This is a genomic window from Sphingomonas sp. LR55 (assembly GCF_036856015.1).
Classification (GTDB): Bacteria; Pseudomonadota; Alphaproteobacteria; order Sphingomonadales; family Sphingomonadaceae; genus Sphingomonas.
This window is the reverse complement of the sequence record NZ_JASPFO010000001.1, coordinates 3,413,680-3,644,365: the sequence shown is the minus strand read 5'-3', so window position 1 is coordinate 3,644,365 and position 230,686 is coordinate 3,413,680. Positions and strand designations below refer to the sequence as shown.

The following is a 230,686-nucleotide window of genomic DNA, read 5'->3' as shown; positions in this document are numbered from 1 at the left end:
GCCAAGGTCACGACCGAGAACACCGGCAAGCCGTTCGCGATCATCCTCGACAATTCGGTGATCTCCGCACCCAATATCAACGAGCCGATCCTTGGTGGTCGCGCGTCGATCTCGGGCAATTTCACCGTCGAATCGGCGAACTCGCTGGCGATTTCGCTGCGCTCGGGCAAGCTGCCGGTCGCGCTGAAGACGATCGCAGAGAGCACCGTCAGCCCCGATCTCGGCAAGGATCTCGATCCGCGCCGGCGTGCTCGCCTCGATCATCGCGGCGCTCGCGGTGATCGTGTTCATGTTCGTCACCTATGGCCGCTTCGGCGTCTATGCGAACCTCGCGGTGGTCATCAACATCCTGGTGATCGTCGCGGTCATGGCGATGCTGAACGCGACGCTGACGCTGCCGGGGATCGCCGGCTTCGTGCTGACGATCGGGACCGCGGTGGATGCCAACGTGTTGATCAACGAGCGTATCCGCGAGGAGCGGAGACGCGGGCGCAGCGTGATCCAGTCGGTCGAACTCGGCTACAAGGAAGCATCGCGGACGATCTTCGAGGCCAACGTGACCCACGCCATCACCGGCGTGATCATGCTGCTGCTCGGCTCGGGTCCGGTGAAGGGCTTCGCGGTCGTGCTGCTGATCGGGATCTGCACGTCGGTGTTCACCGCCGTCACGTTCACGCGGATGATGGTCGCGCTGTGGCTGCGGAAGAACCGCCCCACCACGATCAATATTTGAGGCGGGAGATAACCATGCGCCTGCTGAAACTCGTTCCCGACAACACGAACCTGAAGTTCGTCTCGCTCCGCAAATGGGCGTTCGGGCTGACCCTGCTGCTGTCGTTGCTGGCGATCGGACTCGTCGTCACGAAGGGCCTCAACATGGGCGTCGACTTCGTCGGCGGCGTCCTGATCGAAGAGAAGTTTGCGACCACGCCGTCGATCGACGCGGTCCGTACCGAAGTCGACCGGCTCGGCGTCGGCGAAGCCTCGATCCAGTCGTTCAGCGATCCCAAGACGCTGTCGATCCGCCTGCCCGTGCCCGCCGGCGACGAAGGCGCGACCAACCGCCTCGTCAAGAAGGTGTCGGACGACCTCGCGGTGAAGTTCCCCGGCGCGACCTTCTCGAAGTACGACACGATCTCGGGCAAGGTCTCGGACGAACTGATCAGCAAGGGTCTGCTTGCGGTCGGCCTCGCGATTCTCGGTATCGCGCTGTTCGCGGTGGTGCGGTTCGAGTGGCAGTTCGGCGTGTCGACCGTCGTCGCGATCGTCCACGATCTGTTGATGACGCTGGGCTTCTTTGCGCTGACGCAGTTCGAGTTCGACCTCAACATCGTCGCGGCGGTGCTGACGATCATCTCGTACTCGATCAACGACAAGATCGTGATCGATGACCGCATCCGCGAGAACATGCGGCGCTATCGGAAGATGGACATGCGCGAGATCATCGACCTGTCGGTGAACGAGACGCTGCCGCGTACCGTGATGACGTCGGTGACGATCCTGCTCGCGCTGGTCGCGATGCTGGTGCTGGGCGGCCACGTGCTGCGCGGGTTCACTGCGGCGATGATCCTGGGTATCGTCGTCGGGACGTATTCGTCGATCTACGTGTCGTCGTCGCTGCTGATAACGCTGGGTCTGCGCGCCGATCCTGCGCCGCGCAAGGGCGGCGTGCAGGACGGTGCCGAGCGGGTTGGTCCCAAGGTCGAGCGTTGATCGCGTCATGAGGATGGACCGCGAGAAGACCGATGGGCCGATGATCTCGGCGATCGGTCGGGCCGGGTTCAAGGTCGACGACGGCTATTATACCGCGTTGTCGATCAGTCCCGAGCGCGCGGATGGCTGGGAGCCGCCGACGTTCGAGGCGCTTGCAGAGTCGGACGTCGCGGCGCTTCTCGCACTCGATCCGCCGCCTGAGTTCCTGTTGCTCGGCACCGGCTCCGCGCTGCGTCAGCCCCCGCTCGCGTTCAAGCGCGCGGTCGAGGCGCGGGGGTTCGGGATCGAGGCTATGGATAGCCGTGCTGCTGCTCGGGCTTGGGCGGTGTTGCGCGGTGAGGGTCGCTGGATCGTCGCGGCGCTGTACCCGCTCGAGGGGTAATCCAGAATTACAATCCTCCCCCACCAGGGGGAGGTGTCGCCGTAGGTGACGGAGGGGGCGGACACGGAACGGCCGTTTCCCCTTTCCTCCCCTCCGTCTGGCGAGGGCCAGCCACCTCTCCCTTTGCGGGAGAAGATCGTTTAACGGCGTTCTGCGGCTAGCGTCGCAAGGTGATCGTAGAGCGCGGCGGTATTGGCCTCCCAGGTGAACGCCGCCGCGGCCTTGCGCGTTGCTTCGGGCGCCGGCGGGTCTGCGAGGAGCGTGTCGATCGCGGCGGCAAACGCCAGCCCGTCGCGGATCGTGACCCGACCGGCATCGGCGGATTTTACCACCTCATGCGCGCCGCCGGCATCGGTGATGACGATCGGGGTGCCGCAGGCGAGCGACTCGACCCAGGCGTTGGCGAGTCCTTCCGAACTGGAGGCAAGCGCGCTGACGTCGGCGGCGGCAATCAGCTTGGGCAATTCGGCGTGCGGAACGGCGCCAAGCAGTCGAACGCGGTCGGCAATGCCGTAGCGCGCGATCCGGGCATCGAGTGCGGCGCGTTCGGGGCCCTCGCCCGCGATCAGCAACGTGACTCCGGGGAGCGCCGACACCGCATCGATGACGATGTCGTGCCCCTTGCGCGGGATCAACGCGCCGACCGACACGACGAGCGGCCCCGCGATGCCGAGCGCGGTCTTGCCGGCGGTCCGGTCGAGCGGACGGAATCGGTCCTGATCGACACCGGTGTGGTGGACACGGATACGCTCGGCGGGGAGGCCCATCGCGACCATGTCGGCCTTCATCGCTGCGCTGACCGCGAGCATCCCGGCGGCGTCCCTACCGGCGCTGCGAACGCGCGATGCAGTGGCGGGCGCGGTGCCCCAATGGTGGATATCGGCACCGCGCGCCTTGATCGAAACGGGAACGCCGTAGCGCTTGCCAAGCGCCACCGCAGCGGGTCCGTCCGGGAAGAAGAACGACGCGTCGATCACGTCGAACGCAAAATCCTCGCGGATCGCGTCGAGCACCGGAGCAAGTGCGCGGACGAGTTCGGCGGGGTGGCGGCGCCCCTTGAGCAGCGGGCGCACCGCAAAGCGCGGACGATGGACGTCGATGCCTTTCCATCGTTCGCGCGCCGGCAGCGTTGCCAGCCTGGCATAATGACCGATGCGTTTCAGTATGCCGGGGAGGCCGATCGGTGCGACCGCTTTCAGGCTGACGTCGGGATGCGCGGCGAGCCCTAAAGTCTGACGCTCAACGAACACGCCGAAATTCGGGCGCGTGGCGTCGGGAAACAGCGTCGAGAGGGTAAGGATGCGGAGCATGTCGCCGAGAGTTTAGGTCGACGGGGGTTAACGGGGGTGAGGCGATATGCCGACCTTCTCCGTCACCTTCGGTAACACGCTCCACCCCGGCGGAGGCCGGGGACCAATTGGAGGACGGGACTGACTGACCGCAGTCCATCCTTATTTCCACCTTTCCAATTGGGCCCCGGCCTTCGCCGGGGTGGTCGCAGTCTTGGATGTGGTGCGCTTCATCGCCTTGTTTCCCCGCGAAGGCGGGGACCCAGACTGGGCTCCCGCCTTCGCGGGAGAACAAGGCAGCGGAGGATACCGCAGACCAAGAGGCGGCGCTTAAATCCGCTTCGCCAAAGGATAGGCGAATAGCACGTCGGCATCCGCGCTCGTCGAGACTGTCTCGCTCCCCGTCATCGTCGCGCATTCGCCGGCCTTGAATGCCACACCCGCGACATCGCCCGAGCCGGTGATCGGGATCACCCAGCCGGTCGTACCCTCGGGCAAATTGACGACATGGTCGCCGCCCTTCCAGCGCTCGAGCACGAACTTCGGCCCCTCGACCATGATCGTCCGGCCGGTTTCGACCTCGATCGGCGGTGCCACGGGGACGTACGGGGTCGGATCGGCGACATCGATGCCGTCCTTCAAATGCAACTCGCGATCGCTGCCATAATCATAAAGACGATATGTGGTCTCGGAATTCTGCTGGACCTCGATCACGGTCAGCCCGCCGCCGATCGCGTGGATCGTGTCCGACGCGCAATACATGAAGTCGCCCGGCTTGACCGGCTTCCAGTCGAGCTTGTCCTCGATCGTGCCGTCGATCGCCGACTGGCGCAGCGCGTCCTTCGAGATCGGCTGCTTCGTACCAACCGCGATGGTCGAGGTCGGCTCGGCGGCGAGAATCGTCCAGCACTCGTCCTTGCCACGCGGCAGCCCGCGATCATGCGCCTGTTCGTCGTTGGGATGGACCTGAACGGACAGCTTTTCGCTGGTAAACAGATACTTGATCAGCAGATCGGGCGTGGTGTTGCCGGGCTCTTGGAACCAGACTTCGCCGATCGGCGGCGAACCTGCGGCCGGATCCTCGAAACCGGGCCAGAGCGTGTCGCGACCCCAGGGCTTCTCGACGCGGTGGGTGTGCAACAATGTGGCCGGCATGACATGATCCTCGACGTGAATGGCGCTTCGAATGGCGAGCACCAACGCACGACTATTGCCGTGCGATCCGGCTCCAGGAAAGGGGCAAGACTCGCCCGGCGAAAAGGATTGTTCGTGGCTATCCGCTTACGCTAAGGATCACGCCAATGCGTATCACCCAGTCTCGTGCCCTCGCGGTCACGCTCCTCGCCGCGCTTGCGCTCCCCATGGCCGGTTGTGCGGGTGGCCGCGCCGCCAAGGGCGATCTGCCCTATGTCGCGCGCGACGTCGGCACGCTGTATTCGACCGCCAAAGCACGGCTCGATCAGGGGCGTTACAAGGAAGCGGCGCAGCTGTTCGACGAGGTCGAGCGCCAGCATCCTTATTCGATCTGGGCGCGCCGTGCGCAGATCATGTCGGCATTCAGCTATTACCTCGCCAAGGATTACACCGCCTCGATCAGCTCGGCGCAGCGCTTCCTCGCGGTCCATCCGGGCAACCGCGACGCGCCTTACGCCTATTACCTGATCGCGCTCGGCTATTACGAGCAGATCACCGACGTCACGCGCGACCAAAAGATCACGCGCCAGGCGCTCGATCTCGCTCGGCGAACTGATGCGCCGCTACCCGAACACGCGCTATGCGTCGGATGCACGCCTCAAGATCGATCTGGTCAACGACCATCTCGCCGGCAAGGAGATGGAAATCGGGCGGTTCTACGAGACGCGCGGCCAGTGGCTCGCCGCGAACGGCCGGTTCCGCACGGTGGTCGACAAGTTCCAGCAGACCACGCACACGCCCGAGGCGCTGATGCGGCTGACGGAGACGTATCTGCAGCTCGGCGTGCCGATCGAGGCCGAGAAGGCTGCGGCAGTGCTTGGCCGCAACTACCCCGGCACCGACTGGTACGATCACGCCTACAAGCTGATGCAGGAGCATCCGGTCAAGCCGATCGCACCGCTGGCGCCGGGCGAGGCGATCATTCCGACCGGGACCGCGGGGACGCCGGGTACCGGCGTGCTGGAGCTTCCCAAGGCGAACGGCAACACCGGTGGTACCGGTGCAGGCAGCGTTTCGAGCCCCGCACCGGTCGGTCCGGGCAGCGCGACGCGGACCGGCCCCGGCAACTGATCGCCGGACCGCCATGAGCGCACGGACGTGAGAACAATAGGGGATCATTTTCGCGCGCTGATCGTCTAAGACGCGCACGATGCTGACCGACCTTTCCATTCGCGACGTGGTGCTGATCGAGGCGCTGGATCTGGGATTCGGCGAAGGACTTGGCGTGCTGACCGGCGAGACCGGCGCAGGCAAGTCGATCCTGCTCGATGCGCTGGGGCTTGCGCTTGGCGGACGCGGCGATAGCGGGCTCGTGCGGCACGGCGCGACGCAGGCCGTCGTCACCGCGACGTTCGACGCCCCTGCCCCCGAATCGCCGCTCGCACTGCTGTTCGATGAAAACGGGCTGGAGATCGAACGCGGCGAGCCGTTGATCGTGAAGCGGATCGTCAAGGCGGATGGCGGCAGTCGCGGATTCGTCAATGACCAGCCGGCGTCGGCGGGTCTGCTGCGCGAGATGGCGCCGCATCTGGTCGAGATTCACGGCCAGCATGACGAGCGTGGGCTGTTGAATGCCCGCGGACATCGCGCGCTTCTCGACATCTTCGGGCGGACCGAGCCAGGCGCCACTTGCAAGGCCTATGCCGGGTTCCGTGCGGCTGAAGCCGAGCTGGCGGCTTCGCGCGCGGATATCGAGACCGCGGCGCGCGATCGCGAATGGCTGGAGCATACCGTCGCGGAACTGGATACGCTGGCGCCAGTCGCTGGCGAGGAAGAGACGTTGGCGGATACGCGACGGTCGATGCAGCGCGCGGAAAAGATCGCCGACGATCTGGCGGCTATCGACGATTTTCTCGAGGGCAAGGACGGCGGGCTGGCGAAGCTGCGCCAGGCCGCGCGCGTGCTCGAGCGGATTGCGGAGGATCATGTCGCGCTGGGCGAGGCACTGGCAGCGGTCGACCGCGCGGTGATCGAAGCGTCGGTCGCCGAAGAGCAGTTGCGCGATGCGCGCGCCGAACTCGCCTATGATCCGCGCGCGCTGGAGGATGATGAGGCGCGGCTGTTCGAATTGCGGGCGATGGCGCGCAAACACCGTGTGCAGCCGGACGATCTGGCGGCGCTGGCGGACGAGATGCGCGCGCGGTTGGAGCGACTCGACGCGGGCGAAGGCGGCATTGCCGTGCTGGAGGCGCGCGTTGCGTCCGCGCGCAAGGCGTATGACACGGCCTCGGACGCGCTGACAAAGCGGCGGCTGGCGGCGGCCAAGCGGCTCGACGTGGCGGTGGCGGGCGAACTGGCACCGTTGAAGCTCGACGCGGCGCGGTTCCAGACCGTGGTCGCGCCGCTTGGCGAAGAGGGCTGGTCGGCGGCGGGCAAGGATCGGGTCGAGTTCGAGATCTCGACCAATCCGGGCGCACCGTTCGCGGCGCTGACCAAGATCGCATCGGGTGGCGAATTGTCGCGCTTCATCCTCGCGCTGAAGGTGGCGCTGGCGGAAGAGGGCGGCGCGTCGACGATGGTGTTCGACGAGATCGACCGCGGCGTCGGTGGTGCGGTGGCCAGCGCGATCGGCGAACGCTTGGCGCGGCTCGCGCAGAGCACGCAGCTGCTGGTGGTGACGCACAGCCCGCAGGTTGCAGCACGCGGCGCCAAGCACCTGCTGATCGCGAAAAGTAGCGACGGCACGGTCACGCGAACGGGTGTACGCGCCTTATCCGAGGACGAACGGCGCGAGGAAATCGCCCGGATGCTGTCCGGCGCGCAGATCACCGACGAGGCGCGCGCGCAGGCGGAGCGGTTGCTCGAGCGGGCCTGAGGTTTCGGGCCCTAGACTGCCGGCTGCGTATCCACTTCGAGCGACCCATTGGCCGAGATCTTACGGCGAATCTCTCGACCGACGTTTGGAATTAGGGCGTCGCTTGCCGCGGATGCCCCAGATGAATCTTCAACACCGGTACGACGATGTAGTCACCACCCACCTTGCGGATGCCGTGCAGCGCGCGGCTGCCGAAGCCGCCGTCTTCGCGGATCGCGGCGCGGATGGGCGTCTGCTCGGTGTGGATCATGTCGTCGAGTCCCGCCGCGCTGGCGTCCGAGCGCGGCCATAGCGTCTGCTGGACGCGATCGTCGGCCGACGAATCATCGTTCCAGTCATAGCCGATCGCCGGGGTAGGCTTTGGCGAGACATGGGTTTGCTGCGCCATGGCGGGGGTGGCGAGACACAGCGCCGACAAAACAACGGACGCCGTTTTCACCACACGTATCTCTCCTTCCACCCCGGCGGAGGCCGGGCCCAGCTGGGAAACAGTATTTGGCGAATGCTACGAACCGTTACAACGACCTTGCCTACTGGGCCCCGGGCCTCCGCCGGGGTGGCAGCCCCCAAGCAGCCCGCCCCTTACCTCAATCGCGATAGCTCGGATCGATCCGATCGAGTTTCCGCAGCAACGCCGGCCACGCCAGCCCGTCCGCCAGCATCCGCATCCCCGGACCGCTCGACTGGCCCTCGACCCTCTCCGCCACGCCCTGGTTCGGGGTGTTGAGATTCTCACGGCCCGCACTCAGCATCAGCACCTGCGCCTCGCAAGCGCGCTCGAGGAAATACATGCGGAGGAAAGCCTGCGGGATCGACTCGCCGACCGTCAGCGTACCGTGGTTGCGCAGGATCATGCTGTGCTTGGTGCCGAGATCCTCGACCAGCCGCTCGCGCTCCTCGAGCTCGGTCGCGATACCTTCGAAGTCGTGATACGCCACGTCGTGCCCGGCGATCATCGCGGTCTGCGTGTGCGGGAGCAGCCCCTCCGCCATCGCCGACACCGCCTGGCCATGCGGCGTATGCAGATGCAGCACCGCGACAGCATCGTCGCGCGCGGCATGGACCGCCGAATGGATCACGAACCCCGCACGGTTGACCGGCGCGGGCGTATCCATGACCTTGTCGCCGTTCACGTCGATCTTGACGAGCGACGACGCGGTGATCTCCTCGAACATGTGCGTATAGGGGTTGATCAGGAAATGATGCTCGGGGCCCGGCACGCGCGCGGACAGATGCGTGAAGATCAGATCGTCCCAGCCATAATGCGCCACCAGACGGTATGCGGCGGCAAGATCGACGCGCAGCGCCCATTCCTCGGGCGAAACGAGATCGCGTATCGTCGGTTCGGTCCTGAGTGCGGTCGCCATCATCCATCTCCTGTTTTTATGGGCTTAGCATAGCATGGCGCAGGCCCCTGAAATGTCACCAGATTGACAATCCCGGCGATCGGCCGACACTTCTGCGATGTCGTCGATCGATCACGCGCAGCTCGAATCGGACTCCTGGTTCGGTGCGGTGCCGGCCGAGCGGCGCGCGCTGTTGCTGGCGCAGGCGAGCGTACGATCTGTCGCGGCGGGGACGCGGTTGTACGGCGTCGACGATCCGCCCGATGGGCTGTGGGCGGTGCTCGACGGGCAGGTCCGGCTGATCGGCTATCCCGCGGTCGGCGCCGAACTCGTCGTGCTGATGATGGGACCGGGCACGTGGTTCGGTGAGCTATCGACGCTCGACGCGGGGCCGAGGCCGCATGATGCGGTCGCGTTCGGGCCGGCGCGCGTGCTGCATATCGGGATCGACGCGTTCCGGCGGCTGGCGGGCGCCACGCCCGAACTGTGGTGGGACATCGCGCTGCTGGCGTGTGCGCACCAGCGTGCGTCGCTGGCGTTCATGATGAATACGCTGGCGCAGCCGATCCCGGTGCGGCTGGCTAGGACGCTGGGGGCCTCGCGCGCGCCGCGGGCGGGAGCAGCATCGAACTTCGCCAGGAGGATATCGCCACGATGATCGGCGTGTCGCGGCAGACGCTCAACAAAGCGCTGAAGGCGATGGAACGCGAAGAGGTGATTGCTGTCGAATATGCGCGGATCAGGGTCGTGGATGCGGAAGGGTTGCGTCGGTTGGGTGCGGGGTGAGTCGTCGCGCCTCATGAATAGCACCACCCCGGCGGAGGCCGGGGCCCAATTGGGGGACGGTGATAACGATGCGCATCGCTCCGTTACTGCGGCCTTTCCACTTGGGCCCCGGCCTTCGCCGGGGTGGAGTGAGGCTCTGCGGTCTCCGATCCTCCCCCGCCAGGGGAGGTGGCTGGCCCTTGCCAGACGGAAGGGGGAGGCACGAGCAACCAGCGTTTTCGGTCCTCCCCCTCCGGCACCTTCGGTGCCCCCCCTTGCGGGGGAGGATCGTTGGCTCCCGTTACAGAACCCCGCTGCCACCCGTGGCCGCAAACGCGCTGCCACTCGTAAAGCTCGTCCCCGTCTCCGCCAGCGTCACGAACAGCGACGCCAGCTCCGCCGGCTGACCCGCGCGACCCAGCGGCGTGTCCTGCCCGAACTCGCCCATCTTGCCCGGCAGCTGTCCACCCGCGACCTGGAGCGGCGTCCAGACCGGACCCGGCGCGATCATGTTGACGCGGATGCCCTTCTTGCCGAGCTGCTTGGCGAGCCCCTTGGTGAAGATCAGGATCGCGCCCTTGGTGGTTGCATAGTCGAGCAGTTCCTCGCCCGGATCGACCGAATTGACCGACCCCGTATTGATGATCGACGCGCCCGGCTCCATCAGCGGGATCGCCGCCTTGCAGAGGTGAAACATCGCATAGACGTTGGTCTTCATCGTCCGATCGAACTGTTCGAAGCTGATCTCCGCGATCGACGCTTTCGACTGCTGGTAGGCGGCGTTGTTGACCAGGATATCGAGCCCGCCGAGTTCACGCGCGGCGCGTGCGATCAGGTCGGTGCAGAATTTCGCATCGGTCAGGTCGCCGGGGATCAAGACGACCTTCCGCCCCTCGGCACGGAGTAGCTTGGCCACATCCTGCGCATCGGGCTCCTCGGTCGGGTAGTAGTTGATCGCGACATCGGCACCTTCGCGCGAGAACGCGATCACCGCCGCGCGGCCGATCCCGGAGTCGCCGCCGGTGACCAGTGCTTTACGCCCTGCCAGACGCCCCGAGCCACGATAGCTAGCCTCGCCGCAGTCGGGGACCGGGCGCATGTCGCGCTGGAGCGCGGGCCATTTCTGGCGCTGTTCGGGGAAGGGCGTGGAAACGAAGCGGGTCTGCGGATCGGCGAGTGGCGCCTGCCCCGCCCGCTGCCCTTGCGCGAAAGCAGGCGCGGCGGCAGCGGCGAGGCCGGTGACGGCGGCGCCCTTGAACAGGTCTCGGCGGCTGGTGTCTGTCATGATTGCGCTTCCCGGAAAAATTACCTTGCGATGTCAGCGTTTAAGTCACGCGAATGTTCACGCCATGTTGATCCAGGTCTTGTCGAAAGACGCCCCCTCCCCTAACCCGGCACGATGACCGACCTTCCCGCGACCGAGACCGAAGCCGCCGCCGAGTTGGAGACGCTCGCCGCGCAGATCGCGTATCATAACGCCCGCTATCATACCGACGACGCGCCCGAGATCAGCGACGCCGAGTATGACGCGCTGGTGCGGCGCAATGCGGCGATCGAAGCGGCGTTTCCGGGCGCGGTGCGGAGCGACTCGCCGAGCCGGACTGTTGGCGCCGCCCCCGCGGGGCATCTGGCGAAGGTCGCGCATGCCAAGGCGATGATGAGCCTCGACAACGCGTTCGCCGACGAGGAGGTCGAGGAGTTCGTCGCGCGCGTGCGCCGGTTCCTGAAGCTGGCGGACGACGGGCCGGTGGCGCTCACCGCGGAGCCGAAGATCGACGGGCTGTCGTGTTCGCTGCGGTATGAAGACGGGCGACTGGTTCAGGCGCTGACGCGAGGTGACGGGCAGGTCGGCGAGGACGTCACGGCTAACGTGCGGACCATCAACGACATTCCGCAAACCTTACAGGGTGAAGCCCCCGCGATCTTCGAGGTTCGCGGCGAGGTGTATATGGCGAAGGACGATTTCGCCGCGCTCAACGCGCGCCTGCTCGCCGAGGCGGAGGAGAGCGGCAAAGACGCACGGCAGTTCGCCAACCCGCGCAACGCCGCTGCGGGATCGCTGCGCCAGAAGGACGCGAGCGTGACCGCGAGCCGGACGCTCCGGTTCCTCGCGCACGGCTGGGGCGAGGCCAGCGTCGTGCCGGGTGATACCCAGGCCGAGGTCGTCGACACGCTACGCGGCTGGGGCTTCCCGATCGCCCAGGGGTTCGCACAGGTCGAGGGAACGGCGGCGGCGCTCGACGTCTACCGGAAAATCGAAGCCGAGCGCGCCGACCTGCCGTTCGACATCGACGGCGTGGTCTACAAGGTCGACCGGCTCGACTGGCAGGCACGGCTGGGGCAGGTCGCCAAAGCCCCCGCTGGGCGATCGCGCACAAATTTCCCGCCGAACGTGCGCAGACATTGCTCGAGCGGATCGACATCCAGGTCGGCCGCACCGGCGCGATGACCCCCGTTGCGCGCCTCTCTCCCGTGACGGTCGGCGGCGTCGTCGTAACCAACGCGACCCTCCACAATGCCGACGAGATCGAGCGACTGGGCGTTCGGCCGGGCGACCGCGTGCTCGTCCAGCGGGCCGGCGACGTCATCCCGCAGATCGTCGAAAATTTGACGCCCGATGCCGAGCGCGAGGCGTACGTCTTCCCCCACATTTGCCCCGAGTGCGGGTCGGCCGCCGAGCGCGAGGAGGGCGAGGTCGTCTATCGCTGCACCGGCGGGCTGATCTGCCCCGCACAGCGCGTCGAGCGGCTTATCCACTTCGCCTCGCGCCATGCCTTCGACATCGGCGGGCTCGGCCAGACGCTGATCGAGGCGTTCTTCCGCGACGGCCTGATCGAATCGCCCGCCGACATCTTCCGCCTGACCGAGGAACAGCTAGCGGCGAGGAAGAAAGACGGGCGCGTGTGGGCGGCCAAAGTCATCGCCGCGATCGAGACGAAGCGGACGATCCCGCTCGACCGGTTCCTGTTCTCGCTCGGCATCCGTCACGTCGGCGAGATTACCGCGCGTGACCTCGCACGACGCTATGTGTCGGCGAAGGCGCTCGGCGCGGTGCTGCGTCACGCGGTATTCCTGCGCAGCCAGATCGAGCCGGTGATCGGCGAACCCGAGCGGAAGTTCGTGCTCCGCCGCGACAAGCTGCTGGTCGGCGCGATCGAAACCGCCGGCATCGGCCCGGAGGTTGCAAGCGCGCTGGTCGGATTCTGCGCCGAACCGCATAACCGCCACGTGGTGTTCGACCTGTTGCGCGAAGTGAAGCCCGCAGACGTCGTCCACGAAACGCGCGAGTCACCGGTCACCGGCCAGATCCTGGTCTTCACCGGCAGCCTGGAGACGCTCAGCCGCGACGAGGCCAAGGCACAGGCGGAAGCGCTCGGCGCGCGAGTCGCGGCGTCGGTATCGAGCAAGACGGGTCTCGTGATCGCGGGTCCGGGTGCGGGCTCCAAGCTGAAAAAGGCCACCGACCTCGGCATCCGCGTCATCACAGAAGCCGAATGGGCGGAGATCGTCGCCGCCAGCTAAGGCGCGCGACACGGCTGGTCGGCGGTTCCATCCCGGCCGAAACGGTTCCACTGCGTGGCTTTTTGCAACGCGGTATGACCGAGTGTGTCCATGACACTTCCCGACTCGCCAATGTCACATATCCGAAATATTCGAAGTGCAGGGCCGGATTAACACGACATGAAGTCGCGAAATTCGGAGCCGCGGGCTCTCAAAGGGGTAATTACTGATGCGGAACAACCTTTTCCTGGGTGTGGCAGTCGTTGCGCTCGTCGCACCTGCCGCCGCCATGGCGCAGGACACGACGGCGACGATCCGCGGTTCGGTCCAGTCTGCCGGCGTACCCGTCAACGGCGCCACGGTGGTCATCACCAACGTCCCGTCAGGCACGCGCTCGACCGCGACGACCGATGCGAGCGGGACGTTCATCGTCACCGGCCTGCGCGCCGGCGGCCCGTTCACCGTCGACATCGCGTCGGCGCAGGGCAGCACCAGCGTCACCGACATCTTCACCGTCATCGGCCAGCCGTTCGATTTGCCGATCGAACTGGCCGCAGGGGGCACCGCATCCAGTGACGAGATCGTCGTCACCGCATCGTCGATCCGCGGCGCCGGCACGTCGTCGGATGGCCCGCAGACCGTGCTCAGTGCACGCGACATCAGCAAGGTCGCCTCGGTCAACCGCGACATCCGCGACATCCAGCGTCGCGATCCGTTCGCCACGCTCGATCTGTCGAACAATCGCGCCGTGTCGTTCGCCGGTAGCAACCCACGCTTCAACCGCTTCTCGATCAACGGCGTGTCGGTCAGCGACAATTTTGGCCTGAACCCCGATGCCAGCCCTACCGCGCGCGGTCCGATTCCCTTCGACGCCATCGCGCAGGTGTCGGTCTCGATCGCGCCGTATGATTTCCGCCAGGGCAATTTCCAGGGCGGCGCAATCGACGCGACGCTTGCGTCCGGCACCAACGACTTCCACGGCACCGGCTTCTACTCGCAGAACACCGACGGCCTGTACGGCAAAAAGATCGGCTCGTTCACGCGCCCCGACACGAACTTCAAGTCGGAAACCTATGGCGCGACGTTGTCGGGCCCGATCATCAAGGACAAGCTGTTCTTCATGGTCTCGGCCGAGCGCAACACCGAAGCCCGCCCGCTGACGATCGCATCGCCGTCGCAGGTGCCGTTCGGCACGGGTAACTTCCTGACGACCGCCCAGGTCGACAACGTCGCCGCCATCGCTCAGTCGGTCTATGGCTATGACGCGGGCGAGATCCTCTCGATCGCGCAGCAGAAGGACGAGAAGATCGTCGGCAAGCTCGACTGGAACATCACCGATGGCCAGAAGCTCGCATTGTCCTACGTGAACGCGTTCGACTCGTTCGTCGTCAGCGGCAGCAACTCGCAGTCGGCCGCGTCGCCGGGCTTCTCGCTCGACTCCAACGGCTACAAGCTGGGCGAACTGCTCCGCGCCGGCATCGCACAGCTGAACTCCGATTGGTCCGACACGTTCTCGACCGAAGTCCGCGGCACGTATAAGAAGTACACCCGCACCCGCGATCCGCTGCGCGGCAACGATTTCGCCCAGTTCCGCGTCTGCCTCGATCCGACCTCGGTCGGCACCGGCGGCCAGGCTCAGTCGTGCAGCACCGGCACCCCGGTCATCGCATTCGGGCCGGACGCTTCCAGCCAGTCGAACACCTTCGCCACGGAAACGTTCGGCGGATCGGCGTTGGCCAATGTCACGGTCGGCGACCACAGCATTCGCCTGCTCGGCGAATTCTCGCGCGTGACGATCAAGAACCTGTTCCTTCAGAATTCCGCCGGCTCGTATTATTTCGACTCGCTTGCCGATTTCCAGGCGCGGCGCGCTAACCAGGTGACCTACCAGGACGCCGTCTCGCTCAACACGGACGATGCAGCGGCAGACTTCGGGTATCAGCAATATACCTTCGGCGCACAGGACAGCTGGCGCGTCAGCGATACGCTGAACCTGACCTACGGCGCACGCTACGACCTGTACGACATGCAGAGCCGCATCCCGTACAACGCCAACTTCCAGAACCGCGTCGGTTTTGCGAACACCAAGAACTTCAAGGGTCTGGGCGCGTTCCAGCCGCGCATCAGCTTCGACTTCAAGCCGCCGGTCGCGCGCCTGAAGCTGCGCGGCGGTGCCGGCATCTTCGCTGGCGGCGCACCCGACGTGTACCTGTCGAACAGCTTCTCGAACACCGGCGTGGTCACCAACTCGGTGACCGTCAACCGGATTACCAGCGGCGCGTCGGCCTATAACCAGCCGGTCGCCGTCGGCGATGCCGCGCTCAACAACGTCAATGGTGCCGCCATTCCGGCGGCACTCGCAAACTATCTGTCGACCAACACGGGCTCGCTCAGCACCGCGCCGGTCAATGCGATCGATCCGAGCTTCGACATCCCGTCGACGTTGAAGGCGACCTTCTCCGCCGATTATGACCTGTTCGGCATCGAGTTCGGCGCCGACTATATCTATTCCAAGGTCATCCAGCAGGTTCAGTTCAGCGACGCCCGCTCGGTGGTGATCGGGCGCCTGCCCGATGGCCGCCCACGCTATGCCGCACGGACCAACGCCGGCGGCATCAGTGTTACCGATCCGAACACGGATATCGTGCTGGGGAACACCAACCGCGGCCGCGGTCATGTGTGGGATGTCCGTGCCTCCAAGACGTTCGACTGGGGTCTGTCGCTCGGCGGCAGCTACACGTGGCAGGACGTGAAGGATGCAACGCCGGCCACGTCGTCGACCGCACTGTCCAACTATGGCAACGCGGCGATGGTCGATCCGAACTTCGCGGCGTATGGCCGGTCGAACGACGAAACACGGTGGGCATTCAAGTACAACATCGGCTTCGATCATGCGTTCTTCGGCGACTATCGTACCGCGATCCAGCTGTTCGGCGAGACGCGCGCAGGCCGTAACTACAGCTTCACGATGATCGACCAGAGTGGCGGTACCAGCAACCGCAGCCCGGTGTTCGGCACGCTGTCGAACAACGGTCGCTACCTGCTGTACGTGCCGACCGGCGCAAACGATCCGCTCGTCAGCTACGACACGCCGGGAACGCAGACTGCGCTCGATAACCTGATCAACAAAACCGAGCTGAAGGACTATCGCGGCAAGATCGCAGGCCGCAACATCGCCCGCAGCCGTGCCTTCACGCGTATCGATCTCCATCTCGAACAGCAGGTTCCGACCTTCATCGGCGGATCGCGCGTGACGATCTTCGGCGATATCGAGAACCTTCCGAACCTGCTCAACAGCAAGTGGGGCGGTCTGCGTCAGCTCGCCTTCCCGTCGACCGCGTCGGTCGTTCAGGTTCAGTGCCTTGCTGTCGCAACCGCGACCGGCGCTCCGGGCGTCGTCAACACTGCCGCAAACCAGACGTGCACGCAGTATCGCTACTCGTCGTTCATTGAGCCGGCGACGGCTCGCGCGCCGGTATTCAACGGTTCGCTGTACCTGATCCGTATCGGCGCACGCTTTACCTTCTAAGCTACGCTTGACGTAATCGGTCGAACCGGGCCGCCGTTCCTCTAGGGGAGCGGCGGCCCTTTTCGTTACAGCATCACTAAAGATACGCGGCTCACGGGTTTTGCGTGTCCGTTGCGCCGCGTGTAAGACCGCGGGCCAATGGCTATTTCCTCCGCCCCGTCCCCCGGCCAAACCCGGCGGCTGCCCTTCACCGCGCGACCGTTCTTCGAGAACAAGGCGCGCGCGTTCTGGATCCTCCAGGCGGTTGGCTGGAGCGGGTATCTGTTGCTGCGCGGGGTGGTGTCGATCTCGAACGGGCTGTCGCTCGACGGCGTGATCCCGGTGATCGTCGAGGCGATCGTCGGATACTGCATCACGCTGCTGCTCTCGACGATGTACGGCCAGTACCGCCGGATGAACCGGCTGGTTGGCATCTTCCTGACGATCGCGACGCTGGCGGCGGCGACGTTCCTGTATGCGGTGCTCGACGCGTTCACCTTCTCGTTCATCGCGACCGCGACGCCGGGGGTGACCCTCACGCGGCTGCTCGGGTCGGTGTATGTCACCTTCACGGTGCTGTTCGGGTGGTCGGCACTGTATTTCGGGATCAACTTCTACCTGATCGTCGAGCAGCAGATCGACCAGATGGAGCATCTCGAGAACCAGGCGTCGTCGGCGCAGCTGGCGATGCTGCGCTATCAGCTGAACCCACACTTCCTGTTCAACACGCTGAACTCGATCTCGACGCTGGTACTGCTCAAGCAGACCGAGCGGGCGAATGCGATGCTGTCGCGGCTGTCGTCGTTCCTGCGCTATACGCTGGCGAACGAGCCGACCGCGCACGTCACCGTCGCGCAGGAGGTGGACCAGCTGAAGCTGTATCTGGAGATCGAGAAGATGCGCTTCGAGGATCGGATGCGGCCGAAGTTCGACATCGATCCGCGCGCCGAACGCGCCCGGCTGCCGTCGCTACTGCTGCAACCGCTGGTCGAAAACGCGATCAAATACGCCGTCACGCCGCAGGAGGAAGGCGCCGAAATCTGCGTCGAAGTGCGGCTCGCCGGGGAACGCGTGCAGATCGCCGTATCCGATACCGGTCCGGGCTTGATCGAGGGCCGGATCGGTTCAAGCCAATCCACAGGCGTGGGGCTCGCTAATATTAGAGACAGGTTGGCTCAGGCATATGGGCCCGACCACCGTTTCGAAACCCGCTCCACGCCCGCTGGCGGCTTCTCGGTCGAGATCGAGATTCCGTATCAGCTTGAAGACGTGAACAGAGAGGCCGCATGACCATCCGTACCATTCTCGTCGACGACGAGCCGCTGGCGATCCAGGGGCTGGAACTCCGACTCCAGGCCCATGAAGACGTCGAGATCATCGAAAAATGCTCGAACGGCCGTGAGGCGATTCGCGCGATCAAGACGCACAAGCCCGATCTGGTCTTCCTCGACATCCAGATGCCGGGGTTCGACGGGTTCTCCGTCGTGCAGGGCCTGATGGAGGTCGAGCCGCCTTTGTTCGTGTTCGTAACCGCCTATTCGGACCACGCCTTGCGGGCGTTCGAGGCGCAGGCGGTCGATTATCTGATGAAGCCGGTTGAGGAATCGCGGCTGGCCGATACGATCGAGCGGGTTCGGCAGCGTCTGTCCGAGAAGCGCGGCGTCGAGGAAGTCGATCGGTTGCGCGAAGTGCTCGCCGATGTTGCGCCGGATGCGGCGGCGGATATGCCGGACGGCGATGCCGTGTCGGCGAACCGGTTCGAGAAGCTTATCAACATCAAGGATCGTGGGCAGATCTTCCGCGTCGATGTCGATACGATCGAGCGGATCGATGCCGCGGGCGATTATATGTGCATCTATACCGGCGATAATACGCTGATCCTGCGCGAGACTATGAAGGATCTGGAGAAGCGGCTCGATCCGCGCAGGTTCCAGCGGGTGCATCGGTCGACGATCGTGAACCTGGATCTGGTGAAGCAGGTCAAGCCGCATACGAACGGGGAATGCTTCCTGGTGCTGAATTCGGGGGCGAGCGTGAAGGTTTCTCGGTCGTATCGTGATGTGGTGGCGCGCTTCGTTCACTGAGATAGTCCCCGTCATCCCAGCGAAAGCTGGGATCTCCTGGTAACCGGCTCCGTCCTTGCCGATCGAGGTCCCGACTTTCGTCGGGATGACGGGGGTGCGCTCCCTTAGCGAGCGCTTTCCCCGTTTCCCGCTCCCATTAACCAGTCCCTAAACCCCGCGGCCTAGAGCGGGTGAATGAAGAAGTCGGGTTACGGCCTTTACCGCCACGCGCTGATCAGCCTGCCCGCTTTGGTGATGGCGACGTCGTGCGTGCCGGCGGATCGGCCGGCGGCGATCGCCCGGGTCCAGCCGGAGCGGAACTCGCGCGCCTTGCTGAGCCGGATGGCGTTGCATGTGCCCGACGACATTTCGGCGAAGATCGCGATGGCCGCACCAGATGCGCCGTTTGCCGCTGCGGCGCCTTTCGTTGCCCCACCGTTTCTGACTTCGAACTCGGTCGACGATGCGAGCCGCGCCGCGGACTGCCTGACTGCGGCGGTATATTACGAGGCGCGGTCGCAGTCGGAGGATGGGCAGCGGGCGGTGGCGCAGGTGGTGTTGAACCGCGTTCGCGACCGGGCCTTTCCGAACAGTGTTTGCGGGGTCGTGTATCAGGGGGCGGAACGGCGGACGGGGTGCCAGTTCAGCTTTACCTGCGATGGCTCGATGAACCGGGCGCGCGAACCGGAGGCGTGGGATCGGGCACGTGCGGTTGCGAGCGCGGCGCTTGGCGGGAGCGTGTATGCGCCGGTCGGGGCGGCGACGTCGTTTCATACGACGAGCATTCTGCCGTGGTGGGCATCGAGCCTTTCGCGGATCACGACGGTTGGGGCGCATGTGTTCTATCGCTGGCAGGGGGCGCTGGAACGGGCGCTGACGTTTCGGCAGGCTTATGCTGGGGTGGAGCCTGGGGTTCGGGGTGTTGGTTTAGCGAGCGGTGGTGGCGTGGCGGCGGTTGCGGCGCAGGTTGCTGGTGTTTCGGTGCATTATGATAACCGGGACGACGTTGCGGACTCGGGTGCGGATCCGGCCGATGCGCCGCACGGGGTGACGGTGCACCGGGGGTGTTGCGTTCTGGCTCGACGATGACGGGTGCGGCGACTCTGCCTACGCGGTTGGTTTCCGGGGTGCGGATTCATGTTGGTGGGCGGGCGGCTGCGATGATCGGCAGTGGTAATGCCGACGACGCGGTAGTGTCGGACGAAACCTGATAGCTTCAAGGGCACCACCCCGGCGAAGGCCGGGGCCCAGTTGGGGGACGATATTAACTGCGAACCGCACTTCGCTACGACCACCCTTCCTACTGGGCCCCGGCCTTCGCCGGGGTGATAGTAATGCGGGATAGTTGTCGTGGTGGGGCTGCCCTTTTTGTTCCCCCGCGGAGGCGGGGGTCCAGGATCGCGGGCGGTGGCGTTTGTGATCCTGGGCCCCCGCCTTCGCGGAAGAACTAGCCCCGCTCGATCAGAGGCGTCGGCTCCCGGAACGCCCAAACCCCGACCCTCGCAAAACCATGCTGCATCTGCTAACGGCACGCGCATGCTGAACCTGAACAATATCACGGTGCGCCTGGGCGGACGCGTTATCCTCGATGGCGCCACCGCTGCGTTGCCGCCGGGCTCGCGCGTCGGGCTGATCGGGCGCAACGGCGCGGGCAAGTCGACGATGGTGCGCGTGATCGCAGGGCAGTTGGAGCCCGACGATGGCTCGGCCGACATGCCGAAGGGCGCCCGCATAGGCTACCTCGCGCAGGAAGCGCCGCACGGCGTGAAGACCCCGTTCGAGACCGTGCTCGAAGCCGATCTGGAGCGCGCCGCGCTGATGATCGAGAGCGAGACGAGCGAGGATCCCGACCGGCTCGGCGACGTGTACGAGCGGCTGATCGCGATCGACGCCTACACCGCGCCCGCACGCGCCGCACAGATCCTGCTCGGCCTCGGCTTCGACGAGGACATGCAGGCGCGGACGCTCGACAGCTTCTCGGGTGGCTGGAAGATGCGCGTGGCGCTCGCCGCTCTGCTGTTCTCGCAGCCGGACCTGCTGCTGCTCGACGAGCCTTCGAACCATCTCGATCTGGAAGCGGTGATGTGGCTGGAGGACTTCCTCAAGGGCTACAAGGCGACGATCGTGGTGGTCAGCCACGAGCGCGATTTCCTCAACAACGTGGTCGATCACATCCTGCATCTGCAGGGCGGCAAGATCACGCTGTATCCGGGCGGCTACGACGCGTTCGAGCGGCAGCGTGCCGAGCGCCTCGCGCAGATCGAGGCGGCGCGTGCCAACCAAGCGGTGCAGCGCGAGAAGCTGCAGGAATATATCGCCAAGAATTCGGCCCGCGCTTCCACGGCCAAGCAAGCTCAGTCGCGGCAGAAGATGCTGTCGAAGATGCAGCCGATCGCCGAGAGCTATAACGATCCGACGCTGTCATTCGGCTTCCCCAATCCGACCGAACTGCGGCCGCCGTTGATCACGCTCGACATGGCGACGGTGGGCTATGCCGACGTGCCTATCCTGAAGCGGCTCAACATGCGGCTCGATCCCGACGACCGGGTCGCGCTGCTCGGGCGCAACGGCAACGGCAAGACCACGCTCGCGCGCCTGCTGGCGGCGCAGCTGACGCCGATGGACGGCGAGATGTCGTCGTCGGGCAAGATGAAGGTCGGGTATTTCACGCAGTATCAGGTCGAGGAACTCGATCCGACCGACTCGCCGATCGAGCATATGTCGCATCTGATGAAGGGCGCGACTCCGGCGGCCGTACGGGCCCAGTTGGGACGGTTCGGATTTTCGGGCGACAAGGCGACGACGCGGGTCGGCAAGTTGTCGGGCGGCGAACGTGCGCGTCTGGCGCTGGCGCTGATCACGCGCGATGCGCCGCATCTGCTGATCCTCGATGAGCCTACCAACCATCTGGACGTCGATGCGCGCGAGGCCCTCGTGCAGGCGCTCAACGCCTACACCGGCGCCGTAGTGCTGGTCAGCCATGATCGGCACATGCTGGAGCTGACCGCGGACCGGCTGGTGCTGGTCGATGACGGGACGGCGAAGGAATTCGACGGCAGCCTCGACGATTACATCGCGTTCGTCCTGAAGGGCGATGGCGGCAAGGGCGATGCGGCGTCGAAGGCGGACAAGAAGGCCGGCAAGAAGGCTGCGGCCGAGGCGAAGAGTAATGACGCCGCTCTGCGGAAAGCTCTGCGCGAGATCGAGGAGCAGACCGCGAAGTTTACCAAGGAGCGGAATGCTCTGGACCGCGCGATGGTCGATCCGGCGAACGCGGAGCCGCGGTTCTCGCGCATGTCGATGGGGGATCTGAGCAAGCGTCGCGCCGAGGTGCATGCGAAGCTCGAGGCTAGCGAGGCGAAGTGGCTCGAGGCTAGCGAGGCGCTGGAGGGCGTGGAGGCTTAAGGCCCCCCGCCCCGCGTAACGTCCCTCGCCCATCGCCGTCATCCCAGCGAAAGCTGGGATCTCCCCATTCGGGTCGCACCATCCGCCAAGCGGGATACCCCAGCTTTCGCTGGGGTGACGAGATTTGTGATGAGGCAGCCGTATTCCAGCGCGCCAGTAACTCAGCGACGGTCCGCGCTTCTATGTTTCCCCGCGAAGGCGGGAGCCCAGTCTGGGTCCCCGCCTTCGCGGGGAAACATTATTCTCTCAGCTCAGAGAATAGGCTCCGCGCTCTTCAGGCTCAGCCCTCGTCGGTGTCCGCGCCTGCTGCCGGCCGCTCGAACCAGGCCTCCACCGGACCGACCAGCTTCAACGTCAGCGGGTTGCCGTTGCGGTCGACCTTCTTGCCGAGTGCGACTCGGATCCAGCCTTCCGAGATGCAGTATTCCTCGACGTCGTGGCGGACCTTGTCCTTGAAGCGGATGCCGATGCCGCGTTCGAGCAGGTCCTGCTGGAAGAACGGGCTGCGCTGGTTGATCGAAAGGCGATCGGGGGGCGTGTCGCCGGTTGCGGCCGGGGTGGCGGCGGCTTCGGTCTCGGGCGTGTTGGGCGTATCGGTCATGGTCGCGCGTCTAGCGGCAAGCACTGGCTTCACGCCACAAAAAGGCACCTGACGGAAAAGCGGCGCCGGGATTGCTCCCGACGCCGCCTGTCGATCTTGTGAGCGGATCAGTTGCAGACGCGCACCGAAACGCGGTCGCCATAATAGGGATCGACCCGCCATTCGTTCCAGCACCGCGGCGCATAATAGGTCGCCACCGGTGCCTCGTAATAGACCCGCGGGGGCGGCGGGGGCGCGTCGTAATAGCCGCGATCATAATAGCGCGGCCGGTTGCTGCTGGCGATCGCTGCACCGACGCCGAGGCCGAGGATACCGCCCAGCACTGCTGCGCCCGCGACATTGCCGCCGCCACGATGGTGATAGCCGCCCCAGCCGCCGCCGTAGCCACGGCCATACCCACCCCAGCGCTGCGCATCGGCCGGCGCGGCGGCAGTGAGTGCCGTAGCCGCCAAAGCGACGCCCAAACCTGCCTTCTTGAAAAACCCGTTCATCTTCCGAACTCCGTTACTGGTTACGCCCGGTCCGCTTGGGACAAACGCATAAGTGTCCGACCGTGTTTCAGGATTTAGGCGATTCGGTCTGAACTGGTTCGGAACGGCTTGTTAACCCACGGTATAGCTGGAGTCCCGGTCGAGGACACAGGAGTCTCGGCCCGGCTGGGTATTGTTCACGAATATCGGATAGGGTGCGGCGATGCACAGGATGATGACGACGCGAGCGATCGCCTTTGCCGTGCTCGGCGGGAGTGCGGTGCTGATCGGTGGGCTGGCGCTGTCCGGGTCGCCGGTGAAGGTGCGGGCGGTCGAGGCGCCAGTGCGCGTGGCTCAGGTCGCTGCGCCGGTTGCGAAAGCGGCGCCGAAGCCGGTTGCGGTCGCTGCCGAGGAACCGGTCGACGCGTATGTCGTGAAGCGGGTGCTGAACGTTCCCGAGCCTTTGCGGCATGGTGCGTATTACTGGGATACGGAGGGCGTGCCCGAGGGGCCGATCGTCATCACTATCGACCTGGTAGCGCAGACCTTGTCGATCTTTCGCAGCGGGTACGAGATCGGGACGGCGGCGGTGATCTACGGCGCGGACGAGAAGCCGACTCCGCTCGGCGTGTTCAAGATCACGCAGAAGGACGCGCATCACGTGTCGAACCTGTACGGGGCGCCGATGCCGTACATGATGCGGCTGACCAATGATGGGGTTTCGATCCATGGCAGCGCGTTGATGGATGGTAAGTACGCTACGCATGGGTGCGTTGGGGTGCCGACTGCGTTTGCGAAGCTGATCTTCGAGCAGGTTAAGCTTGGGGATCGTGTGATCGTTACGAGTGGGGAGATGTTGGCGCGAGGTGGGCGGATTACTGCTGCTTGAGGGGGCGGTTTTGGGTCGTGGTGCGGGGTGATGCCGCGGATCGTCTCCTCCGTCATCCTGACGAAAGTCAGGATCCAGAGCCACGAAGGTGGCCAGCCGTTACTCTGGATCCTGACTTTCGTCAGGATGACGGTAGCGCGCATGATCGCAATCGCGTCGAATGCTGCTTCGTTGCACTGCCTTTCCCCCAACGTCCGTCATCCCCGCGCAAGCGGGGATCCATATCCTCTGACGCCTGCACTCTACTCGCTAGGCTAGCCAGTATGGGTTCCCGCCTCCGCGGGAATGACGGCGTGTGGCTGGGTGATCGGATCGGGCCAAGCAAACGAAAAAAAAGGCCGGAGGTTTCCCCCGGCCCTTCTTCAATTCCTAGCCAGCGCGCCACGGCAAAGCCGCGTCGTCGGACCTCGTTTGAGCGAGGCCGGCCGAGCGCCTGATGCTCAGCCGGCTCCGCCTTTGCTGGCCTCAGGCGCTCTGCTTAGCCCGGCTCGCCCGCTTGCGCTCGTTCGCATCCAGGAAGCGCTTGCGCAGGCGGATCGACTTCGGCGTGACTTCGACCATCTCGTCGTCGTCGATGTACGCGATCGCCTGCTCCAGCGTCGCGCGCTTCGGCGGGGACAGGCGGACCTGGTCGTCCTTGCCGCCCGACGCGCGGAAGTTGGTCAGTGCCTTGGTCTTCATCGGGTTGACCTCGAGGTCGTCCGGCTTGGCGTTCTCGCCGACGATCATGCCCTCATAGAGCGCCTCGCCGTGGCCCACGAACAGGATGCCGCGCTCTTCGAGCGGACCCAGTGCATAGTTGTTCGCCTCGCCCGAACCGTTCGAGATCAACACGCCGTTCTTGCGGCCCTCGATCGCGCCCTTGTGCGGACCGTACTTCTCGAACAACCGGTTCATGATCCCCGTGCCGCGCGTGTCGGACAGGAATTCGCCATGATAGCCGATCATCCCGCGCGACGGCGCCGAGAAGGTGATGCGGGTCTTGCCGCCGGTCGACGGACGCATGTCGGTCAACTCGGCCTTACGCGTGTTCATCTTCTCGACGACGGTACCCGAATGCTCCTCGTCGACGTCGATGATGACGGTCTCGTACGGCTCGGTCTTCTTGCCGTTCTCGTCCTCACCGAACAGCACGCGCGGACGCGAAATGCCGAGCTCGAAACCTTCACGGCGCATCGTCTCGATCAGCACGCCCAGCTGAAGCTCGCCGCGGCCGGCGACTTCGAAGCTGTCCTTGTCGGCCGCCTCGGTCACCTTCACGGCGACGTTCGACTCGGCTTCGCGGAACAGGCGCTCGCGGATCATGCGGCTCGTCACCTTGCTGCCCTCGCGGCCCGCCATCGGCGAATCGTTCACGGCAAAACGCATCGACAGCGTGGGGGGATCGATCGGCTGCGCGTGCAGCGGCTCGGTCACCGTGATGTCGGCGATCGTGTCGGCAACCGTGGCGACCGAGAGACCTGCCAACGAGATGATGTCGCCGGCCTTCGCTTCGTCGACGGGAACGCGCTCGAGACCACGGAACGACATGATCTTCGACGCACGACCGGTCTCGATGATCTTGCCATCGTTATCGAGCGCGTGGATCGCCTGGTTGGTCTTCACGGTACCCGAATTGACGCGACCCGTGAGGACGCGGCCGAGGAACGGATCGCGGTCGAGCAGCGTGACGAGGAAGGTGAACGGCACGCCGGCGACTTCCACGGCGGGCGGCGGCACGTGCTTCACGATCGTCTCGAACATCGGGATCAGCGTGCCTTCGCGCGCGTCCATGTCGGTCGACGCATAGCCATTGCGACCCGATGCGTAGAGCACGGGGAAGTCGAGCTGGTCGTCGTTCGCGTCGAGCGACACGAACAGGTCGAACACTTCGTCGAGCACTTCCTGGATGCGCGCGTCGTTGCGATCGACCTTGTTGACGACGACGATCGGCTTCAGGCCGAGGGCCAGCGCCTTGCCGGTGACGAACTTGGTCTGCGGCATCGCGCCTTCCGACGAATCGACCAGCAGGACGACGCCGTCGACCATCGACAGGATGCGCTCGACCTCGCCGCCGAAATCGGCGTGGCCGGGCGTGTCGACGATGTTGATGCGGATGCTCTCGGACTCGCCGGGAGGGGTCCAGTCGACCGAGGTCGGCTTGGCGAGAATGGTGATGCCACGCTCTTTTTCGAGGTCGTTCGAATCCATTGCGCGCTCTTCGACGCGCTGGTTGTCGCGGAAGGTGCCGGACTGGCGGAAGAGCTGGTCGACCAGCGTCGTCTTGCCGTGATCGACGTGCGCAATGATCGCCACGTTGCGGAGGCTCATGAATGTATTCTCTTGATCGAGGAACGGGGTTGGCGCGCGCCATAGCGTAATTGTTGCGCCGCGGGAAGAGTGGGCGGCGTTTGGGGGCTTTCCACCCCTTCCGTCATCCTGACGAAAGTCAGGACCCAGGGTAACAAAAGCTGCCTTCCGCGGCTCTGGGTCCTGACTTTCGTCAGGATGACGGAGCGCGCGGGATCAACGGCGCTTGTATGTTCCGGCAGCGAGAATAGCACGGGGATCGCGGACCGCCAGCATTGCCCTCAGCGCGGCGCGTTTGTCGGGCGCGGCGGCATAGTAACGCTGCCAGATCCGCAGCCCCATCCAATAGCCGAGTTCGGGCGGCCAGCCGGCTGGCGGCGTGGAGTAGTTGCCGATCCAGCGCGCGTACGCCTTGGCTTCGGGCGAGCCTTCCTCGGGGTCGTCCTGGTCGGTGAGCTTGCGGGTGAGTGCGATGTCGGCGTGCATCTGGCGCCAGAGTTCGGCCTCGCGCGGGGTGCCCCAGGCGGCGCGGGCGGCGTCGGGCTCCTCGCCGGTGACCAGCTGCGCGATGAAGTCGGCGGCGCCCTCGACCAGGATCGCGGTGAGCAGCGGGTCGCGGGCGAGCGTCATGCCGGCGTCCTGCTGGAAGGAATGCACCGTCTCGTGTGCGAAGAAATGGCGGAGCGTCTGGCGGAGTTTCTCGGGCGTCGGCGACAGGCGGCACAGCACTTCGAGCCCGAGCACCTGCGCGCCTGGCCTGGCGGTGCCGCCGGAGGTGTTCGCGCCGAAGACTATATAGACTTGCGGAAGCTTCACGTCGGAGAGCGCGCCGTGCAGGCCAAGATAGATCGCGCGGAGATCGGCGGTGGCGGCGTTGGCGGCGGGGAGGCAGGTCTTGATCGCCTGCGCGTAGCGGGTGGGGTTGGCGGCGATGGCACGCGCGAGCGTGTCCGCGTCCACGATCCGGCCGGGGGTGAAGACGCCGATCCCGAAGCTGCCCTTGTCGAGATAGTCGCGCTTGAGTTGCGCGGCGGTGGGCTTGCCTTTGGTCTTGGCGAAGAGCGCGGCGAAGCGGTCGGCGTCCTCGGTATGGATCGTGGCGGTGAGCGGGTCGGCTGGCGGGGGGCGATTCGCGGCGGCCGCGGGGAGGAGGGCGAGCGCGAGGATCAGCGGGCGGAGCATGGTGCAGAGTATCGCGTGTTTGTCGGGGCGCCAGAGCGGATATTGCAATCCTCCCCGCCAGGGGGAGGTGTCGCCGAAGGGGACGGAGGGGGAGGACACGGAGCAGAGGTTGGCGCGTGCCTCCCCCTCCGTCAGGCTGACGCCTGCCACCTCCCCCTTGCGGGGGAGGATCGTTAGGTGGCGGCGGCCTGCAACGCTCCACCTTCTATTCTACCCACCCCGGCGGAGGCCGGGGCCCAGTTGGAAAGGCGGCGATAACGACGTGCCGCGATCCGTTAGCAACGTCCCCCAACTGGGCCCCGGCCTTCGCCGGGGTGGCGCTTGAGTTGAAGGATTAATTTTCGGAACATCGAAGGCTTAGAACCCCTCCAGCACGATCTTCCCCTTGGCTGTGTGGCTCTCGATCCGCTCATGCGCCCGCCGCAAATTCGCCGCGTCGATCTTCCCGAAATTCTCCGCGAGCGTCGTCCGGATCGTCCCCCCATCCACCAGCCGCGCGACCTCGTCGAGCAACTTGCCCTGCTCGCCCATGTCCGCGGTCTGGAACAGCGAGCGCGTGTACATCAGTTCCCAGTGCACCGAGATCGACTTCTGCTTGAGCGGCACGATGTCGAGCGTCTTCGGATCGTCGATCAGTGCCAGCCGCCCCTGCGGCGCCAGCAGTTCGCCGATCTCGGCGATGTGTTCGTCGGTATGCGTCGTCGAGAACACGAACCCCGGCGCGCCGAGCCCCAGCGCCTCGACCTGCGCGGCGAGCGGCTTGCGGTGGTCGATCACGTGATGCGCGCCGAGCTCCTCGACCCAGCCACGCGTCTCGTCGCGCGACGCGGTGGCGATCACCGTCAGGTCGGTGAGCTGCCGCGCGAGCTGGATCGTGATCGAGCCGACCCCGCCTGCCCCGCCGATGATCAGGATCGCGTTCGCCGCGCCGGGGACGGGTTTGCGCACGTCGAGCCGGTCGAACAGCGTCTCCCACGCGGTGACCGAGGTCAGCGGCAGCGCCGCCGCCTGCGCCCAGTCGAGCGACGTCGGCTTGTGGCCGACGATACGCTCGTCGACGAGGTGATATTCGGAATTGGTACCCGGCCGGTCGATCGCACCCGCGTAGAAGACCTCGTCGCCGACCGCGAACCCGGTCACGTCCGGGCCGATCGCGACGACGACGCCCGATGCGTCCCAGCCCAGCACCTGCGGCTTGCCGTCCGGATCTTCGCGACGCTGGCGGATCTTGGTGTCGACCGGGTTGACCGACACCGCCTTCACCTCGACCAGCAGGTCGCGGCCAATAGCCTCGGGCTTGGGGAGATCGAGGTCGACGAGCGACTGCGGATCGTCGATCGGGAGCGACTTGGTATAGCCGATGGCGCGCATGCTGGAACTCCTGTGATGTCGCCGACAAGCTGTCCACGCGCCCGCCCGGTTTCAAGGAGAGCTGTTGGCAAGCCCCGGTGTATTATCTATATACGCCACTTGAACGCGGGGCGGGTTGCAGCCACCATGCCCCACCGAACGGAGACACTTGTATGGCGACGACCCCGAACACGCTGACGGAAGAGCCTGGCCTGGTGCTGACCCCGCCCGATCCGGTGCCCACGGTCGCCGCCGCGAAGGCGTCTGGCCTTGTGCCGGTCGACGCCGGCGTGAAGTCGCAGCTTGAAGAGCGCGTGTCGGGCTTCGTCACCGATCTCGTCGCGCAGGACGTCAACTCGCCCGAATTCGGCAAGCGCGTCGACGCGATCACCGCGATGGGCGCGAAGGAAATCCGCGACGCCGCCGGCCAGTCGAACCGCTTCCTCGATCGCCCGGTAAAGGCGATGGATCAGGAGACCGGCGTCGGCAAGGACCTGGCCGAGCTGCGCCGCGTCGTCGAGGATCTCGATCCCGGCAAGAAGGGCAACCTCACCGCGCCGCAGAAGCTGTTCGGGATCATCCCGTTCGGTGGCAAGATGCGCAATTATTTCGACGGCTATAAGTCGTCGCAGACGCACATCGCGCAGATCCTGAAGAGCCTCGGCTCGGGCAAGGACGAGCTGCTGATGGACAATGCCGCGATCGATACCGAGCGCGCGAACCTGTGGGCGGCGATGGGCCGGCTCGAGCAGATGATCCATCTGTCCAAGACGATGGACGCCAAGCTGGAGGACGTCGCCAACGATCTCGACCACACCGATCCCGCCAAGGCGAAGGCGATCCGCGAGACCGCGCTGTTCTATACGCGCCAGCGCACGCAGGACCTGCTGACCCAGATGGCGGTGACCGTGCAGGGTTATCTCGCGCTCGATCTGGTCAAGAAGAACAATGTCGAGCTGGTGAAGGGCGTCGATCGCGCGTCGACCACGACCGTCTCCGCGCTGCGCACCGCGGTGACGGTGGCGCAGGCGCTGACCAACCAGAAGCTGGTGCTGGAACAGATCACCGCGCTCAACACGACGACCGCGAACATCATCGATTCTGACCGGCAAGCTGCTCAAATCGCAGACCGCCCAGATCCACGAACAGGCCGCGTCGGCGACGATCCCGCTGGAGACGCTGCAACGCGCGTTCCAGAATATCTACGACACGATGGACGCGATCGACGTGTTCAAGCTGAAGGCACTCGATTCAATGAAGGTCACGGTCGGCGCGCTGTCGAACGAGGTCGACAAGTCGCGCGGGTATATCGCGCGGGCTGAAGGCGCGACGCAGGGGCAGTTGGGCGGACCTTCCGCCAGCCCGTTCAAGCTGGAGGCGATGTAACCCTCGTGAGCGAAGTCGACGACGCCATCGCCAGCGCCCGCGCCTCCTGGTCGCGCATTTCCGACGACCGCACCGGCACGGTGATCGGGCGCGTGCCGACGCGGGGGCGGGCGAGGCAGACGCAGGCGATCGGCAAGCGGCTGACCCGGATCGCGGTCGCCGACGTCGCGATCCTGATCGCCGCGATGGTGATCGGCTGGATCGTGCCGCTCGGGATCGGCGGCGCGATGCTGGTGATGGCGCTGCTGGTCGCCGCGACGGTGCTGTTCGCGGTCTGGCCGGCGGAACGCGCGCCGACGCCGGAGCGGCTCGCGGCGGTCGATATCCGCGCGCTGCCGGCCCAGACCGAACGCTGGCTGGAGGCGCAGCGCCCCGCCCTCCCCGCACCCGCGATGACGCTGGTCGACCGGATCGGCCTGCGTCTCGAAACGCTGACCCCGCAGCTCGCCACGCTCGACGCGAACACGCAGGAAGCGGTCGACGTGCGCAAGCTGATCGGCGAACAACTCCCCGCCTTCGTCAAGGATTACGAGAAGGTGCCAACGTCGTTGCGCACCACCCCGCGCAACGGTCGCTCGCCCGACGCCGAACTGGTCGACGGGCTGAAGCTGATCGAACAGGAAATCGGCGAGATGACCGCGCGCCTGGCACAGAGCGACCTCGACAACCTCTCCACCCGCGGCCGCTTCCTGGAGATGAAGTACAAGGACTGATCGGGTGAAGCGTACCCGTCTCAGCGTCTGCCGCAGAAAGGCGCGCTTCGTCTCCGAAGCCGACGCGCTCGTCGTGGCGCAGACCGGACGCGTACCGCTGAGGGCCTATCGCTGCGACCGGTGCCTGCACTTCCACCTGACCAGCAGGACGAAGGGCAAGCGCGTATTCGGAACGCCGGCGGGTCGTTGATCGACGGGAGATCGAGTACCGGCATAACGAGCATTAGGTTCAAACTCGATCGTATCTCGACTTTGCAGCCCGGACGATTTGCCTAGACTGGGCGCACGTATTCGGAGACCAGGCCATGATCGCGCTGTTGCTTCTGCTGACGACACAGATCGCTCCCGAAATCGTCGTTGCCGGGAAGCGACTGGACGATGCCTATCGGGAATGCGTCCAGCAAACCTGTCCGCCGCTCCGCGATGCGCAGGTTTCGATAGCGTATGCCGAACGACAGTTTCGCGAAGGGGCGTACGTCAAGGCGCGCAACACCTTGGCCGCGGCGGCATCGCGCAACAAGCGAAACGCCGCGACCGCACCGAAACCGCTCGCGGCGATCTATGAGGCCTATGCGACGGTTTCGCGACACGACGGCGACATGGATGCCTTCAGAACGGCGGTCGGTCGACAGGTACGGGTCTTGCGCGACAACCTCCCGCCCGACGATCCGGCGGTGATCGCCGCGGCGTTCGCGACGGGCGACATGTGGGCCCAGCTGGGGAACGCCAGATCGGCCGAGCTTTCGTACCACGCGGTCGAGCGGCAAGCGCTGCAACACGGTAATACGATATTGGCGTTGCAGGCGGTTCTGCGACGCGTCGGCCTCGCGAACGCACACGGCGATACCGCAGGCGCCGCGCGATTGATGACCGAAGCCGAAGCGCGACCCGACGCGTCGGATCCGACGCTGCGCACGGCGATGCAGGTGGTGAGGTTACGGCTGGCCGCGAAGCGTGCCGATGACGGGCAGGTCGATCGGCTGGTACGCGCGATCGGTCATGATGCCTCGACGCGCCCCGTGCTGATCTGGGCGCCTCCCTACAAGCCGACCGCAGAGATGGCGGCCAAGATCAACACCGCAAAGTTCGATGTCGTCGATCCAATTCCCACCCGGCCGTCCGACTATAGCCCCATCCAATGGGTCGATATCGGGTTCTGGATCAGGCCCGACGGCAGGACCAGTGAGCCGGAGATCCTGCGTGGATCGCGATCGACGGCGTGGGCGAGGGATCTGTTGAGCCAGATATCCGACCGCCGCTACACGGGAAATGCCGCCAACGCAGGCGATCCCGGCACATATCTGATCGAGCGGTTCACCTTGCGCGGTACTTATCTCGTCCCGACCGGCAGCCTGGTCCGCAGGCGAGCGGGCCCCACCGAATTGGAGGTTCTCGATCTGACCGAGCCTGAAAAATCGGTGACCGCTCACCGCTGATCGTAGGGTATTTAGTCGGTACCCGCGCGTGCCCGGTCGGCGAGCCGCGCCACTGCGGCGGCATGAATGCCCGGTACGCTGGTCAACACGCCGAACGCCTGCGGACGCGGCTTGTTGAAGACTAGCGGCGCGCCGAGCGCATCGCTCACCACCGCCCCCGCTTCGCTTGCAACCAGCACCGCCGCGGCGATGTCCCATTCGTTGCCCCAGCGGAGCGTGGCGACGAGGTCGGCTTCGTCGGCGGCGACCATCGCGATGCGGAGCGCGATCGAGTTGGGTTTGTGGACCATGACGAGGTCTCGGTCGGCTTTGGGGAGGGCGTCCACCGGGGTTCGGCTACCGGGGAAGTCGGTTCGGTCGCCAGCCTTCAGCGGGATGCCGTTGCGGGTGGCCCCCTGCCCTGCGACCGCGTGCCAGCGTTCGTCGCGGGACGGCGCTTCGAGGATGCCGATCACCGGCTTGCCGCGATCGACCAGCGCGACCGAGACGCACCAGCCGGGTCTCGCGCGGATATAGTCTCGCGTACCGTCGATCGGGTCGACTACCCAGAGCAGGTCATGGGCTAGGCGATCGGCGTTGTCGGCGGTTTCCTCGGAGAGCCAGCCGGCTTCCGGGAGAAGGGTCGACAGCCGCGCCTTCAGCATCCGGTCGATCGCGATGTCGAGTTCGCAGACCGGGCTGCCGGGGGTCTTCTCCCAGCGCTGGAAGTCGGTGTCGAAGCGGTCGAGCGCCATTGCGCCAGCCTCTGCGGCGATACTCGCTACCGCGTCCGCCATAGCGCGCAGCCATGCCGGCGAGCGCTCGGGCCCGCGAAACCGGTCAGCCACTCGCCACCGTCATGCCCTCCACGCGCAGCGTCGGCACGTTGACGCCGTAGCGGAATTCGAGGTCGTTGGCGGGCGTCATCGCGAGGAACATGTCCTTGACGTTGCCGGCGATCGTGAACTCGGCGACGGGCGTCGTGACTTGGCCGTTCTCGATCCGGAAGCCCGCCGCGCCGCGGCTGTAGTCGCCGGTCACGCCGTTCGCGCCGCCACCCATCAGTTCGGTGACGTAGACGCCCGATTCGATGTCGGCGATCAGCGTTTCGAGCGGCACATGGCCCGGCTCCATGAACACGTTGCTGGTCGATACGCCGGGCCCGCCGCCGACACCGCGCGCGGCGTGCCCGGTCGGCTCGAGGCCGAGCTGGCGCGCCGAGGCGGAATCGAGCAGCCAGCGTTCGAGCATGCCGTCCTCGATGATGTCGCTCGGCGAGACGGGCAGGCCTTCGCCATCGAACGGACGCGAGCGCAGGCCGTGCGGGCGGTGCGGATCGTCACGGATGGTGATGCCGTGCGCGAACACCTGACTGCCGAGCGAATCGAGCAGGAAGCTGGTCTTCCGCGTGATCGCCTGGCCCGAGATCGCGCCGAGCATGTGGCCGACCAGCGATCCACCGACGCGGCGATCATAGATGATCGTGGTAGGCCCGCTGACGAGACGACCGGGATTGAGGCGGGCGACGGCCTGTTCGCCGGCGCGGCGGCCGATCGCGTCTGGCGCTTCGAGATGTGCGCGGAGGCGGGCGCTGCTGTGCGCGTAGTCGCGCTGCATGCCGCCGCCTTCACCGGCAAGCACACTGGCCGACACGCCGTAGCCGGTCGCGGCATAGGCGCCGGCGAAACCGTGGCTGGTGGCCAATGCCCAGACACTGCGCGAGGCGCTGGCGCCGCCGCCTTCGCTGTTCGAAACGCCGGGGACAGCGCGGGCAGCGTCCTCGGCTTCGAGCGCGGCGTCGCGGAGTTGCTCGGGACTGGCTTCGCCGCCGTCGTCGAGGCCGAGCATCGGGGTGATGCCGTGGAGGAGGCGCTCAGCAGGCGCGAGGCCGGCCCAAGGGTCTTCAGGGCCTCACGCGCCATCGCCACCGCGCGTTCGACCAGCGCGTCCATCGCGGCAGTCGACAGGTCGGAGGTGGAGACGCTGGCGGAACGCTGGCCGACGAACACGCGGAGGCCGAGATCCTCGCTTTCGGAGCGGCCGATATCCTCCAGCTTGCCGAGGCGGATCGACACGTCGAGCGCGGCATCGGCGGCAAAGACCGCGTCGGCGGCGTCGGCGCCCGCCGCCCTCGCGCGCTGGACAATGTCATGGGCGCGGTCGCGGGCTTGGTCTGGGGTCAGCATATCAGCGAGTTAGGGATGCAGGCTCGTGCCGACAACCACGCAGGCGAGGAACATCAGCAGTCCGGCGAAACGGTTCGCGCGGAAGCGGGCGAGTGCGGCGGTGCCGGCGCCCTCGTGCGTGTCGGGTTTGAGCGTGACGACCTGCCAGGCGAGGTGGAGTGCGACGGGGATGAGCGCGGCGATCGCGAGCGGGTCGGGGCGGACTTGCCAGAAGGCTGCGGCCCATAAAGCGACGGCGGCGACGTAGAAGATGCCGACGCCGGCCTTCACGTGGCTGCCCATGCGGAGCGCGGAGGAGCGGATCCCGATCATCGCGTCGTCCTCCCGGTCCTGCAGTGCGTAGATCGTGTCGTAGCCGACCACCCACGCGATCGACCCGGCGTAGAGCAGCCACATCGGCGTATCGAGCGCGCCGGCGATGTCGCTCCAGCCGACCAGCAACGCCCAGGAAAAGACGATGCCGAGCCACGCCTGCGGCCACCAGGTGATGCGCTTCATGAACGGGTAGGCGGCGACGGGGGCGAGGCTCGCGAGCGCGACGACCGCGGCGAAGAAGGTGAGTTGCAGGAGGACCGCAAAGCCGATCAGGCAGAGCGCGACCAGCCAGACCCAGGCGAGCTTGATCGAGACGAGTCCGCTCGGAATCGGTCGGGCGCGGGTGCGGGAGACCTGTGCGTCGAGGTCGCGGTCGACGATGTCGTTAAACACGCACCCTGCGCCGCGCATCGCGATGCTGCCGAGGAGGAGCCAGAGGATCAGGTCCCAGCGCTGCACCGCGCCGCCGGCGAGCGCGACGCCCCAGGCGCCTGGCCAGAACAGCAGCCACCAGCCGATCGGGCGGTCGAAGCGGGCGAGCAGCGCGAGGCCGCGGAGGGTTGGCGGGAGGCGACCAACCAACCCCCGGTGTTCGCTGTCGGGGACGATTTCCGCGTGGCTCGGCGTGGTCTGCATGATGGGGGCGTAGGAAGACGGGGTTTGGCGCGCAAGCCTTTGCCGGGTACCGGTGGGGCGTGACGCGTTCGGACCCTCCAGCATGATCGGCCTTTCGGTCGCGGTCGGCCGCTTCGTCGAGGCGCTGTTCTGGGGAATCTTTCGGGTCGCGGGGGCAGTTGCGGGGGTGTTGATCCTCGGGGTGGTGGTCCTGGTCTTGGCGTACGTGGTCGCGCGAAAAATGTGGGCGCGGCGGAAACGCTGAACTGAGTTTTGCGTATGCCGGAAGCGCTAATTTTCTCCCCTCCCTGGAAGGGAGGGGTCGGGGGTGGGTCGGCTGCTTGGCGGACGTGCCGGCAATTCCGAGCCAACCCACCCCCAGCCCCTCCCTTTCAGGGAGGGGAGCGAGAAGTGCCATCCTCCCCGGCACGGGGAGGGGGACCGTTCGCCATCGGCGAAGGGTGGAGGGGGATAACCGCGAGCGTTACGCTAGTGGTGAAAGACCGCCGCGCGGGCATCGGAACGGCAAGATGTGACGCGAGTGTAACGCGTGCGGAAGCCCCCCACCAGCTTCGCTGGTTCCCCTCCCCGTGCCGGGGAGGATTTGCTAGAGCCCTTCCCATGCCTGCAACCCCAGCCTGGCCGCCGCAATCCACGCCGCGCCTGTTCGTCGATACGCCGCTCGCGGCTGGTCCGCTTCACGTCGATGGGCCGGCGGCGCATTATCTCGTGGGGGTGATGCGGATGAAGATCGGTGATCCGGTCAAGCTGTTCGACGACCGGACCGGCGAATGGCTCGGCGTCGCGTCGAGCGTCGGCAAGCGCGACCTGACCCTCGACGTCACCGAACTGCTTCGCCCGCGCGAGGACGTGCCCGATCTGTGGCTGTGCGCCGCGCCGCTCAAGAAGGGCCGGGTCGACTGGATGGCGGAGAAGGCGTGCGAGTTGGGCGTCGCTCGGTTGGTGCCGGTCGTCACGCGGCGCACGATCGTCGACAAGCCCAATACCGAGCGGCTGCGCACGCAGATGATCGAGGCGGCCGAACAATGCGGGCGCACTGCCCTGCCCGAGGTCGCCGAGCCGGTGAAGCTTGCCGCGTTGCTGCGGGATTGGCCCGAGGACCGCGCGCTGTTCTTTGCCGACGAGACCGGCGGCGTGCCGGCATTGGAAGCAATGCGGGCGCGACCGGGACCGGCGGCAATCCTGATCGGCCCTGAAGGCGGCTTCGATGCCGACGAACGCGAGGCGATCCGCGCGCATCCCAACGCCGTCGGGATCGGTCTGGGGCCGCGCATCCTCCGGGCGGAAACCGCGGCCGGCGCGGCCGTTGCCTTGTGGATGGCGGCGGCGGGCGATTGGTAGCCGTCCCGACCTCCGCGAAGACATTGCTACCGATTGGTCCGAATCCCCTCTAGCACCCTCGTTCATCGGCGCGTAAGGCGCGGCGATGACGACGATTCCCGCTCCGAAAAAGACCAGCCCGACGATTGAGTCGCGCGACCAGTTGATCGCCAGCTTCGCGGGCGGCGAAAAGCCGAAGGACGCGTGGCGGATCGGCACCGAGCACGAGAAGTTCGTCTATGCGAACGGCGACCACCATGCGCCGTCGTATGACGAGCCGAGCGGTATCCGCGCGCTGCTCGGCGAACTGGAGCAATATGGCTGGAAGCCGGTCATGGAGGGTGGAAACGCCATCGCCATGTCGGGGCCCGACGGCAGCATCAGCCTGGAGCCCGCGGGACAGTTCGAGCTGTCCGGCGCGCCGCTCGACTCGCTGCACGAGACCTGCGCGGAGACCGGGCGTCATCTGGAGCAGGTGAAGGCCGCGGGCGAGAAGCTCGGGATCGGCTTCCTTGGGCTCGGCATGTGGCCGGACAAGACGCGTGCCGAATTGCCGACGATGCCGAAGGGGCGCTATGCGATCATGCTGCGGCATATGCCGCGCGTCGGCAGCATGGGCCTCGACATGATGCTGCGGACCTGCACGATCCAGGTGAACCTGGATTATGCGTCCGAGGCGGACATGGTGAAGAAATTCCGCGTGGGGCTGGCGCTCCAGCCGCTCGCGACCGCGCTGTTCGCGAACTCGCCGTTCACCGAAGGCAAGCCCAATGGCATGCTGTCGTATCGCAGCCATATCTGGTCCGACACCGATCCGCACCGCACCGGCATGCTGCCGTTCGTGTTCGAGGATGGCTTCGGGTATGAGCGCTACGCCGAGTATGCGCTCGATGTGCCGATGTACTTCGTCTACCGCGAAGGGAAATATATCGACGCCGCCGGGCTGTCGTTCCGCGACTTCCTGAAGGGCGAACTCAGCGTCCTGCCGGGCGAGAAGCCGATGCTCGACGACTGGACCGATCATCTGTCGACCGCGTTCCCCGAGGTGCGGTTGAAGACCTTCCTCGAGATGCGTGGGGCCGATGGGGGCCCCTGGAACCGGATCTGTGCGCTGCCGGCGTTGTGGGTCGGATTGCTGTACGATCAGGGTGCGCTCGATGCGGCGTGGGATCTGGTCAAGGACTGGACGATCGACGAACGCCAGGCGTTGCGCGATGCCGTGCCGAAGCTCGCGTTGAACGCGCCGATCGCGGGTGGCGGCAAGCTGCGCGATATCGCCGGCGAGGTGCTCGACATCGCCGGTGCCGGGTTGTCGGCGCGGGCGCGGTTCAATCGCGCGGGCGACAACGAGACGGGTTTCCTCGATCCGCTGCGGGAGATCGTGCGGAGCGGCAAGGTGCCCGCCGAGGTGCTGTTGGAGCGCTATAACGGTGCCTGGAACGGCGACGTCTCGAAGGTCTACGACGAAGCCAGCTTCTAACGCCTCCCCTACCGCTTGCGGAAGGGGTCGGGGAGGGCTTGGCCGCCAGCGATCCGGTCCACGGCGCAGGTTGGCCCCTCCTAATCCCTCCCGCTTGCGGGAGGGGAATTCAGCCGCGCAGCTTCGCGAACAAGCGCGGCACGAGGCCGTTGCGGGTCATCCAGTCGAAATAGGCGCGGTAGTCCGGGTCGAGCTTCAGATGCCGCTCCTCCGTTTTCGCGCGCCAGTAATAGACGCCGCTGACCGCCGCCAACAGCAGGGTCGCCCGCGTGGCGTCGACGACGCTGCCGAGCGTCAGGATGGGGATGGTGGAAATCCACCAGAATATGTTCTTCGACAGATACGCAGGATGCCGCGACACTGCATACGGCCCATGCGTCAGGATGCCGCGGTTGGTGAGGTTCGAGAAGCGGAAGCCGAACGCCATCGTCGCCCAGGCGTAGATCGCGGTCAGCCCGACCAGCACCGCACCGATCAGCGCGAGCAGGACCGGATGACCCTGGAACCAATACGCCCAGTCCGACGTGCCGGGATGATAATCGAGCGGACCGCCGGGGGTCATCAGGATGAACGGCGGATAACACATCAGCGCAGGCATCCACGCCGCCGCGAACGGATTGGCGCTGCGGATGTGTGAATCGAGCGGGCGGAAGGTCAGCAGATAGCCGACCGTCGCGAATGCCACGTCGATCAGGAACATCAGCGTCACCAGCCAGCTCGCCAATGCGACCGGATCGCGGAGCACCGATGCGACGTCACCGCGGACGAAATCGCCGAACCCCGGCGGCACGATCGCAAGCATGAAGGCGAGGAAGAACGTCTTCACCCCCCAGGCGCGGAGATGGCCATAGATCGCCTCGCGGTCGACACCCGCCTGCCCCGTCATCCACGCACCGAGATGCCAGGCGCCATCGCGCGGCTCGATCAGATAGCGGTCGATCCAAAGGACGTAGGGGATCGAGACGACGAACAGGATCGGTGCTGCATTGGTGAAGCACCACATCGCAAACGCAAAATTACCCTGCCAATAGAAGCGCCCGGCGCCATAGATCACCGCGATCGCGGCCCAGGTCGCCCATAGCCCGGCCAGCTTGGTCAGACTCGTGTCGAGCATCTCGCGCCACGACTTGCCAGCCGCCCAGTCGACTCCCGTGCTTGGGCTCAAATGCACCTTGTCGACCAGTAGCGACCAGGCGATCATCGGTAGACCGCAGGCTGCGACGTTGATCAGCGCCGAATACGGCCCGTCCATGCCGTAATGGCGGGCGACGGCGATCCAGACGAGTACGCCCAACAGTCCCGACAGCCCAGCGCCGTGGCTGACCGCCGATTTCGGCCGGGGATCGATGGTGGCGGGAACGGTAATCGCTGGGTCGTGGTCCATCCCGTCGGCCTAGCGCAATATGGTAATCAAGGCGTGAAGCATGTTCGGCAGCACCTATACGGACGCTTGCGCCGAGCGCATCGCGACGCTAGTCCAACCGCTCGCTCAGGCGTCGGGCGGGTATAGTACAATGGTAGTACAGCAGCCTTCCAAGCTGAATACACGGGTTCGATTCCCGTTACCCGCTCCAAAAATGGCGCGCCCTTCGCCCCGCGACCATTGCCACGACGTGTCAGCCAGCGCCCTGGTCGAGCCTCCAGTCGTTATTTTGCGACCAGCTGCCCCAATAGGTTCGCCATCCGTCGCCGTCCGAGCACGGTCAACTGGACATGCGATCGGCGCCCATCGCGCTCGTCGCGCGTCCGTTCGACCAGATTGGCATCCTGCAACATTGCCAAATAGCGCAGCGCGGTGGCTGAAGGCGCACGCGCACCGATACAGACGGCCGAGACGCTGAGTTGGCGACGCTCGTGATCCGAAATGAACAGATCCAGCAGGATGTCCCATGCGGGTTCCGAAAACAGCGTTTCGCCGAGCAGGTCGTCGCGAACCTTTCTCATGGTATACAGGCGCTTGGCCACGTCCACCAGTGCCGGCGAGGAGACCCCACCGGGCGCCGGATCGGCAATGGACACGCCGACCGGTAGAAAGGCCACGCGCTTGGCGGCCGTGATGGGCACCACAGCAATTGCGTAAGTCATAAACGTCTTCCGAATATGCTTCAGCGGAGGGTCGGGTCCTGGCGACTCCAGTCGAGATCCCAGCCACGTGCCCGGATCCTGCGCGAGTGCCTGACTGTCCCGATCACGAGAAGCAGGACGATGGGATAGCTCCAGGCCGCGGAGAGGACAGCGTAGACGAGCCGGATGACGTCAGGGCTAATCGCTCGAGCCAGATGAGCCCCCGTCCCCAACGCGTGAAGTGCGGTTGCCCAGGCCGGCCAGAACCGATCGGCCTTGAGCGTGATCGCGATCATCACCGCCAGCAGGACGAGGTCGACGATCATCACACCCCCTCCAGTCCTACGAACAGGACCGGAATATCCCGCTGGACGAGGCCGGTCGATACCGCTGCGAGCAGCAGCGCCAACCCCGTCAATCGCTCCGGCGCCCCGCCCCGCAGAAGGGCATAGCCGGACGCGGCCACCTGTATCGCGTAGAACAACCAGACCCGATCCAACTCTTACCTCCAAAGCAGGACCGAAACCGGCCGTTCAGGCCACTGCCGCGAGGCGAACCGGCGTCTCGGCGCGCAACGCACCTTCGTTCGGCGGACATTCCGCGGTGTCGCCATACCCGTAGAACTGCCCGAGGCCGATTTCGGCGCGCACGTCGACCAGCGCACGATGCGCCTCGACGAAGCGCTGGCGGGCGTTGATGATATCGAGCGAAGCTTGCGATACCATCTGCAACGCCGCGACGCCGGTGCCGACAGGCAGGTTGGCGGCGACACGCTGCTGCAACAACGTCGATACGCACGATGCCGCGAGCATCGCCGCGTGATCGACGGCCGCCTCGGCCTTCAGAAAATCGATCGTGACCTTGTCGGTCGCGTCGCGTCGTTGTTTCAGCATCGTCGTTCTCCCCGTTGGCACCGTCGTTGCGGTGCCGTGTACGGGAGCGCCACGGTCTCGGTTCGATCGCAACAGGCTGGTCATCGTCATCGCCATGTTCACAAGCGCCATCGAGGTGACGGCGATCAGGCCCATGAGAGCGAGAAGTCTGATTATCCTGTCGCCAACCGAAAATCGATTGCGGGCCACTCCCGTCGATCCGCTTTCCCCGGAGATTCCGAAGAAGCGGCGAACAAGCCCCCACGGCTCGATCTGAGCTCTGTCTGGAGTGCTGGAGGGGGATTGGGAACGTCGAATGGTTCGGATGGTAGCCGTTCGTATGTGGGCACAGGCTCTTCCGCCTCGGTTGGTTCACGAACCAGCACGGTGTCGCCGGTCACGCCCTGCTCGTGCTCCTGCAGGCGCCGCGCAGCTTCGAACCGCGTGCCGACGCCGAGAATCTGGATGGCGCGCTCGATCCGCTTGTCGATCGCCGACGGCGATACGCCGAAGATCGCGGCGATCTCCTTCGAGTTATGGTGGGTCAACACCAATCGCAGGCAGGCGCGCTGGGCTTCGGTCAACTGCTCGATGCGTCCTGCGGTCATGCCGTGATGGTAGCGCGAACGCGGCGCGGTTGCACCCTTCACTTACATCAGGATGGCGTTCTGGTTGCACGACGGCGCAACGCGTTGGAACTGCCAGAAACTGCCGGCGCTGGATGGGCCAGCCTTTGCCGATCTCTTGCCTGCATTCGGCAGTCGTGGGACGTCGAGCGCCTCAATCGCGGGCGAAGATCTCGTCATGCGGGATGGTCAGGTCGAGCGATGGGATGTGGAGATCGGTACGATCGCGCAGCCAGTCGTCGGTCCATCCGCCGCTCGGCGTGCGCCGGACAAGGCGGATGCGTTCGTCGGTCGGGTCGACGAGGATGATCTCGTGGGTGCCTTCCAGCTCGCGATACTCCTCGAGCTTGACCTTCTGGTCGTAGGAGGAGGTCGATGGCGAGAGTACCTCGAACACGACCTGTGGGTCGCCGAGAAGCTTCTTGCGGTCGTTGCCGGGGGCGGACGGGTTGTTGCAATATATGCTGAGGTCGGGAAATCGCACGGACCGCTCGCCGGTGCGGGTGGCGAAGTCGGAGCCGTAGGGGCGGCAGCCGGTGCCGCGCAACTTGGGGCCGATATACATCAAGAGATTGGCGGCGATGCGGGCATGCGCTTCGTTGCCGCCGGCCATCATGTAGATCAGGCCATCTTCGAGCTCGGCCTTCGCGCCGCCGAAATCCATGGCGAGGAACTCGTCGACTTCGACTCGGCGGTAGGCGGGATCGAGGTGGAGGGCGGTCATCGGCTGACGGTATACCGTTCGCGGGGACAAACAAAGGGCCGGGGATTGCTCCCCGGCCCTTTGCTTTGGTCGGTGTGTTCAGAACGGAGGACCGGCAAAGCCGGCCCTTTTCGTCGGACGGGCCTGGGGGCTTCGCCGCCCAGCCCGCCGGCCGTTCTGATCTTCTGTCCGGGGCAGGTTGCCCTGCCCCGGTCGAAAATCAGAAGTCCATGCCGCCCATGCCGCCCATGCCGCCGCCGCCCATGGGCATGGCGGGCTTGTCTTCGGCCATTTCGCTCACGGCCGCTTCGGTCGTGATCAGCAGGCCTGCGACCGATGCTGCGTTCTGCAGCGCGGTGCGGACGACCTTGGTCGGATCGATCACGCCGGCTTCCACCAGGTTCTCATACGTGTCGGTCGCGGCGTTGAAGCCGATCGACGTGTCGTTGCCGTCTAGCAGCTTGCCCGAAACCACCGCACCGTCATGACCTGCGTTCTGCGCGATCTGGCGAACCAGAGCGGTCAGCGACTTCCGCACGATGTCGATACCGCGCGTCTGGTCGTCGTTCGCACCCTCGAGGCCATCAAGCGCCTTGGTAGCGTACAGCAGAGCCGTACCGCCGCCGGGGACGATGCCTTCTTCGACAGCTGCGCGGGTTGCGTGCAGCGCGTCGTCGACGCGGTCCTTGCGCTCCTTGACTTCGACTTCCGACGAGCCACCGACCTTGATCACGGCAACGCCGCCGGCAAGCTTGGCGAGACGCTCCTGGAGCTTCTCCTTGTCGTAGTCGCTGGTCGTGTTCTCGATCTGCTGGCGGATCGCTTCGGTGCGGCCCTTGATCGTGTCGTGATCGCCGGCACCGTCGACGATGACGGTGTTGTCCTTGTCGATCGTGACGCGCTTGGCGGTGCCGAGCATGCCGAGCGTGACGGTCTCGAGCTTGATGCCGAGGTCTTCCGAGATCATCTCGCCCTTGGTCAGGATCGCGATGTCCTCGAGCATCGCCTTGCGACGATCGCCGAAGCCCGGTGCCTTGACCGCTGCGACCTTCAGGCCGCCGCGCAGCTTGTTGACGACGAGCGTGGCCAGAGCCTCACCCTCGATGTCTTCTGCGATGATCAGGAGCGGACGACCCGACTGGACGACGGCTTCCAGGATCGGGAGCATCGCCTGCAGGTTCGACAGCTTCTTCTCGTGGATCAGGATGTAGGGATCCTGAAGCTCGACGGTCATCTTCTCGGGGTTGGTGATGAAGTACGGCGACAGGTAGCCGCGGTCGAACTGCATGCCCTCGACGACGTCGAGCTCGAATTCGAGACCCTTCGCTTCCTCGACGGTGATCACGCCTTCCTTGCCGACCTTCTCCATGGCTTCGGCGATCTTCTCGCCGACTTCACGGTCGCCGTTTGCCGAGATGATGCCGACCTGCGCCACTTCCTTCGAACCCGAAACCGGCTTCGAACGCGCCTTGACGTCCTCGACGACCTTGATGACGGCGAGATCGATGCCGCGCTTCAGGTCCATCGGGTTCATGCCCGCGGCGACCGACTTCATGCCCTCGCGAACGATGGCCTGCGCCAGAACCGTCGCGGTGGTCGTGCCGTCACCGGCGATGTCGTTGGTCTTCGAGGCCACTTCGCGCAGCATCTGCGCACCCATGTTCTCGAACTTGTCCTTGAGCTCGATCTCCTTGGCGACGGTGACGCCGTCCTTGGTGATGCGCGGTGCGCCGAAGCTCTTGTCGATGACGACGTTGCGGCCCTTGGGGCCCAAGGTCACCTTGACCGCGTCGGCGAGGATGTCGACGCCGCGGAGGATGCGCTCACGCGCGTCACGACCGAATTTTACGTCCTTGGAAGCCATGTCAGCTACCCTTTCAAAAAGTGGAAGTTCACAAAGTGCAGACGCTGGCGCGGTTTTCGCCGCCAGCATTCCCTGGCCCGTTCACGTCAGTAATGCCTGACGATGCCGAGCCCGTTGGCGTCAGCCAACGATACCAAGGATGTCCGATTCCTTCATGATGAGGAGGTCTTCGCCGTCGACCTTGACCTCGGTGCCCGACCATTTGCCGAACAGGATCTTGTCGCCGGTCTTGACGTCGAGCGGGGTGATCGTGCCGTTCTCGGCGCGGGTGCCGGTGCCGATGGCGACGACTTCGCCTTCCTGCGGCTTTTCCTTGGCGGTGTCGGGGATGATGATGCCGCCAGCCGTCTTCTCTTCGGCTTCGAGGCGCTTCACCAGCACGCGATCATGCAACGGACGAAAGTTCATGGGGTCCATGTCCTTTTGGATTGTGACAGATTTCTGGCACTCGAGGTTATCGAGTGCCAACGGACGGCATATGTGCCTCGGGGTGCGGCATGTCAAAGGTTCCGGAGGTGAAATTTTTCGGGCGGGCGTGGGTTTCGGGCACCTGCGCGTGTTTACCCAAAGGACCACCCCGGCGGAGGCCGGGGCCCAGGTGGCAAGGCTGCAGTAACGGCGCGCATCGCTCCATTAGCGACGTTCCCCAACTGGGCCCCGGCCTTCGCCGGGGTGGTGGAATTGGGATGCGCCTGGGCGCTTGCATTCGCGGGAGAACAAGGCTGGACAAACTTTCCCTTCTGCTCCCCTTCCGCTTGCGGGAGGGGGTGGGGGAGGGGTTTCTTGGGCGGGTGCTCGTGGGACTCCCTCCCCTAACCCCTCCCGCAAGCGGAGGGGGATTGCGTGGCGGTCGGGGTCGATGTGAGGGCTAGAACGCTTCCTGTGTTGGACGCGTAATACAGGGCATTTACCTGTGCGCCCCGTTGCTCTAGCTCTCCTCCCATGACCGAGACCGCTGTGCCGTCCTACGCCCCCTCCTATAACGACCCTGCCCGCCCGCCGCGGAAGAAATGGCGGCTCGTGCGGGGCGTGTGGAAGTTCCTCGTCGCGATCAAGGATGCGCTCGTCCTGATCGCGATGCTGTTGTTCTTCGGGCTGATCTTCGCGGCGCTCAATGCACGGCAGAGCACGACGGCGATCAAGGACGGCGCGCTGGTGCTCGACCTCAACGGCTCGATCGTCGAGCAGCCCGAGGAACAGGCCGCGTTCGCAGCACTCTCGGGGCAGAGCCGGACGCGGCAGTTTCGCCTGCGCGACGTGGTCCGCTCGATCGACACCGCGCGCACCGATGCGCGCGTGAAAGTGGTCGTGCTCGATCTCGACAGCTTCGGCGGCGCGTATCCCGCGGCACTCGGCGAAGTCGGCGATGCGCTTGCGCGGGTGCGGGCGAGCGGCAAACCGGTGCTCGCTTACGCGACCGCGTACACCGATGGCGGCTATCGCCTCGCAGCGAACGCGAGCGAGATCTGGGTCAACCCGCTGGGTGGGACGATCTTCATGGGGCCGGGCGGCAACCAGCTCTATTACAAGGGCCTGATCGACAAGCTCGGCGTCAACGCACACGTCTACCGCGTTGGCCGCTACAAGTCGTTCGTCGAGCCTTACACGCGGGCAGACCAGAGCGACGACGCGCGCGCCGCCAGCACTGCGCTGTACGGCACGTTGTTCGCGCAGTGGCGCGAGGCCGTCGCGAAAGCACGCCCCAAGGCGCAGATCGCGCAGTTCATGACCGCGCCCGACAAGGTGATCCTCGCGGCGAACGGCAACATCGCCGAGGCAAACCTGCGCGCAGGCATCGTCGACAAGCTCGGCGATCGCACCAGCTTCGGGCGGCGCGTGGCGGAGATCGCGGGCAGCGACGCCAACAAGCCGGCGGGCAATTACAATGCGATCAAATACGACGCCTGGGTGAAGGCCAACCCCTCCCCACCGCGGGCGATCTGATCGGCGTGCTGACGATTGCCGGCGAGATCGTCGACGGCGAGAGCGGCCCCGGCAAGGCGGCGGGCAAGACGATCGAGAAGGCGGTGCTCGACGGGCTCGCCAAGAAGACGCTGAAGGCACTGGTGGTGCGCGTCGACTCGCCGGGTGGATCCGTAATGGCGTCGGAGCAGATCCGGCTCGCGATCCTCGAAGCCAAGCGCCAGAAGCTGCCCGTGGTCGTATCGATGGGCGGGCTGGCGGCCAGCGGCGGATATTGGGTGTCGACGCCGGCCGACGTGATCTTTGCCGAGCCCGGCACGATCACCGGCTCGATCGGTATCTTCGGCGTGATCCCGACGTTCGAGAACGCGCTCGCCAAGATCGGCGTGACCAGCGACGGCGTGAAGACCACGCCATTGTCGGGCCAGCCCGATATCACCGGCGGCACTACGCCGATGTTCGACGCGATCGCGCAGGCGGGGATCGAGAACGGCTATCGCCAGTTCGTCTCGCGCGTGGCCGCCTCGCGGAAGATGACGCCGGCGCGGGTGGACGAGATCGGCCAGGGGCGAGTCTGGGATGGCGGCACCGCGCAGCAGATCGGGTTGGTCGACCGGTTCGGTACGTTGCAGGACGCGATCGACGAGGCGGCCAAGCGCGCCAAACTCGATCCGGCGAAGGTCCATGCCGAGTATCTGGAGAAGAAGCCGGGCTTTCTCGCGACGATCGCGCAGGATTTCGGCAATGATGGCGATGATGATGCGGGTGGCGGCGATGCATTCGCGCACGTCGCGGCGGACCGGCGCCAGATGCTTGCGCGCGCCGTGGGTGACATGAAGCGGCTGGCGACCTCGGGGTCGATCCAGGCGCGCTGCCTCGAGTGTGGCGGGATGGGGCCGACGGCCGCGGGGATCGGCGATGCCAAGCTGCTCGATATGCTGCTGGCGCGGATCGGATTCTGATGACGATCCCCGCTTCGGGCAATGGGGGCGGGATCGTCATTCGGGCGGCGGTCCCCGAGGACGCGGCGTCGATCGCGGCGATTTACGCGCCGCACGTGCTGGTCGGGACAGTGTCGTTCGAGACCGAGGCGCCCGATGCGCGGCAGATGCGCGCGCGGATGGCCGCGTCGGACGGGCTGTATCCGTGGCTGGTCGCCACGATCGGCTCCGAGGAGGGGTGCTGGCGTACGCCTATGCCTCGGCCTTCCACAAGCGTGAGGCGTACCGGTTCGCGTGTGAGACCACGGTGTATGTCGCGGATGCGGCGCAGCGCCAGGGGGCTGGGCGGCTGTTGTACGAGGCGCTGATCGATACGCTGCGGGCTCAGGGGTTTACGCAGGCGATCGGGGCGATCGCGTTGCCGAATGATTCGTCGATCAAGCTGCACGAGGCGGTCGGGTTTCGACGCGCGGGGGTGTACCGCGAGGTCGGGTACAAGAACGGGCAATGGATCGATGTCGGGCATTGGCAGTGCGAGCTGAACGAGCCTGCGGTGCCGCCGGTGGAGCCGCGTAGGTTTGCGGAGGTCGGGGTTGTACGGGGGTAATCGGACGATTGTACAGCGGATGAACTTCGAGCCCAACGTAGCGTTGAATGATCAGACGACTGGGATGAATGTGATGATTAAGTCGATCGTGATACCCGCACTGATGATATCCTCAAGTGCTTTTGCGCAGACATATCAGACGACTGCCAGAACGCCGAGTGGAACTACACATTCGGTACTTTCTACGCGAAACGTGGGCCTCTCCACGCGGATGACATCGTCTCTTCATGAACCGCGAGAATGTTTGGTGCGCAATTCAACCAAGGTGACGGAATGCCATACACGTGCCGAATGGGCCCGGATTGCACGAAAAGACTATAAGCGACCACGGGGTTAAGGTCAGCGCCGGCCGCCGTATGCCGGAAGCGCTAGATGAAAGCGGATCGCGGCAGCTCTGAGTGTAAAGCCGGCGCTCGCCGCAATGACCGCCGACAACCCGAGCGGCACGCCCAGCAGCACCAGCCCGACATAACTCGCTGCCGCCAGCGCCGCCGCGGTCACGTACAACTCCGGCCGCATCAGGATCGACGGCTCCCCCGCCAACACATCGCGGATGATACCGCCGACGCACGCGGTCATCACCCCCATCAGCGCCGCAGGTACGGGTGGCACGCCATACCCCAAAGCCTTCGCTGCGCCGTACACCGCATACGCAGCAAGCCCGACCGCATCGAACCAGCCGAGCGCCTCGTCCTTCCACCACCGCTCGGGCGTCACCCAGATCAGCAGCGCAACCCCGAGGCACACGCTGGCAGCGCGCGCGTCATGTACCCAGAACACCGGCGCGCCGATCAGCAAGTCGCGCACGGTACCGCCGCCGACGCCGGTGATCAGCCCGAAGAAGACGAGCGTCACGAACGTCTGGCCACGCTTGGCCGCCGCGAGCGCACCCGAGGCGGCGAACACCGCCAGGCCCGCGAGGTCGAACCAGGGTGCTGCGACGGGCAGGATCTCGACGGGCAAGGGCACGGGCAACATCGCGGCGGCGTAACCGGCCTGCCATCCAGCGTAAAGCGGGACCGCGGAATGATGCCCGTCGGCCGTTGATAGCAACGACCCGATGCCGGTCCCGAAGATGAACGCCAGCATGAACGCGGTGTTGTTTTTGGTTCATGCAACTGGCGCTATAGTCACTTCGTTACACCAGCAGATCAATTCACTAGGGAGTTACATCATGCGTAAGTTCGTTCTGGCCATGGGCCTCAGCGCAATGGTCCTGCCGACCGTCCTCGTGCCGGTATCGGCCGCAGATGCGCGCGATCGTCGCGAATGGCGTGGTCGTGACGGCCGCGTCTACTGCAAGAAGAGCAACGGCACGACCGGCACGATCATCGGCGGCGTCGGCGGCGCACTGCTCGGCCGTACGGTCGACACCCGTGGCGACCGCACGGTCGGCACGCTGGGCGGCGCCGTCCTCGGCGGTCTCGCCGGTCGCGCGATCGACAAGGGCACGAGCAACAACAACCGTCGTTGCCGCTAACACTCATCGGCTAAATCAATGCCGCTATTTCGGTAGTTGCGCGTTGTGGAAGGGCGTCGTGGGAAACCGCGACGCCTTTTTTCTTGTCCGATGAAGGATCAAAACGATGACCACACGCAGCGGTTCGGCAAAGTATGAAGGCCTCGGCAAGAGCGGCAAGGGCCATGTCTCGACGCAGTCGGGCGTGCTGTCCGACAGCCCGTACGGCTTCAACACGCGGTTCGAGAACGAGCCCGGCACCAACCCCGAGGAGCTGATCGCGGCCGCGCATGCATCGTGCTTCACGATGGCGCTGAGCTTCGCGCTCGCCGGTAAGGGCTATGAGGCTGGCACGCTCGAGACGTCGGCGAAGGTGACGCTCGACAAGGACGGCGACGGGTTCAAGATTACCAAGTCGGCACTGACGCTAAACGCCAAGGTCGACGGCATCTCGAAGGAAGAGTTCGAGGCGATCGCCGCAGACGCCAAGGCGAACTGCCCGGTATCGAAGGTGCTCAACGCCGAGATCACGCTCGAGCATAACCTCGCCTGATATCAATGACCTAAGTTTGTCGGCCGGCTGAATGCGCCGTAGTTTGCGGTTCACGCAACTCGCGCTTCGGCCGGCCGTTGTTTGCGTATCCAGTCAGGAGACCAAACATGCGTATCGCCATTCTCTCGGCGGCCCTCGCCGCCACCGCGTTCGGCGCGATCCCCGTCGGCGCGCAATCGACGGTTCGCGGCGCCAACCAGGAATATAACGACCAGGTGCGCGACGCACGGCGCGACTATCGCCGCGATCTCCGCAACGCCGACTCACGTGGCGACGTCCGCGATGCGCGCCGCGATTACCGCGACGAGGTGCGCGACGCACGCCAGGACCGCCGTGGCGACATTCGCGACATCCGCCAGGATCGTCGCAATGACGGGCGCAACTGGCAGCAGTATCGCGGCTATGACTACAACCGCTACGAGCCCGGCCAGCGTGGCTATCTCGCCGACCGCTATTACCGCGATGGCCGCTATTATCAGGAGCGCCGCCTGGGTCGTAACGACCGCATCTATCGCGGCGGCAACGGGCGCTATTACTGCCGTCGCAACGACGGGACGACCGGGCTGATCGTCGGCGGGCTTGCCGGTGGTGCGCTCGGCAACGTGATCGCGGGCGGTGGTTCGCGGCTGCTCGGTACGCTGATCGGGGCAGGCGGTGGCGCGGTACTCGGGTCGTCGATCGATCGCGGCAACGTGCGCTGCCGATAAGACGCGGTTGGCGTGAGACGATAGGGCCCGGTGGAAACACCGGGCCCTATCTGCGTCAGATGATACCGCCGCCCAGGCTCAGGCGGAGCGCGAAGATGATGATCAGGACGATGTTGAGGTTACGCCCGCCGGTGCTCGACGACAGCGCGCCGACGGCGGCGCCGACGATCCCGATCGGGATGACCAGCCAGTTCATCCAGCCGAGCAGCGGAATGAACGCGACGAGGCCGAGCACCAGGGTGACGAGGCCGATGAGGATCGAGACGATGTTCAGCATGAGGTGAACATGGCGAGTCGCGGGGGTTCGGGCAAGACTTGGGCGGATCCGTACGATCCTCCCCCGCCAGGGGGAGGTGTCGCCGTAGGTGACGGAGGGGGAGGACACGGAACATACGTTGCCCTTTCCTCCCCCTCCGTCTGGCAAACGCCAGCCACCTCGCCCTGGCGGGGGAGGACCGAGCGTGTGTGGAAAACGCTTTCTTCACCGTCTTTCGCGCATAGGATGCGGGTGATGACTTTTTCCCTGCGCTCCGCACTTCTCCTCCCGCTGACGCTGGCCGCCTGCAACCGGTCGTCGACCGACCAACAGGATCTCAACAGCCTCGATGCCGAGCTGACCAACGGCGCGGTGCGCGATCCCGCCGTTGCCGAGTCGCTTGGGAGCCAGATCATGGTCGATCCGCGGCTGGCGCAGTCGTCGAACACCGACGCGGTGCGCCCGCCGCCCCGCCCGGATAGCGGCGCGGTACCGCCCGAGGGCCCGCTCAACGCCGATCCGGTCGATGCCAAGACCTTACAGCGCGCGCCGGCTCCATCGAACGACTGCCCCGAGTGCAAGACCGCGAACGGCGCGCTCACGCTGGCCGCGCTGGCGGAGCGGCAGAAGACGCCGGATGCAGGGGCGTGTGCGCAGAAGATCGGGTATTCGGCGGGATGGGCGAACCGGTTGCCGGCGGATCTGCCGCTATATCCGGGCGCGCGGTTGACCGAGGCTGCGGGGGCGGATCGGGATGGCTGTCGGCTACGCGTGGTAAGTTTCGCGAGTGCGGCGCCGATGCAGAAGATGCTCGATTATTATTTCACGAAGGCGCGGACGGCAGGGTATTCGGCCGGGCATAGCACCGATGGCAAACAGCATGTGCTGGGCGGGGTTCGTGGGAACGACGCGTATGTGGTGTACGTGACGGCGCGGACTGGTGGCGGGAGCGATGTTGATATGGTGTCCAACGCTGGGCGGTGAGGCTGGCCGGTGAGTTTGCTCCCTCCGCCGTCGCTCTGAAGTGCATTGAACTGCACCACCCCGGCGGAGGCCGGGGCCCATCCCCTTCCCCTCCTTGTTCTCCCGCGAAGGCGGGAGCCCAGTCTGGGTCCCCGCATTCGCGGGGAAACAATCTGAGACAGGGCTCGCGCGGTGATCTAAAACCAACGCAATGGAGCGCCACAGGCCTCCCCTGCGGCGCACCTTTCCGTTTTGCCCGATTCACGCTAGGGCGCGAAAATGCTTCCCCTTCTCTATGTCATGGTCGGTGGTGCGGTCGGATCCGGCGCGCGCTATCTGACTGGCCGCGCGATGCTGTCGTTGCTGGGGCCTGACTATCCCTTTGGTACGCTTGCCGTGAATTTGATCGGTGGGTTGCTGATGGGCGTGCTGGTTGGCGTACTCGCCCGCAATACCGCTTCGGAAACGTGGCGGCTGTTGCTCGGCGTGGGCGTATTGGGGGGATTCACGACGTTTTCGGCGTTCTCGCTGGACGTCGTCACGATGATCGAACGCGGCGCGATCGGCGTCGCGTTCGGGTATGTTTTGGTGTCGGTGATCGGTTCGGTCGCCGCGTTGTTCGCGGGTCTCTCCGCAGTAAGGGCCGTCGCATGACTGCGGGCAAAAGCGATAGCGATACGGGTTTCCGCGAGTTCAACGTCGGATTCGACGATGACGGCATTCGGCTCGACCGGTGGTTCAAGCGGCATCTGCCCGACACGAGCTTCACGACGGTGGCGATGTGGGCGCGCACCGGGCAGCTCCGCGTCGATGGCGCGCGCGACTCCCGGCGACCGGATCGCCGCGGGCCAGATGCTCCGCGTGCCGCCACCCGAAGCCGACAAGGCCGCCGCCGACGTCGACAAGCCCAGGCGAGTCCGCGAACGCGTGATCCTGTCGGACGAAGAAACCGAACTCGCGCAGTCCATGGTGATCCACAAGGATTTCCAGGCATTCGTGCTGAACAAGCCGCCGGGCTTGGCGACGCAGGGCGGCACCAAGACGACGCAGCATGTCGACGGGCTGCTCGACGGATTGCAGTACGATAACGAGGGGCGGCCGAAGCTGGTCCACCGGCTCGACAAGGATACGTCCGGCGCTCTGCTGGTGGCGCGGACGTCACGCGCGGCGGCGTTCTTTGCGAAGGCGTTTTCGGGGCGCACCGCGCGGAAAGTCTATTGGGCGCTGGTGGTCGACGTGCCGTCGATCGAGGACGGCATGATCGAGCTGCCGATCGCGAAGCAGCCGGGCACCGGCGGCGAGAAGATGCACGTCGACGAGGCCGAGGGCGCACCGGCGCGGACGCGCTACCGGGTGATCGAGCGCGCGGGCAACCGTGCGGCGTGGGTCGAGTTGCAGCCGTTTACCGGGCGGACTCACCAGTTGCGCGTACACATGGCGGCGATCGGACATCCGATCGTCGGTGATGGGAAGTATGGCGGGGCTGCTGCGTTCCTGACCGGCGGGATCTCGCGGAAAATGCATCTGCACGCGCGGCGGATCAAGGTGGATCATCCGGATGGCGGGTCGATCGACGTGACCGCGGAACTGCCGACGCATTTCGCGGAGAGCCTCAAGCAATTGGGCTTCGAGGAGAAGCTGGGCGACGACCTGGTGCTCGATGAGAAGACTGCGCCGACGCGCGAGCAGATGAAGTCGCGGGCCAAGGCGCATGCGAAGTCGGTGCGGAAGGACCGTAAGGGTGAGCGGCGTGGGCGTGGGATTGTCGAGGAGAAGGCGACGGGCAAGCCTGCGCCGAAGACGGGTGGGCCTCGGACCGGGGCTGGCTCGAAGTTCGGGGCGCCGCGGAGCGGGCCTCGGGTTGAAGGGGTCAAGCCGGCTGGGCGCGGGCGTCCGGGTGGAGCTGGGAAGCCTGGGCCTCGGAGTGGGCCTGGGACTCGGTAATTGATGGCTTTCGGCTGACGCGTGCCCTCACCCTTCCCACGGCCAAGCGGCCGCGGGCCCCTTTCCTCTCCCCTGAGGGGAGAGGGTGAGACGTCGGAGACGACCCTTACCTTTCACTCCACCCCGGCGGAGGCCGGGGCCCAATTGGAAAGGTTGAGGTAACGGAGCGATGATTTCCGTTACCGACGTCCCCAATTGGGCCCCGGCCTTCGCCGGGGTGGAGTGATTGGTTAGCGGTAGGCTTCTCCGCACATTCCATTCCCCCGCGAAGGCTGGGGTCCAGGGGCCACGATCGTAACGCTGCTTGATTCCTGGGCCCCCGCCTTCGCGGGGGGAACTAGTCGCGCGCTACTTCAGCCACCCCAGCAGCAACCGCCGCACACCCTCCGTCACCGTCCCGAACACGATGTGCGACGCCGCGCTATACAGATGCGTGGTCGGCGCAGTGTTCCACGGCGCATCGCCAAGCCCCGCCGCCGGCACCGCCGCCTCATCGAGCAGCGCCGTCGTCGCCGCAGCGAACGCGGTGCCGTAGCCCGCGGTTACCGAAGGGCGATATTCCGCCGCCACCGCGTAGGCGATACCCAGCCCTGCCCCGAGTGCATAATGCACGACCTGCCCTGCAAGCGGCTTGCGATCGTCGGGGATGTCGTGGCCAACCACCGCCTGCGACACCTTGTCCGCCGCCTTCTCCGTCGCAGGCTCGGCATCGCTCTCCGCCGAGAACAGCGCGGCGACGCCGGCCTGGAAGCGGTCCATTACGAACGAGGCGGCGAGACCTGCGACCAGGCCCGCTGCGGCGGCGGCCCAGATGTTCGGGGTGTCGGTCTGTGCGTGCGCCATCGTTGTGTCTCCAGAGCTATCCGACACGAACCGTTCGCAGACGCGCGCGTTCCGGTTTGGCGTTCCCTCGCGTGCACGCGTGATCTACGAGGCGGCGATGCGTTGGAAAATCTCATGATCCGTCTTGCCGTGTTCGATTGCGATGGGACGCTCGTCGACAGCCAGGCGAATATCTGTGTCGCCTGCGAGCGTGCGTTCGAGGGTGCCGGACTGGTCCCACCGCCCCGCGCGGCGATACGTCGGATCGTCGGGCTCAGTCTCGTTGAGGCTATGCAGGTGTTGCTGCCGCAGGCGGACGATGCGCAGCACCGGTCGCTCGCGACCGACTACAAGAACGCGTTCCATGCGATGCGGGCGAGCGGCGAGCTTGCCGACGAGCCTTTGTTCGACGGGATCGCCGAGGTGATCGAGACACTTGCGAACGACGGCTGGCTGCTGGGTGTGGCGACGGGCAAATCCGACCGCGGCCTCGCGCATATCCTAGCCACGCACGGGATCACCGAGAGGTTCGTGACGTTGCAGACCGCCGACCGGCATCCGTCGAAGCCCGACCCGGCGATGCTGTTCGCGGCGATCGCCGAGGCAGGCGCTAGCGCGGAGACGACCGCGATGATCGGCGATACGAGCTTCGACATGGCAATGGCCCGAGCGGCACACGTACGCGCGGTCGGGGTCGCATGGGGGTATCACCCCGTGCACGAGCTATCCGATGCCGGTGCCGACGTCGTTGCGACGACCGTACCCGACCTGCTGCACATGGTGGCGCCGCGATGACCGACGCGGACAAGGTAGCGCAGCGGCGCTGGTTCGTGTTGGTCGTCGTCCGGATGGCGGGGGTTGCGGGCGCGCTGCTCGGGCTGATCCTGATCGCGCGCGCATGATCTGGGGCCGAAGATCCTCGGGACGGCGATCGTGTTGTCGGCGATGGCGATGATCGCGATCGTGCCGCGTAGCTTGGCGCATCGCTGGCGGAGTACGCCTGAATGAACGGAATGGGCGCATGAAGCGGTTCTGGAAAGACGTCGCGATCGATGCGGATCGGGTAGTGACGCTCGACGGCAAGCCGGTGCGGACGCCCGGGCGGCGACCGCTTGCGTTGCCAAGCGATGCGCTGGCCGAGGCGGTTGCGGCGGAATGGCGCGCGGTCGGTGAGACGATCGACCCGCGGACGATGCCGCTGACCGGGCTCGCCAATGCGGCGACCGATCCGATCGCGAACGATCCGGCGCAGTTCGCCGCGCGGCTGGCGGCGTATGGCGAGAGCGACCTGCTCTGCTACCGCGCGGAGGGGCCGCCGTTGTTGGTCGAGCGGCAGGCGGCGTCCTGGGATCCGCTGCTGGCGTGGGCGCGGGGGCGGTATGACGTGACGTTCGCGGTCACCACCGGCGTGATGCACGTCGCGCAACCGGCGACGACGATCGCGCGGCTGCATGAGGCGGTCGCGGCGTATGACGATTTTCGGCTGGCGGGGTTGTCGCCGGTGGTGACGCTGACCGGGTCGCTGGTGATCGGGCTGGCGCTGATCGAGGGTGAGATCGATGCCGATGCGGCCTGGGCGGCGGCGGGGATCGATGAGGACTGGTCGGTCGAAATGTGGGGCGAGGACTGGCAGGCGACCCAGTTGCGCGAGTTGAAGCGCAAGGAGTTTGGGTTGGGAGTAGAGTTTCTGGGACTGCTTTAGCTTTAGAAGCCTACCTACCCTCCCCCACATCCGTCGCCCCAGCGAAAGCTGGGGTATCCCGGTTGGCGAATGCCGCGACCCGGAACGGGGAGATCCCAGCTTTCGCTGGGATGACGGTTGGGATGGGTTAGCGCGTCAGCCTGCGAATGAAGCCGATCAGCCCGGTCTGGCGCGAGCGCTTGAGTCTCTCCGCCGCGAGGATCGTCTTCACGCCGCGGATGCAGCTGTCGACGTCGTCGTTGACCAGCACATAGTCATAGCCGTCCCAGTGGCTCACCTCGTTTGCCGCGCGACATGCGGGCTTCGATCACCTCTTCCGAGATCGGTGCCGCGGCTGGTGAGGCGGCGGTGGAGTTCTTCCATCGAGGGCGGGAAGATGAAGACGCGGACGACGTCGCCGCCGGCGATCTGGAACAGCTGTTGCGCGCCCTGCCAATCGATGTCGAACAGCACATCCTTGCCGGCCGCGAGCATCTCCTCGACCTGCGCGCGCGGCGTGCCGTAGCGATGGTTGAAGACGTGCGCCCACTCCAGGAACTCGTCCTTCGCGACCATGTCGCGAAAGCCCTCGAGGTCGGTAAAATGGTAATCCTTGCCGTCGACTTCGCCGGGTCGCACCGAACGGGTCGTGACCGAGACCGACATCTCGAGTTCGTGCTCGTCCGCGAGCAATCTGCGCGCGATGGTCGACTTGCCGGCACCGGACGGCGAGGACAGGACGAACAGGACTCCGCGACGACGGAAACCATGCGGGTCGGACGGAAGTGTGTGGGGCATGCGCGCCCTTGCCGCGGACCGCATATGGGCGTCAACCCATGCGCGGCCCGCGCGTGGTATTACGAAGGCGGATTAATAGCCGGCTTTGCGTGCCTTGTTGCGGTCATAGGCCTTCTTGGCTGCGTAACCACCGCCGAGGATCATGCCGAGTGGGCCCATGCGGCGCATCAGGCCCATCGCCACGACACCCTTTACTGCGCCCGAGGCGCCGCCCGAACCGTCGCGACGGCCCATTTCGCGGCCGACCAATGCACTGATAATACGTCCGATCATGCTTCTGACTCCCCGAAAACCTGGTCCTTGAGTTCCGCTGCACCGCGCAGCACTGCCCAGCCGATCGCGTAGGTCACGGCTAGCGGCACGACGACCTTGAGTACGTTGGCGGTGATCGCACCGATGATCGCGCCGTCCGCGTTGCCGTCGTCGCCGCTGAGCGAGTCGATGCCTGCGCCGATCAGCGCGCCTATGGTCGTTGCGCCCACGTAATTTCTCCTGTCCGTGTGGCGGGTTAGCGCTTGGCGGAGGATTGGGTTCCCGCGCGCCACCACCGTCCGTCATCCTGACGAAAGTCAGGACCCAGGATTACTCAGCGGGCCGATCGTGGCTCTGGGTCCTGACTTTCGTCAGGATGACGGTGTGGGGGAAGGTCAGCGGCCGAGCATCGATTCGGGTTTGACGACGCGGTCGAAGGTTTCGGCGTCGACTAGGCCTAGCGCGAGGCCTGCTTCCTTCAGCGTTAGCCCTTCGGCGTGGGCGTATTTGGCGATCTTTGCGGCAGCGTCGTAGCCGATCTCCGGGGCAAGCGCCGTTACCAGCATCAGCGAGCGATCGAGCAGGTCGGCGATGCGGCCGCGGTTGGGTTCGATGCCGTCGACGCAGCGCTCCGCGAATCCTTCCATCGCGGTCGCGAGCAGGTCGATCGAGCGCAGGACGTTGGCGCCGATCAGCGGCTTGAACACGTTCAATTCGAGATGGCCCTGCATCCCGCCGACGGTGACCGCGACGTGGTTGCCCATCACCTGGCCGGCGACCATCGTCAGCATCTCGCACTGGGTGGGATTTACCTTGCCCGGCATGATCGAGCTGCCGGGCTCGTTCGCAGGCAAGTCAATCTCGCCGAAGCCGCAGCGCGGGCCCGAGCCCAAGAGGCGGATGTCGTTGGCGATCTTGGTCAGCGCGACCGCCAGCGTGTTGAGCGTGCCCGACAGATGCACGAGCGGATCGTTCGACGCGAGTGCCTCGAACTTGTTGCGCGCGCTGGCGAACGGGAGGCCGGTGATTGCCGCCAGCTCGTGCGCGATCGCGTCGCCGAAGCCGGCGGGGGCGTTGAGGCCGGTACCGACCGCGGTGCCGCCCTGCGCGAGGATGACCATGCCGTGGCCGATCGCGGGCTCGATGCGGTGCCGGCAGCGATAAAGCTGGTTCGCATAGCCGGAGAACTCCTGGCCGAGTGTAAGCGGCGTCGCGTCCTGGAGATGCGTGCGACCGATCTTGACGATGTCGTCCCAGGCATTGGCCTTCGCGTCGAGCGCGGCGTGGAGCTTGTCGAGCGCGGGAATCAAGCGGTGTGTCGTGGCGATCGCGGCGGCGATGTGAAGCGCGGTCGGGAAGCTGTCGTTGGACGACTGGCTCATGTTGACATGGTCGTTGGGGTGGACCGGCGACTTGCCGCCCCGCGTGCCGGTGAGGACTTCGTTGGCGCGGCCGGCGATGACCTCGTTGGCGTTCATGTTCGACTGCGTGCCGCTGCCGGTCTGCCAGATGACGAGCGGGAATTGGTCGTCGAGCTTGCCGTCGATGACTTCCTGCGCGGCGGAGTCGATGGCGGTGGCGATGGTTTCGTCTAGGCCGTGCGAGCGGTTTACGCGGGCTGCGGCTTGTTTGACGAGGGCGAGGGCGTGGACGATCTCGATCGGCATGCGTTCGCGGGTGGCGAAGGGGAAGTTCTCGATCGAGCGCTCGGTTTGCGCGCCCCAGTATGCGGCGGCGGGTACTTCAATCGGGCCGATCGTGTCGGTTTCTGTGCGGGTTTGGGTCATAGCCTGTCTACTCCGTCATGCCGGGCTTGTTCCGGCATCCACCGTTCCGCGCTCTCACCGATCGTGGAGCGTGCGGACGGGTGGACCCCGGAACTGGTCCGGGGTGACGTAGAAGAAAAGAAGTACGCCCTGGGAGTTAATCCCGTGTCGTCGACCGCGCTGCGCGCGTCGGCCGACAGTTTGCGTCGCTTTGCGACCGGCGATCAGTGCGCTGATCGCCTCGCTTCTTACTTCTTCCGCTTGAAATCCACCGCAACGACGTTCGAACCGTCTTCGATCGGGACCGCGGTCGGGCCGTCGTTTTCCGCTTCGTCGTGATCGCCGAGCGCGTCCTCCGCACCCTCCTGCGCCTGGAAACGGAGCTCGAAGCTTACCGCCGGATCCTGGAACGCGGTGATCGCCGAATACGGGATCACCAGCTTCGACGGGACCTGGTTGAACGAAAGCCCGATCGAGAAGCGCTCGTCGTCGACGATGAGGTCCCAATAGCGGTTCTGCATGACGATCGTCATCTCGTCTGGGAAACGCTCGATCAGCCGCTTGGGGATGTCGACTCCCGGGGCCTGCGTCTTGAAGGTGATGTAGAAATGATGCTCGCCGGGAAGCCCGCCGGCCTCCGCGACCGAGCCGAGCACGCGGCCGACCACGGCACGCAGGGCTTCTTGTACGATCTCGTCGTACGGAATCAGGCTATCGGGCAGTCCATCGGTCATATCCCTTGGGTAGCGCCATTCGGATGCCGGTCAAGATTGCATGCGTCGTGGCGCACGTTATGGGAGGTGGCATGCGCACCGCCACGATTACCCGCTCCACCGCCGAGACGGCGATCGACGTCACCGTGAACCTCGATGGGACCGGCGTATACGACGTCGAGACCGGGGTCGGTTTCTTCGATCACATGCTCGAACAATTATCGCGTCATTCGTTGATCGATCTGCGCGTGCGGACCAAGGGCGATCTGCATATCGACGAGCACCACACCGTCGAGGATACCGGCATCGCGATCGGCCAGGCGTTCGCGCAGGCGCTCGGCGATAAACGCGGGATCGTGCGGTATGGCGATGCGCTGTCGCCGATGGACGAGACGCTGACTCGGGTGGCGCTGGATATCTCCGGGCGTCCGTGGCTGGTGTGGAAGGACCTGTTCTCGCAGAAGCGCCTCGGCGGGATGGATACCGAGATGTTCGAGCATTTCTTCCATAGCTTTGCGCAGGCCGCCGGCATCACGCTGCACGTCGAGACGCTGTACGGGTCGAACAACCACCACATCGCTGAGGCGGCGTTCAAGGGTGTCGCGCGCGCACTGCGGACCGCGATAGAGATCGATCCGCGCAAGGCCGACGCGATTCCGTCGACCAAGGGGATGCTGTGAGCGCGTTGACTCCGTCAGCTCAAAAGCCCGTCACCCCAGCGAAAGCTGGGGTATCCCCGTTACGACGAGACCCCAGGTTCCGCTGGGGTGACGGACTTCTTGTACCGGGTCGCGGGGATACAGCATGACGCTCGCGCTGATCGATTACGGTGCGGGGAATTTGCATTCGGTCGAAAACGCGTTGCGGACGGCTGGGTGTGTCGATCTGGTTGTCACGTCCGACGCTGATGTCGTCGCGAAGGCTGACCGGATCGTGCTGCCGGGTGTCGGTGCGTATGGCGCGTGTGCAGCGGCGTTGCGCGCGGTGCCGGGGATGGTCGAGGCGCTGAACCGGCGGGTGCGCAACGAGGGTACGCCGTTTCTTGGGATCTGCGTCGGTATGCAGTTGATGGCCGATGCGGGCGAGGAGATGGGGACTCATGCCGGGCTCGGCTGGGTTTCGGGGCGCGTGCGACGGCTGGAGCCTGGTACGATGGAGGCGAAGGTGCCGCATATGGGCTGGAACGACGTCGTTCCGTCCGTCGCGCACCCGCTGATCGAGCCAGGCGAGGCGTATTTCCTGCATAGCTTTGCCTTCGAAGGCGCCGACGTGCTCGCGACGACCGACCATGCAGGTCCCGTCACCGCGGCGATCGGTCGCGACACGATGATCGGCGTGCAGTTTCACCCTGAGAAGAGCCAGCGCTACGGTTTGGCCTTGCTCGAACGATTCCTAGAATGGCGGCCGTGACTCTAGCCGCTCCCATTCCCCGGACCGTCACCCCAGCGAACGCTGGGGTATCCCACGATCGCGAGCGCGCCCTTGCCGCACGAGACCCCAGCGTTCGCTGGGGTGACGGTATCGGGCGGAATCTCGAACAGGATTGTCGCGCATGAGCCTCATCATCTTCCCCGCAATCGACCTAAAGGCGGGTCAAGTCGTGCGTCTCGCCGAGGGCGATATGGACCGGGCGACCGTCTATGGCGACGATCCCGCGGCACAGGCGATGCTGTTCGCGAACGCTGGCGCGGAGCATCTCCACGTGGTCGATCTCGACGGCGCGTTTGCGGGGGCCTCGGTCAATGGCGACGCGGTGCGGTCTATCGTCGCGCAGTTTCCGGGGCATGTGCAGCTTGGCGGCGGGATCCGGACGCGGGCGAGCGTCGAGGGCTGGTTCGACCTGGGCGTGTCGCGCGTGGTGATCGGGACGGCGGCGCTGGAGGATCCCGAGTTCGTGCGCGGCGTCGCGAAGGATTTCCCCGGGGGGATCGTCGTTGCGGTCGACGCGAAGGACGGCATGGTCGCGACCAAGGGCTGGGCGGATGTGTCGACCACGAGCGCGGTCGATCTCGCACGGCGGTTCGAGGATGCGGGGGTGGCGTCTTTGCTGTTTACCGACGTCGGGCGCGACGGGATGCTGAAGGGGTGCAACGTCGACGCGACTGTCGATTTGGCGCGGTCGGTGGACATTCCGGTGATCGCCAGCGGCGGGGTGAAGGGGATTGCCGAGATCCACGTGCTGGCGCTGCATGTGCGCGACGGGGTCGAGGAGTCATCACCGGGCGGGCGTTGTACGACGGTCGGCTCGATCTTGCTGCGGCATTGAGTGTGGCGAAGGCTGCATGATGGTTCATGCGGAGACGCGGAGACGCGGAGATAGTAGTTTCGCGCAAAGGCGCGGAGCATCGCTTGGCGCCGCAGGCAAAAATATGTTCACGCAAAGGCGCAAAGGCGCGAAGAGTAAGCAGAAGGGAAGGCCTGTTCTTCTTTTCACTCTTCGCGCCTTTGCGCCTTTGCGTGAATCATTCTTAGCGGCTTTGCCGCGTCTCCGCGTCTCCGCGTCTCCGTGTGAACAAAACCTGCGGCACAGCGCATGACGGTCCGCGCGCGTCATTCCGTGCCTCGACGTTGCCGATGGGCGCGTGGTGAAGGGCGTGAACTTCGTCGAACTGCGCGACGCCGGCGATCCGGTCGAGCAGGCGCGGGCCTATGATGCGGCCGGGGCGGACGAGCTGTGTTTCCTCGATATCGGCGCATCCCATGAAGGCCGGGGTACGATCCTCGACGTGGTGCGACGGACCGCAGCAGTGTGCTTCATGCCGTTGACGGTCGGCGGCGGCGTGCGGACGGCGGACGATGCGCGCGCTTTTGCTGGCAGGTGCCGACAAGGTGGCGGTCAATTCGGCGGCGGTCGAGCGGCCGGAACTGGTCGCCGACATCGCCGAGCGCTTCGGCAGCCAGTGCTGCGTCGCGAGCGTCGATGCGCGCAGGTCCGGCGAAGGTTGGGAAGTATTCACGCATGGCGGCCGCCGCGCGACCGGGATCGATGCGATCGCGCATGCCTTGAAGCTCGCCGAGCTGGGCGCTGGCGAGTTGCTGGTCACGTCGATGGACCGCGACGGCACGCGCAGCGGCTACGATCTCGAGCTAATCCGCGCGATCTCGGACCGCGTCAGCGTACCGGTGGTGGCGAGCGGCGGGGTCGGCGGGCTCGACGACCTGGTGGCGGGCATCCGCGACGGGCATGCGAGCGCGGTGCTGGCGGCGTCGATCTTCCATTTCGGGCAGGCGTCGATCGGCGATGCGCATGCCGCGCTGGCGGCGGCGGGCATCCCGGTGCGGACGCCGGTCAGCTCGGCCTGATCCGATGATCGCGCTACCCCTCCTCGCGGTACAGTCGGGTCATAGCGGCACCGTCCATCCGCGTACCGGGCCCGAACTCTCGGACATCGCGCTGTTCGTGGTAGCAGCGCTCGGCGTATGGCTGGTGCGGCGCGCGCTGCGGAAGCGGTTCGCCAAGACCAAACCGCCCGCGAAGGCCCACCCGAAGAGGGATTGACCCGCCTGCTCGGCTACGTCAGCACGCGAGCCATGGACCCCGTATTCGACCGCCTCGAAGCAACCATCCGCGCCCGTCGCGATGCGCCCGCCGACACCTCCTATACTGCGAGCCTGTTCGCGAAGGGGCGTCCCAAGATCGCGCAGAAGCTCGGCGAGGAAGCCGTCGAGACGGTGATCGCAGCGTGCTCGGGCGACGAAGCGAGCATCGTGCCGGAAGCGGCGGACCTAATGTTCCATCTGGCGGTGCTGCTGGCGGATGCGGGGTTGAGCCTGGACGATGTGCGGGCGGAATTGGAACGGCGCGAGGGGGTCGGTGGCCTAGTCGAAAAGGCCGGCCGGGCGGGGTAATCTGCCCCCCTCCCGCTTGCGGGAGGGGTCGGGGAGGGCATGGTCTACGCGCTCCGCCGGGACCGGGAAGGCACGCCCCTCCCCTAACCCCTCCTGCAAGCGGAAGGGGGATTTATGCCGATCGACGCCACCCAGCCTTATGACGACCAGAACATCTTCGCGAAGATCCTCCGCGGCGAGATCCCGTCGAAGCGCGTCTATGAGGACGACTTCGCGATCGCGTTCCACGACATCAACCCGCAGGCACCGACGCACCTGCTCGTGATCCCCAAGGGCGCGTACGTGTCTTGGGACGATTTCTCCGCGCGGGCGCCCGATGCCGAGATCGCCGGTTTCATCCGCGCGGTCGGTGCCGTGGCGCGCGGCGGGGCTGGTCGAACCGGGCTATCGCCTGCTCGCGAACATCGGCCAGGATGGGCACCAGGAGGTGCCGCATCTGCACGTTCATGTCTTTGGCGGGCGTCCGCTGGGGCCGATGCTGGCGCGATAGGCCAGCTTTGCCGCACTAAAGGATTGCACGTAATAAAATTGCCATTAGGCTCTGGGGATTGAGCAAGGGGGCCTTCTGACCGGGCCCCTGCAATCCCCGGGGGTACCGAATTGATTTTTGGTCGCGTAAAATCACTGGACGCCATCCTGGCGACGGCGGAGAAGAAATCGCTCCACCGATCGCTCGGTGCGTTCCAGCTTACCATGCTCGGCATCGGCTGCGTGATCGGCACGGGCATCTTCGTGCTGACCTCCGCCGCCGCGCAGAAGGCCGGGCCGGGCATGATCCTGAGCTTTATCGTCGCCGGCGCAGTCTGCGTCGTCGCGGCGCTCTGCTATGCCGAGATCGCGGCGATGGCACCGGTCGCCGGGTCCGCCTACACCTATACCTATTCGGTGATGGGCGAGCTGCTCGCCTGGACCGTCGGCTGGGCGCTGATCCTCGAATATGCCGTCGCCGCGAGCGCCGTGTCGGTCGGGTGGTCCGGCTATTTCTCGGGCTCGATCCTGCGAGAAACGTTCGGGATAGACCTGCCCCTCTGGCTGGCCGCCGGGCCGTACGTGCCGGGCGGGTTCATCAACCTGCCGGCGGTCGTCATCTCGCTGCTCGTCACCTGGCTGCTGATGATCGGCACGACTGAGAGCGCGCGCGTCAACGCGGTGCTGGTGACGATCAAGGTGGTCGCGCTGACCGCGTTCGTCGCGCTGACGCTGCCCAAGACGCATGGCGGCAATTTCGAGCCATTCCTCCCGACCGGCATCCTCGGCAGCAACGGCCTTGGCGTGGTCGGCGCGGCGGCGACGATCTTCTTCGCCTATGTCGGCTTCGACGCGGTCTCGACCGCCGCGGAGGAGACCAAGGATCCGCAGCGCAACGTGCCGATCGGCCTGATCGCGTCGCTCGGCATCTGCACCGTGTTCTACATGCTGGTCGCAGCGGGCGCGATCGGGACGATCGGTGGCCAGCCGCTGTTCGGGGCGGACGGCGTGCCGTTCACGACGGGCTCGCCCGAACTGGCGCGTGCCTGCCTGATACCGGCCAATGCGCAGGCACTGGTGTGTTCGAACGAGGCGCTCGCGCACGTGCTGCGCCAGATCGGCTATGCGAACGTCGGCAACTGGATGGGCTATGCGGCGGGGCTCGCGCTGCCGTCGGTGATCCTGATTCTGATGTTCGGCCAGACCCGAGATCTTCTTCGTGATGAGCCGTGACGGCCTGTTGCCGGAAGTGCTGAGCCGCGTGCATCCGAAGTGGAAGACGCCCTATATCGTCACCGCGATCACCGGCGTGTTCGTGGCGTTCGCCGCGGCGTTCCTGCCGGTCGGCCAGCTCGCGGACATCGCCAATGCGGGCACGCTGTACGCGTTCATGATGGTCGCGATCGCGCTGCTGATCCTGCGCAAGCGCGAGCCGAACCGGCATCGTCCGTTCCGTACACCGGCCGCTTGGGTCGTCGCACCGCTGACGATCGTCGGCTGCATCGGACTGTATTTCTCGCTGCCGTACGAGGCGATGGCGGTGCTGCCGATCTGGGGCGCCGTCGGGCTCGTGATCTACTTCCTGTACGGCTACCGGAAGAGCTATCTGGGTCGCGGAATGGCCGATGGTGGCGAGACCGACATCGACCTGACGCCGGGTCACTGAGACCGGACGTAGAAAGGGCCGCGGGAGGAAACTCCCGCGGCCCTTTTTTGTGCTTCGTCGCCAACGCGTCATCCCCGCGGAGGCGGGAATGACGGCGCGGCGGGCCACGTTCAGCCGATGTGCTTGGCGGCGAGCGCCTTCATGTCGACCATCGGGCGGGCGCCGACATGGCTGATGATCTCGGCCGCGCAGACCGCGCCGAGCTTCAGCGAGGCGTGCAGGTCGTAGCCCTGTGCCTGGCCGTGGAGGAAGCCCGCCGCGAACAGGTCGCCGGCGCCGGTGGTGTCGACGACCTTGGCGATCGGCTCGGCCTTCACCTCGGCGCGGTTGCCGTTCTGGAGTGCGCAGGCACCGTGCTCGCCGCGGGTGACGACCAGGGTCGGGACCTGCGCCGAGATCTTGGCGACCGCTGCGTCGAAGTCTTCGGTCTCGGCGAGGGCTGCGAGTTCGCTCTCGTTGGCGAACAGGATGTCGATCAGGCCGTCGCTGAGCAGCTGGCGGAAATCGCCGCCGTGACGCGAGATGCAGAACACGTCGCTGAGCGTGAACGCGACCTTCCGGCCGGCGTCGCGCGCGCAATCGATCGCGGCGCGCATCGCGGCGCGCGGCTCTTCGGGATCCCAGAGATAGCCTTCGAGATACAGGATCGCGCTGTCGGCGATCATCGCGGTGTCGATCGCGGCGGCGGGCAGGAACTGGCCCGCGCCGAGGAAGGTGTTCATCGTGCGCTGGCCGTCCGGCGTCACGAAGATCAGGCAGCGGCCGGTGGTCGGGTCGCCGGCGCGGACGGGGGTGGCGAACTCGATGCCGATGCTGCGGACGTCATGCGCGAAGACCTGGCCGAGCTGGTCGTCGGCGACCTGGCCGATGAACCCGCATTTGCCGCCGAGTGCGGCGATGCCGGCGACGGTGTTGGCGGCCGACCCGCCCGAGACTTCCATGCCCGGGCCCATCTTGGCATAGAGCGCGTCGGCTTCCTCCGACGAGAACATGAGCTGCATCGAGCCCTTGGCGACACCGATCTCGGCGATGAACGCGTCGTCGGCGGTAGCAAGGATGTCGACGATGGCATTGCCGATCGCGACGACGTCGTAGGTTGGGTTGGGCAAGGCGGGACTCCGGGGTGCGGGAAAACGCTTGCCGTAAATGCCGGGCGGGATTGGTGCAACTGGTGTGCGCGGCGCGGCGATCGGCATGGCGCTGTGGTCGAACGTGAATAGGCCACCACCCCGGCGAAGGCCGGGGTCCAATTGAGAAACGTTGCTAACGACGGGTAGCGCGCAATTGCGAAGACCTTTCCATTTGGGCCCCGGCCTCCGCCAGGGTGGTAGTTGATGACGGAGTTGCGTCCGGCAAGCACAGGCCTCCACGGCCAAGGCCGTGGCGGGCGGTGGCGGTGGCGGTGGCGGTGACCGCGCCCCCCACTCACCTGTTCCCCCGCGGGCGCGGGGAACAGAGTCTCGGGCGGTGTGCGTGGTTGCGCTGGCCCCCGCGTCCGCAGGGGAACGTAATGCTTCAGGGGGAACGTCGTAGCTACTATCAGCGCCAAAGCTTCGTTGACCTCGCCACCACCGCGCGTCATCCCGAACCGATGCTCCGCGCCCTCCTCCTCTCGCTCGGCCAACTCACCGATCCGCCGGTCCTCCGCGTGTTCGTGAAGTCGATGCTCGTCACGCTGCTCGTCTTCGCACTGCTCGGCGTCGGGACATGGTGGGGCACGCAGGCCGCACTGGCCGCGTGGCTCGGCTGGCATGCCGACGGGCTCGCCGCGGCGTTCGCGCTGTTCGTCACGATCCTCGCGTTGTGGCTCCTGTTCCGCGCCGTCGCGATCGCGGTCGTCGGGATCTTTGCGGACGAGGTCGTCGAAGCCGTCGAAGCGCGGCATTATCCCGAGGCGCTGAAAACCGCCCGCCCCGTGCCCCTCGCCCGCAGCCTCGGGATGGGCCTCCGCTCAGCTGCCCGCGTCGTGCTCGTCAACCTGCTGATGCTGCCGGTCTATATCGCGCTGCTCGTCACCGGTGTCGGCACCGCCGCGGCGTTCTTCGTCGTCAATGGCTGGCTGCTCGGGCGCGATCTCGGCGACATGGTGGCAGCGCGACATATGGACGCAGCGGCGATGCGGGGCTGGCGTGCGACGACCAAGAGTGGGCGGTTCGTGCTGGGGCTTGCGAACACCGGGCTGTTCGTGGTTCCGATCCTCAACATTGCTGCGCCGGTTCTGGGTGCCGCGATGGCGACGCATTACTTCCACACCCAGTATTACCGTAAGGCCCGATCATGACGCGATTGACGACGATAGGGATCGCGCTGGCGCTCGGCGGCGGACTCGCGGGTTGCGCCGCACCGGTGGCCAAGCCCGCGGTCGGGCGTCCGGCCATCCCCTATACGAGCGTCGGGCTCGAACGCGTCCTCGGCCAGGACGCCGCCGGCCTGACCAAGCTGTTCGGCCAGCCTGACGCCGACGTCCGCGAAGGCAGCGCGCGAAAACTCCAGTTCCAGAGCGGCATCTGCGTGCTCGACGCGTATCTCTACCCCAAGGGATCGGACGCCCCCCGCGTCACCTATCTCGACGCGCGCGAACCCGACGGCAGCACGATCGACCGCGCCAGCTGCGTCGCCGCACTGACCCGGCGCGAGGGGGCAAGTAACGGGCGAGATCGTCTACTTTCCGACAATCACTCTGCACAGTAGCATCTCCAAAAGGAGACGTTCGTTGCCCGCAACCGCTCGCCCTTATGGATTTTGACAGCATTTCTACTTGCTGTATTTCCGATTCTGAATTTTGTGTACTGGCCTCAGGTATTGGGCTCGGGCCAGTTGCAGCCGGACGGCGATAATATTGGCATACCGATGTATGGCAGCGTTCTGATCGCGATTATCGCGTCACCGTTCGTAATTGGTATCGCCGGTCTTTGCCTACGAAGATACAATCAGCCAGTTCGCCTCACCGCCTACAGGCGCGACCGACCTTTCCGAAGCGCTCTTGCGACGATCTTCTTTAGTGGTGCGGGCTTCGTCCTGATGCTCGGTTCGATCGCCCAGCTTATACACTCGCTCCCATGGTACGAATATCTATGGCCAGCGTACACGGCGCTTTGGGTCCCATGGATGTTCGGCTTGCGTGCCGCCTTCATTGAGCAAGACACCGTTGTTGTCGGTTAGGCGGCTGGGCTCAACCACGTTTTTTCCCTGTCTAAAGCGGCCAATTCGCTCTCCTCCTCAAACCGGACATGTCGAAAACTAGGCTTGATAGTCGGCGGCGACGCTGGCGGCCCATTCCGCGGTGACGCCCGGGTCGTGCTCCGAGGTCGAGAACCAGTTGCGTTCGCTGTGACAGCGCACGGCATCCAGCCGCCCGAGTGCCCAGATTGCGGCACCGCGCACCACCGGGGCTTCGTCGGCCAGCAGCTTTACGACAGGCTCGACCAGCTCCAGATCACCGCTGTTGCCCGCTGCGATCAGCGCGTTGCGGACCATCCGGTCGCGGCCGATGCGCTTGATCGGGGAGCCAGCAAAGACCTGACGAAAGCTCGCGTCGTCCAGCGCGAGAATGTCCGCGAGTTCGGGGGCGACCAGTTCTGCGCGGGGGTGAAACGCGAGGTTCGCGTTGGCGGCGGCGGCGAACTTGTTCCAGGGGCATACCGCGAGGCAGTCGTCGCAGCCGTAGATGCGGTTGCCGATCGCGGCGCGGAACTCGTGCGGGATGGGGCCGGCATGCTCGATCGTCAAATAGGAGATGCAGCGGCGGGCATCGAGCTGGAACGGCTTCGGGAACGCGGCGGTCGGGCACGCGGTCTGGCACGCGTCGCAACTGCCGCAGGTGTCGACGCCGCCCTTGTCCGGCTCCAGGTCCAGCGTCGTGTAGATCGCGCCAAGGAACAGCCAGCTGCCATGCTCGCGGCTGACGAGGTTGGTGTGCTTGCCTTGCCAACCCAGCCCGGCAGCTTCGGCGAGCGGCTTCTCCATCACCGGCGCAGTGTCGACGAACACTTTTAGATCGAAGGGCGGCATGTCACGGCCGGCTTCAGCGGCAAGCCACCGCCCGAGCGCCTTCAACTGCCGCTTCACGACATCGTGATAATCCGGCCCCTGCGCATAGACCGAGATGCGCCCTACCCCGCCCTCATCCGCCAATCGCAGCGGATCGTCCTTCGGCGCATAGCTCATGCCGAGCGCGATGACGCTGCGCACTTCGGGCCAGAGGCCGGCGGGGCTTTCGCGATGGTGCTTGCGCTCCTCCATCCAGATCATGTCGCCGTGGCGGCCGTCGGCGAGCCATTGGTGGAGGCGTTCGCCCGCGCGGCGCGGCGTCGGCGTGCGCGATTCCGCAGGCGACGAAGCCCAGTTCCGCCGCTTTGGCCTTCAGCCTGTGTTCCAGCTTGTCTTGCGCCACGTCCGCCCGCTACCACGACGCCACCCTCGGGAGGAAGATTGCGCGTGAACGATGAATGGGCGGTCACCGCGAACGCGATCGTGAAGCGGTTCGGCGATCGGCGCGTGGTCGACGGGGTGGACATGATGGTGCCGCGCGGCTCGGTGTACGGCGTGCTCGGCCCCAACGGCGCGGGCAAGACGACGACGCTGCGCATGCTGCTCGGGATCATCGAACCCGACGAAGGATCGCGCACGCTGCTCGGCTACGACAATCCGCGCGATGCGAGCGACCGGGTCGGCTACCTCCCCGAGGAGCGCGGACTGTATCCGGCGATGAAGGCGCGCGAGGCGATCGCGTTCCTGGGGGCTTTGCGCGGGCTCGACTGGAAGACCGGGCGCGAGCGGGCGGTGGTGCTGATGGAAGCCGCCGGCCTTGGCCATGCGGTCGACGAGAAGATTCGGAAACTGTCGAAAGGCATGGCACAGCTGGTGCAGCTGCTCGGTTCGGTGGTGCATCAGCCCGACCTGCTGGTGCTCGACGAGCCGTTTTCGGGGCTCGATCCGGTCAACCAGGAGCGGCTCGAGAAGCTGATCCTCAACGAGCGCGATCGCGGCGCGACGATCCTGTTCTCGACGCATATCATGAGCCATGCCGAACGCCTGTGCGACCGGCTCGCGATCATCGCCGGCGGCAAGCGGCGGTTCGAAGGCACAGTCGCGGATGCGCGAGGCATATTGCCGCAACGCGTCCACTACACGCCGCATCGGCCCGATCCTGCGATCCGCGCCGTGCTGCCGATGGACGCGGTGCAGGACGGGGATAGCTGGCGGTTCGAGCTGCCGAACGAGGGGATCGAAAGCTTGCTGGTGAGGCTGATCGACGCTGGATACGGGATTTCGGGATTGTCGATCGAGCGCCCCGGTTTGCACGAAGCGTTCGTCCGGATCGTCGGCCAGCATGGCGACGTCGCGAAGGAGCAGGCGGCATGACGCGTTTCCGCCGGACCCTCCGCCAGACCTTCACGATCGCGCGCCGCGACTTCATCGCCACCGTGTTCACGCCGATCTTCCTGCTGTTCCTGTTCGCGCCGGTCATCATGGGATCGTTTGGCGCGATCGGCGGGATGGGCGCGGCGAGCGTCAGCGGCGGCGCGCAGGACAAGACGCGGATCATCGCGATCGTCCCCGCCGCGACGTCGCGGCCAATCGCGGAGGCCGATACACGGCTGCGCGGCATGTTCCGCGACGACGAGGCCCCTCCAGGGCTGACCACCGTCGCGCCCTCGGCCGACCCGGCGGCGCAGGCGCGGGCTGCGTTCGAGACGAAGGATATCGACGCGTCCGCAGTTCTCTACGGCCCGCTCAACGCGCCACAGATCCTGTACGGGCCGCGCGGCGCGAGGTCGGCGGACTATCTGGGGATGCTCGCACAGACAACGCTGGCGGCGCAGAAACTGGGTGGCACGCTGCCCACGATCGCCGCGACCAAGACGCAGATCACCCGCTCCACCACCTCGGTCGGCGGCCAGCACCAGTCGGCGTTCTTCGCGGTGTTCGGGATCTTCTTCCTGACGCTGTTCCTGTCGGGCCAGGTCGTCGGCACGATGGCCGAGGAGCGCAACAACAAGGTGATCGAGGTGCTCGCCGCCGCGGTGCCGCTCGAATCGGTATTCTTCGGCAAGCTGATCGGGATGTTCGGCGTGGCGGTGCTGTTCGTCGCGTTCTGGGGCACCGTCGTCACGCAGATCACATCGCTGATGCCCGCCGCCGCGGCGGTGGCGTTGGGTGACCTGACGCCCGCGGTCGGCGCGCCGATGTTCGCGCTGCTGTTCGCCGCGTATTTCAGCATGGCGTATCTGCTGCTGGGCTCGGTGTTCCTCGGCGTCGGTGCGCAGGCGTCGACAATGCGCGAGATCCAGATGCTGTCGCTGCCGATCACGATCCTGCAGGTCGCGATGTTCGGACTATCCTCGGCGGCGGTCTCGCACCCCGGCAGCTGGATCGCCACCGCCGCCGAGCTGTTCCCGCTGTCGTCGCCATTCGCGATGGCGGGCCGCGCGGCGAATTCGCCCGAACTGTGGCCGCACGTCGCGGCGCTCGCGTGGCAGGCGTTGTGGGTGACGATCTTCATCACCGTCGGCGCACGGCTGTTCCGACGCGGGGTACTGCAATCGGGCAGCGCGCGGCCGTTCTGGCGGCGGAAGGCCAAGGCGACGGCGTAGGGCCTTACAAACTCCCCGGCCCCCGCCCCCGCCCCGTTCGCCCTGAACGAAGTCGGAGGGTACGCCCCGCGCGCAGGTGCTTCGACTTCAGCGCGATGCGCTGAAGTTTATCCTGAGCTTGTCGAAGGGCTCAGCACGAACGGACGCTGGGACGCTATTGACATAAGTGTCAGCAAAGTCTCTCCTGTTGCAAAATACGGGAGAGAGACGATGGCGACTCTGGTAAGAGATGCAGCGCAACAGACAGTCGATCCGCTCGACGTGAGCCGCGCCGAACTCTACCGCGACGATCTCTGGCAGGCGCCGTTCGCCCAGCTCCGCGCCGAGTCCCCCGTCCATTACGTCGAGCATTCCGACTACGGCCCCTACTGGTCCGTCTCGACCTACAAGGGCATCGTCGAGGTCGAATCGCTCCCCGATCTCTATTCTTCCGAAGCCGGCGGGATCACGATCGCCGATTTCGTCGCCGAGCGCGACGTCCGCATGCCGATGTTCATCGCGCGCGACCGCCCCGTGCACACCGGTCAGCGCCGCACCGTCGCGCCCGCCTTTACGCCTAGCGAGATGACGCGGATGTCGAGCGATATCCGCAGGCGTACTGCCGCGATGCTCGACAGCCTGCCGTGGAACACGCCGTTCGACTGGGTCGATACGGTCGCGATCGAGCTGACCACGCAGATGCTCGCGATCCTGTTCGACTTTCCATGGGCGGACCGACGCAAGCTGACCCTGTGGTCGGATTGGGCGGGCGATATCGAGATCGTCAAGAACGAGGAGCTGCGCGGTCAGCGGCTCGCGCACATGTTCGAATGCGGCTCGTATTTCAAAAACCTCTGGGACGCGAAGATCGACAAGGCGCCGACGCCCGACCTGATCTCGATGATGATCCATTCGGACGCGATGAGCCATATGGATCACAACGAATTCATCGGGAACCTCATCCTGTTGATCGTCGGCGGCAACGACACGACGCGCAATTCGATGTCGGCGCTGGCCTATGGGCTGGACAAGTTTCCGGAGTCGCGGGCGAAGCTGGAGGCGGATCCGGGGCTGATCCCCAATGCGGTGAGCGAGATCCTGCGCTGGCAGACCCCGCTTGCGCATATGCGGCGGACCGCGACGGCGGACGCGGAACTGATGGCGCAGCAGATCAAGACGGGCGACAAGCTCGCGCTCTGGTACATCTCGGCGAACCGCGACGAGAGCGTGTTCGGCGACGATGCGGACTCGATCGTCGTCGATCGCCCGAACGCGCGGCGGCATCTGGCGTTCGGCCACGGCATCCACCGGTGCGTCGGCGCGCGGCTGGCCGAAATGCAGATCGCGATCCTGCTGGAGGAAATGGCTGCCCGCCGCATGCGGATCAACGTGCTCGCCGAGCCGACGCGCGTCGCCGCGTGCTTCGTCCACGGCTATCGCACGCTGCCGGTGGAAATCAGTAAATACTGAGGCTTGGCGTAACCTTATCGGGTGGCTCGAACGTACCTATATCCGAACCATGGAGACGAACATGACCCAGGACCGCCGCGCTTTCCTCACGCTTGCTGGAGCAGGCGTCGCCGGCTTCGCGCTGTGGGGATGCACGTCGCAACCCGCGCAGGCCGCCGAGCGGTTCGAGGTGACGCTGACCGATGCGCAGTGGCGCAAGAAGCTGTCGCCGGATGCGTATGATACGCTGCGCAAGGAGGGCACCGAGCGGCCCTATTCGAGCCCGCTGAACGGCGAGCATCGCGCGGGGATTTTCTCGTGCGGCGGGTGTGCGTTGCCGAACTTCTCGTCGAAGACCAAGTTCGAGAGCGGGACGGGGTGGCCGAGCTTCTGGCAGCCAATGCCGAACGCTGTGCGGACGCGGATGGATTCGACGCTGGGGATGGGGCGGACCGAGGTGCATTGCCGTCGGTGTGGCGGGCATCTGGGGCACGTGTTCGATGATGGGCCGAAGCCTACGGGCAAGCGCTATTGCATGAACGGCGATGCACTGACGTTCAAGGCCGCTTGAAGCCGGTCATTTGTCAGGCGGCCACCGCGGATCGCTGCTGAGCAAATAGAGTGTTCCCCCGCGAAGGCGGGGGTCCAGACTGGGCTCCCGCCTTCGCGGGAGAACAAGAAGCTTGCAGAGCAGTGTTCAGCCTTATGGCACCTCCCCGGCGAAGGCCGGGGTCCAATTTGGAAACGCCGCTGATCGAGAACCGCGTTACGTTACTGCGACCTTTCCAATTGAGCCCCGGCCTTCGCCGGGGAGGCAGTTTGGGGAAGCTGAAGCGCGTAAGTGTCAGGGGGCAATCAGTAGCGAAACGCCAGACTGGCGAGTTGGCCGCCGATGCCGGGCCGAGCCCCGCACCCCACCGCACGGAAAAATTTCAGTTCGCCTCGTTCACCAGCGTGAAGATCCCGCGGGGATCGGTCGGGCCGTGCTGGATCGTCGCGAGCTGCGCGGCGTTGGCGCGCTGCGTTGCGGTGATGGTGTGGGTGGCACTGGCCATCTGGTACGAAGGCTGCGCGTCGAGCGTGTCGCCAGCAGGCGCATGGCCCGAGTAGATGAAGCCCTTGGTCGGGTAGGCCGAGGTCCCGAGGTCACCCTGCGGGCCATACCACACCTTCACCATGCTCCAGTCACCGGCAGCCGAAACGTCGACCGCGCGAACGTTGGTCTCGATTGCGCCGGGGCGCGACCAGTTGGCATGCGTAAGGAGGACTTCGCGATCGCTGACGACCTTCGAGACCATCGCGACATGGCCGACGCGCATGCGGGAAGTGGGCGAGAAGGCGAGGACCGAACCGGCCTTGGGAGTGTGGCCGCGCTCGTAGCGACCCTCGGCCTGGCCCCACCAGGTGTTGGCGTTGCCGCGGATTTCGATGCCCGAAACCGAGCGAGCGAACGTCACGCACTGCCAGAACTGAGCCGCAGCAGGGGTGGCCGTCATCAGGCCGCACGATACCACCAGCGCAAAACGCGCTGCTAACGCCTTGAAATTCATCGAGACCCCCGGCCAAAACCCGTTCGTCACAGTCTGGCTACGGGAGGTTCGATTTAATTGAAACCCGGCCGGGAACCATATCCGACGAAGCGTGTTACCGCGCCGACCAACGCCCGAAAGGGCCAGCCAGGCTGGCTCAGTTCATGAGTTTCCAACCAGTTATGCGGTCGACCGTTACCTGCGTGACCGCATGATAGCCCGGCCGCGCCTTGCCGTAGATGTCCATCGCCAGCTTGTGGCCCCAGTCACCCGAGTCCATCAGCTGCTGGAACAACGGCGCGACGAATTTACGCCGACCCTGCGAGGTCAGGAACTGCTCGGCCGACGCGTCGGCGGGCGCATAATGATTGGCGAGCGCGAGTTGCAGCCAGGCGAAGCGGATCTCGGCGTTGCCGGTGGTGTTCCAGCCGAACGCGATGTCGAGCGTCTTCAACCGCTCGGCCGGCAGCTTGCGCGGCAATTGCGTGATGAACCGCGTGATCTCCTGCGTAGTCGCCTTGCCGGGAACGCCCGAGACGGGACCACCGGCGGCGTAGGCCTTCGCTGCCGCATCGACTGCGGGGAACGCGGCAGACGTCACATGCACCGCGTTCGCCGGGATGCCGGGGCTGTAGACCCAGGTGTCGACGCCGATCGTCTTCGCCTCGGCGGGGGTCAGCAGCTTCGACTTGAGGTCGGTCAGGAAGCCCGCGCTGGTCTGCGGCTGGAAGGCGTGGCGGTCGAAATAGCTGCGGAGATAGGCATCCCACCGTGCGCGACCGACCTGTTTCTCGATCGTGCGGAGGAAGGCCGCGCCCTTGTCATAGGCGATCTGCGTCATGCCGTCGTCGGGATCGCGTGCGGCGTCGAGATCGAGGTGGAGTTGCGTGTCCTTCGCGGCGGGGCCACCGGCGTCCTTCACCGCGGCGAGCATGTCGGTCCAGGCGAGGTCGGCCTCCATGTCGGCGCGGCGCTTGCCGTAGAGCGCCTCCATGATCCGGTTCTCGAAATAGCTGGTGAAGCCTTCGTTGAGCCAGAAATCGTCCCACGTCGCGTTGGTGACGAGGTTGCCCGACCAGCTGTGCGCGAGTTCGTGCGCGATCAGCGAGACGAGGCTGCGGTCGCCGGCGATCGCGGTCGGCGTGGCGAAGGTGAGCGTCGGGTTCTCCATGCCGCCGAACGGGAACGACGGCGGCAGGACCAGCACGTCGTAGCGGCCCCAGCGATACGGGCCGTACAACCCCTCCGCGGCGGCGACGAACTTCTCGAGCTCGCCGAACTCGTACGCGGCCTTGGGCAAGGTCGCGGGTTCGGCCCAGATGCCGGTGCGCGGGCCGGTCGACTTGAACGCGATGTCGCCGACCGCGAGCGCGATGAGGTAGGGCGCGACGGGCTTGTCCATCTTGTACTGGAACGTGCAGCGATCGGCAGCGCAGGTCGGCTTGCCGGTCGCGAGCCCGCTCATCACCGCGGTGAGTTGCTTGGGGACGGCGATCTTGGCCTCCCAGGTCTGGCGGATGCCGGGGAGTCCTGCGTCGGAATCCAGCTGCGATTGAGGATCGCCTCGCCTTGGCTGAACAGGAATGGTTGCGTCTTGCCCGCGGTCTGCGCGGGGGTGAGCCATTGCAGCGCCTTGGCGTCGGGGGACGAGGCGTAGGCGATGCGGATTTTCTTCGCGCCGTTGAGCGTGACGGTGAGTGGCGCGCCATGGATCTTGTCGACCGCGCCGACTTCGTAAGGGAGCGGCTTGCCGGCCATGTCTGTGATATTGACGATCTTCAGCCCGTTATCGTCGAGCACGAGCTTGGCGCCCGGCTTTGCAAGGATGTCGAGCGTGGCGATGCCGCGGATGACGTGGGTGTCGAAGTCGGCGGCTAGATCGAGCGCGACGTGCGTGACGCGGGCTTCCGCGGGGCGGGCGTAGCTGTGCGGGTCGTGCGCGTCGGGGGTGGTGAGGACCGGTGCGACCGTCTGCGCGACGGCGGGGGATGCGAGGACGAGACCGAGGGCGGTGGCTAGAGCGGGAATGCGCATGGAAACTCCGAGGTCGCCGTTCCTCGATATCGGGAAGGCCAAGCGTCGGTCCTACCGTGGTGTCCCTGGCACTGGAAGGGCGGGCCGCGCAATGCCTTCCATCATCCTCGTCATCCTGACGAAAGTCAGGATCCAGAGCCGCGAAGGGCAGCCATCCTTCACTCTGGATCCTGACTTTCGTCAGGATGACGGAGGAAATTGCACGGGTGTCGTTGCCAGTCTCGCCAACCGCGCCTCGTGCTCGACCCGGCCAAACGGAAAGCGGGAGAAGAAGAACGCCGAGACGCACGCCAGCACGATATAAAGGCCAGCGTAGATCAACGTCAGCCGGTCGATCGTCCCGACCGGCACCGTCCCCGGCATAGCCTTGGCCGGGAACCCCGCCACCGCGAGGATCATGCCGGCGAAGAATATTCCGATTCCGCTCGTGCATTTCTGAACGAAGAACGAGCCCGCGAAGAACACGCCTTCGGATCGCCTGCCGGTCTTCGCCTCCGAATCCTCGACCACGTCGGCCATCATCGACGCGCCAAGGATGAACCCGGTGACGTTCGACGCGGTGCCGAGGATGAAGAACCCGAACAGCATCGGCAGCAGCGTGGGCTCGCCAACCTCGGGAAACACGCCGAGCATGCGCAGCCAGTACGGCGAGGTATTGAGCGCCGCGCCGAGCAGCACCGCGCCCATCGCCGCCTTGGGCTTGCTCCCCGTCCTGCCGAGCCGGGGCGCGGCGAGGAACGCGAGGAACACGCCCGAGAACAACGCGATCGTCAGGTAGACGAACACCGGCCCCTTGAAGCCCCACACATAGGTGTAGAGGTAGTTCGACATCGCGTAGCTGATGCCCTGGATCGTGTACGCGCAGACGCCCGCCGCCATCAGGATCGCGAACGCGCGGTTCTTCACGGTCTGGCGCAGTTCGGCGAAGGACTCGCGCAGGGTCTGCTTGGCGATCGGCGGGTTCGGCAGATGCCTGATCTCGTGATGCGTGCCGAGCGCGGAGACGAGGATCGCGACGCCGATGAAGACCGCGCCCGCCAGCGCGAAGCCGCCGTATCCGGCGCGGTTGAGCAGGCCGTTCGGGAACGCCGCGGTGGGCGCGAGGAAATACTGGTACGCCGACAGCAGCATCAGCAGCCCGCCGACCCAGCCGAACAGATAGCGATACGCCATGATCCGCGTCCGCTCGTCATAGCCCGACGTCAGCTCGGGGGTCAGCGCGACCGACGGCACCTCGTAGCAACTCACCGCGCTGCGCACGATCACCGCCATGACGAACAGCCAGATCAGCGTCTGCGGCTCCGACATTACCAAGGGCGGGTTCCACAGCAGCAGCCAGCCGACCATGATCGGCAGCGCAGACGCGTACATCCACGGGTGCCGCCGGCCCCATCTGGTCCGCGTACGATCGGAGAAGAAGCCCACCGCCGGATCGACGAACGCATCAATCAGCAGCGCCATCATGATGACGAGGCCGACGGTGGCGGATGGCAAGCCGACGACCTGGTTGTAGAACAGCAGCAGGAACGTGCCGAACCCGGCGTCCTTCACCCCGTAGGCGACGGCGCCGAAGCCGTAGCTCGCCATCGTGCCGGTCGAGAGGCGGCGGGCGGGTGCGGTCATTTCAGTTTGTCGAGCAGCGCGAACAGCGAGGGTTGCGCGGGGTCCCAGCTCGGCCGCGTGCCGATCGTCATGCCGCCGTCGACCAGGATGTGCGTGCCGGTGATGAAGCTGGCATCGTCGCTGGCGAGGAACACGACCGCGGCGGCGATGTCCTCGCTGGTGCCGGGGCGGCGGATGGGCTGCGCGTCGGCGGCGATGTGCGCGATCATCGCGTCCGCCTTGCTGGTCCTGTCCTCGTCCAGTTCGAGCGCCCGCGTGAAAATGTTGGTGACGATGAAGCCTGGGACCACGGCGTTCACCCGGATCCTGTGCTGCGCGAGATCGGCAGCGGCCTGTTTGGTGAGGTGCAGCACGCCGGCCTTGGCGGTCGAATAGGCGGTCGGTGCATAGCCGGTGCCTAGCGCGGATACCGACGAGGTGTTGACGATCGCGCCGCCGCCGCGCTTCGCCATGAGCGGTGCTGCGTAGCGGATGCCGAGCGCGACCGAGCGGAGCAGCAGCGCTTGGGTGCGATCCCAGTCCTCGGGAGAAATCTCGCCGATCGGGTCGCGCGAGCCACCCGCGCCGGCGTTGTTGAACAGGATGTCGAGCCCGCCCGCATCGTCGGCGGTCTGCATCAGCGCCTCGATATCGCCCGCCTGGAGCACGTCGGTACGCTGGAACAGGATCCGCCCGCCGGACGCGTCGGCGATCGCGTGGCCGCCGGCCTCGTCGATGTCGCCGATCAGCACGGTGGCGCCTTCGTCGGCGAGTCGCAGCGCGGTCGCCCGGCCGATGCCGGACGCGCCGCCGGTCACGACGGCTCGCTTGCCTGAAAACCTCACACGCTCTCTCCTAGTTTTTGGCGAGCATAGTACGGGCTTTTCACTCGTCAATGACGGCTGGTTCGAAAAACGGGTTTGCGGCGGGCGACGCTCGGCGATACCAAGCGGGCAAACATTCGGAGGATGCGTGATGGATACGACCAACCTGTTCCGGCTCGACGGCCGCGTCGCGCTGATCACCGGCGGCAGCCGCGGGATCGGCAAGATGATCGCCGCCGGCTTCATCGCGCAGGGGGCCAAGGTGTATATCTCGTCGCGCAAGGCCGATGTGTGCGAGGCGGCTGCGGCGGAACTTGGGCCGAACTGCATCGCGTTGCCGCAGGACGTCTCGACGGTGGCGGGATGCAAGTCGCTGGCCGCGCAGTTCGCCGAGCATGAGTCGCAGCTCGATATCCTCGTGAACAATGCGGGGGCGGCGTGGGGCGTGCCGTTCGAGGAGTTTTCGGAGGTCGGCTGGGACAAGGTCATGGACCTCAACGTGAAGTCGCCGTTCTTCCTGACGCAGGCTTTGCATGCGGCGTTGAAGGCTTCGGGATCGCGCGCAAAGCCGGCGAAGGTGATCAACATCACGTCGATCGACGGCCAGCGGCTGAACCCGTGGGAGACGTACAGCTATCATGCGTCGAAGTCGGCGCTGATCTACCTGACGAAGCGGATGGCGGCGCGGCTGGTGACGGATTCGATCAATGTGACCTCGATCGCACCGGGGGCGTTTGCGAGCGACATGAACAAGGCCGCGCGCGATCATGGGGATGCGGTGGCGCAGGGGATCCCGGCGAAGCGGGTCGGGGTGGATGAGGATATGGCTGGGGCGGCGATCTACCTGGCCAGCCGCGCGGGGGATTATGTGATCGGGGAGACGATCACGGTGGATGGCGGCCTCGTCCACGCATCGCTAGGCACAAGCATCGACGCCTGAGCTTATGTGTCCCTCGCCCCTCCGGGGAGAGGGAGGGAGAGCACTTGCGACGGAAGGGAGAGGGGCTTTGGGACGAACCGTCCCGAGCCTCACTCCCCTCTCCCTTCCCACGGCAAGTGCCGCGGGCCCCTTCCCTCTCCCCGTAGGGGCGAGGGCGTTTATCGCGCGATACCACCGGCTGCGAGGACTGCCAGGGTAACCAGTTCGCTGGCTGTCGATGTCATTGGGGCGACCTGCACCGGCTTCTCCATGCCGATCAGCATCGGCCCGATCACCGAGTCCCCACCCAGTTCCCGCAACAACTTCGCCGAGATATGCGCCGACTGAAGCCCCGGCATGATCAGCACATTCGCCGGCCCCGACAGCCGCGCAAACGGATAGTTCGCCAGTTGCTTCGGGTTCAGCGCCACATCCGGCGCCATCTCGCCCTCATACTCGAACCCGACCTTGCGCCCGTCGAGCACCGTCACCGCATCACGAATGTTGTCGAGCCACTCCCCCTTCGGATTGCCGAAGTTCGAATAGCTCAGGAACGCCACACGCGGCTCATGACCCATCCGGCGCGCGACCGCCGCAGTTTGCTCGGCGAAGTCGGCCAGCTGCTCGGCGGTCGGGCGCTCGTTGACTGTCGTATCGGCGATGAAGACCGTATGGCTCTGCCCGACCAGCAGATGAATCCCGAACGGCGTCTTCCCCGCGGCCGGATCGATCACGCGATAAATCTGCCGCATCGTCTCGCCATAGGTGCGCGTGATGCCGGTGATCATCGCATCGCCCTCGCCGAGCTGGAGCAGCAGCGCGCCGAAGATGTTGCGGTCCTGGTTGACCATCCGCTCGCAATCGCGACGCAGGTAGCCGCGACGCTGGAGCCGCGAATACAGGAAGTCGACCATTCGCGGCACCAGCGGCGAGACGCGGCTGTTGTGGAGTTCGAAGCTCTCGGGATCGGTGACGCCGAGCGCGCGCAACCGGTCGGGGACGTCGTCGCGGCCGACAAGGACCGGGGTGCCGTAGCCGCCTTCCTTGAAGGCGATGGCGGCGCGGAGGACGACTTCCTCCTCGCCTTCCGCGAAGATCACGCGCTTGGGATGTGCGCGCGCCTTCGTAGGCCATCGACAGGACCGAGGTGGTCGGGTTGAGACGGGCGCGGAGCGAGTGGCGATACGCCTCGATATCGAGGATCGGCTTGGTCGCGACGCCCGAGGCCATCGCCGCCTTGGCGACCGCGACTGGGACGACTTCCATCAGGCGTGGGTCGAACGGCGCGGGGATGATGTAGGCCGGGCCGAAGCTGTGGCTGACGCCGTACGCCGCCGCGACTTCCTCGGGCACGCGCTCGCGGGCGAGTTCGGCGATCGCGTTGGCGGCGGCGATCTTCATCGCATCGTTGATGCCGGTCGCGCGGACATCGAGCGCGCCGCGGAAGATGAACGGAAAGCCGAGCACGTTGTTGACCTGGTTCGGATAATCCGAGCGGCCGGTGGCGACGATCGCATCGGGGCGCGCGGCCATCGCCAGTTCGGGGCGGATCTCGGGCTCCGGGTTGGCCATCGCGAAGATGATCGGCGCGGGGGCCATGTCCTTGACCATCTCGGGCGTCAGCGACCCCGCCGCGGAGAGCCCCAGGAACACGTCGGCCCCGACCAGCGCCTCGGTCAGCGTGCGCGTTTCGGTGATCGCGGCGTGGGCGGACTTCCACTGGTCGACGCCCTCGCGGCCTTGGTAGATCACGCCCTTGCGGTCGCACAGGATGACGTTGTCGCCGCGCACGCCCATCGCCTTGACGAGTTCGGTGCAGGCGATCGCCGCAGCGCCGGCGCCGTTGACGACGATCTTCACCTCGGAGAGTTTCCGCCCGGTGAGCAGGCACGCGTTGATCAGGCCAGCGGCGGTGATGATCGCGGTGCCGTGCTGGTCGTCATGGAAGACCGGGATGTTCATCCGCTCGCGCAGGGCCTGCTCGATGATGAAGCATTCGGGCGCCTTGATGTCCTCGAGGTTGATCCCGCCGAAGGTCGGCTCCATCAGCTCGACCGCGTCGATGAAGCGGTTCACGTCTTCGGTCTTCAGCTCGATATCGATCGCGTCGACGTCGGCGAAGCGCTTGAAGAGAACCGCCTTGCCTTCCATCACCGGCTTGCTGGCGAGCGGGCCGAGATTGCCCATGCCGAGGATCGCGGTGCCGTTCGAGATGACCGCGACGAGGTTTCCCTTCGCGGTATAGTCGTAGACGGTGGCGGGATCGTCGTAGATCGCCTGCACCGGCACCGCGACGCCGGGCGAGTATGCGAGCGCGAGGTCGCGCTGCGTCGCCATCGGCTTCGAGGCGATGATCTCGATCTTCCCCGGGCGGCCTTCCGAATGGAAGAGCAAGGCTTCGCGTTCGGAGAATTGCAGCGTTTCGTCGGACATGGGCGGGCCTCGCGCGGTCATTAGGTTTGGAGGACCTTCTAGGCAGGTGGTCGCCGTTCGTCACCCCGGACACTTCGCCCTAGTGGGTGGCCACCGCCCCGGCGGAGGCCGGGGCCCAATTGGCAAGGTCCGAGTAAGGACGGACCGCGCTTCGTTATTTTCGTACCCCAATTGGGCCCCGGCCTCCGCCGGGGTGGTGATCCCAGTGCGGGGTGGTGCCTTCAACGGCCTTCTCCCCCTCGGGGACAAGGTGGCGCGCTTGCGCCGGATGAGGGGTGGTTGGGGTGCGCGCCCGAGCCTCACTCCCCTCACCCTCCCACGCTGCGCGCGGGCCCCTCCCTCTCCCCAAGGGGAGAGGGTTTTATGGGGCGCGGCTTTTCGCTACCCGCCCCTGATGTCGCACCCCGCCCCTACCCCCATGATGACGCAGTATCTCGGCCTGAAGGCGGAGGCGCAGGATTGCCTGTTGTTCTACCGGATGGGCGATTTCTTCGAATTGTTCATGGACGATGCGCGGACCGCCGCGGCGGTTCTCGACATCGCGCTGACCGCACGCGGCGAGCATGAGGGGAAGCCGATTCCGATGTGCGGCGTGCCGGTGCATGCGGCGACGGTGTACCTGCAACGCCTGATCAAGGCCGGGCATCGCGTCGCGATCGCCGAGCAGGTCGAGAGCCCGGCGGAGGCCAAGGCGCGCGGCGGATCGAAAGCGCTGGTTGCGCGGGCGATCGTACGGGTCGTTACGGCGGGAACGCTGACCGAGGAGGCTTTGCTCGACGCGCGCTCGGATAATTGGTGCGTGGCGATCGGCGAGGCTGGCGGATCTGTGGCGATCGCCGCGGCGGACGTTTCGACCGGGCGGTTCGAGATCGTCGAGGTTGCGGGCGACGCGGTCGAGGCGGAACTCGCGCGGCTCGGTGCGGCGGAAGTGGTGGCTTCGGAGGCTAGCGCCTTCGAGGAAGCGGCTACCACGCTGCGACCGAAGATCGACTTCGACAGCGGCGCGGGCGAGGCGCGGCTGAAGCGGGTATACGGCGTGGCGACGCTCGACGGCTTCGGGCAGTTCGGCCGCGCGGGGCTGGCTGCAGCCGGAGGGCTGGTCGCGTATCTGGAGCATAATGCGAAGGGCACGATGCCCTTCCTCCGCCCCCGCGGATAGGTCGCGCAGCGGAGACGATGGCGATCGACGCCGCCACCCGCGAGAGCCTGGAGCTGACCTGCACCACCGGCGGCGTACGCAAAGGCAGCCTGCTCGACGCGGTCGACCGGACCGTGACGGGGGCCGGCGCGCGGTTGCTCGGCGCGGATCTCGGCGCGCCGCTGATGGACAAGGCGGCGATCGACGCGCGGCTCGACTTGGTGCGGCTGTTCCACGACGACCAGGCGGCGCGCGAGCGGTTGCGCTCGACCTTGCGCGCACTGCCGGACATCGGCCGCGCGCTCGGGCGGCTGGCGGCAGGGCGTGGCGGCCCACGCGATCTGGGGCAGTTGCGCGACGGGCTGGACGGGGCGTGGAGCCTTGGCGAGCGGATGGATGCGATCGTCGACCCGCCGGTGCTGCTCCGGGACATCGCGCCCAGATTACGCGGACACGGCGCGCTGATCGATCTGCTCAAGCGCGCACTGGTGCCGTCGCCGCCGATCGAGGCATCGGATGGCGGGTATATCGCGGCGGGCTATGACGCGGCGCTCGACGACCTGCGCGATGCAGGCGCCGGCGGACGGCGCGCGATCGCCGCGCTGGAGGCGGAGTTTCGGGCCTCGACCGGCGTCACCGCGCTGAAGATCCGCCACAACGGCGTGCTCGGCTATCATGTCGAGGTGCCGGCGCGGGCGGCGGATCCTTTGATGAAGCCCGAGAGCGGCTTCACGCATCGGCAGACTCTCGCGGGTGTGGTCCGCTTCAATACCCCTGCCCTGCACGAAGTCGCGGCGAAGGTGTCGCAGGCCGGCGCGCATGCACTGGCGGCGGAGGCGGCGCATCTCGAGGAACTGACCGCGCAGGCTCTGGCCGGGCGCGAGGCGATTGCGGCGACCGCAGATGCGCTCGCGCGGCTCGACGTCGCGGCCGGGCTGGCGGAGCGCGCGGCGGAAGGGGCCTGGGCGCGGCCTTCGCTGGTCGATCACGCGTGCTTCGAGATCGAGGGCGGCCGGCATCCGGTGGTCGAGGCCGCGGTGGCGAAGTCGGGCGACCGGTTCGTCGCCAACGACTGCAATTTGTCGGAAAGCTCGCGCCTGTGGCTCGTCACCGGCCCGAACATGGGCGGTAAATCGACCTTCCTCCGCCAGAACGCGCTGATCGCCGTGCTGGCGCAGGCCGGTTCGTACGTGCCCGCGACCAAGGCCACCCTGGGGCTGGTCGACCGCCTGTTCAGCCGCGTCGGTGCGTCGGACAACCTTGCGCGCGGCCGCTCCACGTTCATGGTCGAGATGGTCGAGACCGCGGCGATCCTCGCGCAGGCGACGCCGCGATCGTTCGTGATCCTTGATGAGGTCGGCCGCGGCACTTCAACCTATGACGGCCTCGCGATCGCTTGGGCGGTGGTCGAGGCGATCCATGAGGACAATCGCTGCCGCTGCCTGTTCGCGACGCATTATCACGAACTGACGCGGTTGGCGGAGCGCTGCGAGGCGCTGTCGCTGCATCATGTCCGCGCGCGAGTGGAAGGGGAGCTGGTGCTGCTCCACGAACTCGCCGACGGCCCGGCGGATCGGAGCTACGGCCTCGCGGTCGCGCGACTGGCGGGGATGTCGCCGGTGACGGTGGCGCGCGCAAGCGGTGCTGGCGAAGCTCGAGGCCGGGCGTGCGAAGACGGGGGCTGGCGGCCGGGCTGGACGACCTGCCATTGTTCGCCGCCGCGGCGCAGGTTGAGGAGGCTGCGTGCGACGTGCTGCGCGAGGATCTCGCCAAGCTGGATATCGACGCGATGAGCCCCCGCGATGCGCTGGATGCACTGTACCGGTTGAAGGCCTTGGCGAACGAAGGGTGATCCTCCCCGTCCACGCCGTCATCCTGGGCTCGACCCAGGATCCAGAGCCAAGAATGTTGCGGTTCGCGGCTCTGGATCCCAGCGTTCGCTGGGATGACGACACTGGAATAGCCAGCGCGTAGGTTCTTGATCTCACGTCCTAGTATCTCACGATACGTCGATGCTAGGCGGCGGCCGGATTTAGCGGAGCGCGGGCCTTGGGCGGACATCATCACGGGCATTCACACGATCACGGCCACGCGCACGCGGGCCACGGCGGAGGCCATTCCCACGGCGGCCATAGCCACGCCCCAGCCTCGTTCGACCGCGCGTTCGCGATCGGGATCGGGCTCAACATCGTGTTCGTCGCGGTCGAGGCGATCGTCGGCCTGCGGATCGACTCGGTCGCGCTGCTCGCCGACGCCGGGCACAACCTGTCCGACGTGCTCGGTCTCGTCGTCGCCTGGGGCGGGACTATGCTGGCGCGCACCGCGCCGACCAAGCGCTTTACCTACGGGCTGAAGGGCTCGACGATCCTCGCCGCGCTGACCAACGCGCTGCTGTTGCTGGTCGCACTCGGCGCGATCGTGCTGGAGGCGTCGCAGCGTTTCTCCGATCCCGCCCCCACCGCCGGCCTGACCGTGTCGATGGTCGCGGGCGTCGGCATCGCGGTCAACGCGATCACCGCCTGGATGTTCGCGCGCGGGCGCAAGGGCGACGTCAACATCCGCGGCGCGTATCTCCACATGGCCGCCGACGCGCTGGTCTCGGCGGGCGTGGTGATCGCGGGTATCGTGATCTGGCGTACCGGCTTCACCTGGATCGATCCGGCGGTCAGCATCGTCATCGCCATTCTCATTTTCTGGCAGACCTGGGGCCTACTCCGCGAAACCGTCGAGATGTCGCTGTCCGCCGTCCCCCGCGGGATCGAGTTCGATCATGTCGACGAGGCTCTGTGCGGCCTGCCCGGCGTCACCGAAATCCACGATCTCCATATCTGGCCGATGAGCACCACCGAGCCCGTCCTCACCGCGCATCTGGTGATGCCGGGCGGGCATCCCGGCGATCAATTCCTCAGCGATGCGCGGACGATGCTCCACGACACATTCGGCATCGGCCATGCGACGTTGCAGGTCGAGACGGGCAGCGGCCATGATTGCTCGATGGCGGACGCGGCGACCGTCTGAATCTGGCGGTTTGAACTTTTCCGGTGCGGCGCGGGTTACCCTGACACAGATCAGGAGAGTATCTCATGAAGAAGCATCTTATAGCAGCGTTGATGTCGGTCGCCGTCGCAGCGCCGGCGATGCTGCCGACCGCCGCGACCGCCCAGCGGTACGATGACCGCCGCGACAACAACGACCGTCGCGACCGTGACGACCGACGTGGTGACGACCGCCGCGGCAACGATCGCAACTGGCGTGGCGACGACCGCAACTGGGATCCGTCGAACAGCTACCGCGACGGCAAGTACCGCGAGCGCCGCCTCGGCCGTAACGACCGGATCTATCGTGGTCGCGATGGCCGCGCCTATTGCAAGCGCAACGACGGCACGACCGGTCTGGTGATTGGTGCACTCGGCGGCGGCGCGCTGGCGAACCTGATCGGTGGCGGCACGCTCGGCACGCTGGCAGGTGCCGGTGGCGGCGCACTGCTCGGCCGCTCGGTCGACCGCGGCAACGTGAAGTGCCGCTGAGCCCTAACCGGTTCTAGAAACAACGGCGGCCGAGCGATCGGCCGCCGTTTTTGTATCTACGAAATATGCCGTTCGTGCTGAGCGAAGTCGAAGCACCTTCGCTCAGGGCGAACGAAAGGGTCTAGTAGGCGCGGACGACCGCGAACTCGACGGCTTCGATCATCGCATCCTTGGCGTCGCCGTTCGCAAAACCGGCGATCGAGTCGATCGCGCGCTGGCCGTAATGGCGGGCTCTCGCAAAGGTGTCGTCGACCGCGCGGGTCGAGCGGATCAGGCGGATCGCGTGCTGGAGGTCGGCGTCACTGTCGCGGCGCCCCTCGACCGCGTCCTTCCAGAACGCGCGATCCTCGGCCGAACCCCGCGCATAAGCAAGAATCACCGGCAGCGTCATCTTCCCCTCGCGGAAGTCGTCGCCCGCGTCCTTGCCCATCGTGTCCGCATCCGAGACGTAATCGATCGCGTCGTCAACCAGCTGGAAGGCAATGCCGAGGTTGCGGCCATAGGCATCGAGCGCGGCCTCTTCAGCTTCGGGGCGTTCGGCGACGACCGCGGAAATCCGGCAGGCGGCGGCGAACAGCGCGGCGGTCTTCGCGCCGATGATGTCGAGATACCGCTCTTCGCCGAGTTCGACGCGGCGGGCGGCGGTCAGCTGGTTGACCTCACCCTCGGCGATCACCGCGCTGGTCGAGGACAGGATCTTCAACGCCTTGAGGCTGCCCGCCTCGACCATCAGTTCGAAGCTGCGGCTGAACAGGAAATCGCCGACCAGCACGCTGGCGGGGTTGCCCCAGATGATGTTGGCGGTGCGCTTGCCCCGGCGCAGGTCCGAGCCGTCGACGACATCGTCGTGGAGCAAGGTCGCGGTGTGGATGAACTCGACCGCGGCGGCGAGCAGGTGATGCTGCGTCCCCGCATAATCGATCAGCTGCGCGCTCGCGAGCGTCAGCATCGGCCGCATCCGCTTACCGCCGCCCGCGATCAGGTGACCGGCGAGTTCGGGGATCAGCGGAATCTCGGACTCCATCCGGCCGCGGATCACCGCGTTCACCTGGTCCATATCGCCCGAGACGAGCTTGACCATCGGGTCCAGCGACGGCTGGGACTCGGGATTGGGACGTACGGTTTCGAGGCGGTGGACGGTGGCGCTCATCTTCCCGAGCCTCTGCCGCCTATGCCCCGGCAAAGCAACCCTTGGTGCCCCTTGCCGTTCATCGTCCGCGCCCGCAAAAGGCGCGGCGAACCAATGAAAGGGTGCTTCGCATGGCTGACGAACTGCTGAACGGATACCGCCAGAGCATCGACAATATCGACGCGGCGCTGATCCACATGCTCGCCGAGCGCTTCAAGGTGACGCAGGCGGTCGGCCGCCACAAGGCGACGCACGGCCTGCCGCCCGCCGATCCGGGGCGCGAGGAGCGCCAGATCGCCCGGCTGCGGCAGTTGGCGACCGACGCGCAACTCGATCCCGAATTCTCGGAAAAATTCCTGCGCTTCATCATCGACGAGGTGATCCGCCACCACGAGCGCCTCGCGCACGATCCAGGGTGAGGCGGGACCTGACGATCCTCCCCCGCCAGGGGGAGGTGTCGCCGAAGGTGACGGAGGGGAGGACACGCAGCGGATGTCGTCGCCCCCTCCCCCTCCGTCTGGCAAGCGCCAGCCACCTCCCCCTGGCGGGGGAGGATCACGAAATCGACCGCGAAATGCGTGACGAAAACGTCATGTCTGCTCCACGTGCCGATCATCCGGTCGGGCGCAATCGGTTGCAAATGATGTGGTTTCGCCGATCCTTGCTCGCTTTTGCCGTATTCGGTGTCGCCGCAGTCGGCTTCATGGGCTGGCTCGGCTATTTCGGTGGACCTGTGTTTACCGACATCGCGCCGACCAAAGCCCAGCGCGGCTATGCGGTCGTGTTGCTGAGTGGCGACCTCGGGCTGAAGATCGGCATGGCGCCGGAGATCGCGCGGCGGCTGGCCGCAGACGGTGTCCCGGTGGTCGCGGTCAACACGCTCACCTATCTGCGCAAAAATCGGACGCCCGCGGACATCACCACGCTGATCGCGCGTGCCGAACAGCGCGCGTTGCGGCTCGGCCATACCGACCAGGTCATCCTGATCGGCCAGTCGTTCGGCGCGGACATGCTCCATGTCGGGCTGGTCGGGCTGCCCCGGCCATTGCGCGCGAAAATCGCCCGCGTCGCGCTGATCGTGCCCGAGGACAATGTCCAGTTCCGCGCCTCGCCCAGCGAAGTGTTCGATCTCTGGACGCCGACCACGCCCGCGCTGCCCACCGCGCGCCACCTCACCTGGGCCCCTCTGCTGTGCGTCCAGGGTATCGTCGAGACGAATAGTCTTTGCCCGCTGTTAACGCAGGCCAATGCAAGACGCGTCGCGCTGCCCGGTGGGCATCCGCTTCACCGCGACGCCGATGCGCTCTACGACGTGATATGGCGGTTCGTCTCCGCAGCTTGAGGATCGATTGATGGTTGCTGCACTGTTGGCGCTCGCGATGATCGCGGGAAGCCCCGCTCCCCCGTCTGCCGCTCCCGCGTCTGCAGTCGAGGGAATCTGGCACAATCCGAAGAACAGCGTGGCCGTGAAGACGGGCGCGTGTGGCGACAAACTCTGCGGCTGGGTCGTCCGCGCCAATGACGAGGCGCAGGCCGATGCCCGCGATGGTGGCACGCCGAAACTGATCGGGACTGCCTTGCTCCGTGAGTATCGCCCCAGTGGACGCGACACATGGTCGGGGCAGATTTTCGTCCCCGACATGGGACGCACGTTCGGATCGACGCTGAAGCTGGTCGACACGAACACGATCACGGTGAAGGGCTGTCTGATCGGCGGCTTCTTCTGCAAGACACAGACGTGGCACCGCGGTTGACGCACATGGCCGGTATCCGCGACTGGATCGCGCATCGTCGCGGCACGCTGATCGCGCTTGCGGTGCTGGTCGTCGCCGTGCTGGGCTTCGCCGCGATCCACAAGCTGACCGCGGAGATCCGTCTATCGGAGGTGCGCGCGGCCTTCGCGGCGCTCGGCTGGCCCGAATTGTCCGCGTCGATCGCGCTGACCGTCGTCAGCTATATCGCGCTCACCTTCTACGACACCATCGCACTGAAGGTGATCGGCCACCCCTTGCGATGGCAGACCGCGGCGGTCGCCTCGTTCACCAGCTACACGATCAGCCACAATCTCGGTCTGGCGATGCTGACCGGGGGCTCCGCGCGCTACCGCGTCTATAGCCGCGCCGGTCTTGACGAGGCGGCGGTGGCGCGGGTCGTGCTGATTGCAGGCGTAACCTTCTGGGCAGGGGTCATCGCCGTTGCGAGCCTGTCGATGGCGATCCATCCCGGGATGCTGCCGATCGTCCACTGGACGATGCCACCGCTGCTTGAGCGGACGATCGGGATCGCGATCCCGCTGGCGATGCTGGGGATCGTCCTGCGGTATCGTCATGGCGGCGCACTCGGACTGTTCGGCTGGCGGCTGCCCTTGCCGAATTGGCGACAGGCGATCGCGCTCCTGCTGGTGTCCACCGTCGACCTCGCGGCGGCGAGCGCGGCGTTGTTCGTGCTGCTGCCGAACGCATCGCCAGACCTCTATCCAGTGCTGTTCCTCGGCTATGCCGTCGCGATCGTCGTCGCGTTGATCAGCCATGTCCCCGGCGGGCTCGGCGTGTTCGAGGCGGTGATCATTGCGACGATGCCGCAGGACAACGCCACGGTTCTCGCCGCGCTGCTTGCCTACCGGATCATCTATTATGTCGCGCCGCTGATCCTGGCGGCGATGCTGATGGCGTTTCACGAGGGGCGGCAATGGCGCAATCGGGATCGGGGCAAGGGTCGCGGCACCGATCCGCTGACGATCGCACTACCGCTCGCGCCGCTGCTGCTCGGCGTGCTGGTGTTCCTGAGCGGCGCAATGCTGCTCGTGTCGGGTGCGCTGCCCGCCGCGCCCGGCCGGATGGACACGCTGGCGACGATCCTGCCGCTGCCGATCAGCGAGATGGCGCACGTTGCTGCCAGCCTTGTCGGGGTGATGCTGCTGTTCGTTGCGCTTGGGCTGTACCGGCGGCTCGACGGCGCGTTCTGGGCGGCGCGCACCCTGCTCGTCGCGGGCACGCTGCTATCGATCGCCAAGGGCCTCGATTATGAGGAGGCGACGATCCTGCTGCTCACCGCCGTCGCGCTGCAATGGACGCGCGCGGCCTTTTATCGGCGAACGCGACTGACCGCCGAGCCGCTGTCGCCCGAATGGCTGGTCGGCGTCGGCGCGGCGATCGGGCTGTCGGTGCTGATCGGGTTCTTCGCGTACCGCCGGGTCGGCTATTCGAGCGACCTGTGGTGGCAGTTCGAGACCAATGCCAACGCGTCGCGGTTCCTGCGCACCAGTCTCGCGGTCGGGCTCCTGTTGATCGGTGCGGCGATCTGGCGGATGTTCGCGGCGGCGCCGGTGCCGGTCGTCCACGACACGCTGCCCGACGACGTGGCTCAGGCAGCACTCGCACACGCCGACCGCACCGACGCGATGCTCGCCTTCACCGGCGACAAGCGCTTCCTGGTATCGGACAGCGGCGATGCGTTCCTGATGTACCAGGTCAAGGGCGCGAGCTGGATCGTGCTTGGTGACCCGGTCGGCCCAAGCGAGGCGTGGTCCGAACTGCTATGGGCGATCCGCGCGCGCCGATGCCGCACAGGGCCGGCTGCTGCTCTACCAGATCGGCCTCAGGATCGTGCCGATCGCGATCGAGATGGGGTTGAAGCTCGTCAAATACGGCGAAGAGGCAACCGTCGAACTCGAGGGCTTCACGCTGGAGACTCCCGAGATGCGCAGCGTCCGCAAGGCCGCGCGGGTCGCGGAACGCGCGGGCGCGCAGTTCGCGGTCGTCCCCGCCGCCGAGATGCCCGCGATCATCCCCGAGTTGCAGCAGATCTCCGACTGGTGGCTGGCCGACAAGGATCATGCCGAGAAAAGCTTCAGCGTCGGCCGGTTCGAGCCGGGGTATATGGCCAAGTTCGACTGTGCGGTGGTGCGGATCGAGGGCAAGGTCGTCGCCTTCGCCAACGTCTGGGGCACGCCCAACAGGCAGGAACTGTCGGTCGACCTGATGCGCCATTCGAAGGACATGCCACAGGGCGGCATGGACTTCCTGTTCACGCGGCTGATGCTGTGGGGGCATGAGAACGGCTATCGGAATTTCTCGCTCGGAATGGCGCCGCTGTCGGGGATCGAGGCGCGGCGGCTGTCGCCGACCTGGTCGAAGGTTGCGGCGTTCCTGTTCCGCCACGGCGAGCGCTTCTACGGGTTTGCAGGCCTGCGCGCGTACAAGGAGAAGTTCCGCCCAAACTGGACGCCGCGCTACATCGCGTCGCCGGGCGGCACGTCGCTGCTCAGGGGCCTGATCGATTTGCAGGCTTTGGTGAGCCGGTAAGGCTTGCTAGGGCTCCCCTATGAGCTTCCTAATGGCAATCGAAGGCGCCGACGGCGCGGGCAAGGCCACGGCCTCGGCGTTGGTGGTCGAGCAGCTGCGCGCCGCCGGCCGCACCGCCGAAATCATGTCGTTCCCACGCTATACCGAAACGGTCGGCGGCTGGGCGCTCGGCGCGATGCTGGCGGGCACGCTCCCGCGCGGCACGACGCCGAAAGCGGCTGCGGTGTTGTATGCGCTCGACCGCATGGAATCGCGCGAGCACCTGCTGGCGACGATGGCGGCGAACGAGGTGGTGGTGTTCGATCGCTACATCGCCTCGAACATGGCGTATCAGGCGGCACAGGTGCCTGCTGACGAGGCATATGCGATGATGACCTGGATCGCCGACCTCGAGATGGGCTCGTTCGCGTTGCCGAAGCCTGATCTCTCGGTGTATCTCGACACCCCCGCCGACATCGCGCGCGGGCTGATCCTCAAGAAGCGCAAGCGGTCCTACACCGACGATGCGTTCGATGCGTATGAGGCGGATACCGGACTGCAGGACCGCGTGCGGACCAACTATGCGGCGATGGCCGAGGCGGGTTTGCTGGGGCGCTGGGCGACGGTGTCGACCGTGACGGACGGCACGTCGCGGTTACCCGCGGAGATCGCGGCGGAGATCGTAGCGCTCCTCGCCTGACCTGCCGTCATCCTTGCCACGCCGAGCGACCCGCGCACGATCGGGCTTACCTTCCACATTCGCCACTGAGTATGACGCAGGTATGACGGACCCCGCCCTCCATGCCACGATCCTGCTCGCCAAGGACCAGACCGGTCGCGTCGGCGCCGACCGGATCGCACTGCTCCGCGCGATCCGCGACGGCGGCTCGATCACCAGCGCAGCCAAGGTCGTCGGGCTCAGCTACAAAGCGGCGTGGGACGCGGTGCAGGTCATGAACAACCTGTTCGACCGCCCGCTCGTGCTCCCCGCAGCGGGCGGCAAGGACGGCGGCGCGAGCCCGATCACCGAAGCGGGCGTGGCGGTGCTCGATGGCTATGCGGTCGCCGAAGCAGAGCTCGCCAGCGCGATGGCACGGATCGAGGCGAGCGTGTCGAACGGGTTGTCGCTGAAACCTTTGCTATGGGGAATCGGGATGAAGACGAGCGCGCGTAACGTCTTGCGGGGGACCGTATCGCAGGTGACGCCGGGAACGATCGATGCCGAGGTAACGCTGGCCGTCGCCGAGGGTGTCGAGATCGTCGCGACGATCACGCGCGGCAGTGCGGAGGATCTCGGGCTGGTGCCGGGCGCGACCGCGCTGGCACTGATCAAGTCGAGCTTCGTCATCCTGGCGCGAGGCGACGAGAACCTACGGACGTCGGCCCGCAACACGTTGGCGGGGACGGTCATCGCACGCGAGGACGGCGCGATCTCCAGCGAAGTGACGCTCGAACTCACGCTCGGCAAGACGCTGACCGCGACGTTGACCAAGGAGAGTGCGGACGCGCTCGACCTGCAGATCGGCACGCGCGCGCTCGCGCTGGTCAAGGCGAGCCATGTGATCTTGGCGGTCGAGTAACACCGCTCGCTCTACCCGATACCACCCCGGCGAAGGCCGGGGCCCAATTGGGTAACGTTGCTAACTGAGTTCAGCCTTCCGTTACTGCAACCTTTCCACTGGGGCCCCGGCCTCCACCGAGGTGGTTCCTATCAGTCCGCGGACGTTTCTAACTTTTCCGTCACAAACCGATTCCGCATTGCAGCATAAGTAAACAGCATTACTTAGCACGCTAATGACTTCTCCCCGTGCCGCCCTCGAATCCGCCTATGCGCGCACGCTGCTCCCGCTCGCGAAGATGTGGCGGCAAGCAGCGGATCGTGCGCTGCGCGACATGAACGTCTCCGCGTCGACCGGCTGGGCGCTCGTCCAGGTCGGGCGGCTCGGCGACGACGTTCGCCAGACCGATCTCGCAAACCAGCTCGACGTGACGCAGGCCTCGCTGGTCCGCTCGATCGACCAGATGACCGCGGCGGGCCTGGTCGAGCGTCGGCGCGACCCCGCCGACGCCCGCGTCAGCCGTATCCGCCTGACCACACGCGGCCGCGCACTCGTGACCACGATCGAAGCCAAATTCGCGACGTTGCGTGCGGCAATGCTCGACGACGTGTCCGACGCCGATCTCGCCACCGCGCTCCGCGTCGCGGAACGGCTCGGCGCACGCTTCATGACGGATCGCGCGCGATGACCCCCACCCGATGAGCCTCGCCCGGTTCGGGGGAAGGAAGCGCTCTTCTCCGTCAAATGCTTCGTCGCCGCGATCCTCGCTTATTATATCGCGTTGAGGATCGGGCTGACGCGCCCCTATTGGGCGGTGACCACCTCGTACATCGTCGCGCAGCCGCTCGCGGGCGCGGTGCTGTCGAAGGCGGTGTTCCGCGTTGCCGGCACCGTACTCGGCGCGGTCGCTGCGGTCGTGCTGGTGCCCAATCTGGTCAACGCGCCCGAGTTGCTGTCGCTCGGCCTCGCTCTGTGGCTCGGGCTGTGCCTCTATATCTCGCTGCTCGACCGGACGCCCCGCGCGTACCTGTTCCTGCTCGCAGGCTATACGGCCAGCATCATCGGTTTTCCCGCGGTGACGACGCCGGGCGCGGTGTTCACGATCGCCGCGTTGCGCGTGCAGGAGATCACGATCGGCATCCTCTGTGGCAGCCTGATCCACGGCTTCGTCTTTCCGCAGACCGTGACCGCGACCCTACTCGCGCGGATCGACGCGATCCTTGCCGATGCGGAACGCTGGTCGCGCGATTCGCTGGCCGGGGCGTCCGACGCCACGCTCGACCGCGATCGGCGACGGCTCGCGCTCGACATCAACGAGCTTCACCAGCTCTCGATCCACCTCCCGTTCGACACCGCGCGGCTGCTGCCTCGCACGCGGACGCTCCGCGCGTTGCAGGCGGAATTGTCGATGCTGCTGCCCTTGGCCAGCGCGGTCGACGACCGCATCGTCGAGCTGAAGCGCGGTGCCGACGCACCACGTCCCGAGGCCCTCGCGCTGATCGAGGACGTCCGCGAATGGCTGCGCGAGCCACCCGACGTCTCGCATCGCGAAGCGACCGCGGACGCGCTGATCGAACGCGCCCGCGCGCTCGAGCCGCCGGTCGGTGAGACGCTGATCTGGCGCGACGCGTTGCGGCTCAGCCTGCTGGCCCGGCTCGGCGAACTGGTCGATGCGCACCGCAACGCACGCGATCTGCGCGACCAGATGCGCTCGCCGTCGCGCGCGCCGGTCACCCCCGCGGTCGCCCGCCTGCTCGCCCGGATCGCCAGGCGACCGCTCCACCGCGACCGCGGCATCGCACTGCGCGCCGCCGCCGGCACCGTCGCGACGATCCTGCTCGGCTGCGTCTTCTGGATCGGTACCGGCTGGGCCGACGGCGCCGGCGCGGTGCTGATCGCGGGCGTGTGCTGCGCGCTGTTCGGCAACAGCGACGATCCCGCGCCGGCGATCAAGGCGTTCTTCTACGGCACCATCCTCGGCCTCGTCATATCCGCGATCTACGCCTTCGCGATCCTGCCACGCGTGACCGATTTCGTGACTCTGGTCGCGGTCCTCGCGCCGCCGATGCTGATCGGCGGGATGTACCTCGCGCGCCCGACGACCCTGCTCGTAACGCTAGGCGCACTGCTCGGCGGCCTCAACACGGTCGGGCTGAACGACCGCTTCGGCACCGATTTCAACAGCTTCATCAACGGCGGCATCGCCCAGCTGGTCGGCACGTTGTTCGCGGTGGTCACGGTCGGCCTGTTCCAGACGATCGGCGCGGACACCAGCGCACGGCGGCTGATCCGCGCAGGCTGGCGCGAACTGGCGGCGCGCAGCGATTCGACGAGCCGCCCCGACGCGGCAGGCTGGATCGCACGGATGCTCGACCGGATCGGCCTGCTCGCGCCGCGGCTGGCATTGCAGGGCGCGGATCCGGGCAAGCCGTTGCTCGACGCGCTGACCGATCTGCGCGTCGGCGTCGCGGTCGGCGAACTCAAGCAGTTGCGGCTCGACGGTACGCCCGACGAGGCCGCGATGATCACGCCGGTGCTGCGCGGTATCGGCGCACATTACCGCGCCCTGCGCCCCAACCAGCCTGCCCCCCGAGCCCGATCTGCTCGCCGGGATCGACACCGCGATGGCGGCGATGGCCACATCCACGCCCGATCGCCACCGCACGAGCACACTCGCGCTGACCTCGCTGCGTCGCAACCTGTTCCCGTCGGCGCCCCTTATCTGGCACCAGCGTACGGAGTGGCCGCATGACCGGCGAAATCTCGATCGGCGGCGTCTATCTGCCGAGCATCCTGTTGCTCGCGGTCGCCGCCGTCATCCTCACCGGCATCGCCACGCGGTTGCTCGCCTTTGCCGGCGCCTATCGCGCGGTCACCTATCGACCGCTCGTCGACCTCGCCTTGTTCATCCTCATCCTCGGGCTGCTCGCCCTGCTGACCGGACCTTCCGCATGAATACCCGCCTGAAATCGCTGCTCGCCCCCTCGGTCGCTCCGCCGTCACGCTGATCATCGTCGCGCTCGCGGTGCTGGTCGCGCTGTGGCTGTGGCAGCGCTACGAGACCGATCCGTGGACGCGCGACGGGCATATCCGCGCCGATATCGTCCGCGTGACGCCAGACGTCGCAGGGCTGGTCACGCAGGTCGCCGTGCACGACAATCAGGCGGTGAAGCCGGGCGACGTGCTGTTTGTGGTCGATCGCCCACGCTTTCAGCTGACGCTTGCGCAGTCCGACGCCTCGATCGCGAGCGCCCGCGCGACGCTGTTGCAGGCGCGCCGTGAAGCGCAGCGCGATCTGGCGCTCGGCGATCTCGTGGCGAAGGAAACGCACGAGCAGAACGTCGCGCGCGTCGCCACCGCGTCCGCCGCACTCGCGCAGGCCCAGAGCGCCCGATCGACAGCAGCGCTCAATCTCGCCCGCACGACGGTGCGCGCGACGGTGCATGGGATCGTCACCAACCTCGATCTTCACCCCGGCGACTATATCGCGACGGGCGCGCAAGCGATGGCGCTGGTCGACACCGATTCACTCCGCGTCGAAGGCTATTTTGAGGAGACCAAGCTCGGCAGCATCCACCTCGGCGACCCGGTCGTGGTGCACTTGATGGGCGAGCCACAGGCGCTGCACGGCCGCGTAGACAGCATCGCCGCGGGGATCAACGACAGCGAGCGGACGAACACGACGAACCTGCTGCCGAACGTCAACCCGACCTTCAACTGGGTGCGGCTGGCGCAGCGCATTCCGGTCCGCGTGAAGCTGACCCAAGTGCCGAAGGGAACGCAGCTGATCGTCGGCCGCACCGCAACGGTGACGGTCGAGCCGCGCGTCGCGCCGGGGACGACGGCATGATGCGCGCCTCCATCCGCCCCACCCCCGTCATCCTGACGAAAGTCAGGACCCAGGGTTACAAGCGATGTCCTGCGTGGCTCTGGGTCCTGACTTTCGTCAGGATGACGGAAGAGGGAGCATTGCGCGTATCGGTCACCGTGGCCTCGCGACGGTCATCGCCGCACTCGCCCTCACCGCGTGCACCACCGCCGGCCCCAACTACGCCCTCCCCGACCGCGCCGCCGTCAACAACCCCTCCGCCCAGGGCCAGTTCGACAGCGGCCACGAAAAGGCGTTCGTCGACACCCCGCTCCCCGACCATTGGTGGCAGCTCTATGGCGACCCCCGCCTCGACGGCTTCGTCACCGAAGCGCTCGCCGCCAACACCGACCTGCGCGCCGCCGACGCCAACCTGCGCCGCGCCGATGCGGTCGTCGCCGAAGTCGCCGCGGGCCGTACGCTGTCGACCGTGCTCGGCGGCGGCACCTCGCTCGACCGACCCTACACGACCGGCGGCAACCTTCCCGGCACGCTCGACTATAACCTCGGCATCACGCTAGCCTATCCGCTCGACCTCTCCGGCCGCATCCGCCGCGGGATCGAGGCCGCGCAAGGCGATGCCGAAGCGGTCGCCGCCGCGCGCGACAATGTCCGCGTGACAGTCGCCGCCGAGACCGCGCGCAGCTACGCCACCGCCTGCACAGCCAATATGGTGCTCGCCGCCAACAACCGGATCCTCGCGCTACAACGCCAGACGCTGAACGTGACGCAACGCCTGCAACGCGGCGGCCGCGGCACCGCGTTCGACGTGACGCGCGCCAGAACCGCGGTAGACCAGAGCGAGGCGCTGATCCCCGCCCAGGTCGCGACCCGCACCGCCGCGCTGTACCGGCTAGCCACGCTGATGGGTCGCGCGCCCGCCGACTATCCCAAGGACGTCGCCACCTGCGCAAAGCCGCCCGCGCTCAACCGTCCGCTCCCGATCGGCGACGGCGCAGCGCTGATCCGTCGCCGCCCCGACATCCGCGGCGCGGAACGCACGCTCGCCGCCGCCACCGCGCGGATCGGCGTCGCGACCGCGAACCTCTACCCCCAAGTCAGCCTCGGCGGGTCGGCCGGGTTCACCGGGCCGGTGTCGTCGCTAGGCTCGACCAACGCGTTCCACCTCGGGCTCGGGCCACTGATAAGCTGGAGCTTCCCCAACCGCCCGGTCGTTCGCGCCCAGATCGCGCAGGCAGGCGCAACTGCGGACCAGGCACTCGCCCAGTTCGACTCCACCACGCTTGAGGCACTCCGCCAGACCGAGACCGCGCTCTCTGCCTATGCCCGCGAAGGCGACCGCAACGCCGCGCTCCGCCGCGCGCAGTCCAGCGCCGCGCGCGCCGCGGACCAAGCAGGCACGCTCTACCGCTTCGGCCGCACCGACTTCCTCTCGCTGCTGACCGCGCAGGCCGCGCTCACCACCGCGCAGGCGAACCTAGCCGCATCTGACGCGCTGCTCGTCGATCGCCAGGTCGACGTCTTCAAGGCGCTCGGCGGGGGTGGCAGACGTGAGGCTCCGCAGACGCGGTCTCGCCTCGATCAATAGCGAGATCCGCGACGGCATCATGCCCGCCGCCGACACCATTGCGCGGGTAGCGAAGGACCCGGACGCGCTGCCGCACACGCCGAGCAACTACCGCATCACCGCGCTGATCATCGCCTGCGCACTGTTCATGGAACAGATGGACTCGACCGTGCTGGCCACCGCGCTGCCGACGATGGCGCGCGATTTCGGCGTGCCCGCGACCAGCATGAGTTCGGCGCTGACCTCATACCTGCTCGCGCTGGCGATCTTCATTCCCGCCAGCGGGCGTCTCGCGGACCGGTTCGGCTCGCGCACGATCTTCCGCGCGGCGATCCTGATTTTCGTCGGCGGATCGATGCTGTGCGGCCAGGCCACCAGCCTGCCCTTCATGATGGTCGCCCGCTTTCTGCAAGGGCTCGGCGGCGCGATGATGATCCCGATCGGCCGCCTCGTCCTGCTCCGCAGCGTCGCCAAGGAGGACATGGTCCAGGCGATGTCGTGGCTGATCATGCCCGCGCTGATCGGCCCGATACTCGGCCCTCCGGTTGGCGGCGCGATCGTCACCTATCTCGACTGGCGCTGGATCTTCTACCTGAACGTGCCGATCGGCCTGCTCGGCGTGGTGCTGGTGACGCGCTTCATCGGCGAGGTGCGCGAAGACAAACCGGCGCGGTTCGACGTCCCCGGCTTCATCCTGTCGGGCGTATCGCTCGGCTGCCTGTTGTTCGGGTTCGAGATGACGAGCAGGACAGGCGAATTGCCGCGCGCGATGGTGCTCATCGCGGTCGGACTGATTGCCGGCGTCGCCTACATCCGCCACGCGAAACACCGCAGCGACCCGATCCTCGACTTGTCGCTGATGCGGATCCCCACCTTCCGCCTGTCGGTGATCGGCGGATCGCTGACTCGCATCACGCAAGGCGCACAGCCGTTCCTGCTGCCGATGATGCTCCAACTGGGCTTCGGCATGACCGCAGCCGCGAGCGGTGCGATCACGATCGCCGGCGCGATCGGCTCGCTGGGAATGAAGGGGCTCGCCCCGCGCGTGCTCCGTCGCTTCGGGTTCCGCAACAGCCTGATCGTCGGTGGCCTCTGCGCAAGCTTGGGCTACGCGGTCGCCGGCTTCTTCCGCCCCGACTGGCCGATCCCGGCGATCTTTGCGGTATTGTTGGTGTCAGGCTTCGTCATGTCCTTCCAGTTCTCGGCGTACAACACGATCGCGTATGACGAGATTCCCTCGTCGCGGATGAGCAGCGCGACCAGCTTCTACGCAACGTTCCAGCAGCTGATGCTGTCGCTCGGGATCTGCGTCGGCGCGGCATCGCTGCACGTCGGGATGCTTAGCACGGGCGCGACACGGCCGGCGCTGACGGACTTCACGCTGGCGTTCCTGGTGGTGACCGCGGTGTCGGCGTCGGCGACGATCTGGAACCGCCGGTTCGAGGTGGATGCCGGGGCGGAGCTGAGCGGACACCGCGCCTAGTCGGCCGTCCTGACACCCCTATCGTCAGCCTGACGAAAGTCAGGACCCAGAGCCACGAATAGCACCGCTTGTGACCCTGGGTCCTGACTTTCGTCAGAATGACGGAGGGCGCGCGGGGCTACCCGCTGTGCGCCGGCAGCGACGGCCGCGAGAGAACCGACACATGCTCGCCGGGCTCGACGAACATACCGTGACCGGTCGCCCACTTCCCCGCCTTCTCGCTCGCCGTCAGCATCGTCAGGAATGGACTGAGCAACAGCCCCAACGTCACCGGCGCGAGCCACGCTGCGGTCACCGGCGCGAACGGCGTCACCGCTAGCAGCGCGACGCCCACCCCGACATGCCAGCGATAGCGCGGCATCACGTCCGCCAGCGACAACTCTTGCGCATCGCGGTTCTGCGGCGCCCAGCCGGACTTGCGCCCCATCAATATCCCGGCGAGGTCCATCGTCTGCGTCAACGCGATCACCGGCGCGGACAACATCGAGAACGGCACGTCGACCAGCACCGACCGCACGATCCCGCGCCGCCCGCCAAACCCCGCGCGACGCTCGGCATTCGAGAACGCCCAGATCACGCTCAACAGTTTCGGCCCAAACAGCAGCAGCAGCGTCACGAACAGCACCTGCAACGAGGTCTGCGCCTCGACGATATTACGCTCGCCGAGCAGCGCCTGGACGACGCTGGTGGCAATCATGAGCAGCCACACCGGCGAAGTGATGAACGCCGACGCGCCCATCAGCAGTTGCAGCCGGCTGACCCAGTGGAACCCAGACGAGGTCAGCAAGCTCAGATGCTGAATATTCCCCTGCGCCCAGCGTCGGTCGCGCACCGCCGCGTCGATCAAGGTCGGCGGATATTCCTCGAACGTTTCCTCGGTCATCAGCATGTGCACCCGCCAGCCGCGCCGCCGCAGCAACGCCGCCTCGACCATGTCGTGGCTCATGATGACGCCGCCGAACGGCGCTCGGCCGGGCAGGTCGGGCAAGCCGCAACTCGCCGCGAACGCCTCGATCCGGATCATCGCGTTGTGGCCCCAGAAGGTCGCCTCCGAGCCCGACCACCAGACGAGCCCTGCGGTCGAGATCGGGCCATATAACCGGCTGGCGAACTGCATCCAGCGCTGGAAGAACGTGACGCCGTTGATCACCGCAGGCACGGTCTGGAGCAGTGCCACCGCGGGCCGCCGTTCGAGCACCTGCGCCATGCCGATGATCGTGTTGCCGCCCATCAGGCTGTCCGCGTCGAGCATCAGCATATAGCGGTAACCGCCGCCGAACCGCCGGATCCACTCCGCCACGTTGCCCGGCTTGCGGCCCACGTTCACGGTCCGGCGGCGGTAATAGAGCGCGCAGTCGAGCGTCGGCGCGAGCCTCTGCCACGCCGCGACCTCGGCCGCCTCCGCCGCTTCGCCCGAGTCGCTCAGGATGAAGATGTCGAACCGGTCGGCGACACCGCCAGCCGCGATCGCGCGCGCCATCCAGGCGATCCGCTCGAACACGGCGTCGATGTCTTCGTTATGAACCGGCATCAGGATCGCGGTGCGCCCCTCGAGCGGTTCGGACTGGCGCGGTGTCGGCACGAAGCCCGGATGGCCGCCGGTCATCAACAGCACAAAGCCGATCGCCGCGTTCATGAAGCCGAACGCGATCCACGCGAACAGCGGAAAGAACAACGCCAGCAATACCGCGTCCCACAGGCTCAGCCCGTCGGCGAGCAGCGATTCCTGCACCGCGGACGATGCCGCGGTCGCCAACAGACCGGTCATCAAAATCAGGATGATCCGGCGCGCGAGCATATCGTCGTTCGAAACGACCATGCCCGGCCCCGGCTCGGGCGCGGACCAGGGCGGCGGCGGCCCGTCGAAACGCTGCGGGAGCATCTCGATCGGTGACTCGCCCGGCATCATGGCGGGAAGGTCGGACATCAGAAGATCGGCGTCAGCACGGTTTCGCTGAGCGCGCGACCACCGCGCGTGAGAAACAGCCTGACGTCGGCCGGGCCCTGTGCATCGGGCGCGATGTCGGCGGTCACGCGCCAGCGGTTCTTCTGGCCGACCACCGGATACGCCGCGTTGGCGAGCACCTTGCCGCGGACAACGTCGATCTTGGCGGTCACGCCGCTCTGCCGGTCGAGCCCGGCGAGACCGTCGCCGATGAAATCGACCACGAGCTTTCGCGCGCCCTTGACCGGTTCCGCGCCGGGTCGGCCGGCGACGCCCTGCCAGCAATCGACGACATGCGCGGTCGCGGCGACCGCAGTCGGGTCGCTCGATCTCCACGACAGCGAGTAATCGAACTGCAGCCGCTGCCCGGCCTTGGCAGGCGCGGCCGGCGTCCAAAACGAGACGACATTATCCACCGTCTCGCTGTTGGTCGGGAACGCATAGAGCATCACCGCACCCTTGCCCCAATCGCCCTGCGGCTGAACCCATAGGTTCGGCCGGCGATCGTAGAACGCCCCGTCGTCCTGATAATGATCGAAATTGCGGTCGCGCTGGATCAGACCGAAGCCCTTGGGCGCCTGATCCGCAAAGCTGTCGAGCGTATCGTGCGGCGGATTGTTGAGCGGTCGCCAGATGCGCTCGCCCGCGCCGGTGAGCAACGCGAGGCCGTCGGAGTCGTGGATCTCGGGCCGCCAATCGACCGCGGCGGCGCGGTTGCCTTCGCCGTACCAGAACATGCTGGTCGCGGGCGCGACGCCGAGCCGCTCGATGTCGCGGCGGATGTTCAGTACGGATGAAACCTGCTGTTCGACGCCCGCGCCCGCGACATGCCGCGACTGGAACCGGTACGCCCCCGTGACGCTGGCTCCATCCATCAGCGCGTAGATCGTGTACGCGTCGGCGCCGGTCCGCTCGATCCAGAATTCGGTGAAGTCGGGAAATTCCTCGCGACCCGGCAGCCCCGTGTTGATCGCGAGCCCACGCGCGGACAGGCCATATTGATCCTGCGCGCCGGCGGTGCGGAAATAGGATGCGCCCTGGAACGCCATCCAGTCGCTGGTCCCGCCCGGCGCCATCGCGCGGAAACCCGCGATGCCGAGCGCGGCGGCATGCCCCTCTTCGGCCTCGAACAGGTCACGCGAAAACTCGATACGGCGCGCCTGCCCGCCCTCGACGACGTTGATCGCGACCGGCATCGGCGCATAGCGACCGAGCGGGAACAGCCGGATGCCGCCGGCGAGCGTCTTGTCGGCGCGAAAGCGGATGCTGCCGACCTTGTCGTAATCGATCGCCGCGGCGGCAGCGACCTTGGCGGGGGCCCGGTACGGCTTCGTTGCAAACATTGCGGCGCGTTGCTGAAGCGTTTCCCACGAAAACGGCTCCGCCTTGCCGGGCGCTGCGCGAATCGCTGCGGCGGCCTGTGGCAGGACACCCAACAGACCCAGCGCGGTCATTACTTCGCGTCGACCGATCATGCAGAGCGCTCCCTCGTCATCATGCTGCAATGCGGTAGCATAAGGACATCGGGCGCGCGCGTCGACAGGTCCCGCCCCCGGCGCGGCCTATCGCGCCACGCGTCGCCAGCGAGCGCTGACCTTAACCCGGTCGTGGATGTGGTGGCCGACGATCACCAGCATCGCGCCACCACTCGCGCAGAGGAAGCCGATCGTGGCGAGCAGGAATGCGAGTACGCTGGTCGATGGCTTGAGACCGGCCAGCGTGTGGATTGCGATGGCGGCGAGCGCGAGCGACAGGAAGCCGCTCGCGCGGAGGCTGAGGTCGGTGCGAAGGCGGCGGGCGTCGGTCATGCGACGCTTCAGCTATCGCTAGCCGCATAAGCGTTCGAGATCGATTTTGCGGGGGAGCCATAGTGTTCGCGTAGTGCGCAACTTCGTCATCCCGGCGAAAGCCGGGACCTCTCGCGGCAGGGGCGACCTATGGCAGGGAGACCCCAGCTTGCGCTGGGGTGACGGTTTGGGGCTGGGGTGACTGCAGGGGGTTGGGCTTCATCACAGGCGAACCGCCCGCTTCCTTGTCCTCCCGCGACGGCGGGAGCCCAGACTGGGTCCCCGCCTTCGCGGGGAAACATGCTTTCTTCACTCAGGCCTCGACGAGGAGCCGGTACCCGATCCCGAGCTCGTTCGCGATGACGGTCCCTACGCCCCCCGTCCCCTCCAGCTTCTGCCGCAAATTCCGCACCACGATGCGGAGATATTCGATCCGGCGGTCATGATCGGTCGGCCACGCCGCTTCCAATATCCGCTGATGCGTCACGACCCGCCCCGGATGCGCGGCCAGCGCCGACAGCACGTCGAACTCCTTCCGCGTCAGATGCGCCTCCTCGTTCCCGCGGCGGACGAGCCGGTGCTCGAAATCGATCTCCACCCCTTGCGCACGCAGCACCGTCGGCCGCGACGTCGCCTCGCCGCGCCCCCGCAACGCGACCCGCAACCGTGCGAGCAGTTCCTCTGTATCGAACGGCTTGGTCACATAATCCTCGGCCCCCAGATCGAGCGCAGCTACCTTCTGGTCGGTCGCCTCGCGCGCGGAGACGACCAGAATAATCGGATCGCCGAGCTTCTTCAGCAGCGGTACCAGTTCGAGTCCGTCACGATCCGGCAACCCCAGGTCGAGCAGCACCGCGGTCAACGGCCGGCTCGCCGCAACCCGCAAAGCCTCGCGCGCGTCGACCGCCTCCTCGACGCCGTATCCCGCGCGTTCCAGCGTGTTCTTCAACAGCCGCCGGATATGCAGTTCGTCGTCGACGATCAGCACCGTCTGCGCGCTCATAGATTAGCTCCATCGGTGTCGCGGACGAGCAGGGCCACGGGGAAGCACAGGCTGAACTGCGCCCCCGTCAGGTCTTCGCGATTGCTGGCTTCGACGCTCATCCCCATCGCTTCGGCGAACGCCTTCACGATCGCAAGCCCAAGTCCCGTGCCGCCGATCGCACGGTCGGAGCCTTCCAGGCGGCGGAACGTCTCGAACACCTCCTTTTCGCGGCCGGGCGGCAGACCGGGCCCCTGGTCGATCACCGACAGCCGGAGCATCCCGAAGCGGTGCTCCGCCCGCACGACGATCGGCGTGCCGGGGTCAGCATAGCGGCCGGCATTGTCGAGCAGGTTGAGCAGGCAGTGGTGGAGCAGTTGCGGGTCGACGCGGACCAGAGGCAGGTTCGGCGCCACGTCGAGCTCGATCGCATGGCCTTCGAGCACGCGCTTCGTGTCGTGCACCGCGCCCGCCACCGCGTCGGTCAGGTCGGTCGGCTCGAGCCGCAACCGCAGCGCGCCTGCCTCGACCCGCGCCATGTCGAGCAGGTTGCCGACGAACCGGTTGAGCCGCGCCGCCTCGCTCTCGATCGTCGCGATCAGCTCGGGCGTGACGCCGCGGTGCAGTTCCGCCGCCGCCGCCATCACCGACGTCAGCGGCGTGCGCAGATCGTGGCTGACCGACGACAACAGCGCGGCCCGCAACCGATCGCGCTCGCGCACCGCATCGACATCGCGCATCTCGACCTCGAGCCGCGCGCGTTCGAACACCAGCGACGCCTGATCGACCAAGCTCATCAGCAACGGCAACTGGTCCGATCGCACCGGATCGCCACCCGCCTCACGCGCAAGGCCGAGCACCGCCAGCGTCCGCTCGCCCGAGCGCAACGGCTGGAAGAACCACTCCGATGCCGCCAGCGTGCTCGACCCGCGACCCGCCGACGCGCCGCTGTCATAGGCCCATTGCGCCGCCGCCATCTCCATCGTCTCGAGCCGGTAGTCCGCGCCGTTCGCCGCCTGCACCGCGAGGCCGGTATCCTCCGCGACGAGGATCACCGCGCGGACGCCGAACAACCGCCCGATTTCCTCGCAGATCGCACGCGCCAACGCGACCGGCTCGTTGAGCGAAGTCAGTTGGCGAAGGAACCCGGCAAGCGCGGCGTTGGTGCGCGCGCTGGCCGCGGCGATGTCAGCCTGCGCGCGGACCCGCGACGTGAGTTGGCTCGTCACGAACGCGATGCCGAGCAGGACGAGGATCGAGATCACGTTCTCGGGATTGTTGATCGTCAGCGTGCCGGTCGGCGGCAGGAAGAAGAAGTTGTACGCGATCGACGAGGCGATCCCGGCGAACAGCCCGGTGCGCAGCCCGAACAGGCTCGCCGCGGCCATCACCGGGAGCAGATACAGCAGCGCGACGTTGCCGAGGTTGAGGATGTGGAACAGCGCGCTCGCCACGCCGGTGACACCCGCGACCATGGCCGTCGTCCAAGCGTAACCGGACTTGCTGCCCCAATCGCCGGTATGCTTGCGCTTGCCGCGGGTGGCGGTGCCCGCCTCCATCGGCAGGACGTGGACCGCGATCCCCGGCGTCTCGCGGACCATCTGGTCGACGACCGAACCGTGGCGGAGTTCGAACCAGCGCGAGCGGCTCGACTTGCCGACCACCAACTGCGTCGCGCGCGCCTCAGTGGTGAAGGTCTTCAAACCGTCGACGACCGAAGTCGCAGGGACGGTCGCGACATCGCCGCCGAGCTGGGTCGCGAGGTTGAAGACGGCGGCGAGCTGGCGGTGCTCGGGCTCGCCGAAGGTCTGCGCGCGCGCCGTCTCGATATATACCGCGGTCCAGGGCGCGTGCATCGCGTCGGCGATCCGCTTGGTGGCGCGGACGAGGCCGAGTGCGCCCGGCAGTTCGCTGATCGCGACGACGATCCGCTCGCCGCCCGCCCAGGTACCGCCGACGCCGAGCGCGCGGACGTGTTCGAGCATCTGCGCGTCGACAGCCTGCGCTGCGCGGCGGAGCGCTAGTTCGCGTAACGCCGAGAGGTTCGACTTGGAGAAGAAATGCGAGAGGGCTCGGGTCGCCTCTTGGGGCAGGTAGACCTTGCCCGCCTTCAACCGCTCGATCAGTTCGTCGGGCGGGATGTCGACGACTTCGATCTCGGCGGCCTCGACGATGCTGTCGGGGACGGTCTCGCGCACCCTGACGCGCGTGAACGAGGCGACGACGTCGTTGAGGCTCTCGATGTGCTGGATGTTGATCGTCGAATAGACGTCGATGCCGGCGGCGAGCAGTTCCTCGACGTCCTGGTAACGCTTGGGGTGGCGGCTGCCGGGCGCGTTGGTGTGGGCGAGTTCGTCGACGAGGACGAGCGTGGGGGCGCGTTCGAGGATCGCGTCGAGGTCCATTTCGTCGAGCGTGCGGCCTTCGTAAGGGATCGCTTTGCGCGGGACGATCTCATGGCCACGGGTGAGCGCTTCGGTCTCGACGCGGCCGTGCGTCTCGACCACGCCGATGACGATATCGACGCCAGCGCGGCGGCGTTCGGCGCCTTCGGAGAGCATCTCGTAGGTTTTGCCGACGCCGGGGGCGGCGCCGAGGAATATCTTCAAACGGCCGCGACCCTCCTGCGACGCCTGTCGCAGAAGGGCCTCGGGGGATGGTCGTCCGTCGTCGTTCAACGTGCGCCGGTCGAGTCTCAGCGCGCGGTTGAGGGCGAGGACGTTGACGCGCGGCTCGCCGAGGATGCCGAGCAGCGGACCGTCGACGTTAGCCGTGACGAGTGTGCGAACCTTGTCGGCAGGCAGACCGCGGGTCCGTGCGACGCGATCGACTTGCGCATAGGCCGAGGCTGGCGACAAATCGGGGTCGAGACCCGAGCCCGAGGCGGTGGCGAGGTCGGCCGGGAGCGGCCCGGTCACGCCTTCTGCGCGGCGCTTGGCGACATCGGCCTTGGTGCGATCGACCAGCGCCTGGCTGGTCGGCCCGAGGTTCGAGCCGGACGAGGCAAGCCCGTCATAGCCCTTGCCGGCGGCCGAGGGTCGCGTCTGGAAATAGCGATCGGTGGTGAACGCCTGCCCGACCACGGTCGAGCCAATCGCCTTGCCATTGGCGACGACGAGACTGCCGTTCGCTTGCGCGGGGAAGATGGCCTGTCCGATCCCGGTCATCGCGAGGGGATAGACGATCCCGAGCAGCAGCGCGAACAGGATCGTCATGACGAATGCCGGGCGGAGCGCGGAGGTGAAATCGGAGGTCATGCTGTCGTCTCCATGCATCCCCGCGAAGGCGGGGACCCAGTCTGGGCACCCGCCTTCGCGGGTGAACATTGCTTTGGGGTGGGGGTGGCGGAGGTTGCCCTTTGCGCCCTTCCCCTGGCACCACCCCGGCGAAGGCCGGGGTCCAATTGGGCAACGTCGCCAACTCGAGTTGCGCGTCGTTACCCCGACCTCTCCACTTGGGCCCCGGCCTTCGCCGGGGTGGTGTTGGCTCGCGGTGCAACGGCGTGCGGGCGCACGGCAGGCTAATGTTGGTCATCATGCCAGCCCCAAGGCGCCGACGAGTATGTCGATGAGCTTGATCCCCACGAACGGCGCGATCAGGCCCCCCAGGCCATACACGGCCAGGTTCCGCGCCAGCAGCGGCCCCGCGGCCATCGGCTTGTACGCCACGCCTTTCAACGCAAGCGGTACCAGCATCGGGATGATGATCGCGTTGAAGATGATCGCCGACAGGATCGCGCTTTCGGGCGAACCCAGCCGCATCACGTTGAGCACGCCGAGCCCCGGATAGAGCGCGACGAACATCGCCGGGATGATCGCGAAATACTTCGCGACGTCGTTCGCTACCGAGAAGGTCGTCAGCGCACCGCGCGTCATCAGCAGCTGCTTCCCGAGACCGACGATCTCGATCAGCTTGGTCGGATCGCTGTCGAGGTCGACCATGTTGCCCGCCTCGCGCGCGGCCTGCGTGCCGGTGTTCATCGCCACGCCTACGTCCGCCTGCGCCAGAGCCGGTGCGTCGTTGGTGCCGTCGCCGCACATCGCGACCAGCCGCCCACCCTGCTGTTCCTTGCGGATCAGGTCGAGCTTGTCCTCCGGCGTTGCCTGCGCGAGGAAGTCGTCGACGCCGGCCTCTGCGGCGATCGCGGCGGCGGTGAGCGGGTTGTCGCCGGTGATCATCACCGTGCGAATGCCCATCGCGCGCAGCTCGCCGAACCGCTCGCGAATGCCAGCCTTCACGACGTCCTTGAGGAAGATCGCGCCGAGCAACCGACCATCGCGGGCGACCGCCAGCGGCGTGCCACCGGCGCGCGCGATCTCGTCGGTGATGCGGCGCAGCTCGGTGGCCGCTGCAGTCGCCCCAGCCCCCGGATTAGCCTTCAGGATCGAGTCGACCGCGCCCTTCTGGATCAGCGAACCCCCGACGATCACGCCCGAGATACGCGTCTGCGCGGTGAACGGGATGACCTCCGCGTCGCCCGGCAGTTCGCTTGTCGTCACGCCGAACTTTTCGCGTGCAAGCACGACGATCGAGCGGCCCTCGGGCGTTTCGTCGGCGAGGCTGGCGAGCAACGCCGCCTCGGCCAGATCCTCGTCGCGCGTGCCGCCGACCGAGCGGAACTCGCTCGCCTGGCGGTCGCCGATCGTGATCGTGCCGGTCTTGTCGAGCAGCAGGACGTCGATATCGCCCGCCGCCTCGACCGCACGTCCGGACTTCGCCAGCACATTGAAGCGCACCAGTCGGTCCATGCCGGCAATACCGATCGCCGACAGCAGCGCCGCAATGGTCGTCGGGATCAGCGTGATCAGCAGCGCCGCGAGGATCGCGACCGGCACACGGCCGCCCGCATAGCTGGCGAAACCGGGGATCGTGCCGACCGCGATCAGGAAGATGATCGTCAGGCCGACGAGCAGCAGCGTGAGCGCGATCTCGTTCGGCGTCTTCTGCCGCTCGGCGCCCTCGACGAGTGCGATCATGCGGTCGAGAAAGCCTTCGCCGGGATTGGCCGTGACCTTGACCCGGATCTCGTCGGAGATGACGCGCGTGCCCGCGGTCACCGCCGAGCGATCGCCGCCTGCCTCGCGGATCACCGGTGCGCTCTCGCCGGTGATCGCCGCTTCATTGACCGAGGCGACGCCCCAGACGACTTCGCCGTCCGCCGGGATCAGGTCGCCCATCGTGACGAGCACGATGTCGCCCGCGCGGAGCATGCCGGCGGGGACGGACTCGACCTGGTCGCCCTTCATGCGGCGGGCGGTCAGTTCGGCCTTGGTCGCGCGCAACGACGCGGCCTGCGCCTTGCCGCGGCCTTCGGCGAGCGCTTCGGCGAAGGTGCCGAACAACACGGTCAGCCACAGCCAGATCACCAGCTGTATCTTGAAGCCGACCGAGAGCCCGTCGCCGCCGACGTTGACGAGGATCGTCAACAGCGTGGCGACGACGGCGGTGACGAACATCACCGGGTTGCGGATCAACTGCCGCGGATCGAGTTTCCGGAAAGCGTCGCCGATCGCCGGGATGATCAAGTCGGCCGTAAACAGCGACTTGGTAGGGGTGCGTGCCATTTTGGCTTGTCCCGTCAGAAGGTTTTGCCGCTGATCATCGCGAGATGATCGGCGATGGGACCGAGCGCGAGGCTCGGCAGGAAGGTCAGGCCACCGACGATCAGGATGATCCCTACCAGCAAGCCGACCCACAGCGCACCCGTCGTCGGGAACGAGCCTGCGCTTTCGGGCGTGTACTTCTTGGCCGCGAGACCACCGGCGATGGCGAGCATCGGCACGATGATGAAGAAGCGCCCAAGCCACATCGCGACCCCCAGCAAGCCGTTGTAATACGGCGTGTTGGCGGTGAGCCCGGCGAACGCGGACCCGTTGTTCCCGACCGCGCTGGTGAACGCGTAAAGGATCTCGCTGAACCCGTGCGGCCCCTTGTTGAGCGGCCCCGCAAGCCCGTCGGGCAGCACGGCGCTGAGCGCGGTGAAGCCGAGGATGACGAGCGGCAGGATGGCGATCGCCAGCACCGCCAGTTTCACTTCGCGCGCCTCGATCTTCTTGCCGACATATTCGGGCGTGCGGCCGACCATCAGCCCTGCGACGAACACGGCGAGGATGGCGAACAGCAGGAACCCGTAGATGCCTGCACCGACGCCGCCGATGACGACTTCGCCGAGCTGCATGTTGAGCAGCGGGATCATGCCGCCCAAGGCCGTGAAGCTGTCGTGCATGGCGTTGACCGCGCCGCACGATGCCGCCGTCGTGACGACCGAGAACAGCGCGGACGCGGCGATCCCGAAGCGGACCTCCTTGCCTTCCATGTTGCCGCCCGCGACGCCGATCTGGTGGAGGATCGGGTTGCCCGCGGCCTCCTGAGCATAGGTGATGGTGACGCCGGCGAGGAACAGCACGAGCATCGCCGAAAGGATCGCCCAGCCTTGTTTCGTGTTGCCGACGGCCTTGCCGAAGGTCCAGGTCAGGCCGAAGCCGATGACGAAGATCGACAGCATCTGTACGAGGTTGACGAGCGCGGTCGGGTTCTCGAACGGATGCGCCGAGTTCGCGTTGAAGAAGCCGCCACCATTGGTGCCGAGCATCTTGATCGCTTCCTGGCTCGCGACCGGGCCTAGCGTCAGCGTCTGCTTGAGGCCTTCGAGCGTGGTGATGTCGACCGTGCCGGCGAGCGTCTGCGGTACGCCGCTGGCGATATAGAAGAGCGTCACGACGACGCAGATCGGCAGCAGCACGTAGAGCGTGACGCGCGTCATATCGGCCCAGAAATTGCCGATCGTCGCACTCGACCTACGCGCGAACCCGCGGAACAGTGCGAACGCCAGCGCGATGCCGGTGGCCGCCGACAGGAAGTTGTGGATCGTCAGGCCGAACATCTGGCTGAAGTTCGACATGGTGGATTCACCGGCATAGCTCTGCCAGTTGGTGTTCGCGGTGAAGCTGATCGCGGTGTTGAACGCGAGATGGGGGCTCAGCCCTGCGAGGCCCTGCGGGTTACCTGGTAGGACACCCTGCAAGCGCAGCACCGCGTAGGTCAGCGCCATCAGCACGGCGTTGAACACGATCATGTGCAGCGCGTATCGGCGCCAGCCCTGCTCCTGCTTGGGGTCGATGCCGCTGAGCTTGTAGAAGCCGGTCTCGACCGGACCGAGGATCGCATGGATCGGCGTGCGGCGGCCTTCGTACAAGGCGAACAGCCACAGGCCGACGGGTTTGGTCAACGCCAGCAATATGCCGACGAAGCCCAGGATGAGAATCCATCCTTCGAATGTCATGAGGACGCGCTCCTAAAAGCGTTCGGGACGGATAAGCACCGCCACGAGGTAAAACAGCAGCCCGAGCGCGACGATCGCGGCGAGCCAGAGGTCGAGGGTCATGATGGTGTCCTCATGGGCTCAGGCGTTGTCGCACAGGCGGACATAGGCGAGCGTCGCCGCCACCAGTCCGATCATGATCGCGATCCAGAGTAGGTCCTGCATAGCTCGGGTCCTTTCAGAACGCGGCGGTGAGCGAGGCAACCACGGTGCCGTCGGCGATCGATCTGGTGCCGTCCTGGCCACGGCTGAAGCTAGGCTGGAGATACGCAGCACTGCGACGCGTGATGTCGGTGTCGACATAGCTCACGTTGAAGGTGAGGTTTCGATACGTAGTGTCCGCACTGAGCGACCAATCCCAATAGTCGCCCGTCGGCGCCGCGCTGGTCGCGTTGGGGCCGAGGCCGTCATTGCCCCAGCTATGCCCGATATGCGCCTTGGCGGTGACCGGCGTACCGGGAAGCGCGAACGCACCGTCGCCGGTCAGGTAAAGGTTGTCCTTCTTGTCGCCGGGATTGGTGTAGACACCCGCCGCCGCGTCGGCGCCGGTGCGATACCATTTGCCGAGTGCCTGCTGCTTCGGCGCGTAGAAAGCGCTCGCGGTCAGCGTCGCCGGACCAGTCGTGCCGCTGAGTTTCACATAGGGCTCGGCATAGTCGGTCTTCGAGGCGCCGCCCGGATACATGTACCAGGTCAGGCCGACGTCGATCGTCGCGTTGTCCGCGAGCTTGTGCTTGTAGCCGCCGATCAGGTCGAGCTCCATGTTCGAGCCGCCGAACGTGCCCCAGCCCGACAGGTTCGAGCCCCATGCGCCGACGTAGAACCCGCTCTCATGCGCGATCGTCAGCCCGCCTTGGATCGCGCCGTCCTTGTCCGACTGCGACACGCCGCGCAGGCGGTAATCGGTCGCGAGCGTCACCGAACCGCTGACGGTGACGGGAGACGGCGGCGCGGTATCCTGCGCGAACGCGGGCGTGGCGAGACCGGCGAGAAGTCCGGCGGCGGCGGTGAAACGAAGAATATGCATTGCGGTCCCCATGCGCGCGCCGCCGGAAGGATGGCCGCTCGCGAGGACTGGCAATTAGGCTCCGGCGACGTAGCAATTCGAGATCGATTGCCGGGCTTACGCGTATGTTTCGCGTAGTATTGTCGGAATTATGGTGCGGTGCGGCGAAGAATCACCCAGCCTGCGACGCCTGAGAGGATCGAGCCCGCGAACACGCCGATCTTGACCGAATCCAGCGCGTGCGGCGCGTCCGCGAACGCAAGCCCGCCGATGAACAGGCTCATCGTAAACCCGATCCCGCACAGCACCGCCATGCCGTACACCTGCGCCCAGGTCGCGTTCCGGGGCGCCTCGGCCAGCCGGACCATCACGAGCCCGCGGATCGTCGCGAAGATGCCGATCTGTTTGCCGAGGAACAGCCCGAGCATGATCCCGACCGGCAACGGCGAAATCACGTCCGCCGCCACCATCCCGCCGAACGCGATGCCCGCATTGGCGAACCCGAACGCCGGCACGATCAGGAAACTCGACCAGGGCTGGAGCGCGTGTTCGAGGCGTTTGAGCGGCGGCTGCCCCTCCCCCGTCCGCAGCGGAATTGTCAGCGCGACCGCCACGCCGGCGAGCGTCGCATGCACGCCCGACAGCAGGACCCCGTACCAGATGCCGACGCCGATCAGCAGATACGGCACCAGCGACCGCACCCCCAACAGGTTCAGGACGACCAGCACGCCGAGCCCCACGCCCGCGCTAAGCAACGGCAACAGCGCGATATGGCCGGTGTAGAACAGCGCGATGACGAGGATCGCGAGCAGGTCGTCAATCACCGCGATCGCCGTCAGCAGCACTTTCAGCGAAGTCGGCACGCGCGAACCCAGCAAGGCCAGGATGCCGAGCGCGAACGCGATATCGGTCGCCGCCGGGATCCCCCAGCCGCGCAGATTGGCGGGCGTCCCCATGTTGACGAGCAGATAGAGGCACGCCGGCACCACCATGCCCGCGAGCGCTGCCGCGCCGGGCAGGATGCGCTCCCCCAGGTCGAGAGATGCCCCGAGATGAACTCGCTTTTCACCTCCAGCCCGATCAGCAGGAAGAACAGCGCCATCGCACCATCGTCGATCCAGTGATGAACGCTCAGACCGGCGACTTCATGGTGGAGCGTCGCGAAATAGGCCGGCGCGAGCGGTGGATTGGCGACGAGCAATGCCGCGATCGTCGCGGCGAGCAGCACGATGGCCCCTGCCGCCTCGCCGGCGAAAAACCGCCTCACCGCGGTCAAAGCCCTTCGCCGCCAACCCATTGCGCGTTGGACAGGCGGCGCGCGAGATCCCAGCTCTGGACGCGGATATCGGGCACCGCGACGACCTCCCACAGCCCGCCGCGGGTCATCGGCCCGATACAGTGGATGCGGTCGTCGGGCGTGCCGTCAGCGCGGATCGCCCGCGACTGAGCATCGACGTCGACGCCGAGCCGCAACGGATCGGGCCGGATCGCACCGGCCGCGAGCAGATGCTTCACGAGCGGCTCCTCGGAGCGCAACAGATCGCCCTGCGGCCCCGTGCAATTGACGATCCGCGCGGCCCGCGTGACGACCGGATCGGTCTCGCCGCGCGGTCGCCACGTCAGATTTGCCTGCGCCCCGTCGGCTTCGGCGGACACGATCTTGCCCGCCGCGAAGCTCAGCCGCCCGGTCGCGACGAGTGCCTCGACCCGGTCCGCCACCGCCGGTGCGAGCCGGTGGCGGTGGACGTCCCAATACGGGCGTAAATGGCGAAGGAAGCGTCCGCGCACCTCCTGCGACGCCGCCGCCCATAACATCTGCGTGACCGGACGAAGCTCGTCGACTGCGCAACGCCAGCATTCCTGCGCAGCGCGTGCACGAACATGGCGGACGAGATCAGTCAGCCCGCCCTGCGGTTTGTCCGAGACACCGCGGTGCGCCGGCGCGCCATCGACATGCCGTCGCGGCGACAGCCCGCGTCGCGACATCGCCAGGATATTTCCGGCGAACCCCTGCGCATCGAGCAGCAACGCCGCGTCGATCGCGGTCAGCCCGGTTCCGACCAGCACGACGGTGTCGTCCGCGTCCAGCCCCTCGGCGAGGTTGGCCGCCCACGGGTCTGCGTAATAGACACCGGTCGGCAGCGCGTCGGGCTTCAACCCTGGCGGCGTGTGCGGGGGCAGATTGCCGAGCGCGAGCACCGCAGTGTCGGCCGGGATTTTACGCCCGTCCGCCATCGTCAGCGTCACGCCGTCGCCTTCGACCGGATCGATCGCGCAGACCTCGCCTTCGACATGCACCAGCCGGCCGCTCGATTCCGCGATCGCCGCGTCGAGCAGTTCACGCAGATACGCGCCATAGGTCGTGCGCGGGACGAAAGTCTTGCGGTCGCCCTTGCCGTGCGCCTCCAGCCAGCGGACGAAGTGATCGGGATCGTCGGGCAGCGCGCTCATGTTGCCGGCACGGACATTGAGCAGGTGATCCGGATGCGCCGCGCTATACGCGACACCGCGCGCGAGTTGCCGGTCGCGGCGCTCGATCAACGTCACGCGCGGCCCCGCGTGCCGCATCAGATTGACCGCGAACAGTGCGCCGGAGAAGCCGCCCCCGACGACCACCACATGATCCTCGGGCCCCGCGATCCGCGGCATAGTTGCTGATTGGTCCATCTGTACGCTCACCCGCAGTGTCGCGGAAGGCCATGCCCGATCGAAGCCGGCTAGCCCAGCCCCGGTGCCAAAAAGGCGTGCCCAGCAATCTCCGTCATCCTGACGAAAGTCATGATCCAGAGCCGCAAGCGTGCCGTCCGTTACCCTGGATCCTGACTTTCGTCAGGATGACGGGACTGAGAGAAACCTCTCACCCCCCGTCATGCTCGGCTTGTTCCGGCATCCACCGTTCCGCCGGATCAGCCCTTACAAGTGTGCGGAACGGTGGACCCCGGAACAGGTCCGGGGTGACGGCGATCATGACGGAGTCGTGTCCGCCTGCCTCTACCCTAAGGCCGGAACGCGCCGATGCCCGCGATCGCCATCTTCGGCTGCGTGGTCGCGACAGTGGTGAACCCCAGCATCAGATACCGAGCCTGCCGCGCCTTCGCGAAGGTGATGCGCTGCGTTGCCCGGGCGTAGGCGATGTTGCCGAACTCGCCCTCGCCCGCCGGTGTCCAGGTCTTGCCATCCTCGCTCGTCTCGACGCGGTAGCGCCCGGGCGGGCCCGCGTCGGGTAGCGCCTGGCGGGTCGGCGTCAGGCTGAACCCGGCGACCTGCTCCGCCTTCCCCATGTCGATCATCAGCATCACGATGCTCGTCGGCGTCGGCGCCGGCGTCGTCCAGACGGTGGCAAGGTCGTCGTCGAGCACCGCCTCCGCACCAGCCAATCCGGGCTTGACCACACCCGCCAGCGATGTCTCGCCCGCGAAATCCGGCTTGCCCGCCTTCATCGCCAGAGTGTGCTGGATCGCGCTGACGATCGTCCACCCGGTCTTCGCAATGATCTTGTTGCCCGTCGCCTGCGATGCCGCGATCGCGACCGGCGCGACGCTCAGGAACAGCGACAGCTCGGTGATCGCCGGGCACGCCGGCGCCTCGACGATCCGCAACCGCACACGCCGCGCGGTCACGGGCTCGGGCAGGCGGATGATCCGCTGCGCCCCGATGCACTCGTGCACCGCGACCTCGCGCCACGCGCCCTTCGCATCCGCCACGTCGATCGCGAACTTCGTCACGCGCACGCCGAGGTCGAGCGCCTCGCGGATCCGGATCAGGTCGAAGCGGCGCCCCGGCGGCAGGTCGAGCACCAGCGATGGCGTCGTCACCGCATCGGGCGTGCTCCAATAGGTGTCGCGATTGCCGTCGAGCACGTTTGCCGCCGCAAACTGCCGTCCGCGCACCGACGAGGCCGTCGCCACCGCGCCCTTCGCCAGATCAGTCCTGAAGCTCGCGCGCAACGCATCGCCGAACGATTTCAGCGACGCGAGATCGGGCTCCGCGATCAGGCCGCGGCGATCGGGCGGCAGGTTGAGCATCATGTTGGTGCCGCGCCCGACCGACTCGTCGTGGAACTGCATCAGCCGCTGCGGCGACTTCACCTGGAGGTCCTCGTCGGCATGATAGAACCAGCCGGGACGGATCGACGTGTTGGTCTCCGCCGGCCACCATAGCGGCGCCCCGCGCACGCCCGAATTGCCCTCCGACTGGACATAGGGATGGTTCGGCATCGTCGGCCAGCAGGGATCGCCCGCGTGACCGTCCTCGTTGCCGACCCAGCGGATATCCGCGCCGAGCGGATCGAAGGTGCACGCCATCGGCTGCAATTTGTGGACCAGCGCGATGATCGACGGCCAATTGTAATATTTCGGCGCATCGATCTTCCGCGCCTCGCGCGCGCCGCCATAATAGCCGTCGCCGCCGTTCGCGCCGTCGAACCAGACTTCGAACAGCTCGCCGTAATTGGTGCAGAGATCGGTCAGCTGCGCGCGGAAATACTCGACGTACGCGGGGGTGCCATAGTCGGCGCGGTTGCGATCCCAGGGCGACAGATACAGGCCGTAGGAGATTCCGCCGCGCCGGCACGCGTCGCCCAGTTCGCGGACGATGTCGCCCTTGCCGCCCTTGTACGGGCTGTTGCGGATGCAATGCTCGGTGAGCTTGGTCGGCCAAAGGCAGAAGCCGTCATGATGCTTGGCGGTCAGGACGAGCCCGGTTAGCCCCGCGCTCTTCGCCGCCGCGACGATCTGGTCGGGATCGAACGCGGTCGGGTCGAACAGCTTGGGGTCCTCGTCGCCATAGCCCCATTCCTTGTCGGTCCAGGTGTTCAGCGTGAAGTGGACGAAGCCGTAACGCTCGCGCTTGTGCCACGCGAGTTGGCGGACGCTCGGTGTCGCGCCCCAGGGAGCAGGCGCGCCGACCGGGGCGGCGGCGTTCGCTCGGCCTGCCGCGGCGGTAGCAAGCGTACCGGCGATCAACGCACGGCGATTGAGGTCTAACGTCATCGCGAAACTCCGGTGGTTGCTGGCGGCCGGTCGGCGAGCGCGCGGCCAAAATCACGGTTGGGCGTGTCGCCCATTTCGAACACGAGCCGCCCGCCGCGAACGATGTCGGCGTGCGCGATCCAGCTCTTCGTCCAAGGCTTGCCGTTCCACGTCACCGACTGGACATAGGGCCGATCCGCCGCATTGCCGCGCGCCTCGACGACCAGCGTCCTGCCGCCCCCGACGCGCATCTCGGCCCGGTCGAACAGCGGCGAGCCGAGCACATAGTTCGCGCTCACCGGATCGACCGGGTACAGCCCGAGCGCGCTCAGCACGAACCACGCGCTCATCTGCCCGCAATCGTCGTTGCCGATGATGCCGTCGGGATCGTCCTTGTACATCTCGGTCAGCAGCCGGCGGACCATCGCCTGGGTCTTCCAGGCGGCTCCGCAATACGCATACATATACGCGACGTGATGGCTCGGCTCGTTGCCATGCGCATATTGGCCGACCAACCCGCTGATGTCGGGCGGCGCATCCTTCGGCAGGATCGACGGCGCGTTGAACAGCCCGTCGAGCTTGGCCTCGAACTGCGCATCGCCGCCCATCGCCGCGATCAGGCCGTACACGTCGTGCTGGTTGAGGAACGTCGCCTGCCAGCCATTGCTCTCGGTATAATCGCGCCACTTCGACGAATGGCCGAGCGCGATCGGATCGTACGGCGTGGCCCATGTTCCGTTCGCGAGCTTCGGCCGTGCGAACCCGATCGACGCATCGAACACGTTGCGCCAATTCCCGCTCCGCTTGCGCAACCGCGCCGCATCGGCGGTCGCGCCCGCCGCATCGGCCAGATGCGCCGACGCGTAATCGTCATACGCATATTCGAGCGTGCGAGAAACCGACTCGAACACCGTGTCCGCAGGAATATAGCCCATCGTGTCGTACGGCTTGATCCCGAGGCTGTTGTCGAGGTTCGGCATCGCAAAATCGAACGACCGATGCCGCACATTCGGCCACGCCGCGGCATAGTTCGCGGGCACGCTCTTCGCGCGCGCCTCGGCCATCACCGACACCGAATGCCAGCCGATCATGCACCCCGTCTCGACGCCCTGCAAAGGCCAGACCGGCGGACCGTAAGGGCTCTGCTGCGTCTGCCGGATCAGGTCGCCGACCAGCTCCGCGGTCCGCTCCGGCTCGATCAGCGTGAGCAGCGGATGCAGCGCGCGATACGTGTCCCACATCGAATAGGTACTGTACGCACGGTCCTTGCCGGTCACCGTGTGCACCTGCCGGTCGAGCCCGACATAGCGCCCGTCGACATCGGAGAAGAGCGTCGGCGCAAGCTGTGCGTGGTACAGCGCACTCGCCATGATCGTGCGCTGCGCCGGCGTGCCCCCTCGACGCTGACCGCGGCAAGCGCAGGCGCCCAGCGCTTGGATGCATCAGCACGATAGCGGTCGAAATCCCAATGTCGCGCTTCCGCGGCGAGGTTCGCGCGCGCACCCACGACGTCGACCGCGGAGATACCCGTGCGGATCACGATCGGCGCTGTGCCGGCATCGTCATAGTGCAGCACCGCCTTGACGCGCTTCCCCGCTACGCCCTTCGCGCCCGCTGGCTGCGCGACGTCGCCATCGCCGTAGAACACGATCCGGTCGGGTTTCCGCGAAAGCTGCATCGCGAAATGGATCCGCCGCCCCTTCGCCCAGCGGAACACGCGCCGGCTGCCGGTCAGCATGCCGGTCTCGTCGATGTTCAGCGACGCATCGTCGATCAGCACGCCCTGGTCGGACTTGTCGAGGATCAGGTGCGACAGGTTGACGAGGATATGCCCTGCGCCCGCTGGGAAGACGTGGCGCTGGATGCCGGTCCGCTCGGTCACGGTCAGCTCCGCCCGCACGCCCGATTCCAGCGTTACGCGGTAATAGCCGGGCTCGGCATGCTCGGCGGAGAAGCGCTGGCGATACCCCGCATCGGGATCGGCCAAGGTGCCGGGTGTCAGCTGCACCGGCCCCCGCGTCGGCACCACCAGAACGTCGAGCATGTCGCCGATCCCGGTGCCCGACAGATGCGTGTGGCTGAACCCCATGATCGACGTGTCGGTGCGGTGATAACCCGAACACGCATCCCAGCGCTCGACATCGGTATCGGGACTGAGCTGCACCATCCCGAACGGCAACGTCGCGCCCGGATAGGTGTGGCCGTGCCCCCCGGTGCCGACGAAAAGATCAGGCGCGGTCGTGGTGCGTGGCGCGACGGCAAACGTCGCACGCGCGGTCAGCGCAAGCGCGCCGCTCCCCGCGAGCAGCATACGGCGGGTGATGGTCATGCGCGGACTCCGAGAAGGGCGGGGCGTTTGGCGGCGATGTCGACGATCAGTTCGCCGAACAGCCCGTTGGCCCAGGCGAACCACGACCGCGTAAACTTCGCGCCGTCGTCCTGGTTGAAGGATTCATGCATGAACCCGGTGCCGCCGTGCGTCGCCTTCAGCGCCGCCAGCGACCGCACGACCGTCGCGTCGTCGCTGGTTTCGAGTGCGTTCAGCGCGTGCATGACGATCGACATCGGCCAGATCTCGCGCAAGCCGGTATGCGGACTGCCAATCCCCTCAGCCGCCTTGCCGGTGAAGAAATACGCGTTGTCCTTGCTCCACGCGCGCCGCCGTGCGCCGCCAGAGCGGATCGTCAGCCTTCACCGCGCCGAGATAGGCAAGCCCCGAGAGGCTCGGCACGTTGGCGTCGTCCATGAAGATCGCGTTGCCGTATCCATCGACCTCATACGCCCAGACCGGCTGTCCGTCCGCGCCCTTGGTCATGCCATGCAGCCGCAACGCCGCCTCGACCTCGTCCGCCAACGCCGACGCATCCGCCGCCAGCGCCGCGTCGGGCCGGGCGCGCGTCGCGAGTTCCGCCAGCTGGCGCAGCGCGCGGACCGCGAAGATGTTCGACGGGATCAGGAACGGGAGCACGCACGCATCGTCCGACGGCCGGAACCCGCAATGGATCAGCCCAACCGGTCGCGACGGCGGACCATAGCCGTCGAGCGGCATGCTCTCGCCGACGATCGGCGACGACCGGCGGAAGCGATACGGCCCCGACCCGTCCTTGCGCTGCTGCTCGCGGAACGTCCGGATCGACGCGCGCACCGTCCGCCCACAGCGCATCGAATGGGACGACGTCACCGGTCGCCTGCCAATAGGCGTGCGCGATCCACATCGGGTAGCAGAGCGAATCCACCTCCCACTTCCGCTCGCCGACGCCCGGCTTCATCACCGTGTCGTCGGTCAGCGACCAGCTGAGGTTCGTCTTCGCCGATGGGTCGTGCATGAACGCGTTGGCGTATGGATCGATCAGGATGCACCGCGCCTGCCGCGCGATGAGCCCGCGGAACAGCGTCCGCAACGCCGGATCGCGTTTGGCCAGCGGCAGATACGGATGGACCTGCGCCGAGCTGTCGCGCAGCCACATGCAGTCGATATCGCCGGTGATCACGAACGCATCCGGCTTGTCGTCGACCGCGCCCATGAACACCGTCGTGTCGAGCGTGTTCGGATAGCAATTGCCGAACATCCAGGCGAGTTCGGGATCGGCGATCTTCGCCGACACGCGCGCGATCTCCGCCTCGACCGCGCGACTGGTGTAACGACGATCGCCAAGCTTCGGGCGCTTGCTGACGAACGACGGCGGGGCGGCCCGCAGCGGTCCCGAGAGCCCGAGTGCCGCAGCACCCGCGATAAGCATCCGGCGATCGATCATTTCGGCAAATCCTGCGTTCCCGTCACGGTGAAGACGGTATCGACACCCGGTCCGTCACCGGGCTGGCCGCCACCGATGTGCAGCCGATATTCGCCCGGTACGACACGGCGCGTTCCCGCCGCATCGACGCTACTCATGCCGCGAGGATCGATCGTAAAGGCCACGCGTGCCGTCTGGCCCGGCTTCACTGTCTGGCGCCTGAACCCGACGAGCTGACGCTGAAGGACGGGATCGTTGAAGCGCGGCTTCACCACCGGCTCGGGCGGCACGAGATACGCCTGCACCACTTCGTCGCCCGCGACCTTGCCGGTATTGCGCACCGGCACCTCGACGGTGAAGCTCTCCCCCGCCGCAATGGTGCTGCGCGCGAGTTTCGGCGCGGCATAAGCGAACTGCGTATAGCTCAACCCATGCCCAAAGCCCCACAGCGGCGTGCCCGTGAAGTACCGATACGTCCGCTCGCGCATGTTGTAGTCGATGAACGCAGGCAGATCGCGCGTCTTCGCGTAGAACGTCACCGGCAGTCGCCCGCCCGGATTGCTCTTGCCAACCAGCGTATCGGCGATCGCCTGCCCGCCAGCCTGCCCCGGATACCAGCCGACCAGGATCGCGTCGGCATGCGCCTTCGCCCAGGTCATCGCGACCGCGCTGCCGGTCATCAGCACGACCACCAGCGGCTTGCCGGTCGCCTTGGCCGCTTCGAGCAACCGCACCTGCGCGGCGGGAAGCCCGATATCGGTCCGATCGCCGCCTGAGAATCCGGCCACCTCGATCTGCAACGCCTCGCCCTCGACCGCAGGCGACAGCCCTACGAACGCGACGATCGCATCGGCATCCTTGGCCGCGGCCACCGCCTCGGCGACCTGCGCATCGGCGGGCGCGGTCCAGGTCAGCCGCAGTCCCTGATCCTCGCCGCTATGCGCAAGCTCGACACGGATCGCGTGAGGGCCCGCGGTCAACGTCACCGCCGCCTCGACATTCTTGCCGCTACCATCGTCGTCGGCGACCGGCTTGCCGTCGATCCACAACCGCGCGGGATCATGCCCCTTGCAGTCGAAACAGCGCGGCACGTCTAACCGAAACACATACTCGCCGGCAGCCGGCGCGGTGATCGTGCCGGTCCAGCGCACCGAGAACGCGGCCGGATCGATCCCCGGCGCGGGCGCGGTGCGATCCCAGTCGAAGTCGATCCGCCGGTCGGCGCGCACCGCCGACGTACCCGTGAAATCGCTCCGCCGGAAATATTCGCCGCGCAGCGACAGCGCGGTGTCGGGCACCGGCACGGGCACGCCCTCGGCGATGCTCGACCCTTGCGCATACTGCACGCCCGCAAACGATGTGCGCAGCGCCGCCAGCGGCGTGATCGGCGCCGCCGCCGTACCGTGATAATTCGCCTCCAGCACGTCGACGCTGTCCGCATTCGGCCCGATCACCGCGATCTTCGCCGAAGGTTTCAACGGCAGCACGCCGTTGTTCTGGACCAGTACCATCGCCTTCCGCGCTGCCTCCAGCGCCAGCGCGCGGTGCGCCGGCGTGTCGAACTCGGTCGGCTTGATCTTGTCCCACGGGCTCGTCGTCCCGAACGCCCCGCCGAGCATCCGCCGCACCGCGAACGTACGCGTCAGACTCGTGTCGAGCGTCGCCTCGGGCACCAGTCCGCGGCGCACCGCGTCGCCGAGCGCCGCGTAGGTCTTACCGCAGTTGAAATCCATGCCAGCGGAAATCGCCGCGGCCGATCCGCTCGCAGTATCGGGCCGATAATAATGATAGTTCGAGATATTCCCGACCGCATCGCAGTCGGACACGATCAGCCCCTTGAAGCCCCATTGCTTCCGCACCGTCTCGGTCAGCAACGGCTCCGACGCACACACCGGCACGCCGTGGATCGCGTTGTACGCGCACATCGTCGACAGCGCCTTGCCCTCGGTCAGCGCCATCCGGAACGCCGGGAGGAACGTCGCCTCGCGGTCGTGCGGCGAGATATCGACATCGAACCCATCGCGCCCCGCCTCGGGTCCGCTATGCGCGGCGAGGTGCTTCGGCGTGCCGATCACCTTCGGATGCGCGAGGTCGGGCCCCTGCAACCCGCCGATGAACGCGACGCCGAGCCGCCCCGTCAGATACGGATCCTCGCCATACGTCTCCTGCCCACGCCCCCAGCGCGGATCGCGGAAGATGTTGATGTTGGGCGACCAGATCGTCAGCCCCTGATAGCGTTCGCGGTCCCCCGCCGGCAGCGCGTTCGACTTCGCGCGCCTCGGTCGACACGACATCGCCGACGCGCCTGAGTAGCGCCTCGTCCCACGTCGCGGCGAGGCCGATCGCCTGCGGAAACACCGTCGCCACGCCGTTGCGCGCGAGCCCGTGCAGCCCTTCGTTCCAGTAATCATACGCGGGCAGGTTGAGCCGTGGGATCGCCGGCGCAACGCTCTGCAACTGCGCCGCCTTCTCGTCGAGCGTCATGCTGCGGACAGCCGGGTCGACGGTCTGCGCTAGTGCGGACGTGGCGAGCAACAGCCCCGGCACGAAGGCAAAACGCGCTAACTGGGATAGGGTGTGCCCCTCCCACGCTCCGTCATCCTGGGCTCGACCCAGGATCCAGAGCCACGAACGTCGCCCTTCGATACTCTTGATCCCAGCGTTCGCTGGGATGACGGGGTGGCTGTAATGCGCATCACGACTTCACCGCCGCGATGCCGGCCAGAGTCCGGACCGACAAGGCACGCCGCAACGCCGCAGCCGACGTCTTCGAAGCAACAGTCACCGTAACACTCTCCCCCGGCAACAGATCGAACGCATTGTCCGATGGCGTCGCCTCGACCTTCCCAAAATCGAGCCACACTGCGCGCGCCAGCTTGGTGGCGGTCAGCGTCAGTCGATCGCCGTCCCAGGTCGCGGTCAGTCCCGGATCGGGGAGTGTCATCGTCTTTGGTGCCGCCGACACCAGCACGCGCGATGTCACGCGGCCATCAATGAGCAACTCCGCCACCGCAATCGTCCGCGCTGGATCGCCACCCGCGAACAGCGCCGCATCGGGCAGCGTCGCCACCGCCGTTGCGGACAAGGGCGCCAACGTCGCAGCTTCCTCGCGCGTCGCGACGACCTTGCCGTCGACGTCGAGCGTCCGCACGCGCCACTTCGCCTCGGTCGGCACCGTCGCGTCCGAAATCAAGCTCACCTTGGTCGCGCCGTCCTTGCGCTCGGCGGCGATCGCCAGCGGCGCATAGAAATGCCGCGCGGAATTGCAGCGCCTTCCAGCGGCCGTAATAATCGATGCTGGCCCATGACGCGCCCGGCCAGACGTCGTTGATCTGCCAGAACAGCGACCCCATCGTCACCGGTCGGCACGCGCGGTGGTGCAGCGCGGCGAGTTCGATCCCCTCGGCCTGCATCACCTGGCTCAGATACACGAACTCGGCGAAGTCGCGCGGCTCACGGTATTTCTCGCGGATGTAGAACAGCAGCCGGTCGTTGCCCTCGCCCTTCAAAAACTTCTGGTGCGCCTTCATCACCGGCGAGGTCGGCGAGAAGTCGGCGTCGGTCGCAAACGTCCGGATCGTCTTCATCTCGGGCATCGACTGCAGGCCGTATTCGGACATGAACCGCGGGCAGCTGTCGAGATACGCCTCGACCGGCTTCTTGCCGCCCCACACGTCCCAGTAATGCCGGTCGCCATCGCTATCGATGTCGGGCTTGTCCTCGTAATTGCTGCTCGGCGAGCCCGGCCAATAGACCGCGTCGGGATCGCGGCGTTCGGCGGCATCGCGCAACACGCGGTCGAAGATCACCGCCATGCCGACGCCGATCCGCTCCTGCTCGTCCGCACCGACCGTCTTCTTGAACGCGATCCGATCGGACCAGTTCGCCCAGCCGCTGAGCACCTCGTTATTGCCCGACCACAGCACGATCGAGGGATGCGCCTGGAGCCGGTCGACCTGTTCCTCCGCCTCGATGCGGACGGTCTCGCGGAAGTCGCGGTCGGGGGCGTGACGGCGCCGCCGAACATGAAGTCCTGCCACACCATCAAGCCCATCTGGTCGGCGAGGTCGTAGAACGCGTCGTCGAGATAATAGCCACCGCCCCACACGCGGATCATGTTCATGTTGGCGTCGCGCGCGCCCGCCATCACGGTGCGGATCTGGCTCTCGGGCACGCGCGGGAAACATGTCGAACGGGATCAGGTTCGCGCCCTTGGCGAACACCGGAATGCCGTTGACGACAAACGCGAATCCCCGCCCTGCGGCGTCCTTGTCGCGGCGCAGTTCGACGGTGCGCAGGCCGGTGCGGCGCTGCGCGGTGTCGATCGTCGCGGTTCCGTCGGTCAGCGTCGCCTTCACGGTGTAAAGCGGTTGCGCGCCATAGCCCGCGGGGAACCAGCGTTGCGGATTGGCGACGCTCACGGGTACCGCGACGTGGCTTGCGCCCGCCGAGACGGTGACGGTCCGCGCTGCCTGCGTCACGCGACCATCGGGCCCCGTGACCGCGACCTGCACGGTAACCGGGCGCTCCTCGCCAGCGACCACGTCGAGTTCGGCCGACAACCGCGCTTCGGACTTGGTCAGCCCTTCCTGCGTCACGCGAAACGCTTCGATCCGCGCGTCGTCCCACGCCTCGATCCGCGCCGGGCGCCAGATCCCCTGCGTGACGATGCGGGGACCCCAGTCCCAGCCATATTGATACTTCGGCTTGCGGATATAGGGCGAGGTCTGCTTGCCCATCGGCTCGTCGCCGTAGATCGAATCATATTCGCCGGGCAGCGGGTTCTTCGCCTTCAGCACCATCGGCTGCAACGTCCGGATCGGCGAGCGGAACGTGATCAGCAGGTCGTTCGCACCCGGCTTCAGCACCGCCTTGACCGGCACGCGCCAGCGCCGGTGCGCATTGTCCGCGGCGAGCAGCCGGGTCCCGTTCAGCCGCACCTCGGCGAAGGTGTCGAGCCCGTCGAACATCAGGTCGATATGATTGCGCGCGAGCAGTTCGGGCGTCGCACGCACGACGCTGTGATATTGCCAGTCGGTCAGACCCACCCACTGGATCTTCGCCTCGTTCAGGCCCTTGTAGGGATCCGGCACGATCTTCGCCGCCATCAGGTCGGTCTGCGCGCTGCCCGGCACGGTCGCGCGCAACCAGCGAGCCGCCTTGGGATACGCCTTGGCCGCCGCGGTGTCGGCCGGATCGATCCGCATCGACCAGCCCTTGTCGAGCACGACGCTCGTGCGTGGCCCCGCCCAGGCGGGCGTCGCAGCGATCGCGGCGAGCAGCAGAACAGCCGTGCGCCGCATCACTTCTTCTCCGACAGCTGCATCGATTCGACCGCGTAGAACGGCGACTCCATCGACGCCGTGAACAACAGGCAGATGTCCGCATCGCCCTTCCCCTCGGGCAATGTGCCGCGGAAGCTCATGCGGTTGGGACTCGTCGCGGGGTTCGGCAGCGGGAAGGTCGCCGCGATCTTGCCGGTGCACCCGCCGGTGCGGACCACAAGCTCGCCGTACGTCGTTACCGCATAATGCCGCCGCAAAGCCTTCTCGTCATGCGCGAGCCCGTAATGTCGCGGCAAACGCGCGACATCGACAGTGAAGCTGCGCGCCACATCCAGCGGTGCGGCCGGATACATCGTGCACGTGTCGAAGATGTTGACGTTGAATACCGGCGTATTCCCCGTCGCCTCCGACGTCAGCGGCACGCGCAAGCCGATCGCGCCATCGGGGCATGCGACCAGCTCCGAACTCGACCGGCGCAACAGCGCGACCCGGCTCGTCTCGAACAGACGCGGTTCCGCGGTCGGACGACCGTCGCTGGTGAAGGCCGCCGCGCGGACAGTGGTCCCGGGCTTGAGCGACAACGGCGTGGCATAGGCCTTCGATCGCGCCGTCGGCGCCTTGCCGTCGAGCGTGTAGCGGATCGTGCCGTAGCCGGTCTGCGTCGCGAGCGTCACGGGCACCTTGCCGCGGCGCAGCGCATCGCCGCGCGTGCCGGGAATCGCAAAGTCGACCGCGAACGCGCTGTCCGCAGCGGCGATACCAGCGCGGGCATAGCGGCCCATCTGCGGCTCGAGCCGCGCCACGAAGTCGTCGAAATTACGCGCGGACTTCGGCGACCAGGTCCGCTCGGCGAGCGCCGACAGCCGCGGGAAGGTCGCGTGCTGAAGCTGCTCGGGCGTCACCAGATATTCGCTGAACGCGTTAATCTGCGCGCCCAGCACATGCTTCGCCTTGTCGAGCGCCAGCCCCGCGGGCTCGGGCTCGTATGCATAAAGCCGGGCGAGCGGCACGATCGCATCGCCGTTCGAGATGCGCCCCGGCGGCTCGTCGCTGCGATTGCTCTGCAAGCTGTCGAGATACAGGATCGGCGCGGGGCTTAGCACGACGTCATGCCCCTGGTTCGCCGCATCGACAGCCCCTTCTCGCCACGCCACGACATCACCGAGGCCGATGGCGGCAAGCCACCCTCGAGGATCTCGTCCCAGCCGATCAGCCGGCGGCCGTGCTTCGCCAGATACTCGCCGAGCTGGTCGATCATCCAGCTCTGCATCTGCATCTCGGTCTTCAGCCCGAGCGCCTTCATCTTCGCCTGCACCGCGGGCGACCGCTCCCACTGGTCCTTGACCGCCTCGTCGCCGCCGAGATGGATGAACTGCGACGGGAACACCTCCATCAGCTCGTCGAGCACGTGCTTGATGAAGGTCATGCTGCGATCCTCCGGGCTGAACAGCCAGGGGTTCACGCCCCAGTCGTGACCGACCGCAGGCCGATCGCCGAGCACGCCGACTTCGGCCGGATACGACGCGACCGCCGCCTGCGCATGACCGGGCAGATCGATCTCCGGCATGATCGTGATCGCGCGCTCCTGCGCATACGCGACCAGCGCCTTCAGCTCGGCCTGCGTGTAGAACCCGCCGACCTTCTCGCCCGGCGCGCCACCCGCAGACGGTGGCGTCCGCCACGCGCCGATCCGGGTCAGGTCGGGATAGCGCTTGATCTCGACGCGCCAGCCCTGATCGTCGGTAAGGTGGAGATGCAGCACGTTCATCTTCTGCGCCGCGAGCTGATCGACCATCGCGTACAACGTCGGCATCGACACGAAATGCCGCGCCGGATCGATCATCAGCCCGCGCCACTTGAAACGCGGCGCATCGCGGATCGTCATCGCCGCCAGCGTCACCGGCTTGCCGACCGCCGCATCGGGGCTGAGCAACTGCGCCAGCGTCATCGCGCCGTGGACGAGGCCCGCATCGCCGCTCGCCGCGATCGTCACGCCCTTCGCATCGACGGTCAGCGTGTAGGCCTCGTCACCCGCCACGCTCGCGTCGCGCACGAAGCGGATCGGCCCCGTGCCGGCGTCGCTGGCGAGCGAGAGCCCGCGCACGACCCTGACCTGTTGCGCGAGCAGCTTGGCCGCGGTCTTGGCGCCTGCGTCGCTCGCGACGATCCCTGCCCCCTCGCCGATCGTCAGCGTGCCGGCATGCGTCTCGCTCGACGCGGGCATCGGGATGAGCTTCGGCCCTTCGGCCACCGCCGCGGTCGAGGACATCAGCAGCGCGAGCACCAGAGGGCGGAAACGGATCATTTAGGGTCCTTCGGCAATTGCGCTGGATCGGGTGGGTAGACGGCGGAGCCGGCCTTGAACGGTTCGTACTCGCGGACGACGCCGCCGGCGCGCGCACCCTCCGCAGTGAGGATATCGACGGTCACGGTGACGGGTGTAAGACGACCGGTCCAGGCCGCGGACACCGTCGCGGTGCCGCCGGGTGCGATGACCGGAAGCGCCTGTTCGCCCTCGCCGAGCACGACGCGATCGCCGCCGATCGCCCGCCAGTGCAGCCGCGCGCCGACCAGCGGATAGGAGGGCAACGCAGCCTTCGCGGCGCCCATCACAGTGGCAGTGAAGCCGGTCGGCGTCTCGCCCGCCATCGTCAGATCGACCTTCGCGGAAACGTCGCGGTTGGCGGCTTCCCACGCGAAATAGCTCGGGCGGCGCTGGCGATCGGCATCGACGAGACCGTGATCGACATAGCCATCGGCCATGCCGGCGAAGAGGTTCTTGTTCGAGCGATAGTCCGCATAGCTCCAGAAGATCGCGCCACCGACCCAGGGCCGCGTCGCGAACGCCGCGAGTTGGTCCTTGAGGTTTTCGGTGCGCGCGACGTCCGCGCTCGCAGAATCGTGCGAGAACGGCCCCGGCCAGCCGAATTCGGAGATCACCAGCATCCGGTCCGGATACGCCTTGTCGAACGCGTCGAGCCACGGCCCTACTTTGTCCGCGGCGCCACTCCAGGTACCGAAATAGGCGTTGGCCATGACGAAATCCGCCTCGACCAGGGCGGGCACGCGTACGGCACGCTCCGCGATCTGCGAATCCGCGAACGTCACGAACCGGCCCGGATCGATCGCGTTGATATGCGCCTTCATCGCCTTGACGAACGCAAGCCCCTGCGGCGTCGCGGCCTCGCTCTCGTTCATCACGCTCCACGCGAGCACGCTCGGATGGTTGCCGCTTTCGGCGATCATTTCGGCCATCATCGCCTTGGCACGTACCAGCAGCCGCGGATCGCCCAGTTGCGCCGCGGTCATCTGCCAGATCGGAATTTCGGGGATCAGGAGCATCCCCGCGCGGTCGGCGGCATCGAACACGCTCTGCGGCTGCGGATAATGCACCGGTCGCGTCAGCGTGACGTGCAGCGCGTTCAGATCGCGCATGTCGTGCAGGATCGTGCCGCGCGTTTCAGCGGCACCTTCCCACGGCGAATCCTCGTGCCGCGTCACCCCGGTCAGCCGCACCGCGACACCGTTGACGTAGAGTTTCCGGTCACGGAGCGCGAGCGTGCGCAGACCTACCGTGTCCTCGCGCCGATCGAGCACGACGCCTTTCTCGTCGCGCAATTCGGCGACGATCCGGTAGAGCTTGCCCGCACCGATCTGCCACAGTTGCGGCTTGGCGATCGTCAGCGCGGCGTCGGGCGTCGCGGCGGACGACGCGGCCACCGTCACCCCTGTGAAAGCCCGTGCAACCACGCGGCCGTCGGGATCGATCGCGATCGTCGTAAGAGAATAATCATGTGGTTTGGAATCGACATTCTCGATTCCGACGCCGCTCGTGACAATCGCGCTGTCGGCTTTCAGAGCCTGCCGGATACGCTGGCGGCGGATCAGCCCGCGCTCGGCGATCCGCAGCGACACGTCGCGCGTGATCCCGCCGCTATGCCACCAATCGTACCAGACGTTGCCCGACGCCTGGAGCCGCATCGCATACCCCGGGATCGTCACGAACCCCGGCCGGTCGTCGGCGGCAACGACGATCCGATTCGCGCCGGGCTTCAGCACCTTCGAGACGTCGATATCGAACGCGGTATGCCCGCCCTCATGGGTGCCGACGAGCGTCCCGTTCACCCAGACGCGCGCGGCATAGAACACCGCGTCGAAGTGGAGTTCGAGATGCTTGCCGACGATCGCCTCGGGCACCACCAGCGTCCGCGCATACCAGCCGACACCCTCCGCACCAGCGCCGCGCGACAGCGGCCAGCTATGCGGGACAACGACGCTCTCCACCCCCGCCGGATCAGCCTTCAGCCACGCGGGATCAGCTGGCGCATCCTTCGCCAACCAAAAGCTCCACCCCGCATCGAGACCGATCTGTTCCGCCGCAGCGGGCAGCGGCTCCAATAGCGGCACCAGCATCAGGACGGCCGAGGCGAACCCGACACCGTAATGCCCGATCCGCCGCAACCCTGCCCTGATACATCCCGATATCATGCGTGCCGTCGTACTTCCGTCGAGGGGGTGGCGCGCCGTTTTCGGCGCGCCGAGACGTCACATCCGGAACGATACCGATGCCGCGAAGGTACGACCATTCTTGTAGAACGCGGTCGGGCGATCGCGCGTCGTGTTATACTGGAGATAGGTCGCGTCGAGCAGGTTCTGCGCGTTGACCGACAGCGTGATCGCCGGCGTGATGTTGAACCCGGCCGAGAAATCGAGCTGGTTGTACGGCGCCACCATCTCGCGCGATCCCAGACGACCGATCGTCCGGAAATACGCGGTGCGGTAGTTGTAGCTCAGCCGCGCCTGGAACGGCCCACTCTCGAAATACGGGATGATGTTGACCGTGTGCTTCGACAGATACGGCAGATTGAGCTCGGCGCCGGTCACGTCGATCGAGGAGGTGCTGCTGTCCTGGTACGAATAGTTCGCCTGCAGCCCGAAGCCACCCCAGATCTCCGCCTGGCCCGAGACCAGTGCGCCGTTGACCTTCGCCTTGGCGCCGTTGATCGGCTGGCTGACGTTGTACGTCGTGATCCGGTTCTGCAGCGCGTTGAAGTAATCGACGTTCTGGCGCGAGCTGATGATGTAGTTCTCGATGTCGCGACGGAACAGCTCGACCGCCAGCAGCGTGCCCGAACGCGGATACCATTCCGCGGTCAGTTCGTAGTTGGTCGATTCATACGGCTTGAGGTTCGGGTTGCCGCCGCCGCCATCCAGCGTGGTGTCGTTGAGCGACGTCGCCGCGGCCAGATCCTGATAGCGCGGCCGCGAGATCACGCGCGCCACCGCACCGCGGATGATCACCTGCGGGTTGACCGAATAGGCGATGTTGAGGCTCGGCAGGAACTTCATATAGTCGGTCGAGGTCCGCGTCGGCACCGGCTGTGGGTTCACCACCCCGCTCGGCGTCGTCGCGAAGTTCGAGATGTCGCGGGTATAGACCAGACGACCACCGATGTTGCCGCGGAACCCGCCCTGGTCGAAATTGGCCTGCGCATAGGAGGCGATGACCGTCTCCTTGACCTTGGTCGAGGCGCCGACCTTGTTCACCAGCGGGCTGTTGATCGCACCGGCGAGGATGTCGATCACCGACTGCTCGGGCAGGTTCAGATAGCTGGTCGCGTTGCCCATGCCGCCGCTGCCGTCGAACGTGCCGCTCGGCGTAATCAGCACCGGCACGCCGAGCTGCGCGATCGTCTGCGAGCTGGTCAGGTACGTATTGATGCCGCGCGCATCGATCTTATTGACATGGTCGGTCACGCGGCTGCCGAGCAGGATTTCGGTGAACGGCCCGAACGAGACCGGGATCGTCGCGTCATAGCCGCCGAAGATGTCGCGGTCGGTGGTGACGCTGTAGTCGAGCCCACCGATCTGCGCGGCGTTCAGCTGTGCGCCGTTGACGACGACCGGACGGCCTTCGATCTGCGCGGGGTTGTTGTTGGGGTTGGTGAAATAGTTCGCCGGGTTGGTCTGGTCGCCGACGAAATTCACCGTCGCGGTCGTGTCGGTGAACGCATAGCTGTACGGCAGCTTGGTCTGGACGTTGAACAGATATTCCGGGTTACGCCCGCCGGTCGCCTTGCTCCAGCCGCCCGCGAACGAGACCTTGGCGCCGCCATCGCCTTCCCAATCGGTGAAGAAATTGAGGTTGTCGGTCTTCAGCTTGGTCTTGCGTACCAGCGTGTCGAGCTGTGCGGACTGGCTGTTCGCGGCACCGAACGATGCGCCGGTGACGACGCCGTTGCTGATCGTCGCCGACTGCAGCACGTCGCCGGTCCAGGCGCCGGGGATCGTGTACATCGACTGGCTGTAGTTGTTGTAGTTGCCGTCGATGTGCAGGCCGTTGAGCGTGAACGTCAGATCGGACGAGGGACGATACTGGACCGTTCCCGACACGCTCTTGCGCTCACGCGTCTGCTGGAAATACGCGTAGTTGATCCCGAACGGCGAGGCCGCATTGTAGAGATCGGCGATCGTGCCGCCGGTGATGGTCGCGCCCGGGCTCTTCAGGCTCAGCGTACCGTCCTGTGCACGGTTGACGAACGGGCTGTTGCGCGTGCCGTCCGCATTCGCCGCGACGTTGTCATAGCCAAAGAACTCGACACCCGAGCGCGTCAGGCTCTGCTTGTCATAGGTCGCGGCGACGAGGACGCCGAACGTCTCGTCCTTGTTCTTCCAGCTGTACAGACCCGAGCCGCGGACGTTGCCCTTGTCCGAGCGGTCGTTGTACGAATAGCCGCCGGACGCGAAGATCGCATTGGCCTTCAGGTCGAGCGGACGACGCGTGCGGACGATGACCGTACCGCCGAGGCTGCCTTCCTCGATGCGCGGCTCGGGCGACTTGTAGACCTCGAGACGGTCGACCAGTTCGGGCGCGAGCAGCGAATAGTTGAAGGTGCGGCTCGACGGGTCGTTGTCATTGCCACCCCAGTCGGCCGACGCGAGCGCGTGGCCGTCGAGCAGCATGCGGTTGAGCGCGGGATCGGTGCCGAGGATCGCGACCTTCTCGCCCTCGCCGAAGCGACGATCGATGCTGACGCCGGGGATGTGCGACAGCGACTCAGCGACGTTGCGATCGGGGAACTTGCCGATATCCTCGGCCGAGATCACGTCGACGACCGCGTTGGCGTTACGCTTAACCGCAATCGCGCTCCGCAAACTCCCACGGATACCGGTGACGACGATGTCCTGGTCGGCATCGACGGTGGCGGGTGCACCGTTCTGCGTATCCGAACCCGCAGGGGTGGTTGTCGGGGGCGTCGTTGTCGTGGAGGTGGTCGCGACCTGCGCCATCGCCGACGGGGCGAAGAGGGAGCCTGCAAGACCGAACGTGATCGCGCTCGACGCCAACAAAACCTGCTTACGGAAAACCATCGTCAAAGCCCCTTCCCAATCGACGCCGCGGCGTCATCCCGACCCGGAAACTCCGCGTCACATCCACCCTTACCGCTGGTACTATTTTGGTCGCTATATGTGCGGTCTGGTACGGATATCGTATAACCAATTTGATTACGAAATCCATCGGTAATTACAGTTTGGTTACCATGCGGCGGAACTTTTGCGACGATCGGTTAAGTCGCTGTTTAATAGCGATTTATATGTGACGAACCTGTTCGCGATGGATTGGCAGCCGTCCAGGATCGGTCATGACCGCAATACCTTTTCTTGCTTTGTGATTGCCACTTTGTCGTTGAACGCACCGACTCGATCGGCCAGACGTAATAAAATTACGACCAATCGAAAGCCGACGAATGACCCTCGAAATCTGCGTCGACGACATCACCGGCGTCGATTCCGCGGTTTCGGGGGCGCCGATCGCCTCGAGCTCTGCGCCGCGCTGGCGCTTGGCGGATTGACCCCTACGCCTTCGCTGATCGCCGCGGCACGCGACCTGCCTATTCCTGTCCATATGCTCGTGCGCCCGCGTGAAGGGGCTTTCGGTACAGCGCACGCGAGGCGGCACTGATCGCCGCGGACATCGCCGCGGCGGCTGACGCGGGGCTGGCGGGGGTCGTGATCGGCGCCAGCGCGGCGGATCATAGTCTCGATATCTCCCTTCTGACGCACCTCGTCGGCCATGCGCGAACCTGCGGTGCGGCGCGCGGGTCGTCGCTCTCGCTGACGCTGCACCGCGCATTCGACCTTTGCCCGGACCTTCCCGCAGCGCTCGAGACCGCGATCGCGCTCGGCTTCGATCGGATCCTGACCTCGGGCGGCGCGCCCAGGGCGATCGACGGCGTGCGGATGCTGGAGGCGCTCCACCGCGCCGCCGCCGGACGGATCGTCATTCTGCCCGGCAGCGGCATCGATGCGGGCAATGCGACCTGCTTCCTCGATGTCGGCCTGCGCGAGATTCATGCGTCGTGCGGCGCCACGCTCTCGCCGACCGAAACGGATGACGATACCCGCGAACGCCAATTCGGGTTCTCCGCCCCCATCGAAGGGTCACCGATGCACACCGTGTCCGCGACCTGAAGATGGTACTCGATTCCTTCGATCCGCAACCCGCTTGAACAATACCAATATATAACGTATTCCATTCCCCTGCTGTCGGTCCGCGCTTCGCAATGCTCGTGCCGACACCATTGAAAGTCGCGTCCATGTCCTTTTCGACAAGCATTGGCAGGTTCCGGGATGGCAATCCCGCGCCGTTGTACGTTCAGCTCCAGCAACTGATCCGCGATGCGATCAACCGCAACGTGCTGGCCAAGGACGACGCGCTGCCGGCCGAACGCGATCTTGCGATAGAATACGACGTGTCGCGCATCACCGTCCGCAAAGCGATCGGCGGGCTGGTCGAGGAAGGCCTGCTCACCCGCCGCCGCGGCGCGGGGACGTTCGTCGCCACCCGCGTCGAGAAGAGCTTCTCGAAGCTGTCGTCCTTCTCGGAGGATATGCAGTCGCGCGGCCGTACGCCGAGCAGCGCGTGGGTCAGCCGGACGATCGGCATGGTGACGCCGGAGGAATCGCTGTCGCTCGGACTGTCGCCCGGCTCGGCGGTGTACCGGTTCCAGCGCATCCGCTACGCCGACGACACGCCGATGGCGCTCGAATATTCGACGATCGCCGGCTACTGCCTGCCGACGATCGATGCCGTCCAGGACTCGTTGTACGAGGCGCTCGAAACCGCGGGCAACCGTCCGGTTCGCGCGCTGCAACGCCTGCGCGCGGTCCATTTCAGCCCGGAGCATGCCAAGATGCTCGGCGTCGATGCAGGCCATGCCGGCCTGTTCATCGAACGCCGGGGTTTCCTGCGCGATGGCCGGGCCGCCGAATTCACCCAATCCTATTACCGTGGCGACGCCTACGACCTCGTCGCCGAACTCAACGACATCTGACGTCGGCGCACGGGCGCCGGCCGGGGGGCATACCGTGACCGAGACTATCACCGCGACCACCGCGTCGCCGCAGACGCTGATGTACAGCGAGGCCGCCGAGGCCGCCGACGCGGTCGCGCGGCTGCTCGCCGCCAACCGTGAGGCGTTGGCCGCACTCGGTGAGCGCCTCCGCACCGCGCCGCCTGCGGTGGTCGTAACGTGCGCGCGGCTCGTCGGATCATGCTGCGACTTACGGCAAATACCTGATCGAGACGCTGCTCGGCGTGCCCGTCGCCTCGGCCGCGCCGTCGGTGTCGTCGGTCTATGCCGCGCCGATGGCGCCCGGGACCGCGCTGGTCATCGCAGTATCGCAGAGCGGCCGCAGCCCCGATCTGCTCGCCACCGTATCCGCCTATCAGAAGGCCGGCGCGCATGTCGTCGCGTTCGTCAACGACGAGGGCTCGCCGCTCGCCGAGATGGCCGACACGATGATCGCGCTGAAGGCCGGGCCGGAGCGCTCGGTCGCGGCGACCAAATCCTATATCTGCGCGCTCGCGGCGTTCGCAGCCCTGACCGCGGCATGGTCGCAGAACGACGCGCTGACCAAGGCGATCGACACGCTCCCCGACATGCTGACGCTCGCATTCGGTGCGAACTGGACGTCGGTGGTCGATGCGCTGGCCGACGCCAACAATCTGTTCGTGATCGGTCGCGGCTATGGCTACGGCATCGCGCAGGAAGCGGCGCTGAAGCTCAAGGAAACCTGCGCGCTTCATGCCGAGGCGTTCAGCGCCGCCGAAGTCCGCCACGGGCCGATGGCGATCGTCAATGACGGCTTCCCGGTGATCGCGTTCGCCACCTCCGACACCGCCGGCGACGGCGTGCGCGAGGCCGCCGCCGAGTTCCGCGCACGCGGCGCAGTCGTCTGCCTCGCCGATGCCAAGGCGAACGGCGACACCGCCCCCGCCGCCTACACCGCGCATCCGGCGATCGAACCGATCCTCATGATCCAGAGCTTCTACCGCATGGCCAATGCCCTGTCGCTGCGTCGCGGCCTCAATCCCGATGCGCCTCTGCATCTCAGCAAGGTGACGAAGACGGTATGAGCGGGAACGGTATGAGTGCGCATGACATGAACGAGTCCCGGTTCCACGTCGTCAACGGCACCGTCGTTACCCGCGACGGACTATTGAACGGCGCGACGATCCGGGTCGTCGGCGACCGGATCGCCTTGATTACCCCGCTCGAGCGGGTCGCGTCCGAGGCGATCGACCTGGACGGTGGCTGGCTCGTCCCCGGCTTCGTCGACACGCAGGTGAATGGCGGCGGCGGCGTGCTGCTCAACGACCAGCCGACCGTCGAAGGCATCGCCGCGATCGGCGCCGCGCATGCGCCGTACGGCACGACCGCGTTCATGCCGACGCTGATCAGCGACACGCCCGACGTGATCGCGGCGACGCTCGACGCGATGGACGCCGCGATTTTGGCTGGCGTTCCCGGCGTGGTCGGTGCGCACATCGAGGGCCCGTGGATCAACCCGTCGCGCAAGGGCATCCACGACCCCGCCAAATTCCGACTGCTCGACGACGCGATGATTGCGCTGCTGATTCGTCCGCGCAAGGGTCGCGTGATGGTGACGCTTGCACCCGAGCTGACCGACGCGGCGTCGATCGCGCGGCTGGTCGCCGGCGGCGTGATCGTCAGCGCAGGCCATACCGATGCGGACTATGAGACGATCATCCATGCGGTCGGCGCGGGTCTCAGCGGGATCACGCATCTGTTCAACGCGATGTCGCCGCTGCTCCACCGCGCGCCGGGCGTGGTCGGCGCCGCGCTCGACGATCGCCACGTCTATTGCGGGCTGATCGCCGACGGTCTCCACGTCCACGACGCGGCGCTCCGGCTCGCGCTCAACGCCCGGCCCAACGACCGGTTGATACTGGTCAGCGACGCGATGCCGTCGGTCGGCGCGGTCGACAAGGATTTCCGCCTGCAAGGGCGCCTGATCCATGTCGAGGATGGCAAGTGCTTCGGCGAGGACGGGACGCTCGCCGGCTCCGATCTCGACATGGCCGGCGCGGTCCGCAATTTCGTCGCGCGGACTCATACCGATGTCGCCACCGCAGCGGCGATGGCGGCGACCAACCCCGCCGCCTTCCTCGGCCTCGCGCACGAACGCGGCGCCCTTGCCCCAGGGCTGCGCGCCGACTGGGTCGCGCTCACCGCCGACCTGATGCCCGCGGGCACATGGATCGGCGGCCAACTGGTCGCAGGCAGGACGTAAAGCCATGAAGCCTATCATCCTGACGTCGCCCCTTCAGGGCTGGGCATCGCCTCTCGAGGCGGTTCCCGACCCGGTCTTCGCCGAACGGATGATGGGCGACGGGATCGCCGTTGACCCGACCGGCGACTGCCTGCACGCGCCGTGCGACGCGGTCGTGCTGAGCGTCCATGCGAGCGGCCACGCGATCACGCTGCGCACGCCCGAGGGCGCCGAGATCCTGATGCATATCGGGCTCGACACGGTGGCGCTTGGTGGGCGCGGGTTCAGCCCTTGCGTGAGGGAGGGCGCGACCGTCCAGCGCGGCGACCCGCTGATCCGCTTCGACCTCGACCTGCTGGTCTGCGAAGCGCGGGCGGTCATCACGCCGGTGATCGTCACCAACCCCGAACGCTTCACGATCGTCCGCCGCGAGACGGACAAGCTGGTCGGTGTCGGCGAGGCGATGATGACGCTCGAACCCCGCGTCGATGCCGCCGACGTGGCCGTGGTCGAAGGCGACACCGTCCGCCGCACGATCGTCGTGCCGCTGGTCCACGGCATTCACGCACGCCCCGCCGCCCGGATCGGCGAAACCGCGCGGAAGTTCGTGTCCGAAGTCAAAATTACAAAGGAAGAGCGCGACGGTAACGTCCGCAGCCCGGTCGCGCTGATGGCGCTTGGCGTAAAGCTCGGCGACGAAATCACGCTCGCCGCCACCGGTCCTGATGCCGCGGAAGCGCTCGCCGCGATCGGCGACCTGATCCTCGGCGGCATGGGCGAAAAGGCCGGATCCGTTGCGGCCCCCGCCGCCCCCGTGTTCCCCCGCGAAGGCGGGGGCCCAGGAATCACAAACGATGGCGCCCTTGGCTACTGGCCCCCGCCTCCGCGGGGGAACAGAAGGTCGCTGCGGGGAAGGTTCTGACCCTCCCAGCCGACGGCCGCCTCCCCGGCGTCACCGCCTCCCCCGGCATCGCGATCGGCCAGGCTGGACTCTTCCGCCTCGCCGAGATCACCGTGACCCGCGAAGGTGCTGACGCAACCACAGAACGCACCGCGCTGGACGCAGCGCTCGCCACCGTCACCACGCGCCTAGCCAGCAAGTCCGCAACCGCCACGGGCGCCGAGCATGCAATCCTTTCCGCGCATACCGCCCTGCTCGACGACCCAACCTTGACCGACGCCGCCCACGCCGCGATCACCCAAGGCGACAGCGCAGCCTACGCGTGGCGCACCGCGATCCGCGCGCAGGCCGACGCACTAAAAGCCACCGGCGACGCCCGCCTCGCCGAGCGCGCCGACGACATGCTCGACCTCGAACGGCAGGTGCTCCGCGCGCTCGCCGGCGAAGACCTCGACGAACGCCTGAGCTTCCCGCTCGGCACGATCCTGCTGGCCGACGACCTGCTCCCCTCGCATCTGCTCGGCCTCGACACCGCGTCGATCGTCGGCTTCTGCGTCGAGCGCGGCGGGCCCACCTCGCACGTCGCGATTCTCGCCGCGACGATGGGGCTCCCAGCCCTCGTCGCCGTGGGCCCAGCCCTCGCCGAGATCACGGCTAACACGCCGCTGATCCTCGACGCCGGCGCAGCGCTGCTCCACGTCGCCCCCGATGCCGAGACGCAGGCAACCGCGCAAACCGCGTTCGACGCGCAGACCGAACGCCGCCGCGCCGCGCTCGCCAACGCCGCGCGCGAATGCCGCACGCAGGACGGCGTCCGCATCGAAGCCTTCGCCAATCTCGGCTCGGCCGACGATGCCGAAGCCGCGGTCCGCAACGGCGCCGAAGGCTGCGGCCTGCTCCGCACCGAATTCCTGTTCCTCGAACGCGACAGCGCGCCCAGCGTCGAGGAACAGACCGCCGATTACCAGCGCATCGCCGACACGCTCGACGGTCGCCCGCTGATCGTCCGCCTGCTCGACATCGGCGGCGACAAGCCCGCGCCCTACCTCCCGATCGCCGCGGAAGAGAACCCCGCACTCGGCCTGCGCGGCATCCGCGTCGGCCTCGCCCACCCCGAAATGCTCGACGCCCAGTTGCGCGCGATCCTCGCGGTCCGCCCGGCGGGCCAGTGCCGGATCATGGTGCCGATGATCGCGAGTCTCGCCGAACTCCGCGCAGTTCGCAAAGCACTCGACGCCGCAGCCGCCGCGACCGGCCACACCGAACACGTCGCGCTCGGCATCATGATCGAGACGCCCGCCGCCGCAGTCACCGCCGACCTGCTTGCCAGCGAAGCCGACTTCCTCTCGATCGGCACCAACGATCTGACGCAATACGCGCTCGCGATGGACCGCGGCAATCCGGCGGTCGCGAGCGACCTCGACGGACTCCACCCCGCGGTGCTGCGCCTGATCGCACGCACCTGCGAAGGCGGCGCGGTCCACGGCAAATGGACCGGCGTATGCGGCGGCCTCGCGTCCGATCCGCTCGCGGTACCGATCCTGATCGGCCTCGGCGTCACCGAATTGTCGTCCGCGCCCGCGCTCGTCCCCGAGATCAAGGCACTGGTCGCGACGCTCACGATCGACGCCTGCCGCGCGCATGCCGCGGCGGCGATGAACTGCATCTCAGCCGCGGACGTGCGAACGCTCGCCCGGAGTTTCCGCCCATGAAGTCGCTGCTCGAAGCCCTCCAGCCGCTCGGCCGCGCGCTCATGCTGCCGATCGCGGTGCTGCCCGTCGCCGGGCTTTTGCTCCGTCTTGGCCAGCCCGACCTGCTCGACATCGCGGTGCTCAGCGCCGCCGGTGACGCGATCTTCTCGCACCTCGGCCTGCTGTTCGCGATCGGCGTTGCCACCGGTTTCGCGCGCGACGGCAACGGCGCCGCGTGTCTCGCGGGCGTGGTCTGCTACCTCGTCACGACGCAGGGCGCACAGGCGCTGATGACCGTCCCCGCCGACGCGTTGAAAGGCCTGACCGGCGACACGATCGTACTCGCCACCGCGGCGTGGAAGGCCAAAGCGATCGCGCGTTTGGACGTTCCGATCGGCATCCTCTCCGGCCTGATCGGCGGCAGTTTCTACAATCGCTTCTCCGCAATCGCGCTCCCTGAATATCTCGCCTTCTTCGGCGGGCGCCGGTTCGTACCGATCGTCAGCGGCGTCGCAGGGCTAGTGCTCGGCATCGTCGTCGGCCTTGGCTTCGGCGCGCTCAGCACCGGCATCGACGGCCTCAGCTACGGGATCAGCGGCGCGGGCGGGTTCGGCCTGTTCGCGTTCGGGCTGCTCAATCGCCTGTTGCTCGTCACCGGGCTGCACCATCTGCTCAACAACATCGTCTGGTTCGTCGCCGGCGATTACCAGGGCACCACGGGCGATCTCCGCCGCTTCTTCGCGGGCGATCCGACCGCGGGCGCGTTCATGGCCGGGTTCTTCCCGGTAATGATGTTCGGCCTGCCCGCCGCGTGCCTCGCAATGTATCATTCGGCGCTGCCCGAGCGCCGCAAAGCGGTCGGCGGCATGCTGCTCAGCCTCGCGCTCACGTCCGCACTGACCGGCGTGACCGAGCCGATCGAGTTCAGCTTCATGTTCCTCGCGCCCGTGCTCTACGCGATCCACGCGGTGCTGACCGGCGTGTCGATGGCGCTGATGGATGCGCTCGGCGTCAAATTGGGCTTCGGCTTCTCCGCCGGGCTGTTCGATTACGTGCTGAACTACGGCAAGGCGACCAAGCCGCTGCTGCTGCTGCCGGTCGGCCTCGCCTATGCCGCGATCTACTACGTGCTGTTCCGCACCGTCATCAAACGCCTCGACTTGCCCACCCCCGGCCGCGAGCGCGATGCACCCGTCGCCGCGGCAACCGTCGCCAAGAGCAAACGCGGCGCCGCCTTCGCCGAAGCCCTAGGCGGCGCGGCCAACCTCACCAGCGTCGGCGCGTGCACGACCCGCCTGCGCCTGATCGTCGCGGACCAAAGCGCGGTCGATGAAGCCCGTCTCAAGGCCCTCGGCGCCCGTGGCCTGATCCGTCCATCGGCCAATGCACTCCAGATCGTGCTCGGCCCGATCGCCGATTCGGTCGCGGTCGAGATCCGCGATGCCATCGCAGCAGGTGGTACGGCACCGGCAGCGATCGCCCCCGCCGCCAAGGTCGCCGACATCCGCTTGACCCCGGCGACGCTCGCAGCGCTCGGAGGTGCGGACAATGTCGAGGCGGCGACGCAGCACGGCACGCGCCTGCGCATTCGCCTCAAGGACGCCGACCGCGCTTCGGTTCCGGCGCTCGAGGCCCTCGGCGTTCACGCGATCGCCCGCCCCGCTCCCGGACTGCTGCATCTGCTGACGACCCCGCACGCGACGGTCGTTGCATGATACATCCGTAGCAAAGTCCGACGACATCAAAGCACCACTGCAAGATATGTGACACGTTCGGACATATACCGGGATATCGCTACAACAGCACGCCGCGAAAACATCGGCGCCCGCCAATAGACCCTATACTGTCATCTTCGCTCCATATCGGATCGATCGCACTGCGACCGCAATCATCGCATCGCAGCTCGATCGATCTTTAAAGGGGTTTAGATGCGTAAGACTTTATTCTGCAACGCGGCACTCGCGACGCTGGTCCTGCCGGCGATGGCGCAGGCGCAGTCGACCGGCACGGTGGATGCGGAATCGGACATCGTCGTCAGCGGATCGCGGGCCAAGCCGGACGTCAACGGCATCCAGACGCCCGATACACCAAAGGCGAAGGCGGTCCTGACTCAGGAACTGATCGAGCGTCGCACGCCCGGCCAGACGATCCTCGACACGATCAACCTGGTGCCCGGCGTCAACTTCACCAACAGCGATCCCTATGGCGGCTCGGGTGGCCAGCTGCGGATCCGCGGGTTCGACGGCAACCGCATCTCGCTGACGTTCGACGGTATTCCGCTCAACGATTCGGGCAATTACGCGATCTATTCGAACCAGCAGCTCGATCCCGAGCTGATCGAGCAGGTCAACGTCAATTTCGGCGCGACCGACGTCGATTCACCGACCGCCAGCGCGTCGGGCGGCACGGTCAATTACCGGTCGGTGATGCCGAAGGACAAGCTGGGTGCGACCGTCGCCTACTCGCACGGCACCAACGACATGAACCGCGTCTTCGCCAAGATCGATACCGGCGTGTTCACCTCGTTCGGGACCAAGGCCTGGGTGTCCGCCAGCGAGCAACGCTACGACCAGTTCCGCGGCTCGGGCGAGATCAACCGGCAGCAATATAATGCCAAGCTGTACCAGCCGATCGGCAGCAAGGGCGACTTCATCGCGTTCGGCGCAAACTACAACCAGAACCGCAACAGCTCGTACAGCAACCCGACGCTGGCCAACATCCGCACCACGCTTGGCACGACGGTCGTGCCGACGACCGGGGTCAGCGCCGCGACGCCGTACACGCTCGACCTGAACAATGCGCAGTACGACACGGTGTTCGACGACAAGACCAATGCGTATCTCTACGACGCCAGCTGTTCGCTGCCCGCGGCGAGCGGCGTCAACGGCACCAGCCAGAACGACCGGTCGTCGTGCGGGAATGCTGCGTCGACGGCGATCAACCCATCGAATACCGGCAATTTCCGGGTCAACTCGCGCTATACGCTGACCGACAAGCTCGTCTTCACGTTCGACGGTGCGTACAGCTTCACGCGCGCCAATGGCGGCGGGTCGGCGGTGTTTGCCGAGAGCAATGCGAACGCGACCAATGCCGCGGGCACGGCGGCGGCGACCAGCGTCTACACCTATCAGCTCCAGCGATTGGGTGCAGGGACCGCGGCGGGCGTCGACATCAACGGCGATGGCGACACGCTCGACTATGTCCGTGCGTATTTTCCGTCGAACACTCGCACGCAGCGCTTCACCGCGATCGCCGGGCTGCGCTATGACATCGACGCCGACAACGCGGTCCGCTTCGCCTATACATGGGACCGCGCCCGCCACCGACAGACCGGCGAGGCCAGCCTGCTCGATGCAAACGGCAATCCGTACGATGTGTTCAGCGCGCTCGACGGCGAAGGCAGTTCGGCGATCCTCGATGCCGCCGGCAACGTCGTCAACAAGCGCAACCGCCTGTCCTACGCGATCCTCCACCAGGTTTCGGGCGAGTATCGCGGGTCGTATTTCGGCGATTCGCTGAAGCTGACGCTGGGCCTGCGCGCACCGTTCTTCCGCCGCAACCTCACCAATTATTGCTACACGATCCCGGGCAATTCGAGCGACGGCTATTGCACGTCGCAAACCGCCGAGCAGGTTGCCGCCAATGCGACCACGGCCACGTACGGCGCGCCCTACAAGAACCGCATCAAGTCGTACAACGCGGTGCTGCCGAACGTCGGCATGACCTATGCCTTCACCCCGAATGCTAGCATCTTCGCCAGCTATGCCAAGGGCTTCTCGGCACCGCGCACCGACAATCTGTACGCGTTCGACGACGTCAAGATCTCGCCCGTCGCGGAGGTGAAGCCCGAAAAGACCGACTCGTTCGATCTCGGGCTGCGCTATTCGTCGCGGCTGATCCAGGCGCAGCTGGCGGGCTGGTACATCCATTACGACAACCGCATCATCTCGACGCTGACCACGCTCGAGGGCGGTGGCACGCTGACCACCGATCGCAACGTCGGCACGGTCAAGAGCAAGGGCGTTGATGCGAGCCTCGGCATTACCCCGATCCGCAACATCTCGCTCTATGGGTTCGCCTCGTACATTGATGCGAAGCTTCAGGACGATGCGGTCGACCCGACCACTGGCGCAATCACCGCGGCGACCGCGGGCAAGTTCGTCGTCGAGACGCCCAAATGGCAATATGGCGGCCGCGTCCAGGCATCGTTCGACCCGGTGTCGATCGGCGCACAGGTCAAGCATGTCGGCCAGCGTTACGTCACCGACGTCAACGACCTGATCGCCGCGGGCTACACCACGGTCGACCTCGACGCGCGGTTCGATCTGGCGTTTGCCGGGCTCGACAAGACGTTCTTCCAGCTGAACGTCTCGAACCTGTTCAACGAACGCTATTTCGGCAATCTGAGCACGGGCACCTCGTCGGCGAGCACCACGCGCTACACCTTCGGCGCGCCGCGCACCGTGATCGGTTCGGTCCACTTCGAGTTCTGACCACTATCGCCCCGTCGTCCTGCTGGATGACGGGGCGGCCTTCGCACCGGGTCGCCGAACAGGCGGCGCATGAAAAAGGGCGGGGTGGTAACCACCCCGCCCTTTTTCATGCCTATCAGCGCTGCCCCTCCCCTTGCGGGGGAGAGGGACAGGGTCTCCTAGAACTTGACGTTCGTGCTGACGAAGAACGCCCGGCCGTACGGGTCGTAGGTCGACGGGTAGGTGTTCGCCTGCTGTTGGTTGTCACCCATGATCGGCGGCTGCTTGTTGAAGATGTTGTTGACGCCGACCGACCAGGTGAAGCCCGGCTTGATGTCGAACGCCGCGGTCAGGTCGAAATAGTGATACGCCTTGATCCGCTCGACCGCATAGATCGTGCCGCTGTCGTCGTCCTTTACCGGCGACAGATAGCGATAGAGCACCGACACGGTCACCGGACCGGTCGAATAGGTTGTCCGCCCCGACAGCCGCCACTTTGCATAGGGATTGCCGCAAGTCTGGCCGAACTTGCCTGCGCAGTTGATCGTCAGATCGGGAATGGCGGCGAGCGGATTGTAGTTGAACGCGATCAACCGCGTCCCGCTGAGCCGGAAGTCGAGCTTGCTCGTATCAGCCCCGAACGCACCGAAGCCGAGCGGCAGGCCGTAGCGTGCCTCGAAATCGACGCCGCGGGTGGTCACGCCGCCGGTATTGGCCAGCGTGTTGACCGCATCGGTGATCGCATAGCTGTTGGAATCGCGCGGTAGCGACGCACAATAGCTGGCGTTGTACGGCGTATAGCCATTGTCCGCATCGCCGTAGCAGGCACGGATCAGGTTCGTGGTGCCGACCGTCGAGATGTAGTTGGCGATCTTGATCTTGTAGTAATCCACCGTGAGCGAGAAGCGCGGCAGGAAGCGCGGCTGCAACACGATGCCGCCCGTATAGGTATCGGAGGTTTCCTCGCGCAGCGCGGGGTTGCCGCCGTTGACCGTCTGGATCTGCGTGCTGCCGCCGTCATAGGCGGTACCGATCAGCGAGGCCGGGACACCCGTCGAAAGGCAGCTGGCGTTGAGGTTGGTGTTCGTCACCGCGACCGCGGTCGTGCACGGATCGGTTGCCGCCGGGAAATCCTGCGACGACCCGCTGTAGAGATCGGACACGGTCGGTGCCCGGACGGCGCGCGAATACTGGCCGCGCAGCGAGAGGTCGTCGATCAGCGACCACACCACGCCACCCGAATAGGTGTTCACCGACTTCGCCGCGGTCGAATAATAGGAATAGCGGTACGCGCCGTTCACCTCGAGCTTCTTGATCAGCGGGATGTTCGCCAGCAGCGGCACCGCGACTTCGGTATAGGCTTCCTTGACGTCATAGCCGCCGCTCAGGCCTTCGCCTGCGTTGAAGCCGACGACGTCGCCCGACGACAGCGCGAAGTCGGGATTGTAGCTGCCGTGCTCACGGCGATATTCGGTGCCGAACACGATACCGACGGGGCCTGCGCCCAGATCGAACAGGTTGCGGTTCGAGATCGACGCGCTGGCGACCTGCTCGCTGATCGTGCTGGTGTTCTGCGCCGGGATGGTGATGAAATCGGCGGCGGCCGCACTGATGTTGCCCGTGCCGAAGATGTTGAGCGGTACGCACCCGTTGCTGGTATCCGAGCAGACCAGATTGCCGCTGGCATCATAGGTCGTGCGCAGCGCCTGCAGCACGCGGCTGCGCGAGACGTTGCCCGACTGGGTCTCGGTCGATTTGGTGCGCGAGTAGCTGTAATAGGCGTCGTAGTTCCAGCCGCCGCCGATATCACCATTGGCGCCGAGCACCGCGCGATAGGCGGTGTTGTCGAGGTTCGACACACGCGAGCCTACTTCGGTGAGACGACGGTAGATCGTCGAGGTGACATAGCCGTCGCCGTCGGTGTCGAGACCGCGAAGGAGCGACTGCGAGCCGGCCGACAGGAACGACGAGTCCACGTCGAGCGCGACCGATCCGGTGAACGGCGTCGGCGCGAGCTGGTTCTTCACGCGGTTGTTGATGAACTGGCCCTCGGCATACACGTTCAGCGCCGGGCTGACCTCGTAATGCGTCTGCGCGCTCATCAGGAACCGCTCCTGCGGGACCTGGAGATAGTTTGCGGGGGCATAGTTATACGCGTCGGTCGATGCGTTGTACGGCGTGTAGCTGCCGTCGGTCTCGAACTTGCGGTTGACGCCGCCGAGCGCGAAGCGCGTGCCTTCGATCGACCCCGAGCCGCCCGCGATCAGGTTGCCGTCGCCGTCGTCGACCAGCGCCTGCTTCGAATAGTCGCGCGCCGACTGGAGGATGCCGTTGCGCTTGGTGTAATCGAAATAGATCGTCGCGTTGCCGCGGCCATCTTCGAAATTGCCGCCGAGCAGCAGGTTGCCGTTGAAGGTGCCGCCGTCGCCCGCCTCGTTGATGCGGTAGTTCGCATTGGCCTGAACGCCGCTGAAGTCCTTCTTCATCACGAAGTTGACGACGCCCGAGATCGCATCCGACCCGTAGACCGCCGAGCGGCCGCCGGTGACGATGTCGACCCGCTCGATCAGCGCCGCCGGGATGGTGTTCAGATCGACGACCTGGTTCAGAATCATACGCGACGTACCGGCGATTGTTGACGAGCACGAGCGTACGCGTCGAACCGAGCCCGCGCAGATCCGCGGTCGCGACGCCGCCGCCTGGGTTGTTCGAGGCGCCAGTCGTGCTGGGGATCAACTGCGGCAGGTCCTTGAGGACGCTCTCGACGTTGATCTGGCCCGACAGCGCGATCTCCTTGGCGCTGACGACGGAAATCGGCGAGGCCTGCTTCAGGCTGTCGCCACCGAGGCGCGAACCGGTCACGACGATCGTGTCGCCGTCCGCAGGCTCCGCCTGACCGGCGGCAGGTGTGACGGCAGCGGGGGCAGCGGGGGCAGGATCGGCGGGCAGAGGCTCTGCAGTCTGGGCCCAGGCCGGACCGGCGATACCCAACAGGAGAGAGGACGCCAAAAGGCGTGCGCGGAAATCGAGACGCATGAATATACTCCCTGAACCGCGATCCTTGACCGCCGCGGCAGATGTTGTGGGGTACGGATAAGGTCCGCCACTCAGGTTTGCGGTGCGATCTCCCGCTCGACAAGCGGTGTTCCGGTGCTCTCCTCATTACGCCGCAAGGTGTCGTCTTGCGAACACGGTTCTATTCATCGCCTTTCATAAAACTGTCATACCGTGACGGTTGTTACAGGCTCGTAACGCAGCGCGGGTCCCGCAATACTCTTTGCAAAGACGATACGCCGGACCCGGACGCCCGGCATGGTCGGCGCGCTCCAGACGACGCGCTTCGCAGCCGCCCTGCCGGAGCGCACGATGTCGTCGAACCGGACGGTCCGGTGGATCGAGGGATACCCAGCCGCGCTCACTGGAACGTCGCCCCGGCGACGATCGCCTTGGACGGGCTCAGCCCCTGCTGTTCGAGAAACTGGTTGAGCCCCGCGACCAGATCCTGGGCGGCGCTGCTGGTCAGCGCGATCCGGCCGACGACGACGCGGTCGACGCTCGGCGGCTGGCGCGTATGGTCGCAGCGTGCACTCTCCAGCGTCAGCACGATCACACCGCTCAGGTTCGCCAACCCGGCGAACCCGGTCGCAAAGATCTCGGGCGCAAAGGGATTGTCGACGAGCGGCGGCGAGGCGGCGGGGCGGATGGGTTCGGGTGCCGGGACACCCTTGATGGCAACGCGCATGATCGGCCTTTCTTCAGACAGGCGCAGCATTGGCCTGCACCGCGGTCGCTACCGATCACGAATGTCCTGGAAATGTCCCCGCCAGCGATCCGTGACACGACTGAGACATATCACCCCAGGCGCCCGGCGAGCGTCCCGGGTCCCAGGTCCACCCCAGGCGATATGTTGCACGGCTGCGAACTTGCGACATATCGGAACATTCCGGGGAAACATGCCCCCCATAGCGCCGCGGTTCACTCCCGGAGACGCAGGCATGATGTTCGATTTAGGCGCCGGTTCCCTGGCTTTGGCCATGGCTGGAACGATGACGACGCCGGTCGCACCCGCGCAGTCTGCCCCGCAGACCGCCGTACCGACTGTCGCACCGACTGCCGTACCGAACCAGATGACGCCCGCGCCTGCGCCCGTCGGCCGCATCATCAAGACCCTGCGCGTCGAAGGATCGCAGCGGATCGAGCCGGAAACCGTCCTGAGCTATACCAAGCTGCGCGTCGGCAAGCCCTATACCGCCGAGACGCTCGACCAGGCGCTGAAGGACCTGCAGGCCAGCGACCTGTTCGCCGATTACTCGATCGCCGGCGTCGCCGACGGCAACATCGTGTTGCGCGTGCGCGAGAACCCGATCGTCAACCGCATCCTGATCGAGGGCAACAAGGCGCTGAAGAGCGACAAGATCACCAAGGAGATCAAGCTGGCGCCGCGCCAGATCTTCACCCGTACCGCGGTCCGCCAGGATATCGCGCGGATCCTCGAACTCTATCGCCGCCAGGGCCGGTTCGCGGCGGTGATCGACCCGAAGATGGTCAATCTTGACCAGAACCGCGTCGACGTCGTGTTCGTGGTCAGCGAAGGCCCGAAGTCGAAGGTCCGTCAGATCAACATCCTGGGCAACGCGGTGTTCTCCGAGGCGCAGATCCGCGCGCAGATGGCGACCAAGCAGGCGCGTTTCAGCCGTTTGCTGTCGTCGGCGACCAGCTACGACCAGGATCGCCTCAGCTACGACCAGCAGAAGCTCCGCCAATTCTATCTGACGCAAGGCTATGCCGATTTCCGCGTGACCTCCGCGGTGGCCGAACTCACTCCGGACAAGAGGGACTTCATCATCACGTACGTGGTCGAGGAGGGGAAACGCTACAAATTCGGCGACGTCAGCGTGGACAGCCAAATCCGCGACTTCGACAGCAAGAAGCTGGCCGCCACGCTGCCGCTCAAGAAAGGCGACTGGTACAATGCCAAGCTCGTCGAGGATTCGGTCGACAATCTGAGCCAGACCGCAGGCCTGTTCGGCTACGCCTTTTCCGAAGTGAATCCGGAGTTCCAGAAGGACGCCGACACGCTGACGATGGGGATCAACTTCAACATCGCCGAAGCCAAGCGCACCTATGTCGAGCGCGTCGAGATCAACGGCAACACGCAGACCAAGGACAAGGTCGTCCGCCGCGAGATCCGCCTCGCGGAGGGTGACGCGTTCAACAGCTTCCAGGTGAAACGCTCGGAGGACCGGATCAATTCGCTCGGCTATTTCCAGGACAAGATGACGATCAAGCAGCTGCCGGGCTCTGCGCCCGACCGCGTCATCCTGGAAACCAACCTCGAGGAGAAATCGAGCGGCGAGCTGCAACTGTCAGCCGGCTATTCGAGCCTCGAAAGCTTCATCGCCTCGGCCAGCATCACGCAGCGCAACTTCCGCGGCATGGGCCAGGAACTGCGCGCGAACGCCAGCCTGTCGAGCTACTCGAAATCGGTCAGCCTGGGCTTCACCGAGCCGTATATGTTCGACACCAACGTGGCGCTCGGCGGCGACATCTTCCGCCGCGACTACAGCTCGTACAGCACCACCGGCGACAGCAACGACACCACTTACGAACAGGTCTCGACCGGCTTCCAGATCCGCGCCGCGGTGCCGCTGACCGAATATTGGTCGGCCACCGCACGCTATGGGCTGTCCTACGACCAGGTCACGCTCGACGAGGACACCTATTACACCAACGGCGTCTGCGATCCCGGGATCGCCGGCACGTATTTGTGCGATGCGGTCGGCAATCGCTGGACCTCGTCGATCGGCTATTCGCTGGTGTTCGACAACACCAACAGCCGCCTGCGCCCTACCAAGGGCAGCAAGTTCAGCGTCAGCCAGGACTTCGCCGGGCTCGGTGGCGACACCAAATACATCCGCAGCACCGCCAACTACACCAAGTACATGAACCTCGGGTCGAGCTTCATCCTGTCGGCGCATGCCGAGGGCGGCTATATCAAGGGACTGGGGCAGGACGTCCGGCTGACCGACCGCTTCTATCTCGGCGACCCGCAGATGCGCGGCTTCGACATCCGCGGCGTCGGCCCGCGCGTGACGCGGACCTATTACGACACCTCGACCGTCCCCGCGACGCTGTCGAGCACCAACAGTTCGAACACGCAGACCGCGCTCGGCGGCACCGCCTATTATCAGGCGCGACTGGAGCTCGAACTGCCGCTCGGCGCCGGCGTGCGCGAACTGGGCCTGCGTCCGTCGATCTACATGGACGTCGGCGCGGTGTTCGGCGGCAAGACCCCGACGCTCACCGACACCTGCGCGACCGCCAACGCGACGTCGGTCGCGTGCGTTGCCGGCACCCGCCAATATACCAACACGGCGGGCGACCTTCTGTATCTCGATTCGGCCGGCGCCAGCACCACGACGAACACCGGCACGCCCTACACCTATTCGCTCGGCACCTATAAGGAGACCTATTCGGGCAACACCGCCAGCCCGCGCCTGTCGGTCGGCGTCGGCGTCAACTGGACCTCGCCGTTCGGCCCGTTGCGGATCGATCTGGCCAAGGCGCTCCTCAAGGCGCCCGGCGACGACAGCAAGCTGATCACCTTGAACGTCGGCGGGCAGTTCTAACGGGCATCGATCGTCCCCCGCCACGCGGAGGATCGGCAGGTCGCCAGACGTGAAGTCGGCCTGCCGGAATCACGGCGCTTGCCGCGCTCTCCCGATCCCGCCAGAACGCGGGCAAACTCAAAGAGGATGCCGCCATGTCCGTGAAGATCATCGCCTTCGTCACCGTGAAGCCCGGCAGCGAGGATGCGTTCGTCGAAGCCGCCCGCGTTTGCGTCGCCGCGTCGCGCGCCGAGCCGGGCGTGCTGCACTACGACCTGTGGCGCGAAGCGGATGGCGAACGCCGCTACGTCTTCAACGAGCTCTACGCCGACGACACCGCGGTCCAGCACCACATGGCGTCCGATCATTTCAAGGCGTTCGGCCTCGCCGCGCGCGATCTCGCCGCCGCGCGCCCGGTGATCATCCAGACGCACGCCGTCGACGTCGTCGCCTGAGCGAGCGGACGATGCGCGTCGTGATGGCGGGGCTCGGCGACATCGCGCGCAAAGCCTATCTCCCGGTGTTGGCCGCGATGCCGGGGATCGAGCTCCACCTCGCCACGCGCAACCGCGATGTGCTCGCCGCACTCGGCGCGACCTACCGGATCGCGCATCGCCACGACAGCCTCGACGCGGCGCTGTCCGCGACGCGCTTCGATGCCGCGTTCGTCCATTCGGCGACGCCCGCGCACCCCGCGATGGTTGAGACGCTGCTTGCCCACGGTGCCGCGGTGCTGGTCGACAAGCCGCTCGCGGATACGTTCGACGCGGCCGCACGGCTGGTCGATCTCGCGCACCGCCAGGGCCGCCTGCTCGCCATCGGGTTCAACCGCCGCTTCGCCCCCGATTATGCCGCGCTGCGCAGCGAACCCCGCGCGTTCATGCTGATGCAGAAGCACCGCCACGCGCAGCCCGAAACCCCGCGCCGAGTCGTGTTCGACGACTTTATCCACATCGCCGACACGCTGCGCTTCCTCGCCCCCGGCCCGATCGAGCGGACGCAGATCGAGACGATCGTCCGCGACGGTCTGCTGAGCGGCGTCACGCTGACGCTCGCCGGCGATGGCCATCACGCGATCGGCACGATGCAGCGCGACTCCGGGCTCGACGAGGAGCGGCTCGACATCATCGGTGCCGACCGCCGCCGGTCGGTCCTCAACCTGTCCGAGACCCGCGACCAGAACGGCACCGACACGCACGCCCGTCGCGGCGACTGGACCCCGGTCACCCGCCAGCGCGGCTTCGAAGCGATGTGCACCAACTTCCTCGCCGGCGTCCGCGAAGCCCGTCCCACCGCCGCCGAAGACATCCTCGCCACCCACCGTCTCTGCGAAGACATCGTCCGCCATGCGGAAGCGGGCAAGCAATAGAGTCAGCCGGTCTTCCACGGGCTGTCCGGGTCGGAGAGGTTCGCGGACGAGCCGGCTTTGGGGCTGAAAGCGCGGCTTACTGAATTCCTAGATCAGGAACGACCTCGCCCTAGACAGACGAGCAACCAAACCGCGGCGATATTGATTCCAGCCGCTCCGAGCGCGATCCACAGCAAACTAAGGTTCCGCTCGTGGTCTGTAGGGCAGCTAACCACGCCGCCAGGGAGGCAATCGCCGACAACGGGACCAAGCATGGTCGAAAATGCACCTTATCCACGATGCCCCTCATAATAACCATCTACCATCTTGTAGTGAATTACAGGCCCTACCCCTCACTAGCTAGGGTCACTCGGTATACAGGTTGCAGGTCGACGGCGTAGAGGTCGGCGTAGGATACATTTGAGAATAATCTCGCCGGTCGCGCACCACAAACGACGCGATATAGTGGATCGTCCGCGGCGGCGCGAGCCATGCACCGAACAGCGGCTTCGTCCGATAGTTTACCTCGACATACATCACCCCTGCGCCGCCAGGTGCCATGATCGGGGTCGAGCCGTTGTCGCTGATACCCAGCGGGATGTCGTAACCCTTCTCAGTCACCTTATCCGTACTGCCGGCCGTCGTCGCCACGTTGGCTTTAAACTGACTGTCGAAACCCGTGCCGCTTTGAGCGCCGATACACCGCTGCCAGTGGATGCGCTGTACCGGTTGCGTGTCATAACTTTGCGCGACGTTTTCCAGGCTCGACAGCGTGATCCGCCCGTTCGCCGTCAGACTGATACCTGCACCCTGGTACCGCGCCGCTTGGAGGATATCGTTCACATCAACTTCGCGAAGCTGCTGCGTCGCCAGGTTGCTGTAAGCCCCGACACGAGAAGCGTTATCGGCGAGGTTCAACGCGATCTGGCTGACCCGCATGTGGACAATCGCCAGGTTCGCTAATTCGACGCCGTAGCATCCGACCAACAGCACGATTGGCGCAGAAAGGGCGAACTCGATGAGCGCCAAGCCGGCTCGGTCGCGATAGAAGCCGAGAGCGAACCTGCGAAAATTGCCCTTGATCATGTGCATATCGTTGCGTTGGCGGAGACTGTCTGACCGGCGTAAGGCTGGTTCTTTAGCAGCGTGGTCGCTGCGATTGTCTGCATCGGCGACAATTTCATCAGCCCGGCCACTGGGAACAGACGCGGATAGGTGATCGTCATGGTGTATACCGTCACTGCGCTCGCCCCGCCTTGGCCGTTCAGGCCTGGGTCGGTATCCCACGCGCCGTTGCCGTTTACGTCCGTGTAACATTCGCCGGGATCGCGAACTCCGTTGCTGTTCGCGTCAGTAAACGGCTCGGGAGCGATTTCGCTGAAAGTGTCGTAGCTCTTGCGGGTTGAACACCACGTTCCGGTCGATCCCGAGGGCGCGCAATTATTGGTAAGATTTTTGATCAATGGCGTCATCAGCGTGATGACCTGTCCGTCGATGGTAGCGGCGTTGCTGGCGCCGCCTTCGAGCGCCGAATCGCGTGCCGCTTTCTGAATGGAACCATTGAGGATAGACTGCGCATAGGCCTGGTACAGCAGATCGCCCAGCCCCATCATTATCAACAGCATGACCGGGCAAACCAGAGCGAACTCGATCAGCGTCGCGCCGCGCCGATCTTTCGCCAGCCTCCTGCGGAGGAGCACCATCACTTCGTGATCCGCAGCATAGCAAGGTGCTGAGCAATCGACGTAAACGCTGCCGAGAGGCCGTTGCCGCTGGTGGTAAAGAGCGCCTGGTTCGTCGTCGTCGCGCAGGTCTGCAACGGCGTCGATGTACTGGACGCGATCGCGACCGTCCACACATCGACGTTGCGCGCCTTGGCGGCCGCACACGCGGCAAGGAAGCGGGCGTTATGATAGCTCGTCAGTTTGCTGGTGTCGCCGTTGGCAACCCGCTTGTCATAATCCTCATAGCCGTACATCGAATAGGAATTGCTGTTCGGAGACATTACGCCGTCGGTAAGGAACACGATCACCCGGTTTGGCGGGTTGCGACCAGCCCATGTGGCGGTATCGTTCGCCCAAGCGCCGGTGGGTGAAATCAGGCGACTGCCCCAGATCATGCCCGTATCGTGGTAAGTGCCGCCCTGCGGCACGAAATCGGTCGCATACAGGTAATTGTAGATGTCGCTTCGCGCCATCACGCCAAGCCTCTTTACCGGCTTGCCACAGGCAGAATAGCCGCTCTGCATCATTGTAGTAGAACCCAAGCTTGGACGGTTGTTGTTGTCGTCACCATTGGTGTAATCGGTGGCGGCAGTGCGCCAATATTCGATATCCTGCATATGCGGCCACCACCGCTTTGCCCCGCTCGGCTTCGCGTCGGGGTCAAGGTCGGAAGGCAGACTGTTTGTTGCGAAAACGGTCTGCCCGGGGTTTTCAACCGGTGTTTCGACGCATCCGAGCCACTGCGTTTTAGAACCGTCAACTGCGGTGGGATCGGTCATCGACGATGCGCCGTTGACCAAGGAACTCACATCCCATTGCAGTTGTTTATACTCCCATCGCGGGCCAAGCGTGTCCACCCTTAGGACACAATAGCTGCTCGAGAAGAAACCGCCCGTAGTCTTCCAGTAATAGTATGTGCTCGTCGCGGATCCCGACGAATTGTATGTCAAGGGGGTGGAGGGATTACGTACAGGTGTCCCCTTACAGGCTGCTTCGGATCTATTATTAGAGGTGCTGTCGGATGTCGAAGATACGTAGTCGGCAACAACACGTCGCGACTGGTAATAGGGCTGGTCCGACGATCCACCCGAACCAACAAGATAGCTGGGCGAGACGTCCAAGATCGCTTGTCCAGGATTCACGACCGAACTGTACGAGACAAAGCCGTAGCGGACGTTCGTAGCGGGATCTGCATTAGCCGCGAACGCATCGTAGAAGCTCAGTACTGCTTTACGAAGCGCTTCAATGCGCGACACGTTGCCCCCGTTAGATAAGAGCTCATTTACGGCATAGCCCTTGCTGCCGGCATAGCCCGGCACGCCGCCGCTTGTCGGGCGCGTATAGGAATATGTGCCGGTCCCGCAGGTGTCGGGGCCGCCCGGCAGGCACGCCATTGAGCCCGTCGTATCCAGCACAAACATGACATCGGTATCGGCAACGTCGTACCGGGCCTGACAATTTACCGCGATCGCTTTGTCGGGCATGTTGAAGATCTTCATCAATGTCATAGGCACCGTGGTCGAGGCGGTACCGGCGACCTGGCTATCGCTGGTCTTGGTCGGCGTGAAGGCAACGTCCGTGCTTCCCATCCAGCCGGTCTTAAAGTTGTTGGAAAAGAAATTTTGCGCTTGCGTCACGGCAGCCGGATCGAGCGTGCTGTTGGTGCTCGTCATGAACTTGCGGCCCGCAAGGACCCCTGCATCACACGCTTGCTGAAGGCGCGCTTTGACGACGTAGAGACGCGCGACGTCTACCGCAGATCCGGCCAGTCCCAGCAGCGGAATGAGGAACGCGGCCATCATCGCCAGCGTGTTGCCGCGCCGGTCGCGGACAAGGCGCATGAGGAAGCCCGCGCGCGCGGTTGTCGCCAGACGTTGTCATGAAAAATCCACAAGCTCTGCCTCGTTACTTGGGGAGGCGTGTAAGCGCGCAGCCCATAAATCCGACTGAACCAAAATGATTAATTATGCGGCCACAAATCCGATAACCCACAAATCCGATAACGACGTGCAGCTTTGTCCGTCGCCAATAATCAAACAATAGAGCCGCCTTCTCGCAAAGGGGATGGAGCGGGAGAGCGCCCCCCGCCCGATGGTGCTGACAGCCGTCCGATTGTTGGGCGAGACCAGACGGGAGCGCTCACCATGCGATCCCCAAACCGCCATCGATCCGTGTATAGGGACGCCTCCACATCACCCGAGGGCCCGCCGTTTTGCAGATCGTTACCTTGTGCCTGTTCCTGTTGCTCGCGGTCGTCATCAGCGGGATGGCGTCGCGGATGTTGCCCTCCGCACTGCCGCGGCCGCTCGTTCAGATCGCACTCGGCGCCTTGATCGGGATGGTCGCGCATGTCCGCGTCGAGCTCGATCCCGAACTCTTCTTCCTGCTGCTGGTGCCGCCTCTGCTGTTCCTCGATGGCTGGCGCATCCCCAAGGACGAGCTGTTCCGCGATCGCGGCGCGGTGCTTGGGTTGGCGCTCGGGCTCGTCTTCCTGACCGTGCTCGGCATGGGCGTGTTCATCCACTGGCTGATCCCGACGATGCCGCTCGGCGTCGCGTTCGCCCTCGCGGCGGTGGTGTCGCCGACCGATCCGATCGCGGTCTCCGCGGTCGCGCAGAAGGCGCCGATCCCGAAGCGCATGATGCACATCCTCGAGGGTGAGGCGCTGCTCAACGACGCGTCGGGGCTGGTCTGCGTGCGGTTCGCGATCGCCGCGGTGCTGACTGGCGGCTTCTCGCTCGGCGAGGCGACGCTGACGTTCGCGTGGATGGCGCTCGCGGGCGTCGCGATCGGCGTCGGCATTACCTGGGCGATCGTCGCGAGCAAGGCCGCGTTCGCGCGGAAGTTCGGCGACGAGACCGGCTCGAACATCCTCGTCAGCCTACTGATCCCGTTCGCCGCCTATTTGGCCGCCGAGCATGTCCATGCCTCGGGCGTGCTCGGCGCCGCCGCCGCCGGGATCGCGATGACCTTCACCGGCGCCACCACCAGCGTCGCGGCGGGCACGCGGATCCGTCGTCGTGCGGTGTGGGACATGCTCCAGTTCACGCTCAACGGCGTGATCTTCGTGCTGCTCGGCGAGCAATTGCCCGAGGTGTTCGTCCGCGCGCGATACGGTCACGACGACCGGGCATGTCAGCCCGTGGTGGCTGGCGGTGTACGTGCTGGCGGTGGTCGCGGGGCTCGCGCTGCTGCGGTTCGGCTGGGTGTGGGTGTCGATGCAGTTCACGCTGTTGCGCGCGCGCCGCCGCAACGACGAAGCGGTCAGTCCGCCGCGACGGATCATCGCAGCGATGTCGGCGGCGGGCGCGCGCGGCGCGATCACGCTGGCCGGCGCGCTGACGCTGCCGCTCACGCTGAACGACGGCACGCCGTTTCCCGCACGCGATCTGGTGATCTTCCTTGCCTCAGGGGTCATCCTGTCGTCGCTGGTGATCGCCGCAGTCGCGCTGCCGCTGCTGTTGCGCAATCTGAACCTGCCGCCCGACGAGGGCGTGGCGGCGGCGCGCGATCGGGCGCGGCTGGTGTCGGCCAAGGCGGCGATCGCCGAACTCGACCGCGTCCAGCACCAGATGGCGGAAGGCCGCGACGATCCCGACCGGTTCACCGACATCGCCGCTCGGCTGATGGATCAGTATCGCGAACGGATCGACAGCCTGGCGACGTTGCCCGAGGATCGCACCGGGCAAGCGGATGCACCGATCGAGCGCGACATGCGGCTCGCCGCCGTCCGCGCGGAACGCAATGCGGTATTCGATCTGGCAAGGCGGCGTGAAATCGGCGTGACGCTGGCGGAGCAACTCGGCCGCGAGCTCGACCTGATCGATGCGCGCCTGTCGCGACAGGGGCTTGCGTAAGTACAGGTAGAGCAGGGACACGGGCAGAGCAGGATTTTGCGCTCCGCCTGCCCGTGTGACTGAAACCGGCGGAGCGCAGAAGGTACGCGTTACTCAGCGAATCCTCTGCGGCCGCTTTGCAAGGACTTGGTGAATTTTTGGTGAACGATGGCGCCCCGCCCGTCCGTGCGACACTCTCGTATCCGGGCGGGGCGCCAAGGACGCAGCGCTTTGAGGCGCGCATCGCTGGCCATAAGCTAGCATCAGATTCTCACAGCGGAAGCACAGCCCGTCACGCGTGCGGCTCGCTTGGTCGGATATGTGTCCAAATCATGGCCATTAGCGCGCGTTCTTGCCGCCAAGAGCTTGTTAACGGCTGATCTTCAGTCGCCTGCGATCGTCTGCGGGGCCGTCGGATCAGGGATCTTCAGCTTTCGCAGACGGGCGATCACGTCGCGAGCGCCCGCCGGCGCGGCCTGTAGGAACAGCGCAAAAAGTGCCTCGTCGTCGAACGACTCCAGCGCGGTCCCGATCGGCAGCGCAATAATCTGGCGGCTGCGCGCGCCCGGCTGCGCCTCCAGCACGATCGTCCGCCACGCCATCCCGACCGGCGGCGCACTCGTGACATCGGCAAACTCCCCCGGCACCATGTTGCGGATCCGCAATCGCCGGTCCGCCGCCTTGGCGAACCACGCTGCGTCGCCCGCGGTCGCGATTTCAATCGCCAAATCCCGTCCGTTCATGTCGTCCTCGATCCTGTCATTCGCGGCAGGCGGTGCTGCGGGAGCGCAGCGGATGCAAGTCTTTGCGGACGCCCGTCGCCACGATCTGGTGCGCAAATGCCACAATTTACTCTCGCATGATGGAATGACGCTCTTCGCTATTGATAATAGTTATCATCAGCGGTAGCGCACGGTCATTACGAAAGGGAACTCATGACACGACGTTTCGGCCTGGCCGTCCTGCTGGCCTCGGCAGCCGCCGCCCCGAGCTTTGCGCAGACCGCACCCGATGCCACCGCCGCCGGCGCGGATACCGGGATCGTCGTCGTCACCGGCCAGCATCCCCGCACCCAGGCCTCGTCGGGCACCAAGACCGACACGCCGCTCGCCGAAACGCCGCAGTCGATCAGCGTCATCACCAGCGACGACATTACCGGCCGCAGCCTGCAGAACCTCAACCAGGCGCTCCGCTTCGTTGCGGGCGTGACCCCAGAGACGCGCGGCGCCAGCGCGGAAGTCTACGACCAGTTCAAGCTGCGCGGGTTCGACGCGCCGGTCTATCTCGACGGCCTCAAGCAATTCGGCAGCCCGTCGGGCTATGCGGTGCCGCAGGTCGATGTCTCCCGACTCGACCGGATCGAGGTCATCAAGGGTCCGGCCTCCGTGCTCTACGGCCAGTCGAGCCCAGGCGGCCTCGTCGCCGAATCGAGCAAGCTCCCGCTCGACCAGTCGCTATACGGCGCGATCGGCGGGACCTACGGCAATTACGACCTCTACCGCGTCGATGCCGATATCGGCGGGCGCGCGGGTGACGGCGTGCTGTGGCGGATCAACGGCAGCGCGAACGGCGCGGACACGCAGCAGAAGTTCGGCAGGCGCGAGCGCCAGACGGTCTCCGCCGCAGTGACCGCCGGCGCGGGCAGCTCGACCAGCTTCACGCTGCTCGGCGCCTATTCGCACGATCCGTACAACGGCGATTACGGCGTGTTTCCCGCCAGCGGCACGCTGCTCGCGAATCCCAACGGCAAGCTCCCGACCAGCTTCGACGGCGGCGAAGCGGGCAACCGGTTCAGCCGCGAACAGGCCGCGCTCACGTACATCTTCAGGCATGATTTCGGTGGCGGCTGGGCGTTCCGCTCGTCGGGCCGCTATCAGTATGTGAAGGCGAACCTCGGGCTGATCTATACCGCGGGCGGGCTCGATGCGCGCGATCCGACCGGGCAGACGTTCCTCCGCGCCTCCTACGCGACCCGCGAACAGCTCAACAACTGGACGTTCGACAACCAGCTGACCGGAACGGTACAGACCGGCCCCATCAAGCACACGCTGCTGTTCGGCGTAGATCGTCAGGTCGCGCATTCGATCGAGGATTTCGCATTCGGATCGGCACCGTCGCTGAACGGCTACGCCCCGGTCTATGGCACCGTGACGGTCCCGCGGACCCCGGCGGCAGTGCCCGATCCGTTTGCGGGCTACACCGTGATCCGCCAGCGCCAGCAGGGCGTCTACGCCCAGGATCAGATGGCGCTTGGCGATCTCCGTGTCGTCCTCAGCGGTCGACAGGATTGGGCGCGCGGAGCAGGTCGGCCTCGGCGTCAAGCACGACGAGAAGTTCACCTATCGCGCCGCCGCGCTCTACACGCTGCCGTTCGGGCTGGCACCGTATGTCAGCTATTCGACCTCGTTCGAACAGCAGGGCGGCACCGTCCTGCGCCCCGACGGGACGCTCGGGATCGCCGATCCGTCGCTCGGCAAGCAGCTCGAGGCGGGTGCGAAATTCACGGTTCCGGGCACGCAGATCCTGCTCTCGGGCGCGTGGTTCCGGATCGATCAGACCAACGTCCTGACCTCGACCCCGACCTTCTCGCTATCGACGCAGACCGGCAAGGTGCGGTCGCAGGGCGTCGAGCTCGAAGGCATCGCGCCGCTGCCTTACGGCTTCAACGCCCGCGTCGCGTTCAGCCGCCAGCGCGTGAAGGTCACGCAGGACGCCAATGATCCTACACGCGTCGGTCGCGGCCTGGAGACGGTCGGCCGTGGCGGCACGACGCTCGGGCTCGACTGGACCCCGCCCGAGGGTGCGCTCGCGGGCCTGACGATCGGCGGGGCGATGCGCCATGTCGATCAGGTCTATGCCGGCGTCACGCCCGGCGAGACCGAGGGTCGCAACAGCCCGTCCTACACCGTGTACGATGCGCTGATCCGCTATGATCTCGAGAAGTTCGCGCCGTCGCTGCGCGGTCTCAGCCTGGCGGTCAACGGCGCCAACATCTTCGACAAGAAGTATCTGACGTCGTGCTTCGCCAACTATAACTGGTGCTGGTACGGCAACCGCCGCACCGTCCAGGCGACGATCGGCTACCGCTTCTAGGGCCTGCGACGATCCTCCCTCGGCAAGGGGAGGATCGCGCGATCCCGGCGGATCCCGCCTTCAAAAGTCCTTTCGCCTCGGAGATTCGATAGCGGCAAGCTCTCCCCCTCTGGAAAACCGGCCACCGCGACGGCACTTGATGCACGTCATTCCGGATCGTCCCCGGGTTGACGCGACCACCCCGACGCCGTCACCCTCGTACGCGTACACGTAAGGACCCCGGTTTCCCCATGCAGCTTGTCATCGTCGAATCGCCTGCCAAGGCCAAAACCATCGAGAAGTATCTGGGCAGCGATTACCGCGTCCTGGCCAGCTACGGCCATGTCCGCGACCTGCCGCCCAAGGACGGTTCGGTCGATCCCGACGACGCCTTCGCGATGACGTGGGAGAATTACGCGGACAAGTCGAAGCAGCTGAAGGCGATCACCGATCTCGCCAAGCTCGCCGATCGCCTGATTCTCGCGACCGATCCCGATCGCGAGGGCGAAGCGATCTCGTGGCACGTTCGCGAGGTTCTGCGCGCGGAAAGCGCTGCCCAAGGAGGTCGAGCGCGTCACCTTCAACGCGATCACCAAGGCCACCGTCACCGAGGCGATGAAGAACCCGCGCGAGCTCGACGACGATCTGATCGACGCGTACCGGGCGCGTCGCGCGCTCGACTACCTCGTCGGCTTCACCCTCTCCCCGGTGCTGTGGCGCAAGCTGCCCGGCGCCAAGTCCGCCGGTCGCGTCCAGTCGGTGTCGCTCCGCCTGATCGTCCAGCGCGAGCGCGAGATCGACGTGTTCAAGCCGCAGGAATACTGGTCCGTCACCGCCGAAATGGAGCATGACGGCACCGCCTTCACCTCGCGGCTGACGCAGTTCGAGGGCAACAAGCTCGACCGCCTCTCGATCGGCAACGAAGGCGATGCCCTGCGCGCCAAGCAGGCCGTGCTCGACGGCAATTTCTCGGTCCAGTCGGTCGAGACCAAGCCCGCCGGTCGCAACCCGCCGCCACCGTTCACGACGTCGACGTTGCAGCAGGAAGCCTCGCGCAAACTCGGGTTCTCGGCGGATCACACGATGCGGATCGCGCAGGGCCTCTACGAGGACGGCACGATCACCTACATGCGTACCGACGGCGTGCAGATGGATTCGAGCGCGATCAGCGCCGCGCGTCTCGCCGTCGCGAACCGCTTCGACGCGAGCTATGTCCCCGACAAGCCGCGCCAATACCAGTCGAAGGCGAAGAACGCGCAGGAAGCGCACGAGGCGATCCGCCCGACCGACTTCGGCAAGGATAAGGCCGGCGGCGGCGATCATGCGCGCCTCTACGACCTGATCTTCAAGCGCGCGCTCGCCAGCCAGATGGCGTCGGCGCGGATGGAACGCACCACGGTCGAGATGGCCGACGGCACCGGCCGCAACATCCTGCGCGCCACCGGACAGGTCGTGCTCTTCCCCGGCTACCTCGCTTTGTACGAGGAAGGGTCGGATGACTCGGCCGACGAGGACGCCCGCCGTCTCCCGCGGATGCGCGAAGGCGATGCGCCCGCCAAGAAGAAGGTCGACGCCGAGCAGCACTTCACCCAGCCGCCGCCGCGCTTTTCCGAAGCCTCGCTGGTCAAGCGCATGGAGGAACTCGGCATCGGCCGGCCGTCCACCTACGCGTCGATCATCAAGACGCTGAAGGACCGCGCCTATGTCCGGATCGAGAAGAACCGCTTCTTCGCTGAGGAGAGCGGCCGGCTGGTGACGGCGTTCCTGGAACGCTTCTTCGAGAAATACGTCGGCTACGACTACACCGCCGAACTGGAGGAGGAACTCGACGACGTCTCCGGCGGCCGCGCGCAGTGGCAGTCGGTGCTCGACGCGTTCTGGCGCGATTTCAAGCCGCGCACCAACGAGGTGATGGAGCAGCAGCCCTCCGCGATCACCGCCGAACTCGACACCTTCCTCGCGCCGTATTTATTCCCCGCCAAGGCTGACGGCGGCGATCCGCGGCTTTGCCCGAACTGCGGCGAGGGCCAGCTGGCGCTCCGCGGCGGCAAGTTCGGCGCGTTCATCGCGTGCTCGAACTACCCCGAGTGCAAATACACGCGCCGCTTCGCGCAGCCCGGCGGCGACGCCGAAGCGGATGCCGGCCCGTCGACGCTCGGCACGCATCCCGACACGGGTCAGCCGATCGAGCGCAAGTCGGGACGCTTCGGCCCGTACCTGCAGATCGGCGAAGGCGAAGATCGCAAGATGGCGTCGATCCCGAAGGACATTGGCGAGCTCAATCTGGAATGGGCGGTCAAGCTGCTGTCGTTGCCACGCACAGTCGGCAACCACCCCGAAACCGGCGAACCGATCATCTCGACGATCGGCAAGTTCGGCCCGTACCTGAAGCACGCGGGCAAGTACGCCCGACTCCAGACCACGGCGGACGTGTTCGAGACCGGCATGAACGCAGCGGTCGTAAAGCTTGCGGAAGCCGCAGCCGGCGGCGGACGCACCGCGCGGGGCTCAGGCCCCGCTAAAGATTCTCGGCAACCATCCGCGGACCGAGGCCGAGATCAAGCTGATGGAGGGGCGCTACGGTGCGTACGTCACCGACGGCACGACCAACGCGACGTTGCCCAAGTCGATCGAGAAGGACCAACTGACGCTCGAAGAGGCGGCGTCACTGATAGACGCACGCGCCGCCGCGGCACCGGCGACAAAGAAGAAGAAAGCGCCCGCCAAGAAGCCGGCGGCAAAGAAGGCGCCGGCCAAGACGGCAGTGGCCAAGGACGCGACCGAGGCAAAGGCACCGGCGAAGAAGCCCGCGGCTAAAAAGGCCCCCGCCAAGAAAGCCGCCCCAAAGAAGAAAGCCGAAGCCTAATTCCCCTCCCGCTTGCGGGAGGGGCTAGGGAGGGACCGAAATATCTCACGAACGCAACGCTCGCGGTCATCCCCTCCCCAACCCCTCCCGCAAGCGGGAGGGGAGCCCTAGAATTAAGCAGCCCGGCGTTGCGTCAGCTGCATCCAATCCCGCGCCGCGCGCTGCGCCACCGAGATTTCCCGCGCGGTCATGTCCTCGGCGATCTCAGCCCGGCATTCCTGCGCGGCGATGTTCCCCGACACCGCCGCCAGGTTAAACCACTTATGCGCCTCGATCAGATCGAGAACGACACCCGACGTCCCCGTCGAATACACCATCCCCAGTTCGTAGCACGCCCGGTCGTCGCCGCGCGCGGCATCCGCCAGACGGCGTTCGATCGTAATATTCGCGTTCTTGAGACTGCTGCCCATGGTCTTGCCCCCAATGTTCGTGAGGACAGACTGCGGCGATTCCGACTACGAAATGGTTAATGGGTTAACGCTCGTTTTTTACAACTCTACCGCGATGTTATCGATCAACCGCGTCGCGCCCATCCGCGCAGCCGCCAGCAACCGCCGCGGTCGATCCGCCGCCGGGTTCTCCGCCAGCGTCTCGGCATCCGCCAAAGCAACGTAATCGATCGTGAACCCCGCCCCGACCAACGTCGTCCGCGCATCGTCCAGCACCGACTCCACGTCCTCGCCCTTCGCGATTGCCCGCGCCGCAACACCCAGAGCGCGCGGCAAGGCGATCGCCTGCTTGCGCTGCTCGTCATCGAGATAGATGTTCCGCGACGACATCGCCAAACCATCGTCGTCGCGCTGCGTCGGCACCCCGACGATATCGATCGCGAAATCGAGATCTGCGACGAACCGCCGCACGACGGCGAGCTGCTGGTAATCCTTCTCGCCGAAATACGCCGCATCGGGGCCGACCTGGTTGAACAGCTTCGACACGACCGTCGCGACGCCGTCGAAATGACCGGGCCGAGAGGCGCCATCGAAGCCTTCACTGACGCCCGACACGCGTACCGACGTCGCGAAACCCTCGGGATACATCGTCTCGACCGACGGCAGCCAGAGCAGGTCGCATCCAGCTTCGGTCAGCATCCGGATATCGGCCATCTCGCGCCGCGGATAGCGCGACAGATCCTCGTTCGGCCCGAACTGCGTCGGATTGACGAAGATCGACGCGACGACTTTCGTCCCCGACCGCTTCGCCGCCTCGATCAGCGCGACATGGCCGGCGTGGAGCGCGCCCATCGTCGGGACGAGCGCGACGCGCTGCCCCGCCGCACGGAAGGCGGCGACGCTTTCGCGCAACGCATTAAGGTCCCGGACGGTGTCCACGTGAAACTCCTACTCGATAAGTGCGGTCGCGGCTTCTATGAAGGGTGACAGTCTCGATCAATAAGGAAACGCGCGTTGGCCACGGGCCCCGAACAGACCCCCGCTTCGCCGCACGTCATCGTGTTCGCCAACGAGAAGGGCGGCACCGGCAAGTCGACGACCGCGGTGCACGTCGCGATCGCACTTGCTGCCAAGGGTGCGCGCGTCGCGTGTCTCGATCTCGATCACCGCCAGCGCACCGTCGGCCGCTATCTCGACAACCGCGCCGAAACGATGAAGCGCAATGGCTCGGTGCTGCCGATGCCGCGCCACGCGACGCTGTCCGACCAGAGCGAGGACCAGTTCGAGGACCTGTGGCACTCGCTGTGCGAAGGCTCGGATTTCCTGGTCGTCGACACGCCCGGCCGCGACGATCCGTTCGCGCGCACCGCGGCGGCGCTCGCGAACACCTTGGTCACGCCGATGAACGACAGCTTCGTCGACTTCGACCTGATCGGCCAGGTCGATCCCGAGACGTACCAGGTAACGCGCCCGAGCTTCTATTCCGAACTGATCTGGGATGCGCGGAAACAGCGCGCGCGCCGACGGCACGACGATCGACTGGGTCGTGCTGCGCAACCGCCTCCAGCATATCGAGGCACGCAACATGCGCCGCGTGTCGGATGCGCTCGCGCAACTGGCCAAGCGCGTCGGCTTCCGGATCATCCCGGGGCTCGGCGAGCGCGTGATCTACCGCGAGATGTTCCCCGCCGGCCTGACGATGATCGACTCGAAGGCGTTCGGCAGCATGGGCCTTGGCCACGTTGCCGCACGCCAGGAACTGCGCGAGATGATGGCGGCGTTGCAGTTGCCCGAGGTGGTCGCCGAGCGTGCCCCGGACGTGGCTGCGTGAAGTGGATCGTCGCCGCGCTGTTTATCTGGGCGGCGTGGCATTACCTCCGGCCGAAACCGAAACAGCGCGTAGTCACGGATGAAGCGGAAGCGCGCTCGATCCTGGGCATCGATCGCACCGCGGACGCCGATGCGATCCGCAGCGCCCACCGCCGCCTGATCGCCTCGGTTCACCCCGACCGCGGCGGCTCGACCGACCTGACCCGCCGGGTAAACGCCGCGCGGGATCTGCTGCTGAAGCGTTCACGCTAAACCGTTATCCTGCGAACGCAGGAGCCCAGGGTTACGAACGCTGTCGCTCTTGGCTCCTGGGCCCCCGCTTTCGCGGGGGAACCGCAGTGAGACATAATCGTCAAGAGGCCCATGACCCACCAGTTCGACCCGACCTCGCTCCGCGAATACGACATCCGCGGGATCGTCGGCAAAGCACTCGGCCCCGCCGACGCCGTCGCGATCGGCCGAGGCTTCGCCACCCGCATCCGCGCCGCCGGCGGCACCCGCGTCGCCGTCGGCTATGACGGCCGCACCTCCTCCCCCGAACTCGAAGCCGCGCTCGTCTCCGGCCTAGTTGCAGGCGGCGTCGACGTCGTCCGCATCGGCCTCAGCACCTCGCCGATGCTGTATTACGCCGAAGCGACGCTAGAGGTGGATGGCGGCATCCAGGTAACCGGCAGCCACAATCCCCCCGAGTATAACGGCTTCAAGATGGTGCATGCCCACGCGCCATTTTTCGGCGACGACATCCAGGACCTCGCCGCGCTCGCCGCGTCGGGCGCCTGGAGCGAAGGTGCGGGCGAGGTCACGACCGCCGACGTTCTCGACGCCTATGTCGGCCGCTTGATGCTGGGCTATGCAGGCGGTGCGTACCGGATCGGCTGGGACACCGGCAACGGCGCCGCCGGCCCGGTGATCGAGAAGCTCGTCCAGCTGCTGCCGGGTGAGCATCATGTGATCTTCGCCGAAGTCGACGGCAATTTTCCCAACCATCATCCCGATCCTACCGAAGAATCGAACCTCGCCGATCTGAAGAGCCTGGTCGCGGAGAACAACCTCGATTTCGGACTGGCCTTCGACGGCGATGGCGACCGGATCGGCGCAGTCGACGGGTCGGGACGGGTAATCTGGGGCGACCAGATCCTCTCCATATTGGTCGAACCTGCGCTGCGCGAGCATCCGGGCGCGCCGATCGTTGCCGACGTAAAGTCGTCCCAAGCGCTGTTCGACCGAATCGCCGAGCTGGGCGGTGAGCCGGTGATGGCTCCCACCGGCCACAGCCTGATGAAGACCGCGATGACCCGCACCGGCGCGCCCTTGGGAGGCGAACTCAGCGGGCATCTGTTCTTCGCCGGCGAGTATTACGGTTTCGATGATGCGCTGTATGCGGCGGTGCGGCTGATCCGTGCGGTGCATGTGTCGGGTCGCTCGCTGACCGAACTGCGCGACGCGATGCCGGCGCTGGTGGCGACGCCCGACCTGCGCTTTCCGGTCGATGACGCGCGCAAATTCGCGGCGGTCGACGAGGTAATCGCGCGGTTGAAAGAGGATGGCGCGGAGATGAACCTCACCGACGGGGCCAGGGTGACGACACCCGAAGGCTGGTGGCTCCTCCGCGCGTCGAACACACAGGCGATGCTGACGGTTCGCGCGGAGGCGAAGGATCAGGCGGCGCTCGATGCGCTGCTCGCGGAGGTCGACACGCAACTCGCGGTCAGCGGTGTTGCGAGATCGGTACCATAACAAGGCCGCCACCCCGGCGAAGGCCGGGGCCCAGTTGGAAAGGTGGACATAACGAAGTGCCGCGTACCGTTAGCAACGTCCCCCAACTGGGCCCCGGCCTTCGCCGGGGTGGTGCATGGGGATGGGATGGTCGCAGAATTTGACGCCCGGCGAGCGCCGAGGCTCGCGACGTAACGCGAAACTAACCGTTCCCCCGCAAAGGCGGGGGTCCAGAAGCCACGAATGCCGGCGCCCAGAACCCTAGACTCCCGCCTCCGCGGGAGAACGGCAGGACGATTGACACGCGACCGCCCCAGTCTACCGTCCCGCCACCACCCCAAGGAGTCCCCAAGTGGAGCGCCCAGTCGACGAATTCCGCTCCAGCACGCGCCGCTGGCTGCTCGGCAGCTTTGCCGGTTGGGGCACGCTACTCACCTGCCTCGCCGGCATCGGCTTCGTCATCATCGGCATCCGCTGGCTCAAGAACCGCAGCGCCAGCTACGAGATCACCGACCAGCGCCTGATCATCAGGCGCGGAATCCTGTTCAAGACGATCGACGAGATCGAGCTCTACCGGATCAAGGACGTCCGCCTTGGCTATTCGCTGCTCAATCAGATGACCGACATCGGCACGATTACGCTCACCTCGAGCGACCGCACGACGAGCGGCGGCGAATTCATCCTCCGCGATATCCCGATGGCGCGCGACCGCCGCGAAGGCCTGCGCAAGCTGGTCGACCGCGCGCGCCAACGTCGCGGCGTCCGCGAGATGGATATCGACCATGAGGATGCATACGCGCTGGATTAAGCGCGCTTTTGTCCCCACATGGCGGGCATGGCGCCCCCTACCCCAAGCCCAAACAGCAACCGCAGATGATCCGAGTCGTCGACCTGGAGACCACCGGTTCCGCCCCGCCCGCGCACGGCGTCTGTGAGATTGGCTGGCAGGACGTCGCGCTCGGCGAGGACGGCCGCTGGGAAATCTACGGAGAGGGCGGCAGCATCCTCGTCAACCCAGGCCGCCCGATCCCACCGGTCACGCAGGCGATTCACCACATCCTCGACGAACAGGTCGCCGACGCGCCCTATTGGCACGATTGCGCGCGGCAAGTGCTCGATCCCTGGCCGCGCCGCCTCGCGCTCGCCGCGCACCGCGCCGATTTCGAGCAAAAATTCTGCACGTCTGCGCTGACCCGCGATGCCGAGTGGATCTGCACCTGGAAATGCGCGCTCCGGCTCTGGCCCGACAGCCCGAGCTTCTCGAATCAGGTGCTGCGCTATTGGCGCAAACCCCACGGCATGGAGCACGAGCGCGGTTTGCCGGCGCACCGCGCCTTCCCCGACGCGTACGTCACCGCGTTCCACCTCCGCGACATGCTCAACGAGGCGAGTCTCGCGCAGCTGCTCGAATGGTCGCGCGACCCCGGCCTAATCCCGCGCGTCCGTTATGGCCCCGATCGCGGCAAGGAATGGTCCGAGCTCGATCACGAGACCTTGATGGCGTTCATGACCGACCGCGACCCCGACATCCGCTTCACCGCCAACCACGAAATGGACCGGCGCAGCGGCGGCGGCCGCGTCGGCAAAGCCAGCGCGCAGGACCTGCTGCTGTAGCACCCCTATGATTCTCCCCCGCCAGGGGAAGGTGGTTGGCGCTTGTTAGACGAAGGGGGAGGTAAGGGAAACCGATGTTCCGTATCCTCCCCTCCGTCGCCTTCGGCGCCACCTACCCCTTGCGGGTGAGGATCGTGAAGCGGTCGCGCCCCTTGCTTCACGTCTAGCCAGTATCGCTGGCGTAACGACCGGCCCTGACGTAGATCGCCCCCAATGGTAAGCGTACGACTGAAATTGCCCTCGTCGGAGGGGCGGGTCGCCCGCTGGCTGGTCGCGTTCATGACGCTCGGCTTCATCGCGCTCGCCGCCGCGGCGATCGCGATCGGCTGGATCACGATTCGCAACCGCACCTACACCGCCGAGATCCTCCACACGCAGGACGTCCGCCAGGCGATCGCCACGCTCCAGATCCAGATGGAGCAGTCCGAGACCGCACGCCGTGGCTATGTCCTGGCGGGGAAGCCGCTCTTCGCCACCGCCTATGCGCGCAGCGCGGGCAACATCGTCCCCTCGATCGCCACGCTGCGCCGCCTGACCCACGACAACCCCGCACAGATCACGCGACTCGATCGGATCGAGCCGCGCTTCGTCCGGTTGCGCGCACTCAGGACCCAATCGATGGCACTGGTCGCGTCGGGCCAGATCGCCGAGGCACAGCGCCGGTTCGCAGTCGATGCCAGCGTGCCGCTGATGCGCGGCATCCGCTACCGCCTCCAGGCGATGGCCGCCGACGAGGTCCGCCTGCTCGCGATCCGTACCCAACGCCAGCAACGCAGCAGCGCGCTGTTCCTCTCGGTCGCGGGCCTCGCCGCCGCGCTGCTGCTGGTCGTGGCGATCCTCGCGATCCTGGTGATCCGCCGCTACACCGCCGATCTCGCCGCCTCGCGCGACAGCCTACGCGAACTCAACGAATCGCTCGAGGATCAGGTCGCGACGCGCACCGCCGATCTCAGCCGCGCGAACGAGGAGATCCAGCGCTTCGCCTATATCGTCAGCCACGATCTGCGCTCGCCCCTGGTCAACGTGATGGGCTTCACCGCCGAACTCGCGACTGCGGCCGGACCGCTCGCCGACCTCGTCGACCGCGCCGAAGCCGAAGCGCCACACATCCTCACCGCCGACGCCCGGCTGGCGGCGCGCGAGGATCTGCCCGAGGCGATCGGCTTCATCCGCACCTCGACGCAGAAGATGGACCGGCTGATCAACGCCATCCTCAAACTGTCGCGCGAAGGCCGCCGCACGATCGCGCCCGAGCATATCGACCCCGCGCAACTGGTCGACACGATCATCGGATCGATGCAGCACGTCATCGACGATCGCGGCGCGGTCGTCCGCGTCGAGCGGCCGATCCCCGCGGTCGTCACCGATCGCCTCGCGCTCGAACAGATCCTGTCGAACCTGATCGAGAACGCCACCAAGTATCTGAAACCCGGCCGCCCCGGCGAGATCGTCGTGCGCGGTCACAAGGAACGCAACCGCGTCATCCTGTCGGTGGTCGACAACGGCCGCGGCATCGATCCGCGCGATCACCAGCGCGTGTTCGACCTGTTCCGCCGCTCGGGACCGCAGGACCAGCCCGGCGAAGGCATCGGACTCGCGCATGTCCGCGCACTCGCCTATCGTCTCGACGGCACGATCGACGTACAGTCGACGCTCGGTGACGGCGCGACCTTCCGCCTCAACCTTCCCAGCGCACTGACGATCCAGGATATCACGGCATGAACCAGCACCAGACCGTCGGCATCGTCATGATCGAGGACGACGAGGGCCACGCACGGCTGATCGAGAAGAACATCCGTCGCGCAGGGATCCTGAACAACATCAAGCACTTTACCGACGGCACCAGCGCGCTCGACTTCCTGTTCAACGCCGCCGACGGGCCTGCGAAGAGCGGCCCGGCGATGATCTTGCTCGATCTCAACCTGCCCGACATGAGCGGCACCGACATTCTCACACGGATCAAGGCGGAGGGCAGCCCGCTGCGCCGCACGCCCGTCGTCGTGCTCACCACCACCGACGACAAGGTCGAGATCGAGCGCTGCTACGATCTCGGCTGCAACGTCTACATCACCAAGCCGGTCAATTATGAGAGTTTCGCGCAGGCGATCCGCCAGCTCGGGCTATTCCTATCGGTGATCCAGGTTCCAGACGTCGAGTGAGCGAGCCAAGCGTCCTCTATATCGACGACGACGCCGGTATTCGGCGGCTGGCGGCGCGTGCGCTCGAACGCCGCGGCTACCGCATGACCGTCGCCGAGACCGGCGCGGAGGGCGTGGTCAAGGCCGCCGCCGAGCCCTTCGACCTGATCGCGGTCGATCACTACATGCCCGGGATGGACGGCCTCGAGACGCTGGAAGCGTTGCGTCGCCTGCCCGATCATCCGCCGATCGTGTACGTCACCGGCTCCGAGGAAGGCCGCATCGCGGTCGCCGCGCTGAAGGCCGGTGCGTCGGATTACGTCGTAAAGACCGTCGGGGAGGATTTCTTCGACCTGCTCGCAGCGTCCTTTGCACAGGTCCGCGCGCGCCCTGCTCGAACAGGAGAAGGCGTCCGCCGAAGCCGATCTGCGCGCCAGCAACGCCCGGCTCGAAGCACTCCTCGGCGAGGTCAACCACCGCGTCGCCAACTCGCTGCAGCTCGTCTCGGCAATGGTCCGTCTCCAGGCGACCGCGCTGACGGATCCGTCCGCCCGCGAGGCACTCGAAGACACGCAACGCCGCATCCAGGCGATCGCGCAGGTCCACCGCCGGCTCTATACCAGCAACGACGTCGAGAGCGTCGACATGCAGGAATATTTGGGCGCGCTGGTCGACGAACTCGCCGAGACCTGGTCGACCGACGCGCTCCCGCGCGCTGAGCCTTGCGGCCGAACCGATCCGCCTGCCGACCGACCGCGCGGTATCGCTCGGCGTGATCGTCACCGAACTCGTCACCAACGCGTGCAAATACGCCTACCCCACCGGCGGCGGCGAAGTCCGCGTCGCACTGCGCCGGATCGACGACGACCTCTTCCTGCTGGCGGTCGAGGACGATGGCTGCGGCATCCCCGAAGACGCCGTCCCACGCGGCACCGGTCTAGGCACGAAACTGATCCGTGCGATGGCGCAAAGCCTCCAGACGATCGTGGAGTACGACCCGACGCACACCGGCGTCAGAGCCACCCTCCGCGCTGCGGTACGGTAAAGGGTACGAAACCTCAGAACTCCCCTACCCCGTTCGTGCTGAACGAAGTCGAAGCACCCTCGCTTGGGGCATATCCTTCGACTTCGCTCAGGACGAACGGACGATAGCGCCAACCTGTTAGTTCGCAGGCTCCGACAACGGCGCAAACCTCGCCACCTGACGCCCGACCAAGCACAATTGCTCGATCACCGCGGGATCGTTCGCGCCACCCTCGTCGTCGAACTTCGTCACCTGCGTATTGATCGCCGCCGCAAACGGCGTCGGCCAACCGCGCAGCGCGTGGACGATCGAGCGCAGCGCCGCGATCGTGCTCCCGGTCGCCTGCCAGCCATAAGCGGTGGCGATCAGTCCGACCGGCATGTCCGCCAGATACGGCCGTTCGTCGCGCGACGTCTCCTCGAGCAGATCGAGCGCGTTCTTCACCACGCCCGAGATGCTGCCATGATAGCCCGGGCTGGCGATGATCACCGCCGATGCACCGCGGACGGCCTCGACGAACGCGCGTTCGTCCGCGGTCCGCGTCGTCGCCTTCGGGTCGTACAGCGGCAGCCGCGCCATGTCCGCCCCGCCGAACATCTGCGTGCGGAAACCCTGCCTCTCGACCGCATCGAGCGCGATCCTGAGCGCGCGCTCGGTCGACGAGACGCCGCCGATCGTGCCGCCGATGCCAACGACCAGGGGGAGAGTATCGGGAGCGGTCACGGTTTCATCCTGTTCGAACGTCATGCACCCGCTCTTCCCCGTTTCGTCGCGCGAAGACAACAGCGCTTGCGTCCGTTCTCGCTCCACGACCACCACGAACGCTGTCGCTAAGCCCCCGTACACGTTAAGCATGTGCATACGCCGGACACAGGCTTGCCCGAGCTGTCGTATGACGATAATACACCTGATGTCCGCCGCTTGGCCGACCCGCTGGAACGACCGATGCGCCCCGATCCCTTCGACACCAACCGTTCCAGCTCAAGCGGCGACCGCGAGCCCTATGCCTTTGAGCGCGAGCGGCTGATCACCGAACGCGAACGCCTGCGCCAGAAATACGATCGCGAGCGCGATGGCGAAGAGCCCGGGCCGTATGACGACCGCGATGCACTGCCGCCCTACGCGACACCCCGCGCCCCGCGACGCAAGCGCCCGATCGGTCGCTGGATCCTGCGCGGGCTGGGGATCGGCATCGTCCTGCTCGTGATCGCGATCATCTGGCTGGCGATCACTGCCCCCTTGTCGAAGTCGCTCCAGCCGCCCACCCCGCCTTCGATCACGCTGACCGCAGACGATGGCACGCCGATCGCGCGACGCGGTGCGATCATCGGCAAGCCGGTCGACGCGGCCAAGCTTCCGCCGCATGTCACGCAGGCGTTCCTCGCGATCGAGGACCGGCGCTTCTATTCGCACTGGGGCGTCGATCCCCGCGGGATCGCGCGTGCGGCGTGGGCCAACATGGGCTCGGGCGGCGTCCGCCAGGGCGGCTCGACGATCACCCAACAGCTCGCCAAGAACGCGTTCCTCGATTCGGACCGCACCGCGACGCGGAAAATCCGCGAGGCGATGATCGCGTTTTGGCTTGAGGCCTGGCTGTCGAAGGACGAGATCCTCTCGCGCTACCTCTCGAACGTCTATTTCGGCGACAACACCTATGGGATCAGCGCGGCCGCCAAGCACTATTTCGGCCGCACCCCCGACAAGCTGAACGTAGGACAAGCGGCGATGCTGGCGGGGCTGGTCAAGGCGCCGTCGCGCCTCGCCCCCACCTCGAACCTCGAAGGCGCGCGCAAACGCGAGGCCGTCGTGGTCGGCGCGATGGTCGACGCCGGCTTCCTTACCAAGGCGGAGGGCGACGCGGTCCAGCCGCAGCGCGTGCTCGGCAGCCGCCCGTCGCAACTCCCCAACGGCACCTATTTCGCCGACTGGATCCTTCCCGAAGCGCGCGACCAGGCGGGTGAGATCAAGACCGAGGCGACCGTCCAGACGACGCTCGATCCCCGCCTCCAGCGCGCGGCGGAACGTACCGTCGCGCGCGCCGGTCTCAGGGAGGCACAGGTCGCGCTGGTCGCGATGCGTCCCGACGGCCGCGTCGTTGCGATGGTCGGCGGCAAGAACTACGCGAAGAGCCCGTTCAACCGCGCGACTCAGGCGCGGCGCCAGCCCGGCTCGACCTTCAAGCTGTTCGTCTACCTCGCCGCGATGCGTCAGGGGATGACGCCCGATTCGACGATCGAGGACCGCCCGGTGACGATCGGCGACTGGACGCCGAAGAACAGCGACGGCCGCTACCAGGGCACGATCACGCTGCGTCAGGCGTTCGCGCGCTCGTCCAACGTCGCCGCCGCACGCCTCACGCAACAGGTCGGCGTGAAGGCGGTGATCAAGGCGGCGCGCGATCTCGGCATCTCGACGCCGATCCCCAGCGAGGCCACTATTGGTCTCGGCACCTCGACCGTGTCGCTGCTCGAACTGACCGCCGCCTATGCCGCGATCGCGCGCGAGCAATATCCGGTCCAGCCCCGCGGGCTCGCCGATGTCCGCGAGAAGGGCTGGTACCAGTCGCTGACCGGCGGCGCGACCGAGATGCCGAGCAAGATCCACGACGAGATGCTCGACCTGCTGGCGGCCTCGATCCGCACCGGCACCGGACGCGGTGCGAACCTGACGGTCGACGCGTTCGGCAAGACCGGCACGACCTCGGACAACAAGGACGCGCTGTTCGTCGGCTTCGCGCGCGATCTGGTGGTTGGCGTGTGGGTCGGCAACGACGACAATTCGTCGAACCCCGGCCTGTCGGGCGGCGGCATCCCCGCACGGATCTGGCGCGACTTCATGCAGAGCGCGCTGGGGATCGCCCCGATCGCTGCCCCTGCTCCGGCGGTGGAGGAAGTCGATCCTGACGCACTGCCGGCGGAAGACCAGGAGAATTCCATTCTGCCGTTGGGCGGGGAGATCGAAGGAATGGGCTTCAACCTGAAGATGGGCGAGGACGGCACCATCTCCGTCGGCCCCTCCCGCCGCGACCGCCAGGAAGGCCCGCCCCCCGCGACGATCGCCGGCCGCCGGAGGAAGAAGAAGGGCCCGACGAGGGGCAATAGGAATCCAGCCGCAGAGCAGCTTGTTTCCCCGCGAAGGCGGGGACCCAGACTGGGCTCCCGCCTTCGCGGGAGAACAAGAAATCGGTCGCCAACGTCCGAGCGGCGACACTCCCGTTGACGCCATCACCGCATCGCAGCATGTCTCGCCCATGCGCTTCTTCTCCGACAACGCCGCCACGATCCACCCGCACGTCATGGCCGCGATCGCCGCCGCCGACACGCTCGACACCGCCTATGCCGGCGACGCGTGGAGCCAGCAGCTCGACGGTCGTTTGTCCGCGCTGTTCGAAACCGACGTCGCAGTCCTCTGGGTCCCCACCGGCACCGCCGCCAACTGCCTCGCGCTCGCCGCGCTCTGCCCCCCGCACGGCGGCATCGTCTGCCACCGCGACGCACACATCCAGAACGACGAGGGCGGCGCGCCCGAATTCTACACGCACGGCGCCAAGCTGTTCCTCGCCGAAGGTGACGGCGCCAAGCTGACCCCCGACACGATCCGCACCGTCATCGACGCGATCCCCGACGACGTCCACCGCGTCCAGCCGCACGCGATCTCGATCACCAACGCCACCGAATACGGCCGCGTCTATCAGCCGCACGAAGTCGCGGAAATCGGCGCGCTGGCAAAGGAGCGCGGGCTCGGCTTCCACATGGACGGCGCACGCTTCGCCAACGCGATGGCGCGCGTCGGCTGTTCGCCTGCCGACATGACGTGGCGCGCGGGCGTCGACGCGCTAAGCTTCGGTTTCGTCAAGAACGGCGCGATGAGTGCGGAGGCGCTCGTCTTCTTCACGCCCGAGCTCGCCGCCGTCACACAATACCGCCGCAAACGCGCAGGCCTGCTGCTGTCGAAGGGGCGCTACCTCGCCGCGCAGATCCTCGCCATGCTCGACGACGATCTCTGGCTCGCCAATGCCAAGGCCGCCAACGACGCAGCCGCCAAGCTCGCCGCCGCGGCCAGCAACCGCCTCGTCCACCCGGTCGAGGCGAACGAAGTCTTCCTCCGCGCCACGCCGGACGAAGCCGCTGCCCTCCGCGCGAAGGGCTTCGACTTCTACGACTGGGCCGCCGACGAAATTCGCCTCGTCACCGCGTGGGACAGCCCGTCAGACGCGGTCGGCCTGCTCGCCGACGCGATCCGGGAATTATGACCCCCGGCCCAGCCGACCCACCACAGTCGACCCGCGCCGCGGTGCTGATCCCGTTCGGCATCGTCACGCTGATCTGGGGCTCGACCTGGCTGATCATCCGCGACCAGATATCGGTGGTGCCGCCGAGCTGGTCGATCAGCTACCGCTTCCTCATCGCCGGCATCGCGATGGCGATCTACGCAGGCATCAAGCGCGAGAGCTTCAAATTCGATGCGCGCGGCTACGCGTTCGCGGCGGTGATCGGCATCGCGCTGTTCACGTTCAACTTTAACTTCGTCTACCGCGCCGAGCATTACGTCACCTCAGGGCTCGTCGCGGTGGTGTTCGCGCTGCTGCTCGTCCCCAACGCGATATTCGGCCGCATCTTCCTCAAGCAACGCCTCGGGCGGCAGCTGATGGTCGGGTGTGCGGTCGCGATGGCGGGGGTCGCGCTGCTGTTCGTCAACGAAGCGCGGGTCGATCCGCACGGGCCACGCTCGGCGACGATCGGCATCGTCCTGACGCTGTGCGGCGTGATGGCCGCCTCGGTCGCCAACGTCATCCAGGGCAGCGCGTTCGCCAAGCGATACCCGATGGCGCCGACGCTCGCGATGGCGATGCTGATCGGCGCGTGCCTCGACGCGGCGTTCGCCTGGATCACCACCGGGCCACCGGTGTTCGAGCCGCGCTTCGGCTATGTCGCGGGCATCCTCTATCTCGGCGTGTTCGCGTCGGCGCTTGCCTTCCCGCTGTATTTCAACGTCATTCGCGCGATCGGCCCGGCCAAGGCGGCCTATTCGGGCGTCATCGTGCCGGTGATCGCGATGCTGCTATCCACGATCTTCGAACGCTATCACTGGTCGACCTTGGCCGTCGCCGGCGCTGTGCTGTCCGGCATCGGCCTCGTCATCGCACTCAGCGCGCGCAGGCCCGCGCGGTAGTCGGGCCAGGCGGGCGTCCAGCCGAGCACGCGCTTGGCCTTCCCGTTCGCCACCCGCCGGTTCTCGTTATAAAATCCGCGCCCCATTGCCGAGAGCTCCTCGAGCGTCACGAACGGCGGCGCGGGCATCCCGAGCAGCATCGCCGCAAACGCCACCACGTCGTTCTGCGACGCGGGCACGTCGTCCGCGAGATTATACGCCCCTGCCGGCGCATCGAACCCGGCGATCACACCCGAGACGATATCGTCGACATGCGCGCGGCTGAACACCTGGCCGGGTTGCTCGATCCGGTGCGCCTTGCCCTGCCGCACCCGGTCGAGCGGCGAGCGCCCCGGACCATAGATCCCTGGCAACCGAAACGTCCGCGCGCCAATGGCCAGCCAGTCCGCATCCGCCGCCGCCCGTGCGCTCCGTCGACCGCCACCGATCGGCGCCGTCTCGTCCACCCACGCACCCTGCGCATCGCCGTACACGCCGGTCGACGACAGATACCCGATCCAAGCGCGCGTCCGCAGCAACAGCGACCCGTAGCGCCCGAGCACGGGGTCCGCCTCATGCTCGGGCGGTACCGACGACAGGATATGCGTCGCCGCCGCGATCTCCGCCGTCACCGCATCCACATCGTCGAACCGGAGCGTACCACCCCGCCCATCCCGCGTCGTGCCGACGACATGCCAGCCGTCCGCCGCGAGCCGCTCGGCAAGTCGCGACGCGGTGTAGCCGAGACCGAAGACCAGCAGCCGGCTCATGGCGCCACCGCCGCGCCGGCCATCGGCCCCTTGTACAAAGTCCCGAAATAATCGCCGGCATTCCACACCGGCCGCTGCGCCCCGTCGGCGATCTCGCGCGCGATCCGGTAGTTCGCATCGACGAACCGCACGCCCTGATCCCACAGGATCGGCTGCGTCAAATCGTCCGATGGCTTATGGTAATTGTTCGCCATGAAATACGCGACCGCCGCCTTGCCCGGCCCCTTCTGACCCGGCCACAGGAACACCGACGGGATACCCTTCTGGACGAAGCGGAAATGATCCGAGCGGACGAAGATGCCCTCCTCCGGCATCGGATCGGGCGACAGGCCGACGCCGATCGCCGCCACCGCCTTCTGGACGATCGGGCCGATCGTCGAACGCTCCGCACCGAACACAACCATGTCCTCGAACTTGTAGGTCAGGATCGGCATGTCGAGATTCACGTCCGCGACGATCGAGGTCAGCGGCACGGTCGGGTGGTTGGTGAAGTAATCGCTGCCGACCAGCCCCTTCTCCTCGCCGGTGACGGCCAGGAACATGATCGTGCGCTTTGGCGCCTGCCCGCTGGCGGTGAAGCGCTTGGCCTCCTCGATCAGGCTGGCGATGCCGATCGCATTGTCGAGCGCGCCGTTGTTCAGCGCGTCGCCCTTCACGGGCTTGGTGATGCCGATGTGATCGAGATGCGCGGAGAGCACGACCACCTCCTTGCCGACCACCGGATCGCTGCCCGGGATCACGCCGACGACGTTACTGCTCGCGGCAGGCACGAAGCTCGTCTTTGTCGCAACGGTCAGCGTACCGGCCAGCGGCACCGCCTTGAACTTGGCATTGTCGCGGTCCGCCTGCTTCACGATCCGGCTCCACGGCGTCTTCGCACCGGCGAACAGCTTGGCCGCGCCGGCCATGCTGACCGTGCCGAGCGACGGCGCGCCAGGCGCATCGACCTTGCCGGTGCCGTCGGGGTTCGCCCACGTCATCCGCGGCGTCGCGTAGGAGTCCGCCAGCTTGCCGAAGGTCCGTACCTTGGCCGAGCGCGGGCTTTCCAGCGTGATCACGCCGACTGCGCCCTTGGCCTGCGCGATCGCCGCCTTGGTCCCGCCCGACCCAAAGAACGCGCGCTCCTCGCCGCCGAACCGCGCGGGCGAGCCGCCGAAATACGCGACGATCTTGCCGCGCACGTCGACGCCCTTGTAGTCGTCCTGGCCATATTGCGGTGCGTCGATGCCGTAACCGACGAACACGACGGGCGCCGAAACGCTGGTCTCCGCCTTCGCGCCGTTCGCGGCGGGCACGTAATCCTCACCGAACACGAGCGGCTGCGCAGCCCCGCGACCGGTCCAGACGAAATCGCCCTTGCTTGCCGCCTTGTACGACACGAGCGGCACGGTCTGGAGATACCCGCTCTGATCGCCACCGGGACGAAGCCCCGCGGCATAAAACTGCGCAGCGACATATTGCGCGGCGATATCGAACTCGGGGCTGCCAGCCTCGCGCCCCTTCATCGCATCCGATGCGAGAAACAAGACATGCGCCTTCATCGCTGCCTGATCTGCGGGCAGCGGCGCGGCGAGCTTGGCGTTCAACTCGGCATTGTTCGGAACCGCTACGGGCGCAGTCTGAGCAAGGGCAGAGGTAGAAAGCGCGAGCACCGCGAGCGCGCCGAGAGGACGATACATCCGGAAATCCTTGCAAAGGGAACGTGTTGCAGCGGCGTAGCATCCACCGTCACCCGCGCAAGCTTTGGCTGGCGATAGGCGGGCGCGGCCCTATATTCGCAAGCATATGCTCGATATCCAGAACAGTCTCGCCCACCCGCTCGTCATTCGCCGCGAGGACTATACCCCGCCCGAGTGGCTGGTCCCCGAGACGAAACTGGAGTTCGACCTCGATCCCTCCACCACCCGCGTAACTGCAACACTGTCGGTGACGCGCAACGGCGATCACGCCGCACCGCTGCGGCTCGACGGCGCGGGCCAGAAGCCGCTGTCGGTCACGGTCGACGGCGTGGCGATCAACGACTGGCGGATCGACGGCGAACAGCTCGTCATCCCGCTCATCGGCGCCGCGCATGTCGTCGAGACGCAGGTCGAGATCGCCCCCGATCGCAACACGCAGTTGATGGGGCTCTACGCCTCGGGCGGCAATCTCTGTACGCAGTGCGAGGCGGAAGGCTTCCGCCGCATCACCTATTTCCCCGACCGCCCCGACGTGCTGAGCGTCTATTCGGTGCGGATGACCGCGGACAAAAAGCACTTCCCCGTGCTGCTCGCGAACGGCGATCCGGTCGCACAGGGCGATCTCGAAGACGGCCGCCACTGGGCGACCTGGCACGACCCCTTCCCCAAACCCTCCTATCTGTTCGCACTGGTCGCCGGCGACCTCGCCGTGAACCGCAGCAGCTTTACGACGATGTCGGGGCGCGAGGTGTTGCTCGGCATCTGGGTGCGCGAGGCCGACCTGCCCAAGACCAACCACGCGTTGAAAGCGCTCGAACTCGCAATGGCGTGGGACGAGACGACCTATGGCCGCGAGTATGATCTTGACGTGTTCAACATCGTCGCGGTCGACGACTTCAACTTCGGCGCGATGGAGAACAAGGGCCTCAACATCTTCAACTCGCGCTACATTCTCGCCGACCCGGATACCGCGACCGATTACGATTACGACGCGATCGCCGCGGTCGTCGCGCACGAATATTTTCACAACTGGTCGGGCAACCGGATCACATGCCGCGACTGGTTCCAGCTGTCGTTGAAGGAAGGCTTCACCGTCTACCGCGACCAGGGCTTCTCCGCCGACCAGGGTTCGCGCGCGGTCAAGCGGATCGAGGACGTCCGGGGCCTGCGCGCGTCGCAATTCCCCGAGGATTCGGGCCCGCTCGCGCATCCGGTACGCCCGGAATCCTACCAGGAGATCTCCAACTTCTACACCGCGACGATCTACAACAAGGGCGCCGAGCTCATCCGGATGATGGCCGCCATCCTCGGACCGCAGGGCTTCCGCGCGGGCACCGACCTGTATTTCGACCGCTACGACGGTACGGCGGCGACCTGCGAGGATTTCGTGACCTCAATGGAGGAAGGCGGCAAGGTCGACCTTACCCAGTTCCGCCTCTGGTATTCGCAGGCGGGCACGCCGCGCGTTTCGGCGAGCCTGTCGCACGACGGCGACCGCGCGACGCTACGCTTAGCGCAGCAGGTACCCGCGACGCCCGGCCAGCCGGTAAAGTCGCCGATGGTGCTGCCGTTGCGGGTTAAGTTGTTCGGTGCTCAGTCGGGTGCGGCTCTGACCGATGAGCGGCTCGTCTTGTTCGACGACACGATCGACACGATCGCGTTCGAAGGCCTCACCGAGCGCCCGGTGCTGTCGATCAACCGCGGCTTCTCCGCCCCCGTGGTGGTCGAGAGCGACCGCACCGCCGCCGATCTCGCCTTCCTCAGCGCGCACGACGACGATCCGTTCGCGCGCTACGAGGCGATGCAGCAACTGATGCTCGATACGCTGGTCGCCTCGGTCGAGGGGCGCACGGATCACGAGGGCGTGATCGCTGCGGTGGCGAACACGCTCGCCGACGCCGCGCTCGATCTGGCGTTCGTCGCAGAGGCGGTGTTGCTGCCGTCGGAAAGCTTCATCGGCGACCAGATGGCCGTCGTCGATCCCGAAGCGATCTTCCGCGCCCGCGAGGCGCTGCGCCGCGATCTCGGCACGCGGCTCGAAGCGCAATGGCGGCAGGCTTACGCGCGGGGTGAGGGCCAGCCCTACGCCTATACGCCCGAGGGCAAGGGCCTGCGTCGCCTGCGGTCGGTCGCGCTCGGCTATATAGCGGCGAGCGGCGCAGATGATGCGGCGGACCTCGCCTTCGCGCAGTTCGATTCGGCGGACAACATGACCGACCGGATGGGCGCGCTGACGACGCTGGTCAGCAGCGAGTCCGAGATCCGCACCACTGCGCTCGACATCTTCTACAGCCAATATTGCGACAATCCGCTGGTGCTCGACAAGTGGTTCCAGGCGCAGGCGCAGTCGTCGCGCGACGATACCGGCGCGATCGTCGTGGGGCTCGCCGAGCACGCCGACTTCACCCTGACCAACCCCAACCGCGCCCGTTCGCTGATCGGCGCGTTCGGCGCGAACCAGCGTGCGTTCAATAACGCCGCTGGGAGTGGGTATCGGTTCCTCGCGAACCAGTTGATCGCGCTCGACCGCCTCAACCCGCAGACTGCGGCGAAACTTCTCCCGCCGCTGGGCCGCTGGCGGCGGTTCGATGCGGAACGCGCCGGGCTGATGCGCGCGGAACTGGAGCGGATCGTGCGGACGCCGGGGTTGTCGAAGGATTTGTTCGAGCAGGCGTCTAAGAGCCTGGAAGGCTGAACTGAACCCATCCTCCCCTGCAGGGGAGGTGGCGCGAAGCGACGGAGGGGTGACACCCTGTCGACAGCAGGTCACCCCTCCGTCAGCGCCATGCGCTGCCACCTCCCCTTGCAGGGGAGGATCATGGACAATGCTCTACCGACGGCTAGCGAAGAACTCGCGCAGGATCATCGCCGCCTCGGTCTCCGCAATCCCCGCATAAATCTCAGGCCGATGATGGCACGTTGGTTGAGCAAAAAACCGCGGCCCGTGCTCGACCGCGCCACCCTTCGCATCCGGCGCCCCATAGTAGAGCCGCGCAATCCGGGCGTGCGCGATAGCCCCGACACACATCGCGCACGGCTCAAGCGTCACCCAAAGATCGCAACCCTCGAGCCGGTCACTCCCCAACGCCAGAGCAGCAGCGCGAATCGCCTGGATCTCCGCATGCGCAGTCGGATCGCACAGCGCGCGCGGCGCATTGGCCGCCGTAGCGATAATAACGCCGTCCTTAACGACAACGGCGCCGACCGGGACTTCCCCAGCCAGCGCCGCATCGCGTGCCGCGTCGAGCGCGCGGCGCATGGGTTCGGGGACGGGGAACATGGCCTCAAGCCCTGCCCCTCCGCCCGTCTCGCGTAAAGCTCAGTTCGGTGCCTGGCTGTTGGCCGGCTTCTCGACGTTGATCGTCGGCACCGCCACGGTCTTGTTCTCGGTGCCGAGCGTGACCTTGGCGACGTCCGCCTGGAACTTCGGCGCCTGGACGACGCCCTGGCGGGTCTGGTCGATATTGATGATCCCGAAATACATCAGGCCGACCACGACCAGCACCGCGATCGCGACCAGTGACAAGAGCGTACGCATAGGACATCCCCTTTTCTTGAACAGTTCGATAGCGTAACAACGTCGCCGAGCGCTGCCGGTTGCACAACACGTTTTACGTGAATCGGTTGACGAAAGCCGGCGTGCCAGCTATCCGCGCGCCTTTCCGGGGTTCCTCCCGACACTTGAATAGGTAATCACATGTCGCGCATCTGCGAACTGACCGGCAAGGGCCGGATGGTCGGGAACAACGTCTCCCACGCCAACAACAAGACCAAGCGCACGTTCCTGCCGAACCTGCAGAACGTCACGCTGCTTTCCGATTCGCTCGAGAAGGGCGTCAAGCTTCGCGTATCGACGCATGGCCTGCGCACCGTCGAGCACAATGGTGGCCTCGACAACTGGCTGGTGAAGGTCTCGGACGACAAGCTGTCGCTCCGCGTTCGTCGCCTGAAGCGCGAAGTCGTCAAGAAGATCGCAGCCTCGGCCGTCGCCGCCTAACAGCGACGTCGTACTGCGATCACCGCGGCCCGCCCTGCACCTAGCAGGGCGGGCCGTCGGCGTTTGTGGTTTGCCCGAGGTCTGCATGCGCCCGTAATTCCACAGACGCCTCCCGGGCTCCTCATCCCCTTGCCCGTCATCCCAGCGAAAGCTGGGATATTTCACGTGGCAGGCGACGCCCGCCTCACGGCAAGATCCCAGCTTTCGCTGGGATGACGGTTGCGGCGTTGTAATGACGGGTAAAGGCACGACGGGCGACGGCTGACAAACCCGCCCGGCCGCTACCGCTCCAGCCGGAACTTCAGCACCAGCGTCCGCTGGAGAACCATCTGGTTGTCGTCCGACACGATCCACACGATCGTCGTGCCGTTCTCGACTGTCGTGTCGATCCCCTCGAAATTATCGTGGATCAGCGGCGCGTCGATCGTCGCGATCAGACGGCCACGCGCGATTCGCCCGGCTGCCACATCGCGCGCCGCCACCCGCGATATCCGCGCCGAGAAGATAAACGGCAGCCGAAAACCGCGATCGAGCACGAGCAGGTCGCCATTCGGCAACGCGGTGACGTCCGATGGATCGTACCGGCCATAAGGTTCGTACGCGAATCGCTCCGGCTCCCCCGCCCCCGTCGGATCGCCCGCGAAGATCAGCGCCTGCCGCGTGTGCAACCGCTCCTCGTCCGAGCCGGACCAGTCCGGCCGCCGGACGTGCGCCTCTTCGCTGATGACGACGAATCGACCATCGGGCAGCCGCGCCATCGATTCTGGCCCGCCGTTCGCTGGCCATCGCCGCATCGCCTCAGGGTTCACGCGCGCCTCGTACCGCGCAAAGCCCGGCGCATAGCGCCAGATCGAATTGCTATCCTCGAACCCGACCCAGATCTTTCCCGTGACCGGATCTACCGCCATCGATTCGCTGTCGCGGTCGCGCTTCTCCCAGCCGATGCCGGGCCCCGCGGGCAGGTTCTTGAACGCGACCCGGTGCGGGAGCCAGTCGGCGCCCATGTCGAACTGGACGATATTGCCGCCGTCGCTGAGCAGCGTAAAGCGATTGCCGCTTGCCGTCGGCGTGACGTCCATCGACGAGAAGCCGCCAAACGCCCGATCACGACTGGCAAGCGCCACGCCCCCCAGATACGTCAGCCCCCCGACCCGCACGTGCCGCGGGTTGGTGCGATCGAGCATAACGCGCGTCGCGGTCAGCTGCGCATGCGTGCCGAGCAGATCGAGCCGCGCTTCGCCCGACCAAGTCGGCACGATTGCAACGACGCTCACGGCGACGAACAGGACAGTGAGCAGGCGCCGCATCGCATCCCTCATAGGGCGTCGGGCGATCCGCGGAAGCATGAACAGCGGATAACGGAGGCATTCAGGCTTAGCTCAATGCGAATCACCCATAAGCGTCTCATCGAGGATGGAAGCACGGCCCCCGCCGCCGCTGAAATCCCCAACGGGAGACGCACGATGTTCAAGACTTTTACACTCGCCGCCAGTGCCCTCGCATTGGGTGCGACCGCCCTCGTTCCCGCCGCCGCCGATGCGCAGCGCTGGGGCTCGCGCTACGAGCGTGGCTACGACGGCTATCAGGGTGGCGGCTACCGCGACAATGGCTACGACCGTGGCTACCGCGAGTATCGCGGCAACGATCGCCGCTACAATTACAACGCGCGCAGCCGTCGCGGTTGCGACAATTCCGGCGGCACGATCGTCGGCGCGCTCGCCGGCGGCCTGCTCGGCAACACCGTCGCGGGCCGTGGTAACCGGACGCTCGGCGCAGTCCTCGGCGCAGCCGGTGGCGCGCTCGCCGGCAACGCGATCGATAAGTCGGATAATCCGGGGTATTGCCGCCGATAGGCCCGGCAACGCCCGGGCCGATGCCAGCGACAGCGAGCAATCGCCGGCACGAACGGCGGGCAGGCCTAGCCTGACCCGACCGACGACGGCTTTGCCGACGGCGCGCCTGGCCTGAGCCCAATCAGTTTCCCAGTTCCCTCGCGTAGCGTATCGAGGGCGAGGGCCGGTTTCCCGTTCGGAAGCCGGCCCTTTGTTCGTCTATGGCTTTCCTGCGAACGCAGGAACCCAGGGTTACTCAGCCCAGCCCCCGAAACCCTAGACTCCTGCGTTCGCAGGAGAACAAGAAATTACGCGATCCGCTCGGGCACTTCCGCCGCATCCTCCGCGATCGCCGCGGCCGGCGCGACGGCTTCCCAAGGAAACACGAACCAGTCCTTCGTCACCGCCCGGTCGATAACCCGCGCGCTATAGTCGATCCGCTCCGCCGACCTGACGTTATCGATCAGCATCGCGAACCGCACCGATCCCTCGACCGCCCCCGCCGCAGCGAGCGCCCCGCGCAGATGCGTGATCGTCCGCCCCGAATCGTTGATGTCATCGAGGAACAGCAGCCGCTCGCCATCCCGCGTCCGCTTGGCCAGCTTGACCAGCGGCTCGTCGGCAAAGTCCTTCACCTGGCTCGAATAATCGACCGACAGGGTCGGCAGCCCGATCGCATGGCTGAGGAACACCGCCGGCACGAGCCCACCGCGGCCGATGCCGATGATGTAGTCGGGTTTCCACGCGATATCCTCGACCAGCTTGGCGGCGAGGATGTGGATCGCGGCGACGAACTCGTGCTGCGGGATAGGGGTAAAGATCGGCATCCTTACCTGCTACCGGCTTGCGACTGTGAGAGCTAGACGTTCTCCTGCGAAAGCAGGAGCCCAGGGTTACGGGTGCCGCGATCGTGACCCTGGACTCCCGCGTTCGCGGGAGAACACTACTCAGATCGTCTCCAGCGCCTGCTCGAAATCGGCGATCAGATCGTCCGGATCCTCCACCCCGATCGAAATCCGGACAAGGTTGTCGGTGATCCCCAGCGCCTGCTTCCGCGCATCGGGCACCGAAAGATGCGTCATCCCAGCCGGATGGCTCGCCAACGTCTCGGTCCCACCCAGCGACACCGCCAGCTTGGCGATCTTCAGCGCATCGAGGAACGCGAAGCTCTCGCGCTCGCCACCCTTGAGATACAACGAGAAGGTCGAGCCCCCACCGGTACAATGCCGGCGATAGATATCCGCCTGCCGCTCCATGCCCGGCTCGTCCTCGAGGAAACCGAGATACGCGACCCGCTCCACCTTCGGATGATGGCGCAGGAAGCCACACACCTTCGCCGCATTCTCGCCCGCACGGCTCATCCGCAGTTCCAGCGTCTCCAGCGATCGCAGCAGCATCCACGCGGTATTCGGATCGGTGATCGTCCCGATCGTGTTCCGCATGGTCCGGATCGTGTTGATGTGCTCCTTCGACCCCAGCACGCCGCCCGCGACCAGATCCGAATGCCCGCCGACATACTTGGTCAGCGAGTACACGACGATATCCGCACCATGCTTGAGCGGCTGGAACCACAGCGGCCCGAGGAAGGTGTTGTCGATCGCAATCGGTGGCTTCTCGCCCTTGAAGATTGCGTCCCGGCTGGCCTGGACCGCCTCGACGTCGACCAGTGCATTGGTCGGGTTCGCCGGGCTTTCCAGATAGATCAACGCGACGTTGCCGGTCGCCGCCTCGGTCATCACCGCATCGATCTCCTCGCGCGTCGCACCCGCCGGGAAGTCGAGCCACTTGACCCCGAACTTGCCGAGCACGCGGCCGATCAGCGTCTCGGTCGCCGCGTACAACGGCCCCGAATGGACGATCGTGTCACCCGGCTTGACCATCGCGAGGAACAGCGTCGCGATCGCCGACATGCCCGACGAGAAGGCGAGCGCGTCCTCCGCCTCTTCCCAGACGCCGAGGCGATCCTCGAGGATCTCCTGGTTCGGGCCGTTGAAGCGCGAATAGACGAGCCCCTCGGCACCGCCCGGACGCTTGCCGGTGACGCCTTCGAAGTGACGCTTGCCCGCCGCCGCGTTGGGAAACACGAAGGTCGAGGTGAGGAAGATCGGCGGCTTCAGCGAGCCTTCCGACAGCGACGGGTCGTAACCATGACCCATCATCAAGGTCGACGGCTTCAGCTTGCGACCGCCGATCTTCTCGACCTCGGGCTTAGGCGCGACGCGTGCCGCGACTCCGGTCAGATCGGCTTCGGTTTCCGCGGGAACGGCACCGGCGTTATTCGGGGTATCGGACATCAATAAACTCCTGCGTGGCCCGTCTTATGCGAGCCGATGTGCGGAGCCTAAACGACCAGCGCAGGCTTTGGGAGGCGTTACAGCCCGATGATGCTGATCTGGCGCCCATAAGAGGGTTCGCCGCGATGGGTCGCGCGCCGATAACTGAAGAAGCGCGTCTCGCCCCCGTCTTTGGCGGCATAGGTGTCGAGCCCGAGCGCCTCGATCCGCCCGATCCCGGCGACCGCGAGCCGGCTGACGACATAGGCCTCGAGATCGAACTGGTAATGATCCGCACGGCCATCCGCAAAGAAACGTTCGTTCTCCGGATCCGCCTCGCAGAACCGCCGGATGAAGCCGTCGTCGACCTCGTAGCTGGCGCGCGCGATGCACGGCCCGACCGCGGCGACGATCCGGTCGCGGTGCGCGCCGATCGCCTCCATCGCGAGGATCGTGGAGTCGGTAACGCCGCCGAGCGCGCCTTTCCACCCGGCATGCGCGGCCGCGACGACACCGGCCTCCCGGTCGGCGAACAGCACGGGTGCACAGTCCGCGGTGAGGATGCCGAGCGCGAGGCCCGGGCGATTGGTGACCAGTGCGTCGGCATGCGGGCGTATCGCATCGTCGAACGGCTCAGTCACGGTGACCGCGTCGGCCGAGTGGACCTGATAGAGCCCGACGAGTTTCGCGCCCGGCAGGACGGCTTCGGTCGCACGGCGACGGTTCTCAGCGATGGCGGCGGGGTCGTCGTCAGACCCGATACCGACATTGAGGCTCGCATACGCACCGGTCGACATGCCCCCACGCCGGCCAAGAAAGCCGTGGGGAATATCGCCAAGCGCCTTCGCACGGATGACGTCGATGGTCATTTCAGGTCACCCAACATCAAACACATCCCCACCCCGGCGAAGGCCGGGGCCCAGTTGGGTGACGTTGCTAACAGCAAGCAACGCGCCGTTACCAAGACCTTCCAACTGGGCCCCGCCTCCGCCGGGGCGGTGGCCTTTCGCTGCGATGTCTCTGGAAGCACGGATCATCACAGCACCAACCGCATGATGCGGTCGTCATCCGGTTGTTCGCCAACCATGAACACATACCGCCCGATCTCGACGAAGCCGTAGCGCTGGTAGAATCGGTGCGCCCGGTGGTTGTCGACATACACGCTCAGGATGATCTCCGTCCGCCCCTCGGCGCGTGCGACATCGATCGCCCAGTCCATCAAAGCCGGGCCGACACCCGCACCATGCTGGTCGCTGCGCACATAAAGCTGATAAAGTTCGACCGCGGTCGCAGGCCAATCGCCAGGAAAGGCAACAGGGCCGATCTTGGCAAATCCGACGATCTCACCCGCCGCGTCCACCGCGACACGCACCGTGAAGGCAGGGTCGGACAGCTGCGCCGGCAACCCTTTTCTCCGAACGCTTGCTCGAGAAACGCAGCGAGGTCTTCAGGCCGGTACAGCGTACCGAACGTATCGGTGAAAGACTGCTTCGCCATCGCGCCGAGTTCTGCACCGTCGGCGGGCACCGCATCGCGATAGGCGATCACGCAAACGCCGCCGGGGTCGGCCAATTTGGCGCGGTGATCGCGAGCGCTTTGAAAAGAGTACCCATGTCGTCCATCAACCTCCTCCGATCCGCCGCCAATGCTTCCGCACGCGCAGGCGACGCCTTGGCGAGCGCGGATGTCCGCGGATCGATCCCAAGTCCGCCGAGCAGGTCACGCTGGCTCACCGGCCCCCACGCGACCGCCCCCTCGGTCTGCGCCGCGGCGGCAAGCGTCGTAAAATCGACATGCGCGGTCAGGTCGTGCTCGCCTGGCGCCTCGAACGGGTTGGCGAACGCGTGGCTGCGGACCGCCTGCAAGGTGTCGCCGAGTGCCGGCCCCTCATACCCATAGTCGATCGCGATCAGCGCACCGCCCTGCGCGGCGATCCGCTTGGCGAGGCCGCGGACGATGGTAACGGCAGCGGGTGACGTCTCGAGAATCGAGCCCGCGGGGGCATCGCGGAACGGCTCGGGAATGACTGCGTCGGGCAGCGGCTTGCCGGCGATCGGCAGGAACAGCAGGTCCTGCGCCGCGACCAGGCGTTCGTGCCACTGCGCGCGCTTCACCAATTGCCGGATCGGCAGCGCATCGAAGAACTCGTTGGCGACGACGATCAGCGGGCGATCGGTCGGCAGCGTATCGATCGTATCGTGCCAGGTCGCTGTCGGCACGCGCTCGGCCTGCGCCTTCCGCAGCGCCGGGCTGGTCTCGACGAAATGGATCTCGGGGTTGAAGCCAGCCTTCGCCATCGCTCGCCCGGCGTCGGCGGCAAGCGTACCGCGGCCCGGCCCGAGCTCGACCCACGCCACGTCCGGCCGCCCAGCCCGGTCCCACAGATCGGCGCACCAAAGACCGATCAGCTCGCCGAACATCTGGCTAATCTCAGGCGCAGTAGTGAAGTCCCCCGCAGCTCCCAGCGGATCACGCGTCGCATAATAGTGCACGTTGGCCGCCGCCATATACTGCGCAACGGGGATCGGCCCCGCGAGCGCGATCGCCCGGGCGAGACGTTCGGGAAGGGCGGCTTCGATTCCCCTTCCGCTTGCGGGAGGGGTTAGGGAGGGGCTGGATTATCTTTGGCCATGACATTTGCGGCCATGCCCTCCCCAACCCCTCCCGCAAGCGGGAGGGGAGCTAAGCGACGCTCTGCGTCCCCGCGATCGACTCGACCCGCACGCGCCGTTTGGCCGACGTCACCACCAGATATCCGCCGCCAATGATCATCGGCACGCACAGCCACTGCCCCATGTGCAGCCCGGTATGCTCGGCAAACGCCCGCAGCTGCGAATCCGGCTCGCGGAAGAATTCGACGATAAACCGAGCGATCCCGTAGCCCAGCACGAACAACCCGACGAGCTTGCCCGGATCATACCGCGCCTTGGTCTTCCAGAATGCGAACCACAGCAGCGCGAACAGGAGGATACCCTCCAGCCCCGCCTCGTACAGCTGGCTCGGATGCCGCGCCGGCTCGACCATCCCGAACGGCACGGTGCGCTCGAAGATGATCCCCCACGCGACGTTGGTCGGCTTGCCCCAGAGCTCGCCGTTGACGAAGTTCGCCAGCCGCCCGAAAAACAGCCCGAACGGTACGCAGCACGCGATATAATCGTGGACGCGCAACCAGTTGAGCTGATGTTTCCGCGCGAACAGGATAAGCCCGATCGACGTGCCGATCACCCCGCCGTGGAACGACATCCCGCCGTCCCAGAGCCGGAAGATCCGCAGCGGATGCAGGAACATCTCGGGCGCGTAGAAGATCACGTAACCGAGCCGCCCGCCGAGAATGATGCCGAGCGTCGCGTAGAACACCAGGTCGTCGGCATGCCGCCGCGCCATCGGTGCACCGGGCTGGGCCAGCAGCTTCAGGAGATACCACCAGCCGAGCAGGATCCCGCCGATATAGGCAAGGCTGTACCAGCGCAGCGTGAAGAAGCCGATCGAGAAGACGTCGGGGTGGAGCCCGAGATCCTCGAAGCGGATGTGACTGCCGACGGCAGGCGCTACGCCCGCAGCGGCGATAATGGTCGACAGGATCAAAGGCTTTTCCCCACGCGTTCGCCCCTGCATAAAGACCGATAACGATAAGACCAAGTAGGAGAGCGATATGCGGACCGAGCTAGACCTAGCTATGGATTCGACGATGGCCGCGCTGACCGCGCCCGACGGGATGCTCGCGCTCGGATCGGTCGAGCGGTTCGGCGTCACGCTGCCGACGATCGCCGCCGCGCCGCCCGCGCTCAGCTATTATTTCGCGCACTACGCCAACGAGCACCGCGACGCCGTCTTCCTCGTCTCCGGCGCCGAACGGCTGACCTTCGGCGAGGTCTACGCCGCCGCCGAACGTTGCGCGCGCGCCCTCGTCGGCGGGTACGGCATCGCCAAGGGCGACCGCGTCGGCATCGCCAAGGGCGACCGCGTCGGCATCGCGATGCGCAATTCGCCGTCGTGGATCGTCCTCTACATGGGCATCATCATGGCCGGCGGCGTCGCAACCCTGCTCAACGGCTGGTGGCAGTCGGAGGAACTGGAGACCGCGATCGGCGAGGTCGATTGCGCACTCGTGTTCGCCGATCCGCCGCGGGTGAAGCGCCTCGCGCAGATCGCAGGCCTACGCGCGCCGGTGGTCGAGATCGATGATTCGCGACCGCTTGCCGAAGCTCTCGCGCAGGTATGCGCAAAGGACGATCACACCGCCGACCTGCCGCTGCTCGGACCCGAGGATCATGCGACGATCCTGTTCACGAGCGGATCAACCGGCCAGTCGAAGGGCGCGCTGTCCGAGCATCGCGCGGTCGTGCAGGGTATCTTCAACTATCTCGGCCAGGCGATGATGATGGTCGGGATCGCCACCGCGCAAGGCAATCCGCCGGTCGGCCAGCCGGTCACGCTGCTGACCATCCCGCTGTTCCATATCACCGGCGAAGTGCCGGTCTTCCTCCAGAGCTTCGCGATGGGCCGCAAGCTCGTGCTGATGCCGAAATGGGATGCGGGCGAGGCGATGCGGCTGATCGAGTCGGAGGGCGTCACCTATTTTGTCGGTGTTCCCCTCATGAGCTTCGAAATCCTCAACCACCCCGATCGCGCGAACTACGACCTGTCGACCGTCACCGATTTTGCCGCGGGCGGTGCGCCGCGCCCGGTCGATCACGTCCGCCGGATCGACGCGGAGATGGGCGGAAGCGCGCCGCTGATCGGCTACGGCCTCACCGAGACCAACGCGGTCGGCACCGGCAACTGGCGCGGCAACTACCTCGCCAAACCCAATTCCGCCGGCCGCCCCGGCGCTCGCTTTGGTCGAGTTGGCCATTCTCGACGACGCCGGCCACCCGGTCGACCAAGGCCAGCGCGGCGAGGTCTGCATCCGCTCGATCTGCAACTTCAAGGAATATTGGAACCGCCCCGACGCGACCGCGGCGGCGTTCACGTCGGACGGCTATTTCCGCACCGGCGACATCGGCTATCTCGACGAGGACGGCTATCTGTTCATCGTCGACCGCAAGAAGGACATCATCATCCGCGGCGGTGAGAACATCTCGTGCCAGGAGGTCGAGGCGGCGTTGTACGAGCATCCGGCGGTCGCGGAGGCCGCCGTATTCGGGTTGGCGGACGAGCGGTTCGGCGAGGTGCCCGGTGCGGTGGTGGTCCCGCAGGACGGCGAGACGCTGACCCCGGACGACCTGACCGCGTTCCTCCACCAGCACATCGCCGCGTTCAAGATACCGCAGCGGATCTGGATTTCCGACGAGCCGTTGCCAAGACTGGGGACGGAGAAGATCGACAAGGTCTCGCTAAAAGCCACGTATAGAGCGCTGGCCTAATATCCCTCAACCCTCCGGGGAGAGGGAGGGAGGAGCCGCTTGGCGACGGAAGGGTGAGGGGCATGGGACTCCCGGCACGGCCCAGGAGATCCACTCCCCTCATCCGCCGCTCCGCGCCACCTTCTCCCCGTGGGGGAGAAGGATTAGAGCGCACCGATGATCAACAGGCGCAGCATACTCGTCGGCGGCGGCGCGGGGATAGGGCTCGTCGTCGCCTGGGGCCTCTGGCCGCGAACCTACGCCCCCAATCTCGTCGCCAACCCCGGCGAAACCCCGTTCGGTGCCTGGCTCAAGATCGGCACCGACGGCCACGTCACCGTCGCCGTCCCGCAGGTCGAGCACGGCCAGGGCGTCTACACCACCCTCCCCCAGATCGTCGCGGACGAGCTCGGCGCGGACTGGCGCACGATCGGCGTCGAGCCCGCCCCCTCAACCCGCTCTACGCCAACCCAATCGGCACGCACGACCTGTTCGAAGGCCTGTTCGACCGCCTCCCAGCCGGCACGACGCAGCCACCGATGCTGACCGGAGGATCGAGCTCGATCCGGATGTTCGAGCAAGCCTGCCGTCAGGCTGGCGCAGGCGCCCGCGCGCTGCTCTGCATGGCGGCGGCCAAGCGCTGGGACGCCGACTGGACCCAGGTGAACGTCGACGCGGGCTTCTGCACCTACCAAACCAAGCGCATCCGCTTCGCCGAACTCGCCGAAGAGGCCGCGAAGTTCACGCTCCCCGATCCCCTCCCGCTCGGTATCCAGGGTGCAGGCAAGCTGGTCGGCAAATCGGTCCCTCGCCTCGACACCCCCTCGAAAGTCGACGGCTCGGCGAACTTCGCTGGCGACGTCCGCCTCGCCGACATGGTCCACGCCGCGATCCGCCAGGGCCCGGTCGGCGGTCGCCTAACAAAGGTCGACCGTGCCGCCGCCGACCGCATCCGCGGCGTGCTCTCGATCGTCGAGAACCCGCGTTGGGTGGCCGCGGTGGCGACGACGTGGTGGGCGGCGCAGAAGGCGCTCGACGCGCTCGCGCCGCGGTTCGAGAACGACGCCCCACTGCCCGATACCAAGTCGATCGACGCTGCACTGGATGCGGCGCTTACGCGACCGGGCACGCGAATGGCCGAGACGGGCGACGTCGCCGCAACCTTCCAAGGCGCCAACCTCGTCACGGCGACCTACCGCGCCGGCCTTGGCCTGCACGCGGCGATCGAGACGCGCAGCGCGACTGCGTCCTTCTCTAACGGCCGGCTCGAACTCTGGCTGGCGACGCAAGCACCGGGGCTCGCGCGATCGGCTGCGGCGCGCGGCGGGTCTCAGCGAAAACTCTGTCGTCGTTCACCCGATGCTGGTCGGCGGATCGTTCGGCTCCGCGCTGGAGCACGACGTCGCCGAGCAAGCCGCCGTCCTCGCGATCAAGCTTCGCCGGCCAGTCAGCCTCGTCTGGTCGCGCGGCGAGGACTCGCTTCACGATCACTACCGCCCGCCCGCCGTCGCGAAGATGGCCGCACGGCTCGCCCCCAACGGCGCGATCATGGGCTGGTCGGCAAACATCGCCGCCCCCTCCACCGGCGCCGAGATAGCCCGCCGCATGATGCCAGGACTCGCCACCGAAGCCGCGCTGATCGGCACGAACGGCGACCGCTACGCCGTGGCGGGTGCAACGCCCGCCTATCGCATCCCCGCCTATGCGATCGAGCACCACCCGGCCGAGATCGGTATACCCACCGGCCACCTGCGCGGCGGCGCGCATGGCTACACCGCGTTCTTCACCGAATGCTTCCTCGACGAACTCGCACGCACGGCACAGTCCGAACCGATGTCGTTCCGGATCGGCATGCTCGGCGGCGAACCGCGACTCGCGCGCTGCCTGTCGACCGCGGCAGCCCTCGGCGGCTGGAACGGCGGCGTTGCAGGCAGCGGCCAGGGGATCGCAGCCCACGCGTTCCGAGGCAGCTATATCGCCGTGATGGCCGAGGCGCACATGGGCGCGGACCAGCACCCGGTGGTCGACCGCCTCGTCGCCGTGGTCGACTGCGGCGCGCAGATCAACCCCAACATCGTCCGCCAGCAGATCGAGGGCGGGCTGATCTTCGGCATGGCCGCCGCACTCGGCGCGTCGACAGGTTTCTCCCGCGGCCTTGCCGACGCACGCGGGTTCGACACGATCGCCCTGCCCCGCCTCGCCGACACGCCCGACATCACCGTCGAGGTCATTCGCAGCGAGGAGGCCCCCGGTGGCGTAAGCGAACTCGGCGTCCCCGCTGTCGCGCCGGCAATCGCCAATGCGCTCTATGCGTCAACGGGCTTCCGCATCCGCAATTTGCCTTTAAGACCAGCGCCATGACCCTGCCCCCGATCACCCCCGATTCCCAAGCCCCGCATCGGCGTGTTGCTGATGAATCTCGGCACGCCCGACGGCCCCGATGCGAAATCGGTGAAGCGCTATCTCGGCGAGTTCCTGTCCGATCTCGCGCGTCGTCGAGATCCCGCAGATCGCGTGGCAGCCCATATTGCGCGGCATCATCCTCAACACGCGCCCGAAAAAATCCGCGCACGCCTATGCGCAGGTCTGGCGCGACGATGGCTCGCCATTGGCCGCCATCACCCGGTTGCAGGCGGCGGCGCTGAAGGACTCGTTCGGACCGGAAGTGCTGGTCGACTGGGCCATGCGCTACGGCAATCCATCGATTTCGGACCGGTTGACCGCGATGAAGGCGGCGGGCTGCGAACGCATCCTGCTCGCGCCGCTTTACCCGCAATATTGCGCAGCAACGACCGCGACCGCGAACGACAAGGCGTTCAAGCACCTCGCCGGTCTGCGCTGGCAGCCGGCGATCCGCACGCTGCCGCCATACTATGACGACACGCTCTATATCGACGCGCTGAAGGACTCGCTCGAAGAGGGGCTCTCCGCGCTCGATTTCACGCCCGATGCGATCGTCGCCAGCTTCCACGGGATGCCGAAGCGGACGTTGCAGCAGGGCGATCCGTATCACTGCCACTGCCAGAAGACCGCGCGACTGCTCGGCGAGCGGATAGGGCGCGAGTTGACGATCGCGTTCCAGTCACGGTTCGGGCCGCAGAAGTGGCTGGGTCCGGCGACCGACGAGACGCTCGTCGCGCTCGCCAAGGCAGGCAAGACCAAGGTCGCGATCTTCGCGCCGGGCTTCTCCGCCGATTGCCTGGAGACGCTGGAGGAACTGTCGATCCGCGGGCGCGAGAGCTTCGAAGAGGCTGGCGGGACGCACTTCGCCTACCTTCCCTGCCTCAACGACAGCCCCGTCGGCGTGGAAATGTTGCGCAGCATTTTGGCGCGCGAGCTTGAAGGATGGGTGCGGGCTGTCTAGCCTCCGGCAAAAGGCTGAACCGAGGAGAGACTGATGGCACGCGTGGCAATTGTAACCGGTGGTACGCGCGGAATCGGCGAAGCGATCAGTCTCGCATTGCAGGACATGGGCCTAACCGTGGCGGCAACCTATGCCGGCAACGACGACCGCGCCCGCGAGTTCACCGAGCGCACCGGGATCAAGGCGTACAAGTGGGACGTCGCCGACTATGATGCGTGCCAGGCCGGCTGCGCGCAGGTCGCCGCCGATCTGGGCGATGTGGACATCGTCGTGAACAACGCCGGCATCACCCGCGACGGCACCATCCTGAAGATGACGTACCAGGATTGGAAGGAGGTGATGGACACCAATCTTGGCGGTTGTTTCAACATGGCCAAGGCGGTGTTCCCCGGCATGCGCACGCGCAAATGGGGGCGGATCGTTAACATCGGCTCGATCAACGGGCAGGCTGGGCAGTACGGCCAGGTGAACTATGCTGCGGCGAAGTCTGGCATTCACGGGTTCACGAAAGCCTTGGCCCAGGAGGGCGCACGTGCGGGCGTGACGGTGAATGCGATCGCGCCGGGGTATATCGATACGGACATGGTGGCGGCGGTGCCGGCCGACGTGCTGGAGAAGATCGTGGCGAAGATTCCGGTCGGGCGACTGGGTCAGGCTACCGAGATCGCGCGGGGTGGCGTTCCTATGCTCGGAAGAGGGTGGGTTCGTTACTGGGTCTACGCTTAGCATCAATGGCGGGCAGCACATGTACTGACGGGCGCAGGCAGCGCAAAGCGCGGCCGATGCCCGCGAGCAAAGCGAGACGGGCAGCGCCCGGCACGGCCGGCGGGTCGGCCAGGCCGAACCCGTCCGACGGCGGCTTTGCCGGCGGCGCCGAGTAGAGGTCTACCGGATTACCAAGGTCGGTCTTGCTTGATCCTGGGCCCCCGCCTTCGCGAGGGAACTGCCCAGCAACGACCCTAAGCGCGTATCAGGACGACCTTTCCAATTGGGCCCCGGCCTCCGCCGGGGTGGAGGAAAGGTCCAGCCTCACCCGTCGCTGGCGCGCTCAATATCCGCGCCAACGGCGCTCAGCTTCTCCTCCAACCGCTCATACCCGCGGTCGAGATGATACACCCGGCCCACAGACGTCTCGCCATCCGCCGCGAGCCCCGCCAGAATCAAGCTCATCGACGCCCGAAGATCCGTCGCCATCACCTGTGCGCCGACCAGCTTATCGACGCCGCGCACGACCGCGGTTCGCCCCCGAACCTGAATATCCGCCCCCATCCGCGCCAGCTCCGGCACGTGCATGTAGCGGTTCTCGAAGATCGTCTCGGTCAGCACGCTCGCACCGTCCGCTTTGCACAGCATCGCCATGAACTGCGCCTGCATGTCCGTTGCGAAGCCAGGGTACGGCGCGGTCGACAGCGTCAGCGGCTTCAACGAACCGTCGGACGCAACGCGGACGCCGTCCTTGGTCGGCGTCACCGACACGCCCGCCTCGACCAGCGCATCGAACGTCGCGCCCATGTCGGCGACATCCACGCCGACCAGTTCCAGGTCGCCGCCGGTGATCGCCGCCGCACACGCGTAGCTGCCCGCCTCGATGCGGTCGGGCATCACGGCGTAAGTCGCGCCGTGGAGACGGTCGCGGCCTTCGATCGTCAGCGTCTCGGTGCCGATCCCGTCGATCGACGCGCCCATCGCGACGAGGCAGTTGCAGAGGTCGACGATCTCGGGCTCGCGTGCAGCGTTCTCGATCACGCTCGTTCCCTTGGCGAGTACCGCCGCCATCACGACGTTCTCGGTCGCGCCGACCGACACGATCGGGAAGCGGAAGCGTCCGCCCGGCAGGCGTCCACCCGGCGCGATCGCCTTCACATAGCCCGCCGCCATCTCGAGCTCGGCACCGATCGCTTCCAAAGCGCGCAGGTGGAGGTCAATCGGCCGATTGCCGATCGCACAGCCGCCCGGCAGCGACACCGTCGCCTCGCCGCCCCGCCCGAGCAGCGGCCCGAGCACCAGGATCGACGCGCGCATCTTGCGGACGATGTCGTACGGCGCCTCGGTCGAGGTCAAATTGCCCGCACGGATCGTCATCACCCGGCCGAAATCCTCGGGCCGCGTCCCCTGGATCGCGGTCGACGCGCCAAGCTGGTTGAGCAGGTGGCCGAAGCCGTCGACATCCGCCAGTCGCGGCAGATTGCGCAACGTCAGCGGCTCTTCGGTCAGCAACGCGCACGGCATCAGCGTGAGCGCGGCGTTCTTCGCGCCGGAGATGGGCAAGCGCCCGGACAGGCGATTGCCGCCGCGAATGAGAATACGGTCCATCCCGGGTGTCTATCGCGGCTGGCGTTCTGCGCAAGGGCCGCGCATCGATCGGGCGACAGGCGGACGCTGCGCGAGGCCAAGTCCCGCGCTGGGACCCGCCTCGCGCCCTCACTAGCGCTAACGCCCCGCGCTTGATCGACTTTAATGCGCGGAAATCCTAGCTTTGCTCTGTGGTTCTTGAACATTGGGGACCATTACAGAGTGCCGGACAGCTGCTTCGCCGACCGCGTCGGCGATCTCATCGACTTGTCGATGAACGAAAAGGCTGCGCTAGCGCGGTTGGAGGACCGCCCGCGCGACTTGCGTCGCGGTGCCGTCCTCGTGCGCGAAAACGATCCGCAGGCCGAACTCTTCATCCTGCAACGCGGCATGGCGATGAGCTATGTGCTGCTCGACGACGGCAGCCGCCAGATTTTGCGCTTTCTCTATGCCGGCGACATGCTGGCGGTCTCGGCGCTGGTCTATCGCGATCTCGCCCGAGACGGTGGTCGCGCTGACCGACTGCACCGTGTGCGCGTTCGATCGCTCGGCGATGACTGCACTCGTCACCGATCATCCGCGGCTGTCGGCGATCATCATGGTGATGAACCAGATGGAGAAGGTGGCGCTGACCGACCGCCTCGCCGCGCTGGGTCGCACCTCGGCCAAGGCACGGATCGCGGCGTTGCTGATCGAGATGCGCAACCGGATGCGGATGCGCGACCGGGCGATGGGCAACAGCTTCACGCTCGGGCTGACGCAGGAGGAGATCGGCGATGCCACCGGGCTCACCGCGGTGCACGTCAACCGGATGCTGCGCCAGTTGGAAGAGGACGGGTTGATCCGGCGCGAGGCTGGCTGCGTGACGTTGCTCAACGAGGCGATGCTGGCGCAGGCGGCGAATTATATCGACCGGTTCGATCGGCTGGACCTGCGCTGGCTTCCGCCCGCGCGGTAACTGCTTGATCCTCCCCCGCCAGGGGAGGTGGCGCCGAAGGTGACGGAGGGGGAGGTACGCGCCAACCCTCGCTCCATGTCCGCCCCCTCCGTCTGGCAAGGGCCAGCCACCTCCCCCTTGCGGGGGAGGATCAGTTCAATTCAAACGGTAAGGCTCACGCCTTTTCGAGCGTGCACTGGAGCGGATGCTGGTTCTGGCGGGCGAAATCCATGACCTGCGACACCTTGGTCTCGGCGACCTCGTAGCTGAACGTCCCGCAGACCCCGACGCCCTTCTGGTGGACATGCAGCATCACGCGCGTCGCGGCCTCCATGTCCATGCGGAAGAAGCGCTGGAGACACAGCACGACGAACTCCATCGGCGTGTAGTCGTCGTTGAGCATCAGCACGCGGTACGGCGTCGGCTGTTTGGTCTTTGCGCGCGCTTTGGTCGCGATGCCGGCACCGGTGCCGTCATTGCCATCCTCGCCACCATCGTCGCGGCGCTCGGCCATCATCACGGCCAGCTTCATTTCGGGGGTCAACACCATGCTGCCAAAATATGGCATGCCGGGGGGCAAGGGCAAGGGGCGCCCGCACACCCCACGCGAAATCCGCAAACGAAAAAGGGGCGACCGTCGCATGACGGCCGCCCCCTTCTCGTCGCACCGCGCGAAGGCGTGGCGCTATCGACTTACGCCGAGATCTTCATCTTGTCGGTCGCGACCGCAACGCGGTTCGAGATCGGCTGGGCGAACTCGCCGAACATCTTGAGCATCCGCTCGGTCGAGCGCGAGCCCTCGGCGATCATCGTGTCGAACGCGGTACGCGCGTAATCACCCTGGAGCTTCATGAACTCGGTCGGCGACTTGGCGGCGGCCAGCGTCTTGGCGGCTTCGGTCGCGCTCTCGAACGAGGTCTTGGCGTATTCGGCGGCTTCGTGGCCGAGCGCTTCGACGTTCTTCGCGGCGATCTTCGACGATTCGACCAGTGCCTCGATGTTACCCTTGCCGAAGGCGGTCATGTCTTCGACCATCTTCGCCGACTTCTCCATCGCGCCCTTGGCCTGCTCGCTGAACTCGCTGGTGGTGGTGCCGCTGAACCCGTTGGTGAACAGGGCCTTGGTCTTCTCGGTGATGCTCTGGATCGTGTCCATCGTGGCGTCCTTTGGTTCGCTGGCTAGGGTTTCACTAGCTGGGATCCCCGACGGCGCGACGGCCAGAATCGGGGCGGGAGTGTCCGGTTGCGGCGATACAAAAGCAGCCGCGGGAGGTATGTCGATCGCCGGCGTCTTGGCGACCGGCCTGGGTGCCGGTTGAGCCGGCTTGGCGACGGTCCGAGGAGCCTTCGCGGTGGCGACGGGCTTCGAACCGGCCTTGGCCGTCCGTTTCACGATATCCACCATCCACGCACCTCTCTTCGGAGTTATGTCGTGGTCCTTGATACACGATTCGCGGCGTCGCACAATGAAATTGTGCACTGCACCATGACGTTAACGGAAGGTAGCGCTACCGGGTTTTGACATACTCGCCAGGCGCATCGCCAAGCGCCGCGAGGGCCCCCTTGCCGGGATTCCTAACCCCTTTGGCTGCCACGGTTTTCGGATCGATCGCGCGGACCCATTCGACCCAGTCGGGCCACCAGCTTCCCTTGGTCTCGGTCGCCCCTGCAACGAAGTCGTCGAGCGTCGTATGCGGCGAGGGATTGGTCCAAAACTGATACTTGCCCGCATCCGGCGGGTTCACGACTCCGGCGATGTGGCCCGACCCCGCCAGCACGAACTTCAGCGGCCCGGCGAACAGCTGGGTCAGCTTCCACACGCTTTCGGCCGGCGCGATATGGTCCTCGCGCCCCGCCTGGACGTAAGCGGGTGTCGTCACCTTGGTGAGGTCGATCGGCGTCCCGTCCACCGTCATCGTGCCCGTGACCAGCAGATTGTCGCGGTACAGATCGGTCAGATAGCTCAGATGCCATTTTGCCGGCAGGTTGGTGGTGTCGCCATTCCAGTGGAGCAGGTCGAACGGCACGTAATCCTGCCCCAGCAGGTAATTCTGCGTGACGTAGTTCCAGATCAGGTCGCGCCCACGGAGCAGGTTGAACGTCGTCGCCATGTAGCGCCCGTCGAGAAACCCCTCGGGCGACAGCGACGCGACCATCTTCAACTGCTCGTCGTCGATGAAATGTTGCAACTCGCCCGCCTGCGCGAAATCGACCTGCGCAGTGAAGAACGTCGCGCTCGCCACCTTCGCCGCCTCACCGCGTGCGGTAAGTAGCGCGAGCGTCGCCGCCAGCGTCGTCCCCGCCACGCAATAGCCGATCGTGTGTACCGCCGGCACCCTCAGCGCAGTCCGCACCGTGTCGATCGCGTCGATCTGCGCGGCGATATAATCGTCCCAGACGATGTCCTTCATGCTCGCGTCGGCGGACTTCCACGACACCATGAACACGGTGATGCCCTGCTCGACTGCCCAGCGGATGAAGCTCTTCTCGGGCGTCAGGTCGAGGATGTAGAACCGGTTGATCCACGGCGGAAAGATGACCAGCGGTGTCGCCAGCACCTTGTCCGTGGTCGGGCTGTACTGGATCAGTTCGTAAAGCGGCGTGCGCTTGACCACTTTCCCCGGCGTCATCGCCAGGTTTCGGCCGAGTTCGAACGCGCCGTCGGGCGTATGCGTCACCTGCCCGCGGGCAAGATCCGCCATCATGTTCTGCAGACCCTTCAGCAGATTCTCGCCGCGCGTCTCGATCGTCTTCTCGATCACCTGCGGGTTGGTCAGCGCGAAGTTGGTCGGACTCATCGCGTCGACGAACCCCTTGGTCGCGAACCGCAACTGCTCCTTCTGCTTGGGATCGAGCCCGTCGACCGCCTCGACGCCGCGGAGCATGTGGTCGCCGATCAGTTCGTAACTCTGACGGATCAGGTCGAACACCGGCTCGCGCCACTGCGGCGCCTTGAAGCGCTTGTCGGTGATGGGCGCGGGATCGGGCGCCTTGGCGGGATCGAGAAACCGCTGCCACAATGTCAGGCTCTCGGTCCAGAAATCGCGCGCGTTCCAGCGTGGCGGGGTCGGTGAAGCCCGGAATCGCGGGGATGCCCTCGGACTTGGTCTGCATCGCCGCCAAGCCCTGCTCCATCATCATCTGCTGCGCACGACCCATCACCCAGGTCCAATGCTGGAGATCGGGCAGGCTCGGAGTAGGAGGAGTTTCGGCCATGACGTCCTCTGCTTTTTCCGGAGCTTAACGCAGGTGTGGGCCAAGCGGAAGGCGACTGTCACTTGCCCCTGCCGTCACTTGCCCCTGCCGTCACTCGTCTCTGCCGTCACTCGCAACAAAGCCCGCCACCCGAGAAAAGCCCGTCGCCCGAGAAAAGCGCGTCACTCGCAACAAAACCCGTCACCCCAGCGAAAGCTGGGGTATCCCGGTTCGGGCCACACCCTTCGACAACAGGGATACCCCAGCTTTCGCTGGGGTGACGGGAGAGGTGGAATTTGGAGCAACGGCGGGCTGCCTCGGCCCGCCTCCTCGCAATACGCAAGCTTTCGTTGGGTGACGCCCCCGCTCACCTGCGGTACAGCACCCGCTCCTCCAGCTTGAGGCCGATCATGTCCGAAGACTTCTACCGCATCAAACGCCTGCCCCCCTACGTCATCGCCGAAGTGAACGCGATGCGGGCGGCGGCGCGCGGGCGGGGAGGACATCATCGATCTCGGCATGGGCAATCCCGACCTGCCGCCGCCCGAGCATGTCATCGAGAAGCTCGTCGAAGTCGCGCGTAAACCCAGCGCGCACGGCTATTCGCAGTCGAAGGGCATCCCAGGCCTGCGAAAAGCCCAGGCGAATTACTACGGCCGCCGCTTCGGCGTCGATGTCGATCCCGAGACCGAGGTCGTCGTGACGATGGGCTCCAAGGAAGGCCTCGCGAGTCTGGCCACCGCGATCACCGCGCCCGGCGACGTCGTGCTCGCGCCCAACCCGTCCTACCCGATCCACACCTTCGGTTTCATCATCGCCGGCGCGACGATCCGCGCGGTGCCGACCACGCCCGACGAGGCGTATTTCGAGAGCCTCGAGCGCGCGATGGCGTTCACCGTCCCGGCGCCGTCGGTGCTGGTGATGGGCTATCCGTCGAACCCGACCGCCGAAGTCGTCGACCTCGCCTTCTACGAGCGCGTCGTCGAATTCGCGAAGAAGCACAAGCTGTGGGTGATCTCGGATCTCGCCTATTCGGAGCTGTATTTCGACGGCAAGCCGACCCCCTCGATCCTCCAGGTGCCGGGCGCGAAGGACGTCGCGATCGAGTTCACCTCGCTCAGCAAGACCTATTCGATGGCCGGTTGGCGGATGGGCTTCGGGGTCGGCAACAAGACGCTGATCGCGGCGATGACGCGGGTGAAGTCGTACCTCGATTACGGCGCGTTCACGCCGATCCAGGCCGCCGCCTGCGCCGCGCTCAACGGCCCGCAGGACATCGTCGAGCGCAACCGCCAGCTCTATCACAAGCGCCGCGACGTGCTAGTCGAGAGCTTCGGCCGCGCCGGCTGGGACATCCCGAGCCCTCGCGCTTCGATGTTCGCCTGGGCCCCGCTCCCGCCCGCGCTCGCGCACTTAGGTAGCCTTGAGTTCACCAAACAATTGCTGACTCACGCGCACGTCGCGGTGGCCCCAGGGGTTGGCTACGGCGAAAACGGCGAGGGCTATGTGAGAATCGCGATGGTCGAGAACGAACAGCGGCTCCGCCAGGCGGCGCGCAACGTGAAGAAATATCTCCAGTCGATGGGCGTCAACACGCCCGCGCGTGGCGCCGGCTGACCTTCGCCAGCGTGGATATCAACCTGTTGTATTCGGTGGCCGGCGTGCTCGTCGGCCTCATCGTCGGGCTGACGGGTGTCGGCGGCGGGTCGCTGATGACGCCATTGCTGGTGCTCGTCTTCGGCTTCCACCCCGCCACCGCGGTCGGCACCGACCTGCTCTACGCGTCGGCGACCAAGACGGTCGGGACGACGGTGCATGGCTGGCGCGGCACGGTCGACTGGCAAGTCGTGCGCCGGCTCGCGACCGGCAGCGTCCCCGCCGCGATCGCGACGTTGCTCGTGCTCAACCATCTCGGCGAGAAATCGTCCGACACGGGCCACGCGATCACCGTCGTGCTCGGCGTGACGCTCATCCTGTCGGCGGTCGCGACGTTCTTTCGCGGCAAGATCGTCGCGTGGCTGACCCCGCGCATCGGCACGGTCGGCGGTGAGCGCCAGGCGATGCTGACCGTCCTGCTCGGCGCAGTTCTCGGCGTGCTCGTCTCGCTGACCTCGGTCGGCGCTGGCGCATTGGGCATGACCGCACTGCTGATCCTGTACCCGACGCTGCCGATCAACCGGTTGGTTGGCTCCGACATCGCCCACGCCGTACCGCTGACGCTGCTGGGCGGGATCGGCCACTGGATCCTGGGCTCGGTCGACGTCGACCTGCTTGTGTCGCTGCTGATCGGCTCGATCCCCGGCATCATCGTCGGGAGCCTGATCGCCACGCGCGTCTCCGACCGCGTGCTGGTGCCGGTCCTGGCGACGGTGCTGGCCCTGGTCGGCGTAAAGCTGATCTTCTGAGATGCGGCCGGGGTTCGCCTTCTCGACGCGTTTCCGCGTGCGCTACGCCGAGATCGACGGCCAGCGCATCGTCTTCAACTCGCGCTATCTCGAATATGCCGACGTCGCGGTCACGGAATTCTGGGAGTGGACCGGGATCGCCGAAGCGCTGCCGGAGATCTGGCCGACCACCGAGTTCAACGTCCGCCGGACGGAGATCGATTACCTCAAGCCGTTCCGCTTGGGGGATACGGTCGAGGCGTTCGTCCAGATCAAGAAGCTCGGGACGACGAGCCTGACTAAGCGGTTCGAGCTGGCGCATGCGGAGACGGGCGAGCTGCATACCGTGATCACGATGGTCAGCGTGCACGTTGATCTGGAGACGGGGCGGCCGGTGCCCCTGCCCGACGCGATCCGCACGGTGCTGGAAGCGTTACCGACCCAATAACCCAAAGAGAGCATGTTCCCCCGCGCAGGCGGGTGTCCAGACTGGGCTCCCGCCTTCGCGGGAGAACAAGGAAGTATGGGCTGACGTCCGATCCCATTCGCAACGGGGCGCCTTACTCCGCCGCCTCAGCCTCGACGCCCGCGACCTCCCCAGGCAGCGCCCAGATCAGATCGCCCTTCCCCAGTACCCGCCCGTCATGCGCCCGCACCGCGACCGGCTGCAACGGCCGCCGATCGCGTTCGTCGACCAGGATCGGAAACGCCGGCACGCACGTCTCCCATCGCTCGCCCCATTGCCGCAGCGCAATCATCGTCGGCAGCAGCGCGAACCCCTTGTCGGTCAGACCGTAGGCGATCTTGCGCCGATCCTCCGGGATAGGCTGTCGCTCCAGGATGCCGTGCTCGACCAGCCGCGCCAGCCGGTTAGCGAGGATATTCCGCGCGATGCCGAGCTCGGACTGGAACTCCTCGAAGTGATGAAGGCCATTGAACGCCGCGCGCAGGATCAGGAACGACCAGCGCTCGCCCATCGCTTCCAGCGCGGCGGGCAGGCTGCATTCCAGCAATGGTTCGCGCAATTTGCCCATCACGTCATCCTCATCCGCCGCGAACGTACCGCATAAGCCGCAGAAGCGAAACGCCCCGCTTATCCTACGTTATGCGCTGCCCACGAATGGCTGACGCAACCACTAGATCACAGTGATGCGACGCTTTTTGTTGCCAAAAGTCCCTGCCCGGCCCCATCTATGGCGGGTGCTGCGCCAATATGAACTGGTCGATCGCGTCCTCGACTACGATCCCGACGCCGACGAGGCGATGCTGAACCGCGCCTATGTCTTTTCGATGCAGGCGCACGGGTCGCAGAAACGCGCGAGCGGCGATCCGTATTTCAGCCATCCGATCGAGGTGGCGGGCATCCTCACCGACCTGCACCTCGATGCCGAGACGATCGCCACCGCGATCCTCCACGACACGATCGAGGACACCGTCGCCACGCCCGAGGAGATCGAGCGGCTGTTCGGTGCCTCGGTCGCGCGCCTCGTCGACGGCGTCACCAAGCTCAGCAAGATCGAAGCGCAGACCGAGAACGAACGCGCTGCTGAGAATCTACGCAAATTCCTGCTCGCGATGTCCGACGACATCCGCGTGTTGCTGGTCAAGCTTGCCGACCGCCTCCACAATATGCGGACGCTGCATCACATCTCGAAACCCGAGAAGCGCCGTCGGATCGCCAAGGAGACGATGGACATCTACGCGCCGCTCGCCGAGCGGATCGGCATGTACGAGTTCATGCGCGAGATGCAGTCGCTCGCCTTCGAACAGCTCGAGCCCGAAGCGTCCGAATCGATCAACCGCCGCCTCGAACAGCTGAAAAAGGGCGACGGCGACCGCATCGCCAAGATCGCCTCCGGCCTGAAGCTGGTGCTGTCGCGCGCCGGGGTCGAGGCGGAAATCTCGGGGCGCGAGAAGCATCCCTATTCGATCTTCCGAAAGATGTCCGAACGCCACATCAGCTTCGAACAACTCTCCGATGTCATGGCCTTCCGCGCGATCGTCCCGACCGAGGAGGATTGCTACCGCGTGCTCGGGATCATCCACCAGCGCTGGCCGATGGTGCCGGGCCGGTTCAAGGATTACATCTCGACGCCCAAGCGCAACGGCTATCGCTCGCTGCACACGTCGGTGATCCACGCCGACAGCGCGCGGATCGAGATCCAGATCCGCACGGCTGATATGCATGCGCAGGCCGAGTTCGGCCTCGCCGCACACTGGGCCTATAAGCAGCAAATCAACGGCAGCGACCGGCAGGTCAGCTGGATCCGCGATCTCGTCGAGATCCTCGATACCGCCGAGAGCCCGGAAGAGCTGCTCGAACACACGCGGATGGCGATGTACACCGATCGCATCTTCGCGTTCACGCCGAAGGGCGAGCTGATTCAGCTGCCCAAGGGCGCGACCTCGATCGACTTCGCGTACGCGGTGCACACCGATCTCGGCGACCAGGCGGTCGGCGCGAAGGTCAACGGGCGCGTCGTGCCGCTGTCGACGGTGATCGAGAATGGCGATCAGGTGCAGATCCTGCGCTCGAAGGGCCAGTCCCCGCAACCGCAATGGCTGAATGTCGCGACCACCGGCAAGGCGCTGGCCGCGATCCGCCGGCACCTGCGTCAGAAGGAGCGCATCGAGCAGATCGCGCTCGGCCAGACCCTGTACGAGGATATCGTCACCCGCCTGCCCGCGCAGATCGGCACCGATGCGCTGAGCCACGCGCTGAAGCGGCTGAAGCTGCCCGACGAATCGTCGTTGATGGTCGCGATCGCGCGGCGGACTCTGTCGGATGCGGCGGTGATGGAGGCGTTGATGCCGGGCTCGGCGGGCGCCGACGTTACGCACGCGCTGGCACCGCAATCGAGCGCGATCTCGATCAAGGGGCTCACCCCCGGCGTGGCCTATGACCTAGCTACGTGCTGCCATCCGGTACCGGGCGATCGGATCGTCGGATTGCGTCGGCCCGATGCCGGGATCGAGGTCCACGCGATCGACTGCAAGGTTCTCGCCGAACTCGCCGAGCGATCGGAAAACGAAACCGACTGGGTCGACGTTGCATGGGGCAACGAGACCGAGGGCGCGGTCGCACGCATCTCGGTGATGGTGAAGAACGAGCCGGGCTCGCTCGGCATCGTGTCGACGATCATCGGCGGGCACAAGGCGAACATCATCAACCTGCGGCTCGATACGCGCGACAAGAGCTTCCACACCAACGAGATCGACGTCGAGGTGCACGACGTGCAGCAGTTGATGCGGCTGATGGCGGGCCTCCGCGCGGCGGATGCGGTGCATACCGTGGAGCGGGTGTAGAAACATCCGACGATGACGGCGGGCGCGACGGGCGCTAGACGGGGGCGATGAACCGTCCGTCCCTTTCGATTGTCGTCCCCTGCTATAACGAGGCTGCGTGCCTCGACATCCTGCACGCGCGTATTTCCGGTGCGGCGAAGGTCGCGGTTGGCGACGATTACGAGATCGTCCTGATCAACGACGGCTCGCGCGACGACAGCTGGCCGGTGATGCAGCGCCTCGCCGCCGCCGATCCGCGGCTGGTCGCGATCAACCTCTCGCGCAACCACGGCCACCAGCTCGCCCTGACCGCCGGACTCGACCTGTGCGCAGGCGAGCAGATCCTGATCATCGATGCGGATCTTCAGGACCCGCCCGAACTGCTATCCGACATGCGCGCGGCGATGGCAGCGAGCCAGGCCGACGTCGTCTACGCGGTACGCCGCCAGCGCGCGGGCGAAACGGTCTTCAAGAAAGCCACCGCCGCCGCCTTCTATCGCCTGCTGACACGAATGACCGAGACGCCGATCCCGCTCGACACCGGCGATTTCCGCTTGATGAGCCGGCGCGCGCTCGACGCATTCCTGTCGCTCCCCGAACAGGCCCGCTTCATCCGCGGCATGGTCGCGTGGATCGGCTTCCGCCAGGTCCCCTTTCCCTACGACCGCGCCGAGCGGCTTGCGGGCGAGACGAACTACCCGCTGGCAAAGATGATCCGCCTCGCGTTCGACGCCGTCACCGGCTTCTCGACCGCGCCGCTACGTTTCGCCAGCCATGCCGGGCTCGCACTGACCGGCGTATCGCTTCTCCTGTTCGTCTACATCGCGATCGGCTGGCTCTCGGGCAGCGCGGTGCAGGGCTGGACCTCGACGATGCTCGTGACGGTGTTCCTCGGCGCGGTGCAGATGTTCGTGCTCGGGATGATCGGCGAGTATCTTGGGCGGCTGTACGTCGAGTCGAAGCGGCGACCGCTGTATATCGTGGCCGATGTGGCGGGCCCGATCCAGGGGAAGGCGACCTTGGGGTTTCGTGCGGAACCGGTGGAATTGGTGCGGTTCCCTGACACGTCCCTACCAATCCGCGCAGACTGACGCCTCCCCAATTTTCACACCACCCCGGCGGAGGCCGGGGCCCAATTGGAAAGGTCGCGGTAACGAAGCGCAGGCTTCAGTTAGTGACGTTCCCCAATTGGGCCCCGGCCTTCGCCGGGGTGGTCGTTGGAGGTGCGCCCCAGGTCCTAGCCTCCGTTTGTGCTGAGCGAAGTCGAAGCACCTGCGTGCGGGACCTGTCCTTCGACTTCTCTCAGGACGAACGGGTTAGAAAACGGGGGAAGATAACGAGGCAGGCTTACCGCGGCACCGCCAGCGTCACGATCGAAACCCCGGGCGTCATCGGCACGCGCCCGACGAGATGCCGCTCCAGCCGAAAGATCTTCTCGAACAGCGCATTCACCAGCTTCGGCGGCGGCGAATCATCGCTGTCGTCACGCCCGGTCACCCGCCCGGCGATCCGCGCCGCCGCCGCCAGCGGGAACAGCAGCGAGTTGAAATACCCCAGCTTCTCCGACTTCAATCCCGCAGTCTCGATCGCCGCCTGCAACGTCGCCTTTGAATAGCGCCGGTGGTGATGGTTCACCACGTCGTGCGCGCTCCACAGCCACGCATGCGCCGGCACTGCGATCAAAATCTTGCCGCCCGGTGCCAGGCAATCCGCCATCGCCTTCAACGCCGCAACGTCGTCCTCGATATGCTCGACCACGTCGAGCACCGCGATCAGGTCGTAGTGCGCGCGGGGCACGCCCGGCAGCTCTGGCAACGGTGCCGCGCCGACCGGCTTGCCGAGCCGCTCGCTGGCGATCTCGCGCGCGGCCGGGTCGATCTCGATCGCGTCGATGCTGCCGAACGCGGCGAGCATCGGCAGGTTGTGGCCGGTGCCGCAGCCGATCTCGAGGATCTTCGCATCCTTCGGCAACGCGCCGTAGCGGGTCAGGTAATCGGCGAGGATGTCGCGGCGCGCGCGGTACCACCAGTGGGTGGAGTCGTGGGCGGCCATCCGGTCGTAGACGATACGGTCCATCAGTAAGTCGTCCAGTTCGTTGGCAGCATCAGTTGAAAACCCAAAGTCGGTTGAGCACGAAACTCACGATCGCCGCGAGCAGCACGGCGGGGACGAGCGGGATCCACGGGTGCAGGTGGAACACCGCAGTGCCGACCCACGTGATCAGCGCGTTGAGCGCCAGACCTGCGCCCTGGACGATCACGAACTTCACATGCCGCCCGGCGCCCGGCTCCTTCGCGTGTCCCTTGAAGCTCCAGCGGCTGTGCAGGAAGAATCCGACCACGACGGCGACCACGAAGGCGAACGGCACCGCCGCCACCGCCTGGCGTGGTGGAAAGACATACGCGGTCAGCGGCAGGTACACGAGCGAATACACCACGCTGGAAATCCCGCCGGCGATTCCGAAGCGCACGAGCTGGCCGAGCACGCCGCTCGTCCGCATCTGCTCCATCTGTCGCCAAATCGCCTGCATGCCCGCCTTGTTCTTTACCCTCCGGCGATCGCGCCGGTGCCTTGTTCTTTACGGACACCGCGATAGAGCGACGCTTGAGATACGCCCGCGCATCTAGAGTGCGTGCGGGCTGGAGGAAAGCGTTTTGGATCATGCACCACTTCAGCGGCGGACGTTGCCGGACGAACTCGATCGGCATTGGATCGCGTTGACGTTGCTTGCCTGGGTGGCGGTGGCGGCGTGGTCGATGTTCGATCGCTGGGGCCAGATCCGCTGGCTGTCGCTCGGCGATACCGACGACAACATGCGGCTGATGCAGGTCCGCGCGCTGCTCGACGGCCAGGGCTGGTACGATCTGCGCAACTACCGGATGAACCCGCCGGTCGGGTTCGACATCCACTGGAGCCGCATCGTCGACCTGCCGATCGCCGGGCTGATCCTGTTCTTCCGCCTGTTCACCAGCAACAGCTGGGCGGAGCGGCTGGCGTGCGGGATCGCGCCGTTGCTGCCGCTGTCGATCGCGATGCTGGGCATCGGCGCAACCGTGCGGCGGCTGATCAGCCCGTATGCGTGGCCCCTCGCGGTCGTGATCATGGTCGGCGCGACGGGCACGATGCTGATGTTCATGCCCGAGCGGATCGATCATCACGGCTGGCAACTCGCCATGCTCAGCCTGACGGTGGCGGGGCTGTGCGATACGAACGGCCGTCGCGGTGGCGCGATGGTCGGGCTCGCCAGCGCGGTGTCGTTGTCGATCGGGCTCGAGCTGCTGCCCTATGCGGCGATGGCGGGGGCGATCATCGCGCTTCGCTGGGTATGGGATCGCGCCGAAGCCGAGCGGTTGTCGATCTATGCGCTGACGCTTGGCGGCGGCAGCACGCTGGGGTTCGCGCTGTTCGCGTCGAACGCCAACCAGGCGATGCGTTGCGATGCGCTGACGCCGGTGTGGCTGAGCGTGATGATTGCGGCGGGAATGCTGCTGTTTTTGCTGGCGCGGTTCGGGCCGGCTTCGCGGGGGCTCGGCTGGCTCTGGCGGTGGTGGCGGGTGCGGCGATCGTTGCCGGCTTTGCGTTGGTGTTTCCGCAGTGTCTGGGGCGGCCCGAGGGGATCTCACCCGAGCTGCAGCGCAACTGGCTGGACAATGTCCGCGAGGCCAAGCCGATCTACAAGCATAGTTTCCGGGTCGGGTTCGCGCTGACGACGCTGCCGATCATCGGGCTGATCGGGGCTATCCTTGCAGCCTGGCGCGCGTCGCGACGACCGGGCGGTCGGCTGGGCAGCGGTCGCGCTGTTCACCGCGTTCGCGTGTGCGATGCTGTTGTGGCAGGTCCGCGCGGGTCCGGCGGCGCAGTTGCTGGCGATTCCGGGGGCGACGGCGCTGGGGTGGCTGATCCTGCCGCGGCTGCTCGGCAACCGATCGGTGGCGGTGCGCGTGCTGGGAACGGTCAGTGCTTTCCTGATCGTGTCGGGGCTGTTTGCCGGGATGCTGATCCAGTATTTCCCGATCGACCGGCCGAAGCCGTATGAAAAGCGCGTCAATATGGCGACGGGGAACTGCCTGCGGACGACCGTGCTGCTCGCGCTGGACAAGTATCCCCCGCAGACCGTGTTTACCTTCGTCGACATGGGGCCGCGGTTGATCACGATCACGCATCACGATGCGATCGCGGGGCCGTACCACCGCAACGGCGATGCGATCCTCGATGTGCAGCATGCGTTCGGGGGGACGCCGGACCAGGCGCATGCGATCATCAGGCGCCACGGCGCAACGATGCTCCTGCTCTGCCCCAACGCGGCGGAGTCGACCAACTACAAGGCGCGCAGCCCGAAGGGGTTCTATGCCGAGCTGGCGAAGAACGAGGTGCCGGCGTGGCTGACGCCTCTGCCGCTGCCGGCGAAGTCGCCGTTGCGACTGTTCAAGGTGGACTAACCTTCGTCCGTCATCGTGGATTCGCCCCAGGATGACGGACTAGCGCAGCACGACCGACAAGCCGTCGAGCACGAACTGCACCGCCAGCGCGGCCAGCAGCACGCCGAGCAACCGGGTGATCACCGCCTCGATCTTCGCGCCTAGGATCCGCATGATCGGCCCCGCCGCGAGCAGTGCGACCAGCGTCAGCAGCAGGATCGTGACCATCGCCGCCAGCACGACCGCCGAGCGCTCGATCCCGCTGTTGCGGCTCATCAACAGCATCACCGACGCGATCGAGCCCGGCCCGGCGATCATCGGCATCGCCATCGGGAAGATCGAGACGTCCTCGACCTCGGGATCGCTCGCGACCTTGGCGGCGCGGTCCTCACGGCGTTCGGTGCGCTTTTCGAACACCATTTCGAGCGCGATCAGGAACAGCATGATGCCGCCGGCGATGCGGAAGCTGGCGAGGCTGATGCCGAGGCCCTTGAGCAACGCCTCGCCGAACAGCGCGAACACGAACAGGATCAGCGCGGACACGCCGACCGCGCGGATCGCCATCGCCCGCTTCTGGAGGGACGAGGCGCTTGCCGACAGCCCGGCATAGATCGGCGCGCAGCCGGGCGGATCGATGACCACGAAGAACGTGATCAGCGACGAGATGTAGAGTTCGATCACAGGCTCGACTCCTCGATCGCGACGCCTTCGCGGCGGCCGGCGGAGACTAGAGTGTTCCGCAACAGACACGCGATCGTCATCGGCCCGACGCCGCCCGGCACCGGCGTGATCGCGCCCGCGACCTCGACCGCGCTCGCGAAATCGACGTCGCCGACGAGGCCGGCGTCGGCGCGGTTGATGCCGACGTCGATGACAGTCGCGCCGGGCTTGAGCCAGTCGCCCTTGATCATCTGCGGGATGCCGACCGCGGCCACGACGATGTCGGCGCGGCGGATGTGTGCGGGGACGTCCTGCGTGCGGCTATGCACGACGGTGACGGTGCAGCTCTCACGGAGCAGCAATTGCGCCATTGGTTTGCCGACGATGTTGGACCGACCGACGACGACCGCCTCGAGCCCGCTGAGGGTCGGCAGCACGCTCTTTAGCAGCAGGACGCAGCCGAATGGCGTGCAGGGTACGAAGCCGGGCAGGCCGGTTGCGAGACGCCCCGCGTTGATCGGGTGGAAGCCGTCGACGTCCTTGTCGGGGTCGATCGCGGCGATCACCGCCTGCTCGTCGATATGCTTGGGCAAGGGCAACTGGACGAGGATGCCGTCGATCGTCGGATCTACGTTCAGCGTCGCGACCAGCGCGAGCAGGTCTTCGGCGGGGACGTCGGCGGGGAGGCGGTGCTCGATGCTTACCATTCCTGCTTCGCGCGTTGCCTTGCCCTTCGAGCGGACATAGACGTTGGAGGCGGGATCCTCGCCGACCAGCACGACGGCGAGGCCGGGCGCGCGGCCCGCCTTTGCCCGAAAGGCGGTGACGCCGTCTGCGATACGGGCCCGGAGGCCGGCGGCGAAGGCCTTGCCGTCGATGATGGTCGCGCTCATGCCCGCGGCCCATAGAGCGCGGACGCGATTTCCGCCAGCACAGTGGAGTCGCCGGCGATGTGCAGGCGCTTGAGCCGCGCGGTTTCGCCGGAGATGATCGTTACGGCACGCTTGGGTACGCCGAAGGTCTTGGCGACGAGAGCGACCAGCCCGGCGTTCGCGGCGCCATCGACGGGGGCGGCTGCCAGTCGCGCGGCGAAATGCTCGGGCGTTCCGGCGGCGAGTGCGTCGCGACCGCCGCGCGGGGTTACGCGGACGGCGATCGCCAAGCCGTCATCGACCGCTCGCCAGGCCGCCGGCCCGATCAATAGGCTGCGACGAGGTAGTTCTGCGCGATGTTCGGGATGACGATGTTGGTCAGGATGTACAGGATCAGCAGCACGACCAGCGGCGACAGATCGAGCGCACCGAAATCGGGGAGGATGCGGCGGATCGGGCGATAGAGCGGCTCGGTGATCTTCTGCAGCGCGTTCCAGACCGTGCGGACGAAATCGCTGTGCGTGTTGATGACGTTGAACGCGATCAGCCACGACAGCACCGCCTGGATGACGATGACCCACCAGACGAGGTTGAGCAGCAACTGGACGATCTGAAGAAGGGCGATCAAGGCAAGGGTCTCCGCTGGTGTGGTCCGGATATAAGGGGGCGGGGGAGAACGAGAAGCCCTGCTTAGGCGATAGTCCCCTTAGCCCCAGCCCGTCACCCCAGCGAAAGCTGGGGTATCCCGGTTGGCGGGTGCGCGGCTCGAACCGGGAGATTCCAGCTTTCGCTGGGATGACAGGTTTGGGGGCGGGAAGAACGAGAAGGCCTGTGGTTCGCCGCCGCTCACGCCCCCCGACCGATTATCGTTCCCCACCTATCGTCACCCCAGCGGAAGCTGGGGTATCCCCGTTGGCGGGCGGGCGGCTCGAACCGGGAGATTCCAGCTTTCGCTGGGATGACGGCGTGGCGGTAGTGAGGGTGATACCCGTCGCGCGTTACCGGGTGCGCCCGTTGGCGCTGACCAAGGTCCCCGCGCCCTGCTTGGTAAAGATTTCCAGCAGCATCGCATGCGGCACGCGACCATCGATAATCACCGCCGCATCGACGCCCGATTCGACCGCCGCGACGCAGGTGTCGAGCTTGGGGATCATGCCGCCGGTCACGGTGCCGTCGGCGCGCAGTTCGGCGATCCGCGCGGGATCGAGGTCAGTCAGCAGCTCGCCCTCTTTGTCGAGCACGCCGACGATATCGGTCAGCAGGAAGAACCGCGCCGCCCCCATCGCCGCGGCGATCGCGCCGGCCATCGTGTCGGCGTTGATGTTGTAGGTGTGGCCGTCGGCGCCAATGCCGATCGGCGCGATCACCGGGATGATATCGGCGGCGATTAGCGTGTCGAGGATCGTCCGGTCTACCGCGATCGGCTCTCCCACGAAACCGAGGTCGACGTGACGCTCGATTCCCTGGAGCTTGTCGGGTTCGCGGCCGTGGCCGACTTTCTGCGCGAGGACGAGGCCTGCGTCCTTGCCCGAGATACCGACTGCGCGACCGCCGGCCTGGCCGATCCAGCCGACGATCTCCTTGTTGATCGAACCGGCGAGAACCATTTCGGCGATCTGTGCGGTCTCCGCATCGGTTACGCGCAGGCCGTCGACGAAGCGCGATTCGACGCCGAGCCGCTTGAGCATCGCACCGATCTGCGGGCCGCCGCCGTGGACGACGACCGGATTGATGCCGACCGCCTTCAGCAGCACCATGTCCTCGGCGAAATCGCGCTGGAGCTCGGGGTCGCCCATTGCGTGGCCGCCGTATTTCACGACGAACGTCTTGCCGGCATAGCGCTGCAGATACGGCAGCGCCTCGGTGAGCGTTTCCGCCTTGGCGAGCAGGGCGGGATCGGGCGTGTGATCGGTCATGCCCGCGCTTTAGCCAGTCGCAGGCGGTTCGTCATCCGAGGAACGTGCGTGGCGTGGCGTGGCGTGGCGTGGCGTGGCGTGGCGTGGCGTGGCGTAGCGTGACACATCCCACGTCGGCCCCATCCGTCATCCCAGCGAAAGCTGGGATCTCCCGGTTCGAGCCGCTGCATCCGCCCAGGGGAGACCCCAGCTTTCGCTGGGGTGACGGGCTCGAGGGGGGCGATGGGCTTTGGGGGGGACGGGCGTAAAGGATGACAGGCCTAGGATGCGGCCTTCAAATCAGACCCGGTCTAGCCGCCGGCCCAGCCGCACGAAAAATGTGATCATGAACGGCACCAGCACGATCGACAGCACGACCTTGGTCAGCATCTGCCCCTCCATCAGGCCAAGGATCGGCCGCTCACCCAGGAACGAGATGGTGATGAACAAGATCGTGTCGATGATCTGCGAGATGATGCTCGCGATCATGCCGCGCAGCCACACCAGCTTGCCGTCGCCGCTGCCGACCTGGCCCGACAGCTTCGAGAAGATCAGCACGTTGAGCGTCTGCGAGATACCGTAGGAGATCAGCCCGGCGATCATCATTCGCGAGCTCTGGCCGACGACGATCGGGAACGCGTCGACTGCGGGCGGGTACATCCCCGGATCGTGCGGCAGTGCCAGCACCAGGTGGATCAGCGCCGCCGACACCAGCAGCGGGATGAACCCGAGGCGCACTAGGAACGTCGCGGTCTTCTGGCCGTGCAGCTCGGAAATCGCGCTGCTCAACACTACGAGCAGCAGGAACCCGAAGATCCCCGCCTCGACCGCGAGCGGGCCGAGCGCGACCTGCTTCACCCCCAACACCCCGGCGATGCACACCATGCCGCCGTACAGGACCGAAAAAACGAAGAGCGAACGCGGGAACGCGGGAACAGGCTTATCCATCGCCAGGGACGCTAGCGGAATCACGCGCGCCGTCAAATGACCTCCCCATCATAAAGACTGGCGAGCACGCCGCTCGCGTGTCATGTCGGTCGCTTGCGCAGCCGGGGGCCGCGCGTGTCAGTCAAAAATGCAGGGCGTCCATGGAAAGACTAGTCATCGGCCTTGCAGGCATCGCCGTCATCCTCGGCATCGCCGTGCTGCTGTCGAGCGACCGCCGCGCGATCCGCCTGCGCATCGTCGGCGCCGCGTTCGCGTTGCAGGCCGGGATCGCCGTCCTCGTGCTGTATTCGAGCTTCGGCAAGGTGGTGCTCGGCGAGATGTCCGGCGGCGTCGCCAATTTGCTCGGCTATTCGCAGAAGGGCACCGAGTTCCTGTTCGGCAAGATGGCGACGCCCGAAATCGGCGGGCAGAGCTTCGCGATCGCCGCGTTGCCGGTGATCATCTTCTTCGCCAGCCTCGTCTCGATCCTCTATTATCTCGGCATCATGCAGTTCGTGGTGCGCTGGGTCGGCGGCGGGATCGAGAAGGTCATCGGCGTCTCCAAGGTCGAATCGCTGTGCGCCGCCGCGAACATCTTCGTCGGCCAGAGCGAATCGCCGCTGGTGATCCGGCCGTATCTGGCGGGGCTGACCCCGGCGCAATTATTCACGGTAATGACCAGCGGCATGGCCGGCGTCGCGGGCACGATCCTCGCGGCGTATGCGTCGATGGGGATCCGCATCGATTACCTGCTGGCGGCGAGCTTCATGGCCGCGCCGGGCGGGATCCTGATGGCGAAGATCATCATGCCCGACCGCGTGATGCCACCCGAAGGCGAACTCGCGCTCGGCGACCTGCCCGGTGAATCGTCCGCGGGCGAACCGATGCCGCAGGCCACGCATGACGATGAGAAGCCCGCCAACCTGATCATGGCGGCCGCCCAGGGCGCGCAGACCGGCGTGCGGCTGGCGGTGGCGGTCGGCGCGATGGTGCTGGCGTTCGTGGCGCTGGTGGCACTCGCGAACGGGTTGCTCGGCGGGCTCGGCAACATGATCGGGCTCCCGGGGCTGAGCTTCCAGGGGCTGCTCGGCTATGTCTTCGCGCCGATCATGTTCCTGCTCAACGTGCCGTGGAGCGAGGCGGGGATCGCCGGCGGGCTGTTCGGGCAGAAGATCGTGCTGAACGAATTCGTCGCCTATATCTCGCTCGGCACGCAACAGGGCCTCAGCCCTAGGACGATCGCAGTCATCACCTTCTCGCTGTGCGGGTTCGCGAACTTCTCGTCGATCGCGATCCAGATGGCGGTGACCGGCAGCCTCGCGCCGAACCAGCGGCCGATGATCGCCAAGCTTGGCCTGCGCGCGCTGGCCGCGGGCAGTCTGGCCAACCTGATGTCAGCCGCGCTAGCAGGCCTGCTGATCGGCTGATCGTGTATCCTCCCTGCAAGGGGAGGTGGCAGCCGCTTGGCTGACGGAGGGGTATCGCCCCCTCGACAGCGCACCACCCCTCCGTCTGGCTGCGTCAGCCACCTCCCCTCACAGGGGAGGAGAGAAACCGCAAACGCAATCGGGCCCGCCACCTTCCGGCGGCGGGCCCGACGACACTGCCTCGCGGGGGGACGCGAAGCAGCTATCTCGCGGGATGGCCGATTACGGCAGCATCACCGTGTCGATGACGTGGATCACGCCATTCGACTGCATGACGTTGGCAATCGTGACGCGGCCCTTGTGGCCCTTGCCGTCCATGATGCCCCAGCCGGTGCCGGACTTCATGAACATCAGCGGCTCGCCCTGCACGGTCGTGTAGGTCGCGGTGCCGCCGTTCGCCTTTGCCTTGGCGGCGATGTCGGCGGCGGTGATCGTGCCGGGAACGACGTGATAGGTCAGCACGGCGGACAGCTGCGCCTTGTTCTCGGGCTTGAGCAGCGTGTCGACGGTGCCGGCGGGCAGCTTCTTGAACGCGGCGTTGGTCGGTGCGAACACCGTGAACGGACCCGGGCCCGACAGCGTCTCGACCAGGCCGGCGGCCTTCACCGCAGCAACGAGCGTGGTGTGATCCTTCGAATTGACAGCGTTTTCGACAATGGTCTTGGTCGGATACATCGCGGCGCCGCCGACCTTCGGATTGGTCGGGGCGGCAACGATGGCGCTACCGCTGACGGCGATGGCGGCGGCGACGATCGCGGTACGAAACACGTGATTCATGGCTTTCTCTCCTGCACGGCGCCGGTCGTCCGACGCTTTCGCGGAGAGATACGGCCGGATCGGAAGAATGATGCAGCCGCGTTTCAGATCGTTGCGATCAGCCTGTTCCACGCCGCGATCTCGTCGTCGTTGCGCTGCGTGATCGTCAGATCGCTGGCCGTCGCCGTCGCGAGATCGACGTCGATCGAGCCGCGCCATTCGAACGTGGCATTGCCCGACAGCGTGACCATCGCCGCCTCGCTAGCCTCGGCGCGGACGAGGCCGCCCTTGTTGAAGACGGTGGTCGGCTTGTCGTAGGCGATCCGCCCGGTCAGGCACGCGGCATAGGTCGACGCCGCCATCGCGCTGCCGCAACTGTCGGTGAGGCCAACCCCACGTTCGAAGGTGCGGACGAACAGGTCTGCACCCCGAACCTCGACGAAGCTGACGTTCGCGCGGTTGGGAAGCCAATCGGGGCGGCCTCGCACGTCTCGCCAACGCGGACGAGTTCGGTCTCGTCGATCGCATCAACGAAGGTCACGAGATGGGGGTTCGGCATGGCGACGGCGGTGAAGGCGCGGGCGGTCGGCAGGCCCGCGATCGACGTGTCGACGACGCGGTCCGCGCCGACCTCCATTGGCCAAGCAGCAACATCGAGCGACGCGGGCCCCGCGATCTCGCGCACGGTGAACACGCCCGGCGCGATGTCGCCGTCGTGCACGACGATCGCATCGCTGGTCTTGAGCAATGCCGTTGCGGTTTCCGTGCCGGTCGCCGCGAACCCGGCACGCGCGACGCATCGCAGGCCGTTGAGGCACGTTTCGGACTCGCTGCCGTCGGAATTGAACATCCGCATGCCGAAGGCGCGTGTCTCGTCCCCGCCGGTGAGCAGAAGCAGCCCGTCGCCACCGACCGGCCCGTCCCGATCCGCGAGGGCGCGCGCGACGGCCGCCCAGGCTGCATCGTCCAACGTCGACGCCCGCGCGTCGATCAGGGGGAAGTCGTTGCCGGAGCCGTGGCATTTGATGAGGTCGAAGCGCATGTCCCCCATTTAGTGCTGCGTGGCCGGCAAAGCGAGTGGGCGGATCGGCGCGCGAGTGTAGTCCTGTTTGTGGGGAGACTAGGCGAAGGACTTCGCTGCCGGTCCTTAACATCGGCCACAAGAAGCCCGCGGCCTGGATCGTCGACCTCACGATCCTCCCCCGCAAGGGGGAGGTGGCTGGCCTTTGCCAGACGGGGGGAGGAAAGGGAGCACGTCCGTTGCGCGTCCTCCCCCTCCGTCACCTTCGGCGCCACCTCCCCCTTGCGGGGGAGGATCGAATAGTCCGCCGCCTACTACCCAATCCCGTAATGCGCGGCCAGGCGGTCGAGCGCGAGCGTTAACACCAGCCGCCCTGCCCGCGCCGGCCAGTGCAGCGCCTTCTCCGCCGCGGGCAGCCCCTCCCCCGCGCAGACCACGCGCCACAGGATATCCGCGAGCCCCGGCCCCGCCGCCGCGATCGCATTGTCGAACCGGCGTTTCGCCGCGATCTGCGCGGACGTTGGATCTAGCCCATCATGGCCGCCTCCATCGACTCGCTCCACCCAGCGCATCGTCACGCTCGGCGCGATCGACGCGCGTTCGTAATCGGCGCGCAACCGTTCCCCCGCCGCGAACTGCCGAGTGTCGACGAGTCCGCGCGACCGCAGCCACCCGAGTGGCGATTCGGCCAGATTGACCGTTACCGTTCGCCCGCGCCGCGCCCCCGATAGCTGTGGAACGCCCTCCGAATCGATCGATCGTTCCGCCAGCTCGCGCATCCGTCGTCTCCCGTTGTCGCTCCACGCCAATAGTGCCGGTTGCCATATCGGCATGGTTGTAGGACAGAGTAATAACCTATCTGGTTTGGAGCCCTCCGATGATCACCGCCATTCGCGAAGTCCGCCGCGCCAAGGGCCTGACGCTGGAGGATGTCGCGCGGCGCTGTGTTCCGCCGACGACCGCGCAGACGATCGGCCGGCTGGAAACGGGCACGCGTACCGTATCGGTCGGCTGGCTCAACCGGATCGCCGCGGCGCTGGGCGTCGAGGCAGGCGATCTCGTGACGCTGCCCGACCGCGCCGACCTGCCCGTCACCGCGATCCTCGACGGCCGCGGCGTCCACGCGCCGCGCCGGACGACGACCGTGCCTCCACCGCAGGTCGCACCCGGCCAGATCGCGGTGACCGTGGCGGGCGGGATCGGCGACTACCGCGCGGGCGACGTGATCTGGTGCGCGATGCTGGCGCCGGAGGGCTTCGCCACCGCGCTCAACCGCGACGTGCTCGTCCCGCAACCGGCTGGGCGGTTCGCGTTCGGACGCCTCACAGGATGCGACGGCAGCGTGACGGTATTGCCGCCGGGCACCGGCACGAAGCCGCTGGCCATCGCGGACCCGGGCTGGATCGCGGTCGCTATGCGGCTGGTCCGCGAACTGTAGGAAGGTGGTGGGCGATGACGGGCTCGAACCGCCGACATTCTCGGTGTAAACGAGACGCTCTACCAACTGAGCTAATCGCCCCCTCTCGGGTAGGAGTGCGATGCCAAAGCCGGACGGCCGGGGCAAGCTAAAAGGCGCGGGCCGTCACGGAATCCGCAGGTCGGCGCCCCTGGTGGCCACGATATACCCGCGCATCGCCTCGCTCGCGCGGTCGGAGAGCACCATGAACGCGCGCCGCCGGTCGTGCATATCGGGGCGGCGTTCGAACAGCCCCGTGTCGGTCATCCGCGCGATCCAGCGCAGCGCGGTGGTCGGCGCGACCGCGGCGGCGATGCACAGGCTCGACACCGACACGCGGCCACGCTCGAGTTCGGCGGCGTAGAGATCTAGCAGCATGTCCCAGCCGGGATCCTCGAACAAGGCGGTGCCGAAGAACTGATCGCGCAACCGTCGCGCACGGATGGCACGCCGGACGTCGGCGGCGCTCGGCTCGGCCAGCGATGGCGGCGCGCCGTAGCGGTTCGTCCGATCGCCGACGATCGGCGCGGCGGGGGCATCGCCGTCGATCTCCGCACGGGTCAGCCGGGCAAGCGCTTCGGCGATCCGCGCGACCTCGGTGTTCAATCGCTCAAGCCGCGTACCGTCGGTCTCGCGCGTGACATCGAACACCCCCGCCGGGCTGCGGACGCGCTCGGCGGCGACGACGATCGCCGCGATGCAGTCCGCGACGCTCGGATCGACCAGCAGGATCGTCCCGCCACCAAGCGTTGCCGCCGCGACCGTGTCGATCTGGTCGCCCCCCATCGCGACCACCAGCCCCGCCTCCAGCACGACCGCGCGCTCGACGATCCGCGGCAGATGTTCGGCAAGGATTGCAACGTCCACCCCCGCGGTCTCGACCACGATAACCTGCGGCGTGGCATGCAGGCCGAACGGCGCCTGCCAGTCGATCCTCGCGACCACCCGCCCCCCATCGCGGCAAGCGCGGCGGCGAACCGGTCGGGCGCGTCGGGCGCTGCAACAAAGACCGCGGCGATCCCGGTATCGTAGCGCGTGTCGTCAGCATCGCCGTCCGGTAGGATCATGATCATCTCCGCTGTGTCGCGAAGACTAACCTCGATCATCTCCGGATTTACACTCGAACTGGATCGACTTCGGTTGGATTGGGCGCCCGCCCATGCGAGACCTAGTCGAGCGCCTTGACGATATCCTCGACCATTTTCTTCGCGTCCGCGAGTAGCATCATCGTATTGTCGCGGTAGAACAGGTCGTTATCGACACCGGCATAGCCAACGCCGCCCATCGATCGCTTGATGAACAGCACCGTCTTGGCCTTTTCGACGTCGAGCACCGGCATGCCGTAGATCGGCGAGGACTTGTCGGTCTTGGCGGCGGGGTTGGTCACGTCGTTCGCGCCGATCACGAACGCGACGTCGGTCTGCGCGAACTCGCTGTTGATATCCTCCAGCTCGAACACGTCGTCATACGGCACGTTCGCCTCGGCCAGCAGGACGTTCATATGCCCCGGCATGCGCCCCGCGACGGGGTGAATCGCGTATTTCACGCGGACGCCCTCGGCCTTCAGCTTGTCGCCCATCTCGCGCAGGACGTGCTGCGCCTGTGCGACTGCCATGCCGTAGCCGGGGACGATGATGACTTGCTCGGCCTGGCTCATGAGGAATGCGGCGTCTTCGGCAGATCCGCGCTTCCACGGGCGATCGCTGGCTGCGGCGGGGCCACCGGCGTCCGAGGACTGGCCGAAGCCGCCCGCGATCACGCTGATGAAGCTGCGGTTCATCGCGCGGCACATGATGTAGCTGAGGATCGCGCCCGAGCTGCCGACCAGCGCGCCGGTGATGATCATCGCGCTGTTGTGCAGCGTGAAGCCCATCGCCGCCGCGGCCCAGCCCGAGTAGGAGTTGAGCATGCTGACCACCACGGGCATGTCCGCGCCGCCGATCGGGACGATCAGGAGGAAGCCGATGACGAAGCTCAAGACCGTGATCGTCCAGAAGATCCACGCCGACTGATCGGTGACGAAATACGCGATCAGGCCGAGGATGCCGGCGAGCAGCGCGATGTTGATGACGTGGCGACCGGGCAGCATGATCGGCTTGCCGCCCATGTTGCCGTTGAGCTTCAGGAACGCGATGACCGAACCCGAGAAAGTGATCGCGCCGATCGCGACGCCGAGGCCGAGTTCGATCCGGCTGACCGGATGGATGACCGCGAAGGGCTGGCCGATCAGGGGGATGACGAGGTCGGAAATGCCGAACGCCTGCGGGTTGAGGTACGCGGCGACGCCGACCAGCACCGCGGCGAGGCCGACGAGCGAATGGAAGGCGGCGACGAGCTGCGGCATCGCGGTCATCGCAATGCGGCGTGCGGTGACGAGGCCGATCGCGGCGCCGACACCGATCGCCGCGAGGATTTCAACAACGGTCGTCCAGTCGATCATCAGATCATGCGGATTGCCGGGGGCCATGCCTCCGAACGCAGCGGCACATGCGTCACCAGCGTCGTGACCACCGCAATCGTCATGCCGATGATGCCGAAGCGGTTGCCGCGCTGGCTCGACGCGGGGCTCGACAGTCCGCGCAGCGCGAGGATGAAACACACCCCCGCGACCAGATAGGCGAGCGATGCCCAGGGGCTGACCGTCAGTTCATGCATCGTCCATTCCCCTAATCCTCCCCTGCAAGGGGAGGTGTCGCGCAGCGACGGAGGGGTGACGCGCTCTCGATAGCGCGATACCCCTCCGTCAGGCTCGCGCCTGCCACCTCCCCTTGCAGGGGAGGATCGTATGTCGGCCGCCGACTCAGCCCTTCGCAACGGGCCGTTCCTTCTTCTTGTACATCGCCAGCATCCGCGCGGTGACCGCAAAGCCACCGAAGATGTTGATGCTCGCCAGCACGACGGCGAGCAACCCGAGCGCCTTCGCGACACCCGACCCGGCACCGATCGCCCCCAGGACCGTCGGCGCCGCGGCGGCGATAAGCGCGCCGACGATGATCACGCTCGAGATCGCGTTGGTCACCGCCATCAGCGGCGTGTGCAGCGCCGGCGTGACCGCCCACACCACGAAATACCCGACGAAACACGCCAGCACGAAGATCGACAGGATTGCGATAAAGTCCATTATTCCTCCCCGGCACGGGGAGGGGGACCAGCCGCAGGCTGGTGGAGGGGCTGGCCGCGGACGATACGATCATCGTCACCACAGCCTCGATATCCCTCAGCACGTCGCCTGCCGCCACTCGCAGCACCCGGTAGCCATTCTGCTCAAAAAACTTGTCGCGCTCGGCGTCGCGCAGGGGTCGGTCGCCGCGCCCGTGGAATTCGCCATCTACCTCGACCGCGAGCTTCGCGGCGGCGCAGTAGAAGTCGCAGACGTACAGCCCGATGGGATGCTGGTGGCGGAACCTAAAGCCGGTCTTCTGTCCGCGGAGATGCTCCCATAGGAGCACTTCCGGGAGGCTCATCTCTCGGCGCAGTCGACGCGCGAGCGACACTTCGGGGCGTAGCATGTGCGGAACGCCCCCTCCACCGGCTGCGCCGGTCCCCCTCCCCGTGCCGGGGAGGATTATCATGAGGACAACCGCGGGTTCACGATCTTGCCGCCCTGCGTCAGCCGCACCGCGTCGCCGATCTCCGCGTCGAGTACGGGTTTGCCCGCCTCCTTGTCCCAGAAGGCGTTGAGGAAGTTGAACAGGTTGCGCGAGAACAGCGCGCTGGCGTCTGCCGCCAACCGCGAGGGCACGTTTCGGTGGCCGACGATCTTGACGCCGTTCACCACGACCACTTCGCCCGCGACCGAGCCCTCGACATTGCCGCCCTGCTCGACCGCAAGATCGACGATCACCGAGCCCGGCTTCATGCTGGCCACCTGCGCCGCCGAGATCAGCCGCGGTGCCGGACGCCCGGGGATCAGCGCGGTGGTGACGACGATGTCCTGCTTGGCGATATGGCCCGACACCAATTCGGCCTGCGCCGCCTGGTATTCGGGGCTCATCTCGCCGGCGTATCCGCCCGTCCCTTCGCCCTCGATCCCAGCGACCGATTCGACGAAGATCGGTTTCGCCCCAAGCGACTGGATCTGCTCGCGGGTCGCGGCGCGGACATCGGTCGCCGACACCTGAGCGCCCAGCCGTCGTGCCGTCGCAATCGCCTGGAGACCGGCGACACCGACGCCCATCACGAATGCCTTCGCCGCGGAAATCGTCCCCGCCGCGGTCATCATCATCGGAAACGCGCGACCATATTCGGCCGCGGCGTCGAGCACCGCCTTGTAGCCCGACAGGTTCGACTGCGACGACAGGATATCCATCGACTGCGCGCGCGTGATGCGCGGCATGAACTCCATCGCCAGCGCTTCGTACCCGGCCGCGGCATAGGCTTCGACCCGGTCTCGCTTGCCGAACGGATTGAAACTGGCGACCACCCACGCCCCCGACGATACGCCGACGAGCGTCGCGGGATCCGCCGCCTGCACGCCGAGCACGATATCCGCCCCCGCCAGCGTCGCCGCACGGTCGCCGACCGACGCACCCGCATCGGCATAGCCAGCATCCGCGATCGACGCGGTCTCGCCCGCCCCGGCCTCCACCGCCAGCACCGCCCCCAGCGCGATGAACTTCTTTACGGTTTCCGGCGTCGCGGCGACCCGCCGCTCGCCGTCCGCTTGCTCTTTCAGGACGGCGATCTTCATGATGTTACGAAATCAACCAGATCACGAGCGCGACGACCAGCGCGCACCCGACCGAGCCCCATTTCATCATCCCCGTCACGCTCGAATAGGTCGCGACGTGCGCCTTCATGTCTCCGTTGCCGGCCATGGTTCGTGCCCCTGTCTTTTGGCCCCAATCTGCGGAGCGCCATCCTCTATGGCACCGACCTTAACCCGCACATCCGGGATCGCCAAGCACGACATTTAAGGCGCTCTTTACTAGCCTGCGCTATTGCACGTGCCGGAACGGGACAGGATTCGCCATGACGCGCAACGGCCAGCGCCTAGTATTATTGATCGACGACGAGCCCGCACAGCGCCGGCTGGTGGCGACGCTTGCCGCGCGTGGCGGCTGGCGTGCGGTGTTCGCGACCGATGGCGAGATGGCGATCGCCACGCTCGGCACGCAGGACGGGATGCAGCTCGATGCGATCCTGCTCGATCATTCCGCCCCCGATGGCGACGCGACCGCGCTGATCGCCGAACTGCGCGAACGTCGCCCCGCGCTGCCGATCCTGATGCTCACCGCCAATGGCTCGGTCGCGCACGCGGTCTCGGCGATGCGCGCTGGCGCAACCGACTTCCTGGTCAAGCCGCTCGCCCCCGACCGCGTGCTC

At 66.3% G+C, this 230,686-nt stretch carries 174 protein-coding genes, 2 tRNA genes and 41 pseudogenes (2 of these 217 running past the window's edge); 111 read left to right on the top strand and 106 right to left on the bottom strand.

Translation table 11 applies throughout. The features are described 5' to 3' along the window. From secD to QP181_RS17600, 3 genes and pseudogenes are all read left to right on the top strand, one after another. A pseudogene (gene secD, locus QP181_RS17610) lies at positions 1 to 733 on the top strand (protein translocase subunit SecD); it begins 873 nt to the left of the window's first position. A gap of 14 nt (positions 734 to 747) precedes the next feature. After that, on the top strand, positions 748 to 1,713 hold the full coding sequence (gene secF, locus QP181_RS17605; RefSeq protein ID WP_060526421.1) for a protein translocase subunit SecF: 966 nt from the start codon (positions 748 to 750) through the stop codon (positions 1,711 to 1,713). Positions 1,714 to 1,720: 7 nt separating this feature from the next. Then, positions 1,721 to 2,095 (top strand): Mth938-like domain-containing protein, encoded by a 375-nt coding sequence (locus QP181_RS17600; RefSeq protein WP_132737390.1) that lies wholly within the window; start codon positions 1,721 to 1,723, stop codon positions 2,093 to 2,095. Positions 2,096 to 2,235: 140 nt separating this feature from the next. Here the strand turns inward: QP181_RS17600 and QP181_RS17595 are convergent, their stop codons facing one another. Together QP181_RS17595 and QP181_RS17590 are read right to left on the bottom strand one after the other, a co-directional pair. Further along, the gene (locus QP181_RS17595; protein ID WP_333929327.1) at positions 2,236 to 3,405 is read right to left on the bottom strand and encodes a glycosyltransferase; all 1,170 of its coding nucleotides are present in this window, start codon (positions 3,403 to 3,405) and stop codon (positions 2,236 to 2,238) included. Positions 3,406 to 3,714: 309 nt separating this feature from the next. Beyond that, on the bottom strand, positions 3,715 to 4,539 hold the full coding sequence (locus tag QP181_RS17590) for a class I mannose-6-phosphate isomerase (protein WP_333923985.1): 825 nt from the start codon (positions 4,537 to 4,539) through the stop codon (positions 3,715 to 3,717). Positions 4,540 to 4,685: 146 nt separating this feature from the next. Here QP181_RS17590 and QP181_RS17585 point away from each other — a divergent pair. Beyond that, positions 4,686 to 5,649: pseudogene (locus tag QP181_RS17585) on the top strand (outer membrane protein assembly factor BamD). Positions 5,650 to 5,728: 79 nt separating this feature from the next. Beyond that, positions 5,729 to 7,393, top strand: a complete 1,665-nt coding sequence (recN, locus tag QP181_RS17580; protein WP_333929326.1) for a DNA repair protein RecN — start codon at positions 5,729 to 5,731, stop codon at positions 7,391 to 7,393. 91 nt (positions 7,394 to 7,484) lie between these two features. On the opposite strand, the gene QP181_RS17575 is transcribed toward recN, so the two are convergent. Beyond that, on the bottom strand, positions 7,485 to 7,832 hold the full coding sequence (locus QP181_RS17575; RefSeq protein ID WP_333929325.1) for a hypothetical protein: 348 nt from the start codon (positions 7,830 to 7,832) through the stop codon (positions 7,485 to 7,487). Between the two features lie 148 nt (positions 7,833 to 7,980). Continuing rightward, positions 7,981 to 8,760, bottom strand: coding sequence for a class II aldolase/adducin family protein (locus QP181_RS17570; RefSeq protein WP_333929324.1), 780 nt, complete (start codon positions 8,758 to 8,760; stop codon positions 7,981 to 7,983). 97 nt (positions 8,761 to 8,857) lie between these two features. On the opposite strand from QP181_RS17570, the gene QP181_RS17565 reads away from it, so the two are divergent. Both QP181_RS17565 and QP181_RS17560 read left to right on the top strand, forming a co-directional pair. Then, positions 8,858 to 9,397 carry a Crp/Fnr family transcriptional regulator gene (locus tag QP181_RS17565; RefSeq protein ID WP_333929323.1) on the top strand — a complete coding sequence of 180 codons (540 nt, stop codon included), beginning with the start codon at positions 8,858 to 8,860 and terminating at the stop codon, positions 9,395 to 9,397. After that, a complete protein-coding gene (locus QP181_RS17560) occupies positions 9,394 to 9,525 on the top strand; it encodes a helix-turn-helix domain-containing protein (RefSeq protein WP_333923980.1) in 132 nt (43 codons plus the stop codon). Before QP181_RS17565 ends, QP181_RS17560 begins: the two co-directional genes overlap by 4 nt. A 280-nt stretch (positions 9,526 to 9,805) precedes the next feature. On the opposite strand, the gene QP181_RS17555 is transcribed toward QP181_RS17560, so the two are convergent. Further along, the gene (locus QP181_RS17555) at positions 9,806 to 10,789 is read right to left on the bottom strand and encodes an SDR family oxidoreductase (RefSeq protein WP_333929322.1); all 984 of its coding nucleotides are present in this window, start codon (positions 10,787 to 10,789) and stop codon (positions 9,806 to 9,808) included. Between the two features lie 114 nt (positions 10,790 to 10,903). Between QP181_RS17555 and ligA the strand changes: the two are divergent. The 6 genes and pseudogenes from ligA to QP181_RS17525 all read left to right on the top strand — a co-directional run bounded on the left by ligA (position 10,904) and on the right by QP181_RS17525 (position 21,981). Next, positions 10,904 to 13,026: pseudogene (gene ligA / locus QP181_RS17550) on the top strand (NAD-dependent DNA ligase LigA). 208 nt (positions 13,027 to 13,234) lie between these two features. Beyond that, on the top strand, positions 13,235 to 16,534 hold the full coding sequence (locus QP181_RS17545; protein WP_132896035.1) for a TonB-dependent receptor: 3,300 nt from the start codon (positions 13,235 to 13,237) through the stop codon (positions 16,532 to 16,534). A 138-nt stretch (positions 16,535 to 16,672) separates the two neighbouring features. After that, complete coding sequence (locus tag QP181_RS17540) at positions 16,673 to 17,803, top strand: sensor histidine kinase (RefSeq protein WP_333929321.1); 1,131 nt, start codon at positions 16,673 to 16,675, stop codon at positions 17,801 to 17,803. After that, the gene (locus tag QP181_RS17535; protein ID WP_031393111.1) at positions 17,800 to 18,597 is read left to right on the top strand and encodes a LytR/AlgR family response regulator transcription factor; all 798 of its coding nucleotides are present in this window, start codon (positions 17,800 to 17,802) and stop codon (positions 18,595 to 18,597) included. Before QP181_RS17540 ends, QP181_RS17535 begins: the two co-directional genes overlap by 4 nt. Positions 18,598 to 18,771: 174 nt before the next feature. Continuing rightward, entirely contained in the window at positions 18,772 to 19,665 is an 894-nt protein-coding gene (locus QP181_RS17530) for a cell wall hydrolase (protein WP_333929320.1), read from the top strand. 447 nt (positions 19,666 to 20,112) lie between these two features. After that, entirely contained in the window at positions 20,113 to 21,981 is a 1,869-nt protein-coding gene (locus QP181_RS17525; protein ID WP_056051982.1) for an ABC-F family ATP-binding cassette domain-containing protein, read from the top strand. Between the two features lie 280 nt (positions 21,982 to 22,261). Here QP181_RS17525 and QP181_RS17520 read toward each other — a convergent pair whose 3' ends face one another. Further along, positions 22,262 to 22,582, bottom strand: coding sequence for a DUF3297 family protein (locus QP181_RS17520; protein ID WP_132737347.1), 321 nt, complete (start codon positions 22,580 to 22,582; stop codon positions 22,262 to 22,264). Positions 22,583 to 22,689: 107 nt separating this feature from the next. Further along, positions 22,690 to 23,073, bottom strand: a complete 384-nt coding sequence (locus QP181_RS17515; RefSeq protein ID WP_056051987.1) for a hypothetical protein — start codon at positions 23,071 to 23,073, stop codon at positions 22,690 to 22,692. Positions 23,074 to 23,275: 202 nt separating this feature from the next. Between QP181_RS17515 and QP181_RS17510 the strand changes: the two genes are divergently transcribed. Continuing rightward, positions 23,276 to 23,941 (top strand): L,D-transpeptidase family protein, encoded by a 666-nt coding sequence (locus tag QP181_RS17510; protein WP_333929319.1) that lies wholly within the window; start codon positions 23,276 to 23,278, stop codon positions 23,939 to 23,941. Between the two features lie 465 nt (positions 23,942 to 24,406). Here the strand turns inward: QP181_RS17510 and typA are convergent, their stop codons facing one another. The 3 genes from typA to QP181_RS17495 form a co-directional block, all read right to left on the bottom strand. Further along, positions 24,407 to 26,251, bottom strand: coding sequence for a translational GTPase TypA (typA, locus tag QP181_RS17505; RefSeq protein ID WP_056051990.1), 1,845 nt, complete (start codon positions 26,249 to 26,251; stop codon positions 24,407 to 24,409). A 195-nt stretch (positions 26,252 to 26,446) separates the two neighbouring features. Next, on the bottom strand, positions 26,447 to 27,412 hold the full coding sequence (locus QP181_RS17500; protein ID WP_333929318.1) for a DUF2268 domain-containing putative Zn-dependent protease: 966 nt from the start codon (positions 27,410 to 27,412) through the stop codon (positions 26,447 to 26,449). A gap of 357 nt (positions 27,413 to 27,769) precedes the next feature. Continuing rightward, complete coding sequence (locus QP181_RS17495) at positions 27,770 to 28,783, bottom strand: zinc-binding alcohol dehydrogenase family protein (protein WP_333929317.1); 1,014 nt, start codon at positions 28,781 to 28,783, stop codon at positions 27,770 to 27,772. Between the two features lie 152 nt (positions 28,784 to 28,935). Between QP181_RS17495 and QP181_RS17490 the strand changes: the two are divergent. The 4 genes and pseudogenes from QP181_RS17490 (at position 28,936) to QP181_RS17475 (ending at position 32,297) form a co-directional block, all read left to right on the top strand. Beyond that, positions 28,936 to 30,148, top strand: a pseudogene (locus tag QP181_RS17490) (toxic anion resistance protein). A 5-nt stretch (positions 30,149 to 30,153) separates the two neighbouring features. Then, positions 30,154 to 30,861, top strand: a complete 708-nt coding sequence (locus QP181_RS17485) for a hypothetical protein (RefSeq protein WP_333929316.1) — start codon at positions 30,154 to 30,156, stop codon at positions 30,859 to 30,861. 4 nt (positions 30,862 to 30,865) lie between these two features. After that, entirely contained in the window at positions 30,866 to 31,051 is a 186-nt protein-coding gene (locus QP181_RS17480) for a hypothetical protein (protein WP_333929315.1), read from the top strand. 115 nt (positions 31,052 to 31,166) lie between these two features. Beyond that, positions 31,167 to 32,297: a hypothetical protein gene (locus tag QP181_RS17475; RefSeq protein ID WP_333929314.1), complete on the top strand. Its 1,131-nt coding sequence runs from the start codon at positions 31,167 to 31,169 to the stop codon at positions 32,295 to 32,297. Positions 32,298 to 32,308: 11 nt separating this feature from the next. Here the strand turns inward: QP181_RS17475 and QP181_RS17470 are convergent, their stop codons facing one another. From QP181_RS17470 to ubiA, 3 genes and pseudogenes are all read right to left on the bottom strand, one after another. After that, positions 32,309 to 33,073 carry a 3'(2'),5'-bisphosphate nucleotidase CysQ gene (locus QP181_RS17470; protein ID WP_333929674.1) on the bottom strand — a complete coding sequence of 255 codons (765 nt, stop codon included), beginning with the start codon at positions 33,071 to 33,073 and terminating at the stop codon, positions 32,309 to 32,311. Between the two features lie 43 nt (positions 33,074 to 33,116). Further along, a pseudogene (locus tag QP181_RS17465) lies at positions 33,117 to 34,462 on the bottom strand (TldD/PmbA family protein). 9 nt (positions 34,463 to 34,471) lie between these two features. Continuing rightward, positions 34,472 to 35,413: a 4-hydroxybenzoate octaprenyltransferase gene (gene ubiA / locus QP181_RS17460; protein WP_333929313.1), complete on the bottom strand. Its 942-nt coding sequence runs from the start codon at positions 35,411 to 35,413 to the stop codon at positions 34,472 to 34,474. A gap of 82 nt (positions 35,414 to 35,495) precedes the next feature. On the opposite strand from ubiA, the gene QP181_RS17455 reads away from it, so the two are divergent. The 3 genes from QP181_RS17455 (at position 35,496) to QP181_RS17445 (ending at position 38,213) form a co-directional block, all read left to right on the top strand. Further along, positions 35,496 to 35,657, top strand: coding sequence for a hypothetical protein (locus QP181_RS17455; protein WP_333929312.1), 162 nt, complete (start codon positions 35,496 to 35,498; stop codon positions 35,655 to 35,657). A 356-nt stretch (positions 35,658 to 36,013) separates the two neighbouring features. Then, positions 36,014 to 36,754, top strand: a complete 741-nt coding sequence (locus tag QP181_RS17450) for a 16S rRNA (uracil(1498)-N(3))-methyltransferase (RefSeq protein WP_333929311.1) — start codon at positions 36,014 to 36,016, stop codon at positions 36,752 to 36,754. A gap of 85 nt (positions 36,755 to 36,839) precedes the next feature. Then, positions 36,840 to 38,213 carry a glutamate--cysteine ligase gene (locus QP181_RS17445; protein WP_333929310.1) on the top strand — a complete coding sequence of 458 codons (1,374 nt, stop codon included), beginning with the start codon at positions 36,840 to 36,842 and terminating at the stop codon, positions 38,211 to 38,213. 109 nt (positions 38,214 to 38,322) lie between these two features. Here QP181_RS17445 and QP181_RS17440 read toward each other — a convergent pair whose 3' ends face one another. Beyond that, the gene (locus QP181_RS17440) at positions 38,323 to 39,597 is read right to left on the bottom strand and encodes a methyltransferase family protein (protein ID WP_333929309.1); all 1,275 of its coding nucleotides are present in this window, start codon (positions 39,595 to 39,597) and stop codon (positions 38,323 to 38,325) included. 116 nt (positions 39,598 to 39,713) lie between these two features. On the opposite strand from QP181_RS17440, the gene QP181_RS17435 reads away from it, so the two are divergent. Continuing rightward, positions 39,714 to 39,787: transfer RNA gene (locus tag QP181_RS17435), tRNA-Gly, on the top strand. A gap of 73 nt (positions 39,788 to 39,860) precedes the next feature. On the opposite strand, the gene QP181_RS17430 is transcribed toward QP181_RS17435, so the two are convergent. The 8 genes from QP181_RS17430 to groES form a co-directional block, all read right to left on the bottom strand. Continuing rightward, positions 39,861 to 40,298, bottom strand: coding sequence for a transcriptional regulator (locus QP181_RS17430; RefSeq protein ID WP_333929308.1), 438 nt, complete (start codon positions 40,296 to 40,298; stop codon positions 39,861 to 39,863). Between the two features lie 20 nt (positions 40,299 to 40,318). Further along, the gene (locus QP181_RS17425; protein WP_333923971.1) at positions 40,319 to 40,603 is read right to left on the bottom strand and encodes a hypothetical protein; all 285 of its coding nucleotides are present in this window, start codon (positions 40,601 to 40,603) and stop codon (positions 40,319 to 40,321) included. Then, positions 40,603 to 40,776: a hypothetical protein gene (locus QP181_RS17420; protein ID WP_333929307.1), complete on the bottom strand. Its 174-nt coding sequence runs from the start codon at positions 40,774 to 40,776 to the stop codon at positions 40,603 to 40,605. The genes QP181_RS17425 and QP181_RS17420 overlap by 1 nt, the downstream gene beginning before the upstream one ends. Positions 40,777 to 40,810: 34 nt before the next feature. Further along, a complete protein-coding gene (locus QP181_RS17415; RefSeq protein ID WP_333929306.1) occupies positions 40,811 to 41,305 on the bottom strand; it encodes a hypothetical protein in 495 nt (164 codons plus the stop codon). A 17-nt stretch (positions 41,306 to 41,322) separates the two neighbouring features. Then, on the bottom strand, positions 41,323 to 41,799 hold the full coding sequence (locus QP181_RS17410; protein ID WP_333929305.1) for a sigma factor-like helix-turn-helix DNA-binding protein: 477 nt from the start codon (positions 41,797 to 41,799) through the stop codon (positions 41,323 to 41,325). Positions 41,800 to 41,929: 130 nt separating this feature from the next. Then, positions 41,930 to 42,499 (bottom strand): Uma2 family endonuclease, encoded by a 570-nt coding sequence (locus tag QP181_RS17405; protein WP_333929304.1) that lies wholly within the window; start codon positions 42,497 to 42,499, stop codon positions 41,930 to 41,932. Positions 42,500 to 42,698: 199 nt separating this feature from the next. Further along, positions 42,699 to 44,342, bottom strand: a complete 1,644-nt coding sequence (gene groL, locus QP181_RS17400; protein ID WP_056065680.1) for a chaperonin GroEL — start codon at positions 44,340 to 44,342, stop codon at positions 42,699 to 42,701. 120 nt (positions 44,343 to 44,462) lie between these two features. After that, a complete protein-coding gene (groES, locus tag QP181_RS17395) occupies positions 44,463 to 44,750 on the bottom strand; it encodes a co-chaperone GroES (protein WP_056052039.1) in 288 nt (95 codons plus the stop codon). A gap of 669 nt (positions 44,751 to 45,419) precedes the next feature. Here groES and sppA point away from each other — a divergent pair. After that, a pseudogene (sppA, locus tag QP181_RS17390) lies at positions 45,420 to 47,227 on the top strand (signal peptide peptidase SppA). 184 nt (positions 47,228 to 47,411) lie between these two features. Beyond that, entirely contained in the window at positions 47,412 to 47,813 is a 402-nt protein-coding gene (locus QP181_RS17385) for a GNAT family N-acetyltransferase (protein WP_443027564.1), read from the top strand. A 339-nt stretch (positions 47,814 to 48,152) separates the two neighbouring features. Here QP181_RS17385 and QP181_RS17380 read toward each other — a convergent pair whose 3' ends face one another. Next, positions 48,153 to 48,791 (bottom strand): trimeric intracellular cation channel family protein, encoded by a 639-nt coding sequence (locus QP181_RS17380; RefSeq protein WP_132737295.1) that lies wholly within the window; start codon positions 48,789 to 48,791, stop codon positions 48,153 to 48,155. A gap of 196 nt (positions 48,792 to 48,987) precedes the next feature. Between QP181_RS17380 and QP181_RS17375 the strand changes: the two genes are divergently transcribed. From QP181_RS17375 to QP181_RS17365, 3 genes are all read left to right on the top strand, one after another. Further along, positions 48,988 to 49,293 (top strand): glycine zipper 2TM domain-containing protein, encoded by a 306-nt coding sequence (locus QP181_RS17375; RefSeq protein ID WP_056065671.1) that lies wholly within the window; start codon positions 48,988 to 48,990, stop codon positions 49,291 to 49,293. Positions 49,294 to 49,399: 106 nt separating this feature from the next. Beyond that, positions 49,400 to 49,825, top strand: coding sequence for an OsmC family protein (locus tag QP181_RS17370; protein ID WP_333929303.1), 426 nt, complete (start codon positions 49,400 to 49,402; stop codon positions 49,823 to 49,825). A 107-nt stretch (positions 49,826 to 49,932) separates the two neighbouring features. Beyond that, positions 49,933 to 50,532, top strand: a complete 600-nt coding sequence (locus QP181_RS17365) for a glycine zipper 2TM domain-containing protein (protein WP_132896011.1) — start codon at positions 49,933 to 49,935, stop codon at positions 50,530 to 50,532. Between the two features lie 55 nt (positions 50,533 to 50,587). Here QP181_RS17365 and QP181_RS17360 read toward each other — a convergent pair whose 3' ends face one another. Then, a complete protein-coding gene (locus QP181_RS17360; RefSeq protein WP_132737284.1) occupies positions 50,588 to 50,809 on the bottom strand; it encodes a hypothetical protein in 222 nt (73 codons plus the stop codon). A 234-nt stretch (positions 50,810 to 51,043) separates the two neighbouring features. Here QP181_RS17360 and QP181_RS17355 point away from each other — a divergent pair, with 234 nt between their 5' ends. From QP181_RS17355 to QP181_RS17345, 3 genes and pseudogenes are all read left to right on the top strand, one after another. Next, entirely contained in the window at positions 51,044 to 51,772 is a 729-nt protein-coding gene (locus QP181_RS17355; protein WP_333929302.1) for a hypothetical protein, read from the top strand. Between the two features lie 258 nt (positions 51,773 to 52,030). Then, positions 52,031 to 52,405, top strand: coding sequence for a fluoride efflux transporter CrcB (gene crcB, locus QP181_RS17350; RefSeq protein WP_056489728.1), 375 nt, complete (start codon positions 52,031 to 52,033; stop codon positions 52,403 to 52,405). Then, positions 52,402 to 53,695, top strand: a pseudogene (locus QP181_RS17345) (RluA family pseudouridine synthase). The gene crcB and the pseudogene QP181_RS17345 overlap by 4 nt, the downstream one beginning before the upstream one ends. A 348-nt stretch (positions 53,696 to 54,043) precedes the next feature. Here the strand turns inward: QP181_RS17345 and QP181_RS17340 are convergent. Continuing rightward, the gene (locus QP181_RS17340; RefSeq protein WP_056052062.1) at positions 54,044 to 54,538 is read right to left on the bottom strand and encodes a DUF1440 domain-containing protein; all 495 of its coding nucleotides are present in this window, start codon (positions 54,536 to 54,538) and stop codon (positions 54,044 to 54,046) included. 114 nt (positions 54,539 to 54,652) lie between these two features. Here QP181_RS17340 and QP181_RS17335 point away from each other — a divergent pair, with 114 nt between their 5' ends. Next, a complete protein-coding gene (locus QP181_RS17335; protein ID WP_333929301.1) occupies positions 54,653 to 55,312 on the top strand; it encodes an HAD-IA family hydrolase in 660 nt (219 codons plus the stop codon). Between the two features lie 226 nt (positions 55,313 to 55,538). Continuing rightward, entirely contained in the window at positions 55,539 to 56,219 is a 681-nt protein-coding gene (locus QP181_RS17330; protein ID WP_332755643.1) for an ATP12 family chaperone protein, read from the top strand. Between the two features lie 127 nt (positions 56,220 to 56,346). Here the strand turns inward: QP181_RS17330 and gmk are convergent. The 5 genes and pseudogenes from gmk to QP181_RS17305 form a co-directional block, all read right to left on the bottom strand. Beyond that, positions 56,347 to 56,996: pseudogene (gene gmk, locus QP181_RS17325) on the bottom strand (guanylate kinase). A gap of 72 nt (positions 56,997 to 57,068) precedes the next feature. Then, positions 57,069 to 57,269: a hypothetical protein gene (locus QP181_RS17320; RefSeq protein ID WP_056052077.1), complete on the bottom strand. Its 201-nt coding sequence runs from the start codon at positions 57,267 to 57,269 to the stop codon at positions 57,069 to 57,071. After that, positions 57,266 to 57,478 (bottom strand): hypothetical protein, encoded by a 213-nt coding sequence (locus tag QP181_RS17315; protein ID WP_056489740.1) that lies wholly within the window; start codon positions 57,476 to 57,478, stop codon positions 57,266 to 57,268. The genes QP181_RS17320 and QP181_RS17315 overlap by 4 nt, the downstream gene beginning before the upstream one ends. A gap of 165 nt (positions 57,479 to 57,643) precedes the next feature. After that, positions 57,644 to 59,035: a class II fumarate hydratase gene (gene fumC, locus QP181_RS17310; RefSeq protein WP_333929300.1), complete on the bottom strand. Its 1,392-nt coding sequence runs from the start codon at positions 59,033 to 59,035 to the stop codon at positions 57,644 to 57,646. A 227-nt stretch (positions 59,036 to 59,262) separates the two neighbouring features. Then, positions 59,263 to 59,748, bottom strand: a complete 486-nt coding sequence (locus QP181_RS17305; RefSeq protein ID WP_056489744.1) for an SspB family protein — start codon at positions 59,746 to 59,748, stop codon at positions 59,263 to 59,265. 71 nt (positions 59,749 to 59,819) lie between these two features. Between QP181_RS17305 and hisB the strand changes: the two genes are divergently transcribed. From hisB to QP181_RS17265, 8 genes and pseudogenes are all read left to right on the top strand, one after another. After that, the gene (hisB, locus tag QP181_RS17300; protein WP_333929299.1) at positions 59,820 to 60,407 is read left to right on the top strand and encodes an imidazoleglycerol-phosphate dehydratase HisB; all 588 of its coding nucleotides are present in this window, start codon (positions 59,820 to 59,822) and stop codon (positions 60,405 to 60,407) included. Between the two features lie 124 nt (positions 60,408 to 60,531). Next, positions 60,532 to 61,137, top strand: a complete 606-nt coding sequence (hisH, locus tag QP181_RS17295) for an imidazole glycerol phosphate synthase subunit HisH (protein ID WP_333929298.1) — start codon at positions 60,532 to 60,534, stop codon at positions 61,135 to 61,137. Positions 61,138 to 61,279: 142 nt separating this feature from the next. Beyond that, positions 61,280 to 62,013: pseudogene (gene hisA / locus QP181_RS17290) on the top strand (1-(5-phosphoribosyl)-5-[(5-phosphoribosylamino)methylideneamino]imidazole-4-carboxamide isomerase). Between the two features lie 247 nt (positions 62,014 to 62,260). After that, a pseudogene (gene hisF, locus QP181_RS17285) lies at positions 62,261 to 63,030 on the top strand (imidazole glycerol phosphate synthase subunit HisF). Positions 63,031 to 63,034: 4 nt separating this feature from the next. Beyond that, positions 63,035 to 63,226 carry a hypothetical protein gene (locus QP181_RS17280; RefSeq protein WP_333929297.1) on the top strand — a complete coding sequence of 64 codons (192 nt, stop codon included), beginning with the start codon at positions 63,035 to 63,037 and terminating at the stop codon, positions 63,224 to 63,226. Positions 63,227 to 63,258: 32 nt separating this feature from the next. Continuing rightward, entirely contained in the window at positions 63,259 to 63,576 is a 318-nt protein-coding gene (locus tag QP181_RS17275; protein ID WP_132895997.1) for a phosphoribosyl-ATP diphosphatase, read from the top strand. A gap of 114 nt (positions 63,577 to 63,690) precedes the next feature. Then, positions 63,691 to 64,066, top strand: a pseudogene (locus QP181_RS17270) (histidine triad nucleotide-binding protein). 110 nt (positions 64,067 to 64,176) lie between these two features. Further along, positions 64,177 to 65,710, top strand: a pseudogene (locus tag QP181_RS17265) (amino acid permease). 110 nt (positions 65,711 to 65,820) lie between these two features. Here QP181_RS17265 and QP181_RS17260 read toward each other — a convergent pair. Beyond that, a complete protein-coding gene (locus QP181_RS17260; protein WP_333929296.1) occupies positions 65,821 to 66,819 on the bottom strand; it encodes an adenosine kinase in 999 nt (332 codons plus the stop codon). A 482-nt stretch (positions 66,820 to 67,301) separates the two neighbouring features. On the opposite strand from QP181_RS17260, the gene QP181_RS17255 reads away from it, so the two are divergent. Next, positions 67,302 to 67,991 carry an EI24 domain-containing protein gene (locus tag QP181_RS17255; protein WP_333929673.1) on the top strand — a complete coding sequence of 230 codons (690 nt, stop codon included), beginning with the start codon at positions 67,302 to 67,304 and terminating at the stop codon, positions 67,989 to 67,991. Next, positions 67,988 to 68,401, top strand: coding sequence for a hypothetical protein (locus QP181_RS17250; RefSeq protein ID WP_333929295.1), 414 nt, complete (start codon positions 67,988 to 67,990; stop codon positions 68,399 to 68,401). The genes QP181_RS17255 and QP181_RS17250 overlap by 4 nt, the downstream gene beginning before the upstream one ends. A gap of 549 nt (positions 68,402 to 68,950) precedes the next feature. Here the strand turns inward: QP181_RS17250 and queG are convergent. Further along, a pseudogene (queG, locus tag QP181_RS17245) lies at positions 68,951 to 70,088 on the bottom strand (tRNA epoxyqueuosine(34) reductase QueG). A gap of 59 nt (positions 70,089 to 70,147) precedes the next feature. Here queG and QP181_RS17240 point away from each other — a divergent pair. The 4 genes from QP181_RS17240 (at position 70,148) to msrB (ending at position 74,305) form a co-directional block, all read left to right on the top strand. Then, entirely contained in the window at positions 70,148 to 71,074 is a 927-nt protein-coding gene (locus tag QP181_RS17240; RefSeq protein ID WP_277982937.1) for an ABC transporter ATP-binding protein, read from the top strand. Further along, positions 71,071 to 72,306 carry an ABC transporter permease gene (locus QP181_RS17235; RefSeq protein WP_277982936.1) on the top strand — a complete coding sequence of 412 codons (1,236 nt, stop codon included), beginning with the start codon at positions 71,071 to 71,073 and terminating at the stop codon, positions 72,304 to 72,306. The genes QP181_RS17240 and QP181_RS17235 overlap by 4 nt, the downstream gene beginning before the upstream one ends. Positions 72,307 to 72,516: 210 nt before the next feature. Continuing rightward, positions 72,517 to 73,755: a cytochrome P450 gene (locus QP181_RS17230; protein WP_277982935.1), complete on the top strand. Its 1,239-nt coding sequence runs from the start codon at positions 72,517 to 72,519 to the stop codon at positions 73,753 to 73,755. A gap of 61 nt (positions 73,756 to 73,816) precedes the next feature. Then, positions 73,817 to 74,305: a peptide-methionine (R)-S-oxide reductase MsrB gene (gene msrB, locus QP181_RS17225; protein ID WP_277982934.1), complete on the top strand. Its 489-nt coding sequence runs from the start codon at positions 73,817 to 73,819 to the stop codon at positions 74,303 to 74,305. A gap of 361 nt (positions 74,306 to 74,666) precedes the next feature. On the opposite strand, the gene QP181_RS17220 is transcribed toward msrB, so the two are convergent. The 5 genes from QP181_RS17220 to QP181_RS17200 all read right to left on the bottom strand — a co-directional run bounded on the left by QP181_RS17220 (position 74,667) and on the right by QP181_RS17200 (position 79,744). Then, positions 74,667 to 75,284 carry a CHAP domain-containing protein gene (locus QP181_RS17220; RefSeq protein ID WP_132737225.1) on the bottom strand — a complete coding sequence of 206 codons (618 nt, stop codon included), beginning with the start codon at positions 75,282 to 75,284 and terminating at the stop codon, positions 74,667 to 74,669. A gap of 136 nt (positions 75,285 to 75,420) precedes the next feature. Continuing rightward, positions 75,421 to 76,728, bottom strand: coding sequence for a leukotriene A4 hydrolase C-terminal domain-containing protein (locus tag QP181_RS17215; protein WP_333929294.1), 1,308 nt, complete (start codon positions 76,726 to 76,728; stop codon positions 75,421 to 75,423). Then, positions 76,728 to 77,297 carry a gluzincin family metallopeptidase gene (locus QP181_RS17210; RefSeq protein WP_333929293.1) on the bottom strand — a complete coding sequence of 190 codons (570 nt, stop codon included), beginning with the start codon at positions 77,295 to 77,297 and terminating at the stop codon, positions 76,728 to 76,730. The genes QP181_RS17215 and QP181_RS17210 overlap by 1 nt, the downstream gene beginning before the upstream one ends. A 180-nt stretch (positions 77,298 to 77,477) precedes the next feature. After that, a complete protein-coding gene (locus QP181_RS17205; RefSeq protein WP_333929292.1) occupies positions 77,478 to 78,920 on the bottom strand; it encodes an MFS transporter in 1,443 nt (480 codons plus the stop codon). Beyond that, positions 78,917 to 79,744 (bottom strand): SDR family NAD(P)-dependent oxidoreductase, encoded by an 828-nt coding sequence (locus QP181_RS17200; protein ID WP_333929291.1) that lies wholly within the window; start codon positions 79,742 to 79,744, stop codon positions 78,917 to 78,919. The genes QP181_RS17205 and QP181_RS17200 overlap by 4 nt, the downstream gene beginning before the upstream one ends. A 130-nt stretch (positions 79,745 to 79,874) precedes the next feature. Between QP181_RS17200 and QP181_RS17195 the strand changes: the two genes are divergently transcribed. Further along, positions 79,875 to 80,663: an SDR family oxidoreductase gene (locus QP181_RS17195; protein ID WP_333929290.1), complete on the top strand. Its 789-nt coding sequence runs from the start codon at positions 79,875 to 79,877 to the stop codon at positions 80,661 to 80,663. Positions 80,664 to 80,821: 158 nt separating this feature from the next. Here the strand turns inward: QP181_RS17195 and QP181_RS17190 are convergent. After that, a pseudogene (locus tag QP181_RS17190) lies at positions 80,822 to 83,075 on the bottom strand (NADP-dependent malic enzyme). 418 nt (positions 83,076 to 83,493) lie between these two features. Between QP181_RS17190 and mutS the strand changes: the two are divergent. The 3 genes and pseudogenes from mutS to QP181_RS17175 all read left to right on the top strand — a co-directional run bounded on the left by mutS (position 83,494) and on the right by QP181_RS17175 (position 87,740). Next, positions 83,494 to 86,065, top strand: a pseudogene (gene mutS / locus QP181_RS17185) (DNA mismatch repair protein MutS). A 197-nt stretch (positions 86,066 to 86,262) separates the two neighbouring features. Beyond that, the gene (locus tag QP181_RS17180; RefSeq protein WP_333929289.1) at positions 86,263 to 87,231 is read left to right on the top strand and encodes a cation diffusion facilitator family transporter; all 969 of its coding nucleotides are present in this window, start codon (positions 86,263 to 86,265) and stop codon (positions 87,229 to 87,231) included. 65 nt (positions 87,232 to 87,296) lie between these two features. Next, positions 87,297 to 87,740, top strand: a complete 444-nt coding sequence (locus tag QP181_RS17175; protein ID WP_333929288.1) for a hypothetical protein — start codon at positions 87,297 to 87,299, stop codon at positions 87,738 to 87,740. A 121-nt stretch (positions 87,741 to 87,861) separates the two neighbouring features. On the opposite strand, the gene QP181_RS17170 is transcribed toward QP181_RS17175, so the two are convergent. Beyond that, the gene (locus QP181_RS17170) at positions 87,862 to 88,890 is read right to left on the bottom strand and encodes a polyprenyl synthetase family protein (RefSeq protein ID WP_333929287.1); all 1,029 of its coding nucleotides are present in this window, start codon (positions 88,888 to 88,890) and stop codon (positions 87,862 to 87,864) included. A gap of 110 nt (positions 88,891 to 89,000) precedes the next feature. On the opposite strand from QP181_RS17170, the gene QP181_RS17165 reads away from it, so the two are divergent. From QP181_RS17165 to QP181_RS17105, 12 genes and pseudogenes are all read left to right on the top strand, one after another. Further along, complete coding sequence (locus QP181_RS17165; RefSeq protein ID WP_132737208.1) at positions 89,001 to 89,288, top strand: chorismate mutase; 288 nt, start codon at positions 89,001 to 89,003, stop codon at positions 89,286 to 89,288. Positions 89,289 to 89,461: 173 nt separating this feature from the next. Next, on the top strand, positions 89,462 to 90,211 hold the full coding sequence (locus QP181_RS17160; protein ID WP_333929286.1) for an AcvB/VirJ family lysyl-phosphatidylglycerol hydrolase: 750 nt from the start codon (positions 89,462 to 89,464) through the stop codon (positions 90,209 to 90,211). A 10-nt stretch (positions 90,212 to 90,221) separates the two neighbouring features. Beyond that, positions 90,222 to 90,623: a DUF2147 domain-containing protein gene (locus QP181_RS17155; protein WP_333929285.1), complete on the top strand. Its 402-nt coding sequence runs from the start codon at positions 90,222 to 90,224 to the stop codon at positions 90,621 to 90,623. 5 nt (positions 90,624 to 90,628) lie between these two features. Next, positions 90,629 to 93,173 (top strand): annotated as a pseudogene (gene mprF, locus QP181_RS17150) (bifunctional lysylphosphatidylglycerol flippase/synthetase MprF). A 31-nt stretch (positions 93,174 to 93,204) separates the two neighbouring features. Further along, positions 93,205 to 93,852, top strand: a complete 648-nt coding sequence (locus QP181_RS17140) for a nucleoside/nucleotide kinase family protein (protein WP_333929283.1) — start codon at positions 93,205 to 93,207, stop codon at positions 93,850 to 93,852. Between the two features lie 82 nt (positions 93,853 to 93,934). Beyond that, positions 93,935 to 94,732 carry a molybdenum-dependent transcriptional regulator ModE gene (gene modE / locus QP181_RS17135; RefSeq protein ID WP_333929282.1) on the top strand — a complete coding sequence of 266 codons (798 nt, stop codon included), beginning with the start codon at positions 93,935 to 93,937 and terminating at the stop codon, positions 94,730 to 94,732. Positions 94,733 to 94,946: 214 nt separating this feature from the next. Then, positions 94,947 to 95,399, top strand: a complete 453-nt coding sequence (locus QP181_RS17130; protein WP_333929281.1) for a MarR family winged helix-turn-helix transcriptional regulator — start codon at positions 94,947 to 94,949, stop codon at positions 95,397 to 95,399. A gap of 93 nt (positions 95,400 to 95,492) precedes the next feature. After that, complete coding sequence (locus QP181_RS17125) at positions 95,493 to 97,463, top strand: FUSC family protein (protein WP_333929280.1); 1,971 nt, start codon at positions 95,493 to 95,495, stop codon at positions 97,461 to 97,463. Continuing rightward, entirely contained in the window at positions 97,460 to 97,666 is a 207-nt protein-coding gene (locus QP181_RS17120) for a DUF1656 domain-containing protein (RefSeq protein WP_132737194.1), read from the top strand. The genes QP181_RS17125 and QP181_RS17120 overlap by 4 nt, the downstream gene beginning before the upstream one ends. Before the next feature lie 13 nt (positions 97,667 to 97,679). Further along, positions 97,680 to 98,561, top strand: coding sequence for an efflux RND transporter periplasmic adaptor subunit (locus QP181_RS17115; RefSeq protein ID WP_333929672.1), 882 nt, complete (start codon positions 97,680 to 97,682; stop codon positions 98,559 to 98,561). Between the two features lie 127 nt (positions 98,562 to 98,688). After that, positions 98,689 to 100,128, top strand: a complete 1,440-nt coding sequence (locus QP181_RS17110; protein WP_333929671.1) for an efflux transporter outer membrane subunit — start codon at positions 98,689 to 98,691, stop codon at positions 100,126 to 100,128. Beyond that, positions 100,091 to 101,590, top strand: a complete 1,500-nt coding sequence (locus tag QP181_RS17105; RefSeq protein ID WP_333929278.1) for a DHA2 family efflux MFS transporter permease subunit — start codon at positions 100,091 to 100,093, stop codon at positions 101,588 to 101,590. The genes QP181_RS17110 and QP181_RS17105 overlap by 38 nt, the downstream gene beginning before the upstream one ends. Positions 101,591 to 101,708: 118 nt before the next feature. Here QP181_RS17105 and mdoH read toward each other — a convergent pair whose 3' ends face one another. The 22 genes and pseudogenes from mdoH to QP181_RS17000 all read right to left on the bottom strand — a co-directional run bounded on the left by mdoH (position 101,709) and on the right by QP181_RS17000 (position 135,991). Continuing rightward, the gene (mdoH, locus tag QP181_RS17100) at positions 101,709 to 103,517 is read right to left on the bottom strand and encodes a glucans biosynthesis glucosyltransferase MdoH (RefSeq protein WP_243643275.1); all 1,809 of its coding nucleotides are present in this window, start codon (positions 103,515 to 103,517) and stop codon (positions 101,709 to 101,711) included. Beyond that, complete coding sequence (locus tag QP181_RS17095; protein WP_333929275.1) at positions 103,517 to 105,010, bottom strand: OpgD/OpgG family glucan biosynthesis protein; 1,494 nt, start codon at positions 105,008 to 105,010, stop codon at positions 103,517 to 103,519. Before QP181_RS17095 ends, mdoH begins: the two co-directional genes overlap by 1 nt. A gap of 87 nt (positions 105,011 to 105,097) precedes the next feature. After that, a complete protein-coding gene (locus QP181_RS17090; protein WP_332755681.1) occupies positions 105,098 to 105,343 on the bottom strand; it encodes a hypothetical protein in 246 nt (81 codons plus the stop codon). A gap of 292 nt (positions 105,344 to 105,635) precedes the next feature. Then, entirely contained in the window at positions 105,636 to 106,325 is a 690-nt protein-coding gene (locus QP181_RS17085; RefSeq protein ID WP_333929274.1) for a response regulator transcription factor, read from the bottom strand. Continuing rightward, positions 106,322 to 109,561: a potassium-transporting ATPase subunit KdpC gene (kdpC, locus tag QP181_RS17080; protein WP_333929273.1), complete on the bottom strand. Its 3,240-nt coding sequence runs from the start codon at positions 109,559 to 109,561 to the stop codon at positions 106,322 to 106,324. The genes QP181_RS17085 and kdpC overlap by 4 nt, the downstream gene beginning before the upstream one ends. A gap of 276 nt (positions 109,562 to 109,837) precedes the next feature. Then, on the bottom strand, positions 109,838 to 111,868 hold the full coding sequence (kdpB, locus tag QP181_RS17075) for a potassium-transporting ATPase subunit KdpB (protein WP_333929272.1): 2,031 nt from the start codon (positions 111,866 to 111,868) through the stop codon (positions 109,838 to 109,840). Between the two features lie 14 nt (positions 111,869 to 111,882). Then, positions 111,883 to 113,586: a potassium-transporting ATPase subunit KdpA gene (kdpA, locus tag QP181_RS17070; RefSeq protein WP_333929271.1), complete on the bottom strand. Its 1,704-nt coding sequence runs from the start codon at positions 113,584 to 113,586 to the stop codon at positions 111,883 to 111,885. 12 nt (positions 113,587 to 113,598) lie between these two features. Beyond that, a complete protein-coding gene (gene kdpF / locus QP181_RS17065; protein ID WP_055875324.1) occupies positions 113,599 to 113,688 on the bottom strand; it encodes a K(+)-transporting ATPase subunit F in 90 nt (29 codons plus the stop codon). Between the two features lie 115 nt (positions 113,689 to 113,803). Then, positions 113,804 to 114,652 carry a TorF family putative porin gene (locus tag QP181_RS17060; RefSeq protein ID WP_333929270.1) on the bottom strand — a complete coding sequence of 283 codons (849 nt, stop codon included), beginning with the start codon at positions 114,650 to 114,652 and terminating at the stop codon, positions 113,804 to 113,806. 128 nt (positions 114,653 to 114,780) lie between these two features. Then, positions 114,781 to 115,928, bottom strand: a pseudogene (nhaA, locus tag QP181_RS17055) (Na+/H+ antiporter NhaA). Next, the gene (locus QP181_RS17050; protein ID WP_333929269.1) at positions 115,904 to 117,298 is read right to left on the bottom strand and encodes an FAD/NAD(P)-binding protein; all 1,395 of its coding nucleotides are present in this window, start codon (positions 117,296 to 117,298) and stop codon (positions 115,904 to 115,906) included. Before QP181_RS17050 ends, nhaA begins: the two are co-directional and overlap by 25 nt. Positions 117,299 to 117,627: 329 nt before the next feature. Then, the gene (locus tag QP181_RS17045) at positions 117,628 to 119,622 is read right to left on the bottom strand and encodes an alpha-L-fucosidase (protein ID WP_333929268.1); all 1,995 of its coding nucleotides are present in this window, start codon (positions 119,620 to 119,622) and stop codon (positions 117,628 to 117,630) included. Next, a pseudogene (locus QP181_RS17040) lies at positions 119,619 to 121,930 on the bottom strand (GH92 family glycosyl hydrolase). Before QP181_RS17040 ends, QP181_RS17045 begins: the two are co-directional and overlap by 4 nt. After that, a pseudogene (locus QP181_RS20155) lies at positions 121,927 to 122,764 on the bottom strand (glycoside hydrolase family 125 protein). Before QP181_RS20155 ends, QP181_RS17040 begins: the two co-directional pseudogenes overlap by 4 nt. Positions 122,765 to 122,798: 34 nt before the next feature. After that, positions 122,799 to 123,170 (bottom strand): annotated as a pseudogene (locus QP181_RS20150) (glycoside hydrolase family 125 protein); the annotation flags it as partial. A 182-nt stretch (positions 123,171 to 123,352) separates the two neighbouring features. Continuing rightward, positions 123,353 to 125,629 carry a glycoside hydrolase family 3 C-terminal domain-containing protein gene (locus QP181_RS17030; RefSeq protein WP_333929267.1) on the bottom strand — a complete coding sequence of 759 codons (2,277 nt, stop codon included), beginning with the start codon at positions 125,627 to 125,629 and terminating at the stop codon, positions 123,353 to 123,355. Between the two features lie 401 nt (positions 125,630 to 126,030). Beyond that, the gene (locus QP181_RS17025; RefSeq protein WP_333929266.1) at positions 126,031 to 126,486 is read right to left on the bottom strand and encodes a glycoside hydrolase family 2 protein; all 456 of its coding nucleotides are present in this window, start codon (positions 126,484 to 126,486) and stop codon (positions 126,031 to 126,033) included. A 1,201-nt stretch (positions 126,487 to 127,687) separates the two neighbouring features. Beyond that, a pseudogene (locus QP181_RS20145) lies at positions 127,688 to 128,443 on the bottom strand (glycosyl hydrolase 2 galactose-binding domain-containing protein); the annotation flags it as partial. Between the two features lie 194 nt (positions 128,444 to 128,637). After that, positions 128,638 to 129,774 (bottom strand): family 20 glycosylhydrolase, encoded by a 1,137-nt coding sequence (locus QP181_RS17015; RefSeq protein WP_333929265.1) that lies wholly within the window; start codon positions 129,772 to 129,774, stop codon positions 128,638 to 128,640. Next, positions 129,717 to 130,925: a beta-N-acetylhexosaminidase gene (locus QP181_RS17010; RefSeq protein WP_333929264.1), complete on the bottom strand. Its 1,209-nt coding sequence runs from the start codon at positions 130,923 to 130,925 to the stop codon at positions 129,717 to 129,719. The genes QP181_RS17015 and QP181_RS17010 overlap by 58 nt, the downstream gene beginning before the upstream one ends. Then, positions 130,922 to 133,108, bottom strand: coding sequence for a glycoside hydrolase family 2 protein (locus tag QP181_RS17005; protein ID WP_333929263.1), 2,187 nt, complete (start codon positions 133,106 to 133,108; stop codon positions 130,922 to 130,924). Before QP181_RS17005 ends, QP181_RS17010 begins: the two co-directional genes overlap by 4 nt. Positions 133,109 to 133,165: 57 nt before the next feature. Then, positions 133,166 to 135,991, bottom strand: a complete 2,826-nt coding sequence (locus tag QP181_RS17000; RefSeq protein ID WP_333929262.1) for a TonB-dependent receptor — start codon at positions 135,989 to 135,991, stop codon at positions 133,166 to 133,168. Between the two features lie 478 nt (positions 135,992 to 136,469). Here QP181_RS17000 and QP181_RS16990 point away from each other — a divergent pair. The 8 genes and pseudogenes from QP181_RS16990 to QP181_RS16955 all read left to right on the top strand — a co-directional run bounded on the left by QP181_RS16990 (position 136,470) and on the right by QP181_RS16955 (position 147,282). Beyond that, positions 136,470 to 137,092 (top strand): annotated as a pseudogene (locus tag QP181_RS16990) (copper homeostasis protein CutC). 125 nt (positions 137,093 to 137,217) lie between these two features. Then, complete coding sequence (locus QP181_RS16985; RefSeq protein WP_132737137.1) at positions 137,218 to 137,955, top strand: GntR family transcriptional regulator; 738 nt, start codon at positions 137,218 to 137,220, stop codon at positions 137,953 to 137,955. 79 nt (positions 137,956 to 138,034) lie between these two features. After that, a pseudogene (locus QP181_RS16980) lies at positions 138,035 to 139,040 on the top strand (SIS domain-containing protein). A gap of 26 nt (positions 139,041 to 139,066) precedes the next feature. Further along, entirely contained in the window at positions 139,067 to 140,218 is a 1,152-nt protein-coding gene (gene nagA, locus QP181_RS16975) for an N-acetylglucosamine-6-phosphate deacetylase (RefSeq protein WP_333929261.1), read from the top strand. 4 nt (positions 140,219 to 140,222) lie between these two features. Beyond that, on the top strand, positions 140,223 to 141,119 hold the full coding sequence (locus tag QP181_RS16970; protein WP_333929260.1) for a glucose PTS transporter subunit IIA: 897 nt from the start codon (positions 140,223 to 140,225) through the stop codon (positions 141,117 to 141,119). After that, positions 141,068 to 142,810, top strand: coding sequence for a phosphoenolpyruvate--protein phosphotransferase (gene ptsP / locus QP181_RS16965; protein WP_333929668.1), 1,743 nt, complete (start codon positions 141,068 to 141,070; stop codon positions 142,808 to 142,810). The genes QP181_RS16970 and ptsP overlap by 52 nt, the downstream gene beginning before the upstream one ends. Beyond that, a complete protein-coding gene (nagE, locus tag QP181_RS16960; RefSeq protein ID WP_333929259.1) occupies positions 142,807 to 144,504 on the top strand; it encodes an N-acetylglucosamine-specific PTS transporter subunit IIBC in 1,698 nt (565 codons plus the stop codon). The genes ptsP and nagE overlap by 4 nt, the downstream gene beginning before the upstream one ends. A gap of 213 nt (positions 144,505 to 144,717) precedes the next feature. Beyond that, a complete protein-coding gene (locus QP181_RS16955) occupies positions 144,718 to 147,282 on the top strand; it encodes a TonB-dependent receptor (protein ID WP_333929258.1) in 2,565 nt (854 codons plus the stop codon). A gap of 158 nt (positions 147,283 to 147,440) precedes the next feature. Here QP181_RS16955 and QP181_RS16950 read toward each other — a convergent pair whose 3' ends face one another. The 3 genes and pseudogenes from QP181_RS16950 to QP181_RS16940 all read right to left on the bottom strand — a co-directional run bounded on the left by QP181_RS16950 (position 147,441) and on the right by QP181_RS16940 (position 151,003). Further along, positions 147,441 to 149,876 carry a TonB-dependent receptor domain-containing protein gene (locus QP181_RS16950; protein ID WP_333929257.1) on the bottom strand — a complete coding sequence of 812 codons (2,436 nt, stop codon included), beginning with the start codon at positions 149,874 to 149,876 and terminating at the stop codon, positions 147,441 to 147,443. A gap of 61 nt (positions 149,877 to 149,937) precedes the next feature. Next, positions 149,938 to 150,297, bottom strand: a pseudogene (locus QP181_RS16945) (TonB-dependent receptor); the annotation flags it as partial. 379 nt (positions 150,298 to 150,676) lie between these two features. After that, a complete protein-coding gene (locus tag QP181_RS16940) occupies positions 150,677 to 151,003 on the bottom strand; it encodes a hypothetical protein (RefSeq protein ID WP_333929256.1) in 327 nt (108 codons plus the stop codon). A 253-nt stretch (positions 151,004 to 151,256) separates the two neighbouring features. On the opposite strand from QP181_RS16940, the gene bamA reads away from it, so the two are divergent. The 3 genes from bamA (at position 151,257) to QP181_RS16925 (ending at position 155,238) form a co-directional block, all read left to right on the top strand. Continuing rightward, positions 151,257 to 153,890 carry an outer membrane protein assembly factor BamA gene (bamA, locus tag QP181_RS16935; RefSeq protein WP_443027563.1) on the top strand — a complete coding sequence of 878 codons (2,634 nt, stop codon included), beginning with the start codon at positions 151,257 to 151,259 and terminating at the stop codon, positions 153,888 to 153,890. 134 nt (positions 153,891 to 154,024) lie between these two features. Beyond that, positions 154,025 to 154,324 (top strand): putative quinol monooxygenase, encoded by a 300-nt coding sequence (locus QP181_RS16930; protein ID WP_332755706.1) that lies wholly within the window; start codon positions 154,025 to 154,027, stop codon positions 154,322 to 154,324. Between the two features lie 11 nt (positions 154,325 to 154,335). Then, entirely contained in the window at positions 154,336 to 155,238 is a 903-nt protein-coding gene (locus QP181_RS16925; protein ID WP_333929254.1) for a Gfo/Idh/MocA family protein, read from the top strand. A 345-nt stretch (positions 155,239 to 155,583) separates the two neighbouring features. Here the strand turns inward: QP181_RS16925 and QP181_RS16920 are convergent, their stop codons facing one another. From QP181_RS16920 to QP181_RS16910, 3 genes are read right to left on the bottom strand one after another with little or no spacing between them, the layout of a single operon-like run. Next, a complete protein-coding gene (locus tag QP181_RS16920) occupies positions 155,584 to 156,303 on the bottom strand; it encodes a TadE/TadG family type IV pilus assembly protein (RefSeq protein ID WP_333929253.1) in 720 nt (239 codons plus the stop codon). Beyond that, complete coding sequence (locus tag QP181_RS16915) at positions 156,300 to 156,920, bottom strand: TadE/TadG family type IV pilus assembly protein (RefSeq protein WP_333929252.1); 621 nt, start codon at positions 156,918 to 156,920, stop codon at positions 156,300 to 156,302. The genes QP181_RS16920 and QP181_RS16915 overlap by 4 nt, the downstream gene beginning before the upstream one ends. Then, complete coding sequence (locus QP181_RS16910) at positions 156,920 to 158,782, bottom strand: TadE/TadG family type IV pilus assembly protein (protein WP_333929251.1); 1,863 nt, start codon at positions 158,780 to 158,782, stop codon at positions 156,920 to 156,922. Before QP181_RS16910 ends, QP181_RS16915 begins: the two co-directional genes overlap by 1 nt. A gap of 371 nt (positions 158,783 to 159,153) precedes the next feature. On the opposite strand from QP181_RS16910, the pseudogene QP181_RS16905 reads away from it, so the two are divergent. Further along, positions 159,154 to 160,798 (top strand): annotated as a pseudogene (locus QP181_RS16905) (Na+/H+ antiporter). Positions 160,799 to 161,160: 362 nt separating this feature from the next. On the opposite strand, the gene QP181_RS16900 reads toward QP181_RS16905, so the two are convergent. Then, positions 161,161 to 161,520, bottom strand: coding sequence for a hypothetical protein (locus QP181_RS16900; protein WP_333923905.1), 360 nt, complete (start codon positions 161,518 to 161,520; stop codon positions 161,161 to 161,163). A gap of 192 nt (positions 161,521 to 161,712) precedes the next feature. On the opposite strand from QP181_RS16900, the pseudogene QP181_RS16895 reads away from it, so the two are divergent. The 3 genes and pseudogenes from QP181_RS16895 to topA all read left to right on the top strand — a co-directional run. Beyond that, positions 161,713 to 162,132, top strand: a pseudogene (locus QP181_RS16895) (TonB-dependent receptor plug domain-containing protein); the annotation flags it as partial. Positions 162,133 to 163,039: 907 nt separating this feature from the next. Then, the gene (locus QP181_RS16890; protein ID WP_333929250.1) at positions 163,040 to 163,870 is read left to right on the top strand and encodes a TonB-dependent siderophore receptor; all 831 of its coding nucleotides are present in this window, start codon (positions 163,040 to 163,042) and stop codon (positions 163,868 to 163,870) included. 230 nt (positions 163,871 to 164,100) lie between these two features. Next, a pseudogene (topA, locus tag QP181_RS16885) lies at positions 164,101 to 166,715 on the top strand (type I DNA topoisomerase). A gap of 113 nt (positions 166,716 to 166,828) precedes the next feature. Here the strand turns inward: topA and QP181_RS16880 are convergent. Continuing rightward, positions 166,829 to 167,125, bottom strand: a complete 297-nt coding sequence (locus tag QP181_RS16880; RefSeq protein ID WP_132737094.1) for an SEL1-like repeat protein — start codon at positions 167,123 to 167,125, stop codon at positions 166,829 to 166,831. Positions 167,126 to 167,203: 78 nt separating this feature from the next. Then, positions 167,204 to 168,043 carry a pantoate--beta-alanine ligase gene (gene panC / locus QP181_RS16875; protein WP_333929249.1) on the bottom strand — a complete coding sequence of 280 codons (840 nt, stop codon included), beginning with the start codon at positions 168,041 to 168,043 and terminating at the stop codon, positions 167,204 to 167,206. Positions 168,044 to 168,118: 75 nt separating this feature from the next. Between panC and QP181_RS16870 the strand changes: the two are divergent. The 10 genes and pseudogenes from QP181_RS16870 to QP181_RS16825 all read left to right on the top strand — a co-directional run bounded on the left by QP181_RS16870 (position 168,119) and on the right by QP181_RS16825 (position 175,447). Then, positions 168,119 to 168,935: pseudogene (locus tag QP181_RS16870) on the top strand (division plane positioning ATPase MipZ). After that, the gene (locus tag QP181_RS16865) at positions 168,932 to 169,186 is read left to right on the top strand and encodes a DnaJ domain-containing protein (RefSeq protein WP_333929248.1); all 255 of its coding nucleotides are present in this window, start codon (positions 168,932 to 168,934) and stop codon (positions 169,184 to 169,186) included. Before QP181_RS16870 ends, QP181_RS16865 begins: the two are co-directional and overlap by 4 nt. A gap of 111 nt (positions 169,187 to 169,297) precedes the next feature. Then, a complete protein-coding gene (gene pgmG / locus QP181_RS16860) occupies positions 169,298 to 170,671 on the top strand; it encodes a phosphoglucomutase/phosphomannomutase PgmG (protein ID WP_333929246.1) in 1,374 nt (457 codons plus the stop codon). A 331-nt stretch (positions 170,672 to 171,002) separates the two neighbouring features. Next, positions 171,003 to 171,458, top strand: a complete 456-nt coding sequence (locus QP181_RS16855) for a PH domain-containing protein (RefSeq protein ID WP_132737080.1) — start codon at positions 171,003 to 171,005, stop codon at positions 171,456 to 171,458. 65 nt (positions 171,459 to 171,523) lie between these two features. Further along, a complete protein-coding gene (locus tag QP181_RS16850) occupies positions 171,524 to 172,264 on the top strand; it encodes an exonuclease domain-containing protein (protein WP_333929245.1) in 741 nt (246 codons plus the stop codon). Positions 172,265 to 172,477: 213 nt separating this feature from the next. After that, positions 172,478 to 173,986 (top strand): sensor histidine kinase, encoded by a 1,509-nt coding sequence (locus QP181_RS16845; protein WP_333923896.1) that lies wholly within the window; start codon positions 172,478 to 172,480, stop codon positions 173,984 to 173,986. Next, the gene (locus QP181_RS16840) at positions 173,983 to 174,423 is read left to right on the top strand and encodes a response regulator (RefSeq protein ID WP_333929244.1); all 441 of its coding nucleotides are present in this window, start codon (positions 173,983 to 173,985) and stop codon (positions 174,421 to 174,423) included. The genes QP181_RS16845 and QP181_RS16840 overlap by 4 nt, the downstream gene beginning before the upstream one ends. Further along, positions 174,420 to 174,683 (top strand): annotated as a pseudogene (locus QP181_RS16835) (response regulator); the annotation flags it as partial. The gene QP181_RS16840 and the pseudogene QP181_RS16835, both read left to right, overlap by 4 nt. A 229-nt stretch (positions 174,684 to 174,912) precedes the next feature. Further along, positions 174,913 to 175,032: pseudogene (locus QP181_RS16830) on the top strand (histidine kinase dimerization/phosphoacceptor domain -containing protein); the annotation flags it as partial. Beyond that, the gene (locus QP181_RS16825; RefSeq protein WP_333929667.1) at positions 175,019 to 175,447 is read left to right on the top strand and encodes a sensor histidine kinase; all 429 of its coding nucleotides are present in this window, start codon (positions 175,019 to 175,021) and stop codon (positions 175,445 to 175,447) included. The pseudogene QP181_RS16830 and the gene QP181_RS16825, both read left to right, overlap by 14 nt. A gap of 117 nt (positions 175,448 to 175,564) precedes the next feature. Here the strand turns inward: QP181_RS16825 and QP181_RS16820 are convergent, their stop codons facing one another. Next, positions 175,565 to 176,173 carry an NADPH-dependent FMN reductase gene (locus tag QP181_RS16820; RefSeq protein WP_332755721.1) on the bottom strand — a complete coding sequence of 203 codons (609 nt, stop codon included), beginning with the start codon at positions 176,171 to 176,173 and terminating at the stop codon, positions 175,565 to 175,567. A 198-nt stretch (positions 176,174 to 176,371) separates the two neighbouring features. Here QP181_RS16820 and QP181_RS16815 point away from each other — a divergent pair, with 198 nt between their 5' ends. Genes QP181_RS16815 through QP181_RS16805 form a run of 3 tightly spaced genes read left to right on the top strand, consistent with a single transcriptional unit; the run spans position 176,372 to position 180,598 of the window. Next, positions 176,372 to 178,645 carry a transglycosylase domain-containing protein gene (locus QP181_RS16815; protein ID WP_333929243.1) on the top strand — a complete coding sequence of 758 codons (2,274 nt, stop codon included), beginning with the start codon at positions 176,372 to 176,374 and terminating at the stop codon, positions 178,643 to 178,645. 31 nt (positions 178,646 to 178,676) lie between these two features. Next, entirely contained in the window at positions 178,677 to 179,678 is a 1,002-nt protein-coding gene (locus QP181_RS16810) for a threonine aldolase family protein (RefSeq protein ID WP_333929242.1), read from the top strand. Beyond that, a complete protein-coding gene (locus QP181_RS16805; protein WP_333929241.1) occupies positions 179,675 to 180,598 on the top strand; it encodes a DMT family transporter in 924 nt (307 codons plus the stop codon). The genes QP181_RS16810 and QP181_RS16805 overlap by 4 nt, the downstream gene beginning before the upstream one ends. On the opposite strand, the gene QP181_RS16800 is transcribed toward QP181_RS16805, so the two are convergent. Beyond that, entirely contained in the window at positions 180,511 to 181,347 is an 837-nt protein-coding gene (locus QP181_RS16800; RefSeq protein WP_333929240.1) for a Rossmann-fold NAD(P)-binding domain-containing protein, read from the bottom strand. The genes QP181_RS16805 and QP181_RS16800 overlap by 88 nt on opposite strands. Further along, complete coding sequence (locus QP181_RS16795) at positions 181,344 to 183,026, bottom strand: M28 family metallopeptidase (RefSeq protein ID WP_333929239.1); 1,683 nt, start codon at positions 183,024 to 183,026, stop codon at positions 181,344 to 181,346. The genes QP181_RS16800 and QP181_RS16795 overlap by 4 nt, the downstream gene beginning before the upstream one ends. A gap of 106 nt (positions 183,027 to 183,132) precedes the next feature. Between QP181_RS16795 and pepN the strand changes: the two genes are divergently transcribed. Continuing rightward, positions 183,133 to 185,721 carry an aminopeptidase N gene (gene pepN / locus QP181_RS16790; protein ID WP_333929238.1) on the top strand — a complete coding sequence of 863 codons (2,589 nt, stop codon included), beginning with the start codon at positions 183,133 to 183,135 and terminating at the stop codon, positions 185,719 to 185,721. Positions 185,722 to 185,856: 135 nt separating this feature from the next. Here pepN and QP181_RS16785 read toward each other — a convergent pair whose 3' ends face one another. After that, complete coding sequence (locus QP181_RS16785; protein WP_333929237.1) at positions 185,857 to 186,285, bottom strand: nucleoside deaminase; 429 nt, start codon at positions 186,283 to 186,285, stop codon at positions 185,857 to 185,859. A 60-nt stretch (positions 186,286 to 186,345) separates the two neighbouring features. Beyond that, positions 186,346 to 186,564: a hypothetical protein gene (locus tag QP181_RS16780; protein ID WP_132895927.1), complete on the bottom strand. Its 219-nt coding sequence runs from the start codon at positions 186,562 to 186,564 to the stop codon at positions 186,346 to 186,348. Between the two features lie 159 nt (positions 186,565 to 186,723). On the opposite strand from QP181_RS16780, the gene rpmB reads away from it, so the two are divergent. After that, positions 186,724 to 187,023, top strand: coding sequence for a 50S ribosomal protein L28 (gene rpmB, locus QP181_RS16775; RefSeq protein WP_056053386.1), 300 nt, complete (start codon positions 186,724 to 186,726; stop codon positions 187,021 to 187,023). A gap of 281 nt (positions 187,024 to 187,304) precedes the next feature. Here rpmB and QP181_RS16770 read toward each other — a convergent pair whose 3' ends face one another. Further along, complete coding sequence (locus QP181_RS16770) at positions 187,305 to 188,330, bottom strand: esterase-like activity of phytase family protein (protein WP_333929236.1); 1,026 nt, start codon at positions 188,328 to 188,330, stop codon at positions 187,305 to 187,307. A 156-nt stretch (positions 188,331 to 188,486) separates the two neighbouring features. Between QP181_RS16770 and QP181_RS16765 the strand changes: the two genes are divergently transcribed. After that, positions 188,487 to 188,876, top strand: a complete 390-nt coding sequence (locus tag QP181_RS16765) for a glycine zipper 2TM domain-containing protein (protein ID WP_333923887.1) — start codon at positions 188,487 to 188,489, stop codon at positions 188,874 to 188,876. A 287-nt stretch (positions 188,877 to 189,163) separates the two neighbouring features. Here QP181_RS16765 and QP181_RS16760 read toward each other — a convergent pair whose 3' ends face one another. From QP181_RS16760 to lgt, 6 genes are all read right to left on the bottom strand, one after another. Continuing rightward, the gene (locus QP181_RS16760) at positions 189,164 to 189,682 is read right to left on the bottom strand and encodes a phosphoribosyltransferase (RefSeq protein ID WP_333929235.1); all 519 of its coding nucleotides are present in this window, start codon (positions 189,680 to 189,682) and stop codon (positions 189,164 to 189,166) included. 120 nt (positions 189,683 to 189,802) lie between these two features. After that, positions 189,803 to 191,149: a cystathionine gamma-synthase family protein gene (locus QP181_RS16755; protein WP_132737047.1), complete on the bottom strand. Its 1,347-nt coding sequence runs from the start codon at positions 191,147 to 191,149 to the stop codon at positions 189,803 to 189,805. Positions 191,150 to 191,226: 77 nt separating this feature from the next. Further along, positions 191,227 to 191,997: a peptidoglycan editing factor PgeF gene (gene pgeF, locus QP181_RS16750; protein ID WP_333929234.1), complete on the bottom strand. Its 771-nt coding sequence runs from the start codon at positions 191,995 to 191,997 to the stop codon at positions 191,227 to 191,229. Between the two features lie 167 nt (positions 191,998 to 192,164). After that, a complete protein-coding gene (locus QP181_RS16745) occupies positions 192,165 to 192,533 on the bottom strand; it encodes a GNAT family N-acetyltransferase (RefSeq protein WP_333929233.1) in 369 nt (122 codons plus the stop codon). 139 nt (positions 192,534 to 192,672) lie between these two features. Continuing rightward, complete coding sequence (locus QP181_RS16740) at positions 192,673 to 193,635, bottom strand: class I SAM-dependent methyltransferase (protein ID WP_333929232.1); 963 nt, start codon at positions 193,633 to 193,635, stop codon at positions 192,673 to 192,675. A gap of 175 nt (positions 193,636 to 193,810) precedes the next feature. Then, entirely contained in the window at positions 193,811 to 194,743 is a 933-nt protein-coding gene (gene lgt / locus QP181_RS16735; protein ID WP_443026925.1) for a prolipoprotein diacylglyceryl transferase, read from the bottom strand. Positions 194,744 to 194,780: 37 nt separating this feature from the next. Between lgt and QP181_RS16730 the strand changes: the two are divergent. The 6 genes and pseudogenes from QP181_RS16730 (at position 194,781) to phbB (ending at position 200,591) form a co-directional block, all read left to right on the top strand. Further along, positions 194,781 to 196,494 (top strand): annotated as a pseudogene (locus tag QP181_RS16730) (class I adenylate-forming enzyme family protein). A gap of 156 nt (positions 196,495 to 196,650) precedes the next feature. After that, positions 196,651 to 197,019 carry a molybdopterin cofactor-binding domain-containing protein gene (locus QP181_RS16725; RefSeq protein WP_333929231.1) on the top strand — a complete coding sequence of 123 codons (369 nt, stop codon included), beginning with the start codon at positions 196,651 to 196,653 and terminating at the stop codon, positions 197,017 to 197,019. Continuing rightward, a pseudogene (locus QP181_RS20140) lies at positions 197,013 to 198,258 on the top strand (molybdopterin cofactor-binding domain-containing protein); the annotation flags it as partial. The gene QP181_RS16725 and the pseudogene QP181_RS20140, both read left to right, overlap by 7 nt. Positions 198,259 to 198,306: 48 nt before the next feature. Then, positions 198,307 to 198,834, top strand: a complete 528-nt coding sequence (locus tag QP181_RS20135) for a molybdopterin cofactor-binding domain-containing protein (RefSeq protein ID WP_443027602.1) — start codon at positions 198,307 to 198,309, stop codon at positions 198,832 to 198,834. 51 nt (positions 198,835 to 198,885) lie between these two features. Beyond that, positions 198,886 to 199,837: pseudogene (gene hemH, locus QP181_RS16710) on the top strand (ferrochelatase). Positions 199,838 to 199,870: 33 nt separating this feature from the next. After that, positions 199,871 to 200,591 (top strand): annotated as a pseudogene (gene phbB, locus QP181_RS16705) (acetoacetyl-CoA reductase). Positions 200,592 to 200,866: 275 nt separating this feature from the next. Here phbB and murA read toward each other — a convergent pair. Next, positions 200,867 to 202,150, bottom strand: a complete 1,284-nt coding sequence (gene murA / locus QP181_RS16700; protein WP_277983764.1) for a UDP-N-acetylglucosamine 1-carboxyvinyltransferase — start codon at positions 202,148 to 202,150, stop codon at positions 200,867 to 200,869. A 144-nt stretch (positions 202,151 to 202,294) separates the two neighbouring features. On the opposite strand from murA, the pseudogene QP181_RS16695 reads away from it, so the two are divergent. Further along, a pseudogene (locus QP181_RS16695) lies at positions 202,295 to 202,555 on the top strand (hypothetical protein); the annotation flags it as partial. A gap of 127 nt (positions 202,556 to 202,682) precedes the next feature. Continuing rightward, positions 202,683 to 203,087, top strand: a complete 405-nt coding sequence (locus QP181_RS16690) for a Crp/Fnr family transcriptional regulator (protein WP_333929229.1) — start codon at positions 202,683 to 202,685, stop codon at positions 203,085 to 203,087. 154 nt (positions 203,088 to 203,241) lie between these two features. Here the strand turns inward: QP181_RS16690 and clpS are convergent, their stop codons facing one another. The 3 genes and pseudogenes from clpS to QP181_RS16675 all read right to left on the bottom strand — a co-directional run bounded on the left by clpS (position 203,242) and on the right by QP181_RS16675 (position 206,281). Continuing rightward, positions 203,242 to 203,580 (bottom strand): ATP-dependent Clp protease adapter ClpS, encoded by a 339-nt coding sequence (clpS, locus tag QP181_RS16685; protein WP_333929666.1) that lies wholly within the window; start codon positions 203,578 to 203,580, stop codon positions 203,242 to 203,244. Positions 203,581 to 203,759: 179 nt separating this feature from the next. Continuing rightward, positions 203,760 to 204,221, bottom strand: a complete 462-nt coding sequence (locus QP181_RS16680; RefSeq protein WP_165911361.1) for a phasin family protein — start codon at positions 204,219 to 204,221, stop codon at positions 203,760 to 203,762. A 352-nt stretch (positions 204,222 to 204,573) separates the two neighbouring features. Further along, positions 204,574 to 206,281: pseudogene (locus tag QP181_RS16675) on the bottom strand (PHA/PHB synthase family protein). Positions 206,282 to 206,670: 389 nt separating this feature from the next. On the opposite strand from QP181_RS16675, the pseudogene QP181_RS16670 reads away from it, so the two are divergent. The 3 genes and pseudogenes from QP181_RS16670 to QP181_RS16660 all read left to right on the top strand — a co-directional run bounded on the left by QP181_RS16670 (position 206,671) and on the right by QP181_RS16660 (position 209,092). Beyond that, positions 206,671 to 207,877, top strand: a pseudogene (locus QP181_RS16670) (LL-diaminopimelate aminotransferase). 11 nt (positions 207,878 to 207,888) lie between these two features. Continuing rightward, the gene (locus QP181_RS16665) at positions 207,889 to 208,665 is read left to right on the top strand and encodes a sulfite exporter TauE/SafE family protein (protein WP_333929228.1); all 777 of its coding nucleotides are present in this window, start codon (positions 207,889 to 207,891) and stop codon (positions 208,663 to 208,665) included. Between the two features lies 1 nt (position 208,666). Further along, positions 208,667 to 209,092: an acyl-CoA thioesterase gene (locus QP181_RS16660; protein ID WP_333929227.1), complete on the top strand. Its 426-nt coding sequence runs from the start codon at positions 208,667 to 208,669 to the stop codon at positions 209,090 to 209,092. A gap of 112 nt (positions 209,093 to 209,204) precedes the next feature. Here the strand turns inward: QP181_RS16660 and QP181_RS16655 are convergent, their stop codons facing one another. After that, the gene (locus tag QP181_RS16655; protein WP_333923875.1) at positions 209,205 to 209,678 is read right to left on the bottom strand and encodes a winged helix-turn-helix transcriptional regulator; all 474 of its coding nucleotides are present in this window, start codon (positions 209,676 to 209,678) and stop codon (positions 209,205 to 209,207) included. 166 nt (positions 209,679 to 209,844) lie between these two features. Here QP181_RS16655 and QP181_RS16650 point away from each other — a divergent pair, with 166 nt between their 5' ends. Next, positions 209,845 to 211,950, top strand: a complete 2,106-nt coding sequence (locus tag QP181_RS16650; RefSeq protein ID WP_333929226.1) for a RelA/SpoT family protein — start codon at positions 209,845 to 209,847, stop codon at positions 211,948 to 211,950. 47 nt (positions 211,951 to 211,997) lie between these two features. Beyond that, on the top strand, positions 211,998 to 213,020 hold the full coding sequence (locus QP181_RS16645; protein ID WP_333929225.1) for a glycosyltransferase family 2 protein: 1,023 nt from the start codon (positions 211,998 to 212,000) through the stop codon (positions 213,018 to 213,020). 256 nt (positions 213,021 to 213,276) lie between these two features. Here the strand turns inward: QP181_RS16645 and QP181_RS16640 are convergent, their stop codons facing one another. Together QP181_RS16640 and QP181_RS16635 are read right to left on the bottom strand one after the other, a co-directional pair. After that, positions 213,277 to 214,005 (bottom strand): class I SAM-dependent methyltransferase, encoded by a 729-nt coding sequence (locus QP181_RS16640; protein ID WP_333929224.1) that lies wholly within the window; start codon positions 214,003 to 214,005, stop codon positions 213,277 to 213,279. 28 nt (positions 214,006 to 214,033) lie between these two features. Then, complete coding sequence (locus QP181_RS16635; protein WP_333929223.1) at positions 214,034 to 214,459, bottom strand: GtrA family protein; 426 nt, start codon at positions 214,457 to 214,459, stop codon at positions 214,034 to 214,036. 124 nt (positions 214,460 to 214,583) lie between these two features. Here QP181_RS16635 and QP181_RS16630 point away from each other — a divergent pair, with 124 nt between their 5' ends. Together QP181_RS16630 and QP181_RS16625 are read left to right on the top strand one after the other, a co-directional pair. Next, positions 214,584 to 215,636 carry a hypothetical protein gene (locus tag QP181_RS16630; protein ID WP_333929222.1) on the top strand — a complete coding sequence of 351 codons (1,053 nt, stop codon included), beginning with the start codon at positions 214,584 to 214,586 and terminating at the stop codon, positions 215,634 to 215,636. A 36-nt stretch (positions 215,637 to 215,672) separates the two neighbouring features. Further along, complete coding sequence (locus tag QP181_RS16625; protein WP_333929221.1) at positions 215,673 to 216,368, top strand: hypothetical protein; 696 nt, start codon at positions 215,673 to 215,675, stop codon at positions 216,366 to 216,368. Positions 216,369 to 216,407: 39 nt separating this feature from the next. Here the strand turns inward: QP181_RS16625 and QP181_RS16620 are convergent, their stop codons facing one another. The 6 genes from QP181_RS16620 to QP181_RS16595 all read right to left on the bottom strand — a co-directional run bounded on the left by QP181_RS16620 (position 216,408) and on the right by QP181_RS16595 (position 220,722). Beyond that, positions 216,408 to 217,028, bottom strand: a complete 621-nt coding sequence (locus QP181_RS16620; RefSeq protein ID WP_132895907.1) for a MarC family protein — start codon at positions 217,026 to 217,028, stop codon at positions 216,408 to 216,410. Continuing rightward, on the bottom strand, positions 217,025 to 217,900 hold the full coding sequence (folD, locus tag QP181_RS16615) for a bifunctional methylenetetrahydrofolate dehydrogenase/methenyltetrahydrofolate cyclohydrolase FolD (protein WP_333929220.1): 876 nt from the start codon (positions 217,898 to 217,900) through the stop codon (positions 217,025 to 217,027). The genes QP181_RS16620 and folD overlap by 4 nt, the downstream gene beginning before the upstream one ends. Beyond that, a complete protein-coding gene (locus QP181_RS16610) occupies positions 217,897 to 218,169 on the bottom strand; it encodes a DUF167 domain-containing protein (RefSeq protein WP_333929219.1) in 273 nt (90 codons plus the stop codon). Before QP181_RS16610 ends, folD begins: the two co-directional genes overlap by 4 nt. A 35-nt stretch (positions 218,170 to 218,204) precedes the next feature. Then, positions 218,205 to 218,507, bottom strand: coding sequence for a YggT family protein (locus QP181_RS16605; protein WP_056053469.1), 303 nt, complete (start codon positions 218,505 to 218,507; stop codon positions 218,205 to 218,207). A 370-nt stretch (positions 218,508 to 218,877) separates the two neighbouring features. Continuing rightward, positions 218,878 to 219,795 carry an acetylglutamate kinase gene (gene argB / locus QP181_RS16600; protein ID WP_332755748.1) on the bottom strand — a complete coding sequence of 306 codons (918 nt, stop codon included), beginning with the start codon at positions 219,793 to 219,795 and terminating at the stop codon, positions 218,878 to 218,880. A gap of 279 nt (positions 219,796 to 220,074) precedes the next feature. Then, the gene (locus QP181_RS16595; protein ID WP_132895903.1) at positions 220,075 to 220,722 is read right to left on the bottom strand and encodes a queuosine precursor transporter; all 648 of its coding nucleotides are present in this window, start codon (positions 220,720 to 220,722) and stop codon (positions 220,075 to 220,077) included. A 140-nt stretch (positions 220,723 to 220,862) separates the two neighbouring features. Between QP181_RS16595 and QP181_RS16590 the strand changes: the two genes are divergently transcribed. After that, positions 220,863 to 222,128: a NupC/NupG family nucleoside CNT transporter gene (locus tag QP181_RS16590; RefSeq protein WP_333929218.1), complete on the top strand. Its 1,266-nt coding sequence runs from the start codon at positions 220,863 to 220,865 to the stop codon at positions 222,126 to 222,128. Between the two features lie 222 nt (positions 222,129 to 222,350). On the opposite strand, the gene QP181_RS16585 is transcribed toward QP181_RS16590, so the two are convergent. The 3 genes and pseudogenes from QP181_RS16585 to QP181_RS16575 form a co-directional block, all read right to left on the bottom strand. Further along, entirely contained in the window at positions 222,351 to 222,905 is a 555-nt protein-coding gene (locus QP181_RS16585) for a fasciclin domain-containing protein (protein WP_333929217.1), read from the bottom strand. Positions 222,906 to 222,988: 83 nt separating this feature from the next. Next, positions 222,989 to 223,926, bottom strand: a pseudogene (dapF, locus tag QP181_RS16580) (diaminopimelate epimerase). Between the two features lie 293 nt (positions 223,927 to 224,219). After that, a complete protein-coding gene (locus QP181_RS16575; RefSeq protein ID WP_333929216.1) occupies positions 224,220 to 224,684 on the bottom strand; it encodes a DUF6456 domain-containing protein in 465 nt (154 codons plus the stop codon). A gap of 98 nt (positions 224,685 to 224,782) precedes the next feature. On the opposite strand from QP181_RS16575, the gene QP181_RS16570 reads away from it, so the two are divergent. Then, positions 224,783 to 225,343 (top strand): helix-turn-helix domain-containing protein, encoded by a 561-nt coding sequence (locus QP181_RS16570; protein ID WP_333929215.1) that lies wholly within the window; start codon positions 224,783 to 224,785, stop codon positions 225,341 to 225,343. A 5-nt stretch (positions 225,344 to 225,348) separates the two neighbouring features. On the opposite strand, the gene QP181_RS16565 is transcribed toward QP181_RS16570, so the two are convergent. From QP181_RS16565 to QP181_RS16535, 8 genes and pseudogenes are all read right to left on the bottom strand, one after another. Continuing rightward, a tRNA-Val gene (locus QP181_RS16565) sits at positions 225,349 to 225,424 on the bottom strand. Positions 225,425 to 225,487: 63 nt separating this feature from the next. Beyond that, on the bottom strand, positions 225,488 to 226,306 hold the full coding sequence (locus tag QP181_RS16560; protein WP_333929214.1) for a MarR family winged helix-turn-helix transcriptional regulator: 819 nt from the start codon (positions 226,304 to 226,306) through the stop codon (positions 225,488 to 225,490). A 223-nt stretch (positions 226,307 to 226,529) separates the two neighbouring features. Continuing rightward, positions 226,530 to 227,801 (bottom strand): NAD(P)(+) transhydrogenase (Re/Si-specific) subunit beta, encoded by a 1,272-nt coding sequence (locus QP181_RS16555; protein WP_443027562.1) that lies wholly within the window; start codon positions 227,799 to 227,801, stop codon positions 226,530 to 226,532. Next, on the bottom strand, positions 227,801 to 228,016 hold the full coding sequence (locus QP181_RS20130) for an NAD(P)(+) transhydrogenase (Re/Si-specific) subunit beta (protein WP_443027561.1): 216 nt from the start codon (positions 228,014 to 228,016) through the stop codon (positions 227,801 to 227,803). Before QP181_RS20130 ends, QP181_RS16555 begins: the two co-directional genes overlap by 1 nt. A 145-nt stretch (positions 228,017 to 228,161) precedes the next feature. Next, positions 228,162 to 228,482 (bottom strand): proton-translocating transhydrogenase family protein, encoded by a 321-nt coding sequence (locus QP181_RS16550; RefSeq protein WP_187503849.1) that lies wholly within the window; start codon positions 228,480 to 228,482, stop codon positions 228,162 to 228,164. A 121-nt stretch (positions 228,483 to 228,603) separates the two neighbouring features. After that, a pseudogene (locus QP181_RS16545) lies at positions 228,604 to 228,825 on the bottom strand (endonuclease domain-containing protein); the annotation flags it as partial. A gap of 104 nt (positions 228,826 to 228,929) precedes the next feature. Further along, on the bottom strand, positions 228,930 to 230,051 hold the full coding sequence (locus QP181_RS16540) for an NAD(P) transhydrogenase subunit alpha (RefSeq protein WP_333929213.1): 1,122 nt from the start codon (positions 230,049 to 230,051) through the stop codon (positions 228,930 to 228,932). 4 nt (positions 230,052 to 230,055) lie between these two features. Further along, positions 230,056 to 230,181: pseudogene (locus tag QP181_RS16535) on the bottom strand (aa3-type cytochrome c oxidase subunit IV); the annotation flags it as partial. A gap of 151 nt (positions 230,182 to 230,332) precedes the next feature. On the opposite strand from QP181_RS16535, the pseudogene QP181_RS16530 reads away from it, so the two are divergent. Beyond that, positions 230,333 to 230,686, top strand: a pseudogene (locus QP181_RS16530) (sigma-54-dependent transcriptional regulator) (it continues 1,061 nt past the right edge of the window).

What these genes read in the sequence shown, in the direction of transcription:
- QP181_RS16970 (WP_333929260.1), top strand. Translation starts at nt 140,223, where the DNA reads ATGAAGCCTATCATCCTGACGTCGCCCCTTCAGGGCTGGGCATCGCCT.
- kdpA (WP_333929271.1), bottom strand. Translation starts at nt 113,586, where the DNA reads ATGACATTCGAAGGATGGATTCTCATCCTGGGCTTCGTCGGCATATTG.
- QP181_RS17045 (WP_333929268.1), bottom strand. Translation starts at nt 119,622, where the DNA reads ATGACGTTAGACCTCAATCGCCGTGCGTTGATCGCCGGTACGCTTGCT.
- QP181_RS17155 (WP_333929285.1), top strand. Translation starts at nt 90,222, where the DNA reads ATGGTTGCTGCACTGTTGGCGCTCGCGATGATCGCGGGAAGCCCCGCT.
- QP181_RS16805 (WP_333929241.1), top strand. Translation starts at nt 179,675, where the DNA reads ATGACCCCCGGCCCAGCCGACCCACCACAGTCGACCCGCGCCGCGGTG.
- QP181_RS17425 (WP_333923971.1), bottom strand. Translation starts at nt 40,603, where the DNA reads ATGATCGTCGACCTCGTCCTGCTGGCGGTGATGATCGCGATCACGCTC.
- QP181_RS16570 (WP_333929215.1), top strand. Translation starts at nt 224,783, where the DNA reads ATGATCACCGCCATTCGCGAAGTCCGCCGCGCCAAGGGCCTGACGCTG.
- QP181_RS16595 (WP_132895903.1), bottom strand. Translation starts at nt 220,722, where the DNA reads ATGGATAAGCCTGTTCCCGCGTTCCCGCGTTCGCTCTTCGTTTTTTCG.
- QP181_RS17220 (WP_132737225.1), bottom strand. Translation starts at nt 75,284, where the DNA reads ATGAATTTCAAGGCGTTAGCAGCGCGTTTTGCGCTGGTGGTATCGTGC.
- QP181_RS16765 (WP_333923887.1), top strand. Translation starts at nt 188,487, where the DNA reads ATGTTCAAGACTTTTACACTCGCCGCCAGTGCCCTCGCATTGGGTGCG.
- nagE (WP_333929259.1), top strand. Translation starts at nt 142,807, where the DNA reads ATGAAGTCGCTGCTCGAAGCCCTCCAGCCGCTCGGCCGCGCGCTCATG.
- pgeF (WP_333929234.1), bottom strand. Translation starts at nt 191,997, where the DNA reads ATGACCATCGACGTCATCCGTGCGAAGGCGCTTGGCGATATTCCCCAC.
- mdoH (WP_243643275.1), bottom strand. Translation starts at nt 103,517, where the DNA reads ATGTCCGACCTTCCCGCCATGATGCCGGGCGAGTCACCGATCGAGATG.
- QP181_RS17535 (WP_031393111.1), top strand. Translation starts at nt 17,800, where the DNA reads ATGACCATCCGTACCATTCTCGTCGACGACGAGCCGCTGGCGATCCAG.
- QP181_RS16540 (WP_333929213.1), bottom strand. Translation starts at nt 230,051, where the DNA reads ATGAAGATCGCCGTCCTGAAAGAGCAAGCGGACGGCGAGCGGCGGGTC.
- QP181_RS17370 (WP_333929303.1), top strand. Translation starts at nt 49,400, where the DNA reads ATGACCACACGCAGCGGTTCGGCAAAGTATGAAGGCCTCGGCAAGAGC.
- QP181_RS20135 (WP_443027602.1), top strand. Translation starts at nt 198,307, where the DNA reads ATGTCGTTCCGGATCGGCATGCTCGGCGGCGAACCGCGACTCGCGCGC.
- QP181_RS16795 (WP_333929239.1), bottom strand. Translation starts at nt 183,026, where the DNA reads ATGTATCGTCCTCTCGGCGCGCTCGCGGTGCTCGCGCTTTCTACCTCT.
- QP181_RS17470 (WP_333929674.1), bottom strand. Translation starts at nt 33,073, where the DNA reads ATGGCGGACGCGGTAGCGAGTATCGCCGCAGAGGCTGGCGCAATGGCG.
- QP181_RS17175 (WP_333929288.1), top strand. Translation starts at nt 87,297, where the DNA reads ATGAAGAAGCATCTTATAGCAGCGTTGATGTCGGTCGCCGTCGCAGCG.
- QP181_RS17360 (WP_132737284.1), bottom strand. Translation starts at nt 50,809, where the DNA reads ATGCTGAACATCGTCTCGATCCTCATCGGCCTCGTCACCCTGGTGCTC.
- QP181_RS16845 (WP_333923896.1), top strand. Translation starts at nt 172,478, where the DNA reads ATGGTAAGCGTACGACTGAAATTGCCCTCGTCGGAGGGGCGGGTCGCC.
- QP181_RS17305 (WP_056489744.1), bottom strand. Translation starts at nt 59,748, where the DNA reads ATGACCGATGGACTGCCCGATAGCCTGATTCCGTACGACGAGATCGTA.
- QP181_RS17060 (WP_333929270.1), bottom strand. Translation starts at nt 114,652, where the DNA reads ATGCATATTCTTCGTTTCACCGCCGCCGCCGGACTTCTCGCCGGTCTC.
- QP181_RS17085 (WP_333929274.1), bottom strand. Translation starts at nt 106,325, where the DNA reads ATGAGCGCGCAGACGGTGCTGATCGTCGACGACGAACTGCATATCCGG.
- QP181_RS17280 (WP_333929297.1), top strand. Translation starts at nt 63,035, where the DNA reads ATGATCGCGCTACCCCTCCTCGCGGTACAGTCGGGTCATAGCGGCACC.
- ubiA (WP_333929313.1), bottom strand. Translation starts at nt 35,413, where the DNA reads ATGCAGACCACGCCGAGCCACGCGGAAATCGTCCCCGACAGCGAACAC.
- QP181_RS16760 (WP_333929235.1), bottom strand. Translation starts at nt 189,682, where the DNA reads ATGCCGATCTTTACCCCTATCCCGCAGCACGAGTTCGTCGCCGCGATC.
- QP181_RS16810 (WP_333929242.1), top strand. Translation starts at nt 178,677, where the DNA reads ATGCGCTTCTTCTCCGACAACGCCGCCACGATCCACCCGCACGTCATG.
- QP181_RS16635 (WP_333929223.1), bottom strand. Translation starts at nt 214,459, where the DNA reads ATGCAGGCGATTTGGCGACAGATGGAGCAGATGCGGACGAGCGGCGTG.
- QP181_RS17510 (WP_333929319.1), top strand. Translation starts at nt 23,276, where the DNA reads ATGCACAGGATGATGACGACGCGAGCGATCGCCTTTGCCGTGCTCGGC.
- QP181_RS17130 (WP_333929281.1), top strand. Translation starts at nt 94,947, where the DNA reads ATGACTTCTCCCCGTGCCGCCCTCGAATCCGCCTATGCGCGCACGCTG.
- groL (WP_056065680.1), bottom strand. Translation starts at nt 44,342, where the DNA reads ATGGCTTCCAAGGACGTAAAATTCGGTCGTGACGCGCGTGAGCGCATC.
- folD (WP_333929220.1), bottom strand. Translation starts at nt 217,900, where the DNA reads ATGAGCGCGACCATCATCGACGGCAAGGCCTTCGCCGCCGGCCTCCGG.
- argB (WP_332755748.1), bottom strand. Translation starts at nt 219,795, where the DNA reads ATGACCGATCACACGCCCGATCCCGCCCTGCTCGCCAAGGCGGAAACG.
- QP181_RS17140 (WP_333929283.1), top strand. Translation starts at nt 93,205, where the DNA reads ATGGCAATCGAAGGCGCCGACGGCGCGGGCAAGGCCACGGCCTCGGCG.
- QP181_RS16880 (WP_132737094.1), bottom strand. Translation starts at nt 167,125, where the DNA reads ATGGGCAGCAGTCTCAAGAACGCGAATATTACGATCGAACGCCGTCTG.
- crcB (WP_056489728.1), top strand. Translation starts at nt 52,031, where the DNA reads ATGCTTCCCCTTCTCTATGTCATGGTCGGTGGTGCGGTCGGATCCGGC.
- fumC (WP_333929300.1), bottom strand. Translation starts at nt 59,035, where the DNA reads ATGACCCAAACCCGCACAGAAACCGACACGATCGGCCCGATTGAAGTA.
- QP181_RS17445 (WP_333929310.1), top strand. Translation starts at nt 36,840, where the DNA reads ATGACGACGATTCCCGCTCCGAAAAAGACCAGCCCGACGATTGAGTCG.
- QP181_RS17195 (WP_333929290.1), top strand. Translation starts at nt 79,875, where the DNA reads ATGGATACGACCAACCTGTTCCGGCTCGACGGCCGCGTCGCGCTGATC.
- QP181_RS17010 (WP_333929264.1), bottom strand. Translation starts at nt 130,925, where the DNA reads ATGATCCGTTTCCGCCCTCTGGTGCTCGCGCTGCTGATGTCCTCGACC.
- nagA (WP_333929261.1), top strand. Translation starts at nt 139,067, where the DNA reads ATGAACGAGTCCCGGTTCCACGTCGTCAACGGCACCGTCGTTACCCGC.
- QP181_RS17340 (WP_056052062.1), bottom strand. Translation starts at nt 54,538, where the DNA reads ATGGCGCACGCACAGACCGACACCCCGAACATCTGGGCCGCCGCCGCA.
- QP181_RS16645 (WP_333929225.1), top strand. Translation starts at nt 211,998, where the DNA reads ATGAACCGTCCGTCCCTTTCGATTGTCGTCCCCTGCTATAACGAGGCT.
- QP181_RS17330 (WP_332755643.1), top strand. Translation starts at nt 55,539, where the DNA reads ATGAAGCGGTTCTGGAAAGACGTCGCGATCGATGCGGATCGGGTAGTG.
- QP181_RS16930 (WP_332755706.1), top strand. Translation starts at nt 154,025, where the DNA reads ATGTCCGTGAAGATCATCGCCTTCGTCACCGTGAAGCCCGGCAGCGAG.
- QP181_RS16655 (WP_333923875.1), bottom strand. Translation starts at nt 209,678, where the DNA reads ATGGGCAAATTGCGCGAACCATTGCTGGAATGCAGCCTGCCCGCCGCG.
- QP181_RS16785 (WP_333929237.1), bottom strand. Translation starts at nt 186,285, where the DNA reads ATGCGCCGCGCGCTCGACGCGGCACGCGATGCGGCGCTGGCTGGGGAA.
- QP181_RS17230 (WP_277982935.1), top strand. Translation starts at nt 72,517, where the DNA reads ATGGCGACTCTGGTAAGAGATGCAGCGCAACAGACAGTCGATCCGCTC.
- QP181_RS17525 (WP_056051982.1), top strand. Translation starts at nt 20,113, where the DNA reads ATGCTGAACCTGAACAATATCACGGTGCGCCTGGGCGGACGCGTTATC.
- kdpC (WP_333929273.1), bottom strand. Translation starts at nt 109,561, where the DNA reads ATGACCTCCGATTTCACCTCCGCGCTCCGCCCGGCATTCGTCATGACG.
- QP181_RS17590 (WP_333923985.1), bottom strand. Translation starts at nt 4,539, where the DNA reads ATGCCGGCCACATTGTTGCACACCCACCGCGTCGAGAAGCCCTGGGGT.
- QP181_RS16920 (WP_333929253.1), bottom strand. Translation starts at nt 156,303, where the DNA reads ATGATCAAGGGCAATTTTCGCAGGTTCGCTCTCGGCTTCTATCGCGAC.
- QP181_RS17170 (WP_333929287.1), bottom strand. Translation starts at nt 88,890, where the DNA reads ATGAGCGCCACCGTCCACCGCCTCGAAACCGTACGTCCCAATCCCGAG.
- murA (WP_277983764.1), bottom strand. Translation starts at nt 202,150, where the DNA reads ATGGACCGTATTCTCATTCGCGGCGGCAATCGCCTGTCCGGGCGCTTG.
- QP181_RS16550 (WP_187503849.1), bottom strand. Translation starts at nt 228,482, where the DNA reads ATGGACTTTATCGCAATCCTGTCGATCTTCGTGCTGGCGTGTTTCGTC.
- QP181_RS17365 (WP_132896011.1), top strand. Translation starts at nt 49,933, where the DNA reads ATGCGTATCGCCATTCTCTCGGCGGCCCTCGCCGCCACCGCGTTCGGC.
- QP181_RS17555 (WP_333929322.1), bottom strand. Translation starts at nt 10,789, where the DNA reads ATGACAGACACCAGCCGCCGAGACCTGTTCAAGGGCGCCGCCGTCACC.
- QP181_RS17165 (WP_132737208.1), top strand. Translation starts at nt 89,001, where the DNA reads ATGGCTGACGAACTGCTGAACGGATACCGCCAGAGCATCGACAATATC.
- QP181_RS16640 (WP_333929224.1), bottom strand. Translation starts at nt 214,005, where the DNA reads ATGGACCGTATCGTCTACGACCGGATGGCCGCCCACGACTCCACCCAC.
- QP181_RS17500 (WP_333929318.1), bottom strand. Translation starts at nt 27,412, where the DNA reads ATGCTCCGCCCGCTGATCCTCGCGCTCGCCCTCCTCCCCGCGGCCGCC.
- recN (WP_333929326.1), top strand. Translation starts at nt 5,729, where the DNA reads ATGCTGACCGACCTTTCCATTCGCGACGTGGTGCTGATCGAGGCGCTG.
- QP181_RS16925 (WP_333929254.1), top strand. Translation starts at nt 154,336, where the DNA reads ATGCGCGTCGTGATGGCGGGGCTCGGCGACATCGCGCGCAAAGCCTAT.
- QP181_RS16660 (WP_333929227.1), top strand. Translation starts at nt 208,667, where the DNA reads ATGCGGCCGGGGTTCGCCTTCTCGACGCGTTTCCGCGTGCGCTACGCC.
- secF (WP_060526421.1), top strand. Translation starts at nt 748, where the DNA reads ATGCGCCTGCTGAAACTCGTTCCCGACAACACGAACCTGAAGTTCGTC.
- hisB (WP_333929299.1), top strand. Translation starts at nt 59,820, where the DNA reads ATGCGCACCGCCACGATTACCCGCTCCACCGCCGAGACGGCGATCGAC.
- QP181_RS17095 (WP_333929275.1), bottom strand. Translation starts at nt 105,010, where the DNA reads ATGATCGGTCGACGCGAAGTAATGACCGCGCTGGGTCTGTTGGGTGTC.
- QP181_RS17320 (WP_056052077.1), bottom strand. Translation starts at nt 57,269, where the DNA reads ATGATCGGACGTATTATCAGTGCATTGGTCGGCCGCGAAATGGGCCGT.
- QP181_RS17430 (WP_333929308.1), bottom strand. Translation starts at nt 40,298, where the DNA reads ATGACTTACGCAATTGCTGTGGTGCCCATCACGGCCGCCAAGCGCGTG.
- QP181_RS17415 (WP_333929306.1), bottom strand. Translation starts at nt 41,305, where the DNA reads ATGGGCCTGATCGCCGTCACCTCGATGGCGCTTGTGAACATGGCGATG.
- bamA (WP_443027563.1), top strand. Translation starts at nt 151,257, where the DNA reads ATGATGTTCGATTTAGGCGCCGGTTCCCTGGCTTTGGCCATGGCTGGA.
- kdpF (WP_055875324.1), bottom strand. Translation starts at nt 113,688, where the DNA reads ATGACCCTCGACCTCTGGCTCGCCGCGATCGTCGCGCTCGGGCTGCTG.
- QP181_RS17335 (WP_333929301.1), top strand. Translation starts at nt 54,653, where the DNA reads ATGATCCGTCTTGCCGTGTTCGATTGCGATGGGACGCTCGTCGACAGC.
- QP181_RS17215 (WP_333929294.1), bottom strand. Translation starts at nt 76,728, where the DNA reads ATGAGCGGGCTCGCGACCGGCAAGCCGACCTGCGCTGCCGATCGCTGC.
- QP181_RS17600 (WP_132737390.1), top strand. Translation starts at nt 1,721, where the DNA reads ATGAGGATGGACCGCGAGAAGACCGATGGGCCGATGATCTCGGCGATC.
- QP181_RS17450 (WP_333929311.1), top strand. Translation starts at nt 36,014, where the DNA reads ATGCCTGCAACCCCAGCCTGGCCGCCGCAATCCACGCCGCGCCTGTTC.
- QP181_RS16915 (WP_333929252.1), bottom strand. Translation starts at nt 156,920, where the DNA reads ATGGTGCTCCTCCGCAGGAGGCTGGCGAAAGATCGGCGCGGCGCGACG.
- QP181_RS16900 (WP_333923905.1), bottom strand. Translation starts at nt 161,520, where the DNA reads ATGAACGGACGGGATTTGGCGATTGAAATCGCGACCGCGGGCGACGCA.
- QP181_RS16740 (WP_333929232.1), bottom strand. Translation starts at nt 193,635, where the DNA reads ATGGCGGCGGCCAACGTGCACTATTATGCGACGCGTGATCCGCTGGGA.
- QP181_RS17495 (WP_333929317.1), bottom strand. Translation starts at nt 28,783, where the DNA reads ATGCGCGCCATCGGCTATACCAAGTCGCTCCCGATCGACGATCCGCAG.
- kdpB (WP_333929272.1), bottom strand. Translation starts at nt 111,868, where the DNA reads ATGGCACGCACCCCTACCAAGTCGCTGTTTACGGCCGACTTGATCATC.
- QP181_RS17545 (WP_132896035.1), top strand. Translation starts at nt 13,235, where the DNA reads ATGCGGAACAACCTTTTCCTGGGTGTGGCAGTCGTTGCGCTCGTCGCA.
- QP181_RS17380 (WP_132737295.1), bottom strand. Translation starts at nt 48,791, where the DNA reads ATGTTGCCCGTGCCCTTGCCCGTCGAGATCCTGCCCGTCGCAGCACCC.
- QP181_RS16755 (WP_132737047.1), bottom strand. Translation starts at nt 191,149, where the DNA reads ATGTCCGATACCCCGAATAACGCCGGTGCCGTTCCCGCGGAAACCGAA.
- QP181_RS16985 (WP_132737137.1), top strand. Translation starts at nt 137,218, where the DNA reads ATGTCCTTTTCGACAAGCATTGGCAGGTTCCGGGATGGCAATCCCGCG.
- QP181_RS16940 (WP_333929256.1), bottom strand. Translation starts at nt 151,003, where the DNA reads ATGCGCGTTGCCATCAAGGGTGTCCCGGCACCCGAACCCATCCGCCCC.
- pgmG (WP_333929246.1), top strand. Translation starts at nt 169,298, where the DNA reads ATGACCCACCAGTTCGACCCGACCTCGCTCCGCGAATACGACATCCGC.
- QP181_RS16840 (WP_333929244.1), top strand. Translation starts at nt 173,983, where the DNA reads ATGAACCAGCACCAGACCGTCGGCATCGTCATGATCGAGGACGACGAG.
- QP181_RS17210 (WP_333929293.1), bottom strand. Translation starts at nt 77,297, where the DNA reads ATGCGCATTCCCGCTCTAGCCACCGCCCTCGGTCTCGTCCTCGCATCC.
- QP181_RS17005 (WP_333929263.1), bottom strand. Translation starts at nt 133,108, where the DNA reads ATGATATCGGGATGTATCAGGGCAGGGTTGCGGCGGATCGGGCATTAC.
- QP181_RS17030 (WP_333929267.1), bottom strand. Translation starts at nt 125,629, where the DNA reads ATGTCGTGTCGACCGAGGCGCGCGAAGTCGAACGCGCTGCCGGCGGGG.
- QP181_RS17405 (WP_333929304.1), bottom strand. Translation starts at nt 42,499, where the DNA reads ATGACCGCCCTCCACCTCGATCCCGCCTACCGCCGAGTCGAAGTCGAC.
- modE (WP_333929282.1), top strand. Translation starts at nt 93,935, where the DNA reads ATGACGGACCCCGCCCTCCATGCCACGATCCTGCTCGCCAAGGACCAG.
- QP181_RS16815 (WP_333929243.1), top strand. Translation starts at nt 176,372, where the DNA reads ATGCGCCCCGATCCCTTCGACACCAACCGTTCCAGCTCAAGCGGCGAC.
- QP181_RS17000 (WP_333929262.1), bottom strand. Translation starts at nt 135,991, where the DNA reads ATGGTTTTCCGTAAGCAGGTTTTGTTGGCGTCGAGCGCGATCACGTTC.
- QP181_RS16770 (WP_333929236.1), bottom strand. Translation starts at nt 188,330, where the DNA reads ATGCGGCGCCTGCTCACTGTCCTGTTCGTCGCCGTGAGCGTCGTTGCA.
- QP181_RS17455 (WP_333929312.1), top strand. Translation starts at nt 35,496, where the DNA reads ATGATCGGCCTTTCGGTCGCGGTCGGCCGCTTCGTCGAGGCGCTGTTC.
- QP181_RS17275 (WP_132895997.1), top strand. Translation starts at nt 63,259, where the DNA reads ATGGACCCCGTATTCGACCGCCTCGAAGCAACCATCCGCGCCCGTCGC.
- lgt (WP_443026925.1), bottom strand. Translation starts at nt 194,743, where the DNA reads ATGCAGGGGCGAACGCGTGGGGAAAAGCCTTTGATCCTGTCGACCATT.
- QP181_RS17595 (WP_333929327.1), bottom strand. Translation starts at nt 3,405, where the DNA reads ATGCTCCGCATCCTTACCCTCTCGACGCTGTTTCCCGACGCCACGCGC.
- QP181_RS16590 (WP_333929218.1), top strand. Translation starts at nt 220,863, where the DNA reads ATGGAAAGACTAGTCATCGGCCTTGCAGGCATCGCCGTCATCCTCGGC.
- typA (WP_056051990.1), bottom strand. Translation starts at nt 26,251, where the DNA reads ATGAGCCTCCGCAACGTGGCGATCATTGCGCACGTCGATCACGGCAAG.
- QP181_RS17475 (WP_333929314.1), top strand. Translation starts at nt 31,167, where the DNA reads ATGATCGCGCTGTTGCTTCTGCTGACGACACAGATCGCTCCCGAAATC.
- QP181_RS17355 (WP_333929302.1), top strand. Translation starts at nt 51,044, where the DNA reads ATGACTTTTTCCCTGCGCTCCGCACTTCTCCTCCCGCTGACGCTGGCC.
- clpS (WP_333929666.1), bottom strand. Translation starts at nt 203,580, where the DNA reads ATGGCCGAGCGCCGCGACGATGGTGGCGAGGATGGCAATGACGGCACC.
- QP181_RS16690 (WP_333929229.1), top strand. Translation starts at nt 202,683, where the DNA reads ATGACTGCACTCGTCACCGATCATCCGCGGCTGTCGGCGATCATCATG.
- QP181_RS17520 (WP_132737347.1), bottom strand. Translation starts at nt 22,582, where the DNA reads ATGACCGATACGCCCAACACGCCCGAGACCGAAGCCGCCGCCACCCCG.
- QP181_RS17205 (WP_333929292.1), bottom strand. Translation starts at nt 78,920, where the DNA reads ATGACCGCACCCGCCCGCCGCCTCTCGACCGGCACGATGGCGAGCTAC.
- QP181_RS17050 (WP_333929269.1), bottom strand. Translation starts at nt 117,298, where the DNA reads ATGGACCAATCAGCAACTATGCCGCGGATCGCGGGGCCCGAGGATCAT.
- QP181_RS16680 (WP_165911361.1), bottom strand. Translation starts at nt 204,221, where the DNA reads ATGGACACGATCCAGAGCATCACCGAGAAGACCAAGGCCCTGTTCACC.
- QP181_RS16850 (WP_333929245.1), top strand. Translation starts at nt 171,524, where the DNA reads ATGATCCGAGTCGTCGACCTGGAGACCACCGGTTCCGCCCCGCCCGCG.
- QP181_RS16780 (WP_132895927.1), bottom strand. Translation starts at nt 186,564, where the DNA reads ATGCGTACGCTCTTGTCACTGGTCGCGATCGCGGTGCTGGTCGTGGTC.
- QP181_RS17120 (WP_132737194.1), top strand. Translation starts at nt 97,460, where the DNA reads ATGACCGGCGAAATCTCGATCGGCGGCGTCTATCTGCCGAGCATCCTG.
- QP181_RS17090 (WP_332755681.1), bottom strand. Translation starts at nt 105,343, where the DNA reads ATGACCGACGCCCGCCGCCTTCGCACCGACCTCAGCCTCCGCGCGAGC.
- QP181_RS17515 (WP_056051987.1), bottom strand. Translation starts at nt 23,073, where the DNA reads ATGAACGGGTTTTTCAAGAAGGCAGGTTTGGGCGTCGCTTTGGCGGCT.
- QP181_RS16575 (WP_333929216.1), bottom strand. Translation starts at nt 224,684, where the DNA reads ATGCGCGAGCTGGCGGAACGATCGATCGATTCGGAGGGCGTTCCACAG.
- QP181_RS16950 (WP_333929257.1), bottom strand. Translation starts at nt 149,876, where the DNA reads ATGATTCTGAACCAGGTCGTCGATCTGAACACCATCCCGGCGGCGCTG.
- QP181_RS17565 (WP_333929323.1), top strand. Translation starts at nt 8,858, where the DNA reads ATGTCGTCGATCGATCACGCGCAGCTCGAATCGGACTCCTGGTTCGGT.
- QP181_RS17570 (WP_333929324.1), bottom strand. Translation starts at nt 8,760, where the DNA reads ATGGCGACCGCACTCAGGACCGAACCGACGATACGCGATCTCGTTTCG.
- QP181_RS17530 (WP_333929320.1), top strand. Translation starts at nt 18,772, where the DNA reads ATGAAGAAGTCGGGTTACGGCCTTTACCGCCACGCGCTGATCAGCCTG.
- QP181_RS17375 (WP_056065671.1), top strand. Translation starts at nt 48,988, where the DNA reads ATGCGTAAGTTCGTTCTGGCCATGGGCCTCAGCGCAATGGTCCTGCCG.
- groES (WP_056052039.1), bottom strand. Translation starts at nt 44,750, where the DNA reads ATGAACTTTCGTCCGTTGCATGATCGCGTGCTGGTGAAGCGCCTCGAA.
- QP181_RS16955 (WP_333929258.1), top strand. Translation starts at nt 144,718, where the DNA reads ATGCGTAAGACTTTATTCTGCAACGCGGCACTCGCGACGCTGGTCCTG.
- QP181_RS17235 (WP_277982936.1), top strand. Translation starts at nt 71,071, where the DNA reads ATGACGCGTTTCCGCCGGACCCTCCGCCAGACCTTCACGATCGCGCGC.
- QP181_RS17540 (WP_333929321.1), top strand. Translation starts at nt 16,673, where the DNA reads ATGGCTATTTCCTCCGCCCCGTCCCCCGGCCAAACCCGGCGGCTGCCC.
- QP181_RS16555 (WP_443027562.1), bottom strand. Translation starts at nt 227,801, where the DNA reads ATGATCGACTGGACGACCGTTGTTGAAATCCTCGCGGCGATCGGTGTC.
- hisH (WP_333929298.1), top strand. Translation starts at nt 60,532, where the DNA reads ATGACGCTCGCGCTGATCGATTACGGTGCGGGGAATTTGCATTCGGTC.
- QP181_RS16910 (WP_333929251.1), bottom strand. Translation starts at nt 158,782, where the DNA reads ATGCGCCTTGTCCGCGACCGGCGCGGCAACACGCTGGCGATGATGGCC.
- msrB (WP_277982934.1), top strand. Translation starts at nt 73,817, where the DNA reads ATGACCCAGGACCGCCGCGCTTTCCTCACGCTTGCTGGAGCAGGCGTC.
- QP181_RS16725 (WP_333929231.1), top strand. Translation starts at nt 196,651, where the DNA reads ATGATCAACAGGCGCAGCATACTCGTCGGCGGCGGCGCGGGGATAGGG.
- QP181_RS17255 (WP_333929673.1), top strand. Translation starts at nt 67,302, where the DNA reads ATGCTCCGCGCCCTCCTCCTCTCGCTCGGCCAACTCACCGATCCGCCG.
- QP181_RS17440 (WP_333929309.1), bottom strand. Translation starts at nt 39,597, where the DNA reads ATGGACCACGACCCAGCGATTACCGTTCCCGCCACCATCGATCCCCGG.
- QP181_RS16820 (WP_332755721.1), bottom strand. Translation starts at nt 176,173, where the DNA reads ATGACGTTCGAACAGGATGAAACCGTGACCGCTCCCGATACTCTCCCC.
- QP181_RS17560 (WP_333923980.1), top strand. Translation starts at nt 9,394, where the DNA reads ATGATCGGCGTGTCGCGGCAGACGCTCAACAAAGCGCTGAAGGCGATG.
- QP181_RS20130 (WP_443027561.1), bottom strand. Translation starts at nt 228,016, where the DNA reads ATGCATGAACTGACGGTCAGCCCCTGGGCATCGCTCGCCTATCTGGTC.
- QP181_RS17250 (WP_333929295.1), top strand. Translation starts at nt 67,988, where the DNA reads ATGACGCGATTGACGACGATAGGGATCGCGCTGGCGCTCGGCGGCGGA.
- QP181_RS17160 (WP_333929286.1), top strand. Translation starts at nt 89,462, where the DNA reads ATGTCTGCTCCACGTGCCGATCATCCGGTCGGGCGCAATCGGTTGCAA.
- QP181_RS16800 (WP_333929240.1), bottom strand. Translation starts at nt 181,347, where the DNA reads ATGAGCCGGCTGCTGGTCTTCGGTCTCGGCTACACCGCGTCGCGACTT.
- rpmB (WP_056053386.1), top strand. Translation starts at nt 186,724, where the DNA reads ATGTCGCGCATCTGCGAACTGACCGGCAAGGGCCGGATGGTCGGGAAC.
- pepN (WP_333929238.1), top strand. Translation starts at nt 183,133, where the DNA reads ATGCTCGATATCCAGAACAGTCTCGCCCACCCGCTCGTCATTCGCCGC.
- QP181_RS16585 (WP_333929217.1), bottom strand. Translation starts at nt 222,905, where the DNA reads ATGAATCACGTGTTTCGTACCGCGATCGTCGCCGCCGCCATCGCCGTC.